Annotated in this window: 171 protein-coding genes, 4 tRNA genes, 1 other RNA gene and 1 pseudogene; 71 read left to right on the forward strand and 106 right to left on the reverse strand. The window is 66.5% G+C overall.

The window, feature by feature from the left end; translation table 11 throughout:
• Nucleotides 1-577 precede the first annotated feature (577 nt).
• The 8 genes from MC380_RS04370 (at nucleotide 578) to MC380_RS04410 (ending at nucleotide 12,841) form a co-directional block, all read left to right on the forward strand.
• Nucleotides 578-3,298 carry a TonB-dependent receptor gene (locus MC380_RS04370; RefSeq protein WP_242103867.1) on the forward strand — a complete coding sequence of 907 codons (2,721 nt, stop codon included), beginning with the start codon at nucleotides 578-580 and terminating at the stop codon, nucleotides 3,296-3,298.
• 77 nt (nucleotides 3,299-3,375) lie between these two features.
• Nucleotides 3,376-4,068, forward strand: coding sequence for a PepSY domain-containing protein (locus MC380_RS17875; RefSeq protein ID WP_277929858.1), 693 nt, complete (start codon nucleotides 3,376-3,378; stop codon nucleotides 4,066-4,068).
• The gene (locus tag MC380_RS17880) at nucleotides 4,065-5,900 is read left to right on the forward strand and encodes a 2Fe-2S iron-sulfur cluster-binding protein (protein WP_277929859.1); all 1,836 of its coding nucleotides are present in this window, start codon (nucleotides 4,065-4,067) and stop codon (nucleotides 5,898-5,900) included. The genes MC380_RS17875 and MC380_RS17880 overlap by 4 nt, the downstream gene beginning before the upstream one ends.
• A gap of 227 nt (nucleotides 5,901-6,127) precedes the next feature.
• The gene (locus tag MC380_RS04385) at nucleotides 6,128-6,403 is read left to right on the forward strand and encodes a DUF5676 family membrane protein (protein ID WP_242103864.1); all 276 of its coding nucleotides are present in this window, start codon (nucleotides 6,128-6,130) and stop codon (nucleotides 6,401-6,403) included.
• 27 nt (nucleotides 6,404-6,430) lie between these two features.
• On the forward strand, nucleotides 6,431-6,811 hold the full coding sequence (locus MC380_RS04390; protein ID WP_242103863.1) for a hypothetical protein: 381 nt from the start codon (nucleotides 6,431-6,433) through the stop codon (nucleotides 6,809-6,811).
• A gap of 74 nt (nucleotides 6,812-6,885) precedes the next feature.
• Entirely contained in the window at nucleotides 6,886-8,172 is a 1,287-nt protein-coding gene (locus tag MC380_RS04395; RefSeq protein ID WP_242163250.1) for a TolC family protein, read from the forward strand.
• Entirely contained in the window at nucleotides 8,169-9,665 is a 1,497-nt protein-coding gene (locus MC380_RS04400) for an efflux RND transporter periplasmic adaptor subunit (RefSeq protein ID WP_343223531.1), read from the forward strand. Before MC380_RS04395 ends, MC380_RS04400 begins: the two co-directional genes overlap by 4 nt.
• Nucleotides 9,662-12,841 (forward strand): efflux RND transporter permease subunit, encoded by a 3,180-nt coding sequence (locus MC380_RS04410; RefSeq protein WP_242163251.1) that lies wholly within the window; start codon nucleotides 9,662-9,664, stop codon nucleotides 12,839-12,841. The genes MC380_RS04400 and MC380_RS04410 overlap by 4 nt, the downstream gene beginning before the upstream one ends.
• Before the next feature lie 191 nt (nucleotides 12,842-13,032).
• Here MC380_RS04410 and yjfF read toward each other — a convergent pair whose 3' ends face one another.
• From yjfF to araD1, 5 genes are all read right to left on the reverse strand, one after another.
• Nucleotides 13,033-14,046 carry a galactofuranose ABC transporter, permease protein YjfF gene (gene yjfF, locus MC380_RS04415; RefSeq protein WP_277929860.1) on the reverse strand — a complete coding sequence of 338 codons (1,014 nt, stop codon included), beginning with the start codon at nucleotides 14,044-14,046 and terminating at the stop codon, nucleotides 13,033-13,035.
• On the reverse strand, nucleotides 14,043-15,101 hold the full coding sequence (locus MC380_RS04420; protein WP_242163253.1) for an ABC transporter permease: 1,059 nt from the start codon (nucleotides 15,099-15,101) through the stop codon (nucleotides 14,043-14,045). Before MC380_RS04420 ends, yjfF begins: the two co-directional genes overlap by 4 nt.
• Nucleotides 15,098-16,615 (reverse strand): sugar ABC transporter ATP-binding protein, encoded by a 1,518-nt coding sequence (locus tag MC380_RS04425; protein ID WP_242163254.1) that lies wholly within the window; start codon nucleotides 16,613-16,615, stop codon nucleotides 15,098-15,100. The genes MC380_RS04420 and MC380_RS04425 overlap by 4 nt, the downstream gene beginning before the upstream one ends.
• Nucleotides 16,616-16,619: 4 nt before the next feature.
• Entirely contained in the window at nucleotides 16,620-17,588 is a 969-nt protein-coding gene (locus MC380_RS04430; protein ID WP_242163255.1) for an ABC transporter substrate-binding protein, read from the reverse strand.
• A gap of 270 nt (nucleotides 17,589-17,858) precedes the next feature.
• Entirely contained in the window at nucleotides 17,859-18,866 is a 1,008-nt protein-coding gene (gene araD1 / locus MC380_RS04435) for an AraD1 family protein (protein WP_242163257.1), read from the reverse strand.
• Between the two features lie 149 nt (nucleotides 18,867-19,015).
• On the opposite strand from araD1, the gene MC380_RS04440 reads away from it, so the two are divergent.
• Entirely contained in the window at nucleotides 19,016-19,987 is a 972-nt protein-coding gene (locus tag MC380_RS04440) for a LysR family transcriptional regulator (RefSeq protein WP_242103856.1), read from the forward strand.
• A gap of 39 nt (nucleotides 19,988-20,026) precedes the next feature.
• Here MC380_RS04440 and MC380_RS04445 read toward each other — a convergent pair whose 3' ends face one another.
• Complete coding sequence (locus tag MC380_RS04445) at nucleotides 20,027-20,839, reverse strand: SDR family oxidoreductase (protein ID WP_242103855.1); 813 nt, start codon at nucleotides 20,837-20,839, stop codon at nucleotides 20,027-20,029.
• Between the two features lie 183 nt (nucleotides 20,840-21,022).
• Between MC380_RS04445 and MC380_RS04450 the strand changes: the two genes are divergently transcribed.
• The 3 genes from MC380_RS04450 (at nucleotide 21,023) to MC380_RS04460 (ending at nucleotide 25,105) form a co-directional block, all read left to right on the forward strand.
• On the forward strand, nucleotides 21,023-22,747 hold the full coding sequence (locus tag MC380_RS04450; protein ID WP_242163258.1) for an IlvD/Edd family dehydratase: 1,725 nt from the start codon (nucleotides 21,023-21,025) through the stop codon (nucleotides 22,745-22,747).
• Nucleotides 22,748-22,749: 2 nt separating this feature from the next.
• Nucleotides 22,750-24,366 (forward strand): family 43 glycosylhydrolase, encoded by a 1,617-nt coding sequence (locus MC380_RS04455; protein WP_242163260.1) that lies wholly within the window; start codon nucleotides 22,750-22,752, stop codon nucleotides 24,364-24,366.
• Nucleotides 24,367-24,580: 214 nt separating this feature from the next.
• Nucleotides 24,581-25,105 (forward strand): hypothetical protein, encoded by a 525-nt coding sequence (locus MC380_RS04460; RefSeq protein WP_242163262.1) that lies wholly within the window; start codon nucleotides 24,581-24,583, stop codon nucleotides 25,103-25,105.
• A gap of 67 nt (nucleotides 25,106-25,172) precedes the next feature.
• Here MC380_RS04460 and MC380_RS04465 read toward each other — a convergent pair whose 3' ends face one another.
• The 3 genes from MC380_RS04465 to MC380_RS04475 all read right to left on the reverse strand — a co-directional run bounded on the left by MC380_RS04465 (nucleotide 25,173) and on the right by MC380_RS04475 (nucleotide 26,551).
• Entirely contained in the window at nucleotides 25,173-25,487 is a 315-nt protein-coding gene (locus MC380_RS04465; protein ID WP_242163264.1) for a hypothetical protein, read from the reverse strand.
• 27 nt (nucleotides 25,488-25,514) lie between these two features.
• Nucleotides 25,515-26,045 carry a hypothetical protein gene (locus MC380_RS04470; RefSeq protein WP_242163266.1) on the reverse strand — a complete coding sequence of 177 codons (531 nt, stop codon included), beginning with the start codon at nucleotides 26,043-26,045 and terminating at the stop codon, nucleotides 25,515-25,517.
• Between the two features lie 62 nt (nucleotides 26,046-26,107).
• Nucleotides 26,108-26,551: an Hsp20/alpha crystallin family protein gene (locus tag MC380_RS04475; RefSeq protein WP_242163268.1), complete on the reverse strand. Its 444-nt coding sequence runs from the start codon at nucleotides 26,549-26,551 to the stop codon at nucleotides 26,108-26,110.
• 212 nt (nucleotides 26,552-26,763) lie between these two features.
• Between MC380_RS04475 and MC380_RS04480 the strand changes: the two genes are divergently transcribed.
• From MC380_RS04480 to MC380_RS04505, 6 genes and pseudogenes are all read left to right on the forward strand, one after another.
• The gene (locus tag MC380_RS04480; RefSeq protein ID WP_242163269.1) at nucleotides 26,764-27,135 is read left to right on the forward strand and encodes an HPF/RaiA family ribosome-associated protein; all 372 of its coding nucleotides are present in this window, start codon (nucleotides 26,764-26,766) and stop codon (nucleotides 27,133-27,135) included.
• An 8-nt stretch (nucleotides 27,136-27,143) separates the two neighbouring features.
• The gene (locus MC380_RS04485; protein ID WP_242103847.1) at nucleotides 27,144-27,899 is read left to right on the forward strand and encodes an ABC transporter ATP-binding protein; all 756 of its coding nucleotides are present in this window, start codon (nucleotides 27,144-27,146) and stop codon (nucleotides 27,897-27,899) included.
• Nucleotides 27,900-28,003: 104 nt separating this feature from the next.
• A pseudogene (locus tag MC380_RS18000) lies at nucleotides 28,004-29,002 on the forward strand (ABC transporter permease); the annotation flags it as partial.
• Between the two features lie 253 nt (nucleotides 29,003-29,255).
• Nucleotides 29,256-30,329 carry an ABC transporter permease gene (locus tag MC380_RS04495; RefSeq protein WP_242103842.1) on the forward strand — a complete coding sequence of 358 codons (1,074 nt, stop codon included), beginning with the start codon at nucleotides 29,256-29,258 and terminating at the stop codon, nucleotides 30,327-30,329.
• Nucleotides 30,330-30,338: 9 nt separating this feature from the next.
• On the forward strand, nucleotides 30,339-31,538 hold the full coding sequence (locus MC380_RS04500; RefSeq protein ID WP_242163271.1) for an efflux RND transporter periplasmic adaptor subunit: 1,200 nt from the start codon (nucleotides 30,339-30,341) through the stop codon (nucleotides 31,536-31,538).
• Nucleotides 31,539-31,811: 273 nt separating this feature from the next.
• Nucleotides 31,812-32,234 (forward strand): universal stress protein, encoded by a 423-nt coding sequence (locus tag MC380_RS04505; RefSeq protein ID WP_242103840.1) that lies wholly within the window; start codon nucleotides 31,812-31,814, stop codon nucleotides 32,232-32,234.
• A gap of 79 nt (nucleotides 32,235-32,313) precedes the next feature.
• On the opposite strand, the gene MC380_RS04510 is transcribed toward MC380_RS04505, so the two are convergent.
• Both MC380_RS04510 and MC380_RS04515 read right to left on the reverse strand, forming a co-directional pair.
• A complete protein-coding gene (locus MC380_RS04510) occupies nucleotides 32,314-33,000 on the reverse strand; it encodes a DUF2238 domain-containing protein (RefSeq protein WP_242103839.1) in 687 nt (228 codons plus the stop codon).
• 22 nt (nucleotides 33,001-33,022) lie between these two features.
• Nucleotides 33,023-34,333 (reverse strand): alpha/beta fold hydrolase, encoded by a 1,311-nt coding sequence (locus MC380_RS04515; protein ID WP_242163273.1) that lies wholly within the window; start codon nucleotides 34,331-34,333, stop codon nucleotides 33,023-33,025.
• 144 nt (nucleotides 34,334-34,477) lie between these two features.
• Between MC380_RS04515 and MC380_RS04520 the strand changes: the two genes are divergently transcribed.
• Together MC380_RS04520 and MC380_RS04525 are read left to right on the forward strand one after the other, a co-directional pair.
• On the forward strand, nucleotides 34,478-35,812 hold the full coding sequence (locus MC380_RS04520) for an erythromycin esterase family protein (RefSeq protein ID WP_242103837.1): 1,335 nt from the start codon (nucleotides 34,478-34,480) through the stop codon (nucleotides 35,810-35,812).
• A 2-nt stretch (nucleotides 35,813-35,814) separates the two neighbouring features.
• The gene (locus tag MC380_RS04525; protein ID WP_242163275.1) at nucleotides 35,815-38,349 is read left to right on the forward strand and encodes an HAD-IC family P-type ATPase; all 2,535 of its coding nucleotides are present in this window, start codon (nucleotides 35,815-35,817) and stop codon (nucleotides 38,347-38,349) included.
• Nucleotides 38,350-38,382: 33 nt separating this feature from the next.
• On the opposite strand, the gene galE is transcribed toward MC380_RS04525, so the two are convergent.
• Nucleotides 38,383-39,393 carry a UDP-glucose 4-epimerase GalE gene (galE, locus tag MC380_RS04530; protein WP_242103835.1) on the reverse strand — a complete coding sequence of 337 codons (1,011 nt, stop codon included), beginning with the start codon at nucleotides 39,391-39,393 and terminating at the stop codon, nucleotides 38,383-38,385.
• Nucleotides 39,394-39,526: 133 nt separating this feature from the next.
• On the opposite strand from galE, the gene MC380_RS04535 reads away from it, so the two are divergent.
• The 7 genes from MC380_RS04535 (at nucleotide 39,527) to MC380_RS04565 (ending at nucleotide 49,354) form a co-directional block, all read left to right on the forward strand.
• Nucleotides 39,527-40,549, forward strand: coding sequence for an NAD-dependent epimerase (locus MC380_RS04535; RefSeq protein ID WP_242103834.1), 1,023 nt, complete (start codon nucleotides 39,527-39,529; stop codon nucleotides 40,547-40,549).
• A gap of 199 nt (nucleotides 40,550-40,748) precedes the next feature.
• Entirely contained in the window at nucleotides 40,749-41,375 is a 627-nt protein-coding gene (locus MC380_RS04540; RefSeq protein ID WP_242103833.1) for an XrtA/PEP-CTERM system exopolysaccharide export protein, read from the forward strand.
• Nucleotides 41,375-42,961 (forward strand): XrtA system polysaccharide chain length determinant, encoded by a 1,587-nt coding sequence (locus tag MC380_RS04545; RefSeq protein WP_242103832.1) that lies wholly within the window; start codon nucleotides 41,375-41,377, stop codon nucleotides 42,959-42,961. The genes MC380_RS04540 and MC380_RS04545 overlap by 1 nt, the downstream gene beginning before the upstream one ends.
• Entirely contained in the window at nucleotides 42,936-43,724 is a 789-nt protein-coding gene (locus tag MC380_RS04550) for a CpsD/CapB family tyrosine-protein kinase (protein ID WP_242103831.1), read from the forward strand. The genes MC380_RS04545 and MC380_RS04550 overlap by 26 nt, the downstream gene beginning before the upstream one ends.
• Before the next feature lie 17 nt (nucleotides 43,725-43,741).
• Complete coding sequence (locus MC380_RS04555; protein ID WP_242103830.1) at nucleotides 43,742-45,046, forward strand: hypothetical protein; 1,305 nt, start codon at nucleotides 43,742-43,744, stop codon at nucleotides 45,044-45,046.
• Between the two features lie 43 nt (nucleotides 45,047-45,089).
• The gene (locus tag MC380_RS04560) at nucleotides 45,090-46,907 is read left to right on the forward strand and encodes a hypothetical protein (protein WP_242103829.1); all 1,818 of its coding nucleotides are present in this window, start codon (nucleotides 45,090-45,092) and stop codon (nucleotides 46,905-46,907) included.
• A 284-nt stretch (nucleotides 46,908-47,191) separates the two neighbouring features.
• Complete coding sequence (locus MC380_RS04565; protein WP_242163277.1) at nucleotides 47,192-49,354, forward strand: heparinase II/III family protein; 2,163 nt, start codon at nucleotides 47,192-47,194, stop codon at nucleotides 49,352-49,354.
• Nucleotides 49,355-49,366: 12 nt separating this feature from the next.
• Here MC380_RS04565 and MC380_RS04570 read toward each other — a convergent pair whose 3' ends face one another.
• The 8 genes from MC380_RS04570 to MC380_RS04605 form a co-directional block, all read right to left on the reverse strand.
• On the reverse strand, nucleotides 49,367-50,167 hold the full coding sequence (locus tag MC380_RS04570; protein WP_277929479.1) for a glycosyltransferase family 2 protein: 801 nt from the start codon (nucleotides 50,165-50,167) through the stop codon (nucleotides 49,367-49,369).
• Nucleotides 50,164-51,366 carry a hypothetical protein gene (locus tag MC380_RS04575; protein ID WP_242103826.1) on the reverse strand — a complete coding sequence of 401 codons (1,203 nt, stop codon included), beginning with the start codon at nucleotides 51,364-51,366 and terminating at the stop codon, nucleotides 50,164-50,166. Before MC380_RS04575 ends, MC380_RS04570 begins: the two co-directional genes overlap by 4 nt.
• Nucleotides 51,363-52,034, reverse strand: a complete 672-nt coding sequence (locus MC380_RS04580; RefSeq protein WP_242103825.1) for a polysaccharide deacetylase family protein — start codon at nucleotides 52,032-52,034, stop codon at nucleotides 51,363-51,365. Before MC380_RS04580 ends, MC380_RS04575 begins: the two co-directional genes overlap by 4 nt.
• Before the next feature lie 121 nt (nucleotides 52,035-52,155).
• On the reverse strand, nucleotides 52,156-53,262 hold the full coding sequence (locus MC380_RS04585) for a glycosyltransferase (RefSeq protein ID WP_242103824.1): 1,107 nt from the start codon (nucleotides 53,260-53,262) through the stop codon (nucleotides 52,156-52,158).
• Nucleotides 53,259-54,608, reverse strand: a complete 1,350-nt coding sequence (locus tag MC380_RS04590) for a phenylacetate--CoA ligase family protein (protein WP_242163279.1) — start codon at nucleotides 54,606-54,608, stop codon at nucleotides 53,259-53,261. The genes MC380_RS04585 and MC380_RS04590 overlap by 4 nt, the downstream gene beginning before the upstream one ends.
• Nucleotides 54,605-56,161, reverse strand: a complete 1,557-nt coding sequence (locus MC380_RS04595) for an oligosaccharide flippase family protein (protein WP_242163281.1) — start codon at nucleotides 56,159-56,161, stop codon at nucleotides 54,605-54,607. The genes MC380_RS04590 and MC380_RS04595 overlap by 4 nt, the downstream gene beginning before the upstream one ends.
• The gene (locus MC380_RS04600) at nucleotides 56,158-57,498 is read right to left on the reverse strand and encodes an O-antigen ligase family protein (protein WP_242103821.1); all 1,341 of its coding nucleotides are present in this window, start codon (nucleotides 57,496-57,498) and stop codon (nucleotides 56,158-56,160) included. The genes MC380_RS04595 and MC380_RS04600 overlap by 4 nt, the downstream gene beginning before the upstream one ends.
• Nucleotides 57,499-57,507: 9 nt before the next feature.
• Nucleotides 57,508-58,593: a polysaccharide deacetylase family protein gene (locus MC380_RS04605; RefSeq protein ID WP_242163283.1), complete on the reverse strand. Its 1,086-nt coding sequence runs from the start codon at nucleotides 58,591-58,593 to the stop codon at nucleotides 57,508-57,510.
• Between the two features lie 124 nt (nucleotides 58,594-58,717).
• On the opposite strand from MC380_RS04605, the gene MC380_RS04610 reads away from it, so the two are divergent.
• From MC380_RS04610 to MC380_RS04625, 4 genes are read left to right on the forward strand one after another with little or no spacing between them, the layout of a single operon-like run.
• A complete protein-coding gene (locus MC380_RS04610) occupies nucleotides 58,718-59,431 on the forward strand; it encodes a J domain-containing protein (protein ID WP_242163286.1) in 714 nt (237 codons plus the stop codon).
• A gap of 17 nt (nucleotides 59,432-59,448) precedes the next feature.
• Nucleotides 59,449-60,060 (forward strand): SAM-dependent methyltransferase, encoded by a 612-nt coding sequence (locus MC380_RS04615; protein ID WP_242163288.1) that lies wholly within the window; start codon nucleotides 59,449-59,451, stop codon nucleotides 60,058-60,060.
• The gene (locus tag MC380_RS04620; protein WP_242163290.1) at nucleotides 60,053-61,279 is read left to right on the forward strand and encodes a glycosyltransferase; all 1,227 of its coding nucleotides are present in this window, start codon (nucleotides 60,053-60,055) and stop codon (nucleotides 61,277-61,279) included. Before MC380_RS04615 ends, MC380_RS04620 begins: the two co-directional genes overlap by 8 nt.
• Nucleotides 61,276-63,372, forward strand: coding sequence for an NAD-dependent epimerase/dehydratase family protein (locus MC380_RS04625; RefSeq protein WP_242163292.1), 2,097 nt, complete (start codon nucleotides 61,276-61,278; stop codon nucleotides 63,370-63,372). Before MC380_RS04620 ends, MC380_RS04625 begins: the two co-directional genes overlap by 4 nt.
• 15 nt (nucleotides 63,373-63,387) lie before the next feature.
• Here the strand turns inward: MC380_RS04625 and MC380_RS04630 are convergent, their stop codons facing one another.
• Nucleotides 63,388-64,428 carry an acyltransferase gene (locus MC380_RS04630; RefSeq protein WP_242103815.1) on the reverse strand — a complete coding sequence of 347 codons (1,041 nt, stop codon included), beginning with the start codon at nucleotides 64,426-64,428 and terminating at the stop codon, nucleotides 63,388-63,390.
• Nucleotides 64,429-64,550: 122 nt separating this feature from the next.
• Here MC380_RS04630 and MC380_RS04635 point away from each other — a divergent pair, with 122 nt between their 5' ends.
• From MC380_RS04635 to MC380_RS04650, 4 genes are all read left to right on the forward strand, one after another.
• Nucleotides 64,551-65,717 carry a glycosyltransferase gene (locus MC380_RS04635; protein ID WP_242103814.1) on the forward strand — a complete coding sequence of 389 codons (1,167 nt, stop codon included), beginning with the start codon at nucleotides 64,551-64,553 and terminating at the stop codon, nucleotides 65,715-65,717.
• A gap of 102 nt (nucleotides 65,718-65,819) precedes the next feature.
• The gene (asnB, locus tag MC380_RS04640) at nucleotides 65,820-67,829 is read left to right on the forward strand and encodes an asparagine synthase (glutamine-hydrolyzing) (protein WP_242103813.1); all 2,010 of its coding nucleotides are present in this window, start codon (nucleotides 65,820-65,822) and stop codon (nucleotides 67,827-67,829) included.
• A 10-nt stretch (nucleotides 67,830-67,839) separates the two neighbouring features.
• Nucleotides 67,840-68,598: an FkbM family methyltransferase gene (locus tag MC380_RS04645; protein WP_242163294.1), complete on the forward strand. Its 759-nt coding sequence runs from the start codon at nucleotides 67,840-67,842 to the stop codon at nucleotides 68,596-68,598.
• Between the two features lie 20 nt (nucleotides 68,599-68,618).
• Nucleotides 68,619-69,548, forward strand: coding sequence for a class I SAM-dependent methyltransferase (locus MC380_RS04650; protein ID WP_242163296.1), 930 nt, complete (start codon nucleotides 68,619-68,621; stop codon nucleotides 69,546-69,548).
• A gap of 110 nt (nucleotides 69,549-69,658) precedes the next feature.
• Here the strand turns inward: MC380_RS04650 and MC380_RS04655 are convergent, their stop codons facing one another.
• Nucleotides 69,659-70,861, reverse strand: coding sequence for a PQQ-dependent sugar dehydrogenase (locus MC380_RS04655; protein ID WP_242163297.1), 1,203 nt, complete (start codon nucleotides 70,859-70,861; stop codon nucleotides 69,659-69,661).
• A 121-nt stretch (nucleotides 70,862-70,982) separates the two neighbouring features.
• Here MC380_RS04655 and MC380_RS04660 point away from each other — a divergent pair, with 121 nt between their 5' ends.
• From MC380_RS04660 to MC380_RS04675, 4 genes are read left to right on the forward strand one after another with little or no spacing between them, the layout of a single operon-like run.
• Nucleotides 70,983-71,258, forward strand: a complete 276-nt coding sequence (locus tag MC380_RS04660) for an acyl carrier protein (RefSeq protein ID WP_242103809.1) — start codon at nucleotides 70,983-70,985, stop codon at nucleotides 71,256-71,258.
• Nucleotides 71,242-72,780: a class I adenylate-forming enzyme family protein gene (locus MC380_RS04665; RefSeq protein ID WP_242163299.1), complete on the forward strand. Its 1,539-nt coding sequence runs from the start codon at nucleotides 71,242-71,244 to the stop codon at nucleotides 72,778-72,780. Before MC380_RS04660 ends, MC380_RS04665 begins: the two co-directional genes overlap by 17 nt.
• Entirely contained in the window at nucleotides 72,777-73,781 is a 1,005-nt protein-coding gene (nadE, locus tag MC380_RS04670; RefSeq protein WP_242163301.1) for an NAD(+) synthase, read from the forward strand. Before MC380_RS04665 ends, nadE begins: the two co-directional genes overlap by 4 nt.
• Nucleotides 73,781-74,824, forward strand: coding sequence for a hypothetical protein (locus MC380_RS04675; protein ID WP_242163303.1), 1,044 nt, complete (start codon nucleotides 73,781-73,783; stop codon nucleotides 74,822-74,824). Before nadE ends, MC380_RS04675 begins: the two co-directional genes overlap by 1 nt.
• A gap of 44 nt (nucleotides 74,825-74,868) precedes the next feature.
• Here MC380_RS04675 and MC380_RS04680 read toward each other — a convergent pair whose 3' ends face one another.
• Nucleotides 74,869-75,918 (reverse strand): polysaccharide deacetylase family protein, encoded by a 1,050-nt coding sequence (locus MC380_RS04680; RefSeq protein ID WP_242103805.1) that lies wholly within the window; start codon nucleotides 75,916-75,918, stop codon nucleotides 74,869-74,871.
• Between MC380_RS04680 and MC380_RS04685 the strand changes: the two genes are divergently transcribed.
• On the forward strand, nucleotides 75,917-76,831 hold the full coding sequence (locus tag MC380_RS04685) for a glycosyltransferase (RefSeq protein ID WP_242163305.1): 915 nt from the start codon (nucleotides 75,917-75,919) through the stop codon (nucleotides 76,829-76,831). The genes MC380_RS04680 and MC380_RS04685 overlap by 2 nt on opposite strands.
• 13 nt (nucleotides 76,832-76,844) lie before the next feature.
• Here MC380_RS04685 and MC380_RS04690 read toward each other — a convergent pair whose 3' ends face one another.
• The 7 genes from MC380_RS04690 to MC380_RS04720 all read right to left on the reverse strand — a co-directional run bounded on the left by MC380_RS04690 (nucleotide 76,845) and on the right by MC380_RS04720 (nucleotide 85,703).
• Nucleotides 76,845-78,242, reverse strand: coding sequence for a TIGR03013 family XrtA/PEP-CTERM system glycosyltransferase (locus tag MC380_RS04690; RefSeq protein ID WP_242163307.1), 1,398 nt, complete (start codon nucleotides 78,240-78,242; stop codon nucleotides 76,845-76,847).
• Between the two features lie 154 nt (nucleotides 78,243-78,396).
• On the reverse strand, nucleotides 78,397-79,791 hold the full coding sequence (locus tag MC380_RS04695) for a replication-associated recombination protein A (protein WP_343223533.1): 1,395 nt from the start codon (nucleotides 79,789-79,791) through the stop codon (nucleotides 78,397-78,399).
• A gap of 72 nt (nucleotides 79,792-79,863) precedes the next feature.
• Nucleotides 79,864-80,487: a hypothetical protein gene (locus tag MC380_RS04700; protein ID WP_242163309.1), complete on the reverse strand. Its 624-nt coding sequence runs from the start codon at nucleotides 80,485-80,487 to the stop codon at nucleotides 79,864-79,866.
• A gap of 197 nt (nucleotides 80,488-80,684) precedes the next feature.
• Nucleotides 80,685-81,392, reverse strand: coding sequence for a hypothetical protein (locus MC380_RS04705; RefSeq protein ID WP_242163311.1), 708 nt, complete (start codon nucleotides 81,390-81,392; stop codon nucleotides 80,685-80,687).
• Nucleotides 81,393-81,486: 94 nt separating this feature from the next.
• Nucleotides 81,487-82,107 carry an outer membrane lipoprotein chaperone LolA gene (gene lolA / locus MC380_RS04710; protein ID WP_242163313.1) on the reverse strand — a complete coding sequence of 207 codons (621 nt, stop codon included), beginning with the start codon at nucleotides 82,105-82,107 and terminating at the stop codon, nucleotides 81,487-81,489.
• 112 nt (nucleotides 82,108-82,219) lie between these two features.
• Nucleotides 82,220-84,589, reverse strand: a complete 2,370-nt coding sequence (locus MC380_RS04715) for a DNA translocase FtsK (protein WP_242163315.1) — start codon at nucleotides 84,587-84,589, stop codon at nucleotides 82,220-82,222.
• Nucleotides 84,590-84,635: 46 nt separating this feature from the next.
• Nucleotides 84,636-85,703, reverse strand: coding sequence for an alanine dehydrogenase (locus MC380_RS04720; protein ID WP_242163317.1), 1,068 nt, complete (start codon nucleotides 85,701-85,703; stop codon nucleotides 84,636-84,638).
• Between the two features lie 173 nt (nucleotides 85,704-85,876).
• On the opposite strand from MC380_RS04720, the gene trxB reads away from it, so the two are divergent.
• From trxB to infA, 4 genes are all read left to right on the forward strand, one after another.
• Entirely contained in the window at nucleotides 85,877-86,830 is a 954-nt protein-coding gene (gene trxB / locus MC380_RS04725; protein ID WP_242163319.1) for a thioredoxin-disulfide reductase, read from the forward strand.
• A gap of 66 nt (nucleotides 86,831-86,896) precedes the next feature.
• Nucleotides 86,897-88,027 carry a GNAT family N-acetyltransferase gene (locus tag MC380_RS04730; protein WP_242163321.1) on the forward strand — a complete coding sequence of 377 codons (1,131 nt, stop codon included), beginning with the start codon at nucleotides 86,897-86,899 and terminating at the stop codon, nucleotides 88,025-88,027.
• A gap of 135 nt (nucleotides 88,028-88,162) precedes the next feature.
• Nucleotides 88,163-88,837: a leucyl/phenylalanyl-tRNA--protein transferase gene (gene aat, locus MC380_RS04735; RefSeq protein WP_242103844.1), complete on the forward strand. Its 675-nt coding sequence runs from the start codon at nucleotides 88,163-88,165 to the stop codon at nucleotides 88,835-88,837.
• Nucleotides 88,838-88,921: 84 nt separating this feature from the next.
• Nucleotides 88,922-89,140: a translation initiation factor IF-1 gene (infA, locus tag MC380_RS04740; RefSeq protein WP_112926214.1), complete on the forward strand. Its 219-nt coding sequence runs from the start codon at nucleotides 88,922-88,924 to the stop codon at nucleotides 89,138-89,140.
• A 58-nt stretch (nucleotides 89,141-89,198) separates the two neighbouring features.
• Here the strand turns inward: infA and clpA are convergent, their stop codons facing one another.
• Entirely contained in the window at nucleotides 89,199-91,472 is a 2,274-nt protein-coding gene (gene clpA, locus MC380_RS04745) for an ATP-dependent Clp protease ATP-binding subunit ClpA (protein WP_242103795.1), read from the reverse strand.
• A 91-nt stretch (nucleotides 91,473-91,563) separates the two neighbouring features.
• Entirely contained in the window at nucleotides 91,564-91,896 is a 333-nt protein-coding gene (gene clpS / locus MC380_RS04750; RefSeq protein WP_242163322.1) for an ATP-dependent Clp protease adapter ClpS, read from the reverse strand.
• A 100-nt stretch (nucleotides 91,897-91,996) separates the two neighbouring features.
• Between clpS and MC380_RS04755 the strand changes: the two genes are divergently transcribed.
• The 3 genes from MC380_RS04755 to hflD are packed head-to-tail and all read left to right on the forward strand — an operon-like array spanning nucleotide 91,997 to nucleotide 94,196.
• Nucleotides 91,997-92,476, forward strand: coding sequence for an NUDIX hydrolase (locus MC380_RS04755; protein ID WP_242103793.1), 480 nt, complete (start codon nucleotides 91,997-91,999; stop codon nucleotides 92,474-92,476).
• Nucleotides 92,473-93,594 carry a tRNA 2-thiouridine(34) synthase MnmA gene (gene mnmA, locus MC380_RS04760; RefSeq protein ID WP_242163324.1) on the forward strand — a complete coding sequence of 374 codons (1,122 nt, stop codon included), beginning with the start codon at nucleotides 92,473-92,475 and terminating at the stop codon, nucleotides 93,592-93,594. The genes MC380_RS04755 and mnmA overlap by 4 nt, the downstream gene beginning before the upstream one ends.
• Nucleotides 93,591-94,196 carry a high frequency lysogenization protein HflD gene (gene hflD / locus MC380_RS04765; protein WP_242163327.1) on the forward strand — a complete coding sequence of 202 codons (606 nt, stop codon included), beginning with the start codon at nucleotides 93,591-93,593 and terminating at the stop codon, nucleotides 94,194-94,196. The genes mnmA and hflD overlap by 4 nt, the downstream gene beginning before the upstream one ends.
• Nucleotides 94,197-94,283: 87 nt before the next feature.
• Here the strand turns inward: hflD and MC380_RS04770 are convergent, their stop codons facing one another.
• Together MC380_RS04770 and MC380_RS04775 are read right to left on the reverse strand one after the other, a co-directional pair.
• Nucleotides 94,284-94,682: a type II toxin-antitoxin system VapC family toxin gene (locus MC380_RS04770; protein ID WP_242163328.1), complete on the reverse strand. Its 399-nt coding sequence runs from the start codon at nucleotides 94,680-94,682 to the stop codon at nucleotides 94,284-94,286.
• Nucleotides 94,679-94,951: an AbrB/MazE/SpoVT family DNA-binding domain-containing protein gene (locus MC380_RS04775; RefSeq protein ID WP_242103789.1), complete on the reverse strand. Its 273-nt coding sequence runs from the start codon at nucleotides 94,949-94,951 to the stop codon at nucleotides 94,679-94,681. Before MC380_RS04775 ends, MC380_RS04770 begins: the two co-directional genes overlap by 4 nt.
• Nucleotides 94,952-95,098: 147 nt before the next feature.
• On the opposite strand from MC380_RS04775, the gene acnA reads away from it, so the two are divergent.
• Nucleotides 95,099-97,882 carry an aconitate hydratase AcnA gene (acnA, locus tag MC380_RS04780; protein ID WP_242163330.1) on the forward strand — a complete coding sequence of 928 codons (2,784 nt, stop codon included), beginning with the start codon at nucleotides 95,099-95,101 and terminating at the stop codon, nucleotides 97,880-97,882.
• Nucleotides 97,883-98,100: 218 nt separating this feature from the next.
• Here acnA and MC380_RS04785 read toward each other — a convergent pair whose 3' ends face one another.
• Nucleotides 98,101-98,511, reverse strand: coding sequence for a nuclear transport factor 2 family protein (locus MC380_RS04785; protein ID WP_242103787.1), 411 nt, complete (start codon nucleotides 98,509-98,511; stop codon nucleotides 98,101-98,103).
• 184 nt (nucleotides 98,512-98,695) lie between these two features.
• Here MC380_RS04785 and MC380_RS04790 point away from each other — a divergent pair, with 184 nt between their 5' ends.
• On the forward strand, nucleotides 98,696-100,375 hold the full coding sequence (locus tag MC380_RS04790) for a long-chain fatty acid--CoA ligase (RefSeq protein ID WP_242103786.1): 1,680 nt from the start codon (nucleotides 98,696-98,698) through the stop codon (nucleotides 100,373-100,375).
• A 202-nt stretch (nucleotides 100,376-100,577) separates the two neighbouring features.
• A complete protein-coding gene (locus MC380_RS04795) occupies nucleotides 100,578-101,480 on the forward strand; it encodes a crotonase/enoyl-CoA hydratase family protein (RefSeq protein WP_242103785.1) in 903 nt (300 codons plus the stop codon).
• A 7-nt stretch (nucleotides 101,481-101,487) separates the two neighbouring features.
• Here MC380_RS04795 and MC380_RS04800 read toward each other — a convergent pair whose 3' ends face one another.
• The 15 genes from MC380_RS04800 to hrcA all read right to left on the reverse strand — a co-directional run bounded on the left by MC380_RS04800 (nucleotide 101,488) and on the right by hrcA (nucleotide 122,749).
• Nucleotides 101,488-103,620, reverse strand: coding sequence for an ATP-binding protein (locus tag MC380_RS04800; protein WP_242103784.1), 2,133 nt, complete (start codon nucleotides 103,618-103,620; stop codon nucleotides 101,488-101,490).
• 5 nt (nucleotides 103,621-103,625) lie between these two features.
• Complete coding sequence (locus MC380_RS04805) at nucleotides 103,626-104,684, reverse strand: two-component system response regulator (RefSeq protein ID WP_343223534.1); 1,059 nt, start codon at nucleotides 104,682-104,684, stop codon at nucleotides 103,626-103,628.
• Nucleotides 104,685-104,879: 195 nt separating this feature from the next.
• Entirely contained in the window at nucleotides 104,880-106,394 is a 1,515-nt protein-coding gene (gene lysS / locus MC380_RS04810; protein WP_242103783.1) for a lysine--tRNA ligase, read from the reverse strand.
• Between the two features lie 108 nt (nucleotides 106,395-106,502).
• Nucleotides 106,503-107,631 (reverse strand): peptide chain release factor 2 gene (prfB, locus tag MC380_RS04815; protein ID WP_242103765.1). Its coding sequence is split into 2 segments (ribosomal slippage): nucleotides 106,503-107,555 and nucleotides 107,557-107,631, totalling 1,128 coding nucleotides; the frame shifts between segments, so codons are not numbered across the junction.
• 49 nt (nucleotides 107,632-107,680) lie between these two features.
• Nucleotides 107,681-109,384, reverse strand: coding sequence for a single-stranded-DNA-specific exonuclease RecJ (gene recJ / locus MC380_RS04820; protein ID WP_242163332.1), 1,704 nt, complete (start codon nucleotides 109,382-109,384; stop codon nucleotides 107,681-107,683).
• A 75-nt stretch (nucleotides 109,385-109,459) separates the two neighbouring features.
• Complete coding sequence (locus MC380_RS04825) at nucleotides 109,460-110,395, reverse strand: phosphoglycerate mutase (RefSeq protein WP_242103763.1); 936 nt, start codon at nucleotides 110,393-110,395, stop codon at nucleotides 109,460-109,462.
• A gap of 4 nt (nucleotides 110,396-110,399) precedes the next feature.
• Nucleotides 110,400-110,864 carry a transcription elongation factor GreA gene (gene greA, locus MC380_RS04830; protein ID WP_242103762.1) on the reverse strand — a complete coding sequence of 155 codons (465 nt, stop codon included), beginning with the start codon at nucleotides 110,862-110,864 and terminating at the stop codon, nucleotides 110,400-110,402.
• A 106-nt stretch (nucleotides 110,865-110,970) separates the two neighbouring features.
• Complete coding sequence (gene carB / locus MC380_RS04835) at nucleotides 110,971-114,213, reverse strand: carbamoyl-phosphate synthase large subunit (protein WP_242103761.1); 3,243 nt, start codon at nucleotides 114,211-114,213, stop codon at nucleotides 110,971-110,973.
• A 1-nt stretch (nucleotide 114,214) separates the two neighbouring features.
• On the reverse strand, nucleotides 114,215-115,351 hold the full coding sequence (gene carA, locus MC380_RS04840; protein ID WP_242163333.1) for a glutamine-hydrolyzing carbamoyl-phosphate synthase small subunit: 1,137 nt from the start codon (nucleotides 115,349-115,351) through the stop codon (nucleotides 114,215-114,217).
• Nucleotides 115,352-115,483: 132 nt separating this feature from the next.
• Nucleotides 115,484-116,197 carry a 4-hydroxy-tetrahydrodipicolinate reductase gene (locus MC380_RS04845; RefSeq protein WP_242103759.1) on the reverse strand — a complete coding sequence of 238 codons (714 nt, stop codon included), beginning with the start codon at nucleotides 116,195-116,197 and terminating at the stop codon, nucleotides 115,484-115,486.
• 151 nt (nucleotides 116,198-116,348) lie between these two features.
• Complete coding sequence (locus MC380_RS04850) at nucleotides 116,349-117,653, reverse strand: dicarboxylate/amino acid:cation symporter (RefSeq protein ID WP_242103758.1); 1,305 nt, start codon at nucleotides 117,651-117,653, stop codon at nucleotides 116,349-116,351.
• Between the two features lie 115 nt (nucleotides 117,654-117,768).
• Nucleotides 117,769-118,893, reverse strand: coding sequence for a molecular chaperone DnaJ (gene dnaJ, locus MC380_RS04855; RefSeq protein ID WP_242103757.1), 1,125 nt, complete (start codon nucleotides 118,891-118,893; stop codon nucleotides 117,769-117,771).
• An 80-nt stretch (nucleotides 118,894-118,973) separates the two neighbouring features.
• Nucleotides 118,974-120,905 carry a molecular chaperone DnaK gene (gene dnaK, locus MC380_RS04860; protein WP_242103756.1) on the reverse strand — a complete coding sequence of 644 codons (1,932 nt, stop codon included), beginning with the start codon at nucleotides 120,903-120,905 and terminating at the stop codon, nucleotides 118,974-118,976.
• A gap of 185 nt (nucleotides 120,906-121,090) precedes the next feature.
• On the reverse strand, nucleotides 121,091-121,582 hold the full coding sequence (gene grpE, locus MC380_RS04865) for a nucleotide exchange factor GrpE (RefSeq protein ID WP_343223539.1): 492 nt from the start codon (nucleotides 121,580-121,582) through the stop codon (nucleotides 121,091-121,093).
• 84 nt (nucleotides 121,583-121,666) lie between these two features.
• Nucleotides 121,667-122,749: a heat-inducible transcriptional repressor HrcA gene (gene hrcA / locus MC380_RS04870; RefSeq protein WP_242163335.1), complete on the reverse strand. Its 1,083-nt coding sequence runs from the start codon at nucleotides 122,747-122,749 to the stop codon at nucleotides 121,667-121,669.
• Nucleotides 122,750-122,822: 73 nt separating this feature from the next.
• Here hrcA and recN point away from each other — a divergent pair, with 73 nt between their 5' ends.
• The gene (recN, locus tag MC380_RS04875; protein ID WP_242163337.1) at nucleotides 122,823-124,499 is read left to right on the forward strand and encodes a DNA repair protein RecN; all 1,677 of its coding nucleotides are present in this window, start codon (nucleotides 122,823-122,825) and stop codon (nucleotides 124,497-124,499) included.
• Nucleotides 124,500-124,562: 63 nt separating this feature from the next.
• Here recN and fur read toward each other — a convergent pair whose 3' ends face one another.
• Nucleotides 124,563-124,964: a ferric iron uptake transcriptional regulator gene (fur, locus tag MC380_RS04880; RefSeq protein WP_242103752.1), complete on the reverse strand. Its 402-nt coding sequence runs from the start codon at nucleotides 124,962-124,964 to the stop codon at nucleotides 124,563-124,565.
• 116 nt (nucleotides 124,965-125,080) lie between these two features.
• Between fur and bamE the strand changes: the two genes are divergently transcribed.
• A complete protein-coding gene (bamE, locus tag MC380_RS04885) occupies nucleotides 125,081-125,479 on the forward strand; it encodes an outer membrane protein assembly factor BamE (protein ID WP_242103782.1) in 399 nt (132 codons plus the stop codon).
• A 21-nt stretch (nucleotides 125,480-125,500) separates the two neighbouring features.
• Here the strand turns inward: bamE and MC380_RS04890 are convergent, their stop codons facing one another.
• Nucleotides 125,501-125,776: an RnfH family protein gene (locus MC380_RS04890; RefSeq protein ID WP_242103751.1), complete on the reverse strand. Its 276-nt coding sequence runs from the start codon at nucleotides 125,774-125,776 to the stop codon at nucleotides 125,501-125,503.
• Nucleotides 125,777-125,781: 5 nt separating this feature from the next.
• Nucleotides 125,782-126,210: a type II toxin-antitoxin system RatA family toxin gene (locus MC380_RS04895; RefSeq protein ID WP_242103750.1), complete on the reverse strand. Its 429-nt coding sequence runs from the start codon at nucleotides 126,208-126,210 to the stop codon at nucleotides 125,782-125,784.
• Nucleotides 126,211-126,254: 44 nt separating this feature from the next.
• On the opposite strand from MC380_RS04895, the gene smpB reads away from it, so the two are divergent.
• Nucleotides 126,255-126,755, forward strand: a complete 501-nt coding sequence (gene smpB, locus MC380_RS04900; protein ID WP_242103749.1) for an SsrA-binding protein SmpB — start codon at nucleotides 126,255-126,257, stop codon at nucleotides 126,753-126,755.
• A 106-nt stretch (nucleotides 126,756-126,861) separates the two neighbouring features.
• Here the strand turns inward: smpB and MC380_RS04905 are convergent, their stop codons facing one another.
• A complete protein-coding gene (locus tag MC380_RS04905; protein ID WP_242103748.1) occupies nucleotides 126,862-129,063 on the reverse strand; it encodes a CHASE domain-containing protein in 2,202 nt (733 codons plus the stop codon).
• Nucleotides 129,064-129,192: 129 nt separating this feature from the next.
• Here MC380_RS04905 and ssrA point away from each other — a divergent pair.
• Nucleotides 129,193-129,546: a transfer-messenger RNA gene (ssrA, locus tag MC380_RS04910) on the forward strand.
• Nucleotides 129,547-129,625: 79 nt separating this feature from the next.
• On the opposite strand, the gene MC380_RS04915 is transcribed toward ssrA, so the two are convergent.
• The 5 genes from MC380_RS04915 to alr form a co-directional block, all read right to left on the reverse strand.
• Complete coding sequence (locus MC380_RS04915; RefSeq protein WP_242103747.1) at nucleotides 129,626-130,465, reverse strand: aldose epimerase; 840 nt, start codon at nucleotides 130,463-130,465, stop codon at nucleotides 129,626-129,628.
• Between the two features lie 280 nt (nucleotides 130,466-130,745).
• Entirely contained in the window at nucleotides 130,746-131,423 is a 678-nt protein-coding gene (locus tag MC380_RS04920; RefSeq protein ID WP_242163339.1) for an OmpA family protein, read from the reverse strand.
• Nucleotides 131,424-131,540: 117 nt separating this feature from the next.
• On the reverse strand, nucleotides 131,541-133,016 hold the full coding sequence (locus MC380_RS04925) for a wax ester/triacylglycerol synthase family O-acyltransferase (protein ID WP_242163341.1): 1,476 nt from the start codon (nucleotides 133,014-133,016) through the stop codon (nucleotides 131,541-131,543).
• A 144-nt stretch (nucleotides 133,017-133,160) separates the two neighbouring features.
• Entirely contained in the window at nucleotides 133,161-134,576 is a 1,416-nt protein-coding gene (locus tag MC380_RS04930) for a deoxyribodipyrimidine photo-lyase (RefSeq protein ID WP_242163342.1), read from the reverse strand.
• A gap of 47 nt (nucleotides 134,577-134,623) precedes the next feature.
• Nucleotides 134,624-135,700 (reverse strand): alanine racemase, encoded by a 1,077-nt coding sequence (gene alr / locus MC380_RS04935; protein WP_242163344.1) that lies wholly within the window; start codon nucleotides 135,698-135,700, stop codon nucleotides 134,624-134,626.
• Between the two features lie 129 nt (nucleotides 135,701-135,829).
• Between alr and MC380_RS04940 the strand changes: the two genes are divergently transcribed.
• A complete protein-coding gene (locus MC380_RS04940; RefSeq protein WP_242163346.1) occupies nucleotides 135,830-136,675 on the forward strand; it encodes a hypothetical protein in 846 nt (281 codons plus the stop codon).
• A gap of 24 nt (nucleotides 136,676-136,699) precedes the next feature.
• Here MC380_RS04940 and MC380_RS04945 read toward each other — a convergent pair whose 3' ends face one another.
• The 6 genes from MC380_RS04945 to MC380_RS04970 all read right to left on the reverse strand — a co-directional run bounded on the left by MC380_RS04945 (nucleotide 136,700) and on the right by MC380_RS04970 (nucleotide 140,357).
• Nucleotides 136,700-136,915 carry a KTSC domain-containing protein gene (locus MC380_RS04945; RefSeq protein ID WP_242103741.1) on the reverse strand — a complete coding sequence of 72 codons (216 nt, stop codon included), beginning with the start codon at nucleotides 136,913-136,915 and terminating at the stop codon, nucleotides 136,700-136,702.
• A 7-nt stretch (nucleotides 136,916-136,922) separates the two neighbouring features.
• Nucleotides 136,923-137,618, reverse strand: coding sequence for a lipoprotein-releasing ABC transporter ATP-binding protein LolD (gene lolD / locus MC380_RS04950; protein WP_242163347.1), 696 nt, complete (start codon nucleotides 137,616-137,618; stop codon nucleotides 136,923-136,925).
• Nucleotides 137,611-138,861 carry a lipoprotein-releasing ABC transporter permease subunit gene (locus MC380_RS04955; protein ID WP_242103739.1) on the reverse strand — a complete coding sequence of 417 codons (1,251 nt, stop codon included), beginning with the start codon at nucleotides 138,859-138,861 and terminating at the stop codon, nucleotides 137,611-137,613. The genes lolD and MC380_RS04955 overlap by 8 nt, the downstream gene beginning before the upstream one ends.
• 46 nt (nucleotides 138,862-138,907) lie before the next feature.
• Nucleotides 138,908-139,276 (reverse strand): hypothetical protein, encoded by a 369-nt coding sequence (locus MC380_RS04960; protein WP_242163349.1) that lies wholly within the window; start codon nucleotides 139,274-139,276, stop codon nucleotides 138,908-138,910.
• Nucleotides 139,277-139,310: 34 nt separating this feature from the next.
• Nucleotides 139,311-139,562, reverse strand: a complete 252-nt coding sequence (locus MC380_RS04965) for a succinate dehydrogenase assembly factor 2 (RefSeq protein ID WP_242103737.1) — start codon at nucleotides 139,560-139,562, stop codon at nucleotides 139,311-139,313.
• Nucleotides 139,563-139,640: 78 nt separating this feature from the next.
• Complete coding sequence (locus tag MC380_RS04970) at nucleotides 139,641-140,357, reverse strand: hypothetical protein (protein WP_242103736.1); 717 nt, start codon at nucleotides 140,355-140,357, stop codon at nucleotides 139,641-139,643.
• A gap of 70 nt (nucleotides 140,358-140,427) precedes the next feature.
• Between MC380_RS04970 and MC380_RS04975 the strand changes: the two genes are divergently transcribed.
• From MC380_RS04975 to MC380_RS04985, 3 genes are all read left to right on the forward strand, one after another.
• Nucleotides 140,428-141,693, forward strand: a complete 1,266-nt coding sequence (locus MC380_RS04975; protein ID WP_242103735.1) for a patatin-like phospholipase family protein — start codon at nucleotides 140,428-140,430, stop codon at nucleotides 141,691-141,693.
• Nucleotides 141,694-141,767: 74 nt separating this feature from the next.
• A complete protein-coding gene (locus tag MC380_RS04980; protein WP_242103734.1) occupies nucleotides 141,768-142,295 on the forward strand; it encodes a phasin family protein in 528 nt (175 codons plus the stop codon).
• Between the two features lie 172 nt (nucleotides 142,296-142,467).
• Nucleotides 142,468-143,409: a restriction endonuclease gene (locus MC380_RS04985; RefSeq protein WP_242163353.1), complete on the forward strand. Its 942-nt coding sequence runs from the start codon at nucleotides 142,468-142,470 to the stop codon at nucleotides 143,407-143,409.
• Between the two features lie 82 nt (nucleotides 143,410-143,491).
• On the opposite strand, the gene MC380_RS04990 is transcribed toward MC380_RS04985, so the two are convergent.
• Nucleotides 143,492-145,483 carry an SDR family oxidoreductase gene (locus MC380_RS04990; protein ID WP_242163355.1) on the reverse strand — a complete coding sequence of 664 codons (1,992 nt, stop codon included), beginning with the start codon at nucleotides 145,481-145,483 and terminating at the stop codon, nucleotides 143,492-143,494.
• A 143-nt stretch (nucleotides 145,484-145,626) separates the two neighbouring features.
• Here MC380_RS04990 and MC380_RS04995 point away from each other — a divergent pair, with 143 nt between their 5' ends.
• Together MC380_RS04995 and MC380_RS05000 are read left to right on the forward strand one after the other, a co-directional pair.
• Nucleotides 145,627-145,893, forward strand: a complete 267-nt coding sequence (locus MC380_RS04995; protein WP_242103731.1) for an acyl-CoA-binding protein — start codon at nucleotides 145,627-145,629, stop codon at nucleotides 145,891-145,893.
• Nucleotides 145,894-146,003: 110 nt separating this feature from the next.
• Nucleotides 146,004-146,630 (forward strand): TetR/AcrR family transcriptional regulator, encoded by a 627-nt coding sequence (locus tag MC380_RS05000; protein ID WP_242103730.1) that lies wholly within the window; start codon nucleotides 146,004-146,006, stop codon nucleotides 146,628-146,630.
• Nucleotides 146,631-146,659: 29 nt separating this feature from the next.
• On the opposite strand, the gene MC380_RS05005 is transcribed toward MC380_RS05000, so the two are convergent.
• Nucleotides 146,660-147,085: a hypothetical protein gene (locus MC380_RS05005; protein ID WP_242103729.1), complete on the reverse strand. Its 426-nt coding sequence runs from the start codon at nucleotides 147,083-147,085 to the stop codon at nucleotides 146,660-146,662.
• Nucleotides 147,086-147,237: 152 nt separating this feature from the next.
• Here MC380_RS05005 and MC380_RS05010 point away from each other — a divergent pair, with 152 nt between their 5' ends.
• From MC380_RS05010 to MC380_RS05030, 5 genes are all read left to right on the forward strand, one after another.
• Nucleotides 147,238-148,089 (forward strand): hypothetical protein, encoded by an 852-nt coding sequence (locus MC380_RS05010; RefSeq protein ID WP_242163357.1) that lies wholly within the window; start codon nucleotides 147,238-147,240, stop codon nucleotides 148,087-148,089.
• 65 nt (nucleotides 148,090-148,154) lie between these two features.
• Nucleotides 148,155-148,229 (forward strand) — tRNA-Val (locus MC380_RS05015).
• Nucleotides 148,230-148,567: 338 nt separating this feature from the next.
• Nucleotides 148,568-149,047, forward strand: a complete 480-nt coding sequence (locus MC380_RS05020) for a hypothetical protein (protein WP_242163358.1) — start codon at nucleotides 148,568-148,570, stop codon at nucleotides 149,045-149,047.
• 23 nt (nucleotides 149,048-149,070) lie between these two features.
• Nucleotides 149,071-149,658, forward strand: a complete 588-nt coding sequence (locus MC380_RS05025; protein WP_242163360.1) for a hypothetical protein — start codon at nucleotides 149,071-149,073, stop codon at nucleotides 149,656-149,658.
• Entirely contained in the window at nucleotides 149,607-150,434 is an 828-nt protein-coding gene (locus tag MC380_RS05030) for a hypothetical protein (protein WP_242163363.1), read from the forward strand. Before MC380_RS05025 ends, MC380_RS05030 begins: the two co-directional genes overlap by 52 nt.
• 205 nt (nucleotides 150,435-150,639) lie before the next feature.
• Here the strand turns inward: MC380_RS05030 and MC380_RS05035 are convergent, their stop codons facing one another.
• The 23 genes from MC380_RS05035 to MC380_RS05145 all read right to left on the reverse strand — a co-directional run bounded on the left by MC380_RS05035 (nucleotide 150,640) and on the right by MC380_RS05145 (nucleotide 183,039).
• Nucleotides 150,640-151,089, reverse strand: coding sequence for a terminase small subunit (locus MC380_RS05035; protein WP_242163365.1), 450 nt, complete (start codon nucleotides 151,087-151,089; stop codon nucleotides 150,640-150,642).
• 84 nt (nucleotides 151,090-151,173) lie between these two features.
• Complete coding sequence (locus MC380_RS05040; RefSeq protein WP_242163367.1) at nucleotides 151,174-152,340, reverse strand: phage portal protein; 1,167 nt, start codon at nucleotides 152,338-152,340, stop codon at nucleotides 151,174-151,176.
• Nucleotides 152,337-152,858: an HK97 family phage prohead protease gene (locus tag MC380_RS05045; RefSeq protein ID WP_242163369.1), complete on the reverse strand. Its 522-nt coding sequence runs from the start codon at nucleotides 152,856-152,858 to the stop codon at nucleotides 152,337-152,339. The genes MC380_RS05040 and MC380_RS05045 overlap by 4 nt, the downstream gene beginning before the upstream one ends.
• Nucleotides 152,859-152,917: 59 nt before the next feature.
• Nucleotides 152,918-154,153 (reverse strand): phage major capsid protein, encoded by a 1,236-nt coding sequence (locus MC380_RS05050; RefSeq protein WP_242163371.1) that lies wholly within the window; start codon nucleotides 154,151-154,153, stop codon nucleotides 152,918-152,920.
• A 448-nt stretch (nucleotides 154,154-154,601) separates the two neighbouring features.
• On the reverse strand, nucleotides 154,602-156,203 hold the full coding sequence (locus MC380_RS05055; protein WP_242163373.1) for a primase-helicase family protein: 1,602 nt from the start codon (nucleotides 156,201-156,203) through the stop codon (nucleotides 154,602-154,604).
• Nucleotides 156,204-156,260: 57 nt separating this feature from the next.
• Complete coding sequence (locus MC380_RS05060) at nucleotides 156,261-156,539, reverse strand: hypothetical protein (protein WP_242163375.1); 279 nt, start codon at nucleotides 156,537-156,539, stop codon at nucleotides 156,261-156,263.
• Nucleotides 156,536-156,805: a hypothetical protein gene (locus MC380_RS05065; protein WP_242163377.1), complete on the reverse strand. Its 270-nt coding sequence runs from the start codon at nucleotides 156,803-156,805 to the stop codon at nucleotides 156,536-156,538. The genes MC380_RS05060 and MC380_RS05065 overlap by 4 nt, the downstream gene beginning before the upstream one ends.
• Nucleotides 156,806-157,084: a hypothetical protein gene (locus MC380_RS05070; RefSeq protein WP_242163378.1), complete on the reverse strand. Its 279-nt coding sequence runs from the start codon at nucleotides 157,082-157,084 to the stop codon at nucleotides 156,806-156,808.
• A 2-nt stretch (nucleotides 157,085-157,086) separates the two neighbouring features.
• Nucleotides 157,087-157,308, reverse strand: a complete 222-nt coding sequence (locus tag MC380_RS05075) for a hypothetical protein (protein ID WP_242163380.1) — start codon at nucleotides 157,306-157,308, stop codon at nucleotides 157,087-157,089.
• 102 nt (nucleotides 157,309-157,410) lie between these two features.
• Complete coding sequence (locus MC380_RS05080; RefSeq protein WP_242163382.1) at nucleotides 157,411-157,863, reverse strand: hypothetical protein; 453 nt, start codon at nucleotides 157,861-157,863, stop codon at nucleotides 157,411-157,413.
• Nucleotides 157,860-159,050, reverse strand: a complete 1,191-nt coding sequence (locus MC380_RS05085) for an integrase family protein (protein WP_242163384.1) — start codon at nucleotides 159,048-159,050, stop codon at nucleotides 157,860-157,862. The genes MC380_RS05080 and MC380_RS05085 overlap by 4 nt, the downstream gene beginning before the upstream one ends.
• 264 nt (nucleotides 159,051-159,314) lie before the next feature.
• Nucleotides 159,315-160,745, reverse strand: a complete 1,431-nt coding sequence (locus MC380_RS05090; RefSeq protein WP_242103727.1) for a sugar porter family MFS transporter — start codon at nucleotides 160,743-160,745, stop codon at nucleotides 159,315-159,317.
• A 142-nt stretch (nucleotides 160,746-160,887) separates the two neighbouring features.
• Nucleotides 160,888-162,228 (reverse strand): xylose isomerase, encoded by a 1,341-nt coding sequence (gene xylA, locus MC380_RS05095; RefSeq protein ID WP_242163386.1) that lies wholly within the window; start codon nucleotides 162,226-162,228, stop codon nucleotides 160,888-160,890.
• Between the two features lie 130 nt (nucleotides 162,229-162,358).
• Nucleotides 162,359-164,725 (reverse strand): glycoside hydrolase family 95 protein, encoded by a 2,367-nt coding sequence (locus tag MC380_RS05100; RefSeq protein WP_242163388.1) that lies wholly within the window; start codon nucleotides 164,723-164,725, stop codon nucleotides 162,359-162,361.
• A gap of 12 nt (nucleotides 164,726-164,737) precedes the next feature.
• Nucleotides 164,738-167,695, reverse strand: coding sequence for a TIM-barrel domain-containing protein (locus MC380_RS05105; protein ID WP_242163389.1), 2,958 nt, complete (start codon nucleotides 167,693-167,695; stop codon nucleotides 164,738-164,740).
• Between the two features lie 62 nt (nucleotides 167,696-167,757).
• Nucleotides 167,758-169,431 (reverse strand): DUF5597 domain-containing protein, encoded by a 1,674-nt coding sequence (locus MC380_RS05110; RefSeq protein ID WP_242163391.1) that lies wholly within the window; start codon nucleotides 169,429-169,431, stop codon nucleotides 167,758-167,760.
• A 44-nt stretch (nucleotides 169,432-169,475) separates the two neighbouring features.
• Nucleotides 169,476-171,419 (reverse strand): sialate O-acetylesterase, encoded by a 1,944-nt coding sequence (locus MC380_RS05115; RefSeq protein WP_242163393.1) that lies wholly within the window; start codon nucleotides 171,417-171,419, stop codon nucleotides 169,476-169,478.
• Nucleotides 171,416-173,305 carry a glycoside hydrolase family 2 TIM barrel-domain containing protein gene (locus MC380_RS05120; RefSeq protein WP_242163395.1) on the reverse strand — a complete coding sequence of 630 codons (1,890 nt, stop codon included), beginning with the start codon at nucleotides 173,303-173,305 and terminating at the stop codon, nucleotides 171,416-171,418. Before MC380_RS05120 ends, MC380_RS05115 begins: the two co-directional genes overlap by 4 nt.
• Nucleotides 173,289-175,514: a sialidase family protein gene (locus tag MC380_RS05125; protein WP_242103720.1), complete on the reverse strand. Its 2,226-nt coding sequence runs from the start codon at nucleotides 175,512-175,514 to the stop codon at nucleotides 173,289-173,291. Before MC380_RS05125 ends, MC380_RS05120 begins: the two co-directional genes overlap by 17 nt.
• Complete coding sequence (locus tag MC380_RS05130) at nucleotides 175,511-178,102, reverse strand: exo 1,3/1,4-beta-D-glucan glucohydrolase (protein ID WP_242163397.1); 2,592 nt, start codon at nucleotides 178,100-178,102, stop codon at nucleotides 175,511-175,513. Before MC380_RS05130 ends, MC380_RS05125 begins: the two co-directional genes overlap by 4 nt.
• Before the next feature lie 329 nt (nucleotides 178,103-178,431).
• Nucleotides 178,432-181,338, reverse strand: a complete 2,907-nt coding sequence (locus tag MC380_RS05135) for a TonB-dependent receptor (RefSeq protein WP_242163399.1) — start codon at nucleotides 181,336-181,338, stop codon at nucleotides 178,432-178,434.
• 117 nt (nucleotides 181,339-181,455) lie between these two features.
• On the reverse strand, nucleotides 181,456-181,770 hold the full coding sequence (locus MC380_RS05140) for a hypothetical protein (protein WP_242163401.1): 315 nt from the start codon (nucleotides 181,768-181,770) through the stop codon (nucleotides 181,456-181,458).
• Nucleotides 181,771-182,028: 258 nt separating this feature from the next.
• Entirely contained in the window at nucleotides 182,029-183,039 is a 1,011-nt protein-coding gene (locus MC380_RS05145) for a LysR substrate-binding domain-containing protein (RefSeq protein ID WP_242103716.1), read from the reverse strand.
• A gap of 219 nt (nucleotides 183,040-183,258) precedes the next feature.
• Between MC380_RS05145 and MC380_RS05150 the strand changes: the two genes are divergently transcribed.
• The 3 genes from MC380_RS05150 (at nucleotide 183,259) to MC380_RS05160 (ending at nucleotide 185,555) form a co-directional block, all read left to right on the forward strand.
• A complete protein-coding gene (locus MC380_RS05150) occupies nucleotides 183,259-183,426 on the forward strand; it encodes a hypothetical protein (protein ID WP_242103715.1) in 168 nt (55 codons plus the stop codon).
• On the forward strand, nucleotides 183,423-184,574 hold the full coding sequence (dgoD, locus tag MC380_RS05155; protein ID WP_242163403.1) for a galactonate dehydratase: 1,152 nt from the start codon (nucleotides 183,423-183,425) through the stop codon (nucleotides 184,572-184,574). Before MC380_RS05150 ends, dgoD begins: the two co-directional genes overlap by 4 nt.
• Nucleotides 184,575-184,670: 96 nt before the next feature.
• Entirely contained in the window at nucleotides 184,671-185,555 is an 885-nt protein-coding gene (locus MC380_RS05160) for a 2-dehydro-3-deoxygalactonokinase (protein ID WP_242163405.1), read from the forward strand.
• A 57-nt stretch (nucleotides 185,556-185,612) separates the two neighbouring features.
• Here MC380_RS05160 and MC380_RS05165 read toward each other — a convergent pair whose 3' ends face one another.
• The 16 genes from MC380_RS05165 to MC380_RS05240 all read right to left on the reverse strand — a co-directional run bounded on the left by MC380_RS05165 (nucleotide 185,613) and on the right by MC380_RS05240 (nucleotide 202,170).
• On the reverse strand, nucleotides 185,613-186,692 hold the full coding sequence (locus tag MC380_RS05165; protein WP_242163439.1) for a PQQ-dependent sugar dehydrogenase: 1,080 nt from the start codon (nucleotides 186,690-186,692) through the stop codon (nucleotides 185,613-185,615).
• 488 nt (nucleotides 186,693-187,180) lie between these two features.
• Nucleotides 187,181-188,752 carry an FMN-binding glutamate synthase family protein gene (locus tag MC380_RS05170; RefSeq protein WP_242103780.1) on the reverse strand — a complete coding sequence of 524 codons (1,572 nt, stop codon included), beginning with the start codon at nucleotides 188,750-188,752 and terminating at the stop codon, nucleotides 187,181-187,183.
• Nucleotides 188,753-188,858: 106 nt separating this feature from the next.
• Nucleotides 188,859-190,139, reverse strand: coding sequence for a nucleotide sugar dehydrogenase (locus MC380_RS05175; RefSeq protein WP_242163406.1), 1,281 nt, complete (start codon nucleotides 190,137-190,139; stop codon nucleotides 188,859-188,861).
• A gap of 14 nt (nucleotides 190,140-190,153) precedes the next feature.
• A tRNA-Leu gene (locus tag MC380_RS05180) sits at nucleotides 190,154-190,240 on the reverse strand.
• Nucleotides 190,241-190,567: 327 nt separating this feature from the next.
• Nucleotides 190,568-190,641 (reverse strand) — tRNA-Cys (locus MC380_RS05185).
• A gap of 135 nt (nucleotides 190,642-190,776) precedes the next feature.
• Nucleotides 190,777-190,852 (reverse strand) — tRNA-Gly (locus MC380_RS05190).
• Nucleotides 190,843-191,502, reverse strand: a complete 660-nt coding sequence (gene pgsA / locus MC380_RS05195) for a CDP-diacylglycerol--glycerol-3-phosphate 3-phosphatidyltransferase (protein ID WP_242103711.1) — start codon at nucleotides 191,500-191,502, stop codon at nucleotides 190,843-190,845. The genes MC380_RS05190 and pgsA overlap by 10 nt, the downstream gene beginning before the upstream one ends.
• A complete protein-coding gene (gene uvrC, locus MC380_RS05200; RefSeq protein ID WP_242103710.1) occupies nucleotides 191,499-193,376 on the reverse strand; it encodes an excinuclease ABC subunit UvrC in 1,878 nt (625 codons plus the stop codon). The genes pgsA and uvrC overlap by 4 nt, the downstream gene beginning before the upstream one ends.
• 128 nt (nucleotides 193,377-193,504) lie before the next feature.
• Nucleotides 193,505-193,963 carry a low molecular weight protein-tyrosine-phosphatase gene (locus tag MC380_RS05205; RefSeq protein WP_242163440.1) on the reverse strand — a complete coding sequence of 153 codons (459 nt, stop codon included), beginning with the start codon at nucleotides 193,961-193,963 and terminating at the stop codon, nucleotides 193,505-193,507.
• Between the two features lie 4 nt (nucleotides 193,964-193,967).
• Nucleotides 193,968-194,738, reverse strand: coding sequence for a 3-deoxy-manno-octulosonate cytidylyltransferase (gene kdsB / locus MC380_RS05210; protein ID WP_242163408.1), 771 nt, complete (start codon nucleotides 194,736-194,738; stop codon nucleotides 193,968-193,970).
• Nucleotides 194,735-195,769, reverse strand: a complete 1,035-nt coding sequence (gene lpxK, locus MC380_RS05215) for a tetraacyldisaccharide 4'-kinase (protein ID WP_242163410.1) — start codon at nucleotides 195,767-195,769, stop codon at nucleotides 194,735-194,737. Before lpxK ends, kdsB begins: the two co-directional genes overlap by 4 nt.
• Entirely contained in the window at nucleotides 195,766-197,553 is a 1,788-nt protein-coding gene (gene msbA / locus MC380_RS05220; RefSeq protein WP_242163412.1) for a lipid A export permease/ATP-binding protein MsbA, read from the reverse strand. The genes lpxK and msbA overlap by 4 nt, the downstream gene beginning before the upstream one ends.
• Nucleotides 197,550-198,005 (reverse strand): biopolymer transporter ExbD, encoded by a 456-nt coding sequence (locus MC380_RS05225; protein ID WP_242103706.1) that lies wholly within the window; start codon nucleotides 198,003-198,005, stop codon nucleotides 197,550-197,552. Before MC380_RS05225 ends, msbA begins: the two co-directional genes overlap by 4 nt.
• 21 nt (nucleotides 198,006-198,026) lie before the next feature.
• On the reverse strand, nucleotides 198,027-198,719 hold the full coding sequence (locus MC380_RS05230; protein ID WP_343223537.1) for a MotA/TolQ/ExbB proton channel family protein: 693 nt from the start codon (nucleotides 198,717-198,719) through the stop codon (nucleotides 198,027-198,029).
• A gap of 94 nt (nucleotides 198,720-198,813) precedes the next feature.
• Nucleotides 198,814-201,165, reverse strand: coding sequence for a DNA internalization-related competence protein ComEC/Rec2 (locus MC380_RS05235; protein WP_242163414.1), 2,352 nt, complete (start codon nucleotides 201,163-201,165; stop codon nucleotides 198,814-198,816).
• Nucleotides 201,166-201,168: 3 nt separating this feature from the next.
• The gene (locus tag MC380_RS05240) at nucleotides 201,169-202,170 is read right to left on the reverse strand and encodes an integron integrase (RefSeq protein WP_242163416.1); all 1,002 of its coding nucleotides are present in this window, start codon (nucleotides 202,168-202,170) and stop codon (nucleotides 201,169-201,171) included.
• Between the two features lie 506 nt (nucleotides 202,171-202,676).
• Between MC380_RS05240 and MC380_RS05245 the strand changes: the two genes are divergently transcribed.
• The 3 genes from MC380_RS05245 to MC380_RS05255 all read left to right on the forward strand — a co-directional run bounded on the left by MC380_RS05245 (nucleotide 202,677) and on the right by MC380_RS05255 (nucleotide 203,755).
• Nucleotides 202,677-203,021: a hypothetical protein gene (locus MC380_RS05245; RefSeq protein ID WP_242163417.1), complete on the forward strand. Its 345-nt coding sequence runs from the start codon at nucleotides 202,677-202,679 to the stop codon at nucleotides 203,019-203,021.
• A gap of 66 nt (nucleotides 203,022-203,087) precedes the next feature.
• On the forward strand, nucleotides 203,088-203,474 hold the full coding sequence (locus MC380_RS05250; protein ID WP_242163419.1) for a hypothetical protein: 387 nt from the start codon (nucleotides 203,088-203,090) through the stop codon (nucleotides 203,472-203,474).
• Nucleotides 203,475-203,551: 77 nt separating this feature from the next.
• Complete coding sequence (locus tag MC380_RS05255) at nucleotides 203,552-203,755, forward strand: hypothetical protein (RefSeq protein ID WP_242163420.1); 204 nt, start codon at nucleotides 203,552-203,554, stop codon at nucleotides 203,753-203,755.
• Nucleotides 203,756-203,927 lie beyond the last annotated feature (172 nt).

Genomic DNA, 203,927 nt, shown 5'->3' on the forward strand with positions numbered 1-203,927 from the left:
GTTGACACCATCTTCACGCGCGTGTTAACTCGGCTGGTCCCCTGAAGGACCGCTCCCCCAAGCGATGATGAAGCGCAAACCCCGGTTTCTGTGGCGGTGGTGTCTGGTGTTGGCCGTATTGGTCAACACCGTGGCGCCCGTCTGGGCCGGTGCCGCGATGGCTGCCGAGCTGCTTCAGGACATAAGCCAGCAGGCAACGTCCGCGGGGGATGACCCGGCGTCTGGTGGAAAAGCAGGGTGTGCATCCGACGCGCAGCCGCCTGGGAGCGAAAGTCGTTCCGGACATGACGGCTGCGATTGCGGGTCGACCGGCGCCTGCACATGCCCATGCGCCTTCTCGGTCAAGTTGATCGATGTCAGGGTGGAGTTTGCCGCCCGCCATCTGCTCTCGACGGTCCCCGCCCGGGCCGCCTGGGAATCTGCCGACCCCGGCCCTCGAACTTCGGTCTTCCGACCTCCGATCGCGTGATCTGACGCGCGGACGCGCTACTGCGTCCTTTCTTGCCGTCTGCCCGGGCCTGGCTCACTCCGCCCCGGCGGCCGCCGTCATCGATTTCACGCTCTCCGGGGTATTCGCATGTCCACTACACGCCATCCGCTTGCGTCCGCCATCAGCGCCTTGTTGCTGGTCGGGCTGAACTCGGGCGCCAACGCCCAAACCACACCGGAGTCGCCGGCCCCGTCCGAACCAACCGAACTGGGGACGATCACCGTCACCGGCAGCCATATCAAACGCGCCGCGATTTCCGGCGTCGGCCCGGTCACGGTCATCGACAGGGAAACCATCGAACGGTCCGGAGCGACCTCGGTCGAGACGCTGCTGCAGCGGATCCCGGCCTCGGCCGGCTTCGCGGGCAACCAGACGAATGCCTACTGGGCCGAAAACGGTTATGGCACGACCCAGGTCAACCTGCGCGGCCTGGGCATCAACCGCACCCTGGTCCTGCTCAACGGGCGCCGCGTGGTCAATGGCGGCACCGGGGCCAACAGTTCAGTCGACCTCAACATCATCCCGATCGCCATGGTCGAGCGCATCGAGGTCCTGAAGGACGGTGCCTCCGCCATCTACGGCGCCGATGCGGTCGCCGGCGTGGTCAACCTCATCACCAAGCGCAACTTCGACGGGGTCGAAGCTTCGGTGCGCTACGGCCAAACGTTCGAAGGCGATGGCGAGGAGAAGTCCGCCGACCTGACCTGGGGCACGACCGGGGAGGCCGGATCCCTGATGGCCGGCATCAGCTATTCGGAAACCGGCACCGTCAACATGGCCGACCGGGCGGCATGCGGGCTCGGTGAGAGCGAGGGCGAGCTGGTTTGTTTCGGCAGCTCCTCCACGATCGGCGGACGTGCCGTGCTGCCCGATGGCACCTCCATCAATTTCAACCAGGACCCCAATGGGGATGGCGATTTCTACGAGCCGTACTCATCGGCCAGGCACAACTTCAACTCCAATCCGTACCTCAATGCGGTCAATCCGATCAAGCGGGTGAGCTTCAACGCGTTCGGCAACCTCAACGTGAGCGAGAACGTGTCGGCGTTCGCCGAGCTGATGTACACGCACCGCGAATCCGACCAGATCGCGACGCCGGGGACACTGGGCATCTATCGCCCGATCCTGATCTCGGCCGATCACCCGACCAATCCCACGGGCGAGGACTTGCTGCTGCAACGCCGCCGGCTGCTGGAGGGCGGCGTGCGCGAGTTCTACCAGGAAACGGATACCTCGCGTCTGGTGCTGGGGCTCAACGGCCGGCTCGGCATGAACTGGGACTGGAACGTCGCCTTCAACGTGGGTCGCAACACGGGCATCGACGGTTCCACTAACGTGGCCAACCTAGACCGGGTCGAACAGACGTTGGACACGTCGGTCTGCAGCAACGCGTCGGGCGCGGCGATTCCGTGCGCCGACTATCTCGGTTACGGCGATGTCAGTCAGGCAGTCCTGGACTACATCATGTTCACCAGTCGCGACACGGGCGGCAACTCGCAGGAAAGCTTCACCGCGAACCTGAGCGGAGACCTGTTCGAACTGCCGGCCGGCCCGGTGGGCATGGCCACCGGGATCGAGGTGCGCAAGGAGGAGGGCTGGCGCGATCCGGACCCCCTGACGGTCGCGAGCATTGCCAATACCAATCAGCAGGACCCGATCGCGGGTGAGTACCTGGCCAAGGAAGCCTTTGTCGAGTTCGCGGTACCGCTGCTCGCCGACACCTTCCTGGCCCAGTCGCTCACTTTGAACGCCGCGGGGCGCTATTCGGATTACGACCTGTTCGGCAGCGACACCAACTACAAGATCGGCCTGGACTGGCAGGTCGTGCCTTCGTTGAAGATCCGCGCCAACTACGCCACTGCCTTTCGCATCCCGAACATCCCGGAGCTCTTCGGTGGGGTCGCCGAGGGCAACCTGACGACGACCGACCCGTGCAGCGGCTGGAGCAGCCAGCCTTCCACCTCGGTGATTTACCAGAACTGCCAGGCCTCCGGGGTGCCGGTCGGCTATGTCCAGCTCGGCAACACGATCCTGACCACGGTCGGCGGCAATCCCGACCTCGAGCCGGAGGACGCAAGGACGCTGACCATCGGTGCGGTCTGGACGCCCGAGTTCGTGTCCGGCCTGACGCTTACGCTGGACTACTTCAAGATCGACATCGACAACGCCATCCAGCGCATCGACGGCTCGACCAAGCTGTCGGTGTGCTACGACACGCCGGGGCTGGCGCACGAGTTCTGCAGCAGCGAGACGTTTACCCGCAATCCTCTGACCGGCGAAGTCGATTTCCTGTCCTCGCAGCCGGTCAATGCGGCAACCGAGCGCGTCTCGGGCGTGGATCTGGGCGTGTTGTACGAGTTCGGCCTGGCCGACTGGAGAAACACGCTGGCCTGGGATGTGTCCTATCTCAACAACTACGACGTGCGTCCGTTCGACGGCGCCGACGAGATCCAATACGCCGGCAAGATCACCGGCGGGCGGGGCAGCTATGCGCAGTGGCGATCTTTCGCGTCGTTGACCACCGAACGCGGCCCGTGGTCGGGCACCTACAGCGTCCAGTACATCGGCCGCGCCGACGACATCAATGCGGCCGAGGGCGACATCGGCGACCATGCGCCCAGCCTGACTTATCACAATGCGCAGGCGAAGTACGCCTTCGGCGAACAGGCTGAAATCGCGGTCGGTGTCGACAATCTGTGGGACAAACAAGCGCCGTTCATCCAGAGCTGGACCGATGCCAACACCGACACGATGACCTACGACCTGCTGGGTCGCCGCTGGAACGTCAAGCTCACCTATCGCTGGTAGGGCATGAGCAAGCAACGTCCCGGCGATGTGCCGGGACGTCTTCCGGCAGTGGTGATCCCTCGCAGGAGTATCCGGCAATGAAACCCGCGTTCTGGGCGCGCAAGGCCCACAAATGGATCGGACTGGTGATTGGCGTGCAGGCGCTGCTGTGGATGTGCAGCGGTCTGTACATGACCAGCATCTCGATCGACGTGATCCATGGCGATCACCTGGCGCATGTCGAAGAGGAGCCGCTCGCACCAGCCCATATCCGCGTCACGCCCGGCGAACTCAAGGAGCGCTTTGACGGGGTCCGGCATTTCCGTCTCAAGCGATTCCTTTCGCAGCCGGTCTATGAGGTTCATCACCGGGGCGGCATTGCCCTGGTCGATGCCGTGAGCGGAAAACCGCTCAACCCACTACCGGAAGCCAGCATCCGGCAGGCAGCGCTGGCGCTGTACCAGGGCAAGGCACCGGTGCAATCGATGTCGCTGCTCAGGCAGGCGCCGCAGGAGGTCGCGACTCGCCCGGTGCCGCTGTGGCAGGTCCGGTTCGCGGACCGGGGCGAGACCACGCTGTATCTCTCCCCTGAGACCGGTGAGTTGTTGGCCAAACGCCACAGCCTGTGGCGCTGGTTCGACTTCCTGTGGATGTTCCACATCATGGATTACGAAGCACGCACCGATGTCAACAACACGCTGTTGCGTGTATCGGCCGCGGTCGGCTTGCTGTTCGCGCTCAGCGGCGTCTGGTTGCTGTTCTACAGCTTCAGCAAACGGAGGCCTGCATGACGCCGTGGCTGCGCAAGCTGCACAAGTGGGTCGGGTTGCTGATCGCCCTGCAGTTCGTGATCTGGGTCGGCAGCGGCCTGGTCATGAGCCTGCTCGATCACGAGACGGTGCAGGGCGATACCTTCCGGAACGGCGATGCTGCACCACCGCCGGCATGGCCTGCCGACGCGGTGTCCACGGCCAGCGTGCTTGCCTCGGCATCGGCGCCCGTGCACAACATCGAAAGCGCATGGCTGGACCGACGACCGGTCTACCGTCTGCAGGGCGAAACCGCCATCTGGCTGGTCGACGCCCTGACCGGGCGCCCGGTGTCGGTATCGGCACCTGTGTCGCTGGCGATCGCGGCGCGGGACTACGTCGGTCCGGGACGCCCTGGACAACCGGAACTGATGCCCGAGCCGGATCTGGAAACCCGGGAACATGCCGGGCCGGCGTGGCGGGTGCCGTTTGCCGACGAGCAGGCGACCACGTTGTATATCTCGGCGCAGGACGGTCGCATCCTGGAACGCCGTAACGACGCATGGCGGCTGTTCGATGTGGTCTGGATGCTGCACATCATGGATTACACCGGCCGAAAGAACTTCAACAATCCGCTGGTGATCACGATGGCAGTAGGCGGCGTCTGGATGGCGCTGACCGGATTATGGTTGCTGTTCGCCAGCTTCCACTGGAACGAATTCGTGCCCGCCCGTTGGCGACCGATGCGCGAAGTCGGCGTGTATGCACCCGACGGTACCCGCTTGCGCTCGGTGTCGGCTGCGGCGGGCGACAGTGTTTTCGTTGCGCTGGGGCGCCACGGATTGCATCTGCCGTCCAATTGCGGAGGGGGACAGAGTTGTGGGCTGTGCCAGGTGCGGTTCCGTGGACATGCGCCGGCACCGACCAGCGCGGATCGCGCCCATGTGGATGCCTCGAGACTCAAACAGGGCTATCGCCTGGCCTGCAATCTGCAGGTCCGCGAGGACATGCAGATCGATGTACCGGGCGGCGCGGCACTGTGGGCGGAGCAATCGGGTACGGTGGAGCGGGTGACCGCGCTCACTCCCTTTCTGCGCGAGTTCGTCATCAAGCCGGATGCGGCGCCTGTCGAAGGTTTCCGGCCGGGTTGCTATGTCCAGGTGCATGTCCCGTCCTTCGACCTGAGCCGGCAAGACCTGGACCATCCGGAGCATCATCGGAAGGACTGGCAGGCGCTCGATCTTCCGCAACGTTTCGGTTCCAAGGAGGCTGTCCGGCGGTCGTACTCGCTGGCGATGCCGATGGAGCAGGCGGATGGGCGGATCACGCTGCTCACCCGTTTCAGTCCGGGGCGCCAGCACAGCAAGCGGCAGCCGCCTGGCAAGGGATCGTCCTACCTGTACTCGCGAAAGACTGGCGATCGGATCCGCTTCAGTGGCCCCTTTGGCGAGTTCGCATTGAAGCCGGGCGACGCGGAGAAGGTTTTCATCGGCGGCGGCGCTGGCATGGCGCCGCTCCGAGCGATGATCCACGCATTGCTCGACACAGGCGCGCACGAGCGCATTCACTACTGGTATGGCGCACGCAATCTGCGCGAAGCCCCGTACCTGGTCGAGATGGAGCACCTCGCCCAACGCCACACCAACTTCAGCTGGCACCTGGTCCTGTCGGAAGAAGCAGAGCGGGGTGGGGCGCTGATGCGTGGTCTGGTGCATGAGGCCGCGCACGACACGCTGCTGCGCTCACATCCGGATCTGCAGGCCTGCGAGTTCTATGTCTGCGGACCACCGGGCATGCTGGCCGCGACCCGGAAGATGCTCGCGGCCCTGGGAGTTGCGAATGACCGGATCGCTTTCGACGACTTCAAGATCTGAAGCCTGGGAAGAACTCCGGAGTCGGGCGTTGCTTGTTCTCCGGACGATCTGGGCTTGTGGAGGAGTGGACGCATGACGGCGTGCCCCGGCGGGGCCAGCGACGAATTCCCCGGTTTGTGCCGCCTGTTTGATCCTGATCAAAGCAGTAAGTGGATCAGCTGTTACACAGTATGCCGCGGTACTAGGTTTACGGACGCACTCCGGGCTTCGTGCGCAGGAGGATCGACATGCCACAGCTCACACCCCTTCGCACCGGCGCGGCGTTCGCGCTGACCGTTGCGGTCCTCTATCTCGCCTGCTTCCTGCTGATGCTGCTGGCACCAGGCGTGGTGCTCGCGGTCTTTTCGACATGGGTACACGGCCTCAATCTCGAACCGCTGACCACCAATCCGCCGCCACTCGACATCGGCCGGGCCCTGCTGGGACTGCTGCTGATCTCCGGATATGCCTTCATTGCGGGCCTGGTCTATGGGTTCGCGCGCCGCTGGCTTGCACCCCGCTGAGCTCTGACCAGGAGTAGCATCGCCTTCATGAACCGGCGTGCCCGCCAGCGCTTCAAGGTCGCCTTGGCGATGGTCTTCTGCCTGCTGTTCCAGCAGGCGGCGCTGGCTGCGTATCTGTGCCCGCTGCAGCAGATGCCCGCCGAAACCTCCGCCATGGCCCAGCATTGCGCGGAAATGGGCATGGCGCAGGCCCAGGACAATCCGGCGCTGTGCCAGAAGCATTGCGCGCCCGACGTTTTGGTCCCAGCCGACCACGCTTCGCCTGTCGTGCCGGCCTTGGCGCTGGCGCCGCTGACGCACGCGCTTGTTCTGGCGCAGCCGATCTCGCATGTCACCGTACAGGCCGAGGTGCCCCATGCGCCCTCGGATCCACCACCGCGGCTGCGATTCTGCAGCCTGTTGATCTAGACCTCCGAACGACATTTTCCAGGACCGCGCCGGCGATACGCCGCGCGCGTTCGCTACGTCATTCGGAGTTCGTCATGAGTTTCCGTTCTCAAAGCCGGTCGCGGTCGAGCGTGGTCGCTCGCCTGGCGATGGCATGCGTATCAGCTGGTTTGATCGCCGCGCCGCCGCTCACATCGGCAGCCATTCCTTTGACTTTGCAGGAAGCGACGCAGCTCGCGATCGAGCGCGCCCCGATGCTCGAAGCGCGTCGTGCCGGCATCGTCTCGGCGCAGGAGGAAAGCGCCAGCGCCGGCGCCTTGCCGGATCCGATGCTGACCGTCGGCATCGATAACTGGCCTGCGACCGGCCCGGACGCGTTCGATTTCAGCGCCGAGGACATGACGATGAAAAGGATCGGCCTGCGCCAGGAACTCCCGGCGCGGGCCAAGCGTCAGGCCGAGCGCGTGCTAGCTGATCGCAGCGTCGACGAGGCACGAGCCCAGGATTCTGCCGAACAGCTGGCTGTGCGACGGACGGCGGCGGAGGCGTGGATCGACCTGTGGACCGCGCAGCGCGAACTCGACGCTCTGCAACGGTTGCGTGACCAGGCCGCGCTGGCAGCCAAGGTTTCCAAGGCGCGGGTTGCCGGTGGCGGCGAGTCGGTCAGCGATTCCTTGGCAACCGAAGCGGCGATGTTGGAGCTCGACAACCGCCTCGAAGCCGCCCGCGCCACTCACTCGGTGGCGCAGGCGGCGTTGGCGCGTTGGTTGGGAGAAGCGGAGGTGGAAGCCGTTGATCCACCCGATTTTGCGTCCCTGCCCATTGCAGCGACGCAATTGCTGGCATCGGTCGATCGGACCGGCGCGCTCTTGCCCCTGACGGCGCAAGTGGAAACGACCGCGGCCGCAATCGATGCCGCCAGGGCAGAGAAGCGTCCGGACTGGAGCATCGCGGCTTCCTACGGCCAACGTACGGGCGGCCGCAGCGACATGATCATGCTGGAGGTCGGCATCGGGCTACCGCTGTTCCCGCGAAACCGGCAGGATCGCGGCATTGCTGCACGCGAAGCCGACTACCAGGCCGCATTGGCCAGGCGCGAAGATATGCGCCGCCAGGAGACCGCGCGCATTCGTGCTGGCATCGCCCGTTGGCAGGGACTGAAGCGTCAAGTCGGGCTGTACGAAGGTTCGGCGCTGCCATTGGCCAGCGATCGCAGCACCACAGCGCTTGCAGCCTACCGCGCCGGCGGCGAGCTGCAGCCGTGGCTCAACGCACGGCGCGATGAACTCGACGCGCACCTGTCGCATGTCGGATATCTCGGCCAACTCGGTCGGGCATGGGCAGCTTTGGCCTTTCTTCTGCCCGCGGAGAACCAGCCATGACCGCGCGCACGCGGCTTGTCGCGATTGCTGCCGCATCCATTGCAATCGTCGTTTCCGTCGCTGCGGGGTACTGGTGGGGACATTCGCCAGACGATCTGTCGGCCATGGCCACAGCGAGCGGTCGAGCCACCGATCGTGAAGTGCTGTACTGGTACGACCCGATGAAGCCGGAGCAGCGCTTCGACAAACCGGGCAAGTCGCCCTACATGGACATGCACCTGCTGCCCAAGTATGCGGATGACGCGAGCGAAAGCGGCATCTCGATCGCTCCTGGAGTGCGCCAGAACCTCGGCATGCGCACGATCGTGGTGAAACGCGGACGCCTCGGGGCCACCGTGCGCGTAACCGGAACCATCGGCTGGGACCTGCGCGAGGAACGCATCGTCAGTGCGCGGGTCGATTACATCGTCGAACGCCTGCACGTTCGGGCACCGTTCGAGCAGGTGCGAGCCGGACAACCCCTGGCGAGCGTGATCGCGCCGGCCTGGGGCACGGCCATCGCAGAAGCGCATGCGTTGGGTCAGGCACGCTCGTCCTCGGCGCGGGCATTGCAGTCCGCTTCCCGCCAGCGACTGCGCGCATTGGGATTGCCTGCGGACGCCAGTGCGGGAAGCGGCGGACATATCACGTTGGCTTCTCCGATCTCCGGCGTAGTCAGCGAGATCGGCGTGCGCGAAGGCCAGTCCGCGCCGATGGGAACGCTGATGTTCCGCGTCAACGGCATCAGTACCGTGTGGCTCGAGGCAGCGATCCCGCAGGCGGGCATCACCGGCATCGCAGCCGGCACGCGGGTGGAAGCCGTCGTCGATGCGGTGCCCGGGGAAGTCTTCCATGGCCGCGTGGAGACCTTGCTCCCGCTGGTGGACCCGGAAAGCCGCACCCAACGCGCGCGCATCGTGCTGGACAACCCGGAAGGAATGCTTGTCCCGGGAATGTTCGCGCAGATCACGCTTCAGCCCAATGCAGGCATCGAGCATCCGCTGGTGCCGTCGGATGCGCTGATCGGTGGTGCTGGGCCGGTGCGCGTGATCGTGCTCGGCGACGATGACCGATTCCGCCCCGTGGTCGTGCGGACCGGTCGCAGCAGCGGTGGCATGACCGAAATACTCGACGGGCTGACGGGGGGTGAACGGGTCGTGGCGTCGGGCCAGTTCCTGATCGATTCGGAAGCGAATCTCTCGGGTGCGCTGGAGCGCCTGGGCGCAGGCGCCGCTGGATTCTCGGGCGCTGCCCACGAGGAAGCTGCAGACCCGGGCGACGGCATGCCGGCGGGCATGGACATGGGCCAGCAGTCGCAAGCCACAACGCCCCGGGACCACGCATCGCACGCCGCACCGCCGAAGCCGGGCGATCGCAAGGTGCTGTACTGGTACGACCCGATGAAACCGGAAAAGCATTTCGACAAGCCGGGCAAGTCGCCGTACATGGACATGCAGCTGGTGCCCAGGTACGCCGATGACGTCGAAGCCAGCACGCCGGAACCGCAGCCATGATCGCCCGCATCATCCGGGCGTCCATCGCCAATCGGCTGTTCGTGCTGGTCGCGGCGGTCGCGCTGACGGTCGCGGGCATCTGGTCGGTGTCCAGCGTCCCACTCGACGCCTTGCCCGATCTGTCCGACACCCAGGTCATCGTGCGCACCGAATGGCCCGGGCAGACCCCTCGCATCGTCGAGGACCAGGTCACTTATCCGTTGACCACGACGATGCTGTCGGTGCCCGGCGTGAAGGCGGTGCGCGGCTTCTCGTTCTTCGGTGATTCGTTCGTCTACGTGTTGTTCGATGACGACACCGACCTGTACTGGGCGCGCTCGCGCGTGCTCGAGTACCTCAGCCAGGTGCGCGATCGCCTGCCGGCGCAGGTGAGTCCGTCGCTCGGACCCGATGCGACCGGCTTGGGCTGGATCTACGAGTACGCGATCGTCGATCGCACCGGTCGCCACGACCTGGGCCAGCTGCGTGCCTTGCAGGACTGGTTCCTGCGCTACGACCTCAAGACCGTGCCCGACGTCGCCGAAGTGGCCAGCGTCGGCGGCATGGTGCAGGCCTGGCAGATCACGCCCGACCCGCAGGCGCTGGCCGCCCGGGGGATCACGACTTCCCGGCTGACCGATGCCATCCAGGCCGCCAACGGAGCCACGGGGGGCTCCGTGATCGAGCAGGGCGAAGCTGAAGTCATGGTGCGCAGCGAAGGTTATCTGCGCACTCGCGAGGATTTCGAGCGCGTGCCGGTGACGACCGGCGCCGATGGTGTGCCGGTGCTGCTGCAGGACGTGGCGACGGTACAACGCGGACCGACGTTGCGCCGCGGCATAGCGGAACTCGACGGGGAAGGGGAGGTCGCCGGGGGAGTCATCATCCTGCGCTCGGGCAGGAACGCGCTGGCTGCGATCGAAGCCGTCAAGGCAAAGCTCCAGGTATTGAAGGCGAGCTTGCCGGCCGGCGTCGAGATCGTTACGACCTACGACCGTTCCGAACTGATTCTCGAAGCCGTGCGCAACCTCACGCGCAAACTCGGCGAGGAGTTCCTGGTGGTCGCGCTGGTGTGTGCGCTGTTCCTGTGGCACGTACGCTCCGCGCTGGTGGCGGTGATCACCCTGCCGCTAGGTGTGCTCGCTGCGTTCACTCTGATGCGTTACCAGGGCATTTCCGCGAATCTGTTGTCGCTGGGCGGCATCGCGATTGCCATCGGCGCCATGGTCGACGCCGCGGTGGTGATGATCGAGAACGCGCACAAGCACCTCGAGCGCTTCCGCGAGGAGCACGGCCGCGATTCGGATGGCGCGGAGCGCTGGCGGTTGATCGCCGAGTCCGCCAGCGAGGTCGGTCCGGCGCTGTTCGTCAGCCTACTGGTGATCACGCTTTCGTTCGTGCCGGTGTTCGCGCTGCAGGCGCAGGAAGGGCGGCTGTTCTCGCCGCTGGCGTACACCAAGACCTATGCCATGGCCGCGGCGGCAGGCCTGTCCATCACCCTGATTCCGGTGCTGATGGGGTACCTGATCCGCGGTCCTATCCGTTCGGAGAACGACAACCCACTCAATCGCACCCTGATCGCCCTGTATAGACCGGCGCTGGAGGCGGTGCTTCGATTCCCGAAGACGACACTGGCACTGGCAGGCATGGTGTTGCTGCTGAGCCTGATTCCGTTCCTGCGCCTGGGAAGCGAGTTCATGCCGCCGCTGGAGGAGGGCACGTTGCTGTACATGCCCACCGCGTTGCCGGGGCTCTCGGCCGGCAAGGCTTCGCAGCTACTCCAGCAGACCGACCGCATGATCAAGACGGTGCCCGAAGTCGCGCACGTGTTCGGCAAGGCAGGGCGCGCTGAGACGGCCACCGATCCGGCACCGCTGGAAATGTTCGAGACCACGGTGACGTTCAAACCGCGCAGCCAGTGGCGGGACGGCATGACTCCGGAAAAGCTCAGACAGGAACTCGATCGAGCTGTGCAGGTGCCGGGACTGACCAATCTGTGGGTTCCGCCGATCCGTAATCGCATCGATATGCTCGCCACCGGCATCAAGAGCCCGATCGGCATCAAGGTGTCGGGACCGGACGCGGCAGTACTGGCGCAATTGGGCGACCGCATCGAGCAGGTGGCGCGCACCGTGCCCGGGGTGAGTTCGGCGCTGGCCGAACGCATCACCGGTGGCCGCTACCTCGATGTAAAGGTACGCCCCGATGTTGCGGCGCGATACGGCTTGAGCCAGGCCGACGTACAGCGTCTGATCGCCACCGTGGTCGGTGGTGTACCAGTCGTGGAGACCATTCAAGGCCGCGAGCGGTATCCGGTGGTGGTGCGTTATCCGCGCGCGCTTCGCGAATCGCCGGCTGCGTTGGCGCAACTGCCGTTGGTTGCTCCCGGTGGTGCGCAACTGACCTTGGGGCAGGTCGCCGATCTCAGCTTCAGCGAAGGCCCGCCCATGCTGCGCAGCGACAATGCCCGTTTGAGCAGCTACGTGCACGTCGATGTGGCGAGACGCGATCTCGGCTCGGTGGTCGCCGACCTGCAACACGCCGTCGCCAGCGAAGTACCGATGCCGGCAGGATATGCCGTGGGTTGGTCAGGACAGTACGAATACCTCAAGCGTGCCAGCGAACGTCTGCGCATCGTTGTCCCCGCGACACTGGCGATCATCTTTGGATTGATCTACCTCGTATTCCGGCGCGCCTCGGAGGCCGCAATCATCATGCTCAGCTTGCCGTTGGCGCTGGTCGGCGGCCTGTGGTTGATCTGGGCGATGGGTCACGCCGTCTCGGTGGCCACGCTGATCGGTTTTATTGCCCTTGCTGGCGTCGCTGCGGAGTTCGGCATCATCATGCAGCTGTACCTGCGCCACGCCTGGGAACGGCAACTCGCCATAAATCCGGAAGCCGGCGAATACGAGCTGGACGTGGCCATCCGTGAAGGTGCGGTACAACGGGTCCGCCCTAAAGCGATGACCGTCGCCGTGATCCTGGCTGGCCTGTTTCCGATCCTGATCGGGGGCGGCGCCGGCTCGGAAGTCATGCAACGCATTGCGGCCCCGATGGTTGGCGGGATGCTCAGCGCGCCGTTGCTGTCGATGGTGGTCATTCCAGCGGCGTATCGGCTGCTGCAGCGGCACCGGCTGAGGCGATCACGTCAGTTGCGCGACCGCGCGCCAGCCGCTTCAACCGTTTTGCCGACATGAGACAGGCACGGTGATCGCCACGCTTGGCGCACACCGTGCCTCCGGCAAAGCAGGGTACGAAGCTCACGAGGTGGGGCTGCGAGCGCGCTTAGTCCAAAGGTACGATGACATAACATAATGTACCTTATGCGAAGTTAAAGAACGACCTTGCCCTGCAAGAAGCGGCTCTTAACGTACCCTCCACCGTCCGCTCAACGCTCAATCCGGCGCCTGCGTAGGTCGAACAAGCGCTGCAGCACGCAGAACACGAACAGCAGCAGGCCAATGGCGATACGCGTCCACCACGAGCTGAGCGTGCCGTCGAACACGATCATGGTCTGGATCAGTCCCAGGATCAGCACGCCGATCAGGGTGCCAGCCACGTAGCCGGTGCCACCGGCGAGTACGGTGCCGCCGATCACTACCGCGGCGATGGCGTCCAGTTCCAGACCCAGCGCGTGCTGGCTGTAACCGGACAGCATGTAGAAGGTATAGATCACTCCAGCCAGCGCCGAACAGAAGCCGCTCAGCGCATAGACTCCGACCAGGGTCGAATCGACCGGCAGCCCCATCAGCCGCGCCGAGGTTTCACTGCCGCCGATGGCATAGACGGTACGGCCGAAGCGGGTGGCGTGGGCGATCCAGATGCCGGCAGCCACCACCAACAAGGCGAGCACCGCGCCGATGGAAAGACCACCGAAGCTCAGCGGAATGCGCACATACGACATGGTGGTATAGAACGGATGGTCAATGCCGATCGAATCCACGCTCAGCAGCGTCGCCGCGCCGCGCGCCAGGAACATGCCAGCGAGGGTGACCACGAACGGTTGTAGCCGGTAACGCTGGATCAACAAGCCCATCGCCGCGCCGAAAGCGCTGCCCAGTGCAAGCACCACGGGAATGGCCGCCAGAGGATGCCACCCGGATCCCTGCACCAGCATCGCCAGCAGCACCGTGGTGAACGCGATCACCGCGCCTACCGACAGGTCGATGCCGCCGGTCAGGATGACGAAGGTGGCGCCAACCGCAGCCACGCACAGGAAGGCGTTGTCGATCAGAAGATTGAGGAACACCTGCGGGGTCAGAAAACCGGGGTAGAGAAGGCCCCCGGTCACGGCCATGGCCAGGAACAACGCCAAGGTCACCAGTAACGGCAGATGACGCGGATCCAGCCGACGCGACGACGCTGGACTAGCGGAGTTGCCGGTGCGAGCCGTGCCGGTCATGCACTGTCCTCCCCGGCTTCGTTCCGCCTCAGCAACCGGCGCACATGGCTGCGAAACTCGCCCGATTGCAGCAGCATCACGATGAATACCAGTGCGGCCTTGACCACCAGATTCACCTGCGGCGGTACACCGATCGAATAAATGGTCGAGGTCAGGGTCTGGATGATCAGCGCACCGATCACGCTGCCCGCCAGGCTGAAACGACCACCACTGAGTGCGGTGCCGCCCAGGGTAACCGCCAGGATCGCGTCCAGTTCCAGCAGCTGCCCGGCGTTGTTGGCGTCGGCACTGCTGACGTTGGAACTGACCAGGATCCCAGCCATGCCCGCGCAGAAAGCGGAGAACACGTACAACCCAACCGTGATCCACCGTGCCGGTACGCCTGCGACGCGCGCGGCCACGGGATTGCCGCCGATGGCGCGGATGAACAATCCCAGCGCGGTGCGGCCAAGGGCCAGCCACAGAAGCAGGCATAAGGCGGCAATCACATACAGCGAAAACGGGAGGCCGAACAGGAAGCCGTTGCCGAAGTAGGCGTACGGCTTGTAGTACACCGTCAGGATCTGTCCGTCGGCCAGCAACTGGGCGACGCCGCGTCCGGCCACCATCAGGATCAGGGTGGCGACGATGGGCTGCATGCCCAGCTTGACCACCAGCAAACCGTTCCAAAGCCCGCACAGTGCTGCCGCGATCAGTGCGGCGGCGATCGCCACGGCCATGGGAAAGCGCGTGGCATCGGTCTCGCCGCCGATCATCCAGGCCGCCACCGTGGCCGCGATCGCCAGCAGCGCGCCCACGGAAATATCCAGTCCGCGAACGGCGATCACCAGGGTCACGCCCAGCGAAACCAGGATCAGCGGCGCGGCGCGGTTGGCGATATCCACCAAGTTTCCGTACAGGTGGCCATCGCGCCAATGCAGGGAAAGGAAGGCGGGGTTCACCAGGCCGTTGCCCAACACCAGCAGGATCAGGGTCAGCAGCGGCCAGAACAGCGGATGCGCGACAAAACGCCGGAATCGGGGCACCGCTGCGGCCGGAGAATAAATCTCGGTCATGCGTCGGCGCCTGCAATCAGGTCATACACCGCGGCTTCGCCGCAGCCTCCGGTAAGTTCGCCCACCTTGCGCCGGTCGCGCATCACCGCGATCCGATCCGAGATGCGCACGAGTTCGTCCATTTCCGCTGAGATGAAAAGCACTGCCATGCCCTTGCGCGCCAGGCGCAGGATCTGTCCCATGATTTCCTGCTTGGCGGCAACGTCGATGCCGCGGGTCGGCTCATCCAGAATCAGCACGGCCGGTTCGGTGGCCAGCCAACGCGCCAGCACGACTTTCTGCTGGTTGCCGCCCGAAAGCAGCGCCAGGGGAGTCTCGATGCTGGCGGTCTTGATCTCCAGCAGCTGGACATAGCGGCGCGCCAGTGCTTCCTGCTCGCTGCGGCCAAGAAAACGGCGCAATCCCAGCTTGGCCTGCAGGGCCAGGGCGATGTTCTCGCGCACCGACAGGTCGGCCACGATGCCTTCCGTCTTGCGCTCCTCCGGGCACAGGGCCAGGCCCCGGGCAATCGCGTCGGCCGGACTTTTCAGGGTCACGTCGCGCTGCCGTATCCGCAGCGTGCCGGCGTCGGCGCGGTCCAGACCGAACATCAGCCGGACCAGTTCGGTGCGGCCCGAACCGAGCAGCCCACCCAGGCCCAGCACTTCACCGGCGCGCAGGCTCAGGTCGGTCGGGGCGATCTGGCCACGGCGTTCCAGCGCATGCGCCTCCAGCACGGTTGCCCCCTCCCCCACCGCGGCAGGCTGCACAGCGTCGCGTCCGCCCACTGCGATCTCGCGGCCGACCATGGCCGCCACCAGCGGCCCATGCGGTAACGCCGTCGCCGAGTACTCGCCTACCCGGCGGCCATTGCGCAGGACGGTGACGCGGTCGGACACTGCATACATCTGATCCAGGAAATGAGTGACGAACAGGATCGCCATGCCTTGCTCGCGCAGACGGCGTATCACCGCGAACAGCTCCTGCACCTCACGCTCGTCCAGGCTCGAGGTCGGTTCGTCCAGGATCAACAACTTGGCCGATACGCTCAACGCGCGTGCGATGGCGACCATCTGCTGTACCGCCACAGGGAAGTCGGACAGCGGTCGTTTCGGGTCGATGTCCAGATGCAGCCCGGCCAGCACATCGCGGGCGTGGGCATTGACTGCGTTCCAGTCGATCGCTCCCGTCCAGCGTCGACGCGGATAACGGCCGCCCACGATGTTCTCGGCGACCGACAGGTTCGGGCACAGGTTCACTTCCTGGTAGACCGTGCTGATGCCCAGGTGCTGCGCCTGGGCCGGACTGGACGGCGACACCGCCTGCCCGCCCACCCACATCTCACCGCTGTCCGGGCGCATCACTCCGGTCAGCAGTTTGATCAGGGTCGATTTGCCGGCGCCGTTCTGACCCATCAACGCATGCACCTCGCCGGCGCGCAGGATCAGATCGACATCTTCCAGCGCCGCTATGCCGGCGAAGCTTTTGCACAGGCCGCGTGCCTGCAGGACGATGTCGGCGTCGCCGCTGGCCATAGGCTCAGTACTTGCGGCCTGGCAGCGCCGCAGCGGCCTGGTCCTGGGTGAACACACCCTCCTCCACCAGGATCCGTTTGGGCAACGGGCGTTTCTCGAGCACGGCCTTGACCGCATCGACCAGCTGGTCGCCGATCAGCGGATTGCATTCGATCGTGGCGTTGAGCTTGCCCGCTTCCATGGCCTTGAACGCGCCGCGTACGCCATCGATGGAAACGATCCTGATGTCCTTGCCAGGCTTCAGCCCGGCCTCCTCGATGGCCTGGATCGCACCGATCGCCATATCGTCGTTGTGCGCGAACAACACGTCGATCTTCGAGCCCTCGGCTTTGAGGAACGCCTCCATCACTTCCTTGCCCTTGGCCCGGGTGAAATCGCCGCTCTGCGAGCGCACCACCTTGAAGCGCGGATCCTTGTCGATGACCTCATGGAATCCTTCCATACGGTCGATCGCCGGCGCCGAACCCACCGTGCCCTGCAGCTCGACGATGCGCACTTCTCCGCTTCCTGCGGGCGTGTCCTGCAGCAGCCAGCGGCCGGCCTTGCGGCCCTCCTCGACGAAATCCGAGCCGATCAGGGTCACGTAGAGCGAGTCGTCGGAAACGTCGACCGCGCGGTCGGTGAGGATCACCGGGATATTGGCCGCCTTGGCCTCGCGCAGCACGGTTTCCCAACCCGATTCGACCACCGGCGAGAACGAGATCACGTCCACGCGCTGGGCGATGAACGAGCGCAACGCCTTGATCTGGTTTTCCTGCTTCTGCTGCGCATCGGAGAAACGCAGCTGGATACCGGCCTCGGCCAGCGACGACTTGATCGACGCGGTATTGGCGGTGCGCCACTCGCTCTCGGCACCGATCTGGCTGAAGCCAACGACCGGCGCTGCATCGCGCTCGCTGCCCGCGTCGCGCGAACACCCGCCGATGATCGCCGCGCATGACAGTGCGGCGGCCAGCATGAATCCTCGTTGCATCCCTCTCCTCCCGTTCTGGTTGTTCGACCCATCCGCTCCGGGCGCTGCCCGTCGCATCGGCCAGGAAGGTTTCCAACCCATCCTGGTGTGTCTACCCGGCCCAGGCCGGAATACAGGCTGTCTTGAACTTTGTTAGCAATCTCACAGCATAGCGACCATGCGCTCGCGGCCTGGGACTTGAGACCTTGCGGCCAGCGGACGCCGCGTGCGGACCCGCGCGCATGCCGAACTCGCAACACTGAAAACGCTGCGTCATACGGGCGCCCATGCTCAGAGGGGCCGTACGCCACCGAGCATGAAACCGGCCGCTACGGTCCGCAGCGGATTGACCAGAGGCGCACCCAGCGCCGGCAAGTCGATCTCGAAGCAGTCGCCGGGCTGTACGGCGATGCCGTCGGCGAAGCTCAGGGTCGAGGTGCCGAAGAAATGCAGGTGCACGTCGCCCGGACGGCGATGCGCGGCGTACTTGAAATGGTGGTATTCCAGATTCTCCAGCGAGTGGCACATGTTGTCCTCGCCGGTGAGGAAGGGCTTCTCCCATACCACCGTGTCACCGCGGCGGATGCGGCTGGTGCCGCGCAGGTCGCGCGGCAGCGGTCCGGTACGCAGCTCGGGACCGATCGCGCAGGCGCGCAGCTTGGAATGGGCCAGATACAGATAGTTCTGGCGCTCGGTGATGTGGTCGGAGAACTCGTTGCCGACCGCGAACCCCAGGCGATGCGGGGTGCCGTCCGGGCCGATCAGATACAGCCCGACCAACTCCGGCTCCTCGCCGCCATCCAGGGCGAAATCAGGCGACGGCAGGGCCTGGCCCGGGGCCACCACCATGCTGCCATCGCCCTTGTAGAACCATTCCGGCTGCACGCCCGGGCGGCCCTGGCGTGGAATCCCGTCCTGCATGCCCCACTGGAACATCCTCATCGAATCGGTGAGGGTGCCGGCGTTGGCATGGTCCGCCAGGCTCTGGTGCATGGCATCGCGGGCGGCGGCGCTGCCCAGGTGGGTCAGGCCGGTGCCGGTGACGCGTACATGGGCCGGATCGGGATGGGCCAGCGGGGTCAGCACCCGACCCTCGCGCAGCAGCTCCGCATAATCCAGCGATTCGTCGCCCTGCTCCTGGGCAGCCTGCTGTTCGAGGTTGCGATTGGCCAAGATGGCTGCGGTGGCCAGCGCGTAAGTCGTCCGGGAGCTCTCGAGCAGGCGCACGCGGGCTCCGTCCTGGTCGATCACACCGACCCGGGATTCCCCGGCATCGTCAATTAGCTGGATCAGTCGCATTGCTCCGCCTGCAGTCGTGATCACGGTGCGGTACGCACTTCCTCGCGGGGAAGTCCGGCCAGCCCGTACTCTGCCGGCACTATCCATATACAACAACTCTGTTTCTGTGATTAATATATATACACATTTGTATAGGTGAGGGAAACCTCGTGGCCCAAAGCGCCCCCTGGTTCGTGCGCGCCCGCCTCAAGGCCCGGCAGCTGATGCTGCTGATCGCGATCGACGAAGAAGGCAGCACCCAGCGCGCAGCGGATGCGCTGAACATGTCCCAGCCGGCGGCGTCGAAGTTGCTCAAGGACCTGGAGGACACGATGGGCGTGTCGCTGTTCGAGCGATTGCCGCGCGGCATGCAGCCGACCTGGTATGGCGAGACCATGATCCGCCACGCGCGCATCGCCCTGTCCAGCCTGCGCGAAGCCGGCTCCGAGATCGAGGCGCTCAAGGCCGGCTATTACGGCAGCGTCAGCGTCGGCGCGATTACCGGACCGGCCATGAACCTGCTGCCGGCGGCAATGGTGCAAATGGCCCGCGACCATCCGCTGCTGCGCGTCACCCTGCTGGTGGACAGCAGCGATGTGCTGCTGGAGATGCTGTCGCAGAACAAGCTCGACATCCTCGTCGCGCGTCTTTTCGCCCGCCACGACAAACGCAACCTGCACTACGAAGCGCTGGCCGAGGAACATGTTTCGGCCATCGTCCGTCCCCGCCATCCGATCCTGGAAATCGAACAACCCTCGCTGGCCGAACTGGCAGCTGCCGGCTGGATCGTGCCGCCTGCCGGCAGCGTGCTGCGCCATCGCTTCGAGCTGATGTTCCAGAGCGCCGGACTGGAGCCGCCCAAGCGGATCATCGAGAGTTCGGCGCTTGCGTTCCTGCCGCGCATGCTGGAGGAAAGCGACTACATCGCGGTGGTGCCCACCGATGTCGCCAGCTACTACGCCAAGCACAACATCGTCGCCACCGTACCGGTGGAACTCTCGTGCCGGATGGACTACTTCGGCATCATCACCCGTAACGACTGGCTGCTCTCGCCCGGAGCCAAGATCATGTTGCAGGCGCTCAAGGCCGCGGCTGTGCCGGTGTACGGCGTCGATCTGTCCTCGCGCAGGCTCGAGGAATGAGATCGCGGCCGCAGCCACGGCATCGCCGGGACTGCGCGCTCAGGTCCAGCCCGCGTCGACCACGAACTCCTGCGCAGTGATGGCGCGGGCCTGATCCGAGGCCAGGAACAGCGCCATGGCGGTGATGTCTCCGGGCATGACCTTGTCCGGCAGACATTGGTTGCGCAGCAGGTCGCGTTCGCCGGCCGCATCCAGCCACAGGGTCACCTGGCGCTCGGTCATGACCCAGCCGGGAGTCAGCACGTTGATGCGGATGCGGTCGGCACCGAGCTCACGGGCCAGGCCGCGGGTGAGCCCATTCACCGACGACTTGGCCGTGGCGTACACCGGATAGCCTCCGGTCTTGCTCTGCCAACCGGTCGAGCCGAGATTGATGATCGTACCGCCGCCGCGTCGACGCATGCCCGGCACGGCGGCCTGGATGGCGAAGAACGCCGCGCGCTGGTTGATCGCCACCCGCTGGTTCCAGTAGTCGGGCGTCACCTCTTCCAGGCGGTGACGATCATCGCTGCCCACGTTGTTGACCAGGATATGGAAATCGCCCAATGCGGTCGCGGCATCCAGCACTGCATGACGTAACGCATCGACATCGGTCACGTCGACGCGACGCCACCAGGGCGACGCCAGGCCCTGTGCCTGCAGCCGCTCGGCCAATGCACGACTGGCAGCCTCGTCGATATCGACGAACGCTACCGGCGCCCTCTGCCGGGCAAAGCCCTCGACCAACGATTCCCCGATCCCCGTTGCGCCGCCGGTGATGAAAACCGGCCGGCCGGCCAGATCCGGATAGATCGCACCCTCCCCTACTCCGCTGCCCTGCGCAGCGAGGGATGGAGTTGTTTCTGTACTCATGTTTCGCCTCGTCGTGGGGTACTGGATCCGGATGACATATATGTAAACAGATATCGATTGGCTTTGATTTGGCATTTTTACAGCATGAATATGCCCGGTAGCATCGCAGCCGCAAAGCGCCGCCTGATCGGCCAAAGGGCTGGCCTGGTCAATTCACGGTCCAGCTCGAGGAATGCCGCCTGCATGGGTTCTCCCAAAAAGCCGCAGTTGCGTAGCCAGTCCTGGTTCGGGCGCGAAGGCAAGCAAGGTTTCTACTACCGCAGCTGGCTCAAGAGCGCCGGCAACCCGCATGACATGTTCGATGGCCGCCCGGTCATCGGCATCTGCAACACCTGGTCGGAACTGACCCCCTGCAACGGCCATTTCCGCGAACTCGCCGAGTTCGTCAAACGCGGGGTGTATGAGGCCGGCGGTTTTCCGCTGGAATTTCCGGTGATGTCGCTGGGCGAAACCCAGGTCCGGCCCACCGCCATGCTGTTCCGCAACCTGGTCAGCATGGACGTGGAAGAGTCGATCCGCGCCAACCCGATCGATGGCGTCGTGCTGCTGATGGGCTGCGACAAGACCACGCCTGCATTGCTGATGGGCGCCGCCAGCGTCGATCTGCCCTCCATCGGCTTGTCCGGTGGTCCCTCCCTGTCGGGCAACTGGCGCGGCAAACCGATCGGCTCGGGCACCGGGGTGATCCACATGTCGGAGATGGTCCGCGCCGGCACCCTGACCCAGGAGGAGTTCATCGAGGCAGAGGCCTGCATGCAGCGCTCCACAGGCAGCTGCATGACCATGGGTACGGCTTCGACCATGGCCAGCATGGTGGAGGCGCTGGGCATGTCGTTGCCCGAGAACGCCGCTATCCCGGCAGTGGATTCGCGCCGCTCGCGCCTGGCCCAGCTCACCGGCCGCCGCATCGTGGAGATGGTTCACGAAGATCTACGCATGTCCAAGGTGCTGACCCGCAGCGCCTTCGAGAACGCGATCAAGACCAATGCCGCGATCGGCGGATCGACCAATGCGGTGATCCACCTGCTCGCCCTGGCCGGTCGCATCGGCGTACCCCTCGACCTCGACGACTGGGACCAACTCGGGTCCAAGCTGCCGTGCCTGCTCAACCTCAAGCCATCGGGCCAGTTCCTGATGGAGGATTTCTTCTATGCCGGTGGCCTGCCCGCGCTGCTGCGCGAAATCGCCGGTCACCTGCACCTGGATTGCCTGACCGTCAACGGCCGGACCCTGGGCGATAACATCGCCGATGCGCCGTGCTGGGACCACGATGTGATCCGGCCCTTGGCCGATCCGATCCGGGTCGAAGCCGGCATCGCGGTATTGCGCGGAAACCTGTCTCCGGACGGCGCGGTGATCAAACCTTCGGCCGCATCGCCGGCACTGCTGCGCCACCGTGGCCCAGCGGTGGTGTTCGAGAACATCGAGGACTTCAAGGCGCGCATCGACGACGAGGCGCTGGAAATCGATGAAAACAGCATCATGGTGTTGAAGAACTGCGGGCCGCGCGGATATCCGGGCATGGCCGAGGTCGGCAACATGCCGCTGCCTCCCAAGCTGCTGCGCAAAGGCATCACCGACATGGTGCGCATTTCCGATGCGCGCATGAGCGGCACCGCCTACGGCACCGTGGTGCTGCACACCTCGCCCGAGGCGGCCGCCGGCGGTAACCTGGCCCTGGTCCGCGACGGCGACATCATCGAACTCGATGTACCGGGGCGCCGCCTCCACCTGGAGGTGTCGGAAGACGAACTTGCCGTGCGTCGTACGCAGTGGACGCCGCCTCCAGCGCCCGAGCGCGGCTGGGCCAAGCTCTATATCGACCACGTGCAACAGGCGCACCTCGGCGCGGACCTGGACATCCTGGTCGGTGGCAGCGGCGCCGATGTGCCGCGCGATTCGCACTGAAGATGGCGACCACCACCCGTCGCGCTGCCTTCAAGGCGCTGTTGGCGGGCGCCGTATCCGCGCCCTTCGCCCGGGGAGCGGACCGCGTCCGCAACGGGGCGGACAGTCACCCGGCCCCGCATTGGGGAACCGGCATCGAAGATCAGCGCAAGGCCGACCGCGGCGACGGAACCTTCCTGAACCCGATCGTAGCCGGCGACCATCCCGATCCCACCGTGCTGAAGGACGGTGGCGATTACTACATGACGTTCTCGTCCTTTTACTCGTATCCGGGCCTGGTGATCTGGCATTCCACGGATCTGGTGAACTGGGCACCGATTGCGGCGGCCCTCTCCAAATCGCTCGGCGTGGTCTGGGCGGTCGACCTGTGCAAGCACGGCGATCGCTACTTCATCTACGTCCCCGCCGACCCTGACGGAAAGGGCTGGTCGATCTATGCGATCTGGGCCGACGACATCCGCGGGCCGTGGAGCGATCCGGTCGACCTGAAGATCCACGGCTGCATCGACCCCGGCCATGTCGTGGGCGAGGACGGCAAGCGCTATCTGTTCGTCAACGGCATCCGCAAGATCCGCCTGACCGACGATGGCCTGGCAACCGACGGCGCGCTTGAACCGGCCTACAGCCCATGGCGGTATCCCGACGATTGGATCGTGGAGAACTTCGCGCCCGAAGGCCCGAAGCTGCTCCGCCACGGGGAATGGTTTTATCTGGTGACTGCCGTGGGCGGTACTGCCGGCCCTCCGACCGGACACATGGTGATCGCGGCGCGCTCCCGATCGATCCACGGCCCCTGGGAACACTGCCCGCACAATCCGCTGGTCCGCACGCAGTCCGCCGATGAACCGTGGTGGTCGCGCGGACATGCGTCGCTGGTGGAAGGACCGGCGGGCGACTGGTGGATGATCTACCACGGCTACGAGAACGGCTTCCGCACGCTCGGACGGCAGACCCTGCTCGAGCCCATCGAATGGACCGGGGACGGCTGGTTCCGGGCGCTGGGTGGCGATCTTTCCCGGCCCCTGCCCAAGCCGAAGGGCGGCCGCGCCGGCGCCTCCGGCTTCGCCCTGTCGGACGATTTCAGCGCCGACCGCTTCGGGGTGCAGTGGAGCTTCCATGATCCCGCGCCTGATGAGAGGCAGCGGGTTCGCTACGAGTCCAAAGGTTTGCGCATCGCCGCCAAGGGTCGCTCTCCGGTGGACAGCCCGCCGCTTACGTGCATCGTCGGCGACCGCGCCTACGTCGCCGAGGCGACGCTCGAACTCGACGACGGGGCCGAAGGTGGGCTGCTGCTGTTCTATAACCACAAGGCATTCGTCGGAGTGGGCTTCACGCCCACCGAAATGAGGACCTACCAGTTCGCCGAAGAACAGCCGTGGATGCGGCAATCGCTGCCGACGCGCAACGTGCGTATCCGGCTGACCAACGACCGGCATATCGTGACCTGTCACTACTCGCACGATGCAGGCAAGACCTGGGTCCAGCATGGCCATCGCATGGAGGTCTCGGGAATCCACCACAACGTCTTCGGTGGCTTTCTCAGCCTCAAGGTGGGCATTTACGCCGCCAACCGTGGAAGCGTACTGCTCCGGCGTTTTTCGTATCGCGCATTGGTCTGAACGCCACTGACAAATACGCAACTTGGCGGCGTCCTTGTCTGGTTCTTCCGGATACCGGGGCGGTTCGTCGGATGTCCGCCTGCCCTGCAGTGGATGGCCAGGCCGACGCAAGGGCGCTCGGATTTGGCTCCATTCGATTCACCTGCATCGGACCTTGCCAGGTCCAGTTTTTGGCGGTGGGATGGGGCCAATCCCGTCCCTTGTGGTGAAAACGATGCGCAGCGCGACGATCCCGCATTCTCATCCCCGAGCCGCCATTCCACTGGCCCTGCCCCTGCCCCTGGCTGCCGCCGCGGTCGCCTGCCTGGACCTGTGGGCGTGCGGCATTTACTGGAGTGTTCTGGGGGTATCCCTGGAAGCAGTCGCACGCGCTCCGGCGGCCTGGGTCGTGGGAGTCGACTCCGCGCGCGCGCTTGGTGGCTGGGGCGTCCTGCTTGGAATAGGTGTCCTTTACGCGACAGCCGTTGTCGAGATTGCGACCTACCGCTGGCTCGGCCGGCACTTCGGCACGATCGCAAGCCATCCCCTGCGCTGGGCCCTGCCCTACGGCGTGCTCGCTTTCGCCTTTCTGAACTGGATCGTCATCCCCTTGAGCGCAGCGCCGGAGCAGCAGGCCAGCGGTGAATGGCTGGTGGCTTTGCTGATGATCCATGTCCTCGTCATAGGCCCGGCATGCGCGCTGTTGCTGCGGGCTCCGCCGAGGCCGTTTCTCGCCTCCCGCAGGCGGCATCGGAGCTAGTCGGCTGCATTCATTCCATCGGAAAGCGTGGCCTGACCAGTTGCCCGGCGCTGGAGGATAAGCGGGGTCAGCCCCGACGTCGCCGAACCAGCAGGCCGATGGCGATGACGGCGACGGCCGCCAGAGCGACATTGCCCGTCGTCCACGGATGGTTGCGGGCATAGGTACGCGCATGCCTGCCGGCGCGTCGCGCCCGTACCACCGCGCTTTCTCCCATGTCGATCAGGCGATCGCGCATCTGGTCTGCACCATTGCGAAGCTGCCTGGCGGTCGCATCGGCCCGTTCCTCGCCGCTCTGCGAAATCTCGCCGACGATCCGTTCGAAGTCCTCGAACACCCTCTGCGCATCCCGTTTCAGTCGCGTTGCGTCTCTATGCATCATGGCGTCGCTTCCTCAAGTGTCATCGCCCTAAGGGGAAGGGCTGGATTCTTCTGCAGGTTTCTCTTCCGCGGGCTCCTGCGTGTCGGATTCGGCGCCCGCCTGGCGCACGGCCTCGGCGATGCGCCGATAGGCGCTGACGAACTCGTCCCTGATCCGGCTCCAGGCGTCAGCCGAGCTGTCCTGCATCGTGCGATACCGGGCGGAGAGCTCCGTACTCTGGGCGCGCAGATCCGCCATCGCCCGCTCGCGGTTGGCGCGCGCGGCGGCGCTCATACGCTCCGTGCCGCGATCCAGATCGTCCTGCAGCTGCTGGATCTGCCGATCCATGGCATCGATCGCGGCCCTGGCGCGCTGTTGCGCCTCGTCGCGACGCGCGAGCGAATAGGCTTCGATCGCGCGTGCCGCCTCCTCGACTTCCCTGCGCATCTCCTCGCGCCCGCCCGCAGTGGACGAAACATCTTCCTGCGGCGCCGGCTCCGCCGGCTCCTGCGCTGCGACAGGGCCGAGAATTGCGAACAATACGGCAAAGGCGCCGCAACGGTTCATGATGGCATGCATGTCGGGCTCCTCGTGATTTTGCCGATGGTGCTCCGGAGGCGGCGTTGGCGGGCGGCCTGATGTCAGTTGATCGCCACGCGGGTGCTGTGCCCGTTCGACTTCTTGGGCAGTTTCAGCGTCAGCACGCCGTTGTCGTATTTCGCCTCGCACGCGCTGCTGTCGATCTCCTGCGGTAGCGTGAACGCGCGGTAGGACTTGCCGATGAAGCGCTCGCTGTGGATTTCCTTGGCGCTTTCCCGGGTTTCGTCGCGCTTGACCTCGGCCTGGATGGTGACCTGGTTGCCTTCCACGGAGATCTCGATGTCTTCCTTCTTGACGCCCGGGATCTCCGCCGAGACGAGATAGACTTTCTCGTCCTCGCTCACGTTCATGCGGATCTCCGGCGACGCCTCGAAGTCGCGCAGCGTCGGCCGGAACGACAGGCTGCGGAACAGATCGTCGACATCGCTCACCAGATCGAAGCGCTGCTGGGAGCGGAACGGGTTCCAACGGGTCAGACTGGTCATGGCAAAACTCCTCTGGATGCGGGGGGTCAGGAGTTCCGGCACGGATTGCTACGGAACATGGCCAACCTAGCCCCGCCCGCGGCGCGCACCTTGATCAGGATCAAATGATCCGCACGCGCCGGCGCCGCGGGCCGCGGCTCAGGCCTGATCTGGATCAAAGTCCCGATGGCTGGCGCCTTTAGGCTGGAATCCCGATCAGCGAGGACGTATTCATGTCCATCGAAACCACGGTCGCCTTCCAAGGCATGTCGCCCTCGCCCGCATTGCGCGAAGACATCCAGCGCCACGCCGCAAGGCTTGCGCGGTTCGCACCGCGGCTCCAGGCTTGCGACGTGACCGTCCGGCGCAACGAAAACCGCCACCGCCAGGGCAATCACTATCTCGTCCGCATCCGCCTGACCATGCCGGGTCGCGTTTTCGAGGCCGGTGACGTCGCACTCCCGGACCGACGGCACGAAGATCCTTACCTGGCGGCGCACGATGCGTTCGAAGCAATGCGCCGGCAGCTCGAAGATCATGTCCGGATCGAGCGCGACCGGGCAAGGGTTCAACCTCCCGCCAGCGGCAGCCTGCCCGAAACCTGACGCCGACGATGGAGCAGCGGACGCCCGATCGCGATACGCGGGATCCGCGGGATAGCGCGGCCGCTCCGGTATTCCATGCGAGCGGCCTGACCAAGATCTACCGCATGGGCGAAGTGGACGTGCCGGCGCTGCGTGGCGTCGACCTCGACCTGTACCGTGGCGAGTTCGTGGTGATGCTGGGTCCCTCCGGCAGCGGCAAGTCGACCCTGCTCAATATCCTAGGCGGGCTGGACGTGCCCACTTCTGGAGAAGTCTGGTACTGCGATCATCGCCTCGACGGCGCCGACGAGGACGCGCTCACCCTGTTCCGGCGCGAGCACGTCGGCTTCGTGTTCCAGTTCTACAACCTGATCCCGAGTCTGACCGCGCTGGAGAACGTCGCCCTAGTCACCGAGATCGCGCGCGCGCCGATGGCGCCGGAAGACGCCCTGGCGCAGGTCGGCCTGGGCGAGCGCCTGCATCACTTCCCGACCCAGCTGTCGGGCGGCGAGCAGCAGCGCGTTGCGATCGCGCGCGCCATCGCCAAGCGTCCGGACGTGCTGCTCTGCGACGAGCCCACCGGGGCCCTGGATTCGATCACCGGCGTGCGCGTGCTGCAGGCGCTGGAAACGGTGAATCGCGAGCTCGGAACCACCACCGTGGTCATCACCCACAACGCCGACATCGCGCGCATGGCCGATCGCGTGCTGCATCTCGCCGACGGACGGATCGCGCGCGAGCAGCGCAACGAAACACGCGTGAGCGCGGGGGAACTGTCGTGGTGAGCGCGCTGGGACGCAAGCGCCTGCGCGACCTGTGGCACCTGCGTGGCCAGGTGCTGGCGATCGTGCTGGTCAATGCCGTGGGCGTGGCCATGCTGATCATGTCCATGGCCACGCTGCATTCGCTGCAGCGCAGCCGCGACCGCTACTACCGTGAGCAGGCCTTTGCCGACGTCTTCGCCGGGCTCAAGCGCGCGCCTGAAGCGATGGCCGCGCGGCTGCGCGGGATCGAAGGCGTCGCCGCGGTCGACACGCGCGTGGTCGCGTTCGGCCGTGGCGAGGTGGAGGGCTTCGCCGATCCCGTCCAGATCCAGGCGGTGAGCATTCCGGAATACGGGCAGTCCAGGCTCGACCGCCTGCATGTGATCGACGGCCGTGCCCCCAGGGGCGACGAGCGCGACACCCTTGCGATCAGCGATGCTTTCGCCGAGGCGCACGGCCTGCGCCCGGGCGATGAGATCGTGCTGACCCTGCATGGGCACCGGGGGGCGTTCCGTATCGTCGGCATTGCCGGGTCGCCCGAGTTCGTCGCACAGCTGGCACCGCAGTCTTCGTTCCCCGACCCCCTGCGCTACGCGATCGTGTGGGTGCCGCGTCCGGCGCTGGAAACCGCGATCGACCTGCGCGATGCCTTCAACAACGTCGCCCTGCGGCTGCAGCCGGGTGCGAGCGGCGCGGCGGTCCTGGTCGCCGTCGATCGCATCCTGGCACGCTACGGCGGTACCGGCGCGATCCTGCGGAAGGACCAGCTTTCGCACCGCTATCTGGAGGAAGAATTCCGCCAGCTCACGGTGATGGCGCAACTGTTCCCGGGGGTGTTTCTCGGGGTCGCCGCGTTCGTGCTGTACGTGGTGCTGGCCCGTGTGATTGCGGGCCAGCGCGAGCAGATCGGCACGCTCAAGGCATTCGGCTACAGCCAGCGCGAGATCGCAGGCCATTACGCCGGCTACGCCGCGCTGATCGGCCTGTTGGGCGCGCTGCTTGGCATCGCGCTCGGCGCCTGGCTCGGATCGCTGCTCGCCGACGTGTACCGCGACTTCTACCGCCTGCCCTATCTCGACTTCACGATTCCCGTCCCGACCTTGTGGCTGGCGTTCGCGGTCAGTCTGGGCAGCGCGCTGGCCGGCGCGCTGCTGCCGGTTCGGCGCGCCTCGCACCTGCCCCCCGCAGAGGCGATGCGCGCCGAAACCCCCGCCCCGGGGGGGCGGGGGGCGCCCCCCCCCCCCCCCCCCCCCCGGGCGCCCCCCCCCCCCCCCACCCCCGGCGCAGGGCGACGCGCGACGGCTGGATCGCCACGCGCTGTTCCGGCGCCTGCGCGCGCCGCACCGATTGATCGCGCGCAGCGTGCTGCGGCGCCCGATGCGCACGGCATTGACCTGTCTGGGCCTGTCGCTGGGCACCGCGGTGATGATGCTCGGGCGCTTCCAGAGCGATGCGATCGGCCTGATGGTGGACCAGCAGTTTCGCCTCGCCAGTCGCCAGGACCTGGACGTGGCGTTCGTGGAGCCCGTATCGCAGCGCGCCCTGTCGGAACTGGTCGCGCTGCCGGGCGTCGTCGCCATAGAGCCACAGCGCGCCACAGCGGTCATCGTGCGCTATCGCGCCGCCAGCCATCGCACTGCGGTGATTGGCCTGCCGGACGGCGCCAGGCTGCGGCGTGCGCTGAACGAGCGGCAGCGTCCGATCCAGCCGCCACCGCGTGGGGTGATCGTCACCGACCGCCTGGCGCAGATGCTCGGTGCCGAACCAGGCGACCTGCTCGAATTCCAGACCCTCGAAGGCCGGCGTCGCACCCTGCGGTTGCGTCTGGCCGGACTGGTCGGCGAGCCGTTCGGCGTGCAGGCCTATCTGCCGCTGGATGCGCTCAACCGCCTGCTCGGCGACGGCGACCGGATGTCCGGCGTCGCGATGGCGGTGGACGCCGACGACCTGCCATCGCTGCTCGCGCAATTGCAGCGGCGCCCCCAGGTCGCGGCCATCGAGCAGCGCATGGTCGCGATCCGCAATTTCTACGACAACATGGCGTCGATGATCCTGGTCTTCACCCTGGTGGCGACTGCATTCGGTGTGGTGATCACCTCCGGCGTGGTCTACAGCAGCGCGCGCGTTGCCCTGTCCGAACGCGCCCGCGACCTCGCCAGCCTGCGCGTGCTCGGCTTCACCCGCCCGGAAGTGGTGTATCTGCTGCTCGGCGAGCTGGCGCTGTTGACTGCGTTTGCGCTGCCGCTGGGATTCGCCCTGGGTCATGCACTGATCGGGCTGATGGTGCTCGGTTTCGACTCCGACCTGTTCCGTGTGCCGCACTATGTGAGCCCGCCCACGTATGCCATTGCCGGGCTCGCAACCGTGCTGGCAGCGGCGCTGTCGGCACTGTTGGTGCGTCATCGCGTCCGGCGCCTGGATCTGATCGGCGTGCTCAAGGCGCGCGACTGAGGTGATGAGATGACCGCATCCGCCAATCACGTACCTCGTCGGCAGCTGTTCTGGCTGCTGCTGGCCGTCGTCGTCGGCATCGCCGCATGGGGGTTCTGGCCGCGCGCACTGCCAGTGGAAACGGCGCGGATCGCGCGTGGTCCGCTGACGGTGAGCTTCAACGAAGAGGCGCGCACCCGGCTGCACGATCGCTGGATGGTGAGCGCGCCGCTCCCGGGCGTGGTCGAACGGATCGTGCTGCGACCCGGCGACGCCGTCGCGGCCGGGCAAACGGTCGCGGTGCTGGTGCCGGCCCGCGCATCCCTGTTCGACCCCATGCGCCGTGCCGACGCGCAAGCGCGCGTCAGTTCGGCCATGCAGGCCGAAGCCGCGGCTTCAGCGGCGATCGTCGCGGCCGAAGCCGAACGGACCCGCAGCCGCGCCGAGCTTCGCCGCGCCTCAGCGCTGGCGGCCGACCGCCTGATCGCGCGCGCCGACCTGGATGCGATCCGCGCGGGCGCGGCATCCGCCGAAGCCGCCCTGCGCAGCGCGCGGGCACAGCGCGAGAGCGCTCGGATCGAACGCGATGCCGCGCGTGCGGTGCTGGCGTTGCAGGGCGCTCCCGGCGGCGACGCGCGAGTCGAGCTGCCGGCGCCGGTGGCCGGCCGCATCGTGCGACGCCTGGTGGAGAGCGCCACCCCCGTGCAGGCAGGCCAGCCGCTGCTCGAGATCGGCGATCCCCAGGCGATCGAGGTGATCGCGGAGGTGCTCACCACCGATGCGGTCCGGCTTTCGCCTGGAACCCCGGTGCAGTTGACCCGCTGGGGCGGCGATGCGCCCCTGCGCGGCCGGGTACAGACGGTCGAGCCCGGCGGATTCACCAAGGTATCCGCGCTCGGCGTCGAGGAGCAGCGCGTGCTGGTCGTGATGACGCTGCAAGATCCCGCTTCCGCGCGCGTCCGACTCGGTGACGGCTTTCGCCTGGAAGCGGAGTTCATCGTCTGGCAGTCGCCCGATGCGCTATCGGTTCCGACCGCAGCGCTGTTCCGCGATGGCGCACGGTGGGCCGTTTACGCCGTCGAAGAAGGACGTGCGCGCCTGCGGCACGTCACGATCGGCCGCATGGGCGACGACGCGGCGGAACTGAAAGCAGGGCTGCGCGAAGGGGACCAGGTGATCGTGTACCCGGGAGACACGGTGCGCGATCGGCGGCGCGTGCGCGGCGAATGAGGTCTCGATATGCCCGGCGCCAACGCGCCGACATGCCGGTCATTGCGCTGTGCCTGACCTCCATCGGTACATTGCGGTTCGCCGACGATTTGAACCCGGCAGTAAGCACCAGCGGTGGCCCGCGTTTGCGCGACAGGCGGGCCGAACTCAATGGCGCTGTCGCAGTTGTCCGGCGCTCGCGTTGACCCAGATCAACCGGGCTCATCAGCGCCTGTCGCAGACTTCCGTGCACCCGCCCGAGCCGGCGCCACGATGCATCGCCCAGGACATCCCATGAAGATCCTACTGGCCATAGACGGAAGCGAGTGCAGCCTCAGCGGGGTGCACTACCTCATCAAGCACCGCGGCATGTTCGGTGCCGACCCCACGTTGACCCTGGTCTACGTGGATACCCCGCTCGTCGAGCGCGCCCAGACCGTGCTGGGCACGCTGGGCGTGCAACAGGCGCACGAGGCCAACGCCCGGATGGCTTTCCTTCAAGCCACCCAATTGCTCGAAAATGCGGAGATCCCGCATGAAACGGTCATGAAGGTCGGCGAAGCGGGTCCGCGTATCGCCCGTTATGCGACCGACGAGGGCTACGACCTCGTCGTGATCGGCTCGCACGGTCACGGCGCACTGGCCGGACTGGTGCTCGGATCGGTGGTCACCAAGGTCCTGGCCGTCAGCACGGTGGCCGTGCTCGTCACCCGTTGAATTAGCCGGCATGCCGACCGTCTTCACGACCTGCAAGGCAGGTATGGCGGGAGAAAATTCTGGAATCCTGCAGGCGTGATCAGGCGCGCCTCGCCCATCGCGCACGCGGCCATCGAACTGCAACGACCCCGATCCCGGCTCCCGCCGCCGCCAGCGCCGCGTCCCTCTGCGCGTCCCAGATATCGCCCTGGGTGCCGAGATACGCCTGGCCGAGATCGCCGCCGAAGACCGCGGCGGCGCCCCACTCCACAAGCTCGTAGATCGTGGAATGCGACACCATGAACAGCAATGGCACCAGCCAGCGCCACACGCCGCGTTGAGGAGCGCGCGCGTCGAGCAGTTCGATCGCTGCGGGTGTGACCAGCAGGCCATAAAGGAAGTGCACCAGCCGGTCAAAATGATTTCGCTGCAGTCCTAGCGCCTCGCTCACGGTATGGCCGGTCAGCGCCTGCGCCCAGCCGTCGTAGGGCACATCGGAATAGGTGTAATGCGCGCCGACTGCGTGCAGCGACAGGAACGCGAACAGGCACGTATACGCAGTATCCGACAGTCGCAAACGCGGGTACGACCAAACCAGCAGCGGCACCGCAACGAACACCAGCAGGTTCTCCAGCAGCCAGTCCTGCCGGTACCAGGGCGCGAGCGCCAGCATCCCCCACCAGCCGGCGTACGCTGCGAGCAGCAACAGCGGGTAACGCGCACTGCGGCCCGCCACAGTTGGCTGCGAAGTGCGCGCGATCATCTGCGCGATTGCGTGCAAGTCCATTCGCGCAGATCCGCGCCAGACATCAGGCGCCCCGGTGCCGCGATTGCGACAACACTCGTGCCAGCCACTCCGCCGACGTCGTGGCCACCTGGGCGAGGGCGCCAGGTTCTTCGAACAGATGCGTCGCCCCGGGCACCACGATCAACTCGGCACGGGCGCCGATAAGCGCCAGCGCGGCACGGTTCAGCGCCAGCACCTCCTGATCGGCACCGCCCACCAGCAGCAGCGTGGGTGCGCGCACCCGCGACAGCGCTTCTTTGCCGGCCAGGTCGGGGCGACCACCCCGCGAAACCACGGCGTCGACATCGCCCGGACGTCGTGCCGCGACCACCAGCGCTGCCGCGGCCCCGGTGCTGGCCCCGAACAGCGCGATCGGCAGATCGCGCTGTGCCGACTCGTCCCGCGCCCAGTCCAGCGCCGCCTCCAGCCTGCGTGCGAGCAGCGCGATGTCGAAGCGCGCCGCACGATCGCGGTCCTCCTGCGGCGTGAGCAGGTCGAACAGCAGCGTTGCGAAGCCGCGCCGGTTCAGGGCCTCGGCGACGAACCGGTTGCGAGCGCTGTGGCGGCTGCTGCCGCTGCCGTGGGCGAAGACCACCAGACCCTTGGGGCTGCCCGGCGACCTCAGATCGCCATCGAGAACGTGACCGTCGGCGTGCAGATGCACGGTGTATTCCGGCACCGGTTGCGCGCCCATCCCGCCGCTCAACGCGGCCATGACCTCATCGTCCTCAACGCCGTGGAAATCTTGGTAGTAGCGCCCCACCGCGCCGAACGCCGGCGGCACGGCCAGCGCGACCACTTCGTCCGCAATCCGGCCGACCTGCGCCAGGCTCTCGCGTGCAGCGACCGGCACCGCGCAGACCAGATGCGCCGGATGTTGCGCCCGCACCGCGCGCAGCGCCGCGAGCATGGTGGCCCCGGTGGCAAGCCCATCGTCCACCACGATCACGGTGCGGCCCGCGGGCGCGAGGCCGGGCCGCCCGCCGCAGTAGCGGCTGCGCCGCTCGCGGATCAGGGCGAGCTGGCGACTGGCTTCGCGCTGCAGATAATCGCGGTCGGCGCCCGACCATTCCACGGCGGCCGCGTCCAGCATGAGTTCGCCGCGCTCGTCGATGGCGCCGATGGCGAATTCCGGGTTGTCCGGGGCGCCGAGCTTGCGCACCAGGATCACGTCGAGTTCGCCGTCCAGCGCATCGGCGATGATCCGCGCCATCGGCACGGCGCCGCGAGGGATTGCCAGGATCAGCGGATGAGTGCCCTGGAAACGGGACAAGGCCGCGGCCAGGCGTCTGCCGGCCTCGGCGCGGTCGCGGAACGGCAGCAATGCGTCCATGGGCCCTCCGGCGGGATTCGCCCGGGTGCGTACGGACATCGTTCCACCGTCATGACGGCCGGTATTGATCTTCGTCAACCTCCGGTCGCGGGTGCGGCGCGATCCTGTTCGCACCGGCATCCCCGGCATGCAAGAACTGTCCGCATGACGACGCGTTCCCCGCCACCGATGGACCTGCTCCGCGCCGGCTCGCAGGTGCTGGGCGACGGCGACCGCGACTATGACGCGCTGTTGTCGATGGTCGGCGATCGCGCTTTCGTGCTGCTGGGCGAGGCCAGCCACGGCACCCACGAGTTCTACGCGATGCGCGCCGCCATCACCCGCCGGCTGATCGCCGAGCAGGGTTTCGATGCGGTCGCGGTGGAGGCAGACTGGCCCGATGCGCTGCGCCTGGATCATTACGTCCACGGCAGCGACGATGACGCCCTCGATGAGGCGTTTGCCGACTTCCAGCGGTTTCCGACCTGGATGTGGCGCAACCATGATGTGCGCGCGTTCGTCGCGTGGTTGCGGGCGCATAACGCATCCAGGCCACTGACCGCGCGCGTGGGCTTCTACGGCCTGGACCTGTACAGCCTCTATCGCTCGGCCGAGGCGGTGATCGCCTATCTGGAGGACGTCGATCCGGACCAGGCGGCGGTGGCGCGCCGCGTCTACGCGTGCCTGGATCACGTGCGCGAGCCGCAGGAGTACGCCTACGAGGCCGCGCACGGCCTGCGGCCGAGCTGTCGCGACGGAGCCACCCGGCTGCTGACCGACTTGCTACGCTCAGGTCCCGCGTACGTGACCGACGACGGTCGTGGCGCGCGCGATGCGCAATTCTTCGCCGAGCGCAACGCACACGTCGTGCGCAACGCCGAGCGTTACTACCGCGAGACGTTCGGCGGTCGCGTGCATACCTGGAACCTGCGCGACACGCACATGGTCGAGACCCTGCTGGCACTCCGTGCGCACCTGCGCCGCGAGGGGCGTCGCGGGCGCATCGTCGTCTGGGCGCACAACTCGCATCTGGGCGATGCGCGCGCCACCGAGATGGGGCGACACGGCGAATGGAACGTCGGCCAGCTGGTACGCGAACAGGCAGGCGATGCGCAGGCCCTGCTGGTCGGATTCACCACTTACACCGGCCACGTCACCGCCGCACGCGATTGGGACGCGCCGGCCGAGCGACGCTGGGTACGGCCGGCGCACCCCGACAGCGTCGAGCACCTGTTCCGGCGCAGCGGCCGCGACCGGTTTTTCCTGCCGCTGCGAGGCGCCCTGCGCGAGGCGTTGTCGATTCCGATGCTGGAGCGCGCGATCGGCGTCGTCTACCGTCCCGAAACCGAACTGGCCAGCCATTACTTCGAGGCGTCGCTGGGCGCGCAGTTCGATGCGGTGTTCCATCTCGACGAGACGACCGCCGTCGAGCCGTTCGACGTCACCGCCCACTGGCAGCATCACGAAGAAGTCCCCGAGACCTGGCCCTCGGGCCTCTAGCGATGGCGAGCATCGATCCGCACCCCCCTGCCACGACAGGACTATCGGCCGCGGAGGCGGCGCGGCGCCTGTCGCGCGACGGCCCCAATGCCCTGCCGCAGCGCGACCGTCGCCGCTGGCCCCAACTGTTGATCGGGGTGCTGCGCGAACCGATGCTGGTACTGCTGATTGCCGCGTCGGCGATCTATCTGATCGTCGGCGAACTGCGCGATGCGATGATGCTGGCGGCGTCGGTGCTGATGGTGGTGGCGCTGACGCTGTACCAGGAGTGGCGCTCGGAGCGTGCGCTGCAGGCGTTGCGTGAGCTCGCCAGTCCGAGCGCGGTCGTGCGCCGCGACGGCGCCTTGCAACGGGTGCCCGCGACATCGCTGGTGGTCGGAGACGTGGTGCGGGTCGCCGAAGGCGATCGCGTCCCGGCCGATGCCCGGTTGCTGGAGAGCAGCGACCTGCATGTCGACGAATCGCTGTTGACCGGCGAGTCGGCGCCGGTCGCACACTCGGTCGATGGAGAGGTCAGCGACGCAGCGATCCATGCCGGTACCCTGGTGGTCCGCGGACAGGCGAACGCGGAGGTGACTGCGACCGGTGGGCGCACGGAGATCGGCCGCATCGGCGCCAGTATCGCCACATTGCGCGATCAGCCGACGCCGCTGCAGCGTGAAATCCGCCGCTTGGTGGCATGGTTCGCGGCGATCAGCTTCGCCGTGTGCCTGGCGGTGGTCGCGCTCTATGTCTCGCTGCGCGGCGGCTGGCTCGACGCACTGCTCGCCGGCATCACGCTGGCGATGGCGACGATCCCGGAGGAATTTCCGGTCGTACTGACCGTCTTCCTGGCGCTGGGCGCATGGCGGATGGCGCGGCACCGCGTCCTGGTGAGGCGCCCTCCGGCGATCGAGGCCCTGGGTGCGGTGACCGTGCTCTGCACCGACAAGACCGGGACGCTCACCGAGAACCGGATGACGCTGGCGCGCCTGGTGGTGGCGGATCGCGCCATCGCCATGGGAAACGAGGCACTCGACGCCGGAGCACAGGCGTTGTTGCACAGCGCTGCGCTGGCCAGCGATGCCGACGGACATGACCCGATGGACCGCGCCATTCATGCGCAGGCGACCGCACGGCTCGCAGCACGCGTTTCGGGGATATGCCTGAAACGTTACCCGGTGACCCCGTCGCTCCCGGTCTACGCGATCGCCTGGCGCATGCCCGATCGCGACGGCGCGCTGCTCGCATGCAAGGGAGCGCCGGAGAGCGTGGCCGCGCTGTGCGCGCTCCCGCCCGAGGAACTCCGCGATGTCCTGGCCGCGGCCGCCTCCATGGCCGCGGAAGGCCTTCGGGTGCTGGCCGTGGCCGAGGCCAGGATCGGCGCTGGCGATGCGACAACGGTGCGGCCGCCCGAGACATTGCAGGGCACGCCGTTCGCATGGCACGGGTTGCTCGGCCTGGCCGATCCGCTGCGCGACGAGGTGCCGGCCGCCGTCGCCGAAGCGCGTTCGGCCGGCGTACGGGTGGTGATGCTTACCGGCGACCACATCGAAACGGCACGCGCGATCGCGGCCGCGGCCGGGATCTCGGACCGGCCGGATGTGGCCCTGGGCAGCGAGATCGAGCGCCTTCACGACGACGCTCTGCACGACCTGCTGGCACGCACCGATGTATTCGCGCGCGTGCGCCCTGAACACAAGCTGCGCCTGGTGCAGGCGCTGCAGCGTAACGGCGAGGTGGTGGCGATGACCGGCGACGGCGTCAACGACGCTCCCGCGCTCGCGGCCGCGCACGTCGGTGTGGCGATGGGCAAACGCGGCACAGACGTCGCCCGCGAGTCGGCGGCGATCGTGCTGCTCGACGACGATTTCGTGTCGGTGGTGCGTGCGATCCGGATGGGCCGCACCATCTACGCCAACATCCGCCGCGCGGCGCGCTACATCATCGCCGTGCACGTGCCGATCACCGGCCTCGCCCTGCTGCCGCTGCTGCTGGGTACTCCGTTGGTGCTGCTGCCACTGCATGTGGTGTTCCTGGAAATGATCATCGACCCGGCCAGTTCGATCGTGCTCGAACGGGAACCCCCTGCGCCGGACCTTATGCGCCGCCCACCGCGCCTGGCCACGGCGCGCCTGATCGACCTGCGCACTTTCGCCGCCAGCCTGGTGCACGGACTGGTGGTGCTGGGCGTGGTGGCGGCGGTATACCTCGTTACGATCGCAGCTGGCAGGGTGCATGCCGAAGCAGCGGCACTCGCGTTCGCATCGCTGGTATGCGGCAACCTCGGCCTGGTGATGCTGCATCGCGCCCGGCCCTTGCCCGGCCGCCTCCTGCACGCGCGCAACGCCGCGTTCCGGATCGTTGCCGCAGCCGCGCTGGCGGCGATCGCCGCGATCGCCCTGCTGCCGGCGCCTGCTCACTGGTTCGGCTTCGTGCCCGTCACCGCGACCTGGCTGGCCGCGGCAGCGGCGTTGCCGCTAGCCGGGTTGGCGCTGCTGAAGGTGTTTTCGCGGAAGTCGCCTGATGCAGTGGAACGTGTTGACGCACATTCCTAGTCGCTGCGGACTGAGCGCAGCCCCGATCCCGACCTAGCGATATCCCAGCGGATTCAGCGATTGCCAGCGCCACGCGTCGCGGCACATGGCTTGCACGTCGTGCTCGGCCGCCCATCCCAGCAACCTTTGCGCCAGGGATGGGTCCGCATACACCTCGGCAACGTCGCCCTGGCGCCTGTCGCTGATCTCGTACGGTATTTCGCGACCGCTGGCCTGCTCGAACGCCCGGACCAGCTGGAGCACGCTGACGCCCTGCCCGGTCCCCAGGTTGATGGTGTCGGTGCGGCGGGTATCCATCAGGTAGTCCAGCGCGTCGACGTGCGCGCGCGCCAGGTCCATGACGTGGATGTAGTCGCGGATGCCCGTGCCATCGCTGGTCGGCCAGTCGCCACCGTAGACCTGCAGCCTCGGCAGCCTGCCCGATGCGACCTGGCAGATATAGGGCATGAGGTTGGCAGGGATTCCGCTGGGATCCTCGCCGATGCTCCCCGAGCCGTGGGCGCCGACCGGATTGAAATAGCGCAGATTGATCGCGCTGAAACTCTCGTCCGCGGCGCACAGGTCGCCGATGAGCTGTTCCATCACCAGCTTGGTCCTGCCGTAGGGATTGCTCGCCGACAGCCGCGCGTCCTCCCGTACCGGGACCCGCTCGGGCGAGCCGTAGACAGTCGCCGAGGAGCTGAAGACCAGCCGCTTGACCCCGGCCGCGCACATCGCCTGCAGCAGGTTGATGGTCCCGTTGATGTTGTTCTCGAAGTAGTCCAGCGGCCGTTCGCACGACTCGCCCACCGCCTTGAGGGCGGCGAAATGGACCACCGAATCGAAACGCCCGGACGCCAGCAGGCCCCCGATCTGCGCGCGGTCGCGCAAGTCGACGCGGTGCGACTCGAACGGACGCCCGCACAGCCGTGCCAGCCGCTCGAGCACGACGGGCGAGCTGTTGACGAAACTGTCGGCGATCACGACCTCATGGCCGCGTTCCGCCAGCACCACGCAGGCATGACTGCCTATGTAGCCGGCGCCGCCGCAAACCAGGACACGCATCGGGATTCCGCTCTCCGCCAGGGATTCCCTAGCCATAACGCAGGCGGCGGCCATTGCCGGCCTGTCCTGCCGCCCCGGCGCTTTGCGTTGTCCACAGCATCGCCGTGATCCGGCCAGCGAACCTCCCGCCTACATGCGCATACTTGTCACCGGCGCCGCCGGCTTCATCGGATCCAGGCTCAGCCAGCGCCTGCTGGAGCGGGGCGACGAGGTCCTCGGCTACGACAACGTCAACGCCTACTACGATCCCACCCTGAAGGAAGCGCGCCTCGCCCAGCTGCTGCCGAAGCGCGGCTTCCGGTTCGTGCGGGCGGGGCTCGAGGACAGGCCGGCGCTGGACGCCGCGTTCGCGGGTTTCTCTCCCGACCGGGTCGTCAACCTGGCCGCCCAGGCCGGCGTGCGCTATTCGCTGGAGAATCCGCAGGCGTACGTGGACAGCAACATCACCGGCTTCCTCAACGTGCTCGAAGCCTGCCGGCACCGGGGCGTCGAGCACCTGGTCTACGCGTCATCGAGCTCGGTCTACGGCGCCAACCGCAAGCTGCCGTTTGCGGTGGAGGACGGCGTCGATCACCCCGTCAGCATGTATGCGGCCACGAAGAAGGCCAACGAGCTGATGGCGCATACCTACAGCCACCTGTTCGGCTTGCCGACAACGGGACTGCGCTTCTTCACCGTCTACGGCCCATGGGGCCGGCCCGACATGGCCCTGTTCCTGTTTACCCGCAAGATCCTGGCGGGCGAGCCGATCGACGTGTTCAACCACGGCCGCCACACCCGCGATTTCACCTATATCGACGACATCGTCGAAGGGGTGATCCGCACGCTGGACCGGGTGCCGGGAGCCGATCCTGCTTACGACGCACTTGCGCCCTCCCCCGCCACCTCCAGCGCGCCGTTCCGGGTGTACAACATCGGCAACCACCAGCCGGTCGAGCTGCTGCGCTACATCGAGGTCCTTGAAGAGTGCCTGGGCCGCAAGGCGCACAAGCACCTGTTGCCGCTGCAGCCGGGCGACGTGCCCGATACCTGCGCCGACGTGAGCGCTCTGATGCGCGATACCGGCTATTCGCCGTCCACGCCGGTCGAAGTCGGGGTCGCGCGGTTCGTGGAGTGGTACCGCGACTATTACGGCAGCCAGCGTCGCGCCGCCTGACTCCTGCACGGGCGAACTGCCCGGCAACAACGGTTCGCGCCGGTGCATCTTGAAGGCGGCCGCCCGGTGCCTTCGAACGCGTGCCGCGTTCCCGTTCCACTGGTGATCTGCACCGCGCCGTCACCGCAAACCGGCCGCATGTCCCCATGGCGTTGCGTTTCGCGTTCTCTGGAAGAACAACGACGCCATGGGGTCAGTCATGCGGTTCATCTGGAGTACTCATGCGGTCCTGTCGATCGGATTGCTCGCAGGATGCGCGACGGGCGGCACCACCAACGCACCGCCGCCTGCCGAAGTCGCGGTCACCTCGGTCGAGGCCTACAAGATCGGCGTCGACGACATCGTCCAGGTGTCCGTCTGGCGCAACCCGGAACTGGGCATCACGGTGCCGGTCCGTCCCGACGGAAAGATTTCTGTGCCCCTGGTAGGCGACGTGGACGCCGGTGGCCGCACTCCGGACGAAGTGGCCAAGGACATTCAGGAGAAGCTCAGCCAGTTCGTGCGCGAGCCGCAGGTCGCGGTGATCCTGACCGACCTGCGCAGCCACGAATATCTTTCGCGGGTGCGCGTAACCGGCGCGGTGCGACAGCCCATATCGGTGCCCTTCCGACCCGGCATGACGGTGCTTGATGCGGTGCTGGCCGCGGGCGGGCTGACCGAATTCGCCGCACCCGACCGCTCCGAGCTGTATCGCAAGGCCGGCGAAGGCGAATCCACGACGATGCACCAGGTCCGGCTGGACCGCATCCTCAATCACGGGGACCTGGCGACCAACTACGCAGTCGCGCCGGGCGACGTGATCACGATCCCGGAGCGTGCGTTCTGATGAGCCAGATCGCATTGCCCGCGCGGCGCGGCGCGACGCCCGCGCACGCTCACAACGCGCTTCCGCCGGTCGAACTGGTACCGATCCTGTGGCAGGAAGCCAAACGTTACCAGGTGGTCCTGGTCACCATCTTCGCCGTCATCGCCCTTGCGGTGCTGCTGGTGGGCATGTTCGTCCTGCCGCAGAAGTACACGGCTTCCACGACCATCCTGGCGCAGGACAGCGGCATCATCCAGCCTCTGCTCGAAGGCCGGGCGGTCGCGACCGGAGTGGTGGACCGGGCCGGCATCGCCCGCCAGGTCGTGTACGGGCGCAAGGTCATGCACGGCATCCTCGAAGCCGGAGGATGGCTGGACCAGAAGCCAGATCCAATCGAGCAGGACAAGCTGATCGAGGACATCCGCGGCAACACGCGCATCACGGCCCCGCGCGAGAACCTCGTCCAGATCACCTACAGCGACTCCGAGCCCGAACGCACCTTCCGCGTCACCCAGCGCCTGGCCGACCTGTTCATCGAGGAAAGCCTGGCCAACAAGGAGCGCGAGAGCCGCGAGGCCTACGAATTCATCAGCAAGCAGGTGAGCGCGTACCACAAGAAGCTCACCGATGCGGAAGACAATCTGCAGCGCTATCGCTCGGAAAACGCGGATGCGCAACCGGGCAGCGCCACCGACGTGAACACGCGCATCACGGCCCTGCGTACCCAGGTCGAACAGGCGCGGATGGAACTGATGGAGCAGCGCTCGCGCGAAAGCGCGCTCGGCTCGCAGATGTCCGGCGAGTCGGCCATTACCGCGGTGCAGACCCGCGAGAGCCTGTACCGGACCCAGCTGCTGGAGCTGCAAAGCCAGCTCGATACCCTGCTGCTGAGCTTCACCGAGCAACACCCGGACGTGGTGCGGATCCGCCACCAGATGGCCGACATCCAGACTGCGATGCAACAGGATGCCGAGCGCCGCGACCGGACCGGAAACGACGGCCCACTGGGCGATACCCAGCTCAACCCGCACTACCAGGAACTGCGCAGCCAGCTGTCCGAGGTCAGGCGTGAAGCGGCGGCCACTGCTTCGCGGATGGGCGCCTCGCAGGAACTGCTCGACCAGGAGCTCGGGCGCAGCCGGCGCATCGCCGCTTCCGAAAGCACGCTGGCCGAGCTGACCAGGGACTACGAGGTCAACCGCGACATCTACCAGGATCTGCTGCGCCGGCGCGAGAACGCCCGCGTTTCGATGGAACTCGACCAGGAGAAGCGCGGCCTGACGATGCGGATCCAGGATCCGGCGAGCATGCCGCTGCGCCCCAGCGGCTTGCGCCTGGCGCACTTCGCGGGCGGCGGGCTGCTGGCCGCCATGGCGATTCCGCTGGCACTGCTGTTCGTACGGGTGCGCTTCGATCCGCGGATCCGGTCGGCGCGCCAGCTCGAGCGCCGCAATTCCGCATGGCCGGTTCTGACGGTCGTGCCGCGCTATCTCACCGCACGCGATCGCAGGCGTGAACTCGGGCGCATGGCCCTGAGCGCATCGATCTTCCTCTTCGTCATGCTGGCGTTTGGATTCGCATATGGCTATCGACAACTCAACGCCTGACGCCTTCGGCGTGCCTGCGCGCGGAACGGAGGCGCCTGCACCCGCAGGCTCGGATCTGACCGATACCTCGCCCGCGGGACGTTCGATCGTCGCCGGCGCGGGCTCCCAAGCATTGACCCCGCGGCAGCTCGAGGATCGGCGCCTGATCCACCGCGACGAGTCGATGCGCGAGCAGGCCGATGCGTTCCGCGAGCTCCGGACGCGACTGCTGGCGCTGGGCGGCGATCGCAACTTCGTAACCCTGGTGGCGCCGGTGCGCTACGGCTGCGGCGGCAGTTTCGTGGCCCGCAACCTGGCCGCGGCCTTCGCCTTCGACGAAACCAAGACCGCCCTGCTGATCGATTGCGACGCCCGGCATCCGGCCCAGAGCGCCGCCCTGCGCATCGATATGTCCGGGGGCGGGCTGATGGAGTATCTGGAAAATCCGGAAAGCGACCTCGCCAGCGCGATCTACCCGACCGGGCTGCCACGGCTGCAGGTCGTGCCCGTGGGGCATACGCGCGAAACCAGCGGCGAGGCCTTCAGCTCGTTCCGCATGCGCGCGATGATCGATTCGCTGCGGTCGCGTCACCCCGACCGCTATCTGATCCTGGACGCGCCGCCGGTAGAGGGCGCGCCCGACGCGCGCATCCTCTCCGACCTGGCCGACATGGTGGTGATCGTCGCCGGCTACGGCCGGGTCACGCCCGAAGCCATCGACAAGGCCGTCGCGGTATTCCCCGCCGGCAAGGTCGCCGGCGTCGTGTTCAACGAACGCCCGTAGCGGGCCGGGGAATTCGCATGGCAACCAGGTTTCTCGGTGCGACGCTGCTTTCCTCCGCGCTTCTGGCATGCCTGCCGGGCACGGCGCAGGCCTTCAGGGTCGACTACAACATCGACTTCGGGATCGAACGCAACGACAACCTGCTGCTGACGCCGGACGACGAGGTCGAGACCACGATCCTGCGGCCCGGCTTCGGGTTCACGATGACCCAGGAGTCCTCGACCTGGCAGGCCGAATTCACAGGGCGCGGCGAATATCTGGACTACCGCGACGACCGGTTCGACGACACCTTCGAAGGAGTGCTTACCGGCCGGCTCAACTGGGTGATCGTGCCCGAACGGCTGAGCTTCACCGTCGAGGACGATCTGAGCATACAACCGGTGGACACCCTGCTTCCGGATACGCCCGGGAACCGTCAGGAAGTCAACGTGTTCGCAGCCGGACCCACGCTGCTGTTCGACCTCGGGCAGACCCTGCGTGGCGCGGCGGAACTGCGCTACATCAACAGCGATGCCGAGATCACCGACGAGTTCAATTCGAGCCGGGTCAACCTGGCCCTGCGTGCGATCAAGGAACTCAGCCCGACATCAGACGTCTCGGCCAACCTGCAGATGCAGCGGGTCGACTTCGAGCGCGACCTCGTCGCCCGCGACTACGATCGCAACGACCTGTTCGCACGCTACACACGCAGGATGGCGTCGACCGAGTTCGCGATCGATGCCGGCATCTCCAGGATCGAGTATCGCGACGGCGGCGGCAGCCGCTCGGAGCCGCTGCTGCGGGTCGAGGGCACCTGGCATTCGGGCGAGCGCCATCACATCACCCTGCGGGCATCGAGCCAGTTCTCCGATACCGCGAGCGATGCGCTGGCCGGCATCGATCCGACCAGTGTCGTTCCCGGCAGCATCCCCATCGGCGAGGCCGTGGTGAACGCATCGCCGTACGAGGAGCGCGGCCTGGACCTGCAGTACCGGTTCACGAGCCCGCGGGTGACGGCGATCTTCGCGCCCTACTACAACCGCCTGCGCTACGTCGACACCGACGAGTTCGACCAGAACACCTACGGCGCACGCGGCGACGTGAGCTGGCAGCTGCGACCCAGGCTTGATGCCGGCGTGTACGGCGCGATCGGACGCGTCTCCTACCTGCGCACGGATCGCGAGGACGAAACCCGGGAGATCGGCGCCTACGCCAGCTACGACTGGACACGACATCTGAGCACGCGGTTGAGCGTGCTGCGCCATGAACGCGACATTTCCGTCGCCGGCGAGGATGCCAGGCAGAACATCATCCTGCTGACGTTCCGCTACCAGAACCGTTGAAGCGGCGCGCATGTGTCGCCCCGCGACCAAGGAATGCACGCCCATGCCGACCTGTGCCCTGCTCCTGTCCGCCCTGCTTGCTTCCGGATGCGGCGCAAGCCAGCCTCCGCAGCCCACCGTCGTCGCACCCCAGGAGCAACCGCCTGCGCCGGCGGCAGACCAGACCCAGCCCGAACCCGCCGGTGCGACCGATAGTGCGCCGGTGGCGGCTGGCATCGCGCTCGACCTGGACTATGTGGACCGCAAATCGCCTGCATTCGGAAGATTCAAGCGCTGGGTCGACGCGGCGGTGGGCGGCAATCCGGGATACGCGTTCGCCGCCGGCGACGCGGCCATCCTTTACCGGCTGACCCAGAAGCAGGCGTACTGCGATCTCGCGGTGCGGATGGTCGAGCAGCAGGTTTCCGAAGCCGAGGCCGCCATCGCGGGCGGCGGCAAGCCGCCGATCTCCGGTGACTCCTATCTGGAGGTCGGCCCGCGCGTCGCCGACCTGTCCCTGGCGCTGGACACCTGCAAGGAACAGATCGATGCCAGCCAGCGCAAGCGCTGGTCGGATTACGCCGAGCAGGCGGTCTGGAACGTCTGGAACCACGGATCCGCAAAATGGGGCGACAAGCCGCATCCCTGGACCGGCTGGTCGGTCGACAACCCCGGCAACAATTACTACTACAGCTTCGTGGAAGCGACCATGTACTGGGCGCTGGCCAGCGGCAGCAGCAAGTGGATGGCCTTCCTCCGGGACAAGAAGCTTCCGCCGCTGCAGGCCTATTACAAGAAGCTGTCCGGCGGCGGCAGCCTGGAAGGCACCGGCTACGGCGCGGCGCACATGCGCCTGTTCTCGCTGTACCGGCTCTGGCGCGATGCCACGGGACAGGACCTGGCCAATGCCAACCCCCATGTCAGCGACAGCATCGCCTACTGGGTGCATGCGACGGTGCCAACGCTGGACCGGTTCGCGCCGATCGGCGACCAGTCGCGCAACTCTGTGCCCGAGCTCTACGACTACCACCGCAGGCTGGTGCTGGAAGCGAGGCAACTGACCCGCGATCCCGCGCGCCAGGCGATGGCGTCGTGGTGGCTCAACAACATCTCGCTGCGCGAAATGAGCGGCTTCAATTCCCTCTACGACCTGCTGCCTGCCGGCAAGGGCGATGAGCCGCCGACCGCGCTGTTCCATCACGCGGAGGGCGTTGGCCATCTCTTCGCCCGCAGCGGCTGGGATCGCGATGCCATGTGGCTCGCGGTGGTCGCCGGTCCCTACAACGAAAGCCATGCGCACCAGGAACAGGGCGGGTTCACCCTGTTCGCGCGCGACTGGCTTGCGGTGAGCGAGAACATCTGGAGCCACAGCGGCATCCAGCAGGGTACCGAAACCAACAACGTGCTGCGCTTCGAACGCAGCGCGCCGATCAGCGGCCAATGCATGGCCCCGGCGAACGATCGCATCGTGCACCAGTGCGAGCAGCCCGGCAGCCGCGCGCGCATGACGGTGGAGCAGCAGTCGGGGGGCGGTCTCGCGATCGATGCCGACCTCACCGGTGCCTACGCGGGGAATCCTGCGGTCAAGGAGTGGCGCAGGCGCTTCGAGTTCGGTGGGCGCAAGCTGCGGGTCACCGACCGCTTTTTGCTCGGGCCGGATACCAAGGCATTCTTCCAGGTCAATGTGCCGGTCGAACCCCGGATCCAGGGCAGCGAGGCCGTCGCGGGCAAGCTTCGGATTCGCGTGCTCGAGCCTGCCGGCGCGGTGCTTACCGCGCACGAGTGGAGCACGGTCGATGGCCAGGAATTCCGCAGGGGCTGGCGGGTCGATGCCGCCGGCGGCCAGACGGGATACGTGGTCGAACTGAGCGAAACCGATTAGGGCCTGTTAACGCTATCCGGGCGCCATCACCATCCGTCGACTAGTCCCGAACCACCCTGCGCCGTTGGCAGTCGCGCGGGTTTGAAGTTATCCTGCGCGCGGTCCGCGGCGACTCAGACGACGAGCCGACGGGCAAGATCTTTGGATCGTGATGCGCCGTGTCGCTGCGCCTGGAGGCGTGGACACGCAGGGGGCGCGGACCACCGCTGGCAGGACGCCCCTTGGACTGCAGGCGCCCGTGGATGACCCCTTCCTTTTCCAGTTCCCCGCACCGAATCAAGCGTTTGCGAACGCGGCTGGCCGCTGCCATCCCGATCGCGATCGTATTGGCCCTCGGGCTGGTGGCCACTTCGGTCCGGCCGGCCGCGCCGTCGGATCCCGAAGAAGCCGTGCGCGCCCAGCCGGGGCCGGTCGCAGCATCGGCCATCGGCGCACCGGTGCGCACCGACTCCGCGCAGGGGACGATGCCACTCCAGCCGGTGGCCGCGATGATCGACGCCATGCCTGCGCGACGTCCGCACGGCGATCGGGTGCGCGCTGTGGCGACGCTTCAGGCGTTCGCTGCGCTGTCGAAGGCGTCCAACCCTTATCTTCTTGCCGATGCACGTCTTCTGGCACGCGGATTGCGTGCGACGGCCGACCGGCTGCGTCCGCAGCGCTACCTGACCCCCTTGGCCTGGGTCCGTAGCCGCGCGACACCGGCATCCGCTCCCTCCGATGCGATCCCGCCAGAGGTCACGCCGCGTTCCGATGAAGCGGGCATTTCCGCCGAGCCCTCCTCGCGCCGCAGCCTGGTGCGGCTGAACCTGGACCTGTCCGGCGTCAACCGGTCGTCGACGGCTTACACGCGCTTCAAGTCCTGGGTCGACAGCGCCGTCAACGGAAGCCCGGGCTACGACTTCCATGCGGCCGACGCGGCCATCATGTTCCTGCTCACCCGCGAGGTGCGTTACTGCACGCTCGGCGTGAATCTGGTCGAAGCCCAGGTGGCGGCAGCGGAAGCCGATATCGGTGGCGGCGGCGTGCCCGATGTGGCGGGGGATTCCTACCTCGAGGTCGGTCCGATGATCGCGGACCTGTCGACCGTGTATCAGACCTGCAGCGCCCACATGACGTCCGCACAGCGCCAGCGCTGGGCCAGTTACGCGGAACAGGCGGTGTGGAACGTCTGGAATCCCGACCGTGCCGTCTGGGGCGGACGCTCGTCTCCCTGGAGCGGTTGGTCGATCGACAACCCGGGCAACAACTATCACTACAGCTTCATCGAAGCGACGATGTCATGGGCCCTGGCCTCGGGCAGCGCGTCTTGGTTCGACTTGCTGTCCAGGAACAAGCTCCCCGCGATGCAGGCCTATTACGCCAAGATCCCCGGCGGAGGCAGTCTGGAAGGCACCGGATACGGCACCGCGCAGAAGCGGCTGTTCGACATCTATGGCCTGTGGCGCAAGTCCACGGGGCAGGATGCCTCGTCCTCGAATACGCATGCGCGCAAGACCATCGATTACTGGGTTCACGCCACGGTTCCGAGCATGGACAGGTTCGCCCCGCTCGGCGACCAATCGCGCAACTCGGTGCCGGAACTCTACGACTATCACCGGCACCTGGTGCTCGCTGCGCGTTATCTCACCATGGATGCGGAGGCCCGTTCGATCGCCAGCTGGTGGCTCCGCAGCATTTCGGTGCCGCAGATGGGCCAGGGCGCCAATCTGCGTTACGACCTGCTGTTGCCGGCTGGCAGCGGCGGTGCGCCGCCGACCGCGCGGTACTACGCGGCCCAGGGCACCGGGCACGTGTTCGCCCGCAGCGGCTGGGATACCAATGCGATGTGGATGTCCTTCGTCGCCGGCCCCTACAACGAAAGCCATGCCCACCAGGAGCAGGGAGGCTTCACCCTGTTCTCGCGCGGGGACTGGCTGGCGGTGACCGAGAACATCTGGAGCCATAGCGGCATCCAGCAGGGCACGGAAACGCATAACGTGCTGCGGTTCGAGCGCAGCAATCCCGGCGCCTCACAGTGCGCCGCGCCTTCCGGCGATCGCATCGTGCACCAGTGCGAGCCGACGACATCGACCGCGACCGTCACGCCCGGCGCCAATGGCGCGTTGACCATCACCGCCAACCTGACGCCGGCGTATCGCGGGAATCCGGCCTTGGTCAGTTGGCGGCGGCGTGTGGACTTCGCGGGGCGCAAGCTCACCGTGCTCGACAACTTCGCGCTCGGAAGCGGCACGACCGCATACTTCCAGGTGAACGTGCCGGTGCAGCCCACGATCGTCGACGCCAGGACGGTGCGCGCCGGTGGGCTGCGCATCCGCGTACTGCAGCCGGCCAACCCGCAGATCCGGCTGGTGAACTGGACCACGGTCGATGGCGATTTCAACCGCGGCTGGCGCGTCGATGTCGGCGGCAGCGCGTCTGTGTACCAGGTCGAGTTGACCGAGATCTGAACTGCCTGGCGCCTACTGGCGTTTGAGAATGGCGTTGCCCGCGTAGTGCGCGAAGTACCAGCCTGAGGCGACAGCGCCCAGACGCTCGACGTCGCGGTAGATCCGCCACTGCCAGCGCGCGGCCCTGAGCTTGTTGCCGGACAGCGATCCGTCGCGAACCAGGTAATCCGCGACCGGCGAGGGGTCGGGCAGCCGCAGGGCTTCGCCTGCCTTGCGCACCATCCGCAGCCAGAAGACATAGTCTTCGTGTCCGATCCGCTCGAAACGCGCGTCACCCAGGGTGCGGTCGTACATCCCGGTCAGGTTGCCGATGCGGTTGCTCTTGAGCATGTCCGCGTAGCCGATCCTGGCCGGCGGCCGCACGATCGACAGGGTGCGGCCGCAATCGTCCACGCGCCGGTAGGCGGCGTAGCTGATCTTCGCTCCGGTGGACTGCAGATGTCTCAGCTGGCGGGCGAGCTTGTAGGGGTGCCAGGTGTCGTCGCTGTCGAGGAACGAGATGAAGGCGCCGCTGGCCGCTTCGATGCCCGCATTGCGCGCCGCGGCAACGCCCTGGTTGCTGCGCTGACGCACCGGCAACACGCGCGGATCGCACTGGGCCGCCTGCTCGATCAACGACCAGGTCGCGTCGCGCGAACAGTCGTCGACCACGACCAGTTCGAGGTCGCCGTGCGATTGGGACAGCACAGAAGCCATGGACCGGACGATCGTGGCGGCGGCGTTATAGGCCGGCATGATGACGCTGACCCGCCCCGCCGTACCGGGTTGGCTGGTCTGCCCAGGCAGTGCGGGGCTCGAGGGCGAAGGCCTCATGAGGCTTCCCGCAGCACGACATCCTGTGGCTGCCACGAGGAGCGCGGACGCGGCAGGACGTAGTCGCGATAGGCGTCCGGGTTGCCCTGCTCCCCCGCTTCGGCCGCCTTGATGATGTTGTAGACCTCGCGCGCCGTCACGTAGTGCAGCACATGACGTTCGCCGTCGTTGTAGTTGCGTTCGAGGTGTGCGTGCATCGCATCGGTGGCGCTACCCAGCAGCGTATCCATGTCGCCTTCCTGGGTGCCGTGGGTGTGGATCTTGACGAAGATCCAGTCCGGACGCCCCTGCACATGCACCGCGGTACGGACCCAGGCGTCCACCCGCGCGGGCGTGGGCGGGCAGCCCGCGCGCACATCCGCGTTCTCGATGCGCGGGAGCACGCCCCGGCGCCGCTCGCGCCAGTTCAGACCGAGCGGCCCCTGCACGATCATGAGGTCGCCGCTGGCTTCTCCTCCGACCCGCACTGGAACGCCTCGATCGTGCGACTTGGGTGCATGAGGGTCGTCCGTGGCGTAGTAGATTGAATTGATGGTGCTGGTCTGGGTTTCGCTGGGAGCCGATGGGAGGGTGAAATCGGCATAGCAACCGAGTTCCCGCAGCAGCACGAGTTCATTGTCGATGCCGCACCAGCGGCCATCGGCACGCGAGTTGTCCAGGCACCAGTTGCCATGGATGAACCCGAAGCGCAGCCGGTCGTCGCCCGCGGCGCGGGACAGGGCGCCGTGGCGCTCGTGCAGGATCCGGCAAAAGCGCGTGATCGATTGCCTGAAGTTGGCCTCGGTGTCGTTGTCGTGGTGCAGGTGCACTTCGATTTCGCCATAGCCACCGGCGCAAAGCGCGGCGAGTTTGTCGAGATGCTCTTCCGCGTATTCCTCTTCCGGATAGAAGAAGGTGTGCTGGGGAGGCCGGCCGTCCGCATCGCTGTGCCGGGCGGCGAGTGCCCGGTAGTCGTGGCACCAGCGGTCGACCCGGGCGCGCTGCGTCGCAAGATCTGCGCCTTTCCACATCGGCTCGAAATGGTCGACGAAGCAGAACATCACATGCACCGGTCCAGCGACCTTCTCCGGGCTGCGCCGGCGCAGGTAGTCGAAGATCCAGATATGCATGTTGCGCGAGCGCAGCAGTGCCCAGACCGCAGTCACCCCTGCGACGACGAGCAGCAACAGGCCGCCCAACAGCCAGCCGGCGACGCTCACGCCCTGCCCCGTCTGGCCGATGCGTCCGGTGAGGCGCCGCCGGCCCGGTCGTCACGTCCGCGCCGGACCGGCAGTGGCTCGAAGCCGTATCCGGCGGCTTTCCACTCCGGGATCATCACCCGCAGCAGCTCAAGCGAATGCGCGCTGTCGTCGTGCATCAGAACCACCTCGCCCGCCTGTACCGGCCGGGAGCGCACGCCGGCGATGAGATCGGCCGGAGCACGCTGGGTATAGTCCAGGCTGTCGTAGGACCAGTAGGCGACCCGGCGCCCGCGCCGCAGGCAGTCGATCATCAGCCCTATAGGCGTCGCGCCGCGTGGCGGGCGGAAGTCGTGGCAGTCGCGGCCATCGAGGGACTGCAGCAGGCGGTCGGTGCGATCGATTTCTTCCAGCTGCCGCGCCTGCGTGATCCGGTCGAAATGCGGATGGCTCCAGGAATGGTTGCCGAGCCCGTGTCCTTCCCGCACAAGGCGGCTGGCGATATCCGGATGGCGTTCGGCATGCTCACCGATCAGGAAGAAGGTCGCGCGCGCATCGTGCTCCGCGAGGAGGTCGAGGAGCCTGGGCGTATGTTCGGGGTGCGGGCCGTCGTCGAAGGTCAGGTACAGCACCTGTCGGTTCGCCGGGCCTGTGGTCAGGACCCATCGTTCCGGCAGCCAGCGCAACACGCGCAGTTTGCGCGGACGCGGGTTGGCGCCTCCGAGCGCTTCGCCTGGCGGTCGGTGACCTGATTCTAGGTGTGCCGCAGGATGCGTCGCCATGCCGATGAGAACGCGAAACGCCGCCAGATCAGGCCGCCGCGCCGTACACACGGCCGTAGCGTGCCGCCATGACCTTCAGCGAGCCCTCCGCTTCGACCCAGGCCCGTGCGTGTCGTCCCATCGCTGCCGATGCGCGCGTGTCGCGCAGCAGTTCGACCAGCGCTGCGGAAAACGCACCAGCATCGCGCACGGGCACCAGGCGCCCGTTCTTGCCGTCGCGCACGATCTCGCCGTTGCCGCCGGCATCGGTGGCCACGATCGGCACTCCAGCCGCGCAGGCCTCGAGCAATGCGATCGAGTACCCCTCGCTCCACGAGGACAACGCGAACACATCGAGCCCGGACAGCAGATCCGCCACATCGCTCCGGTCGCCCAGAAACCGCACACGCTCCGGGATCCCCAATGAGCTGGCCAGAGCCACAAGATCGGCCCGCAACGGCCCATCGCCCACGATCGCCAGCACTACGTCGGGCACCTCGCGAACCGTGCGCGCAAAGGCCTGCAGCAACATCGCCTGGTCCTTGACCGGAGTGAGCCGGCCCACCGTGCCCACGATCCGGGTGCCGGGAGCGATGCGGAGCTCTTCCGCAAGCGCGTGACGCCGCGCGTCGGACGCCGCAGCGAAGCTGCCCACGCGGATGCCGTTGGGAACCACCAGCAGTTCCCCGCGCGGACGCACGCCCTGGGCCAGGAAACCGCGGCGCGCAGCTTCGCAGACGGCGACGACCGCATCGGTCCGGCCGAGCGAGCGACGGTAGAACCACTCGCGCCGGCTGCGCGGATCCGCCATCCCCATGCCGTGGCGGGTATTGACGATGCGTTTCAGCGGCAGGCCGATCGCGGCCGCCATGGCGTGGTAGTGCGCGGCCGCATTATGGGTGTGCAATACCTCGGGAGCGCCTGCGCGCAGTTGCCTGCGCAGGTCCGAGAGCGCGGCCATGGTGCGTCCGCTACGCTTGCCGCAGGCTTGCACCGGGATTCCCTTCGATTCGAGCTCAGCGGCGAGCAGGCCGCATTCGAACAGGCAGGCGACGCGGACGGCATGCCCCGCCTGGTGCTGCGTCATTGCAAGATCGACGACGACGCGCTCCAGCCCGCCGCGTCCGAGCGTCTCGACGACATGGTGAATCTTCATGCGAAGGACGAGTCCAGTTCGCTGACGGTGACCCGATGCTTGCCGGTTGCGGTCAGCGGTATCTCGTCGGTGTAGGCGAAGGCCAGCGTCGTGGCCGGGCCGAGCGCCTTTTGCAGCACGTCGCGCGCGTGTTCCACCGAATCCGCGTCGAAGTCGTCGTCGCGCACGATGCTCACCTCGACCCGATCGAGCGTGCGCTGCACCGCCTGGTAGCGGCGCACCCCCTTCGCTCCGAGGAATGCGTACACCACGTGCTCGCCCGGAACGAACCGGCCATCGGCACTGCGCAGCGCATCCAGCTTGCGCCCTTCTATGCCGCCCAACAGCGGCAGGCCGCGCCCGCAGGCGCAGCGGCCCTGCCCTGTTCGCGCGAGATCGCCGTTGAGGTATCGCAACAGCGGCATGCCGTAGTTGTGCAGGTCGGTCACGATCAGCTCGTGCGGCCCGTCGTCGCTGCCATCGACGCTGGCGCCCAGTTCGACCAGCAGGTGATCGGAGGTCGTGTGCAGGCCTTGGTGCTCGCACTCGGCGGCGATCAGCATGAATTCCCGGCAGCCGTAAGTGTCGAAGACCGGGCATCCGAACACGCGCTCGATCAGCTGGCGCTGGGGCGCATGCAATGCTTCGGCCGCGGTCAGCACGCGCTCCGGCGCTGGCAACTGGCGTCCGTGTTCCAGCAGCCACTCGGCCATGCGCACCAGCGGGGCGACGTAGCCCACCACGGTCTGCGGCCGGAAGCGCGCGAACGTGTCGGCGTACGGCCCCATCGTCTGCTCGTTCATGTCGAACGCGTTGAGCATGCGGCGGTTGTAGGCCAGGTGATACAGCCGATCCTTGCGGGTCGGACGTTCCGGCAAACCCCACAGGTAGAGCGTCCGCTGACCCATCCTGGCGCCGGCCCAGCCGTAGCCGCGGTGCATCACCGCCACCCGACGTTCGTAGCTTTCGCGCGTGTAGCCGAAGCGCAGCGGCTCGCCGGTGGAGCCGCCGGTGGTTTTGTACAGCATGCGCTCGCGATGGGCAGGAGCGATCAGCTGGTCGAAATGCGCCCGGATCTCCGGTTTGGTCAGCGGCGGCAACCGCGCGTAGTCGGCCCGGGTGCGCACATCCTGCGGTCCCGCGACGCCGAGCGGTCGCCACTTGGCCTGGTAATACGGCACGTGGTGCCAGCAGTACTCGATCAGCTGCTGCAGCTTGCTCCATTGCAGCGCTTCGAGCTGTTCGGGCGCGAGCCACTGGTTGCGTTCGTACTCGCGCAGATAGGTCAGTGTCCGCCGTCGTCTCAGCCCGCTTTCGTACGCCGGAAACAGCAGGTGCCGGAACGCGAGTTCGTAGGCGCCGCTCACGGCAGCACCTCGCTGCTGGCGCGATGATGCGCCCAGGCCAGGAGCCTCGCCCCCACGCGCGGCCGGCCGGCGGACCAGCGCTGGTGGATCTGTTGCAGGTGCTCGATGTCGCCCCGGCTCCAGCATCCCAGCAGCAGGGTAAAGGCGATGTAGGCCAGGCCGAGCAGAACCCCGCCGACTGCCAGGCGCGCGATCGGGACCAGCTGCCACTGCAGGGGAAACACCACCGCCGCGGCAAGCGAAGCGGCCAGCACGATGCGCGACAGCCGGATCCATTCGGGGGATCTGCCGCTGCTGCGGATCGCAAGGACGCCGATTGCGATCGACTGTACCGCGCACACCAGCACGAACGCCGCCACTGCGCCGCGCAGTCCTGCGAGATGGATCAGGCTCCAGTCAAGACCCAGCTTCAGCACGCCGCAACCGATCACCACGAGCAGCACGGTGCGCTGGCGATCGGCGCTGATCAGCAGGCTGGACGCCCCATGGGTCATCGCGGTCATGACGGTTCCCACCAGACACAGCGCGAGCGCCGGGCCTGCTTCCAGATACTCGTGCCCGTACAGCACCTGCACCAGGGTGGTCGAGAACACGACGCCGAACGCCAGCAGCGGAATCGCCAGCAGCGCCAGGTAGGTGGTGGACGCCACGAACTTGCGCCCGGCCGCCTCCCTGCCCTGGGTCAGGGCATTGGCCATCATCGGCAGCAGCAGCGCCCCGAACACGCCGGGCACCAGGGTCGCTGCGCCGTACGCCAGCTGGTACGCCACCTTGAACTGTCCGGCGCCATGCTCGTCGTCGTACAGATTGAGGAACAGCACCTCCGCCTCGCTGCCGACGATGAAGCCCACCGCCACGGTCAGCGCGCTATAGAGCATATGGTGACGCACGCGCTTGGCGAGCTCCGGCGACATGGCGGCTCCCGGCACCGCCGCCGGAAGCAGTGGAGCCAGCTGCCGACGTGAAAACGCGTAGAAAACGATGCTCGAGACGAAGAACACGCCCAGCTGCCAGTACACGGACAGGTCCAGCCACGACACCAGCAGTACCAGCGCCAGGTTGGTCGGCGCCGCGACCAGCGCGACCATGGCGTTGGCGCGGAAGTTCTCGAAGCCCTTCGCTGTGCCGACATTGAACATGTAGCCGGCGCGCAGTGGAATGGTCGCCACCAGGAAGCCGAGCACCATCCATGTATCCAGGCTTGGCGCGACCTCGTGCCCTGCAAACACCAGCAGCAACGCGGAGGCGACGAGCACCACCAGCAGGAACTTGCGCTGGGCCCCTCGCAGGTAGGCCAGGAGCGGTGCGATCTGGTCGTCCCGCCCGGCCCCGCGCTGCTCGGCGATGAACTTGATCGCCGCGCTGGCGGTGCCGGCGTTGGAGATCGCGGTGCCCATCGCCATCAACCAGATGACGCCGCTGTAGGCACCGAACAGGTGCGGCCCCAGATGGCGCGCGATCACGATCGAGGTCAGCATGCCGAGCGCGAACTCGGTGTACAGGCCGATCGACGAAAACATCGCGTTGCGCAAAGTGTGGGCGCGAGTACTCACAGGGCCATCGCCAGCAGGACCTTGACCATGATGTACAGACCGACCGCGCCGCCCACCGCCCAGATCGGCCAGCGGATCAGGTCGTGCTGCAGGTTGAACGCGGGCAAACCCGGATTGCGCTGGCGCATGCCCGTGTAATGCGCAACCACCAGCGCGGCCAGCAGGTACAGGATCACCAGATAACTGCGGCTGAGAAAGAACGCCGCGGTAAAGAAGCCACACAGGGACAGCAGCAGCGTCAACGCGGTGTCTCGGTCCGCGTACCACGCTTCGACCACGGCCGGATCCGGGCCCGCCATCGCGCCGGGGTCCGCGTTCTCCTCCGCAGATTCCAGGTCGGCGCCAGCCAGCAGCTCCTCGGGCGGTTCACGGATCGCGACCAGCATCATCCGGAAGCAATATCCAATGAACGCGATCCAGAGCGCAAAACCGATGATGCCGGTTTCGGCGAGCACAAGCACGAAGGAATTGTGCGCAGTGAGCGGATTGATATCGGTATACATGTCCGCGCCCACGCCCAGCACCGGATTCTGGCGGAACATCTGCATGCCTTCGTACCAGGAATCGACCCGCCCGGCCGCGGAAGCTTCCGAAACGTCCAGCTCCTGCATGCGCGAGGACGGCAGTGCCATCAGACCCGCCAGCGCGATCGCGCCGAGCACGCCCGCCGTGATCAGTCCGCGCCGCCACCAGACGTAGATCCCCAGCACCACCAGCGTCGCCAGCAGCGTGCCGCGCGAATCGGTCAGATAGATCCCGTAAAGCAGGATTCCACCCGCCGCCAGCCAGAACAGCCTGGCGAATCCGAACAGCCCCCCGCGCATGGCCAGGTAGACCGCCATCGGCAGGCACATCACGAACAGCAGGCCCAGATCGTTCGGATCGTTGAAGATGCCCACGTACTGGATGCGGGTCTCCTGGGACATGCCGATGCCGGTCCAGCCGACGCCCAGCTGGGACTGTTCGATGCCATGCAGCGCCAGTACCGTCGCGCACACGGTGAACATCCCCATGATGATCCGGACCCTGCGGGGCGAATCCGCTGCGTTGGCCAGGACCACGAACGCAAGCACCGTTGGCGCGAACTTGCTCATCTGGTCCAGAGCGCCGCCGAACCATCCATTGGCGACGTTCGACAGCATCAGCACGATGAAGAACAGCAGCAGCAGCAGGTACTGCGGCGCATCGAAGCGCTTGCGTCCGGACAGCAGCCAGAACAGCGCCGCCACGATCAGGGCGATCGGCAACAGCGGCACGCCGATGCTGTCGACCAGCGCCGGATAGTCCTGCGGGCGGATCAGCACGAGCGCCAGGTAGCCGATCATGGCAAGGAACATGGTTCGGCCTCAGCGGTTCCGGTACCGGGAGCGGTAGCTGAACGCTTCCGGCAGCGCCATCATCGCCTCGAACCAGGAGGCGTCCATCTGGCGTTCGATCGGCAGCCTGCGCATGTCGTAGCGCGTGGCAGAAGTGGCTGCATCGGTTCCCGCACGATAGCTGCACGCCAGGCGATACCCCGCCTGGCGGGTGGCGCGCATGACGTCCTCGTCGTAGGCATCCGGACCGCCCACGGGGTAGGAGATCACGTCGACCCGCTCCCCCAGCTCGCGTTCGAGCGCCTCCCGCGAGCCGGCCACCTCGCGCCGCATCTCGGCCGGCGGGAGCTTGGCGAGCATGCGGTGCCCGATCCCATGGGAGCCGATCTCCATGCCGCCACGTTGCATCTCCCGCAGATCGGCCCAGGACATCGGCCGGCAGAGGGGGTGGCCCTGCGTGCGCGGCAGCTGCCATTCGCGCTCGAGCCGGGCAATCAACGCTTCCTGCGCGACCGCGTCGAGCGTCTTGATCCGGTCCAGCGCCGTGCGTGCGATCGCCCGTCGCCCTGCCAGGTCCTGCGGCAGAGGCATGTGCAGGCCGAGTTCGGGAACTTCCAGTCGTTCGACCCCTGTCGAGCACAGCATGTGCACCAGCCAGTCGTAGGCATACGGCATGCCGGAGCCGATATGGTCGGTGCACACGAAGAACATCGCCGACAGGCCCAGTTCGCTCAGGATCGGAAACGCGATGCGATGATTGTCGTCGTAGCCGTCATCGAAGCTCACCAGCAGGGCGCGTGGTGGCGGCCTGCGGCCACGGTCGAGGCAATCGGCCAGTTCATCGAACCGCATCGGCTGGAAGCGCCGCTTGGCCAGCTTCATCTGCTCCCGAAAGGCATCGGCGGATGCGCTGATCAGGTCCACGTCGAAACTGAAGCCCTCTGGGTCCGCCGAATCGAGCACCCGGTGGTAGGCGAGGATGCGCACATCCTCGCGGAACAGCCCGCGCAGACGCCCGGCCAGAGGCAGCAGTCCGCTGCGCCGGCACAGGCGCGCAAGCCGTGGCCGGCGGCCGGAAGCGGCCACATCCGCGCTGGACCATCCCGAACGTGTCATTGCGATGCGGAGCTTCTGCGAACCGTCCCTGATATGCCCTAACGCGAATCGATACGCGATCCGGCCGCGCTTGCGCGCAGGCTCGCGACGCGTTCCACTGTTGCCGGGGATGGCCGAGGCGCGCATGGCAGACGACACCGATTTCTCCGCGCTCTATCACGCGCTTGGAATTTCCGCAGCGTGCACGCCCGAGCAGCTCCGCAAAGCCTACCGGCGGCGCGTGGCGCGGCTGCATCCGGATCAGCACGGCGAGAAGGGTGATGTGGCGCGCCTGCAGGAACTCAACCGTATGTACGACGCGGCGATGGAGTTCCTGCGTACCCACGGCCGGCTGCCGGGATCGTCGCCTCCCGCGCCGTTCGCCGCGGCAATTGCGCGGAGGCCGGAGGAACGCGCGACCGCGGCTGTTGCGTCTGTCGCGAGTGAACGCGACCCCCCCGGACCGCCGGAGGCCGGTCCCGAGCGGCATTCGCGTTATTTCATCGTGTTGGCGGTACTGGCGATCACCGTGCTTGCGCTGCATGCGCTGGAAGCGCCACGCAGCGTGGAAGGGCACCGCGTCGAAGCGGTGGCCGATCACGCAACTGGCAACATCGTCTCCACTTCTTCCACGATCGTATTGGGCATGGGCAAGGCACAGGTGAAAGCGATTCAGGGGGCTCCACTAGGTGGTCACGACATCCGCTGGGATTACGGACCCTCGTGGGTGGATTTCAAGTGCGGCGACGTGGTCACGGACTGGTACAGCTCACCGCTGCGCCCCCTGCGGGTCGCCAGTCCGCATCCGACAACCCAGGACTGGGACCGGTTCGATGCAGCACGCCCGCCGGGCTGCTGAAGACGCAGGAGCGGAACATGTTGCAACGCGCGACGACCATGCTGCGCAAGGCGCGGCGCAGGTTGTGGATGAAATATGCCCTCCGGGGCGTCGGCGGCAGCGACAACCATGCGCGGCTGGATCTGGCCTATGCGGTCGAGGATCCGTGGAACATGGAGTCCAAGCTGGAACGCGCCCGTTTCGAGCAGACCAATGCGGTGATCGAACGCGCGTTCGGCCGCGTCGGGTCCGTGCTGGAACTTGGATGCGGCGAAGGCCATCAGACCGAGTGGCTGGCGCGGATCAGCGAACGCCAATATGGCGTCGACGTGAGCCCGCAGGCGATCGCGCGCGCGAAGCTGCGCGTGCCTGGCGCGGAATTCGCGGCGACCGATGTGTTCGGCCAGCCGTGGGGCGACGAGCCTGGGCGATTCGATCTGGTCACGGCCTGCGAAGTGCTGTACTACCTCAGCGACCCCGCCGCCACCCTCGCCCGCATGCGGGCACTGGGACGCAATGGCCTGGTGACCTTCTTCGCGCCCGCCTGCGGCCGCGTCGGTCCGCATCTGGACAACATACCGGGCCTGCACAAGGACTGGATCTACCAAGGCGGTACCGCCTGGCTGATCGGGTGGTGGCGCAATGACTGATCTCCCGCGTGGACAGCGCCTACATGCGCTCGATGGAGTGGGCGTGGCCTATTTCGGCAATGACTGGTACGCCGAGAACCGCACCAGCAGTCACCATGTGGCCGAGCGCCTGGCCCGGCAACTGCCGGTGCTGTACGTCGATTCGCCCGGCATGCGTGCGCCCAACACCTCCGGCCGCGATCTGCGCCGTGGCCTGCGCAAGCTGGCCGCCGCATTGCGGAGGCCGCAGCGGCTCGGTCCGAACCTATGGCATTGCACGGTGCCGCAGCTGCCGTTCCGGCGCGTGCCCGGCGTGGATCTGCTCAATCAGGTCTTCGGGCGCTGGGCGGTGCGGCGCGCGCTGCGCCTGTCCGGCATCCAGCGCAGGATCTCGTGGTTCGTCGTCCCGCATCCGGGATTCCTCGCCGGCCAGCTCGACGAGGAACTATGCGTGTACTACTGCATCGACGACTATGCCGCCCACCCCGGCGTGGACGTCGAAACCATCGCCGCGCGCGATGAGGCGCTCAGTCGCTGCGCCGATGTGCTGTTCGTGGCGCCTCCCGCGCTGCTCGCCCCCAAGCGTGCGTTGAACGCGAACGTGGTGCCGGCGCCGCATGGCGTGGACCTCGCGCTGTTCCGACAGGCAGCCGATCCGGCCACCGAACTGCCCCCGGCTGCCGCGGCGCTCACGCATCCGGTCATCGGCTACATCGGTTCGATCCATGAATGGATCGACATCCCGATGCTGGAATGGCTCGCGCAGCAGCGGCCGCATTGGTCCTTCCTGCTGGTGGGCCAGGCGCATGTCGCGATCGACGGCCTGCGCCGCCTGCCCAACGTGCATCTGCCAGGCGCACAGCCCTATGCCAGCCTGCCGCGATGGGCAAAGGCTTTCGACGTTACGATCATCCCGTACCGGCTCAATCGCCAGGTCGCCAACGCCAATCCGCTCAAGCTGCGCGAATACCTGGCCACCGGCAAGCCGGTGGTGAGCGTGCGCAACCCGGAAATCGAAAAGTTCTCGAACTGGGTGCGCCTGGCCGACGACCGCGACGCCTTCCTGCGCGAGCTCGAAGCCGCACTGCAGGACGATTCGCACGAAGCCGCTGCACGGCGCATCGCCGCCGTCGCCGACCAGGATTGGGACCGGCGCGTGGACAGCGTAATGGCGGCCGTGACCGACGCGCATGCGCGCCGCATACCCGCATTTCCCTCCATGTCCCCGACCCTTCCATGAATTCGACCCAACAACGCCGGCTGCGTGTCGCCGTGGTGGGTGCCGGCTACGTCGCCACGCACCATCTTTCCGCACTGCGCGGGCTCGACTTCGTCGATATCGTCGGCATCTGCGACAGCAACCGCCAGGCCGCCGAGATGCTCGCGGCCCGCTTCGGCGTCGGAATGGTCGGCACCCGCCTGTCAGATCTGGCATCGGCGACGCCCGATGCGGTGCATGTCCTTACGCCGCCGGCCTCGCATCCGACCCTGGCGATCGAAGCGCTGCAGATGGGCTGCCACGTGCTGGTCGAAAAGCCGATGGCCGACAGCGTGGCCGATTGCGAGGCGATGATCGCGGCGGCGCGCACGCACCATCGCCTCCTGGGTGTGAACCACTCCGACCTGCTCGACCCGGTCGTGCAGCAGGCGCTGCGGGCGGTGCGCGACGGTCGCATTGGCGAGCCGCTTTCGCTGGAGATCGTGCGCAATTCGGAGTATCCACCCTATGCTGGCGGCCCCCTGCCGGGAATGGTGGCGCAGGGTTCGTATCCGTTTCGCGACCTGGGCGTACACGGGCTTTACACCATCGAGGCGTTCCTCGGCCCGGTCACCGCGCTCGATGTGCGCTATCAGGCGCGCGGCGGCGATCCCAACCTGCACTTCGACGAATGGCAGGCGCATGCGGTGACCGAACGCGGTGTCGGCCGGCTGCTGTTGTCATGGAACGCGCGGCCGATGGAGAACCGGCTGATCGTGCGCGGCACCCGCGGCATGATTGAAGTCGACCGCTTCCTGCAGACCTGCCGGCTGCAGCGCGTGCTGCCCGGCCCCAAATTCGTCGGCATCGTCGCCAACGGCGTGGCGGGCGCCGCCGCCGACCTGGTCCAGATTCCCTGGAACGTGCTGCGCTTCGCGACACGGCGACTCAAGCCTTCACCCGGAATCCAGCTGGGAGCGGAGAAGTTCGCGCGCGCCGTGCACCAGCTCGAGCAACCGCCCTTCACCGGCGAGGACGCATTGCGCATCGCGCGCCTGCTCGAACCTGCCTGCGCCGAACCCGACCGGCTGCGCACCGCGCAGCTGCAGTCGCGGCTGGCGCCCCTTCCGCCTGCCCCGGTGCTGGTCACCGGTGCGGCGGGTTTTCTTGGTCGCGCCCTGGTGAAAGCGCTGCGCGCGCGTGGCGAGACCGTGCGCGTCCTGGTCCGGCGTCCGCTGCCGGCATTTGATGCGGACGACGGCGTGCAGACCGTGGTCGGTGATCTCGGCGATCCGGCGATCGTCGACCATGCCGTCGCCGGCGTGGAAACGGTCTATCACGTGGGGGCCGCCATGCGCGGCGGTCCGCGCGCGTTCGAGGCCGGCACCACCTGGGGCACGCGCAATATCATCGACGCGTGTCTGCGCCACGGGAACGCCCGGCTGGTCTACGTCAGTTCGCTCAGCGTGCTGGACCATGCCGGACGCGATCCGGCTGCCACCTTGAACGAAGCCTCTGCCTACGAACCGCACCCGGAACGTCGCGGCGCCTATACCCAAACCAAGCTGGCCGCCGAGCGGATGGTGCTCGATGCGATCCGCGACGCAGGATTGCCGGCCGTGGTGCTGCGTCCAGGGCAGATCTTCGGCCCGGGCGCGGAGGCGGTCACGCCCAACGGGACTATCGCGCTGGCCGGGCGCTGGGTCGCCGTCGGCAGCGGCGCGCAAACCCTGCCGCTGGTGTATCGCGACGACGTGGTCGATGCCCTGCTGCTGGCCGCCCGTGAGCCGGCCGCGCTGGGCCGTGTGTTCAACATCGTCGACCCGCATGTGGTCTCGCAGCAGGCTTATCTGGCCCGGGCCAAAACCCCGCGTCTGCGGATCCTGCGCACACCAGTCTGGCTTTTCATGCTGCTCGGATGGGGTGTCGAACAGCTCGGCAAGCTGCTGCGGCGCGACGTGCCGCTGACCCGCTACCGGGTACGTTCGCTGCGCCCGCTCGCCAACTTCGAAGGCAGCGCGGCACGCGACGTGCTGGGGTGGAACCCGCGGATCGGAGTGGCACGCGGCCTCGACCTCACCTTCGGATCCGACCAGGCAGGGACGGCATCCGACGTACCGGGCACGGTGGCCTGAGCCCTGGGCGCCGGTTCAATGTCCGGCGACTGCCAGGGGTTGCGCAGGATGCCGCTGCCGCCAGACACGACGTATCGCGCGCATGGCAGGCCGTTCGACCGCAAACGCCAGCAGCGTTGCCAGCGACATCACGGCGCCGACAGCCAGCAAGACCGCGACGATGCTGGGCACCCCTGCCCCCTCCAGCCGGTCGATGAGGGCGAAACCGATCGCCTGGTGCAGCAGATAAATCGAATACGACAGCGTCCCAAGGAAGGCGAACGTCGGCGTTGCCAGCCAGCGCAGGGCGCCAGCCAGGAACAGTCCGAAAATCGCGCAACACACCAGGCCCACAACGACGAACACCGGCGGCAACGCGATCGCCACCGCCAGCAGGCACAAGGCGATCAGCGCCACGTCGAACAACGGCCGTTCGCTGCCGCGGTACAACTGGTAGAACAGGATCCCCATGGCGAAGAACGGGATATGCCGCACGATGAGCAGCTCGCGCACGGTGTAGGAAAAATGCAGGTGGTGCTGCATGCTCTCGCCGTAGACCACCGCCAGCACCAACCAGGCCAGGATGATCCAGCGCATGCGCGTCAGTGCGCCCAGCACGAACCACAGCAGCATTTGCGCATAGAAGAACAATTCCACCTGCAAGGTCCAATAGGAGCCGTCCAGGTGCTCGACGCCCAGGAACTGCTGCACCATCGTGAAGTTGAGTGCCAGATCGCGCAGCGGGATGCGCTGCTCGGGCATGCCGATGGCATAGACCACGGCAGCGGTCAGCCCGACCGCCGCCCAGTACCCGGGGAACAGGCGCGAGAAGCGCGATACCACGAAGTCCATCGCCGTCCGGGTGCGCTCCAGGGTCATGAAGATCACGAAGCCGCTGATCAGGAAAAACAGGTGCACGCCGTAATTGCCCGCGGGAAAGCCGAACGGCAGCGGCGTCGCATGGCCGACCTGCTGCCCGTAGAACGTCGTGAAATGAAACGCAACCACGGCCAGCGCGGCAAGCCCGCGCAGCGCATCGAGTTCCACCACACGCCGCGATGGCGCTCCTCGCTCCACTCCCGGACCTCCGGCTGCAGGATGGCATTTTCAGAAAACGGTCTTTCCGCAACGTCGAGGCCAAAGGGCCATCCGAACGGCATGGTGCAAAGATCGTCTCCCGTCTACATGAGCCGGTTCGCATGCGCATCCTGATCGTGACCTCGCAGTTCCCGATCGCGGGCGAGCCCAACCGCGGGCGCCCGGTGTACCAGACGGTGACCGCGCTCTCGCGCATGGCGCAGGTACGGGTCCTCAGCCCGGTCGCCTCCTATCCAAGCTGGGCGCGGCCGCGCAGCTATCTGTACCGCGCCAGCGACACCGCGCATCCGGTCGAAGGCTGCGACGTGCGCTATCTGGACTATCCCGCCCTGCCCGCCTTGAGCCGCCCGCTGAACGGCTGGCTGTGCGGACGCACGCTGCACGCGCCGCTGCGCGACTTCGCGCCGGAGGTGGTGCTGGCTTACTGGCTCTATCCGGACGCCTACGGCGCCATGCTCGCCGCGAGGCGCGCGCGGCTGCCGCTGGTGGTCGGTGCGCGCGGCTCGGACCTGCGCGTGCGCGACCGGATCAGCCGGACGCTCACCCACCCGGTCCTGCACAGCGCACGACGGATCCTGGTGGTGAGCGAGGACCTGGGGCGCGTCGCGGTGGACGGCTACGGCGCCGACCCCCGGCGGATCCGGGTGATTCCGAACGGCTGCGATGCCGCCATCTTCCATCCGCAGGACCGGGGCGCCGCGCGCGCAGCGCTCGGCATCCCCGAGCAGGCAAGGCTGGTGGTCTACATCGGCCGGCTGGTCCCCGAAAAAGGCCTGCGTGAACTGCTCGACGCAATGGACATGCTCGCCGGCACCGATCCCGCCGTCTCGCTGGCGATGATCGGCGAAGGCCCGATGCGCGCCGAACTGGAAGCGCGCATCGCCGCAATGCCGGCAGGGCGCGCACGCCTCGTCGGCGCACAGCCACCAGCCGACGTCGCGCGCTGGATGGCCGCGGCCGATTTGGTCACCCTGCCCAGCTATTCCGAAGGCCATCCCAACGTGCTGGTCGAGGCAGCTGCCTGCGGCCGTCCCGTGGTGGCGACGCCGGTCGGCGGGATTCCGGAGGTAGTCGATGGCGCGACCGGCATCCTGGTGCCGCCGCGCGACGCGCCTGCGCTCGCCGGGGGACTGCGCGAGGTGCTCGCCCGCACCTGGGATGGCTCCGCACTCGCGGCGCGATTCTCGCGCGACTGGGAACAGGTGGCGCGCGACACGCTGCAGGCCTGTCAGGAAGCGATCAGCGACACGTCGGACCGCCGTCCCTAGCCCGCCCACGATCCGGGTGCGTCCTGGGTGGCGGGATCCGGTCCCGTTTTGCGTTTCTGAATAATCGAGACCGTCGTACGGGCGGGCAGGAGCGCATCGGCTGTGTGCGGAATCGCAGGTTTCAGTGGACCGGATGTCTATCCCGATGCGGCCAGGCCGTTACTGGCCCGCATGATCCACACCCTCGCGCACCGTGGGCCTGACGGTTATGGCTTCCATGCAGAGCCGGGCGTGGGGCTCGCGCATGCCCGGTTGTCGATCATCGATCTGGCCACCGGAGATCAGCCGATCCACAACCCGCACCGCGATGTGTGGACGGTATTCAACGGCGAGATCTTCAACTACATCGAGCTGCGCGCGGAACTCGAGGCCGCCGGCCACGTGTTCTACACCCGGTCGGACACCGAGGTCATCGTCCACCTGTACGACCGCCATGGCGACCGCTTCGTGGAGTATCTCAACGGTCAGTTCGCCATCGCCCTGTGGGATGCGCGCCGGCAGCGGTTGGTGCTGGCCCGGGACCGGGCGGGAATCCGTCCCTTGTTCCACGTGCGTGCGCAGGGCCGGACCTGGTTCGCTTCCGAGGTGAAGGCCCTGCTTGCGGCGCTGCCGCAATGCGCCTCGATCGATCCCGCAGGCTTGGTCCAGACCTTCACCTACTGGTCCACACTCGAGCCGCAGACGATCTACCGGGACGTGCAGAGCCTGCCGCCGGGCTGCCTGCTGGCGATCGAAAGCGACGGCAGCGAAACCCTGCGCCGCTACTGGGACTGGACCTTCCCCGACGCCGCGGACAGCGCCCCGGTACGCGAACCGCGCAGTGTGGATCAGGCGGCGGCCGAACTGCGGGAGCTGCTGGTCGATGCGGTGCGCCTGCAGCTGCGCGCGGACGTGCCTGTCGGCGCCTATCTCAGCGGCGGCCTGGATTCGTCCGGGATCGTGGCGATGATCCGCGGGTTCACCCAGACGCCCGTACGTACCTTCTCGGTCGCGTTCGAGGACGGCGAGTTCGACGAAAGCGAACACCAGATGGCCATGGTGCGGTACCTGGGCACCGATCACACCACGCTGCGCTGTACCCGCCGCGATATCGGCGAGGCTTTCCCGCGCCTGATCCGGCATACCGAAACACCGGTCCTGCGCACTGCACCGGTGCCGCTGATGCTGCTGGCCGGTAGCGTGCGCGAACAGGGCTACAAGGTGGTGCTCACCGGCGAGGGGGCGGATGAGGTGTTCGGCGGCTACGACCTGTTCAAGGAAGCCAAGATCCGCCGCTTCTGGGCGCGCCAGCCGGATTCGCGCATGCGTCCGCTGCTGCTTCAGCGTCTGTACGGCTATCTGGAAAACTCTCCGGTGCGCAATCCGGCCTTCGCCCAGTCCTTTTTCGGCCAGGGCATGGAACACCTGCAACGCCCGATCTTCGCGCACACCCCGCGCTGGGCCACGTCGCAGCGCGCGCTTGCGTTCCTGTCACCGGAACTGCGCGCCAGCGTCGGCGACTGGAATCCGCTGGATGCCTACGAGCGGACGCTGCCCGCTGAAATCTCGTCGTGGAGCGGCCTGGCGCGCGACCAGTACGTGGAAGCGAAGTCGCTGCTGGCGGGTTACCTGCTGTCCTCCCAGGGAGACCGGGTCGCCATGGCCAGTTCCATCGAAGGGCGCGTGCCCTACCTGGACCACCGGGTCATCGAGTTCGCCAATCGCCTCCCGGCCAGCTTCAAGATCCGCGGCATGACCGAAAAATACATCCTGCGCCGCGCGCTGTCTGACCTGCTGCCGCAGGAAATCCTGCAGCGGACCAAGCAACCCTATCGTGCGCCCGACAGCCAGAGCTTCTTCTTCGACGGGCAGCCGCTGGATTACGTGGCCGAGCTGATGGGCGCCGACAGCATCCGCGCCGCAGGTTATTTCGATCCGGTGTCGGTCGGCAGGCTGGTGGAGAAGTGCCGCCAGGGACGCGCCACCGGTTTCGCCGATAACCAGGCCTTCGTCGGGATTCTCTCGACGATGCTGGTGCATCGCGGACTCGACGACGGCCCACGCCGCGATGCAGGGGTCACGTGGCAGCGTAGTTCGACGGCGGACCGGACGGAACCGGCCCTTATCCACTGAGGCAGGCAAGGTGAAACCACAAGCATTGATATTCGACATCGGAATGTTCGACGGGTCGGACTCCCGCTACTTCCTGGACGAGGGCTACCGGGTGGTCGCGGTGGAAGCCAACCCGGAACTTGCCGAGAAAGCACGGCAAGAGTTCCAGGACGATATCGCCGGCGGCCGGTTGAGCGTACTCAACTTCGCGCTTGCGGACGAACCCGGAGAGATCGAACTGGTCCTGTGTGGCGACGACCTTGGCGCCAGCAGCATCTTCGGAGACAAGATCGCCCATCGCAATCCATCGGGGACCTGCACGGTGCCGACGATCACCTTCTCGCAACTGGTCGACAGGTTCGGCGTTCCCGACTACGTCAAGGTGGACATTGAAGGCGCGGATCGGCACTGCATCCTGGCGATGGGCCGGGACACCCGGCCGCGATACCTGTCGTTCGAGGCCGACCACGACCTGGAGGAGCTGATGGCGCACATGGCAGCCATCGGCTACCGCCAGTTCAAGCTGATCGGGCAATGCAGTTTCCTGGAGCTGGGCAACGAGCGCAGCCTTGGCTACCGATCCAGGCGCAAACTCATGCGCTGGCTGGGTTTCGACCAGCCCATGCGCGTACGCCGGGCCGGACGCTGGTTCAGGCTGATGCACAGCAGCGGTCCTGCGCCGTGGGCGAGCGATGGCCGCTGGTACAGCGCCGCTACGCTGCTGTCGAAATGGAACCATGCGCGGCGAAACGATCAGCTGAGCGGCTGGTACGACGTCCATGCGTGCTGACTCAGGCAGACGGTGATCGCATGCACTGGAGACTGAAAGGCCTGGTGCAGAAGACCCTGGGTGTCGTGCCCGGTGGCGAAGCGCTGCACTACCGGCTGCAACGGCGCTATGGCGGCCTGCAGAATTTCCGCAAGGAACTGGCGACCAAGGTGGAGGACTGGCAGATCATGGTCCGGCACCTGCGCGATGCGCGCATGCCCATCTCCGGCAGCCATTTCTTCGAGATCGGCACGGGCTGGTACCCGACGTTTCCGTTCGCCCTGTACCTGGCCGGTGCACGCCGGATCACCACGTACGATCTCAACCATCACCTGCAGGACGACCTGGTTCGGGCCGCGGTCCAGGAACTGGGCGGTTTTCTAAAGGCCATCGCCGAGGACGGCGGCAGTCAGCTGGCCGACGTGGAAGCACGTTACCGGAAGCTGGCCGCGGCAGTGGATGCAGGGGCGGACCTGGGCGAAGCCAGCGGTGGCACGATCCGCTATTCCGCGCCTGCCGACGCCACCGCCACCTCGCTTGCGGACGGCGAGGTGGACGTGGTGTTCTCCAACAGCGTGCTCGAGCACGTACCACCCGATGCGGTCACCGCGATGTACCGCGAATCGATGCGGGTGCTGCGCCCGGGCGGGGTGATGTTCCATTCGGTCAACTGCGGCGACCATTACGCCTATGTCGACCGCAAGGTGAACCAGCTCAACTACCTGCGCTATTCAGACCGCGCCTGGCGCTTCTGGAACAACACCTTCCTCTACCAGAATCGCCTGCGGGCGCATGTCTTCGTCGATGCGGCGCGCGAGGCCGGCTTCGCGATCGACCTGGACACCTCCAATACCCGGCCCGAGCGGCTGCAGCAGCTGAGGGACATGCGCGTACATCCGCAGTTCGCGCAGGTGCCGGCCGAGCAGCTGTGCATCACCACGGTGGATTTCATCGCCCGCAAGCCGGGTTAGGTATCCAAGCCGAAGCCGGACGCGGGTCCGCTGCGTGAGCGGCGTCGGTCGCGAGTGTTTTGTTTTTCGCGACTGATTCGCTGGACACAGGCTCGCGACTGACGTCGCTCCTACGTTTTGCCGGCAGGCGCAGGCACCGGATCCAGTCGCAACAGCTTTCCGTCATCGGCGTCGACCAGCAGCCATATCGCACCGTCGGGTCCTTCGCGCACGTCGCGGATGCGCTGGCCACGATCGCCAAGCAGGCGTTCCTCATGCACCACGCGGTCGCCGTCCAGACGCAGGCGGATCAGCTCGCTGGTCGCCAGCGCGCCCAGGAACAGGTCGCCACGCCACGCAGGAAACGCCTTGCCGCCGTAGAAGAGCATCCCGCTCAACCCCGGCGACTTGGGCCATGCATGATGTGGCGCTTCCATGCCGGGGGCGGTCCGCCCCACCGAACCTGGCACCGGCTGGCCGCTGTAATCCACTCCGTCGGTGATGACCGGCCAGCCGTAATTGCGCCCGGGCTCGGGAATGTTCAGTTCGTCGCCGCCCATCGGACCGTGTTCGCTGGTCCACAACCTGCGGGTCACCGGATGCAGTGCCGCGCCCTGCATGTTGCGATGGCCGTACGACCAGATTTCCGGTCGCGCGTCCTTGCGATCGACGAAGGGATTGTCCTTGGGAACCGCGCCGTCCGGCTGGATCCGCACCAGCTTGCCCTGCAGCTTGTCGAGCTGCTGCGCGGCTTCGGCCGCGACCCGGTTTTCGCCCTGGGTCACGAACAGGTGCCCGCTATCGTCGAACACCAGCCGCGCGCCGACGTGGGTGCCGGCGGAAAGCTTGGGCTCCTGGCGGTAGATCACCTCCACGTCCAGCAGCCGATCGTCCTGCAGGCGTCCGCGCGCGACCGCGGTGCCGCACAGGTTGCCGCGCAGATTGGGCTCGGCGAAGGCCAGATAGACCAGGCCATCGGTCGCGAAGCCGGGCGACAGGGCCACGTCGAGCAGTCCGGCCTGGCCTTCGACATACACCGCTGGCACGCCGGCGATCGGTGCCGACACCCGGCCATCGCGACCGATGCGGCGCAGGCGCCCGGGACGTTCGGTGACCAGCATGTCGCCGTCCGGCAGGAAAGCCAGCGACCACGGATGCTCCAGACCGGCGACAACTTCGGTAACGGTGAACGCGGCCTCCTCCGACGCGTACCGGGTCGGGACCGCACCGGCAACGGCATGCGGTTCGCGCTGGGGCGGTGGCGCATCGTGGCGCTGGCACGCAGCCAGCGCGGGCAGCAGAAGCAGGAAGGTCCATAGGTTGGAGGTACGCACGGCAAAGGCTCCGGAGGTACGCGGAATGCGAGGTTGTTCCGTGGAATGCTAACGCGCCGCATGGCCGCTGGCGGCCGTATTGGCCGTTAACCCAAGCCAGGGAGAACAGGGAAAGCAACACATGCTCCAGCGGCAGAAGATCAAGCGCTATCTGCTCGAGAACTTCCTGTTCTCGACGGACGACTCCGCGCTCGGGGACCAGGATTCGCTGATCCGCGGCGGCATCCTCGACTCGACCGGGATCCATGAACTGGTGCTCTTCATCGAAGAGGAGTTCCAGATCGTGGTCGCACCGGAGGAAATGACGCCGGCGAACTTCGACAGCATCGCAGCAGTGGATGCCTTCGTCGCGGGCAAGCGCATGCCGGTCGAGCAGCGGAATGCACTGCCTGCCTGACCGGGTCGCCGCAGCCGCCCGCGCGGCTCCGGACCGCATCGCCTTCGTCGATGGAGAAAGGCGGATCGGCTATGGCGAGTTCTGGCGCCAGTGCCACGCCTTTGCCGCGGCGCTGCGCGCACGCGGCCTGGGTCAGGGCGATCGCGTCGCGGTGCTGCTGCCGAACCGGATCGAGGCCGCGGTGGTGGTGTATGGATGCTGGCTCGCCGGTGGTATCGCGGTGCCGCTCAATGCGCAGGCCCGGGCACGCGATTTCGAGCCATGGCTACGGCACAGTGGCGCCAGCCATCTGGTGCATGAGGCAGGCAATGCCGATGTCGCCGCCGCGCTGGCGGCGCTCGATGCCCCGCCGGTGGCGTGGGCACTGCAACCCCACCAACCCATCCCGTGCGCGGTTGCCGGCGATCCGCATGAGCGCCCCGGAGTCGAGGAGACCGGAAAGCTCCAGCCCGCCATGCCGGCGCTGATCCTGTACACCTCGGGGACGACGGGAGCACCCAAGGGCGTGACCCTGAGCCACGGCAACCTGCTGGCCAATGCGCAAGCCGTGGTCGATTACCTGGCGCTCGAAGCCGGCGACAGCGTGCTCGGGCTGCTTCCGTTCTACTACGCCTACGGCGCATCGGTCCTGCACACCCACCTGCTGGCCGGTGCGCGGATGGTGCTGGCGCCCAACCTGCTGTTCCCGCACCTGCTGATGGAACTGGTGGCCAGCGAGCGCATCACGGGGCTGTCCGGCGTGCCCTCGACCTTCGCGCTGCTGCTCGACCGCGTGGAATTGTCGGGCTACGACCTGTCCTCGCTGCGCTACCTCACCCAGGCTGGGGGCGCCATGTCGCAGGCGTTGACCCGGCGCCTGCGCACCGCGTTGCCCGGGCCCAAACTGTTCGTGATGTACGGCCAGACCGAGGCCACATCGCGGCTGACCTGGCTTCCCCCGGAACGGCTCGACGACAAGCCCGGCTCGGTGGGCATTCCGCTGGACGGAGTCTCGCTACGCATCGTGCGCGAAGGCGGCGAGGAAGCCCCGATCGGGACGGAAGGCGAAGTGCATGTGCGCGGTCCCAACGTGATGCAGGGCTACTGGAACGCGCCGGAAGCAACGGCCGCCGTCCTGCACGATGGCTGGCTGCGCACCGGCGATCTCGGCCGTCTGGACGCCGACGGCTTCCTGTACCTGGCCGGCCGCCGCAGCGACATGATCAAGACCGGCGCGCACCGGGTGCACCCGTCCGATATCGAAGAGGTCATCGCCGAAGTCGCCGGCGTCGTCGACAGCGCCGTGGTCGGCATCGACGACGACACCCTCGGCCAGGTGGTCAAGGCCTTTGTGGTCATGGACCCTCCTCCGCGCGACGACGCGCTCGGCCGCACCGACATGGCCATCCGTGCGCACTGCCGCGCGCGCCTGGCGCCTTACAAGATCCCGCGCCACATCGAATTCGTCGACGCCCTGCCGCGCACCGCGTCGGGCAAGGTGCGTCGCGTCGCCCTCTCGCAACCCCAGGCCACCGCCGCATGACCCCACTTGAATCGAACACTCTCGACTGGACCGTCCTCGACCTCGACTACGCTCGCGAAGCCGACCACATCGCCGCACGCCTGCGCGAAGCGCTCGCCCGCGACCTGCACCGGCGCGGCCTGGTGGTGGCCATTTCCGGCGGCATCGACAGCTCGACCTGTGTCGCACTGGCGGTACGCGCGCTCGGGCCCGCCCGGGTCCTGGGTCTGATCCTGCCGGAGCGCGATTCCTCCGACGACAGCGCCGTGCGTGCAGGCCTGCTCGCCAGCCACCTGGGCATCCGCACCGAAACCGTGGACATCGCGCCCGCGCTCGAAGCCATCGGCTGCTACCGCGCCCGCGACGCAGCGGTCCGCAACGCCTTGCCCGAATACGGCCCCGGCTGGAAGTTCAAGATCGTGATCGACGGCGGCATCGAAGGCCGCATCAACCGGTTCCGGCTGGTGGCCGAAGCGCCCGACGGCGCGCCGCACGAACGCGACCTGGCATTGGCCGACTACCTGACCATCGTCGCCGCGACCAACTTCAAGCAGCGCATCCGCAAGACCCTGGAATACTTCCATGCCGACCGGCTGAACTACGCGGTGGTGGGCACGCCCAACCGGCTCGAGTACGACCAGGGCTTCTTCGTGAAGAACGGCGACGGATCGGCCGACGTCAAGCCGATCGCCCACCTGTACAAGTCGCAGGTCTATGCCATGGCGCGGCACCTGGGGTTGCCCGAACGGGTCTGCGCTGCCGTGCCGACGACCGACACCTACAGCCTGGCCCAGGGCCAGGACGAGTTCTACTTCGCCCTGCCCTACCGACAGATGGATCTCGCGCTGTGGGCGCTCAACCACGACGTGCCCGCAGCGTCGCTGGCGTTGGCGCTGGGCGTGGACGAGTTGCGGGCACAGGCGGTCTACGACGATATCCGCAACAAGCGCCGCACCACCCGCTACCTGCACCTGCCGCCGGTGCTGGTCGACGAAGTCGCCGAACTCGAGGCCGCCGCCTGATGAACGCACAGCTCGCCGCTCCAGCCTATGCGGCGCGCCAGGGCGACGTCGCGCGCGATCGCGACGCGGTGCTCTCGATCTGGCGCGGCAACCTCGGCGAAGACGCCCATATGCCGGCCAAGTACGCGTGGTTCTACCAGCAGGCCGATGCCGGTCCGCCGCTGCTCGAACTGCTGACCGCCGATGGCCTCGAAGTGGGTGCCTGCTCCGCTGGCCGCCGACGCATGCTGCGTGACGGCAAGCCGTTGCGCGCGGGCGTGCTGGTGGATCTGGCAGTCCTGCCCGAACACCGCTCGCTGGGGCCGGCCCTGATGTTGCAGCAGGGTCTGGCCGCCACCGCGCGCAATGAACTCGACCTGCTCTACGGCTTCCCAAATCCCAAGGCCGTGCCGGTGTTCAAACGCATCGGTTATCGCCCGCTCGGCGATCTGGTGCGCTACGTGCGGGTGCTGCGCCATGGCCGTTACTTCGCCCGCCGGCTTCCGCAATGGCTGGCATACCCGGCCGGAATGTTGGCCGACCTGTTCCTGCGGCTGCGCGATGCGCTGAGCCATCCGGACACGGCCCTGTTGCATGCGGACTGGAGCGAAAGCACCGATTCCCGGGTGCAGGCGCTCTGGGTCCGGTCGACCAAGCCTGACGGCATCGTCGCGGTGCGCGATCAGGCGCACCTGACCTGGAGGTTCGACCGGTCGCCGCAGCGGGGATTCCGCTTCCTGCTGCTGAGTGGCGCCGACGGTTCGCTGCTGGCATGGTTTGCGACCCGTCTGCAGGACGGCATCCTGCACGTGCACGATTACTGGTCGCTGCATGGCCCGGCCGTAGGCACCCGCCACATCGCCGCCCTGCTGCGTGCCGCCCGGGAAGCCGGCCACGCCGCCGTGTCGATCGAACTGGCGACCGCACCGATCTACCTCGCTCCCTGGCAGGAGCTCGGCTTTGTCGCACGCGGCAAGCGTCCGATCTTCGGGTGCTGGAGTGCGCAGACCGGCGGCGAGGTCCCCACTGCACTGCATTTCACGGCAGCGGACGAGGACGAGTAGCCGCGCAGCAGCTCCCGACCGGCGCAGCTCTCGACCGACCTGGCTCAGGCCAGGCTGCGGGTCGGGCGGCGGAACAGATACCAAGCGAGCCAGTCGCGACGGAAACGGCGATGCCGGTCGACCACCGTGTCGGTTTCGAATCCGGTACGCCCCAGCAACCAGCCCGGCCCCTGCCGGGTCGGGTTGAGCACAGGCACGCTGGTGAAGAGCAGTTCGTAACCGGCCTGGCGCGCGCGCGCAGCGATGTCCATGTCGAAGGCGCCATGCGGGAACGACATGGTGCGCGCGGGCTTTTCGCTGTCGCCGGGGGTTCCCGCCTGCAGCGAAGCAGCGAGCGAGGCACGGGCGCCGTCCAGTTCTACGTCCAGGTCTTCGGCCTGGGTCATCGGCACATGGGTCTTGCCGTGCAGTCCCAGCGCCACGCCGCCCGCGCGCAGGCGCTCGAGTTCATGCGCATCGACCATGTGCCGCAATCCGTCGTCCATCGCAGCTGCGAAGGGTGCGAGCAGACGGCTGCGGTCATCCCGGGGCAGGTCTTCGATCAGGGCGATCAGCTTGCGCAGACTTGCCAAGTCCTCGTTGCCTGCGGGCGTCCGCACGGAGCCACCAGCGCCATCGATGGACTCCAGCGCCGATGCAAGCTCCGCCACCCGCAGCGCCCCGCGACGCCACGCCGCGATCAGCTGCTCCTGCCAGAACGGCTGACGGCGGCCGACGGCATCGGCCACCACGAACATCAGCCCCGGCAGGCCTGCCCGCTGCAGTTCCGGCAATGCGTGGTCCACGTTGTCGGCCCAGCCATCGTCGAAGGTCAGCAGCAGGGCGCGCGGCGGCAGCCGGGAGTGGCCGGCGCGGGCGTCGAGGACCTGCTCGACGCTGACCACGTTGTAATGCCGGTGCACGAAGCCGATCACCTGCGCGAACACCTCGCGCGGCAGGGTGTAGTCGGGATCGCAGGTGGCCCAGCGCGGATCGTCCGCGCTCAGCGTGCGGTGGAACATCACGACCGTTAGAGTGTCCGTATTGCGTATACGGTGGTACAGCGGGAGTGCTCCACTCGCGTACAGAAACCGACGGGTGAGATCCTTCAGCATGGCGCGGACATTCCTGGTTTCAACGATCATACCAACGTACAACCGCGTCGATCTGGTCCAGCGCGCGATCGATTCGGCGCTGGCGCAGACCCGTCCGGTCGACGAGATCGTCGTGGTCGATGATGGCTCCACCGACGGAACCGGAGACGTGCTGCGCAGCCGTTACGGCGACGCGATCCAGTACCACTGGCAGGCGAATACAGGCGTATCCGCCGCGCGAAACCGCGGCATGGCGTTGGCGCGCGGCGACTATTTCGCCCTGCTCGACAGCGACGACATCTGGCTGCCCGACAAGACCCGGGTGCAGGCCGCCTTCCTGGACGCGCACCCGCACATCGGCATGGTGTTGTGCGACGTGGCGCGGGTGGACGCCGACGGCGCGCCGATCGATGTCTTCCGCCGGCGCGACGCGATTCCGCGCGACGGCTGGGTGCTCGCCGATGTGCTGATGAACCCTGCGCTGGCGCCCGCCTCCGCCATGTTCCGGCGCGAGGTCTACGCGCAAACCGGTGGCTTCGACACTACCCTGCGCACGGCCGAGGATATCGATTTCCATCTGCGCGTCGCCCGGCAATGGCAGATCGGCGTGGTCGAAACCACCCTGGTCGAGGCGATGCGCGGGCACGATGGGTTGTCGGCGGAGCCGGGCACGTACGACGACTACGTGCGCGTGGTCGAACGCGCGGTAGCCGATTGCGCAGGCGTGGTCGACGATGCGGTCCGCAACCGGGCGCTGGCCGCGACCTACGCCCGCAACGCGCGCGGCATGCTCATCGGCAGGCGCTGGGCCGACGCGTGGCGCCTGGCCCGGCGCGCCTGGACGGTGGCGCCGGACGCGGGAGCTCGGCGCGAGCTGCTGGGGCTGGCCGCATTCGCGGCGCGTCGCGCCGCCGCCACGGCCATGGGCCGCTGAGCGGCGCCGCGCCTCAGCGCGCACCGCGACCGAAGAGTACGACTTCGACCGTCTGCAGCAGGATCATCAGGTCGAATACCAACCCGTGGTTCTTGACGTAGAACAGGTCGAACTTGAGCTTCTCGTCCGCATCGCGGACGGACGCGCCGTAGGGATAGCGCAGCTGCGCCCAGCCGGTGAGTCCGGGCTTCACCGAATGCCTTACGCCGTAGTAGCGGATCTCCCCGCTGAGCATGTCGACAAAATGCGGGCGTTCCGGGCGCGGGCCGACGAAGCTCATGTCGCCGCGCAGCACCGAGAACAGCTGCGGCAGTTCGTCCAGGCGGGTCTTGCGGATCAGGCGACCCACGCGCGTGCTGCGGTTGTCGTCGCGGCTGGCCCAGCGTGCGACCCCGTCGACCTCGGCGTCCACGCGCATGCTGCGGAACTTGACGATTTCGAAATGGCGCCCGCGCTCGCCGACCCGGATCTGCCGGTACAGTATCGGGCCGCCCGACTCGAGCCAGACCGCCAGCGCGGTCAGCAGCATCAGCGGCGAAGTCAGGATGAGGATCGTCGATGCCGCCACCAGGTCGAATGCGCGCTTGCTCAGACGGCGCGGCAGCGAGTAATCGAACCCGCCGGACAACACCAGCCATGACGGGTCCACGATGCTCATCTGCACCATGCCGGCCTCGCGTTCGAAGAACGTGGACAGGTCGGTGACCGCCATGCCCCGCTGCACGCACTGCAGCATGTCTTCCATCGGCATGCCGCCGCGTCGCTCATCGGGCGCCATCAGCACCTCGTCGATGCCGAGCCGGTCGGCCAGAGCGAACAGCCCTTCTTCGGGCGGCACGATCAGGCATGCGCTGTCGACGGCCACCGCCTGACCCGGAGCCGGCACGAAACCGACCAGGACGAACGACCGGCGGTCCGACGCCCGCCGCAGCTGGGTATTGATCAGGTTCGCGTTCTTGCCCGCGCCGTAGACCAGGATCCGCTTCTTGAGCACGTCGATGTGCAGCACGTGCAAGGCCAGCATCCGCAGCAGCACGATCGCCAGCAACGAGATGCCGAGCGAAATCGCCAGCACGCCGCGACCGATGTAGGCCTGCGGCACCAGGTAATAGATGACCACCAGCATCACGCCGCCGGTGACGAAGGACAGCAGCAGGCGCAGCACGAAATCCATGCGCCGATGGCGCACATGGACCTGGTACAGGCCGAAGGCGGTCATCGCGCCAGTCAGGCACAGGGCGATCAGCACCGCGCGCGGCGGTGCCTGCTCCAGGTAGATCAGGCGATCGTGCTCATCGCCGTGGAAGCGCAGCCATGCGGCGGCCACCACGGACAGGATGACGAGCACCAGCTCGATCAGCCAAAGCGCGCGGATGGCCAGGGCCTTGCGGCTCGAGCGTGAACGTTTCACGCCCCTACCCCTGCGGCGGTGGTTCCCACTGGCACGTCAACCCCCTGATTGTTCGTTCGATCGCCGTCGGCGCCGCAGATGGCACGGCGTTGTCAGCCCATTTGAACGCGGCGTGCAGGTCGCACCGGCCAGGGAACCGCGAATAGCCCGCCGGCTACGCTCCGGAAGGTGGGCGGCTCCGCACGCCGCGCTTGCCGGCGATGGCCCGGCTCCTGGCGTCGCGCAGGCGATCGAGCTTTTCCTTCAGCCTCTGCTCGAGGCCGGCGTCGACCGGCTCGTAATAGATGCGTTCGCCCATGGCTTCGGGAAAGCCGGTCTGGTCGAGGGCAACGCCGCCTGCCACGTCGTGGTCGTACTGGTAGCCCTGCCCGTAGCCGAGGCGCTTCATGAGCCCGGTCGGCGCATTGCGGATATGCATCGGCACCGGCTGGGTGCCGAACTCGGCGACATCGCGCCAGGCTGCGCCATAGGCGGCATAGGCTGCATTGGATTTGGCGGTGCTGGCCAGGTAAATGACGACCTGGGCCAGCGCCAGGTCGCCTTCCGGCGAGCCGAGGCGGTCGTAGGCGTCCCAGGCTTCGATGGCCATCTGCAGCGCACGTGGATCGGCCAGGCCGATATCCTCCACGGCCATGCGCGTAAGCCGGCGCGCCAGGTAGACCGGATCGCAGCCACCGTCCAGCATGCGCGCGAACCAGTACAGGGCGGCATCCGGGTTGGAACTGCGGATGCATTTGTGCAGGGCGGAGATCTGGTCGTAGAACTGTTCACCGCCCTTGTCGAAACGGCGGGTGCGATCGGCCAGCACCTGCAGCAGGGTCTGCTCGGTGATCTCGCCGCCGGCATCGGTGGCATTTCCTTCGGCAAGTTCCGCGGCGATCTCGAGCAGGGTCAGCGCGCGGCGCACGTCGCCATCGGCGGCCTGCGCGATCTGGCCCAGCAAGGCCGGATCGATCCGCAGGCCACGTTCGCCCAGCCCGCGTTCCCGGTCCTGCAGCGCGTGTTCCAGCGCCACGACGATGTCATCGACCGAGACGCCTTCCATGACGTGCACGCGGCACCGCGACAGCAGGGCCGAATTCAGTTCGAACGAGGGATTTTCGGTGGTGGCGCCAACGAAAATGATCGTGCCGCGCTCGATATGCGGCAGGAACGCATCCTGCTGCGCCTTGTTGAAGCGATGCACCTCGTCGACGAAGAGCACCGTGCGCCGGCCGCCGGCAAACCGGTGCCCGGCCTCGGCCAGGACCTGGCGCACCTCAGGCAATCCCGAAAGCACGGCCGAGATCGCATGGAATTCGGCATCCGCATACTTCGCCAGCAGCAGCGCGAGCGTGGTCTTGCCGCAGCCTGGCGGCCCCCATAGCACCATCGAATGCACATGGCCGGCTTCGATCGAACGTCGCAGCGCGGACCCGGGCGCCAGCAGACGGCGCTGCCCCACCATTTCGTCGAGCGTACGCGGGCGGATGCGTTCGGCCAGCGGGCGCAGGGAGTCGTCGCGCACGCTAAGCAGGTCCGGAGCAGGCTGGGAACGAGGTTTTGGCACGGCCGGAGATCTGGGTTCCAGGCCGCACGATAGCAAGCCACCGCGCCGTTCCGGCGCGCAGCAGCCCTGCCATTAGCCTCCCGCGGATGCCAGGCTGGTGCTAGCCGGGGCGACGCCCAGTTCGTAATTCACCTGCAACCAGGTGTCCTGGCCGCGGTCGTACAGCGCCTCGACCCGGGTCGGCGTGCTGCCGTCCGGCCCGAAGTCGGCGAGACCGCTGGCCCGGATACGGACGTAGCGTGCATCGCTCTCGAAGCTCTGGATCGAGTCGAACTGCAGCCACACGCGCTTGCCGCCCAGTTCCTTGCTCAGGGTCGAGGCGATGCGCTCGTCGAGCTCGCCGATCAGCGTCGCGTCGTTGGGCACGCTGTGTTCGCGGGCACCGAACCTGCTGATGGTGATGGCCGGATAGCCCGCATTCGACGAAAGCACGTCGTAGACAGTGCGATAGTTGAAGGTGATCGAGGCCCCCGAGCCCTCCACGCCGACCGTGCCCTGACCACTCACCATGCGTTCGCGCGCACCCGACACCTGCACGTCGTAGCTGTCGATGTTCACCGAGATCGGCTTGCCGTCGAACTGATCGGTCAACGCGACAACCACGACCGAAGCCACCGCATCTTCGAGGCTTCCCTGCGCCGCTACCCCGGGCGGCGACGGGGTGGGATGGACCTCGGGCGACGGCAGACCGGCCATTTGCCCCGATGCGCCTGCGTTCCGGTTAGCGAAGGCCGGCATCGCCACGCACGGAAGCAACAGCAGCATGGCGCAAGCCAACCGCAAGTGAACTCGGGAGTATCGGCAACGGTGCATCAGCGCTCTGCTTCAATCCATCTGTACATCCAGAACGCGGAGCCTGTGGGCTTCCGGCCGCGCAACCTGCACGCCTCCATTCAGGGAGCGGGTGTCGCGGCGTCCGCTGCGCGTTCGGCACCGGTGGACAGCTCGTAGGCCATCCGCAGCCAGGCATCCGACTTTCCGTCGTACAGCGCATCGACGCTGAACGGGGCGCTGCCTTCCTCGAAATTGACTGCGCCGACGCCTTCCACCCGCGTGTACCGCTTGCCCACCCGGGTCCGCGTCACCCGGTCCAGGCGCAGCCGCACGGGTTGCTGGACGAATTCAGCCTGCACCCGTCGTGTGGCCTGATCCTGGAGCGCACGCCCCAGCGCCGAACCCACCTGAATCTCCTCGCCCGCTCCGTCGTCGCCGAGAACGAGCTCCTGTTGGGGGACGCTCGCGGTCCTGCTGTCGTACAGCGCCTTGAAACGCATGGGCAGCCAGTCGTCGTCATCGCCGATGCGCAGCCGCCCTTCGCCCGACAGGATCGAGTCGATCAGGTTGGCGGGATCGACCTGCATCCGGTCGAGCTTGACTTCGACCTTGCGTTCGCCGAACTGGGTCGAAATCGCCCCGATCAACGCGGCAGCCACCGCGGCATCGATCGTCTGCGCCGCCTCGACGCGCGATTCGGGCGCTGCATCCAGCGCTCTGCCTTCGATGGCACGGGTTGGAGGAGCGGCGAACGCCGAATGGGTTGCCAGCAGCAGCGCAGCTATGAGGGCAACGAAGGACTTGCAGCAGGATGCGCGATCGGTCATCGCGCAATCCTTGGGGCTGCCGGGTGCACGAGGCGTGAGCCCACGCCGCGAGATTCAGGATCCAGGACGGCGTACACAGCCTCCCGGAACGCGATCAGCCTTCGCCGACCACATCCACGCCCTTGGCCGGAACGTAGGTGAAGGTCCCCTTGGCGAAGCCGGGATTGCGCTTCCAGCCCTTGAAGACGATCTCGGTACGCTGGCCGAGCGCATCGACCACGGTCATCTTCTGCAGCCCGCCCTTGCCGAATCCGAGCCTGGCGGAGCGAAACCCGCCGTCCTCGCCCTGGCGCGGGGCGAGCTGCAGCCATTCCAGGCCGTCGGCGGTACCCGCTTCGGTGACGGTGAAGTCGCGCTCGAGCTTGGCCGGGTCGATCAGCGCGGTGAGCGGACTGTTCTGCTCCTCCGCACCCTGGGCACGCTTGGTCGCCTGCTGCAGATCCGGCTCGTAGACCCAGACGTGACGGCCATCGGCGACGATCAGCTGCGGATACGGCTGCACGTATTCCCAGCGGAACAGGCGCGGCGCGGACAGGGCGACGCGCCCACTCGAGTTTTCCTTCCTGCGGCCGTTCTGGTCGAAAACCTGCTGGCTGAACTCCCCGTCCAGGCCCTTCAGGCCCTTGGTGAAGGCGGCCAGATCGTCGCGGGCGCCTGCGTGCACCGGGCCTGCGAGCAGCAGTGCGGCAGCAAGGGTGGCGATGGCGGTTTTCATGCGGAACTCCGGAACATGATCGAACTGGCGGAAAGTGTGGCCATTCAAAGCTGAATGCGTACGCACGGCGCCGCCCCAGGCCTGAACCGCGCGAAACGCGGACCCGCCCGACTCAGTGCGCCGGCGGCGGTGGCGCCAGGACGCTGCGGTCGCCGTTGTGTTCGGGTGGCGACACCACGCCGGCCGCTTCCATGGCTTCGATCAGCCGCGCCGCCCGGTTGTAGCCGATCTTCAGGCGGCGCTGTACACCGGAGATCGAGGCGCGCCGGGTTTCGGTCACGATCCGCACCGCCTCGTCGTACAGCGGGTCGGATTCGTCGCCACCGCTCGAGCTGCTTTCGGGCAGGCCGGTCGCACCGACCACGATCCCCTCGCCCATCGACTGCACTTCCTCGAGCACCCCGTCGATGTAATCCGGACCGCTGCTGCTCTGTCTGAGGTGCTCGACCACGCGATGCACCTCTTCGTCGCTGACGAAGGCGCCGTGGATGCGTTCGGGCATCGCCGTGCCTGGCGGCAGGTAGAGCATGTCGCCATGCCCAAGCAGGGTTTCGGCGCCGGACTGGTCGAGGATCGTGCGCGAGTCGATCTTGCTGGAGACCTGGAACGCGATGCGGGTGGGGATGTTGGCCTTGATCAGGCCGGTGATGACGTCCACCGACGGACGCTGCGTGGCCAGGATCAGATGGATGCCGGCCGCACGCGCCTTCTGCGCCAGACGTGCGATGAGTTCTTCGACCTTCTTGCCGACGATCATCATCATGTCGGCGAATTCGTCGATGAACACCACGATGTACGGCAGCGTCTGCAGCTGCGGCGGCGCCTCGTTCAATTCCGGATTGGGCTTGAACAGCGGATCCAGCAACGGCTGGCCGGCGTCCTGCGCGTCCTTGACCTTCTTGTTGAAGCCGGCCAGGTTGCGCACCCCGACCGCGCTCATCAGCTTGTAGCGACGCTCCATTTCCGCCACGCACCAGCGCAGGCCGTTGGCGGCCTCCTTCATGTCGGTGACGACCGGCGCGAGCAGGTGCGGAATGCCCTGATAGACCGAAAGTTCCAGCATCTTCGGATCGATCATCAGCATGCGCACGTCGGCCGGGCTGGCCTTGTACAGCAGGCTCAGCACCATCGCGTTGACCGCGACCGACTTGCCCGAACCGGTGGTACCTGCGACCAGCAGGTGCGGCATGCGTCCCAGGTCGGCGACGGTGGGACGCCCGGCGATGTCCTTGCCCAGGGCCAGGGTCAGCGGGCTGCCGGACTTGTCGTATTCCTTCGAACGCAGCAGCTCGCTGAGATAGATCATCTCGCGGTGCGTATTGGGCGTTTCCAGACCGATCACCGACTTGCCCGGGATCACATCGACCACGCGCACCGATTTCACCGACAGACCGCGCGCGATGTCCTTGTCCAGCGAGGAAATCTGGCTGACCTTGATGCCAGGCGCGGGCTGTACCTCGAAGCGGGTGATCACCGGGCCGGGATAGGCACCGACCACCTCGGCGTCGATGCGGAAGTCCTTGAGCTTGAACTCGATCTGGCGCGACAGCGTTTCCAGGGTGTCCTCGTCGTAACCCTTGGTCTGTGGCTTGGGATCGTCGAGCAGGGCCAATGGCGGAATGCCGGATCCATCGCCGACGTGGAACAGCGGGATCTGTTGCTCGCGCTTGGCGCGGTCGCTTTTTTCGACCGCAGCAGGCGCGGGTGGTTCGATCCGGACCGGGGCACGTCGCGCGCGCAGCTCGGTTTCGACCTTGCGCGACTCCTCGCGTTCCACCCGCATCTCGCGGGCTTCCATCCGTTCCACCGCCTGCTGGGTGCCGCGGCGGAACAGCGCCGGCAGCTTCCACACCCATTGCCCGATCCGGTCCATGACCGTGAACCAGGACAGCCCTGTCGCCAGCGTCACCGACACCAGCAGCAGCGCCAGCAGGAACAGATTGCCCCCGACCGGGCCGAAGGCGGCATACAGCGACTTGCCCACCAGCCTGCCGAGGATTCCGCCCGCGCCTGAGGACAGGTCCTCCGCAGCGCCGATCCGCAGGTAAAGCAGGCCGGTCGCGGACACCAGGAAGCCGACGATCCCCACCAGGCGCAGCGCCGGACCCAGGTCGGCATCCCCGTCGCCGTCGCTGTCCATGCCGAACAGCGCGATCCAGGCCACGACGCCCAGCATCACCGGCAGCAGATACGCCACATAGCCGGTCAGGCTGAGCAACACGTCCGCCAGCCAGGCCCCGACCCGCCCGCCCCAGTTCTGCAGGGGCGCGGTGATGCTGCCCGAGTGCGACCAGCCCGGATCGGAGGGCGCGTACGTGAGCAGACTGGCGAGCATGTACAGCAGCAGCGGTGCGATCAGGATCATCGCGATGTCGCGCAACAGCCGTTGCCGGCGCGGATTTGGCGCCCGCGGTGGCGACGCCGCATTTTTCGCGGCGGCGCGCCTGCGCGGGGGTGCGGCTTCTGAGAGCGGGCGTGCCACCGTGTGCGTTTACCTGAAGAAAATCCCCTAGAGCATTGATCTTACTTCAAAGTTTCATGTCCTGCAGCGCCGGGTGCACGAGCTTGCCGGCTTCGACGTTGATCCCCTTCACCAGCGCGGCGTTGTCGCGCCAGCTGCCGCTGGCCAGCTTGTTCACCCAGGGCAGGATCGCGGCGCAGATCGCCTGGGAACTGGTCTGCGGCACGGCGCCAGGCATGTTGGTGACGCAGAAGTGGGTAACCCCCTCTTCCACGTAGGTTGGTTCCTTCCAGGTGGTCGGACGCGAAGTCTCAAAGCAGCCGCCCTGGTCGATGGAGATGTCCACCAGCACGCTGCCGTCCTCCATGTCTTCCATCATCTGCCGGGTGATCACGTGCGGGGCGACCGCGCCGGTCACCAGCACCGCGCCGATGACCAGGTCGGCCGCTGCGACTTCTTTCGCCACCAGGTCGTCGTACGGATACAGCGCGGTGACGTTGTTGCCCAGCCGCATCATCGCTTCCATGCGGTCCTGGCGCTTCTCGAACACCACCACGTTGGAACCGCCGGCGGCGGCCAGCGCGGCGGAGGCGCCGCCAGCCATGCCGGCGCCGAACACCACCACCTTGCCGCGCTCTGTCGAAGGCAGACCGCCGAGCAGCTTGCCCTTCCCACCCATGGGCTGGTGCAGGTAGTGGGTGCCGACCTGCACGGCAATCTTGCCGGCGATCACCGACATCGGCGCCAGCAGCGGCAGCTCACCATTCTCGAGTTCGACGGTTTCGAAAGCCACGCCGGTCAGGCCGATATCGAGCAGGCGTTTGGTCAGCGCAGGCTCCGGCGCCAGATGCAGATAGCAGAACAACAGGTGGTCCTTGCGCAGCAGCGCAAGATCGCCTGCGATTGGCTCCTTCACCTTGACGATCAGTTCGCCCTTTTCGTACAGGGCCGCCGCGTCCGGCGCGATATGGACGCCAAGGCGGCTGTATTGCTCGTCCTTGAACCCGGATTTGATCCCCGCGTCCTTCTCGATCCAGACCTCATGACCGCGTTTGACCAGATCGCCAGCGGCCTCGGGAACGAGCGCAACGCGCCCCTCGAGGGTCTTGGTTTCCTTCGGCACACCGATCCGCATCTGGCGGTTCTCCGTTTGCGGCCGGTCGTACGCGATTCGCGCGCGCCGGCTTGTTTGGTCTATGGGTTGTTGAATTGCGCCTGCGCGCCTTGTGCTGACCGGGTAGCGCCGCCAAGCTATGCGCCTGACGGCGCGGCCCGATCGCGCATCCGATCCCTACACGATTATCCCACATGACCTCTTCCAAGCATTGCCGTCTGCTGATCCTCGGTTCCGGCCCCGCGGGCTGGACCGCCGCCGTTTACGCCGCGCGCGCCAACCTCAAGCCCGTGGTCGTGACCGGCCTGCAGATGGGTGGCCAGCTGATGACCACCACCGAAGTGGACAACTGGCCGGGCGACGCGCACGGGCTGCAGGGCCCGGACCTGATGACGCGTATGCAGGCGCATGCCGAGCGCTTCGAGACCGAGACGATCTTCGACCACATCCATACCGCCGACCTGTCGCAGCGCCCGTTCCGGCTCAAGGGCGACAACGGCGAATACACCGCCGATGCGGTCATCATCGCTACCGGCGCCACGGCCAAATACCTGGGACTGGAGTCGGAGGAGAAGTTCAAGGGCCGTGGCGTGTCGGCATGCGCCACCTGCGACGGCTTCTTCTTCAAGGACATGGATGTGGCAGTGGTCGGTGGCGGCAATACCGCGGTAGAGGAGGCGTTGTACCTGTCCAACATCGCGCGCAAGGTGTACTTGGTACATCGTCGCGACACCCTGCGTGCGGAGAAGATCATGCAGGACAAGCTGCAGGCCAAGATCCAGACCGGGAAGATCGAGCCGGTCTGGCACCACGTGGTCGACGAGGTGCTGGGCAACGATGCCGGCGTCACCGGGCTACGCCTTAAGTCGGTGCAGGACGACAGCACTCGCGAGATCGACGTGCACGGCTTCTTCGTGGCCATCGGCCACACTCCGAACACCAGCCTGTTCGAAGGCCAGCTGGCCATGAACAACGGCTACATCGAGATCCGCTCGGGCCTGTCCGGGCACGCAACGGAGACTTCGGTGCGCGGCGTCTTCGCCGCAGGCGACGTGGCCGACCAGCATTACCGTCAGGCCATCACTTCGGCTGGGTTCGGCTGCATGGCGGCGCTGGATGCGGAGAAGTTCCTGGACAAGAGTGAGTAACCGGGCCGCCGGGCTGGCTTGAATGGCAGTCCGTGCGACTACGAACGCACGGCCATGAATGTCCCCATGCAGCAGTCCGTACGCTTGTTCGAATCGCTTTGCTCTGTCCCGGCTCAAGCCTGGGACGCCCTGCACGACGGCCGCAACCCCTTCGTGACACACGCCTTCCTCTCAGGTTTGGAGGAGCACGGTTGCCTGCGCGACGACTGGGGTTGGAGCCCGCAGCACCTGACCCTTTGGGAAGGCGGGGAGCTGGTCGCCGCAGCACCGGGATATGTCAAGACAAACTCGCATGGCGAATTCGTCTTCGACCACGCCTGGGCACGTGCGTACGAACGCTACGGGCGGGCCTACTTTCCGAAATTCCTCTGCGCCGTGCCGTATTCGCCGGTGACCGGGCCCCGGCTACTGGCACGTCGCATGGAGCACAGCCGCGCCCTGCTCAACGCGATGTCGGACCTGACCCGCACCGCCGGCCTGTCCTCCGCCCACGTCAACTTCCACACCGAAGGCGAGGAACCTGCGTTTCCGGCCGGATGGCTCCGCCGTCTCGACGTGCAGTACCACTGGCGCAATGACGCCGGCTGGACCACGTTCGAGGAATTCCTGGGGGCGATGGACCACAAGCATCGCAAGAACATCCGCCAGGAACGAACGAAGGTCGCCAGGGCCGGCGTGACGTTCCGGATCGTACACGGCGACGAAGCCAGCGAGGACGACCTGGCGACGATGTTCGGGTTCTACTTGCAGACCTTCGCCGAATACGGCAACTCGCCTGCCCTGACCCTGGAATTCATCCGCCACCTCGCGCGCGAGATGCCGCGTTCGCTGGTCGTCTTCCTGGCCGAGCAAGATGGCGCGGCCATCGCCGGCGCGCTGTGTCTGCGCGGCGGGGAAACGCTGTACGGCCGCTATTGGGGCGCTGCGACGCAGCTACCGGGTCTGCATTTCGAAGCCTGCTACTACCAGGGCATCGATTACTGCCTGCGGGAAGGCCTGCGGGGGTTCGAGCCCGGAGCGCAGGGCCAGCACAAGATCGCGCGCGGGTTTCTGCCGACCTTCGTACGCAGCCGGCATTTCATCGCCGACCCGGTGTTTGCCGAAGCCCTGGGACGATGGTGCACGGAGGAAGCCGAATCGGTGCGTGGTTACGCCGCGTTGCTGGAAACGCATTCGCCGTTTCGGTCACCACCGTAGGAGCGACGTCGGCCGCGACCTTCCCGCCTCCGGAAGATAAAAGCTCGCGGCTGACGCCGCTCCTACAATGTGGCGGTGCGCACTCCGGTTACCCTGCTCGACCCCGATCCGGACGCTCCGTTCCCACCGGTGGGGATGGCCCTGTCCGAACCCAACGGATTGCTGGCGATCGGCGGCGATCTTTCGCCAGCGCGTCTGCTCAACGCCTATCGCCACGGAATCTTTCCCTGGTTCTCGGCTGGACAGCCGATCCTGTGGTGGAGCCCCGACCCACGGATGCTGTTCCGGACCGATGCTGTGCACCTGACCTCCCGGGTAAGGCGCGAACTGCGCCGATCGGGCTGGGTCGCACGCGCGGATACCGCGTTCGATGCGGTCATCGCGGCCTGCGCGCTATCGCCCAGGCGGGGCCAGAACGGCACCTGGATCACCGACGCCATGCTCGCCGCCTACGCCAGGTTGCACCAACTGGGCCATGCGCATTCGGTCGAGGTGTTCGACGGTCGGGCGCTCGTCGGTGGGATCTATGGGGTCGCCGTCGGGCGCATGTTCTTCGGCGAGAGCATGTTCAGCGCCAGATCTGCCGGGTCCAAGGCGGCCTTGGCCGCCCTCGCCTACCGGCTGCGGGAATGGGGATGGCCATTGATCGATGCGCAGGTGGAAAGCGCGCACTTGCGGTCTCTTGGCGCCGACGTCTGGCCACGAGACGCCTTCATGGGCGCCATCTCGCCTCTATGCAACGCGCCCATCCCGCCAGACGCCTGGACCGAGGCATTCGGCCGGCTGCCGCTCCGGGATCTCGCCGGCTGAACCGCGGTTTTGCCCCTGGTCCCCCGCGCGTGTCAGAATGCGCGACTTTCCGGCGCCCTGCGCCAGCTTCACCACCAGGACCACATGGCGAAAGACGACGTCATCGAATTCGAAGGCACGATCTCAGAAACACTTCCGAACACCATGTTCCGGGTGAAGCTGGAGAACGGCCACGAGATCATCGCGCATATCTCCGGACGCATGCGCAAGAACTACATCCGGATCCTCACCGGCGACAAGGTCAAGGTGGAGATGACGCCTTACGACCTGACCAAGGGACGGATCACCTACCGGATGAAGTGATCCATCCGGGCAAGCGAAGGGCGGCCAGCGGCCGCCCTTTTTTGTCGCCTGCCGGCAGCTACACCGTCACCGGGAGCAGCTTTTCCGGCTCGGCCTGCACGTCGACCACCAGATCGCCGTCCTTGACGTCGACATTCACCCGGCCACCGCCGACCAGCTTGCCGAACAGCAGTTCGTCGGCCAGCGGGCGCTTGATCCGCTCCTGGATGATCCGGGCCATCGGGCGCGCGCCCATCAGCGGATCGAAGCCGTGCTGGGCCAGCCAGTCGCGCGCATCCGGCGTCGCCGAAAGGGTCACGTTCTTCTCGTGCAGCTGGGCTTCCAGCTCGATCAGGAATTTGTCGACCACGCGCAGGATGTGCTCCATGCCAAGCGCCTGGAACTGCACGATCGCATCCAGCCGGTTGCGGAATTCCGGGGTGAAGCCCTTGCGGATCACTTCCATCGCGTCGGTGCTGTGGTCCTGCTTGGTGAAGCCGATGGTACGCCGCGCCGCCTGCGCCGCGCCGGCGTTGGTGGTCATCACCAAGATCACGTTCTTGAAGTTCGCCTCGCGCCCGTTGGTATCGGTCAGCACGCCGCGATCCATGACCTGCAACAGGATATTGAAGATGTCCGGATGCGCCTTCTCGACCTCGTCGAGCAGCAATACGCAATGCGGAGTCTTGACGATCTTCTCGGTGAGCAGGCCGCCCTGGTCGAAACCGACATAACCTGGAGGCGCACCGATCAGACGGCTGACCGAATGCGGCTCCATGTATTCGCTCATGTCGAAGCGCACCAGCTCGATCCCGAGCTGCAGCGCGAGCTGCCGCGTGACCTCGGTCTTGCCCACGCCGGTGGGACCGGCGAACAGGAAGTTGCCGATCGGCTTGTCCGGATTGGCCAGGCCCGAACGGGCCAGCTTGATGGCCGACGTCAGGGTCTCGATGGCCGGATCCTGGCCGAAGATCACCATCTTCAGGTTGCGCTCCAGATGCTGCAGCACGTCCTTGTCCGAGGCGCTCACCTGCTTGGCGGGAATCCGCGCCATCTTGGCAACGATGGTTTCGATCTCCTCCACGTCGATGACCGCCTTGCGCGCCTCCAGCGCGAGCAGGCGCTGACGCGCGCCGGCCTCATCGATCACGTCGATCGCCTTGTCAGGCAGCAGTCGGTCGCCGATGTGCTTGACCGACAGGTCCACGGCCGCCTTGATCGCATCGTCCGCATAGCTGACGCCGTGGTGCTGCTCGTACTTCGGCTTCAGGCCCTGCAGGATCTCGATCGCCTCGCCGACCGTGGGTTCGACGATGTCGATTTTCTGGAAACGCCGCGCCAGCGCACGGTCCTTCTCGAATACGCCCCGGTATTCCTGGAAGGTGGTCGATCCGATGCAGCGCAGGTCGCCCGATGCCAGCGCAGGCTTGATCAGGTTGGAAGCGTCCATCGTGCCGCCGCTGGCCGAGCCGGCGCCGATGATGGTGTGGATCTCGTCGATGAACAGCACGGCGCCCGGGATCTTCTTGAGCGCGGCCAGCACCGCCTTCAGGCGCTTCTCGAAGTCGCCACGGTACTTGGTGCCGGCGACCAGCGCGCCCAGGTCGAGGGCGTAGATGGTGGCGTCCTGCAGCACCTCGGGCACCTCGCCGTCGACGATACGCTTGGCCAGGCCCTCGGCCAGCGCGGTCTTGCCCACGCCCGCCTCGCCCACGTAGAGCGGATTGTTCTTGCGCCTGCGGCACAGCACCTGGATGGTGCGCTCGACCTCGTCGGCGCGGCCCACCAGGGGATCGATCTTGCCCTCGCGCGCCATCTGGTTGAGGTCGCTGGCGTATTCCGCCAGGGCGTCACCCTTGTGCTCGCCCTCGCCGGCTTCGGCCTTGCCCTCGCCGGTCAACGGCTGCGGGTCGTCCTCGCCGCCGTGCTTGGCGATGCCGTGCGAGATGTAATTGACCACGTCCAGGCGATGGATGTCCTGCTGCCCGAGGATGTACACCGCGTGCGAATCCTTCTCGCCGAAGATCGCCACCAGCACGTTGGCGCCGGTGACCTCCTTCTTGCCCGATGACTGCACGTGATACACGGCGCGCTGGAGCACGCGCTGGAAACCCAGCGTCGGCTGGGTATCGCGGTCGTCGTCGCCCAGACGCGCGACCGAGGCCTCGATCGCCGCCTCCAGGTCGGACCGCAGACGCGGGAAATCGGCATGGCAGGCCTTGAGCACCGACTCGGCCGAAGGGTTGTCGAGCAGCGACAGCAGCAGGTGTTCGACCGTCATGTACTCGTGGCGCGCCTCGCGGGCGCGCTTGTAGCACTGGCCGATGGTGTACTCGAGATCCTTGCTGAACATGGGGCGTAAGCCTCCGCGAAACTACTGACGCTTCAGATGGTGCCTGCCGATCGGGAATTCCAGTGGCCCGGACCGGCCGCCGGATCCCACGCTACGCCTTCTCCATGGTGCACAGCAGGGGGTGCTGGTTGAGCCTTGAATATTCATTCACCTGCGCCACCTTGGATTCGGCCACTTCCCGGGTGAAGACGCCGCAGACGCCGCGGCCGCGGGTGTGGACGTGGAGCATGACCTGGGTCGCGCGCTCCACGTCCAGGGCGAAGAATCGCACCAGTACGTCGACGACGAAATCCATCGGCGTGTAATCGTCGTTCAGCAGCAGGACCGAGTACAGCGGAGGCCGTGCCACTTCCGGTCGTGCGGTTTCCACGGCGAGGCCGTGGTCGCGCTCGTGGGCATGTTCGTCATTGGGCTTGCGGGGCATGGCGCGATTATACGAACGCGGACCGCATGGACGGCATCGGCGGCAGCGGTGAAAATGCGACCATGCGCAGGACCCTCCACATCCCAGCCAGGAATCGGCAGTGAGCTACCGCGAAGGCCGTTTCTGGCAGCCCGACGTCACCGTGGCCACGATCGTGGTGCGCGATGGCCGGCTGCTGATGGTGGAAGAGCATGCCAACGGCGGCCTGGTCCTGAACCAGCCGGCCGGACATCTGGAGCCCGACGAAAGCCTGGAACATGCCGCACTGCGCGAAACGCGGGAAGAAACCGGCTGGGACGTGAACCTCACCGGATTCGTCGGCGCCTATCAGTGGAAGGCGACGCCGCGTGCGGGCGAAAGCGATGGCCGGCACTACCTGCGCTTCGCGTTCGCGGCCGAACCCACGCGCCACGATCCGGCGCATCCGCTCGACGAGGGAATCGTCCGGGCGCTGTGGATGACGCCCGACGAACTGCAGGCGGCGCAGCCACGCCACCGCAGTCCGCTGGTCTGGCGCGCGGTCGCCGATTTCCTGGGTGGACGCCGGCATCCGCTCGACCTGGTCCAGCACATCGCATGAGCCCGGCTTCCACCATCGTCGGCATGTCGGGCGGCGTGGATTCGTCGGTCGCGGCCCTGCTTCTGCAAAGCTCCGGCGAGCGGATCGCAGGATTGTTCATGCACAACTGGGCCGACGACGGCAGCGGCGACTGTCGGGCCGAGGACGACCGTCGCGATGCGGTGGCGGTCTGCGGGCGCCTGGGCATCCCGATCCATTTCCGCGACTTTTCCAGTGAATACTGGGACGGAGTGTTCCAGCACTTCCTCGCCGAATACGCGGCCGGACGCACGCCCAACCCGGACGTGCTGTGCAACCGCGAAATCAAGTTCCGGCATTTCCTCGACGCGGCGCATGCGCTCGGGGCGGAGCGCATCGCCACCGGCCATTACGCACGGGTCGAACGCGGGGGCGGCGCAACCCGCCTGTTGCGCGCCGTCGATCGCGACAAGGACCAAAGCTATTTCCTGCATCAGCTCGGTCAGGAGCAGCTGGCCGTCACCCGCTTCCCGCTGGGTGATTTGCGCAAGCCCGAGGTGCGCCGGCTCGCGCAGGAGGCAGGGTTGCCGACGGCGACCAAGAAGGATTCGACCGGCATCTGCTTCATCGGCGAGCGCGATTTCCGCGAATTCCTGGGGCGCTATCTCCCAGCCCGTCCTGGCGAGATCCGCGATCCCCAGGGCCGCGTGCTCGGCGAGCACCCGGGCGTGTTCTATTTCACCCTCGGCCAGCGCGGCGGCCTGCAGCTGGGCGGGGTGCGCGGGCGCGATCCGGCCCCGTGGTACGTCGTCGGCAAGGACGTGGAGCACAACGTGCTGGTCGTCGACCAGGGACCCGACAGCCCGCTGCTGCAGTCGCGCAGCCTGTGGTCGGAGCCGGCGCACTGGATCGCGGGCGCGCCCCCTGCGGCCCGGTTTGCCTGCACCGCGCAGACGCGCTATCGGCAGCAGGACGTGGCCTGCGAAGTCGCGGTCGATCCGCGCGACGGCAGCGTGCAGGTGCGCTTCTCCAGCGCGCAGCGGGCAGTGACTCCGGGACAGTCGGTGGTGTTCTACGAAGGCGAGGTCTGTCTCGGGGGCGCGGTGATCGCCGCCACCGACGCACCGCTCGAAGCGCGCCTGCGCGGGCAGGCGGCATGAGCGCCATGCAGGAGCGGGCGCTCGCCCTGGCCGGGCTGGTCCAGGCGCTGGCGCAGGTGCGGCGGATCGCCGATACCGGCCAGGCCGAAAGCGCCGTGCTGTCGACCGCGCTGGAAAGCGTGTTCCGCATCGACGCGGAATCACCGGCGGCGGTCTACGGCGATGCTTCGGCGCTGCGACCGGGCATGCAGCTTCTGCACGACTACTTCCGTAACGATGCGCAGGATCCCCTGCTGCCGCGGCTCGCGCTGGCGGTGCTGCAGCTGGAGCGCCGGTTCGTGCGCGACCCGGCCATGACCGAGCGCGTCCACCAGGGCATCACGGTGCTGTCGGCGCAGGCCCGCAACCAGGGCGCCACCCATCCACAGGTACTGTCCGAACTCGGTCGCCTGTACGCCGACACGGTCAGCCATCTGCGTCCACGGGTCATGGTCCAGGGCAATCCGCATTACCTCGGTCAGGCCGACGTGGTCGCCGAGATCCGTGCGGTGTTGCTCGCCGCGTTGCGCTCGGCGGTGTTGTGGCGGCAACTCGGGGGCAGCTTCTGGGACTTTCTGCTCCGGCGCCGGGAACTGGTGGCCGCAATCGAACAGGCGTTGTGACCATCAACCGCAGGTTACGCGCATGCGGTCGCCCTGCTCCGCCGCCGGACATGCGTTTACGAACCACGAACCACGGCATGGCCAGCTCTACGTGGCCGGCACGATCAGTTTCAGCCCCTTGAAATAGTCGCGATAGAAGGCCGCGTCGTGGGTAATGAGGCCATCGCACTGGAGCAGCGCATGCGCACCGATCAGGAAATCGGGCACCGTGCGCCCGCTGCCCACCCTTTGCCGGTAGCGGCGCTGCATCTCGCCGGCGCGCACCGCCGACTTGGCTTCCAGCGGAACGTAGCGAATGCTCATGTCCTCGAGCACGGCCAAGGCTTCGGAGCCGTCGCGCAGCGCGCTGCATACCTCGGCCAGGGTGACGTCGCAAACAACCACCGGCCCGGCGACCAGGCATTGGCGCAGGCAGACTTCGGCGGCATCGGCTTTCGGCCCGCCGGTCAGCAGATCCACCAACACCGGAGCATCGATGGCGATCACTTCGCGCCCTGCCCGCCTTCGTCGGGTACTGGCGATTCACCGGGTGATCGACCGCGCAGCGCACCCATGGCCTCGTCGGTGCTGGCGAACCCCTGATCCAGCCGGAAACGGCCGCGCGCACGCGAAATCGCGTCGTCGACGCTCTTGCGCAGCACGATCCGGCCGTTCTCCAGCTCCACCTTAAGCACGCTGCCCTTGCTCAGGCCCAGCGCCTCGCGCACCGCCTTGGGCAGGGTGATCTGGCCGCGTTCGGCCACGATGACTTCCATGGCGTGTTCCCTTGAGGTCGCGTGTATGGAACGAGCATACATACTTTATTTTGCATACTCAAACCGTCATACTATGCGCCTACCGTCGGCAGTGACGGTTTCGATTCCCCCGCCAGGGCCGCCCGGCCCCAGCCCTTGGAGCCCCCCATGTCCGACTCCTTCGCCAGCCGCGCCCGCCTCGACGTCAATGGTCGCTCCTATATCTATTCGAGCCTGCCCAGGCTGGCCGAGCGCCTCGGCGGACCCGGGTCTGCCGGCCAGCTGCTGGCGAGGCTGCCCTACTCGATGAAGATCCTGCTGGAAAACCTGCTCCGGCACGAGGACGGCGTGAGCGTGCTGCCCGCCCACATCGAGGCGGTCGCGAAGTGGGACGCGCAGGCCGAACCCGATACCGAAATAGCGTTCATGCCGGCGCGCGTGGTGCTGCAGGACTTCACCGGCGTGCCCTGCGTGGTCGACCTGGCGGCGATGCGCGATGCCGTCACCAAGCTGGGCGGCAAGGCGAGCCAGATCAACCCGCTGATCCCGTCCGAACTGGTGATCGACCACTCCGTGCAGGTCGACGTCTTCGGCCGCGCGGACGCGCTGGACCTCAACGGCAAGATCGAATTCGAACGCAATCAGGAGCGCTACAGCTTCCTGCGCTGGGGCCAGAAGGCATTCGAGAACTTCAAGGTGGTGCCGCCGAACACCGGCATCGTCCACCAGGTGAACCTCGAGAACCTGGCGCGTGTGGTGATGGAGCGTGACATTGACGGGGAAACCTGGGCGTTCCCGGACACGGTGTTCGGCACCGATTCGCACACCACCATGATCAACGGCATCGGCGTGCTGGGCTGGGGCGTGGGCGGAATCGAGGCCGAGGCCGCGATGCTGGGTCAGCCGTCCTCGATGCTGATCCCGCAGGTCGTCGGCTTCAAGTTGACCGGCAGGCTGCCCGAAGGCACCACTGCCACCGACCTGGTGCTGACCGTGACCCAGATGCTGCGCAAGCTGGGCGTGGTCGGGAAGTTCGTCGAGTTCTACGGCGATGGCCTGCAGCACCTGCCGCTGGCCGACCGCGCCACCATCGCCAACATGGCGCCCGAATACGGCGCGACCTGCGGCATCTTCCCGATCGACGCCGAATCGCTGACCTACCTGCGGCTGTCCGGCCGCAGCGAGGAACAGATCGCCCTGGTCGAGACCTATGCCAAGGCGCAGGGGCTGTGGCACGACGCCGACACCCCGCACGCCAGTTACTCGGCCACGCTCGAGCTCGACCTTGCAGACGTCAAGCCATCGCTGGCCGGCCCCAAGCGCCCGCAGGACCGCGTGTTGCTGCAGGACGTCAAGACCAACTTCGCCGACAACCTCGGCCCACTGGTCGCCAACCGCAAGGCCCAGAACGGCGCGGTGGCGGACTTCAAGGAAGAAGGCGGCGCACAGCCGCAGGCCGAACACCTGGCTGCCAAGCCAAAATCGAAGATCCGGATCAAGGATGTGGATGCGGAACTCACCGACGGCTCGGTGGTGATCGCCGCGATCACCTCCTGCACCAACACGTCCAATCCCGCCGTGATGCTGGGTGCCGGACTGCTGGCGCGCAATGCGGTGGCCAAGGGCCTGAAAGCCGCCCCCTGGGTGAAGACCTCGCTCGGCCCGGGCTCGCTGGTGGTCACCGACTATCTGAAGAAGGCCGGCGTGCTTGACGACCTGGAAGGACTTGGCTTCTTCGTCGTCGGCTACGGCTGCACGACCTGCATCGGCAACTCCGGCCCGCTGCCGGACGAAGTGTCCAAGGGCATCGCGGAAAATGAACTCGTGGTCGCATCGGTTCTGTCGGGCAACCGCAACTTCGAAGGCCGCGTGCATCCGGAAGTGAAGGCCAACTACCTCGCCTCCCCACCGCTGGTGGTGGCCTACGCGATCGCCGGCACCGTCGACATCGACCTGACCACCCAGCCGCTGGGGAAGGACACGGCCGGCAACGACGTCTACCTGCGCGACATCTGGCCGACCAACAAGGAAATCGGCGACACCATCGCCGCCACGGTCGGCCCGGAACTGTTCGCGCAGAACTACGCCGACGTGTTCAAGGGCGACGCGCGCTGGAACCAGATCGCCTCGCCAGAGGGCGAGTCCTACGCCTGGGACGGAGCGTCCACCTACATCAAGAACCCGCCCTACTTCGACGGCATGACGATGGAAGTCGGCACCATCGACGACATCCACGGCGCACGCGTGCTCGGACTGTTCGGCGATTCGATCACCACCGACCACATCTCCCCGGCCGGCAACATCAAGAAGGACTCACCTGCGGGCCGCTTCCTGCAGGAACGCGGCGTGCAACCGGCCGACTTCAACAGCTACGGCTCGCGCCGCGGCAACGACGACGTGATGGTGCGCGGCACCTTCGCCAACATCCGGATCAAGAACCTGATGTTCGGCGGCGAAGAAGGCGGCAATACGCTGTACCACCCACCGGGTTCGGCCAAGCCGGAAAAGCTGCCGATCTACGACGCCGCGATGAAGTACAAGGCCGATGGCGTTCCGCTGGTTGTGCTGGCCGGCAAGGAATACGGCACCGGCTCCTCGCGCGACTGGGCGGCCAAGGGCACCAACCTGCTGGGCGTGAAGGCGGTGATCGCCGAGAGCTTCGAGCGCATCCACCGATCCAACCTGGTCGGCATGGGCGTGTTGCCGCTGCAGTTCAGGGACGGCGATAACGCACAGTCGTTGGGGCTCGACGGCTCGGAAACCTTCGACATCACAGGACTCGACGACGGTGCAGCCAAGACAGCCACAGTCACCGCCACCAAGGCAGGCGGCAGCAAGATGGTGTTCCAGGCGAGCGTGCTGCTGCTGACGCCGAAGGAAGTGGAGTATTTCCGCCACGGCGGCCTGCTGCAGTACGTCCTTCGCCAACTGGCCGCAAGAAAAGCCGCATAACCGGCTTCGCATGGGGCGGAAACCCGCCCCGCCCCGCCGCAGCGCGGCGGGCGTTCGCGAAGGCCGCGCGGCAATGCCGCGCGAGCTATCTGATCGCCTGTCCAGCGGTCGCCCTCAGCTTCGCTGCAGCAACTACTTCGGCAGATGTATCGCCGCCTGATGCCTTGCCGGCGGATCCGACCGGATCAGCCTGGCAGTGCATCCGCGCGGTGCTTGCCTCATAGCGCAGGCGTCCAATCGGCGCTGGTCAACATCCAGTCGCCGTCGACCAGACGCCAGCCCGTGACGACCTGGTAAACCTGCCCCTCCTGAGGCACGAGTCCGGCGCCGCCGCTGATCGCCGCGGTGAAGCGCACCGTCGCATGACGGTCGCCCCTCATTTCAACTTGAAGTGGACCCAGCTTCGCGCCCACCTCGCGGTAGCGCAGGAACGTGCCGGCCGCCAGCTGACGCGCGCCCCGACGATCCATGCCCTCGTTGCCGACGAAGTCCTCGGCCAGTACCGAGGTGACCGCGTCGGCATCCCGCGCCCCGATATCGCGCTGCAGCTGGGCGATGGTGTCGCGCAATGCCTGCTCGGGCGGCGTCCGGGCGCACGCGCAAGCACAGCCAACGATGGCCAGAGCCATGAGTAGACGCCACGCGCTTGTTTTCCCCATCGTTCCGTCCGTTTTGCGCCGACCACATGACACTACCCCTCCGGGAGCTGGCGGTCGAATGACGCCTTGCCAGCCCCTAGAGCCTATGCTCCAATCGGGCCAGGCTTACGCCACCGAAACACGTGGCCGCAGACAGGAACAGGGAGACCTTCGCATGAACGACGCACGCCCCTGGCTGGCGAGCTACCCCGCCGGCGTTCCTGCCGAAATCGACCCCGACCAGTTTTCGTCGGTCCCGCAGGTGCTGCAAAGCGCGATCGACCGCTACCGCGACAACCCCGCCTTCAGCAACCTCGGCAAGACCCTCACCTACGGGGAAATCGACCGCGCCAGTGCGCAGCTGGCGGCCTACCTGCTGGGCGAGCTCGGGCTCAAGAAGGGCGATCGTGTCGCGATCATGATGCCCAACTGCCTGCAGTATCCGATCTCCACGTTCGGCATCCTGCGCGCGGGGCTCACGGTGGTGAACGTGAACCCCATGTACACCCCGCGGGAGCTGAAGCATCAGCTCGTCGATTCGGGTGCGGTTGCGATCCTGGTGGTCGACAACTTCGGACGCACGGTGCAGGACGCCCTTGCCGGCACCCAAGTGAAGCAGGTGATCACCACTGGCCTGGGCGACCTGCTTGGATTTCCCAAAGGCGCGATCGTCAACTTCGTGCTGCGTTATGTGAAGAAAATGGTGCCCGACTACGACATCCCGGGCGCGATCCGTTTCGCCGACGCGCTCAGCCTGGGCCAGCGGCACACCCTCCCCGACGTCGAGATCGAATCCGGCGACGTCGCTTTCCTGCAGTACACCGGCGGCACGACGGGCGTGGCCAAGGGCGCCATGCTCACGCACCGCAACCTGGTCGCCAACATGCAGCAGGCTTCTGCATGGATCGACACCCTGGTCCGCGACGGGCAGGAAATCATCATCACCGCGCTGCCGCTGTATCACATCTTCTCGCTCACGGCGAACGGGCTGGTCTTCATGAAGATCGGCGCATTGAACTACCTGATCACCAACCCACGCGACATGCCCGGCTTCGTCAAGGAATTGTCGAAGGTCCCCTTCACCGCGATCACCGGGGTCAACACCCTGTTCAACGGCCTGCTCAACACGCCCGGCTTCGACAAACTCGACTTTTCGCACCTGCGCCTGACGCTGGGAGGCGGAATGGCCGTGCAACGTGCCGTCGCCGAGCGCTGGAAACAGGTCACCGGGGTACCGCTGATCGAAGCCTATGGCCTGACCGAGACCTCGCCCGCGGCCTGCATCAACCCGATGGACCTAGTCGACTACAACGGCTCGATCGGCCTGCCGGTGCCATCCACCGACGCCTGCGTCAAGGACGAGGACGGCCGCGTCCTGCCCACCGGCGAGGTCGGCGAGCTGTGCATCAAGGGTCCACAGGTCATGAAGGGCTACTGGCAGCGTCCGGAGGAAACCGCAGCCGTGATCGACGACGAGGGCTGGCTGCACACCGGGGACATGGCGAGGATGGACGAGGCCGGCTATTTCTACATCGTCGACCGCAAGAAGGACATGATCCTGGTGTCGGGCTTCAACGTGTATCCGAACGAAGTCGAGGACGTCATCGCGATGATGCCGGGGGTCCTCGAAGTGGCGGCCGTAGGCGTGCCGGACGACAAATCCGGGGAGGCGGTGAAGGTGGTGATCGTGCGCAAGGACCCGTCCCTTACCGCCGAACAGGTGAAGGCGCATGCACGGCTCAACCTGACCGGGTACAAGCAACCCCGATTCGTCGAGTTCCGCCAGGAACTGCCCAAAACCAACGTCGGCAAGATCCTGCGCCGCGAATTGCGCGAGCCGACAGCGTCCGCCTGAACACCCCTGTCCCGGCCGGCGAGGTGACACGCAGCGTCACTTTGCCCCGCGTACGCGGCATTAGTTGCCGATCAATTGCTGGAAACGCTTGCAGTTTCACCTTGGAAGGTGCATAGAGGCGCAAACGGGCGCATTTCTATGCCTTTGGATCGCAGCCGGCGCGCCCGGTCGGTGCCGCGATCCGCTTCCAGGGGAACCTCTCATGTACAACGTCGAACAACTGCACCGCGATCCCTCTCTGTCCACCATCCGCACCCAGGGCGATGCCAGCAATGCCTCTCACTGGTGCTTCATGCACGCCCAGCAGGCGTTCTCGGAAGCTGGCTACCGCCCGTGCTTCAGCCCGCGACTTCTGCGCGAGTTGCGTCTGTTCGCGCAGGAAACGATCAATACGATCAAGTCCGACGTCGAGGCGGATCCCGCACAGATCTCGCACATCGTGCTCGCATCCGACGCGCATGTCTTCAACCTCGGCGGCGATCTCCAGCTGTTCTCGCACCTGATCCGTGAACGCGATCGCGAAGGCCTGATGCGCTACGCCACCGAATGCGTCGACAGCATCCACCTGCTGCATACGCGCCTGCACCCGTCCGCTCACACCGTCGCTCTGGTGCAGGGCGATGCGCTGGGCGGCGGCTTCGAACTCGCGCTCGCATGCCAGACCATCGTGGCCGAATCCGGCGTGCAGATGGGATTCCCAGAGGTGTTGTTCGGCCTGTTCCCGGGCATGGGCGCGTATTCGCTGCTGTCCCGTCGCGTGAGCCCGAAGCTGGCCGAGCAGATGATGCTCAACGGCGTCATGTACAGCAGCGACCAACTGCATCGGATGGGCATCGTCGACGTGCTGGTCCCCAAGGGCGAAGGCGCGCGCGCGGTGCACGAAGTGATCCGGCAGAACCGCCGCATCGCGACCGCGCGCCTGGCGCTGCATCGCGTGCGCGACGCGGTCAATCCGGTCTCGCTGGACGAACTCGCCCGCATCACCGAGATCTGGGTCGATACCGCGCTGCAGCTGACCGACAAGCAACTGCGGGTGATGGAACGCCTGGTGCGCGCACAGCTGCGCCGCCCGGAAGCCGTGCTGGAGAACGTCTCGGCCGTCTGACCCCGCATCAGCGAGCCGAATCCTGGTCCACGTCGGCGGCAATCATGTTGCCGCCGGCGCGCAGCGCCGTTAGCGTCTGCTCGAGCTGCTGTCGCAGCCGGTCGACCACGAGCTGCCATTCGTCCAGCAGCCTTTCGGCGGTCATGCCCATCCCTTGCGAGGCGCTCTCGGCCAGGCGCGAGGCGCCCATGTTGCCGGCGGTCCCCTTGAGCGCATGACAGGCATCGCGGAAAGCCTGCCAGTCCCGGCCGCGCCCAGCCACATCCAGATCGGCCACGCATTTGCGCGCGTCGCGCGCGCATTCGGTGAGGAACTTCGCCACGAACTCCTCGCCCATGCCCATGCCGCGCAATTCGTCGAGCAGGTCCTGTGAAATGACCTCCTTGTTCGACACCGGTTCGGGCTGTGCGACCTTGGCGACCGCGCCCGCGGGCAGGCCCTCGGCGATTTCCGCCAGCCGCTCGAGCAGCTTGTCGATCACGATCGGCTTGGTCAGGAAGGCATAGGCACCGGCCTTTTCGCATTCGATCCGCGCTTCGGTGGTAGCGTCGGCCGACACGACGATGAAGGGCGTGCGCGGCCCGCCCGCCTGCATGAAGCGCGCCTGCTTGATCACGTCCAGTCCGCTGACCCCGGGCATGTGCAGGTCGATGATCACCGCATCGAACTGCTGGGCTTCGATCGCATTGAGCACGTCCTCACCATCGTTGACGATCTGCGGTCGGTGCCCGGCCTTCTCCAGCAGCTTGCGCATGACCATCAGGTTGGCCGACTGGTCGTCCGCCACCAGGATCCGCAGCGGCCGGACCCGTGCGCGATGGCGGATGAACGGGTCGGCGAACGCGATGACATTGCTTGCGCCGGCGGGCTCTTCCTGCGCCTGTGCAGGAGCGAACGGCATTTCGACCCAGAACTCCGAGCCAACGCCCGGCGTGCTTTCCACCCCGATCCGCCCGCCCATCAGCTCGGTCAGGGCCTTGGCGATGGTGGTGCCCAGCCCGGTTCCGCCAAAGCGGCGCCCATGCCCGATCTCGACCTGCTCGAACGCATCAAACAGCTTGTCCAGCCGGTCGGCGGGGATGCCGATGCCGGTATCGCGGACCGAGAAATGCACGGAGATGGCGTCCGGGCCGGACGGCATCAGCGACGCGTCCAGGGTGACCTTGCCCGTCTCGGTGAACTTGATCGCGTTCGACAGCAGGTTGACTAGCACCTGCTGCAGGTGGCCAGCATCGCCGTGAACCCGGGTGGGTACGTCGGGCGCGATCTTGAACTCGAACGCCAGTCCTTTGGCCTGTGCGCCCGGCTGCAACATCAGGTGGATGTTACGGAGCAGTTCCGTCAGCGAGAAATCCGACCTGTCGTGCTTGAACTTGCCAGCCTCAATCGCCGACAGGTCGAGTACGTCGTCCACCAGCAGCTGCAGCGTCCGGGCCGCGGTCTGGATGACCTTCGCGCTGTCGCGCTGGTCGCTGGACATGGTGGTGGTCATCAGCAGGTCGGACATGCCGACGATGCCGTTCAGCGGAGTGCGGAACTCGTGGCTCATGTTGGCCAGGAACCGGCTTTTCGCTTCGTTGGCGGTGCGCGCAGCTTCGGTCGCCCGTACCAGCGCCTTCAACAGCGACAGCAGGTACAGCGGGATCGCCACCAGTCCGGCCAACAGCGCCCAGCCCAGCCAGGGATTGGTGCCCCAGTACGGGGTGGACACGAGCACGGTCAGGAAGGTCGTGACCGCGAAGCCGATCGCCAGGTACAGGAACCCCGGCCCGTAGCGCAGGCCGTTGCCTACCGTCACCCACATGAGGATCACATACAGCGGCGCCCCGTAGGCGCCCAGCAGGTACAGGCCGACGCCCATCAGGCTGTAGTCGGCCACCATGCCCAGGACCCGGCGCGGGTTGGACGCGCGCGGGCGCCACAGCAGCCACGACACGATCGCCAGCGCCACGCCGAACTCGATGGCGAGGAAACTCAGTGACAGGACAAGGGCACGCTCATAGCCCGGCCTGCCTTCGACCACCCCGAGCAGGTAGGCGAGCACCACCAGCAGCATGGCCACGCGCACGAAGGCCTGGCCGTGCTCGCTGTCGGTGCGATTCGACAGCCTGGATTTGATGACCTGCAGGAGCGCGTCCATGGCGGCTATTGCAGGGACGGGTTGCCGGCTGGCACCGAGGTCTGGGCGCAGATTTCGCGCAGGCGCGCTTCCTCACCCAGCAGAACGTCGATGCATTTCGGATCGAACAGCAGGCCGCGTTGCTCGACCAGGTATGCGAGCGCTTCCTCGATGCTCCAGGCGCGCTTGTACGGCCGGGGCGAGATCAGCGCGTCGAACACATCGGCGACGGTGACGATGCGCGCGGCCAGAGGGATGTCTTCTCCCTTGAGCCCATCGGGATAGCCGCTTCCGTCGTAGCGCTCGTGATGGCGCAACGCGATCAGGGCACTGGTCTGGACGAAGCGGTTCTGGCTGTCGGCCAGCAGCTTGTAGCCAATGCGCGGATGCCGGCGCATCTGCGCGATCTGTTCCGGATCCAATGGACCGGCCTTGAGCAGGATGTCGTCGGGAATCGCGATCTTGCCGATGTCGTGCAGGGGCGCAGCCAGCTCGATGGTGCGAACTTCGTCCTCGGGCAGACCCAGGCCCTCGGCGATCAGGCCCGCGATCCGCGCCATGCGCTCGAGGTAGGCGCTGGTACCGGCATCGCGATACTCGATCGCGCGGGCCAGCCGGGACAGGGTCTCGCGCTCGCGCTCCTCGATCTCGTGCATGCTCGAGAGCAACCGCTGCTCCAGAGACAGCGCGCGCTGTTTCACCGATTCGCTCTGCTGCCTGAGCTGCAGCAGGTTCCGGCAACGCGCACGCAGTTCGCGCGGCCGCACGGGCTTGACCAGGAAGTCGATCACGCCCGCATCCAGTGCCGCCTGGCGGATCGGTTCGTCGCCGACGACCGTCACCAGCACGATCGGCACGTCGCGGTGCATCAGCGGACGGCGGAAGCGGCGGGCGAATTCGAGCCCGTCCAGGCCCGGCATGCGGTAATCCAGCAACAGCAGGTCCGGACGGTTGGCCCCGCACCAGTCCAAGGCTTCGAGCGGATCGCCGAAATCGCGCACGTCCAGCTCAGGGCCGATGTCCTCCAGGATATGGCGGAGCATCGTCCTGGCGGATGTCTGATCATCGACGATGACGATGTTCACGTGTCCCCCGGTGGACCACTGCGGGCTTCCTGCCGTTCGAGCGTACTCGGTTGTAGCGATAGCGGTACGGCCTTCTTGACCCGGCGGCTGCCGGTGCCAGTTACCGCTATTCCAGAAGCAAACGCCCTTCCGGAGCCTACGCGGTCACCCCGGTATTCAAGCAAGTTATATGCCACGGAACCCACTCCGTCACGCTCAGCCTTCCGGCCGCATGTATGGAAAGAGCAGTACGTCGCGGATTGAAGCCGAATCCGTGAACAGCATCACAAGGCGGTCGATCCCCACGCCGAGACCGCCGGTCGGCGGAAGGCCCACCTCGAGCGCACGGATGTAATCGGCATCGTAGTGCATGGCTTCGTCGTCGCCGCCTTCCATTGCTTCGACCTGGGCGTGGAACCGCGCCGCCTGGTCTTCAGGGTCGTTGAGCTCCGAAAAACCGTTGGCAAGCTCCCTGCCCCCGACAAACAGCTCGAAACGGTCGGTGATCCCCGGTTCGCTATCGGACTCCCGCGCCAGCGGGGACACCTCGACCGGATAATGGGTGACGAAAGTGGGCTGGATCAGCCCCGTTTCGACCGTTTTCTCGAATATCTCCAGCAGCAGCTTACCCCAGCCGTAGCCCGGCTTCACCGGAATCTTCAGGCGGGCGCAGTGCGCGGCCAGGGCCTCGCGGTCGCGGCAGTCCGCAGCGCTGATCTCCGGGTTGAGCTCGCGCACCGCCTCTTCCAGCTTCCAGCGCCGAAACCTGGGGCCCAGATCGATGGCCTGGCCCTCCCAATGCAGCGCGGTGGTGCCCAGGACCGTCTGCGCCGCATCCCGGATCATCGATTCGGTCAGGTCCATGATCTCCTCGTACGTGGCGTAAGCCTCGTACAGCTCGAGCATGGTGAACTCCGGATTGTGCCGGGTGCTGACGCCTTCGTTGCGGAAATTGCGGTTGATCTCGTAGACGCGCTCGAAGCCGCCCACCACCAGACGTTTGAGGTACAGCTCCGGCGCGACCCGCAGGTACAGGTCGAGACCCAGGGCGTTGTGATGGGTCTGGAACGGCCTGGCCGTCGCGCCGCCGACGATGTAATGCATCATCGGCGTTTCTACCTCCAGGAAGCGGCGCGCGTCGAGCCAGCGACGCAGCGCGGCGATCACCTGCGAGCGCTTGATGAAGACCTCGCGCGCTTCCGGATTCACGATCAGGTCGACATAGCGCTGGCGATAACGCTGCTCCACGTCCGCGAGGCCGTGCCATTTGTCGGGTAGCGGGCGCAGCGACTTGGTCAGCAGGCGCAGCCGGTCCGCCTTCACCGACAGCTCGCCGGTCTTCGTGCGGGTCAGGCCGCCCTCGGCTGCGATGATGTCGCCGACGTCCCAGCCCTTGAACGCATCGTAGGCTTCGCCCAGCACGTTGGCTTGCAGGAACAGCTGGATCCGGCCGGTCATGTCCTGGATCTGGGCGAACGCGGCCTTGCCCATGACCCGCTTGGCCAGCAAGCGCCCGGCGATCGCCACGCGGCGGCCGGTCGCCTCCAGCGCTTCGCCGGTCCAACGTTCCGCATCGGCATAGTCCGCGTGCAGGTCGCCGGCATGGTCCGCACGGTGGAAATCGTTCGGAAACGCGACGCCCTGCCCGCGCAACGCGGCGAGCTTGTGGCGTCGCTCTGCGATCAGCAGGTTTTCATTCGCATGCGACTGCTGGGTGATGTCTTCGGCCATCCGGCGCTGTCTTTGGTAGGAGCGGCGTCAGCCGCGAGCTCTTGCGAGATTACCTGTTCGGGCGGAATAGCTCGCGGCTGACGCCGCCCCTACAAGGCGAACGAAGCATTACACCGCGTCGAGACGTTTGGAACCAGCCTCCAGCCCGGACTTCAGACTCGCTTCGATGAACTCGTCCAGGTCGCCGTCCAGCACCTTCTGGGTGTCGCTGCGCTCGATGCCGGTGCGCAGATCCTTGATCCGGCTCTGGTCGAGGACGTAGTTGCGGATCTGGCTGCCCCAGCCGATGTCGGACTTGGTGGCCTCGACCGCGTCGCGCACCGCATTGCGTTTTTGAACCTCGAGCTCGTACAGCTTGGCGGCGAGCATCTTCATGGCGCGGTCGCGGTTGGCGTGCTGGCTGCGCTCGGTCTGGCAGGCAACCACGATCCCGGTGGGCACGTGGGTGATGCGCACCGCAGATTCGGTCTTGTTGACGTGCTGGCCGCCGGCGCCGGAGGAACGATAGACGTCGGTCTTCAGGTCGGCCGGGTTGATCTCGATGTCGATCTCGTCGTCGACTTCAGGCGAGACGAACACCGAAGTGAACGAGGTGTGGCGCCGATTGTCCGAATCGAACGGCGACTTGCGCACCAGGCGGTGCACGCCGGTCTCGGTCTTCAGCCAGCCGTAGGCGAAGTCGCCCTCCACCCGGAACGTGGCCGATTTGATGCCGGCGACGTCGCCGCCGCTGGCCTCGAGCAGCTCGGTCTTCCAGCCGCGCGATTCGGCCCAGCGCAGGTACATGCGCAGCAGCATTTCCGCCCAGTCCTGGGCTTCGGTGCCGCCGGCGCCAGCCTGGATGTCGACGAAGGCCGAATGCGAGTCCATCTTGCCCGAGAACATGCGCTGGAACTCCAGCTGCTCCACACCCTTCTCGTAGCGGTCGACGTCGGCGACGATCGCGTTGGCGGTTTCCTCGTCGTTCTCGGCTTCGACCAGATCCAGCAACTCGCCCGATCCGGCGAGGCCTTCGGTCAGGGTCCTGATGCCGTTGACTGTCTTGTCGAGCAGGGAGCGCTCGCGGCCCAGCGCCTGCGCCCGTTCGGCATCGTTCCAGATGTCCGGATGTTCCAGTTCGCGTTCTACTTCTTCCAGGCGCTCGCGCTTGGCGTCGTAGTCAAAGATACCCCCTCAGCGCATCCAGCCGCCCGGTCAGGTCGGCGATGCGCTGGCGCACGGGATTGAGTTCGATCATGGGAGAAAACTTGAAAAACGGCCGCGGATTCTAGCAGGCGGGATGCGTATCAGGCTGGCTCGCGGTGGACCACGATGAGCTGGATCGCATCGCCTCCGCGCCAGTCGTCTGCCGCCAGGCGATAGGCGATGCGGACGCGTGCCGTCACCGGGCACGCATCGGCGCCGCCGAACTGGATCGCGTCGAGCTGCCGGGAGCCCAGTCGCAGCCGCAGCTTGAGGTGGTTGGCGCCGACCAGACGCGTTCCGACCACGTCGAAGCAGCCGTCGAACAGCGGCTCCGGATAGCCCTGACCCCAGGGCGCGGCGTCGCGCAGCAGTTCGGCGTGGTGGCGATCGAGCTGGTCCGCCGCGAGCTCTCCGTCGCTCCAGAGCTCCGCCTGCAGCAGCGCAGGATCGAGCACGGCGGCGACCTGCGTCTGCCACGCGGCGCGGAAGGCCGCCAGCGAATGCAATGGCAGGCTCAGGCCCGCGGCCATGGCGTGGCCACCGAACCTGTCCATCAGGCCGGGATGCGCATGGTCCACGGCCGCGAGAACGTCGCGGATGTGCAGCCCGGGAATCGAACGCGCGGAGCCCCGCAGGCTGTCGCCGCCGGGCTCGGCCGGGGCGAAGGCGACGACCGGGCGATGGGTCCGTTCTTTCAGCTTGGAGGCGACCAGGCCGACCACGCCGGGATGCCACTGCGGATCGTAGAAGCAGAGCGCCGGGGGCAGAACCGCGTCCGGATCGATGCGCGGCAGCATCGATTCGGCCTCGTCCACCATGTCCTGCTGCAGGCCCTGGCGCTCGGCGTTGATGCCATGCAGTACCGCCGCCAGTTCGCGCGCCTGGGACGGGTCGTCGGTCAGCAGGCATTCGATGCCCAGCGCCATGTCTTCCAGCCGCCCGGCGGCATTGATGCGGGGCGCGATGGCGAAGCCGATGTCGGTGGCGCTGAGCCGCTGCGCATCGCGACCGGCGACTTCGATCAAAGCCTTCAAACCGGCGCATCCGTTTCCAGCGCGCAGGCGACGCAACCCCGCAGCCACCAGGGCGCGATTGTTGGCATCCAGCGGTACCAGATCGGCGACGGTGCCCACCGCCACCAGGTCGAGCAGGACCGACAGGTCCGGCTCGGAGGCAAGCATGCCGCGTTCGCGCAGGCGCCGGCGCAGCGCCAGCAGTACGTAGAACATCACGCCGACGCCCGCCAGCACTTTGCTGGGGAAGCCGTCGTCAGGCAGGTTGGGGTTTACGATCGCGTCGGCGGGCGGCAGGACCTCACCCGGCAGGTGGTGATCGGTGACCAGCACGTCCCAGCCGCGCGCCTTGGCCGCGCCGATGCCGGCGTGGCAGGCAATGCCATGGTCGACGGTCACCAACAGCTCGGGCCCCAGCGCCGCGAGTTCTTCGACCAGCGCCGGCGACAGGCCATAGCCATGCACCCTGCGGTTGGGGACCGCATGTTGGACATTGCGCGCGCCAAGCATCTGCAGGCCGCGCACGCCGACCGCGCAGGCCGTGGCGCCATCGCAATCGAAGTCGCCAACGATGAGGATCCGGCGGTCGCGCGCGATCGCGTCGGCCAGCAACGCGGTCGCCGCCTCCATGCCGCCGAGGCTGTCAGGCGGCAGCAGATTGGACAGCCTGGGCTGGGCCTCATCGATGCAGGTCGAGCCGCGCGCGGCATGGATCCGGCGCAGCAGCGGCGGCAGGCTGTCGGGCCAGGCGCCCGTATCGGGACATTCGCGGCGTCGGATGACGGGTTTCAAGGCGCGTTCATTCCCGTCGCGCCGGTCCGGCGGGCACGCGGGCAAATGGACTTGCTCCTGCTCCCTGCGCACATCTCACGCACCCAGGCGCTCGCACGGTCGACGCCAGACGCGCCAGCGTTGGCGTCGCTCGAAGCCGATGATGTGCCCGTCGGCCAGGTCCAGCTCCAGGCCTTCGAGGCGGCCAGATGCCACATCCTGCAATGCCGGCTGCAGCCAGTCGCGATCGATGTGGGCGAGGTCGCGCAGCGCGCGCAGATCGACGAGCAAGTCATCCTCGGCGTGCCCGTATTGCCCGGGCAGCGACTCGACGGCGGCACTGCCGTGCCCCAGCGCCCCCATCACTTCGTCGTCGGACTGCAGGCGCGCACGCCGCGCGCTGGTGTGGTCGGGCAACACGCCACCGCCCCAGAACCAGAGCGAATTCACCGCCAGCCTGCCCTCGCCAGCGCGCCGGGCGTTGAGCGGATGATTGTGCAGAACCACTTCGGCTTCGCTGAGCAGGCTGCGCCAGCGACGCCCCACATCGCCCTCGGGCAGGTGCTCGAACACGTCCGTGCCCAGCGCCTCCGACGGCTCGGTGAAACGGGGCAGCTTCGCCTCGCGCGGCAGACGCAGATACCAGTGTCCCGGCCGCGGCGCGTCGATGAGAAAACCCGTGTCGCCAAACAGCGGCCTGAGCGGCTGCAGCAGCGCCGCGGTCTCCTCCGGCGTGAGGCCCACGCCATCGCCACAGGCCAGCAGCGTGGCCCCGTTGATGCCGGCGCGCACGTGCGCGGGATCCGCGCGCAGCCAGCAGGCGCCGGCCGCGTCCTCGGCATCGACGCGCCGGGTCAACGACGCCAGCGGCCAGTGGTCGGGGATCAGGCTGAAGTGGCGTCGCAGCTGCGCGCGCGCGCCGGCGTTTTCGTCGCGCCGGTCGGCGCGGCCCAGTGCGCGTGCCGTTTGCGGCGACAGGCGCTGGCCGCCGAAGCGTGCGCGCGCAGGCAGCAGGAGGGCGACGTGCGCCATGACCTCAGCCTGCGTAACTGACGCCGACGATTTCGTACTCGCGCTGCCCCGCAGGAGCGTCGATGGTGATGGTATCGCCCGCGTGCTTGCCGATCAGGGCGCGCGCCACCGGCGAGGAGATCGCGATCAACCCCAGCTTGATGTCGGCTTCCAGGTCACCCACGATCTGGTAGCGACGCTCCTCGTCGTTATCCACGTCGGCCAGGACCACGCTGGCTCCGAACACGACCCGGTCGCCGGCATCAAGCGTGGCTACGTCGATGATGTGGGCATGCGAAAGCTCGCCCTCGAGCTGTTTGATCCGGCCTTCGATGAAGCCCTGCTGCTCGCGCGCAGCGTGGTACTCGGCGTTCTCGCGCAGATCGCCGTGCGCACGCGCCTCGGCGATCGCGGCGATCACCGCCGGCCGCTTGACCGACTTGAGTTCTTCCAGTTCCGCGCGCAGCCGCGCTGCGCCCTTTGCGGTCATCGGGGGTCTCATCTGTCCTGCTCCTCAGGACGCACGCATGTGCGCGCGCCGTTTCCAATCGTCGGTGTTGCTGCGCGCGTCGCCGGAAGCGAACGCTGGGCGCGAGCTACGCCAGTTCTTTGTGCAACTCCTGCAGCGACCATACCGGTCCGCTGTCGCGGAAGTCGAGAGAATGCAGCAGCGCCTTGGCCCCGGCAATGGTGGTCGAATAGGTCACCCGCTGCTGCAGCGCCTCGCGCCGGATCGAGAACGAGTCGCTGATCGCCTGCTTGCCCTCGGTGGTGTTCACGATGTAGGCGATCTCGCCGTTCTTGATCAAATCGACGATGTGCGGGCGGCCTTCGATCACCTTGTTGATCGTCTCGCATTCGAAGCCCTGGTCGCGCAGCCATTGCGCGGTGCCGCGGGTGGCGATCAGCCGGTAGCCGCGGCGCAGCAGTTCCTGCGCCACCGGCAGGACCCGCGCCTTGTCCGGATCGCGCACCGAGACGAAGGCCTTGCCGGCGGCAGGAGGCGCCTTGATGTTCGCCGCTTCCTGGGCGCGCGCGAAGGCAGCGCCGAAGCTGCGGCCCACGCCCATGACCTCGCCGGTGGAACGCATCTCCGGGCCGAGGATCGGATCGACGTTCTGGAACTTGGCGAACGGGAAGATCGCTTCCTTCACCGAGAAGTAATCCGGGATGATTTCCTGGTGGGCGCCCTGCTCGGCCAGGGTCTTGCCGGCCATGCAGCGCGCGGCGATCTTGGCCAGCGGCATGCCGGTCGCCTTGGACACGAACGGCACGGTGCGCGACGCGCGCGGATTGACCTCCAGCAGGTAGATCGTGTCGTGGCCTTCGCCATCGGTCTGGATCGCGAACTGGGTGTTCATCAGCCCGACCACGTCCAGCGCCTTGGCCAGCGCCACCACCTGTTCGCGCAGTCGGTCCTGGGTGCCGCGCGAGAGCGAATACGGCGGCAGCGAGCAGGACGAATCGCCCGAGTGCACGCCGGCTTCCTCGATATGCTCCATCAGCCCGCCGATCAACACTGCACCAGTGCGGTCCGCGATCACATCGACATCCACTTCCACGGCGTTGTCCAGGAAGCGGTCGAGCAGCACCGGCGAATCGTTCGAGACCTTGACCGCGTCGCGCATGTAGCGGGCCAGGTCGGCATCCGCATGCACCACTTCCATTGCGCGGCCGCCGAGCACGTAGCTCGGGCGCACCACCAGCGGGTAGCCGATCTCGCGTGCCAGCACCAGGGCTTCCTCCGCGCTGCGCGCGGTCCGGTTGGGCGGCTGCTTCAGGCCCAGGCGCTCGACCAGTTGCTGGAAGCGCTCACGATCCTCGGCTAGGTCGATCGACTCGGGTGAGGTGCCGATGATCGGCACGCCATTGGCCTCGAGCGCGCGCGCCAGCTTCAGCGGGGTCTGCCCGCCGTACTGCACGATCACGCCCTTGGGCTTTTCGACTTCGACGATCGCCAGCACGTCTTCCAGCGTCAGTGGTTCGAAGTAAAGCCGGTCGGACGTGTCGTAATCGGTGCTGACCGTCTCCGGGTTGCAGTTGACCATGATGGTCTCGAACCCGTCCTCGCGCAGCGCCAGCGCGGCGTGCACGCAGCAGTAGTCGAACTCGATGCCCTGGCCGATCCGGTTCGGCCCGCCCCCGAGCACGATGATCTTGTCGCGGCCGGTCGGCTGCGCCTCGCATTCGTCCTCGTAGGTCGAATACAGGTAAGCGGTGGTGGTGGCGAACTCGGCGGCACAGGAATCCACCCGCTTGTAGACCGGCTTGATCCCGTGCGCGTGGCGCAGCGCGCGGATCGCCTTCTCGTCGGTACCGACCAGCTGCGCCAGGCGCGCGTCGGAGAACCCGCGGCGCTTGAGCTGGCGCAGGCGGGAACGGTCCAGCGCATCGAGCCCGGCTTTCGCGGTCGCCGCTTCCTCGGCGATCAGCTCCTCGATCTGATCGAGGAACCACGGATCGACGAAAGACAGCCCATGCACGTCCTCGACCGACATGCCGGCGCGGAAGGCATCGGCGAGATAGAACAGGCGTTCGGGCCCCGCTTCCTTGATCTCGCGTCTGAGGGTGAGCAGGTCGTCGGCGTCACGCAGGTCCAGGCCGGTCGGGTCGAAGCCGGTCTTGCCGGTTTCCAGACCGCGCAGGGCCTTCTGCATCGACTCCTGGAAGGTGCGGCCGATCGCCATGACCTCGCCGACCGATTTCATCTGCGTGGTCAGGCGCGAGTCCGCAGCCGGAAATTTCTCGAACGCGAAACGCGGGATCTTGGTGACGACGTAATCGATGCTCGGCTCGAACGAGGCCGGGGTAAGGCCGCCGGTGATCTCGTTCTTCAGCTCGTCCAGGGTGTAGCCCACGGCAAGCTTGGCCGCCACCTTGGCGATCGGAAAGCCGGTGGCCTTCGATGCCAGCGCGGACGAACGTGACACCCGCGGGTTCATCTCGATCACCACCACGCGGCCGGTCTGGGCGTTGATCCCGAACTGGACATTGCTGCCACCGGTATCCACCCCGATCTTGCGCAGCACGGCGATGCTGGCGTCGCGCAGGCGCTGGTATTCCTTGTCGGTCAGGGTCTGCGCGGGCGCCACGGTGATGCTGTCGCCGGTATGCACGCCCATCGGGTCGAGGTTCTCGATCGAGCAGACGATGATGCAGTTGTCCGCAGTGTCGCGAACCACCTCCATCTCGAACTCCTTCCAGCCCAGCACCGATTCCTCGACCAGCACCTCGCTGGTCGGCGACAGCTCCAGGCCGCGGCCGACGATCTCGATGAGCTCCTCGCGGTTGTAGGCGATGCCGCCGCCACTGCCGCCCAGGGTGAAGCTCGGGCGGATGATGGTGGGATAGCCGACCCGCGCCTGGATTTCCAGCGCCTGTTCGAGCGACCTGGCGACTTCAGCCTTCGGGCATTCCAGCCCGATCTCCTCCATCGCCACCCGGAACAGCTCACGGTCCTCGGCCATGCGGATCGCATCGCGCGACGCGCCGATGAGTTCAACCCCGTACTGCTCCAGCACGCCGTGATCGGCCAGGTCCAGCGCGCAGTTCAGCGCGGTCTGCCCGCCCATGGTAGGCAGCAACGCGTCGGGCTTCTCCTTGGCGATGATCTTCTCGACCGTCTTCCAGTTGATCGGCTCGATGTAGACCGCATCGGCCATTTCCGGGTCGGTCATGATCGTGGCCGGATTGCTGTTGACCAGGATCACCCGATAGCCCTCGTCGCGCAGCGCCTTGCATGCCTGCGCGCCGGAGTAATCGAACTCGCAGGCCTGGCCGATGACGATGGGCCCGGCGCCGATGATCAGGACGCTCTTGATGTCGGAACGGCGCGGCATCTCAGTGCGTCTCCATTGCGGCGATGAACTTGTCGAACAACGGCGCCACGTCGTGCGGACCGGGCGATGCTTCCGGATGTCCCTGGAAGCTGAAGGCGGGTGCGTCGGTCAGCTCGATCCCCTGGTTGGAGCCGTCGAACAGCGAGCGATGGGTCACCCGCGCGTTTTCCGGCAGCGTGGTTTCGTCCACCGCGAAGCCGTGGTTCTGCGAGGTGATCATCACCCGGCCCGACGCCAGGTCGATCACCGGGTGGTTGGCCCCGTGGTGCCCGAACTTCATCTTCATCGTCTTCGCGCCCACGGCAAGGCCGAGCAGCTGGTGGCCGAGGCAGATGCCGTAGGTCGGCAGCTTGCGGTCGATGAACTCGCGGATCGCGGCGATCGCGTAGTCGCAGGGCTCGGGATCGCCGGGGCCGTTGGAGAGGAACACGCCGTGGGGTTTCATCGCCAGCACATCGGCGGCGGATGTCTGGGCCGGGACCACGGTGACGTCGCAGCCGCGCTCGGCCAGCATCCGCAGGATGTTGCGCTTCACGCCGAAATCGTAGGCCACCACCTTGTACTTGCCCCCGCCCTCGGCGAAGGCATTGCGGTCCAGATCGAGCTGTCCGGCGGTCCATGGGTACGCCGCGGCGGTGGTGACTTCCTTCGCCAGATCCATGCCCTTCAGGCCCGGAAATTTGCGCGCGGCCTCGATCGCGCGATCCGCATCCGGTTTCCCGTCCGCAGCCGCACACGCCATCAGTGCTCCGTTCTGCGCACCCCGATCGCGCAGCAGGCGGGTCAGCTTGCGCACGTCGATGTCGGCGATCGCGACGATGCCGCGCGCCTTCAACCAGTCCGGCAGCGATCCTTCGCTGCGCCAGCTGCTGGGGCGCCGTGGCACGTCGCGCACGATCAGGCCGGCGGCCCAGACGGTGTCGGCTTCGTCGTCCTGCGCCGTGCAACCGGTGTTGCCGATATGCGGATAGGTCAGCGTCACCAGCTGGCGCGCATACGAGGGGTCCGTGAGCACTTCCTGGTAGCCGGTCATGGCCGTGTTGAACACGACTTCGCCTACGCTCAGGCCGTTTGCGCCCACGGAAATGCCCTCGAAGACCGTTCCGTCTTCAAGCGCGAGGATGGCGGGATCTGTCACTGGCTTCGCCTACGTCTGGTTGCGGAAAGCAAGCTGCAAAAAGCCGCCGAAGCGGTCTACACCGGTCCGGAGGCATGAGGAATCAGGCGAGCGAGAATTCTATCGGGGATCGGGTCGCGATGCCAGCGCGGATTATCCGAACAGCAGATCGCGCAGCCGGTAGACGCCGGCCGGGCGGCTGGCCAGCGCCTCGGCCGCGTGCAGCGCGCCGCGCGCGAAGATGTCGCGGTCGGTCGCGCGGTGAATCAGCTCGATGCGCTCGCCCGCGGCGGCGAACTGCACCACGTGCTCGCCGACGATGTCGCCTGCCCGGATCGAGGCATACCGCGGCCGCGCGCCGCCCTGCGTGGCCGAATGCCCGAGTGCCAGGGCCGTGCCGGAAGGCGCATCCTTCTTGTGCGTGTGGTGCTGCTCGAGGATGTCGCAGTCCCAGCCTGGCAGCGCGCGCGCCGCGCGCTCCACCAGCTCGTCCAGTACGGCGACGCCGAGGCTGAAGTTGGCCGCCCAGAGCACCGCGATGCGCGTGCCGGCCAAGGCGATCGCTTCGCGCTGCGCGTCGCCGAGACCTGTGGTACCCGAGACCATGGGTCTGCCGCGCTGCACGCACAGGGCGAGCACCGGATCGAAGCCCTCCGGCAGGCTGAAGTCGATCGCGACGTCGAACTCGGGTGTGCCCGCCAGCTCGGAGGCGGCGAATTGCGGAACACCATCGATCACCCGCTGCCCGACCTTGCGCGACACAGCGCCCACGACGCGGCAGGCCCCGTTACCGGCGCATAGCCGTTGCAGGGCCTGGCCCATTCGCCCATTGGCGCCGTGGATCAGCAGTTTCACCGGTTCGCTCATGCGCTCAGGCTAGCGGCAGCGGCCAGCCGCCCACAAGGGGCTTACCTGTCTTGCGTAGGAGCGGCGTCAGCCCGAGTTCTTTGGGAGGTTCTAGATATCCGACAACAGCAGGAACTCGCGGCTGACGCCGCTCCTACACGAGGCCGATGCGTCAATCGCCCTGGTCGGGGTCGCGCACGACCTCTGCGCTTTCCGGCAGCGGTCCGGCGGCGAAAGCGGCCCGCATCTGCGCATCGTTGCGCAGGCCCTCCCACTTCGCCACGACCATCGTGGCCACGCCGTTGCCGATGAAATTGGTGATCGCGCGCGCCTCGGACATGAACCGGTCCACGCCCAGCACCAGGGCCACACCTTCTACCGGGACTTTTCCGCCCAGCGCGGCCAGGGTCGCGGCGAGGGTCACGAAACCCGAGCCGGTTACGCCGGCCGCACCCTTCGAGGTCAGCAGCAACACCCCGATCAGGGTCAGCTCCTCGCCCAGGGTGAGGTCCACGCCCACCGCCTGGGCAATGAAGATCGCGGCCATGGTCAGGTAGATGCAGGTTCCGTCCAGGTTGAAGGAGTAACCGGTCGGCACGACCAGGCCCACCACCGCGCGGTCGCAGCCGACGTCCTCCAGACGGTTGAGCAGGCGCGGCAGCGCGGATTCCGAACTCGACGTGCCCAGCACCAGCAGCAGCTCGCCGCGGATGTACTTGATGAATTGCCACAGCGAGAAGCCGGACAGCCGCGCCACCAGTCCGAGCACCACGAACACGAACGCAAAACAGGTCAGGTACACCGAAGCCAGCAGCCAGCCGAGCGAGGCGAGCGAACCCAGGCCGAACTTGCCGATGGTGAAGGCCATCGCACCGAACGCACCGATCGGCGCCAGCCGCATGATCATGCCGACGATGTTGAAGAACACGTGCGACAGGTCTTCGGCGATGTCCAGCATGCGCTGGCCCACCCTGCCCATCTGGGTGAGCGCCACGCCGGTAAGGATGGCCACCAGCAGCACCTGCAGCAGCTTGCCCTCGGTGAACGCGGACAGGAAATCGTGCGGGATGATGTCGAGCAGAAAGGGGATCGTGCCCTGCTCGTGCGCGGCCTGCTGGTACTGGGAGACGCCCGAGGCATCGATCTGCGCCGGATCGATGCCCATGCCGGCGCCGGGCCTGACCAGGTTGGCCACCACCAACCCGATTACCAGGGCCAGGGTGGTGAGCACCTCGAAATAGATCAGCGCCTTGAGCCCGATCTTGCCGACATGTCTCAGGTCCCCGATCTTGGCGATGCCGGCAACAATGGTCAGGAAGATCACGGGGGCGATGATCATCTTCACGAGCTTGATGAAGCCATCGCCCAACGGCTTCATCTGCTGGCCGAGCTCGGGCCGGAACTGGCCCAGCACGATGCCGATCGCGATCGCGATCAGCACCTGGACGTAGAGGTTCTTCCACCAGCCTTTCGCCATGCTGGCGAGGCTAGCATGCGTAGGTCGGGGCTACGTCCCCGACGGATGCGTGGTGCCGCGCGGGGCGTGATGTCTCGTACGCGTAACCGGGAAGCGTCGGCCGCGTAGGGCCGACCTACGACACCATGCGATCCCAGAACCCCTTCACCCCATCGATGAAGGTGCTGGATCGGGGCGAATGGCGACGCGCGCCTTCGCCGCTGAAGGTCGCTTCGAATTTGTCCATCAGATCGCGCTGTTCGGCGGTGAGATTGACCGGGGTTTCCACCACCACCTTGCAGTACAGGTCGCCGGGCGCGCGGCTGCGCACGGACTTGACGCCCTTGTCGCGCAGGCGGAAGACCTTGCCGGTCTGGGTCTCGGCGGGAATGCGGATTTCGGCCTCGCCGCCCAGCGTGGGGACGCGCACCGTATCGCCGAGCGCAGCCTGGGAGATGCGAATCGGCACCTCGCAATGCAGGTCGTCGCCATCGCGCTCGAAGATCTCGTGCGGGCGTACCCGCACTTCCACGTACAGGTCTCCGGGCGGTGAGCCCGCAGGCCCCGCCTCGCCCTCGCCGGCCAGGCGGATGCGGTCTCCGCTGTCCACGCCTGCCGGGATCTTGACCGACAGGATCTTCTCTTCCTCGACCCGGCCGTTGCCGTGGCAGATCTTGCACGGGTTGGCGAAGGTCTTGCCGCGGCCGCCGCAGTGCGGACACGGCTGCTGCATGGTGAAGATGCCGCGCTGCATGCGCACCTGGCCACGGCCGTGGCAGGTGGCGCAGGTGTCGAGCTTGCCGTCTTCCGAACCGGTGCCCTTGCACGGCTCGCAGGCCGCGAGCGTGGGCAGCTCGATGCGCTTCTCGACGCCGGCGACGGCCTCCTCGAGATCGAGCTCCATCACATAGCCCACGTCGGCGCCGCGGCGCGGGCCACGCGAGGCACCGCCACCAAAGATGTTGCCGAAGATGTCGCCGAAGATGTCGCCGACGTCGTGGAAGCCCGGCCCGGCGTTGCCGCCGCCCATCCCGTGCTCGAACGCAGCGTGCCCGTGCTGGTCGTACATGCGGCGCTTGCCGCCGTCGGACAGCACTTCGTAGGCCTCCTTGCACTCCTTGAACTTCTCGAGCGCGTCGGTATCCGCAGAATTGCGGTCCGGGTGGTACTTCATCGCGCAGCGGCGATAGGCCTTCTTCAGCTCATCCTCGCTCGCGTTGCGCGCGACGCCGAGGACTTCGTAGTAATCGCGCTTGCTCATCGCCGCCTGCTCATTTGCAACCTGCCTTCCTCAACACAACGGGCAGGACCTGCCTGCCCGTTGTCAGCTGCCATCGTCGATCAGGCCTGCTTGTCGTCGTCTTTCACTTCGGTGAACTCGGCGTCGACAACGTCCTCGCCCTTGGCGGATGAGGATGCGCCTGCACCACCCTGGCCTTCCGTGCCCGGCTGCTGGGCGGCGGCGGCCGCTGCGAACAGCGCCTGCGCCGCTTCTTCCAGTGCCTTGCTCTTGGCCTCGATCTGGGCCTTGTCGTCGCCCTTCATCGCGGTCTCGACCTCGGCGATCGCGCCCTCGGCGCGCCCGATCAGCTCGCCTCCGACCTTGTCGCCGTTGTCCTTGATCGCGCTGCGGGTCGCATGCACCAGCGCGTCGGCCTGGTTGCGGGCGTTGACCAGCTCATGGAACTTCTTGTCCTCCTCGCGATGGGCCTCGGCGTCCTGCACCATCTTCTGGATCTCGTCGTCCGACAGGCCCGAGCCCGCCTTGATCTCGACCTTCTGTTCCTTTCCGGTCTTCTTGTCCTTGGCAGTGACGTGGACGATGCCATTGGCGTCGATGTCGAAGGAGACCTCGATCTGCGGCATGCCGCGCGGAGCGGAATCGATACCGGTCAGATCGAAGCGGGCCAGCGACTTGTTGTAGCGGGCCTGTTCGCGCTCGCCCTGCAGCACGTGCACGGTTACCGCGGACTGGTTGTCCTCGGCGGTGCTGAAGGTCTGCGAGGCCTTGGTCGGGATGGTGGTGTTCTTGTCGATGATTTTGGTGAACACGCCACCCAGGGTCTCGATGCCCAGGCTCAGCGGGGTCACGTCGAGCAGCAGCACGTCCTTGACGTCGCCCTGCAGCACGCCACCCTGGACCGCGGCGCCCACGGCGACCGCCTCGTCCGGGTTCACGTCCTTGCGCGGCTCCTTGCCGAAGAACTCGGCCACGGCCTGCTGCACCTTGGGCATGCGGGTCTGGCCGCCGACCAGGATCACCTCGCTGATGTCGCTCGAGCGCAGGCCGGCATCGTTCAGCGCCACGCGGCACGGCTCGATGGTCTTCTTCACCAGATCGTCGACCAGCGACTCCAGCTTGGAGCGGGTCAGCTTGATGTTGAGGTGCTTCGGACCCGAGGCATCCGCGGTCACGTACGGCAGGTTGACGTCGGTCTGCTGCGAGCTGGACAGCTCGATCTTGGCGCGCTCGGCCGCATCCTTCAGGCGCTGCAGCGCCAGCGGATCCTTGCGCAGGTCGATGCCCTGCTCCTTCTGGAACTCGTCGACCAGATAGTCGATGACGCGCTTGTCGAAGTCCTCGCCGCCCAGGAACGTGTCGCCGTTGGTGGACAGCACTTCGAACTGCTTCTCGCCGTCGACTTCGGCGATCTCGATGATCGACACGTCGAAGGTGCCGCCGCCCAAGTCGTAGACCGCGATCTTGCGGTCGCCACCGGCCTTGTCCAGGCCGTAGGCGAGTGCCGCGGCGGTGGGCTCGTTGATGATGCGCTTGACGTCGAGTCCGGCGATCTTGCCGGCGTCCTTGGTCGCCTGGCGCTGGCTGTCGTTGAAGTAGGCCGGCACGGTGATGACCGCTTCGGTCACGGTCTCGCCCAGATAGGCCTCGGCGGTCTTCTTCATCTTCTCGAGGATGCGCGCGGAAACTTCCTGCGCGGACAACTTCTTGCCGTCGCTGGTCGCGACCCAGGCATCGCCGTTGTCGTGCTCGACAATCGCATATGGCACCAGGTCCAGGTCCTTCTTGACTTCGGCATCGCTGAACTTGCGCCCGATCAGGCGCTTCACCGCGTAGAACGTGTTCTTGGGATTGGTTACCGCCTGGCGCTTGGCCGAGGCGCCGACCAGGACCTCGCCGTCCTTGGTGTAGGCCACGATCGAAGGCGTGGTGCGGTCGCCTTCGGAATTCTCGATCACGCGGGTCTTGCCGCCCTCCATGATCGCCACGCACGAATTGGTCGTGCCCAGGTCGATGCCGATGATCTTGCCCATGATGCTGCTCCCTCTCGATTGCTTATGTGTGCGGGCGCCGCTGCGCCGATGTGCGGTATTTAGGGGTTCGGGTGGTCGATTCAAGGGCCGGGGCCCAGCCGCGTGCGCCTGTGTCGCAGGACGGCAGGCCTGCCTCGCTCAGGGCAAAAGGCCGCACCTTCGAATCGACACCCGTTCCCGCTGCGCTAGTCCTTTGCCACCACCACCAGCGCCGGACGCAGGAGGCGATCATTCAGCACATAGCCCTTCTGGAAGGTCTGGGCTACCGCGCCAGGTGGGACGCCTTCGGCTTCGACCACGCTCATGGCCTGGTGACGCTCGGGGTCGAAACTGTCGCCGGAAGCCGGGGCGATTTCGCTCAGCCCGTTCTTCTCGGCGATGGTGTGCAGCTGCTTCAGGGTGAGCTCCAGGCCGGCGCGCAGCGGATCGTTCTGGGCGGCGTTCGCCAGCCCGGCTTCCATGCTGTCGAACAGCGGCAACAGCTCGCCCAGCAGGCGCTCGTTGGCGAACCTGCGGGCGTTGTCGACGTCGCGCGCCAGGCGCTTGCGCTGGTTCTCCAGGTCGGCGCGCTCGAGCAGCGATTGCGCCCGGAGCTGCTCGAGCTCGCCCTTCAGCGCCTCGATCTGGTCCTCAAGGCTGTCCTGGGCGGCAGTGGCAGCACCGTCGGTTTGGGGCAAGCCCTCTTCGTCGGCCGCGGGATCGGTCGTGTGGTTCATCGGTCGCGAGCTTCCAGGCGGTCGGTCGGCCGCCCAACCCCGTCCCTATGAGGGCTGCCCTTCCGGATTCAAGGCGCCACCCAGGACATCGGCGGCCGCCTGCACCAGCGGGATGACCCGCTCGTAGGCCATGCGCGTGGGGCCGATCACCCCCAGCACCCCGAGCACCTTGCCGCCCGATGCGTAGGGCGCGGTCACCAGCGACACGCCTTCCAGCGGTGCCAGCCCGGTTTCCTCGCCGATGAAGATCCGCACGCCCGGCGCGCGGATGGTGCGTTCGAGCAGCTGCAGGATCTCGCGCTTGCGGGCGAAGGCCTCGAACAGTTCGCGCAGGCGATCCAGGTCCGAGAGGTCCTGCACCCCGATCAGCCGGTTCTGCCCGGCCAGCAGGATGTCCTCCGCCCCCGTGCTGCCGGCTGCCAGCGCCTGCTCGGCCAGCTCCACGCTGCTTTCCAGCAGCCTGCCCATCTCGTCGCGGGCATTGCGCAGCTCATGCAGCAGGCTGGCGCGGATCTCGGTCAGCGGCCGGCCGGCGAAGTGCTGGTTCAGGTAGTTGGAGACCTTTTCCAGCTCGCCTGCGTCGAACAACCTCCGTGTATGGATGATGCGGTTCTGCACGTCGTTGTCGGCGAACACCAGGATCGCCAGCACGCGTTGTCCATCCAGCGGCACGAAATCGATGTGCCGGAAGGCGAACTGTTCGCGCTTGGGTGCACTGACCACGCCCACGAAATGGGTCATGGCCGAGAGCAGCTCGGAGGCGTTTCCGAGCAACGACTGGGTGCTGGTGCCGCTGGCGATTTCGCTGCGCAGTCGCGCCAGTTCGGTCTCGCGCAGCGGCTTGACCTGCAACAGCGAGTCGACGAACACCCGGTAGCCCTGCACGGTAGGGACGCGCCCGGCCGACGTGTGCGGCGCGCTCAGCAGCCCGATGTCTTCCAGGTCGGCCAGGATGTTGCGGATCGTGGCCGGGCTGACGTCCAGGCCGGCGTGCCGCGCCAGGGTCTGCGACCCGACCGGCTCGCCATCGTGGATGTAGCGGCCGATCAGGGTGCGCAGCAGCTGTCGCGCCCGGGGATCGAGCCGGTCGGGGGCGGTGCCGCTGTCGTCGCGCCTGCTGCGAATCATGGATGGCATATATGCCGACCACGCTGCCGGCGCAAGCCGGCGCCCACCTCGGCTCAGGCACAATTCCAACCGCATGCTGACCCAACTATCCATCCGCGACTTTGCCGTCGTCCGCGCCGCCGAGCTGGAGTTCGGGCCTGGCCTCACGGTGATTTCCGGCGAAACCGGCGCCGGCAAGTCGTTGCTGGTCGATGCGCTGGGGTTCCTGTCCGGCCAGCGTGCCGACAGCGGCATGGTCCGGCACGGGGCGGAGCGCGCCGAGTTGTCCGCGCAGTTCGACCTGATCGACGCGCCGTCGGCTCGCGATTGGCTGAACGAGCAGGACATGCTAGACGACGCCAGCAGCAGGGAGTGCCTGCTGCGCCGCACCCTGCGCGCCGATGGTGGTTCGCGCGCGTGGATCAACGGCCGCCCGGCGACCCTGGCGCAGCTGGCCGCACTGGCTGCATGCCTGGTCGAAATCCATGGGCAGCACGAACATCAGGCATTGCTGTCGAAGGCGGCGCAGCTCGCGCTGCTGGATGATTTCGGCGGCCACGGCGCGGCGCTCGCCGCAGTCCGCGACGCCGCAACGACCTGGAGCGCCCTGCTGCGCGAGCGCGAACACCTGTCCGGCCAGGGCGATGTGAGCGACCGCATCGCCCTGCTCGAACACCAGCTGGGCGAACTCGAACGCGAAACCCTTGAGCCCGATGCCATCGCCGAACTGGTGGCCGCGCATCGCCGCCAGGCGCATGCGGCGGCGTTGATCGCTGCCTGCGAATCCGCAGCCACTGGCCTGGGCGACGACGACGGCTCTGGAATCGGCAGCCTGCTGCAGCGGGTTCGCGGCGACCTGGCCCGGGTCAGCGAACACGAAGCCCGGCTGGGCGAGGTCGAAGCCATGCTCGAAGCTGCGTCGATCCAGCTTGACGAGGCCCTGCTCCTGCTCGAGCGGGTCCGCGACGACCTGGACCTGGACCCTGCCCGCTTCGACGAACTCGATCAGCGCCTGGGCCGCCTGCATGAGCTGGGACGCAAGCACCGCGTCGCGCCCGACGCGCTGGCCGGGATGCGCGACGCCGTCTGTGCAGAGCTCGAAGCCCTGCGCGGCGCGGGCGAGCGCCTGGTGGCGCTCGACGCGGAAATCGACGCCGCTGCGGCGCGCTGGCGCGATGCCGCGCAGGTCCTGACGGACGCCCGGAAACAGACCGCGGCCACCCTGGGACAGCGCACCACGGCCTTGATCGGCGAACTGGGCATGGGTGGCGGACGCTTCGAGATCGCGGTCGAACCCGCCAATCGCGATCGCCCCGACCCGCACGGCGCCGAGCGGGTGGAATTCCTGGTCTCCGCCAATGCCGGCCAGCCCCCGCGCCCGCTGCGCAAGGTCGCTTCTGGCGGCGAACTTTCACGGATCTCCCTCGCGATCGAGGTTGCCGCGCTCGGCCACGACCTGGTCCCGACCATGGTGTTCGACGAAGTCGATTCGGGCATCGGCGGTGCCGTCGCCGAGATCGTCGGCCAGAAGCTGCGCGCCCTGGGCGCGCAGCGGCAGGCGCTGTGCGTGACCCACCTGCCGCAGGTGGCGGCGCAAGGACATGCGCATTACCGGGTGAGCAAAGCCGAAGCCTCCGGCATGACCCAGAGCGCGGTCGTGGTGCTGGATGGCGGTGCCCGCGCCGAGGAACTGGCCAGGATGCTCGGTGGCGTGGAGGTCAGCCGCGAAGCGCGCGCTGCAGCCAGGCGCCTGCTGCAAAACGCACGTTGAGCGCGATGCAGGCGCGCTCCTGCCGATCGGCGCTCTTTCGCGAATGCAACCCCACGCAGCGCCTCAGCGCTTCTTGCGCACGTACAAGACCAGCGAATGGTCTTCGATCTGGTAGCCGTGGCGCGTGGCGATCTCGGCCTGCAGACGCTCGATCTCGTCGCTCTGGAATTCGATCACCTTGCCCGTATCCATGTCGACCATATGGTCGTGGTGCTCGCCGCGGTCCAGCTCGTAGACCGCGTGTCCGCCCTCGAAATTGTGCTTGAGCACCAGGCCGGCCGCCTCGAACTGGGTCAGGACCCGGTATACCGTCGCCAGACCGATCTCCTCGCCGTTCTCCAGCAGGTGCCGGTAGATGTCCTCGGCGGTCATGTGCCGCGGCCGGGTCTGTTCCAGCAGGTCCAGGATCCGCATCCGCGGGTGCGTGACCTTCAGGCCGGCCTTGCGCAGTTCTTGCGATTCCATCGTGGCTCCGTTGCGGGGCAACGCCCGCTAAACAGCGGTCGCTGCAGGCCGCGAATGCAAGCCTGCAGTGTATCATCCGCGGGTTTCCGCACCGACCCCAACGCATGCGCAAGTTCCTGCCCCAGATCGCACTCGTCGCCCTCCTGGCGTCCGCCACCGCCGGCTGCGGCATCCTGTACAAGCAGCCGATCTACCAGGGCAATTTGCTGGAGAAGGCACAGGTCGACCAGTTGCAGGCCGGCATGAGCAAGCAGCAGGTCGACGCGCTGATCGGCTCGCCGTCGATCGCCGATCCGTTCCACCACGATCGCTGGGACTACACCGCCACCGAGCGCACCGACCGCCGCGGCACCACCCAGGTCAAGAACATGACCCTGTGGTTCGAAAACGACGCGCTGGCCAAGTGGGAAGGCGAGTACTTCCCCGAGCAGGACCAGGAACTGTCGACGTTAGTGATCCGCAAGTTCGGCCGCAATCTCGCCAAGGACGACAAGGACAAGCGTCGCGCACGCTAGTTCCGGCCGCGCTGCGTTCGTTCAAACCGTGTCGGTGCCCTGCCCTGACCGCGCCCCAGCGCGGCGCCGGCGTGCTTCCTTGGGATCGGCCTGCAGCGGGCCGAGCAGTTCCACCCGGTCGCCTTCGCGCAGTCGGTGCGTCGGCTCGACCCGTTCGCCGAATACGGCCAGGCCTGCGACCCCGCCACAGTCGATTCCGCTGAGGGCGATCGCTTCCGCGACGGTGGCTCCGTCGGCAAGTTCCATTTGCCGGCTGTCGTACCGGCGCGGCCATGCACGCACGACTTCGACCTTCATGCGACTCAGGCCTTGCGGTCGGCCACGCGGACGAAATCGTCGACCATGCGATCGGCAAGCGCCTGCATGCCCAGGCTCAACGCCGGCAGCAGCAGCAGGCTCTGCGGCTCGAAGTCGAGGGTCAGCGTGACTTTGCAGGCCGACTCGTCGAGCGCATGGAACTGCCAGCGCCCGTCGAGCCGCCTGAACGGGCCGTCGCGCAGCCGCATGTCGATGTGATGCGGCGGCGAAAGGGTGTTTTCGGTCGTGAACCAGGTATGGAAGCCTCCAAGACCCAGATCCAGGCGCGCGACGACCCGCTCCTCATCGGCATGCACGATCTCCGCCGCTTCGCACCAGTCGAACCGGCGCGGGTAGGCGGCAACGTCGTTGACCAGTGCGAACATGCGGGTTGCGGAGTGCTCGACCAGGGCGCTGCGCTGGATCTTCGGCATCGATCGATTGGCCCGGGTGAGTCGATTCGGTGACAATGGCCGCGATGGCCAAGCAATCGGGCAAGGATAAGGGAAAGAACGGCGCGGGCGGGACCATCGCGCTGAACAAGCGTGCGCGCCACGATTACCACCTCGAGGAGAGATTCGAAGCCGGCCTGGCCCTGCAGGGATGGGAACTCAAGGCGATTCGCGCTGGCCGCGCACATATCGGCGAGAGTTATGCAGTGGTCCGCGATGGCGAACTGTTCCTGTTCGGTTCGCAGATCACGCCCCTGATCTCCGCTTCCAGCCACGTCGTGGCCGACGACCGCCGCACGCGCAAGCTGCTGCTGCATCGGCGCGAGATCGACCAGCTGGTCGGCAAGGTGCAGCGCGACGGCTACACCGTGGTGCCGACATCGCTCTACTGGAAAGGCAACAAGGTCAAGGCGGAACTGGCGCTGGCCAAGGGCAAGCAGGCGCACGACAAGCGCGATGCGAGCAAGGAGCGGGATTGGGAACGGGAAAAGCAACGAGTCATGCGCCGGCATAACCGCGACGCCTGAGAACAACCCATCCCGGCGAGCGTGCGGCGACGCGCGCTGCGGCATTCCGGCGCACTGGAAGCATCAGCTACGCGGGCAGGGTCGCATCGCGGATTCGCGGCGCAGCCTATTCGGCAACCGGGGCCTGGGGCAGTCCGAACACGAACGTGGCACCCTTCCCCACTTCGCCTTCGGCACGGATGGCTCCGCCGTGCCGTTCGACGACCCGTTTGACCGATGCCAGGCCGATGCCGTGACCGGCGTATTCGGCTTGGGTATGCAGGCGCTGGAACGGCCGGAACAGCTTGGCGGCGTATTCCGTGGCGAACCCGGCGCCGTTGTCGCGGACGAAGAATTCTCCCTCGCCATTCCTGCCGACCTCGATCCGCGCATCCTTGCACGCGCGGGTGAACTTCCAGGCATTTCCCATCAGGTTGTCCATCAGGTTGCGCAACAGCGCGGGATCGCCGTGCGCGACCAGGCCCGGTGCGATGTCGAAGGCGACCTGGCGCGATGGCTCGCTGTTGCGCAGTTCCGCGGCGATATCGTGTGCCATCGCGGTCAGGTCGACTTGCGCATACTTCAGTTCACCACGGGACACGCGCGACATCTTCAGCAGCGCGTCGATCAGGTCGCTCATCCGCGCGCTCGCGCTGCGGATGCGTTTCAGGTAATCCTGGCCGCTGACGTCGATCGAATCCCGGTAACGCTCGCTCAGCAAGCGGCTGAATCCGTCGATTGAACGCAACGGCGCACGCAGGTCGTGGGACACGCTGTATGCGAACGCCTCCAGCTCCTGGTTGGCATGGCTGAGCTCGCGCGTACGCAGCGCAACGCGTGCTTCCAGGGTGCGGTTGAGCGCCTGTACCCGGGCTTCCGCGCGCATCCGCTCGGTCACGTCTTCGACCTGGACCAGGCTGGCGAAGTGCTCTCCCACCTCGCCCGGCACCATCGCAAAGGTCAGGCTGGCATGGCGCACGTCGCCGTCGCTGCGGCGCAGGCGGCGGGTCACGCGATAGGCGCCTTCGGACAGCGCCTCGCGTTCGACCGTGCGCATGGTGTCGTATTCGCCGTCGACGAAGTGCTGGCCCAGCGTGGTGCCGACCAGCGCCTGCTCGTTGATGCCCAGGATCTGGCCCATGGCCGGGTTGGCCTCGACGATCCGGCCATCGCGGTCGAGCAGCGCCTTGCCGATGGCGGAGTAGCGCATCGCACTCCGGAAGCGTTGCTCGCTGCGTCGATACGAAGCGCTCATCTGTGCCGCGAGGGCTTCTGCGCGCGACTGGGTCCGCGCCAGGTTGAGGGCGATCCCGAACAACAGCAACGAGCCAAGCAAGCCTCCGAGCAGGGTCGTCCGCAATCCCGGGATCGTATTGCGGACTTCAGCCATTGGCTCCGACTCGAAGTCGACGCGCCAGTGGCGTCCCATGATGTCCAACCGCAAGCTCTGCACGAACGCCGGGCGCATCGAGTCGTCGAGCTCGCCCGCTCGTTCCCCCAGGAAGTCCTGGTCCGCGTAGACGAGGCGCCCCTCACCGTCGGTCGCATCCACGATCCGCAGCTGGCTGGCCCGCTCGAATGCCTGCAGCGCGGCCCGTACGAAGCCCGCCGCGTCGACTTCGATGAACACCCAGCCACGCAGATCCTGGAGATGCGGTCCGTCCCGTCCCGGGGCGTAGACCGGGGCAAACACGACGAACTCGCGTGCCGGATCGTCTTCCGCCGCCAGGATCGGGGGGACCGGAGCGCTGATGCGCAGTTCACCCGTGGTCGCCGCCTGTTCCATGGCGTGCCGGCGACCCGGGTGCGCCGCGAGGTCGATGCCTGAAATGCCCTTGTTGGCGCCCTGCTCGGGCGCGGCGTACAGGACCAGCGCATGGCGTCCCTGGGCATCGGTGAAGTCCGGGGTCGATGCGCCCCACACCACACCGGGCAGCGCCTGGCGCAGGGCGTCGAGCTGCTGCGCGTTGACGTCGAGGGCGAACCCCAGCGCCTGCACAGAGGGGAACCGCCTGACCATGTCCAGGCCGGCGACATAACGCTGCCACTGCTCGCGACTGGGCAGCGGCAGCGATGTCTGCAGCGATGCGCCGCCGCGTACCAGCAGCTCGAAGTTGATGATCCGCTGCTGCAGCAGGCGCAGCACCTGGCGGTTGGTGCTCTGGAAATCGGCCTCGGCAGTGCGCAGGCCGCGTTCCTGCATGTTGTGCCAGTAGACCAGCACGAGCAGCAGCGATGCCACGAGCACCACCGTGGCCAGCGCATGGCTGATCCAGCCGTGCCGCGCCGCCGGCGGCGCCTGTTCGGGCGGTTCCAGATTGCTGGGCATTTGCGCAGGATAGCGGCTCGCGGGTGCACCGCCTCCGAGGCTGAACCGTCGGCGATTCCAGCCGTCGGTTCCCTTGTGCCGGCGCCGCCCGCCCCTATACTCGTCGGGTCAGCGCTTTTGTTGTTCCCCGGGGGTGCACCTGGCTTCGACGGGGGTTGCGAAATCGCCTGGCGCATGCCGAGGGGGCAGCTTTCCTCGTAAATCCAGCGGCAAACTTCTAGTTGCCAACGACGACAACTACGCTCTGGCCGCTTAAGGCCTAGCCCCGAAACTGCTTGTGTCCGTGTTCGCAGCGTAGGGTCATTATCACGGAATCGCCGGAGGCGGCTGCCTGTCAGCCTCCGGTCAACTCAAAACAGGCTGGTTCCCGGATGCGCTTCGCGCGCCGTGCTGTCCGGGGGCGAGACCTAACGGAGCGCTAAGCATGTAGTGCCGGGGATGGAGTGCCTTCGGACGGGGGTTCGATTCCCCCCACCTCCACCATCCAATGACGTCCATGGGCGTCCAGTCAAAGGCCGAAGATTCCGCTAAAACGGGTCTTCGGCCTTTCTGTTTCCGGGAATCACAACCACTCCATCAGGAACCAGGCCGCGATCGTGGCGCCAGGCGGCAACCACGCCGGTTCGATGTTGAATCCATCCGGTGGACCGCTCTGTGGCTCGAAGCAGGTGGCATGCGCCACTTCGTCATACACCACCCAGTGACTGCAGCTGGACGTGAGTCGCAGGCTCTGCCCGCTGCGGTGGATCAGCACCGGACGGCGGTTGATGAAGCAGTCGTCCCATGGACCAGGGTCGGGCTGTGCCAGGGGACGCGTGGCGATGCCTTCTGCGTCGCGCGGATACATGTGCGTCGGCGAGAACTCGACCCGGTCGGGCTTGCGGAACCACGGATGCCAGCCGATCACGACGGGCATCGCAAGCGCGCCGGCGCTGACCGACAGCGACATCCTCAGCTGGCGATCGCCTGCCTCGATGCGCTGAAAGCAGGTGCCGCCGAACGGCCAGCGCTCGTCCACGGGCAATGCCAGCGAGAGCTCGGCATGGCTGGGCGAATGCGCTTCGACCCGCCATGGCAGTCCGAACGCGACCCCATGGATCGCATGACCATCGAGGTTGAGAGGAAGCTGGTAGTTGCGGTCGCGGAAAGCGAATCTTCCATGACGGATGCGACCCGCCCAGGGCGCCATGGGATAGCACCCCCAGGCGATCATCGCGCTCTGGCCTGCGCTACCGTCCACCAGCCAGTCGGTCCCTTCCCAAGTGATCTGCGCAAGGCGTCCACCCGCCTGCGCTGCGATGTCGACGGCAAGCGGCCCTTGGCCAATCGTCGTCAACGGCCCCGGTGGGAACGGGATCATTGCGCCGGAAGGAGGCGCTTCGGACTGGTGATCAAGCTCCATGAAGTCAGGATTCCGCATGTTTTGTGCAGCGATCGGTGAACTTGCTCGATGGCAGATCGGCCCGTTCGAGCTTCCGCTTACCGCAACCCGGATCGGGCTTCGGCGCGGCAGCAGACTCTAGCAGCGAACGCTGCAATGGGTCCGCTGCAATACACATCGCCGCCATGGCGCCGCTGAAACATGCCGCCGACGGCCTCGTTCCGCGCCCATTCGGAGGCGGTACCCAAACGAAGAACGGGCCGCAAGCGGCCCGTTCTGTTTTTGCATGTAACGAGTCGGGTCAGCCCTGCATCGGCACCAGGGTGATCTCGACCCGGCGGTTCTGCGCGCGGCCGGATTCGGTGTCGTTGCTGGCCACTGGACGGGTTTCACCGGCACCGCTCACGACCATGCGGCTGCTGGCGACGCCGCGGCTGCCCAGATAGCCGGCGACCGCATTGGCGCGATTCTGCGACAGGGTCATGTTGTAGGCGTCGGTGCCCTTGCTGTCGGTATGGCCAGTGACCTCGATCCGGGTCTGGTTGTACTCGTTCAACGTATTGGCGAGGTTATCCAGCACCGGGCGGAACTCGGGCTTCAGATCGGCCCGGTCGAAGTCGAACGTGATGCCACTGGGCATGTTGAGGGTGATGTTGTCGCCCTGGCGTCCGACCTCGACGCCGGTACCCGCCATCTGCCGGCGCAACGCGGCTTCCTGGCGATCCTGGTATGCGCCCACGCCGGCACCGATCGCGGCGCCCGCTGCGGCACCGACGGTGGCACGCTGGCGGCGTTCGGTGGCATCGCCGCCGCTCGCGGCACCGAGCACCGCGCCGGCAACCGCGCCGATCGCGGCGCCACGTCCGGTGCGGTTCGGATCATTCGGATCGCTGGTCTGGCCGGTGTAGGTCGCGCAGCTGGTGAGCAGCAGCGCGCCGGCGATGGCGGCGGTCAGGCCGGTGTATGCGAACTTGTTCATGGGGAGCTCCTCGTCGTTCGGGGGCGGCCCGGTTACGGGCCGGTTGCAAGCGGCGACAAGCTAAACACGGGTCCATGAGCGAAGAGTGACGGGGCGCCGCCTATCGCAAGGCCGCGTTCAGGCACCGTCCATGACCGCTTCCGCGTCGACCGAATCGAACGGGCGTTCCCAGTCCGACATCAGCGCCAGATACAGCAGCTTGTCGAATTCCGGTCCGAAACGACGGATGACCGCATCCGGATCGGGAATGAGCTTTGCGTCGGCGATCAGGCCGAAGTGGACGCGGTTGTCGTAGCTCAGGATCGAGATCCCCAGGCCGATCGAACCGGTCTGCGGCACCCAGAACATCAGCTCCCGGATCGGAATCCCGGCGAGATATAGCGGCTGCTGCGGCCCGGGCACATTGGTCGCCACGGCCGTGGCCTTGCGGCTGAAAAGCTCCAGGGCGACTTCCTGCAACGCTTGAGGTGCCATCCCCAAGGCGGCGAGGAGTCCAAATGCAACAATGGCTTGGCGCGAATTCTTCAATTGATTCATGCACTCGGCGACGCGCTCCAGCCGGCGCACGGGATTGGGCTCGCCTACCGGCAGGTCCAGGAACACCAGGCCGAAGTGATTGCCCAGCTTGCGTGCGTGCTCCAGCGGACGCAGGTTGACCGGTACGGTCGCGCGCAGGGTCATGCCGGCGACGTCGTCGCCACGTTCGAGCATGTAATCGCGCAGCGCACCTGCGGCGGCGGCCATCAGCACGTCGTTGACCGTGCAGCCGCAGGCACGGCCGACCGCCTTCACCTCGTCCAGGTCCAGCGGCGGCGCCCAGGCGACCCGCTTGCTGACGCCCAGCCGGCCACGCAGCATCGATGGCGGATCGTCCGGCAGGGCCAGCGCCACAAGCAGTTCCCGCGCGATCTCGCCGCCCTCTTTCGCCAGCATCGCCGCAAGGCTAGGGTCCTGCACCATCTCCATGCCCTTGCCGAGCATCTTGCCGCCGAGCCTGGTATAGCGCTCGATCGCGCCGACCCGCCGCGCGACCCCGGCACCGTCATCCTTGAGCCAGGTTTTGGCCAGCGGCCTGGCCTTGTGCGCATCGGCGGAGGTATCGGTCAGCGACAGCAGCACCTGGATCAGGGCGATGCCGTCGGCATAACAATGATGGATGCGCACCACCAGCGCCGATCCGCCCTGGTAGTGCTCGACCAGATGGAACTGCCAGAGCGGCCGACTCTTGTCGAGCGGACTGGAGGCGAGCTGGCTGACGAATTTCTCTAGCGCCCGCTTCTCCGATCCGGCCGTGTTGCCGCGCGCCGGCAGTGCCGAAAGCCGCACATGCCAGTCCAGGTCGAAATGCTCGTCGTCCTGCCAGGACGCGCCTGCGGGCGCATCGACCGGTTTGCAGCGGAAGCGCGGATAGGCGTCGACGAAGCGGCGCTGGATGACCTTCCGCAGGCGCGCAACCGGCATGCGCTCGGCGAGCATCAGCACGCCGGTGATCATCATCGGATTGGTCGGCCGCTCCATGCGCAGCCAGGCGGTGTCGACCCGCGACATCGGTTCGCGCCTGCTCCTGCGCGGTGCGGTTACTGCCGTGGCCATGCCGGTCTCCTCGAGGCTGGCGCGAGTGAATCACGCGGGCGCGAAGAGCGTCAACGCGAGCGCACCCATTGAGCCGGGCAGACCACAGGGTTCTCGTCGCCCACCTTCGGGATCATGGACGTGCCCGTGCAACTGCCACCGCGCCTATCGCGAAGCCTGATACGCCGCCAAAGCCTCAGCGCGACCCTGCTCCAGATCGACGATCGGCCTGGCCGGATAGCGCGGCGCGAGCGTTGCGGCGAGCGCAGCATGGGTCCACGGCGCGAACCGCGCTTGCGGCGGAAGTCTCGCCAGTTCGGGCACCCAGCGCGCGATGTAGTCGCCGTGCGGATCGAATTTGCGGGCCTGGGCAACCGGATTGAAGACCCGGAAGTATGGAGAGGCATCCGCGCCCGTGCCCGCGATCCACTGCCAGCCGAGGGTGTTGTTGGCCAGGTCCGCGTCCAGCAGCGTGTCCCAGAACCAGCGCGCACCCTCCAGCCAGTGCTGGCGCATGTGCTTGCACAGCCAGCTGCCCACGAGCATGCGCACGCGGTTGTGCATCCATCCGGTCTGCCACAGCTCGCGCATGCCGGCGTCGACAATCGGAACGCCGGTCAGGCCGCGCTTCCATGCCGTGAATTGGCGCGGCTCGCGCCGCGCCCATCCGAACCGATCGAAACGCGGATTGAGATTGGCGTCGGCGGTGTGCGGAAAGTGATGCAGGAGATGATGCGCGAACTCGCGCCATCCGAGCTGGCGGACGTAAGCGTCGATTCCTGCACCGGTTCCGACCCGCCGCTCGCCCTCGATCGCCGAGACGATCCGCCACGGAGAGATCTCACCGAAGTGCAGATGCGGCGACAGCCGTGAGGTCCCGGTCCGATCCGGGCGCTCGCGCTCACTGCGGTAATCGCGCAGCGCACCGTCGATGAACACCTCCAGAGCCTCGCGCGCGCCCTCCTCGCCGGGCGACCAGGACTCCCAGAAACCGCTGTCCCAGCCGCCGGCTGGCGCCAGCTTCAGGACTTCGAGTCCGATCCCGTCGGGGCCATCCTCGGTGTCTGGAATCTGGGTGGGCACATCGGTGCATGGAGCGAGCTGCCACTGCGCTATCGCCGTGCGCCAGAACGGCGTGAAGACCTTGTAGGGCCCGCCGGCCTTGGTTTGCAGTTCCCAGGGTTCGAACAACAGACTGCCGTTGAAGCTCTGCGCATGCAGGCCCTGGCGGCGCAATGCTGCCTTGATCGCCGTGTCGCGCTGCTCGACGGCCGGCTCGTAGCGCCGGTTCCAGTACACCGCTTCCGCATCGCAGGCCAGAGCGAGCGTCTGCAGGGTCTGCAGACTGGGGCCGGCGAACAGGCGCAGCCGGCTGCCCCTGTCACGCAAACGCGCATCGAGTGCAGCCAACGAACAATGTCGCCACGCATTCGACGCAGCGCCCGGGGCCCATGCGCCTTCCTCGTCGGGCGCATGGATGTAGACGCAGACCGGCGTCTGTCCTGCCTCCAGCGCAGCCTGCAGCGCAGGGTTGTCGGCAAGGCGCAGGTCGTTGCGGAACCAGACCAGGGCGTTGGGCATGGCGCAGTATCCGGCGCCGGCGTGGATGCGGCGTCAGCAGCCGCGGGTCAGGCTTCGACGAAACGCACCCTTCGCGTGATCGAACACACCGGCTCGTAGCCGATCGTGCCGGCATCGTCGGCGATCACTTCCACGGGCAGGCCTTCGCCCCACAGCACCACCGGATCGCCCGCCTTCGCGTGGGGCTGTTTGCGCAGGTCGATGGTCATCAGGTCCATCGACACGCGGCCGATGACCGGTGCCATCTGGCCATTGACCAGCACCGGCGTGCCGGCCGGTACCCGGCGCGGATAGCCGTCGCCATAGCCGATGGCGGCGACGCCGACCGGCATGTCTTCCGGCGTTTCCCAGGTGGCCGCATAGCCGATCCGTTCGCCGCGGGGAATGCGGTTCACCGCAAGCAGGCGCGTCGACAGGGTCATCGCAGGTTGGAGGCCGAAATCCGCACCCGACTTGCCGGCAACCACCGAAATTCCGTACAACGCGCCGCCCGGGCGCACCCAGTCGCCGTGCGCCTGCGGCCAACCGAGCACCGCGGCGGAGTTGGCCAGCGAGCGTGGTCCCGGCAAACCGGCGGTGGCCTGCTCGAACACGCGCAACTGCTCGCGGGTCTGGGCCTTCTCGAATTCGTCCGAACTGGCGAAATGGGTCATCAGCACGATCTCGCCTCCGCCGAGTGCGGCCAGGCGGGCATGCGCCTGACCCACGTCGCCGGGCGCGAAACCCAGGCGGTGCATCCCGCTGTCGACTTTCAGCCAGCAGCGGATCGACGACGCGATCGCGGGGCCGGACTGTTCCAGCATGGCGATCTGCTCGTAGTGGTGGACCACGGTTTGCACGTTGAGGCGGTGCAGCTGCACCAGGTCCTCGGGGGCGTCGAACCCCGACAGCAACACGATCGGCTGGCTGAGCCCCTGCGCACGGATGCGCTCGGCGTCCGACAGCGCCGCGACCCCGAAGGCATCGGCGCTCGCCAGCGCGCGCGTCACGCATTCCAGGCCATGGCCATAGCCGTCGGCCTTGACCACGGCCATGACCCGGCTGGCCGGTGCACGGCGGCGGATTTCCGCCAGGTTGTGGCGTAGTGCACCGGTATGGATAGTGGCGGATGTCGGTCGGGCCATGCATGGATTCTAGCCGGTGCCTTGCGCCCGCCGACGGCGGCTGGCCCGTGCGATGGCCGTTGCACGTTGGTTCGGATCATGCCCGCCACGAGCAGCCGCAACGTCCGCAGGCGCGCGACCGGAGGGGACATGACAAGCGATGTGCGGATCGAACCGGCGGCGACCCGGATCTTCGTGTTCGAAGAGGTGTACCAGGCACGGGCCGCGCAGGAACAGGCCGAGAAGAGCAAGCTCGACGCCTTCGGCACGCTTGCGCGCCTGAACCCGCTCAATCGCCCGAAGCACGACACCGTGCTGCTGTCGAAATGGGAGCTGCGGCATGAGCCGTTCTGGCATGTGGTCGCCCGCCGGGAAGTGGACTTCAACCACGAGGCCAACTATTCGCTCCCGATCACCAATCCGCACGCCCAACGGATCGAGGTGGCCGGACGCAGCTTCGAAGTGCTGTCTGCCGGCAACAAACCCCGCGTCGACCTGCCGTGCTCGGAAGTCTGTCACCGCAAGGTGGAAGCGATCGTCTACCAGGATGCCCTGAAGCGACCGGTCAAGTCGGCGGCATTGCAGAACTACGTCGAGAAGTACAAGGCCACCGAGCAGGAGCAACTCCAGCTGAGCGGAGCAATCGAACCCACCCTGTCGTCGGCTGCCGCATTGCAGATGGCCCTCTCGCGTCTTGCCGGCGAAGCCATCGACGCCAGCGCGATCCACGAGGACCGCTACGAGGTCGACAAGCTGCACCTCTACTACCGCCCCGTGTATGCCTTCGAGTACGTCTGGAATCCCGCCGGCAAGGTGGGCGTAATCGAGATCGACGGGCTGACCGGCAATGTCGTCGCCAGTGGCGAGTGGTTCCGCGACAAGATCGACCGGGTCATGACCCGCGACATGCTGTTCGAAATGGGTGCCGAGGTCGCCTCTGCAGCCATTCCCGCGGGAGGTGTCGCGGTGAAGGTATTGCAGAGGCTGACCCAGTAGCGGCCAGACCGGCGGCAGGTCCCTTCAGCCGACGCGCTCGAACTCGAAACCCGCGTCGCGGATGTGGGCGGCGAAGAAGGCACCGTGAGAAACAGCGGTCATCAGCCCGACATGCAGCTCTGGCGGCACGTCGAAATAGCGATACACATCGCCGCTGCCGAATTCGAGCTCCAGGATGTTGCGATCCGGATCGTAGCCCACGCCGCGCAGCACTTCGGACGCGACCGGCTCCCGCTGCACGGGGACCTCAGACCTCTGAGGGGGCAAGCTCGCGCAACCTGCCCTCGTGCAGTTCGACCACCCGATCCAGTCGCCGCGCCAGGCGTCTGTCGTGCGTCACCAGCACCAGGCTGGTCTTTTCGGCGCGGTTGAGCCCGAGCATGAGTTCGAAGACGTTGGCGGCGGTCTTCTCGTCGAGATTGCCCGTGGGTTCGTCGCCGAGCACGCAAGCCGGCTTGTTGACCAGCGCACGCGCCACCGCGGCGCGCTGGCGCTCGCCTCCGGACAGCTCGCCGGGCTTGTGCTCGAGCCGATGGCCGAGGCCGACCGATTCGAGCAGAGCCTTGGCGCGCGCGCGCGCATCGGCCACTGCGGTCCCGTTGAGCAGCACCGGCAACATCACGTTTTCCAGCGCCGTGAATTCGGGCAGCAGATGGTGGAACTGGTACACGAAGCCCAGCGCGCGATTACGCAGCTGGCCGCGCGCCGCGTCGGACAGCGCGCTCATCTTCTGCCCGGCCACGAACACCTCGCCCGCCGTCGGCGTATCCAGCCCGCCCAGCAGGTGCAGCAGGGTGCTCTTGCCGGCCCCGGAAGCGCCCAGGATCGCGACCGTCTCGCCGGCCTGCACCGCGATGTCCAGGCCATCGAACACCGGCGTATGCAGCGTGCCTTCGCGATAGGTCTTGCCGAGGCCCTCGGCATGGATGACGGGTTCACTCATAGCGCAGCGCCTCGGCCGGGGCGGTACGGGCAGCGCGCCAGGCCGGATAAATGGTGGCCAGGAAGGCCATCAGCAGGGCGATGAGCGCGATGATGGTCACGTCGTCGGCCTTGAGTTCGGTGGGCAGCCCGGTCACGTAGTACACGTCCCCCGGCAACAGCTGCACGCCGAACACGCGCTCGATCGCCTTGAGGATGTGTTCCAGGTTGAGGGTCAGCAGGATGCCGCCGACCACGCCCATCACCGTGCCGATCACGCCGATCAGGCTGCCCTGGACCATGAAGACCTGCATGACTCCGCGCGGCGTGAGCCCGAGCGTGCGCAGGATCGCGATGTCGGCCTGCTTGTCGGTGACCAGCATGACCTGCGAGGACACCAGGTTGAACGCGCCCATCGCGATGATCAGCGACAGCAGGATCGCCATCATCGTCTTCTCCAGCTTGAGCGCACGGAACATGTTCGCGTTCTCATGGCTCCAGTCGCTGACCCGATAGGCCGCGCCGCGACGGGCGAGACGGCCGGCCAGGTCGTAGGCGACGTCCCAGGCCAGGTTCATGTCGTGCAAGCGCAGACGCACGCCGGTGGCCGCGTCGCCCATGCGTAGCAGGCGCTGGGCATCGCGGAAATTGATGATGGCCAGGTTGCGGTCGTATTCCTGGTAGCCGGCCTCGAAGATGCCGCTCACCGTGAAACGCTTCAGCGGGGGGATGGCGCCGACTGGGGTCGCGCGTGCGTCGGCAAGGGTCAACACCACCTTGTCGCCCACGCCCACGCCTGCCCACAGCGCCAGTTCCTTGCCCAGCACGATATTGAAACTGCCCGGCGCCAGGTCGGAGAGCTTGCCCTGCACCATGCGGTCGGCGATCACCGAGACCTTGCGCTCCTCGTCCGGGATCACCGCCCGCACCAGTGCGCCCTCGGTGCGTGGGCCGGCGAGCATGGCCGGGATCTCGATATAGGGCGCTGCGCCGGCCACGCGCTTGTCCTCGCGCGCTTCGTCCACCGCCAGCTGCCAGTCGTCCATCGCCCCGTCCGAACTGACGGTGGCATGCGCCGCCATCTGCAACATGCGGTCGCGGATCTCGCGCTGGAACCCGCTCATCACCGCCAGCGTCGTGATCAGCGCGGCGACGCCGATGGCGATGCCGAGGATCGAGGCCAGCGAAATGAAGGAAATGAAGCCGTTGCGGCGCTTGGCGCGCAGATAGCGCAGGCCGATGGCGACAGGAATGGGTTTGAACATCAGGCCTCGGGCGCCAGTGCGGGAGAGGCCCACACGGATCAATCCATTATGGTGCCATCGAAGGTCCCGTTCGCGAAGCCGCGGTAGGCCCGGCGGCCAGTCGCAGTTCACGTCGCGCCTTCCGGTCCAGCGCGTCCGGCCAGAACGCCAGGCAGCGTCTACGCCTCGCGCCGTCGCGCCAGTGCAGGAAGGCGATCGGGCCGCGCCACTGCAGCGAAGCCTCCCCGGTCGCGACGCCATCGATCGTCGCTGTACCCAACCGGCCGTTCCAGACCACGGGCACCCTTCCGAGCCGCAGATGCCGATCGGACAGCAGTGCCGCGTACACCATGGCGGCGGCCGCGATCAGCCATGCCGCGGTTCGTGGCATCTCCGAGGCCAGCACCGAGCATGCGCCCAGCACGCCCAGGCTCATCTGGGCGACGACGAACGCCCTTGAGGGCCGCCATTCAAGCCGGCAGGTTTCGGATCCGTGTGACAAGCGTTGCGAGTTCGGCATCCTCGGGGACCTCATAGCCCATGAACCAGCGCCAGAGTCTGTCGTCTTCGCAGTCCAGGAGCCTTAGGAAAACCCCGCGCTGCGCCTCGGAATCCGCCGCCCAGACCTGGTCCAGGTAGCGAGACATCAGCTGGTCGAGCTCGCCCATCCCACGGCGGCACCGCCAGCGCAGGCGTCCGAGTTCGACGTTGTCGTTCGCCATATGGCACCTGCCTCAAGAGAGGAAAATGATACGTACCCGTGCGGCCAGGCGCGGAAATCCCGCCGTTCAAGCCAATGGTTATGCGCCGCGCGCTGCATCGAAGGGGTCGGGATCGCCCGCAAACAGCCGGCGCGACACCCGTCGTTCATCAGCGACGATGCCATCGATGAACCCGACCGGATCGTCCAGGGCGGCAAAGGCTTCGAAACCCCGCTCCAGGAAGCCCTGCAATTCCGACAGTCCGGCCGCGCGCGCCGGGCCCCGGGCCAGACGCAGCAAGGTCGCCACGCCGTGGGTCCGCAGCGCCGACCCCAGACCGCGACCGACCTGGCCGATCAACGCGATCTGTCGATCGCGGCGCGCCTTTCCGCCTACCTCCCGATAGGCCTGCGCATACAGCGCGGCATCCAGCACCCGGCGCCGGGGCGCGAGGCGTTCAAGCACTGCGGCCATGTCCAGGTCCAGCGCATGGGTCAGCGCGCCGAGCTCGATGCCGGCCGCGATGGTCTCCAGCAGCGGGGCCGGCAACAGGCGCTGCATCATCGGCATGACCCGGGCGATGTCGGCATCGCGCTGGGTGAAGTCGCGGTCCCCATAGATGTCGGTCAGGAAGAATTCGGCGGCCGGCCGCTGGCCGGGGTCTTCGAGAAAACCGGCGAAACTGGCGCGCAGGCGCTCCGCCTGCCAACGCCGCAGCACGGGCAGCCAGTCCAAACCGTTGCGCGGCTCTCGCACGGGATCGTTGAGTTGCCGATGCCGCTCGATGAGTTCCACGATGCGTGTGGCGAGGGGCATTTCGGGCATCGGAACATGATACGGGTCCGGCATTCGCTACACTCGCCCGACTTCCGCTTTTACCTTTTCCATGCTCTCAGTCCACGCCGCCCGCAACCGGGCGAACGATCGGGGCGCCCCGCGCATCGGCCTGGCCGTCGCGGGGGGCGGACCGATCGGCGGCATGTATGAACTGGGCGCCCTGCGCGCGCTCGAAGAGGCGATGGAAGGCCTCGACCTGTCGCGTCTGGACTGCTACGTGGGCGTCAGCAGCGGCGCATTTCTTGCCGCGGGCCTCGCCAACCGGATGTCCACTGCCGAGATGTGCCGGATCTTCATCACCGGCGACAGCGACGACGTGCAATTCCGCCCGGAGACCTTCCTGCGGCCGGCGGTGTACGAATACCTGCGTCGCGCCGCCAGCCTGCCGAGGCTGACGTTCGAATGGTGGCGCGGGCTACTGTTGGAACCGAAGGAGTCGCGTTGGTCGGAACTGTTGACGCGCTTCGGCGGCCTGGTGCCGACCGGACTGTTCGACAACACCGAAGTGGAGCGCTTCCTGCGCGACGTCTTCACCCGTCGCGGACGCAGCAACGACTTCCGCCAGCTGCAGGGACGTCTCGCCGTGGTTGCGGTGGATCTGGACAACGGCGAGACGGTCACTTTTGGCGGCGAAGGCTGGGACGACGTGCCGATTTCCAGGGCCGTGCAGGCCAGCGCCGCACTGCCCGGCCTGTATCCGCCGGTGGAAGTACGCGGACGCCAGTTCGTCGACGGCGCATTGCGCCGCACCATGCATGCCTCGGTGCTGCTGGATCGCGGCATCGACCTGCTGATCGGCGTCAACCCGCTGGTGCCGTTCGACTCCGGTCACGCGCCGGCGGACGCGCGCGCGCCCGGCACGCGCAGGCGTGGCCTGGCGCAAGGCGGGCTGCCTGCGGTGCTGTCGCAGACGTTTCGCACGCTGCTGCAGTCGCGCATGCAGGTCGGGCTGTCCCGGTATGCGCAGCAGTATCCGGACGTGGACCAGCTGGTGTTCGAACCCAACGCGGCCGATGGCGAGCTGTTCTTCTCCAACGCCTTCAGTTTCAGTGCCCGCCGCCGCATCTGCCAGCTCGCCTACCGCAACACCCTCGACGATCTCGGGCGCCGACGCGAAACACTGCGCCCGCTGCTGGCCGCCCATGGCATCGGCCTGCGCGATGCCATCCTCGACGACCCCGAACGCACGATCCTTTCCGGCCTCGAGCGGACACCGCCGCGCAGCACAGAAACCACCGCGCGGCTGCGGCGCGCGCTGGACGACACCGAGCATCTGCTCAAGCCCGCGCACAGGCGCCGCCGCTCGCGGCGCTGAGCGCATGGTGTGAATGCTCTAGCGATGCGGAAGATGCTGCACGGCACGCAACCGATCCCCGGGAGGGATTCCAGATGGCCAAGTTCAAGAAAGCGGGCAAGAAGACCGGTCCTTCCAGCGCACAGGCGCAGGCCGACCAGCTGTCGAAGAAGCTCAGCGAATCCGCGCAGCAGGTCTGGCTGGCCGGCGTCGGCGCGTTCGGCCGCGCCCAGGCCGAAGGCACCAAGCTGTTCGAGGCGCTGGTGAAGGAAGGCATGAATTTCGAACAGGGCGCACGCAGGTTCGCCGGTGGTCGCGCCGATGTGGTGCGCGATGCCGTCGAGGCCCGCGTCGGCCAGGCGCGCGAGCGGGCCAGCGACACCTGGGACCGCCTGGAGAAGGTCTTCGAGGACCGCGTGCAGCGCGCGCTCGTGAAACTGGGCGTGCCAGGCCGCGAGGACCTTGCCGATCTGGCGCAGCGGGTCGACACGCTTACCGCAGAATTGCGCCGTCAGCGCACGTCCGCCGCACCGCGCAGCGCGCCAGCGCGCAAGGCGCCGGCTAAGAAGGCCGCGGGCAAGAAGACCGTCGCGCGCAAGCGCAAGGGCGCGCCCACCGCCTGAGGCCGCGCAACTTTCTCGCCCGCCAGTCCGCACGAAGACCGTATGCTCCCTCCCCTTGCGGCCTTGGACTGGCGGGCGACCTGATTCGCACCCACGTCCGGGCGCAAGGTTCGCGACGTTGCCTTGAACCGGTTCCGTTATCCTTGGCGACCCCGCATCGAACAGGTCGCGCATGAGCGGCATCCTTCTTCCTATCGTCGTATTCCTGCTGATCGGCGGGCTGGCCAGCGCGTGGCTGCTCGGCGTTCGCCTGCGCCGCGAGCAGCAGGCCACCGGGATCATGGCGCTGGCAGGGATGCACTGGCGCGAATTCCAGCGCCTAGTACTCGAGGTGATGGCCCGGCGCGGTTACCGCCAGACCGGCAGCACCGACATGTCCGACGATCACGGACTGATCGAGCTGGAACACGGCGGCCGCATGTCGCTACTGTCCACCAAGCACGGCACCGCTTACGTCCTGGGACCGGCAACCATCGCGGAATTTGCCAGTGACCTGCAGCTGCGCGGCGCCACCGGTGGCTGGATGACCACCCTGGGCAGCGTCGCGGCCGATACCCGGTCGCTCGCCCGCGTGCAGAAGATCGAGCTGCTGGATGGCGAGACGCTGTGGAAAGAAATTGAACCGCAGCTGGATCCGGCGCAGCGGGCCGAGATCATGGGCGCTGTCCGTGCGCGGGCAAACCGGCATGTGCTGCTTGCCTGGGTTCTGGCCGGAGTCTCAGGCATCGCCATATTCCTGCTCTCAGGACGCGATATGCCGGCGCCGCCCCCCTCGCAACAAGCTGCCACGCCGGCGGCAACCCCTGCTGCTCCCCCACGCCAGCCCGCATCGACCGCGGCGCCGCCGATGACCGCGCCTGTTCCCGAAGATCCCGCCGCACTGGCCAGCCGCCGACGCAAGGTCGCAGATGCCGTGGCGACCCTGCCCTGGGTGGATCGCGCCGTGTGGTCGACGCGATCGACCCTGGTCGTGCATCTCGCCGGCGCACCCGACAGGGCCGGGCTGTGCGCCCTGCTCGAGCCGTATGCCGAGCTGCGCGCGTCGCGCCTGCAGCTGCAGCCGCCGCGCGACAGCGATACGCCGGTGCGCTTCATCCAGTGCCACGCCTACTGACGCGGCCGGCTCACGCAGCCGATGCAGGCCCAACCAGCCGACCGCAATCGCGCGCCCGCACCGGAGCAGGCCCGGGAGCCGGTTACCAGTGCACGCCCCGCATCAGCGCGGCGAAGGCGATCTGCTCGTTGCTCGGCTGCTCCTCGCCCTTGAGCGCTTTCTTGTCGCCCTTGGCCGCGGCCGAATCCGGGAACAGTTCGAACGCGGTGTTCATGATCACCTCGTAGGCCTTCGGCGCCAGCGCATTGATCAGGGCAGAGAAGATGCCCAGGCGGGTGGCGATGCGGCTGGGCTTCTCGATGATCGCCTTGACCAGCAGATCCGCGGCCTCATCCGGAGTCAGCGTCGGCACGCTGTCGTACATCTTGGTCGGCGCGATCATCGGCGTCTTCACCAGCGGCATATTGACGGTGGTGAAGCTGATGCCCTTGCCCGAGAGCTCGCCCTGGGCGCAACGGCTGAACGCGTCCAGTGCGGCCTTCGAGGCCACGTAAGCGGAGAACCGCGGCGAGTTCGCCAACACACCGATCGAACTGATGTTGATGACATGACCCTTGCGTCGCTGGGTCATCGACGGCATGAAGCCCATGATCAGGCGCAGGCTGCCGAAGTAGTTCAGCTGCATGGTGCGCTCGAAGTCGTGGAAGCGGTCGTAGCTGAGCTCGATCGACCGCCGGATCGAACGGCCGGCGTTGTTGATCAGGATGTCGACGTGCCCGTGCTCCTTGAGCACCTTCTGCACCAGGCGGTCGCAGTCGGCCATGTCCGATAGGTCCGCGGTATAGGCGAAGACCTTGCCGCCGGCCTTCTTCATTTCGTCGCGGGCCTTGTACAGCTCGTCCTGCCCGCGCGCCACGATGATCGTGGTCGCCCCGGCTTCGGCCACGCGCTGCGCGGTCGACAGGCCGATACCCGACGAGCCGCCGGTGATCACCACCACCTTGTTGCGCACCTTGCCGCGCAGGGTGCGGTCGACGAACAGGTCCGGATCGAGGTGCCGCTCCCAGTAGTCCCACAGCCGCCAGGCGTAATCGTCGAGCCGCGGCACGCCGATGCCGCTGCCGCGCAGTGCGCGCTCGGTCTCGCGATTGTCGAACCGGGTCGGATAGGTGATGAATTTGAGCACCGATTTCGGAATGCGGAAATCGCGCAGCAGCATGCCGATGAAGCGCCGCACCGGCGGCAGGTTGCCCACCGCCATGCGGATACCACCGGGCACGAAGGCGAACATGCGCGCATCGATGCGCATGGTCATCTCCGGTGCATGGCCGGCGCGGGCGAAGGTATTGAGCACCTCGCCCACGCGCATGGGCTCGGGGTCGGTCAGGTGGAAGGTATGCCCGTCCAGCTTGGGCTTGTGCGCGATGTGGTCCATTGCGTCGGCGACGAAATCCACCGGGACGATGTTGATCCGTCCGCCTTCGATGCCGAGCACCGGCATCCACGGCGGCAGCAGCTCGCGCAGCTTCTTGAGCAGGGTGAAGAAGTAGTACGGCCCGTCGATCTTGTCCATTTCGCCGGTCTGCGAATGACCCACCACCATCCCGGGGCGGTAGATGCGCCATTTGATCCGCTTCTCCGCGCGCACCAGGCCCTCGCTGTCGTGCTTGGTGCGCAGATAGGGATCGTCCAGGCCCTCGGCTTCTTCGAACATGTCCTCGCGGAATACGCCCGGGTACAGCCCGGCGGCCGCGATCGAGCTGGTGTGGTGGAAGCAGCCGGCATCGATCGCCACCGCCAGCTCGAGCGCATGCGCGGTGCCATCGATATTCGCCGCCCGCTGGCTCTCGGCGCTTGCCTGCAGGTCGTAGATCGCCGCGAGGTGGAAGAAATGCCGGACCTTGCCGTGCAACGCCTTTATCTGCGCTGCGCTCAGGCCGCACCTGGGCGCGGTCATGTCGCCCACCACCGGGACGATGCGGCGCATGTCCCAACCCATCTTCTTCCCGACCGTCTCGAGTTTCTTCTGCGAATCCTTGCGCACCAGCACGCGGATCGTGCCCTTGCGCCGGAGCAGGTTGCTGACGAGGTAGCGGCCGATGAAACCCGTGGCGCCGGTTACGAAATAGCTCATGCCTGCAGTCCGGTCGGGGGAGGCCGCACTCCGCGACATCCGTGCCGCTTACGGTGCCAGAGCGCAAGCGCTGCGACAATCCGCAGGTGTATTGACCCTTCACCGGGCCCGTGCTGTCATGCCGGTCCCCCAGGAGGTGCGCCATGGCCACGACCGGCGATCTGAAGCGGCAGTTCGAACAGGCGGCAAAAGATGTCCAGAACCTGCCGGAGCGCCCCGAGAACGAGACCCTGCTACGCCTGTACGCGCTCTACAAGCAGGGCGCGGAAGGCGATGTCAGCGGCCCCAAGCCCGGCTTCTTCGATTTCGTCGGTACCGCCAAGTACGAGGCGTGGGCCAAGCTCAAGGGGACCGACCAGGACGAGGCTATGCAGAAGTACGTGGACCTGGTGAAGAAGCTGACCAATTGAAGTTTTTCCCACCAGGGGAGGAACCTGGGTCCGCAGGTGCCTTGCCCGTGACGCCAACCCGCTCCCGCCCCGCACGCGCCTTCCCCGCTGGAGGGAAGGAATAGACACCGATGGCCCGCGATACCCGCCAGCGCATCCTCGACTGCTCGCTTGCGATGTTCAACGCGCAGGGCGAGCCCAACGTCACAACCAACCACATCGCCGACGAGCTGGAGATCAGCCCCGGCAACCTGTACTACCACTTCCGCAACAAGGACGACATCATCGAGCAGCTCTTCGGCAAGTACGAGGAGCGGATCGATAACGCGCTGACGCCTCCGAGCGGGCGCCTCCCTGGCCTGGAAGACGTGTGGCTGCAGCTGCACCTGGTGTTCGAGTGCATCTGGGATTACCGCTTCCTGTATCGCGACCTGGTGGACATCCTCAGCCGCAACCGGCGCCTGCGCATCCGCTTCGCCCGGATCCTCAAGCGCGCCGACGACCAGGCCCACCTGGTCATGCGCGGCCTGTCGCAGGCCGGGGTCATGCGCGCGTCGGCGGCCGAGCTGGATGCGGCATCGACCAACATCCTGGTGATCGCCACGTTCTGGCTCAACTACGCTGCGGTGCGCGGCGACAAGGACGAACAGGCGGCGATCCGCGACGGCATCGTGCAGGTGATGATGTCGCTGGCGCCGTTCTTGCGCGACGCCGAGCGCATGCACCTCAACACGCTCACGCGGGCCTATCGCGAATAGCGGGAGGGCCGGCGGGTGCCGGCCTGGTACTAGGCCCCGCGCCCCTTGCGCGCCACCCGTACGGCCGCCTGCGTGCGCGGGCTGGCGCGGCGCTGGCCCGGCTTCTTCGCGGCGGTACGCGCCTTGCGTGCGGGCTTGCGACCAGTCCTCGGTACGCCGAGCTTGTCCAGCACCGGAGCGAGGCGTGCCTCGATGTCGGTGCTGAAGCGTCCGACCTGCGGCTCGGCCTTTTCGCCCAGCGTCATCGCGACGCCGCGGGCGAGATCGCGCGCATCGCCGGCGAACTGCGCGGCCTGGCGTCCGAACCTTCCGGCTTCGTCCAGGGCGATGCCTAGCGCGGTCCGCGCTTCGCGGCGCGCCACCGAGATCGCGCCGAGGGCGGCCAGCCACAGGTGGCGGGGCGTGGTTTGCCGGTACGCACCGGCTGCACGGCGGACGGATCTGCGAACGACCATCGTTGACTCCTCTGGCCCTGAGGCCGATATCGACCGCTACAGCCTGACCGCCTGCGATGGAGCAATCACACTATCGACGCGCGCGCGCCAGGCTTGCCAGCAACGTGGCAATGGCGGGATGCTGCGCGCCTCGCCAACCGCAAGGACACCGCATGGCCGCCAGGACCGGATGGGCTGCATTCCCGCACGACGCCAAGGCCTACGCCTACCCCGGCGATGCGCTGAAGAAGGTCTGGCCAAAACTGCACGCGGGCGACGCCGAGCCCTTCCCCGACGACAAACGCGCCTCCGCGCTGATCAAGGCCGCCGGCAAGGCCGCGCCCAAGCTGGACGCCTCCACACTGGCGTCGGCGCTGCAGGAGGCCTGGCGCGCGTTCCATTCCGGCGACTTCAAGGCCGCCTTCGACGCCGGCGAGAAACTCGGCCCCATCGGCGCGTCGGTGGCGGCCAAGGCGATCGGCATCCATGCCACTTACCTGGTGGACGACGAGGCCGAGAAACTCAAACGTTTCGAACAGGCCGCCAAACTGGCCGAGGGCGCGATCAAGGCCCTGCCGGAGGAAGCCAACAGCCACTACCGCCATGCTTTCGCGCTGGGCCGCTACAGCCAGGGCCTGAGCATCGCCAAGGCGCTCAAGCAGGGCATCGCCGGCAAGGTGCGTGAGTCGCTCGACGCCGCCCTGGAGCTCGCGCCCAAGCACGCCGAAGCGCACACGGCACTGGCCCTGTATCACGCCGAGATCATCGGCAAGATCGGCGCCATGATCGGTGGCCTGACCTACGGAGCAAAGGCCAGCGAGGCGGAAAAGCACATCAGGGAAGCGCTCAGGCTCACCCCCGCCTCGCCCATCGCCCACATCGAGCACGGCAACGTGCTGATGCTGCTGTACGGCGACCGCAAGGAAGACGCTGCGGCCGCCGCCTACGAGAAGGCGGCCGGCCTGAAACCACAGGACGCCATGGAAGCTCTGGACGCCGCCTACGCCCGCTCGCAGATCGAATGAACGCGGCAACCGGCCTTGTCCCGCCCTGCCCCGGCCCGTAGAATGCGCGGCCCGAGCGCAGCATCGGGCGGTTAGCTCAGCGGTAGAGCATTGCCTTCACACGGCAAGGGTCGCAGGTTCGATCCCTGCACCGCCCACCAGATATAAAGCCCTGATTATGCAGGGCTTTTTTGTTGCCTGCCGTCCGGAATTCGCGCCAACCAACTTGGCGGTAACAGCATCGTAACAGCAGCAGCTAGGATTTTCCTAGGCACACACGCGCACTGCGCCGATAGCCATGTCCCGCACAGCGTGGGCATCCTGCAGCCTCCACCCGGCCAAGGATGCGCCATGACTCCCGACCAGCTGCTAGCCGCCCTGCACCACGCCGCCGCACAAGGCGATGCCAAGGCGGCAGCCTTCATCCCTTGGATAGTCGCGGCCCGTGCGACGGCAGGCGAATAACCTGCCGTCGCCTACAACCACCGGACCTGCATCCATGATCTACGCTCCAACCGACCTAAAGGCCGTCAAGCTGCGTGACGTTCCCGCTGGGACAATCATCGAATTCCCGGACTTGCCCGAGGATTTTTCGTGCGCGATCAAACTCGCTGATACCGAGGCATCGTCCAGTTTAATTCTGCCCCTTGCTGGTGAGTACGCGTTCCGAGTCATACCTTGGAGCGAAGATGGCGAAATTACGACTGCATCGTGCAACCCTGCTGCGATTCGCTTCAGACTCGGGCCATCGTCAAGCCAGGCGGACCACCACGCAGCCGGCGTGCTGACTCTGCATCCGAATGGTGCATTCCTCGCTACACAGAAGAAAGACCATCTTCGCGGACCAAAAATTGACGTAGTGACATGGGATGTCGTGAAGGTTGCCAACGTCGATGAGGGCTGCGCTAAGTATCCGAGTTGGGAAATCGGGTACGTTGACGCGAAAGGCGAGTTCAATACGATTTACAAACGGGAATAAGCACTGAGTTGGGGGGATTTGGAATGGATAGCGGGGTTGCCGCCCTGTTGGGCGCGTTGCTAGGTGGCCTACTCTCTTGGCTCGCCACATGGAGCATTGAGGCACGGCGTGACCGTAGACAGGCGCGAAGTCTTGCTGTTGCTGCCGCAAGTGAAATCGACGCAGCGTTGACTATGGTCAAAGCAAGGCGCTGGCTCGAAGCGTTCGAGCGTGCCCTCGCAGCCGCGCAGAACGGCTACGCGACAAATTTGAATGTGCATGTGCGCGATGACTACCTACCACAGTGCAGAGCTGCGTTGGCCCATGCGGGTTTGATTAGCCGAGACCTTTCAGTCTATCTGTCGAGGATGATCACGCTTGTGGACGGGCTAACTTCCGACCTCAAGAGAATGGCAGAACACCCGCCAGGATCGCCTGGCGCACTGATTGATCCGACAGATCATGAGGGCGCTGCCAATGTTTACAGAGATTTGATCGCCATGGTGGATGCCGGATTCAAAGTTGGCGCAGAGATTGTCACTTTCGTCGACCGGAAGTACCCGCGTGAAATTAGCGGCTATTGGTCAAGGGTGAAGGCTGCATTAAGAATGCTGGCGACGGGCTCAACGTGATTTTTTCTCTAATTGATTATGGAAATTATGTCCGTCTATCCGGTCGATACGCGCGCAACTACAGAAACCTTATGGGACGAGCGTTTCAGGGAGGCGTACCCGCCGACAAGCTACAAAAGCTAAAGCCGGGGGACGTTCTGTTCGTCCAGACCCTAGGTTCAAGCACGTCGTGGCTAATCATGTATCTAACCTCCTCACAGGTTAGTCATTTCGCTTCTTATATCGGAGGCGGCAAAATAATTCACGCCACAACAAACGCAGGTGTCGTCATAGAGCCGATTGAGTCGCTATTTGATAAAGACACTCGCGTATTAATCGCTCAATTGGATTGGCCGGACAGCGCGCGCAAAGAGTTTGTTTCAAATCAAATGAGCTTGGTGGGAACTCCATACGGACGAAGCGTTGTTTACCTCAAGGCGTATCAGGTTCTATCTGGAAGAGACTGGAGCCACTTTCGGTGGAAGTTTGCTGCCGATGTCATCTTGATGCTTTTGATTCTTGATATGCCGGCACTTCTAACACTGCACTATCCCGTCGTCTCGTGGCTAATTCCGATCTATTTGACGATAGTCGGATTTCACTCGCTTTTGTGGAAGATTTATCCATTGAAGCGGAACGAACTTACCGTCAAGCCAAATGACATGATTGCAACTTTAATGTCGTCGGGCGCAGCATTGATCTATGACGAAGATTTCATGTCGAAACAAGTTAGAGATGAGATTGCGATGTTGCAGGATTATGCGCGCCGGCGGTCTGTCAACCACAGTAGGCGCTGACACAATTAGAAAAGGCCCGGTAGCACCTTGGCAGGCTACCGGGCCTTTACCCATCTTGGCCGTGACCAATTTGGGCTAGACGCAGTTTCGCGGTGCATAACGCCGCCTCTGCTGGTGCGGTTTTCTAGCACGGCGGCACTCACACCTAATCCGCCAGCGGTCGGGAATTACCTGCACGCGCGGCCCGATCCGCCACACTCCGCGCTTATTCGTTGCGCACCAGCGACAAGGCCGGCGGCGCTGCTTTGGTCGCGAACTTGTGCTTGCCACGCGCGATATCCTTTGCGTTGTCAGCCTTGGCCTGTTTCTTCCCGACTTCGCCCATGCGCGCATGCTTGTACGGCAACAGTTGCTTTGCGGCGTCCGCGCGCATTGCCAGCGGCAACTCCCCATGATTCATCACGTCCTCCAGGAACGTCACGGGGTCGGCGTATTTGGTGCGCGGCATCTTCGGCGTGGTCACGCCAGGCGCAGCCCTCTTGCCACCAACGGCAGCCTTGATCGCAGCTTTGATCGCGGGCTTTTGCATGAGCCGATGCGCGGCCACGTCGGCGGACCCTTCCGCGTAACCGGCAGCAATTGCTGCCTCACGGTTGGGCACGCCTGCAGCCTTGTTGACGGCAAACGCCTCTTGTTTGTCGGTGAGCTTCGTCATGTTGGCTAACCTTTAGGGGTCTTTTTAATCCGTGCATGAGGGGACGGGCGGTCTAGGTGTCAACCAGCTGCTGGTGATTTCCCGTCAACTGGCGTTGGCGGCGTCAACGTCACGCTGCGGCAGGTTTTCCAGCTTCCTGCACTCGCCTGCGTCCATGACACCTGCGTCAATCATCGTCTTGTAGAACTCGCTGCGTTCCTTCGGCTGCGCACGCAGCAGGCCGCCGGTTTGGTGTTCGGCGTAGTAGCGTTGACGCGCGATCGGACCCAGCAGCGAACGGCTGATACCTTCCTCCCAACACGTCAGCCAACGTTGCAGAGCGAACGACACGAAGTAATCGCCCAGCCGATCAACGTTGCTATAGGTCGCATGCGTCAAGTCCTGCACCAGCACGGGCGGCACGCGGAAGATGCGGCAAATGTCGGCCACGCTGAACTGCTGCGCCGCGATGAACTCCATGTCTTCATTACTGATGCCGATGTTTTCCCACTTCACGCCGCGCGGCAGATTCATCACGCGGCCAGCGCCAGCCGAAGCAAAGTATTCAAGCCGCTCGCTGATCGTCTTCAGTTCTTCGGTAGTGAAGTCGCGCTTGCCTTCGTTGAGCAACACAGCAGACGGACGCCCACGGCTGAAGGTGTTAGCACCATGCTTGCGCAACGCCAACGCCAGGCCCAGGTTTTCGCGTGCAATGGCAATGCGCGACTTGCCAACGATAGAACCCGGCTCGCTGCGGTCCTTCAGGTGCAGCACTTCATCCGCCAACAGTCGATGCACCTTGCCGCTATCGTCCGTCCAGTCATAGCGATACCGGCCATTGTCCAGCCGCACAACGGTCACGCGCTGCGGGTGCATGGGCTGCAGGCTCACCACTTCGCCCGCGCCGTTGAGTTCCTTGCGCGCATAGCTATTGCCATGCAGCAGGATGGCGGCGGTCTGACTTTCCCTGTACTCCATGCCGGTCTGATAATCGTTCGGACTATCCAACAGCCGCGACAGCCAATGACCATCGGCACGTTCACGGTCGCCGGCATCGGTGCGCCGGTAGACATGCAGCGGCAGGCACGCGGTCGATTCGGCCAGGGCCTGCACGCACGCGTACACGGTGGAAAGCGACTCTGCCGACTTGGCGTCAACGTGCATGCCCGACGCAGTGGCCGCACCAGCGCCGCCGGTCAGTGCGTCCCAACTCGGATCGGCGGCGCGCGTCTCGCGCAATGCACCGCCCTTCAGCATGTCCCAAATCTTCATTTGACGGTCTCCAACCAATAGCGCATGAGCGCCAGTTGGCTTTGCGGTTGCAGGCTGCGCAAATGCGCTTCGGTGCCGGGGTATGCGGGCCGCGCCTGCACAATCGACACTTCGTCCAACGCAACATTGGTCAACTCGCGTGCGTTGCCCGTCCAGCGGTCGCCGCCCTTGGGCACCGTGAAAGCAAATGAGCAACCGCCCAGGTCGCCACGCTCCGCGAGCGCCGCAAGATCGCGGCCGGCTTGCGTGTCGGGCAGTTCCAGCGCGAAAGCCAGCCCCGTGTCATCCTCGCTCAATTGCAGCGTGCGGCTGCTGGTGCGGCCCAGCACGCGACTGGTGTCATGGTCAGCCAGGGCCAGAATGTCGCGCCCTGCAGCGAGCGACGAAGCGAATGCGCCACGCCGGATGACTTCGGTAAAGTCGCCGATGGTGGTGGGCGTGTCCCACTTGGCGATATAGCCCTGCAGCTTGCGACCGCTTGCGGACACGCCCGCCGCGTAACGTTTTTCAATGGTCATGGTGCGTTGCTCCAATGACTCACCCCGCCACTAGGACGGGGTGAGTACGTTGCGGACGGTTAGGCCGGGATCGCGTCAGCCCACTGGAACGCTTCGGCATGGCGGATCGCCACGTCGCACGTCGCCATCGCACGCACCATCACGCCGCCGCGCGCATACGCGGTGGATTCATAGGGATTCACCATCAAGTCGAGTTCGGACCACAGGCCCAACAGCACCTGCCCGAAGTCGCCGAAGATGGCACCGCTGCCGGTCCCACCGTTGGGCATCTGATTGGTGCTGTACGCGGAGTGGTCGCCGATCTTGCCGCCGGCCAGCAGGAAGCCGCCGCCCGCATCGCCCGTCACCTTGAGCGTGCCGGCGAACGTCTTTTTGGCAGCCGGCGACAGCAGCCAATTGTGCGCGCCCAGCGCGTTGGCGACTTCCACGTCCTTGACCACTTCCAGCACTTCATCCCAGGTCGGGCCGGCGAACGTGGCATTGGCAGCGCCCAGCGTGGCGATGATGCCGTCCGGCTCGTTCGCGCCGCCGCCTTCGATGGTCACGCCGTCCAGCGCCTGCGCCAGTCCGGCGGACATGTCGTCGCGCAGCAGCTGTTCGATGTCGGGCGAACTCTGCATGATGAGCGAGCGGGACATTTCCGACAGCGCGCCCGCATGCTTCGGTGCCAGCGTGACGCTGCCGTGCGTCATGTCACTGGCGTTGAGGCTGGCATTATCGGCCACCCAGCCCACGACCGTGCCGGTGCCGTGCCGGGGAATCGACACGTTGCCGGACAGGCCGGACAGCACGCGCACGCCCAGGCGGCGGGTCAGAAGGTTGTTGCGCAGTGCGCCGATGTACTGGTCCGGGCGGTGCTCCGTGGGCACCAGCTGCGAGTTGTTCGCGGCCGTGTTGACGCGCTGTTCCAGCAGCCGCATGGGCACATACAGGCCCTGCGCCTTGCGACCGTTGCGGCGCTCCACTTCGCTGTTGTATTCGGCTTCCGCACCGTCGAGCGAGCGGCCTTCCACTCCGGCCTGCAGCACGCGCAGCAGGGACACGCGGGATTCCACGTCCGCGAAGTCGTTGCGCTCACCGGAAATGACGGTCCCGGCCTGCCGGCGTTCGGCATCGTCCAGGAACTGTTGACGGGCTTCCTGTGCTTCCAGGTCGGTGATTTCCGACTGCAGCGCGGCGAACTTGCCGGCTTCCTCGGTGTTGAGCGAACGCTTTTCGGCTTCGGCCTTCGCAAGCAGTGCGCGCGCTTCGGCGGTCTTGGCGGCCTTCTTCTGCCGCAGTTCCTGCAGGGTCATAGCTATTTCTCCGGGAGTAAGGGATAGATCGATCCCGGATGGCAAGCTATGCAGTTGCGGGGTGTTGTAAAGCAAGTTGAATGACGGCCGTTCGCGAGTATTCGCCAGTGAGCAAAACCGGCCGCGACAACTCGGAACTGCGCAAACGTTCTAGGACGCTCTACGGCGGGCATCTAGGACGAAGGCGCGCGTTGCACCGGTGGTCCGCCAGGCGCGCTCTGCACGCATGCTCACGCGGTGAGCGGGGGTGCCGGCGGGGATGGTCGCGCCCGGATTGGCGTTATTGTTGAAGCCTTCAACGTTGGCGGCGTCAAAAGCTTGAAGCTTGAAGTGGTATTTGCCCTTACGGAAAAATATACATACTCCCCTATGTTCTGTTTCTTCCTTTTCCTATAGCCATTTTTAACTTCAAGCTTTCAAGCTTTTGACAAAAGAGCATTAGAAACAGCTATTTAGAAGGCTTGAAGTTGAGCTTGGAGTTGTCCAGTTCAAGCCTGATTTGGTCATTGGTGAGTTCAACGCCATTCTTCAGCCAAATTGTGCGCATCGTGCCTTCCCAATTCACCTGCCTCTCCACCTTTGAGTAACCAATGCGCGTCAACATATGGCTAAGCGCGATTGTCTTAGGTACGGTGAAGCTCCCAGCGTGCGCACGGAACTCCAACAGCGCCGCAAGGTGCGAACTGGAAAGCACGTTCTCGGTAATGCCCACGGCCCCGCTTCTAATGATGTCCTTTGCTGTGCTTTCGGCGTCATCCTCGCTACTCGCCATCATGCGTTGCCTTTCAGGAGTGAGCATCGCGCTTCCGCTAATGTCGAACCACTCGGGGATTTCCACGCCCAGCAGCCACTTGCGCAGTTCGCCCGCGCAATGTTCCTTGGCATAGTCGATGGCATCCGCACGCGCCTTCCATCCTGCAGCGTCCAGGCCGCAATAGCGCATCATTCCTGCAAGGTCCGCCCAGGGCGTAAAGATGATGAACCAGCGCCGATCCGTAGATTCAAGCGGGATCGCGTCATTGTGATTGGTAAGCGCAATGTGGTTGGTGCAGTTGTATGCCTGATAAGGCTTGGCACCCTTCGGATTGATGTCAACAATGTTATTGCTAATGAATTCCTTCATGCCGTTGTAAAGCTGATAACGCGCCTTCCCCGTGAGCATGATTTCTTCAATTACGTTCACAGCGCCGCGCACTGCCCAATCCGTAAAGCCGCCGCTGTTGGCAATGTTGCTGTTGCTTGTCGTGGACAGATTGCGGTAGCCCATCGCGGCCCGCAGCACTGTAGTTGAAAGCGTCTTTCCGTCGCCCTGAACACCCTTCAACAGCGGCGCCCAGCGGGTTTTCACGCCGGGCCGCTGTACGTTGTGCGCGAACCAATACAGCAGGTTTTGAAACACGGCATCCCTACGTCCGCACATGTCGTACAGGTGCTGTTGGAACGCCATGATGCCGCCCCATCCCCGTGGGCTGTACAGCGGCGCGACCGGCGGTAAGCTGCTAGGACTGTAGCGGTTGGCATAGCGCACACCGTCCCACTCATAAAGCGGGCCGCAGTCCGGGCGATAGCCCACCCGCTCAACGATGGGCATATTCCATATCTGGGTGCAATGCTCTGCCGCGCTCAAACGCCTGTTGGACGCGCTAAACGGCATCATCCGGCCATACGCAACGTCAAAGCCACGCAGGGAGATACACTCGCCATTGTTGGTGTTGAAGAATTCGTCTTGGCTTGTCACAAAGCAATAAGGCTGCGCCCACTCGGGCAGCCCGTCATCGGTGCGAGGGAGCGCAGGCGGAAAGATGAGCGCGCGCAACTTGGCAATGGGAATTTTGCCATCCAGGAATTCCAGCCTCCTATCCACAGCACTAACTATGCGTTCGTGGTATGCACCAGGAATCCCCGCCTGTTGAATCGCGGGGATAACTTCATTGTGCATCTCCATGTCGTCTCCGCATGCCGCGATCCGATCCTGCAGTTCGCGCACGCGGGATTGCGTTTCTTCCGATATGCGCGGCACATGCGTGACCGTCGTCAATGTGTTTGTCATAGCCAATCCTTAAAAGGGCTTAAAACAGCGCCCCCTGCCAAGGATTTCTAAGGTCGGCTATTTCTTCCTAGGCACTACCCATTGCTGCAACAGCGATACAGCCTGACGGCCCAACTCGTCTCTTTTGCGGCCCGGCGGCTCGCAAAGATGTAGGACACGCAGAAACGCAATGTCGTTAATGCGATCCGACGTATAGCCGGGCATGACGTTCTCGCCGTTCCAAATCCAGTATTTGAAGGTGTCGCGCCACCGTTCTTTGACTGTCGACGATTGCAGCCGGTAGCGATCCATAACCGTGATAAGCATGGTGAGCGGAATTTCAGGCGGCGCGTTCATCTGATACAACTCCTGCCGACCTCCAGGACCGTATCAATCGTGCTGCGGATTTCCAGCTTGTCACCACGGTCACCCGCCAACAGATACCGCACATGCAGCTGTGCCACCAACCGATGCACGAATGCCGGCATATCGCGGCAGTAGGTGGCCGCGTACTGGTGGGCCGTGTCGATGGCGTACTGAATCGTTGCTTCCGGCCCGAGTCCGCCGACCTTGAATCGTTGACTCAGGTGCTTGCGGTCTTCCGCCGTAATGATGTCGTCCATCTAGTTCGCCCTCATGCGGTTGCGGTACTTCTCCAGCAGATGTTCAATCTCACGCGCGGCATGTTCCACATCCGCGCCGAAGATGCGGACGTTCAGAAACAGGAGCATGGCCTCTTTGGCTTCGTCCGGAAATTGCCTTGCGTCCGGATCGATGTCGAACATGGTGCGCGCCGCTGCTTCTGCGGTGCCCATTGCGAACGCCAGCAGATGCGGCGGGCTGTTGAACAAGTCGCGCGCTGTTTCGGACAGGGGCGTTCCGTCCCAAATGGATTCGCTCATGGTCACGCCCTCGCGCTTGGGCGGTACACACAAGGCTTGCCCTTGTCGGACATACGCTGCTGATACGAAATGCAGGCTTCGCACGCTTCGCGGGTGACGAATACCTTGCGCCCGCGATAGAACACTTTCAGATGCTTAGCCCTGCGCGCGTCATCGAACCGGGTTTGCACGCCGCCGAAATACTCGGCGATGGCTTCAAACCGCGAAAGAACTTTCTTGTCCATCGTTGCAACCTTAATCACGACGGATGCCCGTCAGTGGTCGCAACGATCCCTTAAGCCCAGCGCGCCGTAATCCCGCGTTCTTTCAAACATCGCGGGAACCGGTTAATTCTCCGAAACGTCAGCCATTTGCATTGCCACAAGGTAAACATCGGCGCGGTCATTCTTGTGCTTGTAGAACCATTTTTCAGCGGTGGTCTTTCCCACGCCACAAGTTGCACCCGCCTCCTCAAACGTTCCGGCGTCGATAGGCTTGCCCAGCGCGTGCAGGCGCAGCACTTCAGCAATTACATACAGCGCGTTCTGGCCTTCGCTTTGCGCGGCAGGCAGTTGTTGGCCTTTTTGGCGCTGTACACCGAAAGCATCATCCAACGTCTTTACATCGTGGTTCCGATATGCAGCAACCGCGCCAGTTACCGCACTCGCAAGCCATACAGGCATAACCAGGCGCAGCGTGGCGGCAAGCGACATCGCTTCAAGGACTGCATCGCCGTCACCGCGTTCTACGCGGTCGCGCAAGCGATCCAACATCGTCACGCGCAAGTCGTCTGAACTCATAGGAATTTCACCCCCGCCAGCTTGTCCACAGCAGCGCCGTGCAACAGGTGTCCATAATGCCGTTCTATCATCGCCAGCGACGTGCCGGCCATCTTTGACACGGTTAGCAAGTCCACGCCGCCCACGATGGCGTCCGTAATCCAACAGTGTCTCAATGTGTACAGCACCACGCCATCGGGCAGTTGCGCCTTTGCTGCCGCTTGGCGTACCGGCTCGCTCCATTCGTGCGCGTTCCATTCCTTGCCTGCATTGGTGAACAGGTAGCCGGTCGGCTTCACTCCCTTGGCGAGCCGATCAAACAGCGCTTTTGCATCCGGCGTCAGGCCCACCGTGCGCGTATGCCCTTTGGTGCGGAACGTCACCATGCCTAAGCCCCCGTCATAGTCACGCCCCCGCACCGCTGCGGGATCGCCAGGCCGGCAACCCGTCAACGCGATGCACTCGATCAAGTCCCGCACATCGCCCTGCGCCTGCGCAAGCAGCGCGCGGCGTTGCTTCCGGTCTAGGTACAGGTCGCGGCGGTTGTCTGCGTTCTCATACGGCTTGACGTTCGTCCACTCAATGGCGCGCTCGGCCGGAACCCTGCGGCTTTGCACCGCGCGATTCAGCGCAGCCACCAGCGGCGTGCGCATCCGGTTAACCGTGGATTTGCTCAATGGCTTGGCGCTCGGCGGTCGGCCTTTGGTGACCTTCAGCGTTCCAAGGTCGCCGCGCTCCACACGGTCACGCCAGCCCTCTACGTCGTGCTGCGTCAGCTTGGCAATCCGCAGCTTGCCGATGCGGTCGCCGTAGACGGTGCGCTCGAACCGCCTGTTAGCGTCGTCGGCGGCTCCCCCGCGCCCTTCCTTGCGCAGCCACTTCACGTAGTCCCGGCAGGCATCCGCTACCGTCAGGGCGTCGGCATCGTCCGGGGTATCCGGCAACGGCTCCCCGTGATTGGCGACCTCCTGCAGCACGCGGCGGGCGTGGTCGCGGGCGGCGTCAACGGTCACGCCAGGGAACTTGCCCAGGGACTTGGCCTGCTGGCGCGTCCACTGCACGTTCCAGGACTTCACGCCGGACGGCTGCACGCGAACGTGCAACTGCGGCACGGTCACGTCCCACAGCCGGTACGGTTGCGCCGTCGGCTTCAGCGCCTCAACGATAGGCCCCGTCAGCTTGCGGGCCTGTTTTCCTGCTGTCGCCATCCGCCCACCCACTGCTGTTATAACTGCAGAAGGTACTATAGCGGCGAATGGTCGTGACTGTTCACGACCTTACACATCAATGGCTTATACGATATGTCACTGATTCTAAAGTGTCGTTTACGCCTTCACACGGCAAGGGTCGCAGGTTCGATCCCTGCACCGCCCACCATCAATTTCAACGACTTAGGCCACCTTTTAGGTGGCCTAAGCGTTTATGCGGCGTGACTTCGCTTGCAGCGAAGTGTCGCGCAGGCCGCGAGCCTGTCAGCCTTCCATCTGCTCCAGTTCCTTGCCCTTGGTCTCGTGCACGTACTTGAGCACGAAGAACACCGAGATGACCGCGGCGATGGTGTACAGGCCGTAGGCACCGGCCAGACCGATGCTGGTCAGCAGGATCGGGAAGGTCATGGTGATCGCGAAGTTGGAAGTCCATTGCGCCGCGCCGGCGACCGCCAGACCCGAGCCGCGAATCTGGTTGGGGAACATCTCGCCCAACATCACCCACATCACCGGCCCCCACGACATGTTGAAGAACACCACGTACACATTGGCCGCCACCAAGGCGAGAACGCCCATAGAATCGGAAAGCGCCAGCTTGCCGGCCGCATCCAGGCCGGCAGTGGCGAATGCATACGTCACCAGCGCCAGTGATACCGCCATGCCTGCCGAGCCGACCCACAGCAGCGGCTTGCGTCCGATCTTGTCGATCAGCACCACCGTCACCAGGCAGGCACCGATGCTGAGCGCGCCGGACAGCACGTTGATCAGCAGCGCATCGCTTTCGGAGAAGCCCACCGCCTGCCACAGCACCGCGCCGTAGTAGAACACCACGTTGATACCGACCAGCTGCTGGAACGTCGCCAGGCCGATGCCGACCCAGACAATCTTGCGGATCTTGCCGGTCGACTTGTTGATCAGGTCGGACAGGCGCGGACGATGGTGGTCCGCCGACAGCGAGGCATCGATCTCGGCCAGCTTGGTGTTCGCCTCCGTCGCGCCGTAGAGCCGGGTCAGCACCTGCAACGCGTCCTGCTTGCGGCCTTTCACCACCAGGTAGCGCGGGCTTTCGGGGATGAACAGCAGCAGCAGCAGGAAGACCGTCGACGGAATCGCCATCATCCAGAACATCCAGCGCCATGCCGCGTATCCGAGCCACAACGCCTCGGTGGAAGCGCCCGCGGTCTTCGCCAGCAGATAGTTGCTGAGGAAGGCGCAGAACAGGCCGCTGATGATCGCGATCTGCTGCACAGTCGCCAGCCGTCCGCGATAGCGCGCGGATGCGACCTCCGCGATGTAGGCCGGCGACATGACGCTCGCGGCGCCGACGGCGAAGCCGCCCAGCACCCGCGCGGCGATGAACATCAGCGAGGTGTTCGCCATGCCGGAACCGATCGAGGACAACAGGAACAGCACCGCCGAGATGATCAGCACCGCACGCCGACCCCAGCGGTCGGCCAGGCGACCGGCGAAGAACGCACCGACCGCGCAACCCAGCAACATCGACGCCACTTCGAAGCCGGTGCCTGCCGAGCTGGACTGGAAAGTCTGCTTGAGTCCATCGACCGTGCCGTTGATCACGCCGCTGTCGAATCCAAACAGGAATCCGCCGATGGTGGCCACGCAGCTGATCAGGATGATGAGGCGGGTGTTTTCACCACCGGCTGCGGCTGCTTGCGGTAGGGAGACGCTCGTCATGAGGACACCTTGGTTGTGTTGGGGTTGCCGGACCGACGCCGGGCGTTAAAGGGGTACAGCGAACAACTTTGCGCTCGTGTTTCCCGCCCCGGCGGGAATGACAGTGCGGAAATCCCGCACATTCCGATTTCGAGCGCCTGGATCAACGGAGCAGGTACTGGTTGAACAGGTTCTCGTACACCTCCTGCCGGCCACTGCGTTGTTTCGGCTCGCCTGCCTGCGCCGCCAGGTCACGCAGGTCGGCCAGCGTACTCCTGCCGTCCTCGAAATCACGCCCGGCGCCCTGATCGAAGCTGGCATAGCGCCGCTGGCGCCAGCCCTCCATCGGCGAAGCCGTCAGCAGGGCATGCGCCACCTCCAGGCCGCGTGCGAACGCGTCCATGCCGCCGATATGCGCCAGGAACAGGTCCTGCGGATCGGTGGATTCGCGCCGCACCTTGGCATCGAAGTTCAACCCGCCCGGCTGCAGGCCACCCTGGCGCAGCACCACCAGCATCGCGGCCACGGTGTCGTACAGATCCACCGGGAACTGGTCGGTGTCCCAGCCGTTCTGCGGATTGCCGCGGTTGGCGTCGATGCTGCCGAGCAGGCCCGCATCCGAGGCCACCTGCAGATCGTGTTCGAAGGTATGCCCGGACAGCGTGGCGTGATTGGCTTCGATGTTGAGCTTGAAGTCCTGGTCCAGGCCGTGCTCGCGCAGGAACCCCACCACCGTGGCCGAGTCGAAATCGTACTGGTGCTTCATCGGCTCCATCGGCTTGGGCTCAATCAGGAACACGCCATCGAATCCGATGCTGCGGCCGTAGTCGCGAGCCATCGTCAGGAAGCGTCCCATATGCGCCAGCTCGCGCTTCATGTCGGTGTTGTGCAGGCTGGCATAGCCTTCGCGCCCGCCCCAGAACACGTAGTTCTCCCCACCCAGCTCCACGGTCGCCTCCAGCGCCGCCTTGACCTGCACCGCGGCGCGCGCGACCACGGCGAAATCGGGATTGGTGGATGCACCGTTCATGTAGCGCGGATGGCTGAACAGGTTCGCGGTGCCCCATAGCAGCTTGACGCCGGTCGCCTGCTGGCGTTCTTTCGCCAGTGCGACCATGTGCCTGAGGTTGCGCTCGTACTCGCCTACATCGCTGGCGTCCGGTGCCAGATCGATGTCATGGAAGCAGTAGTAAGGCACGCCAAGCTTGCTGAAGAATTCGAACGCAGCGTCGACCCGTGCTTCGGCGCGCCCCATGGCCGTGGCCGGCGCGTCCCATGGATATGCGCGGGTGCCCGGACCGAACGGATCGTGGCCGGCATTGCAGAAGCTGTGCCAGTAGCACACGGCGAAGCGCAGGTGCTCGGCCATGGTTTTCTCGCCGATCCGCTTGCCGGCGTCGTAATGCTTGAACGCCAGCGGGTTGTCGGAGCCGATGCCCTCGAACGGGATGCGGCCGAGGCCGGGGAAATATTCTCGGGTGCCGATGAAGAAGTCGTTGCTCATGATCCTGTTTCCGCCGTGGGATGCGCCGGGAAGCAGCGCGTTTGATTTCGAAATCGATCCATATCAGGTGTTAGCGGCATGACCGCATCGATCGGATGAGAAAGCGCCTGCCGCATCACGTACGCCAGGCTCATAGCCGAACCAGCCTGTCGCCGCGCAGGCCGAACTCAGCCGAATGTCCCGCCTGCAATGTCGTCTCCACGACCTGCTCGCCGTACACCAGGGAATAGTCGCCGCCCTTGTCGCTGGACAACCGCGCCTGCACGAGCCGTCCGTTCCGCCATTTCAGATCCATCCCGGCCGCGCCGCGCACTCGCAGCCCGCGCACTTGCCCCATCGGCCATTGCCTGGGCAACGCCGGCAGCAGGAAGATCGACCCGCCCCAGCTTTGCAGCAGCATCTCGGTAATGCCGGCGGTGCCGCCGAAGTTGCCGTCGATCTGGAACGGCGGATGCGCATCGAACAGATTCGGGTAGGTGCGGTCGGGACTCAGCAGCATCCCCAGTATTTTGTGCGCGTGTTCGCCATCGCCCAGTCTCGCCCACAGGTTCAGGCGCCAGCCGATGCCCCAGCCGGTGGCCTCGTCGCCGCGGATTTCCAGCGATTTCCTCGCCGCCGCCGCCAGCTCGGGCGTGTCGCGCACGTTGATCTGCGAACTCGGGTGCAGCGCGTACAGGTGGGAGACATGACGATGATGGATTTCCGGCGCCTCCATGTCCCAGTCCTCACGCCATTCCTGCAGCTGCCCCGCCCTGCCGATCCGGTCCGGTGGCAGCTGCGCGCGCAACGTGGTCAGGCTCTTCGCGAAGTCCGCATCGACGTCGAGGAGGCCCGCCGCTTCGATGCATTGCGCAAACAGGTCCCGCAGCAGCTGCGAATCCATCGCAGGCCCGGCGCACAGCGATGCGCCGTGCGGGTGCACGTTCTCCGGGGACATCGAAGGATTGGTGACCATCTCGCCGCTGGCAGGATCACGCACCAGGGTGGCTGCGAAGAACTCGGCCGCACCCTTGAACAGCGGGTAGATCCTGGCCAGGTAGGCGCGATCGCGGCCGTAGTCCCAGCGATCCCATAGCTGCTGCAGCAGCCAGGCACCACCCATCGGCCACAGGCCCCACTGCGCACCGTCGATCGGACTGCTCTGGCGCCACAGGTCGGTGTTGTGGTGTACGACCCAGCCTGGAGCGCCATACATATGCTTCGCGGTGCGCGCGCCGGTTTCAGCGAGATCGAACAGCATGCGCTCCAGCGGCTCGACGCATTCGTGCAGCGCATTGGCCTCGCTGGGCCAGTAGTTCATCTCGGTGTTGATGTTGATGGTGTACTTGCTTCCCCACGGCGGATCCATCAGGTCGTTCCAGACGCCCTGCAGGTTGGCCGGCTGGGTACCGGGTCGCGAGCTGCAGATCAGCAGGTAGCGGCCGTACTGGTGGTAGAGCGCGGCGAGCGCGGGATCGTTGCCGTCGGCGAACCGCTCGACGCGCTCGTCGGTCGACAGCTTCTCCGCCTCGCTATGGCCCAGGTCGATGGCCACGCGGCGGAACAGGCGCCGGTGCTCGGCCACGTGTGCGGCGCGCAGTGCGTCGAAGCCGCGCTGCTGCGCAGCCGCCAGCTGCCGGCGAGTGATCTCTTCCGGATCGGCGCCGATGTCATCGTAGCGGCGGTAACCCGTCGCGGCGGTGGCCAGCAGCACCACTTCGTCCGCCCCCTCGATCTCGATGCGCCCCCGATCCATTTTCAGCGTGCCGCCCCGGGGCAGCACGCGCACCCGCAGCGCGAACTTCAGCCTGCCCTCGACGCCGTGGGCCGATCCGTTGCGGCCACGCAGCAGCAGGGCGCCGTCTTCGACCCGCACCTCGTTCTCCTGGTCGCTGTCGAGCCCAACGCGCAGGTTGACGCCGCCAGGGCCGTCGGTGGCCACGCGCACCGCGACGCACTGATCGACCGGCGACACGAAGGCCTCCCGCGTATGCAGTGTCTTCCAGGTCCGGAACTGGGTGCGGGTGATGGCGGTATCGAGGTCGAGCTCGCGGCGGTATTCGGAGGTGTCGGGAACGTCGCGGAAATCCAGGACCAGGTCGGCCAGCGGCTGGTACGGCATCTGCTTGAGCGGGCGCGACATCAGTTTCGCATCCGCCAGCGCCTCGGCTTCCGCATACCTCCCAGCGAAGATCAGCCGGCGCACCTCCGGTAGCGCGGCCAGCGCCTCCGGATTGTTGGCGTCGTAGGGGCCGCCGGCATACAGCGTGTCCTCGTTGAGCTGCAGTCGTTCGTGTTCGATGCCACCCCAGACCATCGCGCCAAGGCGCCCATTGCCCAGCGGCAACCCTTCGACCCATCGCGTCGCCGGGCTGCGGTACCAGAGTTTGAGCGCTTCATCTCCAGCCGCAGCGGCGCCTTCCTGCGCGCGCGCGATCGCGGACGGCGCGAGGCCCGCGATCGCGACGCCCGCGCCTATCGCTTTGCACAACTCCCGCCTGGTGAGGTCGGCGCTCATCTCAGGCCGCGATCACTTGCCGGACCCGGTTGCCGGCGCCTTGCGCACGGTGACTGCCTTGCCGTCGTACTGCACGGTGGCATCGGTCGCCGGTTCCAGGGCACCCGCATCGTTGCGCGGACCGTCCACCCAACGCACATGGATCGTGCGCGTGGCCTGCATGCCGGGCCACGATCCTTCGCGCGCACCGATCGTCAGCTCGCCGCTCTTTTCGCTCCAAGCGAGCGGGATACGGCTGAACTGACCTTTTTCGTAGCCGTAGCTGCGGCCGTCGTCCTCGTACAGCGAGAACTTCCCGTCGGCGCCGGTATAGACCACAACCGTGAGCGGAGCGTTTGGCTGCTCGTCGACGTGTTGCAGCACCGGACCCGTCGGCACGATCGAACCGGCCCGCACGAACAACGGCATCCGCGCCAACGGCGCATCGGCCTGGATCGTCTGCCCGCCATCGAAGCGCTTGCCGGTGTTGAAATCGATCCACGACGTGCCCGCAGGCAGGTAAACCTCGCGGCTGGTGGCCTTGAACTTCGTCACCGGAGCGACCAGGAACGCGGGGCCGAACAGGTACTGGTCGTTGATGTCGCGCACCCTGGCATCACCCGGAAAGTCCATCGCCAGCGCACGCATGAAGGTGCCGTCGCGGTGATGCACGTCGCCGGCCAGCGTGTAGATGTACGGCAGCAGCGTGTAGCGCAGCTTGTCGTAGTAGACCAGACTGTCGTAGACCGGCGTGCCTTCCGGCGAGATGTTCCAGATCTCGCGATACGGCAACTGCCCGTGCGAGCGGAAGATCGGCGCGAACGCGCCGAACTGGAACCAGCGCAGGTTCAACTCGCGCCACTCCGGCAGATGCGCGGGATCCTGGTTCTCGTAGCGCTTCTCGACCGCGAAGCCGCCGATGTCGAAGGTCCAGTTGGCCAGGCCCGACATCGACAGGTTGACGCCGGCCGAGATCTGGTCGCGCAGGTCGTCCCAGCGCGAGACCACATCGCCGCTCCACACCGCCACCGCGTTGCGCTGGGTGCCGGCATAGCCCTTGCGCGAAAGGATGAACACGCGCTTGTCCGGATCCTTCGCCCGATCGCCCTCGTAGACGCCCTGGGTGTGCGGCAGCGGATAGGAGTTGAAGAATTCCGTCGACGGGCCCAGCGCGGTCGGCGTGGTGCGCGCCTTGCGTTCTTCGACATCGAGGTTGGAATGCAGGTCGGGCTCGTCGGCGTCCAGCCACCACGCGTCCATGCCGATCGCGTTGAGCTTCTCGTCGATCTGGCGCCAGTAGATGTCGCGTGCCTGCTTGGCGTAAGGATCGTAGAACGACGAGGTGTAGCCGGGGCCGATCCAGTCCTTCTCGCCGACTTCGATGTTGCGCTTGTACATGTAGCCCTTGCTGTCGAGCTCCTTGAAGTTGGCGGTGCTGGGATAGAACTTCGGCCACACCGAGATCATGATCTGCGCATTGTTGGCGTGGACATGGTCGACCATGCCCTTCGCGTCCGGGAAACGCGCCTTGTCGAAATCGTGCGAGCCCCAGGCGTCCTCCGGCCAGTACGACCAGTCCATCACGATGTTGTCGATGGGCAGCTTGCGCTTGCGGTATTCGTCCAGCGCGCCGGTGAGTTCGTCCTGGGTCTTGTAGCGTTCGCGGCTCTGCCAGAAGCCATAGGCCCACTTCGGCAGCAGCACCGACTTGCCGGTGAGCTGGCGATAGCCGGCGACCGCCGCGTCGAGGGAGTCACCGGCGACGAAGTAGTAGTCGATCATCTGCCCGGCTTCGGACCACAGCGACAGGTCCTTCGCTTCGGCCGACGGCAGCGGGTCGCGGTGCAGCAGGGCGATGTAGCTGGGATCGATCAGGTCCCATTCGATCTTCAGCTTGTGGCGCTGGCCGGGCTTCATCTCCAGTGCGAACTCGTGGTGCCACGGGTTCCAGTTCTGGCGCCAGCGGTCGATCACCAGCTTGCCGTCGACCCACAGTTTCGCGTACTCGCTGGAATACAGCGAGAACGTATGCCGCCCTGGCGTCTGCGCCTCGATCTCGCCTTCCCAGGTCGCCTGCAGACGCGGCGGCGCCTGCCCCTGCTCAGCCGTCGCCTTCGCTTCGGCCGGCCACTGCTTGAGGTCCTTGATGTACTGGTAGTTGATCTCCGATTCGCGCCGCTCGACCTTCTGCACGCCGCCCACCGAGTAGCGCGCAGTCAATGCGCCCTCCTTGCCGTTGGCGTCGTACAACGTCAGCGACTGCGGCAACGGTTGCAGGCCGCGCGGATCGCCCATGCGCGTGATCGAATTGTTGTCCCACAGCAGGCCGTAGTTACGGCTCGATACCAGGAACGGCACCGCCATGTCGATGTTGTTTTGCTGCAGTTCGACGTCGCGGCCCTTCTGGTTCATCCAGCCCTGCTGGTGCTGGCCGAAGCCGTAGATCGCCTCGTCGTCCGGCGACTCGAAGCGCTGGCGCACGCTGAGGTAGTCCTTGCCTTCGACCTTCAGCGGCGTGAACGTACGGCCACCGGGCACTTCCGACAGGATCGGCTTGCCGTTCTGGTCGAGAAAGCTGACACGGCCGGTGTCCTGCGCCACCTCCGCGGTCACGCGCGCGGTCGCCAGGCGCACCTTGCCGTCGCTGCTGGTGACCTCGAACGAAGGCGGCGCCCCTTCGTCCTTCACCCGCATCAGGCTCTCGGAGCGCGCGAAGTCGCCATCGGGATCGGCGCTGACCCGGATGATGCCGTCGTTCACCACCTGCAGCCGAACGTCGGCGGCGCCTTCGGCAGTCGGATGCACGACGATGCCACGGTCGGTCTTCTCGTAACCCTGCGACGCGGCGGCTTGCGATGCCGGCGAGTCCTCCGCCGCTGCGCATGCCGACAGCAGTGCGGCCATCAGCAATGGCGCCCAGCGCCGGATGGTCGGAACCGCAAGCGGCTGCGGCCGCGACGGTGCTGGGAGCGAACGCGGTGTATGGATCATGCCGATAAGCCTCTGTGAGACAGGAGTGGGATGACTCGCAAACGGTGGGAGATTCGGGGGCTTCATGGCCCACCTGTGCTGTCGTAGGTCGCCAGCTTCACCCGCAGCAACTGCACGGCGCTGGAGAAGTTGAGTCCGTAATCGGTCTGGTCGCCGTTCCACACGCGCATGAATTCCCATGCGCCGCGTTGGTCGTACGTGCCTTCTTCGACGCGGTCGTAGATCATGTGCACGTCATCGTCAGCCGGATGGATCGACACCCGTGCGTGGTAGCCGGTGACGAGGAACTCGTCCGGCGCCAGTTCGACGATCAGGGCCGCGCCGGTCGGCTCCGGGTTGCCCGGCGGCGGCCCCTGGAACCAGAACTGGGGCACGCCGTAGGTGATGGTCGCGTTCCAGCGCTCGTTCAACGTCAGCTGCTGCTCGGGTTCGCCCGCGCGCTCTGCCGTGCCGTGCACCTTGCCGGCAAAACTCTGCTTCGCGATCAGGCGCGCCGCCGGCTTGACCAGCTTGTAGTTCAGCGCGAACGGCGCCAGCGTTTCGGCGTCCATGCGCCTGGCGCCCAGCGGCCAGTTGGAATATCTGGTGAAGTCGATCCCGAACGGCGACCAGCCGATCGCCTGCTGCCCGAGCGCGGCGAAGAAATAGCGGGCGAACGGTGTGTCGTTGCCGGTTTCCGAGACGAACAGCGCATTGTCCGGGCGCGAATAGCGGTCGAGCACGGTGGTGTGTTTCTCGTACTCGCGCATGTAGATGTCCGGCGTCAGCAGGTCGATGTTGGGCGCCGCCAGCTTGTAGATGTCGAGTACGTTGTCGGTTGGCCCGCCGCTCTCGTACTGGCCCGGCAGGCCGGGCGTGAACGGGTCGCGCAGCGCAGCGTTGACGTACATCGGCAGCGGATATTCGGCCTTGCCGGCCGCGGCGACCTGGTCGATGTAGTGGGCGACGTGCCAGGCGTGGAAGTATTCATCGGCATCGGTGCCGAACACTTCCCGCCATGTGCCCGGCTGTTTCTTCAGCCCTTTGACCAGCACCTCCGGCACCGCGGCGTCGAACACCTGCTGCGCCAGCGGCGAGAAGTCGCGCGGCGAACCATAGGTACCCGGTTCGTTCTGCGGCTGCACCATGATCACCGTACGCTGCGGATCGGCCTGTTTCAGATGCCGCATCAACTGCACGAACGCCTTCCTGTCCGCTTCCAGCGTGGCCCCGGCATGCGGCGACAGCGAGTTGAGGGTTTTGCCCTCGGCGGTGATCACGCGCGGGAAGCGCTTGTTGTCCAGCTTGACCCAGGCCGGCGCGTAGTTGGGGCCGTTGTTCTTCCAGGTCGCGAACCAGAGCAGCACCAGGCGCTTGTCGCGCTCGCGCGCCTGCGCCAGCAGGGTGTCGAGGAAGGAGAAATCGAACGTGCCTTCCTTCGGCTCGATCTGCTCCCAGGCGATCGGCACCATCACCGTGTTGGGATCGAGGATCTCGATCGCAGGCCACACCTGCGGCAGCACTGCCGGATAGTTGCTGGAGTTGTTGACCTGCGCGCCGAGGATCAGGAAGGGCTCGCCGTCGACCAGCAATGCGTGGCGGCCATGCTCGGTGACCAGCTTGGGAATCGGCGCCTCGGCCTTCCTGGCCGCTGCAGCGGCGGTGGGGGTTTCGGCCGCATCGGCGCCATTGTGCGTGGCGGACGGCGGGCTGCAGGCGGCGAGAACGAACACCGCGGCCAGCGCGATGTGCCTCAAAAGCGCATGCGCTCCTACACACCTGTTCATCATGCAATTCCCGGTCACTGCCAGTCGTCCGTCCGGAACGGCGAAGCCGGCAGCCCTTCGCGATTGGCCAGATCCGCGTCTTCCGGATTGTCACGCCACGCATAGCGTACGGCCTTCGGCTGCGCGACGGCCTCGCTACTCACCACGACGCCATCGCCTTCGATCGTAGCCTGTGCCGGATGGAAGCTGCGATCGTCGCCGGCGACCTCGAAGCCTTGCACGGACTGCCCGCCGCCGCGCACTGCCAGCGTGCTGCCCTGCGTGTCGAATGCGATGCGCGCGTTGCGGCCGTCGAAGTGCACGGCGCGATACACCGGCCCGGAATACACCAGCGACTCGCCATAGGCGACATGGCGCGCCGCCAAGGCCATGCGCCGGCCGACTTCCTGCTTGTTGCGCGGGTGGATGTCGTCGGGATCGCCGATGTCGATCGTCACGACCTGGGCGGTCCCCGGCAGTCCGAGCGTCGCCGACTGCGACTCGCGCAGAACCGACCACGGGCTCTCGCTCGCGGTGTCCGCGCCTGAACGGAAGCTGGCCAGCTGCACCCACAGGAACGGCAGATCCGGCTGCGCCCAGTCGGCGCGCCAGCCGCGGATCAGGGATGCGAACTGATCGCGATAGCGATGCGCCTCGGCAACGGTGTTGGCGTTGGCTTCGCCCTGGTACCACAGGAATCCGCCCAGCGGATAGGGCTGCAGCGGGTGGATCATGCGGTTGAACAACAGGGTCTCGATCTGGTTCTTGTCATCGTCCACGACGACGGTGACCGCCGCCGGACGGAACTTCCATTGCCCGGGCAGCGCGCGCCGCGAGCCGCCCAGCGGTTGCACGTAGGGCAGATCGCTTTCGGCGTGGCGGTCGGAATCGCTGTGGGTGTCGTGGATGCCACCACCGCCGCCGGTGTCGGTCACCCGCACGGCGATGTGGTTGGTCCCGGCGCGCAGCACTTCGGGGCCGACCCGGTATTCGCGTGGCGCATCCCATCGATTGCTCAGCCCGCCGACGCGAATCCCGTTGACCCAGGTGTCGTCGCTATCGTCGATCATCCCCAGGCCGAGCGTGACCCCTTTCGCCGCCTCCGCGGCGCTCAGCTCGAAGCTGGTCCGGTACCAGGCCACGCCATCCATCTTGTAGCCCGCGGCCTCCCACAGGCCTGGCACGGGAATCGTGTCCCAGTCGCCGTCGTCCAGATCGACATCCTTCCACGAGGCATCGTCCGGGTTCGCCGGCCAGCGTGCCAGGCGCGCACGCGCCTCCGCCAGGGCGCGATCTTCGGCGGCGCGTACCTCATGCATCTTTGCCGCCATCGCCGCGGGCTCCACGCCCAACGATTCCGCATCCATCCACGCCTCGATGCGGCTGCCGCCCCAGGTGCTGTCGATGATGCCGATCGGCACGTCGCGGTCGCGGGCGCGCAGCTCGCGCGCAAAGGAATAGGCGACCGCAGAGAATTCGGCGACGGTCTGCGGCGAAGCGGTCCGCCACTCGCCGCCGGCGAGGCGCGCCTCGGGTTCGCCGGACCAGGATTTGGGTACCTTGAAATGGCGGATGCCGGCGTCGTGCGCGTCGGCGATCAACTGCTCGGCGCCCTGTGCCTGCGCCACCGGCCATTCCATGTTCGACTGACCCGACGCCAGCCATACGTCGCCGATCAGTACGTCGCGCACGGTGACGACCTCGTCTTTGCCCTCGCGAACCGTCAGCACGTAAGGTCCGCCCGCCGCGTGTGCAGGCAGCTCGATGCGCCATGCGCCATCGCCTCCGGCCACCGTCGTGGCCTGGGCACCGTCGAACCCGACTTCGATCCTGGCACCCGGTGTCGCCCAACCCCATACCGGCAGCGGCCGGTCGCGTTGCACCACCGCGCCGTCGGTAAACAGCAGCGGCAGGTTGATCTCGGCGTGTGCCGGCGAGATCGCAAGCAGCACCCCGAGCAGGGCGAAATGGCGTTTCAAGGTTCGAGCTCCCTGTGGTCGTCACGGATGTAGTGGTCCCGTATCACCGACCAGGCCAGCTTGCGCTCGCCGCGTTCGGACAGCAGCCCCTTGCGGTTGTAGCCGGCCTGGAACGGATGCATGCGCACCGGCGAGCGGAAATCCATCATCACCCAGGGCGCGGTGCCGCGCAGGAACGGGATCCGCGCCAGCATGCGCAGCTGCTTGCGATAGAACTCGGCCTGGAACTCCTCGTTCCAGGCGCTGGCGATGTCGTCGGCGCCGTGGCGGCCATGGCGCGCCTCGGCGCCGAATTCGCTGACGATCAACGGCTTGCCGAACGGCGTCCACGTCACCTGTTCGGGCTCGGCCGGCCACGGCACGTACCAGCCGAAATATTCATTGATGCCGACCACGTCCAGCGCGGCGACCAGCGGGTCGCTCACGGTTACCTTGCCGCCATCGATTCCGGGCGCGTAGAGCGCCGCCGCGACCAGCCGCGTCGGATCGAGTTCGCGCGAGCGTCGCGCCAGTGCCGCCAGCGCGGCATTGCGCTCCGGACCGGGGCTGGTTTCGTTGGCGACGCCCCAGAACGCGACACCCGCGCGGTTGCGATCGCGGGCGATCATTTCGCTCAGCATCGCATCGAGCCTGGCCTGCATGCCGGCATCGGCGAAGTCGATGCCCTGGTAGACCGGGATCTCCTGCCACAGCAGCAGGCCCATGCGGTCGGCCATGCGCACCAGGTGCTCGTTGTGCGGGTAATGCGCCAGGCGCACGAAGTTGGCGCCAAGGTCGCGGGCGTGCTGCAGCAGGCGGCGCGCATCTTCCGGCGAATGCGCGCGGCGACCGTCGATTTCTTCGTGGACATTGACCCCGCGCAGGAACAGGGGCTTGCCGTTGAGCAGGATCTCGTCGCCACGCACGGCGAGGCTGCGGAAGCCGATGTCCTCCTCCAGCGCATCGTCCGGGGTGGAGACCTGCACCCTGTAGAGCCTGGGCTGCGCCGGCGACCACAGCGCGAACGGCGCCTCGAAACGCACCGGTGCGTAACCGTCGGCACCGGCCTGCACCTGCACGTCGACATCCAGCTCGGGAATGCGCACGCGCACGGATTGTTGCGGCGCGCTGCCGGCCAGTTTCACCCAACCCTCGACGCGCCGCTGCGAGCCCGGCGCGAGCTGGATGAAGTAGTCCTGGATGTAGGTGGCCGGCGTTTCCACCAGATCCACGTCGCGGGTCAGGCCGCCGTAGTTGAACCAGTCGAAGCCCAGTGCCGGGATGCCGTCCTTGCGGCGTGCGTTGTTGACGTGCACCAACAGGCGGTTCTCGCCCTGCTTCACCCGCCCCGTCAGTTCGAACTGGAACGGCGTGAAGCCGCCTTCGTGGCTGCCGAGTTTCTCTCCGTTGAGGAACACATCGGTGCGGTAGTTCGCGCCACCGAAATGCACGAACACGCGCCGCCCGGCGCGACGCGCGTCGGCGAGGTCGTAGTCGAACGTCTTGCGATACCAGACCGAACCTTCCAGATACAGCAGCTCGGGCCGTTGGGTGTTGAAATCGCCCGGCACCTGCAGCGTGTTGGCATCGTCGAAGCCGTACTCGATGAACTCGGTGTTGCCGCTGGCGGTACGGTCCTTCCACACCGCCTTCCACTGGCCGATGCCATCGGCGTACGGGTCGACCAGCGCCTGCCAGGTGCCGTTGAGGCTGCGCCGCTGGCGCGCCGGCAGGTTGGCCAGCGGCACGGATCCGGCTTCGGCGTCATCCACAGCCGGAGCTACGTTCGCATTGGCCTGCGGACGTGGCGCGTAGCCCTGCGCGTCCGCCAGCAACGGCAGGCCCGCCAGCAACGCGGCCATCAGCCAGCGTGACGCGCCGATTCGCATGTCAACGCGGATCGCCATACACGATCCCCCGTCCATGCGTTCCCAGGTACACACGGCCGTACACGCGCGGATCGCCGACGACGAGGCGGACCTCGCCGTAGCGATGCGCATCGTCGTCGATGCGGGTCCAGTGGCGGCCCTCGTCGCCGGAGCGGTACAGCCCGACCTTGCCGTCGAGCTGGCCGTAGACGAACAGCGTCGGCGTGCCGTCCTCTTGTTCCGGCTTGCCCAGGCCCAGTGCCAGCGCGTTCTCCACGCCCGGCAGCCGTTCCAGCCCTTTCGCGCCCAACCGCAGCAGTCCGCGCGATGAAGCAGCGATGTACACCAGGCCGCTGTGGCCGGGTGCGGCACGCAGCTGTACGCGGACTCGCTCGCCGATCGCGCCGACGGGGCGTTCGGCCGATTCGAATTCCAAGCCGCCGTTGCGGCTGACGTAGAGCCTGCCATCGGCTGGATCGAAGCCGTACAAACGCTCCGGGTCGACCCGATCGGCTTCGACCACGGCAGTCGGTGGCAGGCCAAGGACACGGCGCCAATGCGCGCCGAAATCGTCGCTCAGCCAGTGTCCGGCTCTGCGCGGCTGCCAAAGCACCCGTTTGCCATCGGCGGTGATGGCGACCTGTCCGGCGCCCTCGCCTTCCGGCGGTTCGCCCGCCAGCTCACGCCAGCTGCGGCCGCCGTCGCGCGAATACGCCGCATGCACCACGTTGCCCGGATCGTCGTGAAAATGGCCGCTGCGCACGATCAGTTCCGGTGCCTGACCGGCGTTGGCCATGCTCTCGGTGTTGCTGTAGCGCGGCGGCCTGGCGAACTGCACAGTGGTCCGGTCTAGCCTGTCGTGCACGAAGCCGTCGATATCGCCCAGGCCGCTGATCAGCGGCGCGCCCTGCGGTGGGCTGAGCAACGCCAGCGGTACGGTTTCTTCCAGGCCTTCGTTCTCGAAGCGCCACTGCACGCGAGCGCCACGCTCGAATGCGCTGAGGTTACGCGATGCCCAGACCCCGTAGCCGGTGACGAACAGCGCGCGATCGCTGTCGAACGGATCGATCTCGACATCGGCCATCCAGTGCGGCGTCGCCTGCGCCGTCCACGGCGAGGCGCCATGATCGAAATCGGAATGTTCAAACAGCGGTTTCCAGCTCCTGCCGCCGTCGATGCTGCGGAAGATTTCGTCGCGCGGGCCATAGCGGGTGAATGTGCTGGCGATCAGCGCCTGCGGGTTGCGCGGATCCACCGCGACCGCGCCCCAGCCGAAGCCGTCGCCCTCGCTGTCGATCGTCTGCGGCGCCGGTGTGATCTCGGTCCAGCGTTGCTGCGCGGGCTCGTATTTCCACACCGCACCGTCCTGCATCCGGTCCGGGCCGGGCTCGTCGCCGTAGCTGAGGTAGTAGCTGCCGTCGCTGGAGCGCACCATGTGGTTCGGGCGCAAACCGGTCGGCTGGCCGGCCACCGGCGACCAGGTCGTGCCGGCATCCTCGGAGACGTACAGACTGATCTCGCGCGTGGATACGCCGGCGTAGATGCGCTGGCTCGGAGTGCCGGCTTCAACGCGTTCCGATGCCGCGCTTTGCGGATCGAACACGACGAAGACGATGCCGATGGCCTGGGTGCGACGGTTGTTCGAAGCACTCGCCGACGGCGAGGTCGCGATCGCCGGAAAGCCATCCACCCGCTGCCAACGCACGCCGCGATCTTCGCTGCGCCACAGCCCGTGGGTGCGCGAACCCAGCAACAGCACCCGGCCATCCTTGGGATCGACCGCGAGCCGTTCGCCGTTGCCCCGGCCCATTTCGTTGCCGCCGAGCTTGAACGGCAGATTGGTGCGCTCGAAGCTGCGGCCGCGGTCGGAGGAACGCAGGATCGCGGCATTGCCGGCGCGTTCGTGGGTATAGGTGCCGGCGGCAAGGTACACGCGCTCGGGATCGGACGGATCGACGGCGAGGCCGTCGATGCCCATCAGGTTGACGTCTTCAAGGCCGAGGCCATCGGTCAGCGCGACCCATCGCCGCGACGCCGCATCCCAGCGGTAGGCGCCGCCGATGTCGGTGCGTGCATAAAGCAGGCCCGGCTCGCGCGGATGGAACACCAGCCCGCTGACGAAACCCCCGCCGCCGATGGGAACATGGTTCCAGGTATACGGCGTTGCCTGTTCGGCGGCGTGCAGCCGGGTCGCGACGCCTGCAATAGCGATCAGAATGGCAAGTGCGGTTGCCCGGAATCCCTTCACTGCCCCGGGCACACCGCGTCGGTCGGATCCGCGACCAGGCGTACCTCCGCGAACGACAGATCCAGCGCCGCAGCCGTGCCCAGCACGAAGGGTTCGTCGACGCGGGCCATGTCGGTCCCCGCCTTGCGGAAGCAGGTCAGCCTGATCTTCGCGGTGCGCCACTGTCCCACCGGCGCGGCCTTCAGCAGCGCCGTGACGTCGACCGTGCCGCGACAGGGCGCATCGTCCGCACCAGCGCAGCCCATCGCCATGGTGACCGGACCCTTGGGCGCCGCATCGACGCGATATTGGACCTGCAGCACCATGTCGGCATTGGCCTGGCGCTGCAGATCCAGCGGCCCGGCATCGGCGCTGCCGATGATCGCCGCTTCGGCCTCGCCGCTGCCGTTCCAGCGCAGCCGGCGCCCGCCTTCCTGCAGGCCGTTGGCATCGACCGCCTCGAGCGACAGCGCGCCGCTGGCGGAGGCCGTGCGGTTGCCTTCGACGACCGTCGCCTTTCCGTCCTCGCGCAGTGCCAGCCGCCATGGCGGTGGTGTGCGGCCGCGGCGGTAGTAGTTGCCCGCGTTGGTGGTCGCTGCATTGACGCCGGATACTTCGGGCAGAACCGGTAGCGTGGTGGTGGACCCGTAATCCAGACCATGGCCCAGGGCGAACAGGGGCTCGTAGTCAGGCTGGCCCTTGTTCAACTCAAGCTGCGCCGCAGTGCGTGGCCAGGAGAACGACAATCTGCCGTGGAAGTCGTGCCGCGGCTTGCCGTCGGCGCCGGCGACGAGCACGTCGGCGATGCCGCCGCCTTCCGTGCCCGGCAGCCACGCGGCGACGAAGGCATCGGACGCATTGAGTTCGGGATTCACCCACAGCGGCCGCCCCGACAGGAAGACGGACACCACCGGAATGCCCTGCGCCTTCAGCTTCCTCAGCAAGGCCAGGTCCTGCTTTTCGCCGGGCTGGAATTCGAGTGTCTGCAGGTCGCCGGCCATCTCCGCGTACGGGGTTTCGCCATAGACAACGATGGCCACGTCGGGGCGCTGCTTGAACGTCCCGTCGATGCCGAGCTCGGCCTGTCCGCCGGCGGCGGCCAACGCTTCGCGCAGGCCCTCGAAGATGGTCTGCGCATTGGGGAAATCGCTGCGCTGGTTGCCCGTCCCTTGCCAGGACAGCGTCCAGCCACCGCTCTGCTGGCCGATGTCGTCGGCACCGGAGCCGGCCACCAGCACCTTCGCCGATGGCTTGATCGGCAGCACGCCGCCGTTGTTCTTCAGCAACACCAGCGACTTACGCACTGCTTCCCGCGCTACTGCGCGATGCTCCGGCGCACCGATCACCCCGGCCTTGCCTTCCCACGGGCGCGCGGAATCGAACAGTCCAAGGCGATGCTTGACCCGCAGGATCCTGCGCACCGCATCGTCGATGCGCGCCATCGGCACCTCGCCCGAGCGTGCCTGCGCCAGCAGGCTTTCGTACACGCCCTTCCAGCTGTCCGGCGCCATCGCCATGTCCAGCCCGGCATTGAATGTCGCCGCGCAGTTCTCGTTGCTGCAGCCGGGAATCTGGCCATGCCCGTTCCAGTCGCCGACAACGAAACCGTCGAAGCCCATGCGCCCCTTGAGCACATCGGTCAGCAGGCTCTTGTTGCCGTGCATCTTCACGCCCTGCCAGCTCGAGAACGACGCCATCACGGTCATCGCGCCGGCTTCGATCGCGGCCGGATACCCGGCGGCGTGGATCCGGATCAGTTCGGCCTCGCTGGACAGGTTGTCGCCCTGGTCCATGCCGTCCTTCGTGCCGCCATCGCCGAGGAAATGCTTGGGCGAAGACGCGACGTGGCCCTGCTGCAGCGGCAGCGATGCGCCGGGTTCGCCCTGCAGGCCGCGCACCATCGGGCCGGCATAGCGACGGACCAGGTCGGGATCCTCGGAATAGCCTTCGTAGGCACGGCCCCAGCCATCGTTCTGCGGCACGGCGAGCGTGGGTCCGAACGCCCAGTCGAATCCGGCGGCTGCGGTTTCGGCGGCGGTGGCCGCGCCGATGCGCTGGATCAGGCCGGGATCGTTGGCGGCACCCAGCCCGATGTTGTGCGGAAAGATCACCGCGCCGATCACGTTGTTGTTGCCGTGCACCGCGTCGATGCCGAACATCACCGGGATCGGCACGTGGCCTTCGCGCTGTTCGAGCGAGACGGCGCGGTAGGCGCGCGCGGTTTCCACCCACGGCCCTGCCGGCGAACGGTCGGGCGCTCCCAGCGGCGGCGAGCTGCCGCCAGCCAGGATCGACCCGAGCGGGTACTTCCTCAGATCCTCCGGCCGCACGCTGGACGTATCGCCCTGCACCATCTGGCCGACCTTTTCCTCCAGGCTCATCTTCGCCAGCAGCTGCTCGACGAACGCTTCGGTTTCCGCATTCTTCAAACCATGGCTCGCCGCCTTGGGCCACAGTGCCGGATCGGCAATGCCTGCCGCCGCTGCTTTTGGCGCTGCCGCTTCATCCTGCGTAGTCGCGGGCTGCCGTTCGCAGCCGCCCAGCAGCGGGGTCACCACGAACAATGCCGCAGCGAGCAGGGCGATGGATCGGTTCGGGAGTGCGGACATCGGGGGATTCGTCGGCTTCATGCAGTCACTGGGTCCTTGCCAACAACAAAATCCCGCCCGTGAAGCGAGACGTCAGTTGCCAGTTGGTGGTCTTATGTCAATTTTGTCGTTTCAGGAAAGATCGCGTCTCGCGCCGCTTCTACAGTCGATCCCGAGGCGCTCGTGCAATCAGGCGCTTCTCGCCATCTCGCGTGCCACGCCAGGCCGGATATCAGGCTGGCGACATGCAGATACCGATCCGAGCTTCATCGCCGACGCCATGCACCCACCAGATATCCGGCTGGCCAAGGGAAGGGAGAAAACACCTCCCCTCCCCGGCCGCATCACGCTCAGAACGTCACGCGCAGCGTCGCCGCATAGCGGGTGTCGTTCACGTACCAGGAAGTGACCCGCTTCCCGCCTCCGTTCTGCTCCATGATCGTGCGCTGCTCGGCGTTGTTGAGGTTGTTCATCTCCAGGCCGATCTTGACGTTGTCGTTGATGCTGTAGAAGATCGAACCGTCCAGCTGTCCGTACTCGTCGCTGTATACCGGCAGCTTCCAGGCGATGGATTCGCCATCGAGATTGTTGTTGGTGCCGTTGTAGCCGTTCGCTCCGACCGACAACAGGTACTGGCTGCGCCAGTTGTAGGCCAGGCGGATCTGCCAGGGCCCCTTCTCGTAGAACGCGGCGACGTTGTAGGAGTTCTTGGACAGGCCGTCGGCCGGCATCTCGCCGAAGGTCGAGCCGTCGGTATCGACCGGTTGCGCATCCACTTCGGCCGGAATTTTGGTCGAGCTGTCGATGTAGGTGTAGTTCGCCGAGATACCGAAGCCGTCGAAAGGCGCCGGCAGGAAGTCGAAGAACTGGGTCCAGCCGATTTCGGCGCCCTGAATGCGCGCCGTGCCGGTGTTGATGGTCTGCGTGATCAGGTAGTCGTATTCATTGCCGTCGGCACCAGGATAGGCCACCAACTGCGACTGGTTGCGGAAATAGTCCTTGATGTCCTTGCGGAAGAAGTTGACCCAGGCCATGCCGCCGTTGTCCGGATTGAAGTACCACTCCAGCGACAGGTCGTACTGGTTGGCCTTCATCGGCTCCAGGTAGGGGTTGTCGGTAGAACCGCCGGTGAGATCGAGATCGGTGATCGGCAGCAGCACGGGAGCGTTCGGATCCACCTCGACCCCGGGCTTCGGATTTGCGCTCAGGACCTGATAGGCCTGCATGTCGCTGAACGCCGGCCGGGCGATGGCCTTGGAGGCGGCAAAACGCACGATCAGGTTGTCGACCGGTTCCCAGCGGACGTTCAGGCTGGGCAGCACGTCGGTATAGGAATTGCTGGCCGTGATCGGCTCCGATTCACCTGCGCCCAGATAAGGCGCGTAGATCGAGTTCGGATAGATGAGGAACCCGCTGGCGGCATTCTTGGTGCGCACCGCGCGCACGCCGACATTGCCGTCGAGACGGATGTTGTCCACGGCGAAATCCAGCATCGCGTAGGCGGCCTCGGTCGTCTCGCGCTGCACATTTCTCCACTGCGGATCCTGCATGTTCCGCGGCGTGATCTGCCCATAGCAGCAGTTGTAATACGGAGTGGCGGCCCCGTGGATGTCCAGGTAACTGTCCGGAAAGCCGAGCGCGGTATCCAGCACGGGCGCGAAGAAGGTGCCGGGCGTGTTGGCATCGCCACGGAAGAAGTTGCTGAAGTTGTTCTGGTTCACCAGGCTGGCGTTGACCACATCGTTGAGGTCCAGCCCCGGCAGCGGCTGGTCGCCCGGCAGGGCCCACCACTGCATCCAGGTCTGGAACACCGGCTGCCAGTCGTAGCCGGTATCGACGCTGGTGGCGCTGCGATCGGTCAGGCGCACGCCGAACTTGAGCGCCCTGACGAAGCCGTTGTCGAAGCTGTGTTTGAGGTCGGCACGCCAGGCCAGCTGGTCGGCCTCGTTGTCGTCCCTGTGGTCCATGGTGAAGCCCCAGTAGTAGTTGGCGGGGTTTCCCGTGAACTGCTCGTCGATGCCGATGGACGGCCGGCCGCCGCTGAGATCCACGTCGATATAGGGCACGTTGATGCCAAGGGCCACGGTGGAATCCAGGGCCTTGGTGGTGGCCTTGATGTACTGCATGTCGGTGGAGAGCTCGGTGCTATCACTGAGCGCCCACTTCAGGCCGAAGGCGAAATCGGTGGTTTTGGATTTGCGGTGGGAAGCGCGGATGTCGGTGCCCATGGGGATGTTGCCGGGCTGGACCAAACGTCCCGAGCGGAACACGTTGCCGTCCAGTTCGAAGGGCTGACTGGTGTCGATCGCGACCGCGGTGGGATCGTTGCCGACGAAGATGGCGTCCTCGAACCACAGTTCGTCGTAGCGGCTCTGGAAGCCGGTCGCGTACAGCTCGACACCGTCGGCGGGGCGCCACTGCAGGGCGATGTAGGCGCCCTGGCGTTCGCGTTCGTATTCCAGCGTGCGCCAGTCGGCACCACGCGGCAGCCAGAGGCGGTCGTTGGCGCCGTCGCCGTCGACATCGGTGGTGGCGGTCTCGAAGAACGGCCGCACGAACATGCCATCGGTGCGGGTGGCCAGTTCCGAATGCGCGACGTCGACCAGGATGCCGAAATCGCCGGCCTCGGTGTTCCAGCGGTTGCTGTAAAGGGCGGAGGCGGAAGGGCTCCACTTCTCGGAGAAATCGCCGTAGTTCTCGCTCACGGAGAACGCGATCTTCTGGCCTTCGAAGTCGAGGGGCTTGAAGGTGCGCAGGTCCACGGTTCCGCCCAGGCCGCCCTCGATCATCTCGGCCTTCTGGTTCTTGTACACGTCGACGCCGGCCATCAGTTCGGAGGGCACGTCCTGGAAGCCGATGGCGCGGCCGCCATTGGCGGAGAAACTGTCGCGGCCATTGAGCTCGGAACGGACCTGGGTCAGGCCGCGCACCTGCACGCCGGCGCCCTCGGCCGAGAAATGTTCCGGGTCGCCCACCGACAGGAAACGGTCGATGGTCACGCCGGGGATGCGCGAGAGCGTTTCGGTGACGCTGCGGTCGGGCAGCGCGCCGATGTCCTCCGCGGTGACCGAATCGACGAAGGTATCGGCGTCGCGCTTGATGTCCTGCGCCCGATAGATCGAACCACGGATGCCCGTGACGACGACCGCGTCGAGTTCCTTCACCGCCTCGCTGTCCTGCTCGGCGTCGGCAGCAGCCTGGGCCGCCTCCTGCGCGTGCGCATTGGCGCTGAGGAAGGCGGCAATGGCGAGCGCCATGGCCGAACGCCTCGCCTGGCGGCTGAAACCCTTGTTCGCGCGGCGACTCGCCGGGTGGCTTTGACGGATTGACATGGCTGCTCCCTCCAGAGGAACTGGCGTTGTGTCGAAGATGGGTTAGTGGCGCGTGGGGAGGCTGGTGTTGAAGTAGATCGGCAGGGAGCCGTCTGGCGCGCTGCAGGCGCCATCAATGTCGGGGGCGTGGTCCAAGCCGGCGGTGTTACCGCTAACAAAATCGCTCACGGCATTGAACTCGGACGATCGCGAGCCGTTCAACTCGCTACGAACCTGGGTCGGGACGCGGATCGCGAGGACGTCGACTTCATGGACGTTGCGCCCGACCTGCACACTGGTGAGGCGCTGTAACGGGTCGGAAATGCTGGCGTCGCGCAGCTTTCCGACGGAGCGGCGGCGGCTCTGGCGCGTCGACATGATTGTTCCCTCCCAGGACCCGCAACGATGTCTGGTTGTGGCCGGAGCCTCCCATTGGCTCCGATTGCCGCTTCACGCCGGCTTGCCGATACCCGCTCTCAGGGCGGATTCCCGGTGCCGGATCGTCCGGAATTGCGATGTTCCGCACGACTTTCGAGCCGGAGGATATGCGTCACTCTCATGCCATACCAATGAAATATTCCAACCTAGATATCTTCTTATGGAATAGATTGAGCGCGCCGCGTCGACGCAAGACCCTCAGTCCTCTCCGAGATAGCCCAGCCCCTTGGCCGGACTACGCCGTGTGCCCTGCGGCGGTGGCAGCTCGGCGTACAACCGGCGCGCGGTGACGCGCAGCGCTTCCAGTACCCGTTGCCCCCCCGGGGAAAGTAGATGGTCGCGGCGGCGGACGATACCGAACGATTCGATGCTCACGCCCAGTTCGATCGGCAGCACGGTCAGCATGTTCGCCTGGGTGTACGGCGCGATCGAATCCACCGGCAGCGCGGTCAGCAGATCGCTGGTGCGCAACAGGTTGGTGATGACCGGCAACGCAGAGGTCTCGACGATGTTCTGCGGCCATGGCAGGCCGTGTTCGAGGAACATCGCGTCCATGCGCGAACGCAGCAGGCTGGCCGCAGGCGGCAGGATCCAGCCAAACTCGAGCAGATCGGCATGGTCCAGGCGACGGCGGCGGGTCAACGGGTGGCCTGCGCGTGCGATCAGCGAGTGCGGCTCGTCGGCAAGCGGTTCGAAATCCAGATCTCCCAGCCCGTCGGGCCCAAGGATGCGGCCGACCACCATGTCCAACTGCCCATCGACCAGGCGCGCGACCAGCGGGCGGCTGTAGTCCATTTCCACCCGGATCAGCAGGTCCGGGTACTCGCGCTTTACCGCCGCGATCGCCTGCGGTACCAGGTTGGTACCCGGGTTGACCACGGTGCCGATGGCTGCCTGGCCCATGCGCCCGTTGCGCAGCGCGGCGATCTCGTCGTGCGCCCGGCTGAGCTCGGTCAAGGCGGTGCGCGCATGCCGCACCAGCACCTGGCCGTACCAGGTCGGCTCCACTCCCCGCGCATGGCGCTCGAACAACTTGACCCCGAGCATGCTCTCCATTTCGGCGAGCAGCTTGGACGCCGCCGGCTGGGTCATGCTGGCCGCCTGGGCCGCGCGTAGCACCGAACCGTGTTCGGCCAGCTCCAGCAACAGCGACAACTGCCGCGTTTTCAACCGCGTGGCATTGGCCCAGTTCGTACCGGTCTGACTCATGCCCCGTCCTCAGTATTCTCACGGGGAATATCATATGACGAAAATTTCATTGGTTGAATATAGCTTTACCGCGCATCGTTATGCCCCGATCGCTATGCCTGGCTCCGACAGGCGGGTCCATTGCGGCGACATCGCCGGAATCGATATGCGTTCGCGCCCGGCCCGCTGACAGGCGGCGGCAGACAGGCAACCGTAGATCCAGGGGCAGGAGACACCGGCATGGCCAGGCAGGAAGGCAATACCGATCGCCGCGGCTGCCTGCATGACCATGCGTCCGCGCAGCCGTATTTACATCTCCTGGACGCGGCCAGCCCGGCGGTCCCGGCTGCGCCGCACCAGGCGCGCGGCGACACCTTCGACCAGGCCGACATGGAAGTGACACGATGAAGATCGCCCGCGCAGAAACCTTTCACGCAGCGCCACGCTGGCTGTTCATCAGGATCGAGACCGACGACGGCGTGGTCGGCTGGGGCGAGCCGATCATCGAGGGCCGTGCCGCGACCGTCGAGGCTGCCGTGCAGGAACTGTGCGAATACCTGATCGGCAAGGATCCCTCTCGCATCAACGACCTGTGGCAGACCCTGTATCGCGGCGGCTTCTACCGCGGTGGTCCGGTGCTGATGAGCGCCATCGCCGGCATCGATCAGGCGCTGTGGGACATCAAGGGCAAGGCCCTGGGCGTGCCGGTGCACGAGTTGCTCGGCGGGCGCGTGCGCGATCGCATGAAGACCTACCGCTGGGTCGGTGGCGACCGGCCCGCGGACATCATCGAGCAGGTGAAAACGCTGAAGGAACTCGGTTACGACACCTTCAAGTTCAACGGCACCGAGGAATTTCGCCCGCTCGACAGCACGCGTGCGGTCGATGCGGCGGTGGAAAAAGTGGCCGAGATCCGCGCCGCGTTCGGCCACTCGATCGACTTCGGCATCGATTTCCATGGCCGGGTCGGCATGCCGATGGCCAAGGTGCTGCTGCGCGAACTCGAACCGCTGCGGCCGCTGTTCGTCGAGGAGCCGGTGCTGCCCGAGCAGTGCGAATACTATCCGCAGCTCGCGGCAGCGACCTCGATCCCGCTGGCCGCCGGCGAGCGCATGTATTCGCGCTTCGACTTCAAACGCGTGTTCGAGCGCGGCGGGCTGGCGATCGTGCAACCGGACCTGTCGCACGCCGGCGGGATCACCGAATGCGTCAGGATCGCGGCCATGGCCGAGGCCCACGATGTCGCCCTCGCCCCGCACTGCCCGCTGGGCCCGGTAGCGCTGGCAGCCTGCCTGCAGGTCGACTTCGTCGCGTGGAACGCGGTGCTGCAGGAACAAAGCATCGGCATCCACTACAACCACAACGGCGCCGACCTGCTCGACTACGTGCTCAACAAGGACGACTTCGCCTGCATCGACGGCAGCATTGGCGTCCTGCCCGGCCCGGGCCTGGGCGTGGAGATCGACGAGCAGCGGCTACGCGCCGCAGCCGCAGACCCGCCGCACTGGCGCAACCCGGTGTGGCGCCATGCCGACGGCAGCATCGCGGAGTGGTGACGGGATGAGCATGCGCGCAGCGACGGAGTGGCGAGTGGCACCGGCCTATCGCGTCCGCCGCGCGCGTTGCTCGCGCCAACCGAGGGGGATCGCTTCGTGATCGCCGTCGACTGGGGCAGCAGCAACCTGCGCGCCTACCGCCTCGGCGCGGACGGCACCATCCTCGAGCAGCGTCGCGCCGACCTGGGCGTACTGTCCTGCGACGGCCGCTTCGCCGAGGTCCTCGCCCGCCAGCTCGATGGCTGGGACGATACGCGCGTGATGATGTGCGGCATGATCGGCGGGCGCGGCGGATGGATGGAAGTGCCGTACGTGGAATGCCCGGCCGGCGAACGCGAGATCGCAGCGGCGATCGTGGCCCTGGAGGGCGGTACGCCCGCCCTGGCCGAGCGCGAGCTGTTGATCGTGCCCGGGATGATCGACCAAACCTCGTCCGAAGTCGCCGACGTGATGCGCGGCGAGGAAACGCAGATCATCGGGCTGCTCGACCGCCTTGGCGACGGCGACCACACCGTGTGTCTTCCCGGCACCCACAGTAAATGGGTCGACATCCGCGGCAACAACATCGTATCGGTACAGACCACGATGACCGGCGAGGCGTACGCGCTGTTCCGGAACCATAGCGTGCTGGCCCGGCTGATGGCGGCGGACGAACCACCGCTGCATGTGCCGGCCTTCGATGAAGGCCTGCGCCGCAGCGGCGATGCCGGCGGGCTGCTGCATCATCTTTTCGGCGTGCGCACGATGGCGCTGCTCGGCCGCCTGTCGCGCACGCAGTCGCCGTCCTATCTGTCGGGGCTGCTGATCGGCCACGAACTCCGCGGACAGGACCCGCATCCCTCCCGCGTTCACCTGATCGGCAACGATCGCCTGCAGGTCGCTTATGCGCGGGCGCTGGAAGTGTTCGGCATCCAGGTCCAGCGCCATTCGGAGGACCTCGCTGCCGCAGGTCTGCATCGGCTGGCGATGGTCAAGGCCTAGCGCCCAGCCAGGGTGCCATCGATCAGTTGACGTGTCGTTTGCAGTCGCCCGATGGGATCAGCGCGGCGTGAGCTTGAGCAGGCGAGCATTCGCGCCGTCCTCGAGCAGCCAGATGGCGCCGTCCGGCCCCTGCTCGACTTCGCGGATGCGCGCGCCCATCGCGTGGCGCCTGATCTCCTGCGCACCGCCGCTTGCGAATCGAACGCGCACCAGCGCCTGCGAGGCCAGGCCACCGATGAACCCTTCGCCGCGGAAATAGGGAAAGAGATTGCCGCTGTAAATGATGAAGCCCGAGGGCGCGATCACCGGCGTCCACCATGCTTCGGGCGCGTTGAACTCCGGACGCGTCGAGTGATCGGGAATCGGGGTGCCGTCGTAGTGATCGCCATTGGAAACGATCGGCCACCCGTAGTTGCTGCCGCGTTCGATCCGGTTGAGCTCGTCGCCGCCGGCCGGTCCCATTTCGTGGGTCCATAGCGTTCCGCCCGCATCGAATGCAATTCCCAGCAGATTGCGGTGGCCCAGACTCCAGACCTGCGCGGCGATGCCCCCTTGGGCAGCGAATGGATTGTCCGACGGAACCGAGCCGTCGGCGTTGAGCCGCAGCACTTTGCCCAGGTTCTGCTGCAGGTCCTGCGCCGGATCGAACTTCTGGCGGTCGCCGGAGGTGATCCACAACTTGCCATCGCGCCCGAATGCGATGCGATGGCTGTAATGGCCGTAGCCGGTCACCTTGGGTGCCTGCCGCCACACCACTTGCAGCCCCGCAAGGCTGCCGCCATTGCCGCTGGAATCCAGATCCAGGCGCGCACGCACCACGACGGCGCCACGGGTGTCGTTCGCCCCGGCCTCGACGTAGCTGAGATAGATCAGGTGGTTGCTGGCGAACTGCGGATGGAGCACCACGTCCCCCAGCCCACCCTGACCACCATAGGCAACTGCAGGAACGCCCCGGATCTCGCCGGTCGCCCGGGCCGCGACGTCGAACAGCCGCAGATGCCCGGTCTTCTCCGTCACCAGCAAGCGTCCGTCGGGTAGGAATGTCATCGCCCACGGTTCGGTGAATCGGCCCACTTCGCGCGCGACGAAGGGCGGATCGGGAACACGAAACGCCTGTTGGGGTCCGCCGGTGCGCATCGTCTGGACCGCCGTGGCCGCTGCGGACGGCACTTGGGCCGAATCAGCACCGTCCGCGCCGTCTCGGCCCATGGAGCCTGAAACGAGGAAGGTTGCCGGCGGCGGTTGATCGCGCGCGGCCGACTGCCGATCGCTGTTGCGCTCCTGGACGCCTGCGCTGCAGGCCGCAAGCAGCAGGATGAGGGTAGCTGGGGCGAGCCTCCAGACCATGGCGACATCACGGCTACTCGGGGGAGGCAGTATCCATACCACGATCGGCGTGCATGGGTTGCCACGAAACCGCCGCCCCTCCTCCTGCCGATCGACGGTCGGGGAATGACGTGAGCAATGCCGCCAGGCTTTCGTTGGGCACGCAGAACGTGCGCGCAACAACCGCGTCCGCGCGGCGCACGACGGCATTCCGTATCCTCGATGGCTCCTGTAGGAACGCCTCTCAGGCGCGACCGGTACCGATGCCGCACCTGCGCTGTCGCGCCGAAGCGGCGCTCCTACAAGGATTTGGCCAGACGCAGGGCGCCCACCTTCTCCGGTGCGGCGAAGCTGTCGCTGCGCGCATCGGCCCAGAACTCCTGGAACACGGCATGCCTGGGAACCCGGTCCAGCAGTTCACCGGGCTGCAGATACGTATAGAGCGCCGCGAGCGAGCGGATCTCGACCGGCGACACGCGCCGCAGGATGTGCTCGGGCCCCAGCTGCTGCGGATGCTCCAGCCCCGCTGCGCACAGCAGGTCACGCAGTGCCTTGAGCGTGTTCTCGTGGAACTGGAACACACGCGTCGCCTTGTCGGGCACATCGAGCTTGCGCCAGCGTCCGGGGTTCTGCGTGGCCACGCCGGTCGGGCACTTGTCGGTGTGGCAGGCCTGCGACTGGATGCAGCCCAGCGAGAACATGAAGCCACGCGCCGAGTTGCACCAGTCCGCGCCCAGGGCGATGGTCCGGGCGATGTCGAACGCGCTGACAATCTGCCCGGCCGCGCCGAGCTTGATCCGGTCGCGCAGGCCCAGGCCGACCAGGGTGTTATGCACGAGCAGCAGGCCCTCGTGCATCGGCACGCCGACATGGTCGATGAATTCCGCCGGAGCCGCCCCGGTACCGCCCTCGGCGCCGTCGACCACGATGAAGTCCGGCAGCAGCCCGGTCTCGCGCATCGCCTTGGCGATCCCGAACCATTCCCAGGGGTGGCCGATGGCCAGCTTGAAACCCGCGGGTTTGCCGCCGGACAGTTCGCGCATGCGCGCGATGAACTCGAGCAATCCCACCGGCGTGTCGAACACGCTATGCCGCGCCGGCGATACGCAGTCCACCCCGATCGGCACGCCGCGGGTTTCCGCGATCTCACGCGTGACCTTCGCCGCCGGCAGCACTCCGCCATGACCCGGCTTGGCGCCCTGGGACAGCTTCAGCTCCACCATCTTCACCTGCGGGTCGCGCGCCACCGCAGCGAAGCGCTCCGCGCTGAAACTGCCGTCGGCGTTGCGACAGCCGAAGTAGCCCGAACCGATTTCCCAGACGATGTCGCCCCCATGCTCCCGGTGATACGGGGAGAGCGAGCCCTCGCCAGTGTCGTGGTAGAAGCGGCCACGCCTGGCGCCGGCATTGAGTGCACGGATCGCGCTGGCCGAAAGCGAACCGAAGCTCATCGCGGAGATGTTGAACACGCTGACCGAGTACGGTTGCGCGCAGCCCTCGCCCACCAGGATGCGGAAGTCGTGGCGATCGCCCGGCACCGGCGCCATCGAATGGTTGATCCATTCGTAGTCCACGCCATAGGGATTGAGCTCGCTGCCGAACGGCACCGTGTCCTGCACCGACTTGCTGCGCTGGTAGACCAGCGCGCGCTGCTCTCGCGAGAACGGCGCCTTCTCGATGTCGGCCTGGATGAAGTACTGGCGGATTTCCGGCCCGATCGATTCCAGGCCGTAACGAAAGTGAGCGAGGATCGGATAGTTGCGGCGCAGCGTGCTCCGGCGCTGCAGCAGATCCCAGCTCCCCACCAGCGCCAGCGCCGCGGAGATCACGGCTACCACCGCCCACCCATCGCGGCCGCGCCACCACAGCATGCCCAGCGATACCAGCAGGGCGGTCACGCTCAGCACGTACACGGCATAGCGCAGCGTCCCCGAGTCCAGCGGGAAACGGGGCAGATGCCGCAGCCGTGCCTTCATTTCATAGCCGTCCGTCGACGGTGTCTTTGGGGAAGATGCTCTTGATGTCGTAAACCACGACGTCGGGCTGGCCCAGTCGGCGCACGCCCTCGATCCCGAGCGCGCGGTACTGGTCGTGCGCCACCGCCAGCAGGACGGCGTCGTAATCGGCCTGGTGCGGCAGCGTGCCCAGCAGTTCGATCCCGTATTCGTGCCGGGTCTGTTCCGGATCGGCCCACGGGTCGTGGATGTCGACCTTCGCACCGTACTGTTCGAACTCGCGCGCAAGTTCCACCACGCGCGTGTTGCGCAGGTCGGGGCAGTTCTCCTTGAAGGTGAGGCCCAGGATCAGGATCCGCGCATCGGACAGCGAGATGCGTTTCTGGATCATCCGCTTGATCACCGACGCGGCCACGTGGCGGCCCATCGAATCGTTGATCCGGCGCGAGGCCATCAGGATGTCCGGGTAGTAGCCCAGGGACTGCGATTTCTGGATCAGGTAGTAAGGATCCACGCCGATGCAATGCCCGCCCACCAGGCCGGGTCGGAACGGCAGGAAGTTCCACTTGGTCTCGGCCGCCTCCAGCACATCGTGGGTGTCGATGCCCAGGCGCTGGAAAATCAGGGCCAACTGATTGATCAGGGCGATGTTGACATCGCGCTGGGTGTTCTCGATGACCTTCGCCGCCTCAGCCACCTTCAGGCTGGATGCCTTGTGGGTGCCGGCGCGGATGATGCTCGAATACAGCGCGTCGATGAAATCCGCCGCTTCCGGCGTCGAGCCGGAGGTGACCTTGGGGATGTCCGGCAGCCGGCGCAGCTTGTCGCCGGGATTGATGCGCTCGGGGCTGTAGCCCACGAAGAAATCCTGGTTGAAGCGCAGGCCCGAGACGCGCTCGAGTTCCGGAACGCAGATCTCCTCGGTGGCACCGGGGTACACGGTCGACTCGTACACCACCACGTCGCCCGGCTTGAGCACCGCGCCGATGGTGCCGCTGGCCTTCACCAGCGGCGACAGGTCGGGCCGCTTGTGCTCGTCGACCGGCGTGGGCACGGTGACGATGTAGACATTGCGATCGCGCAGCGCCTGTGGGTCGGCGCTCAACTGCAGGCGGATGGCCGCGGCGATCTCGGCCGGTTCGCACTCGCCGTTGCTGTCGTTGCCCTGCTGCAGGCGGCCCACCCTCGCCTCATCGATGTCGAAACCAAGCGTCTCGTAGCGCTTGCCGAATTCGACCGCCAGCGGCAGCCCCACGTAGCCCAGGCCGATCACGGCGACGCGGGCATCTTCTAGCTTGAGCATGCTGTTCCTTGGATTGGTGCCCGGAGTCGGGATCGAACCGACATGGCCTTGCGGCCGAGGGATTTTAAGTCCCTTGCGTATACCAGTTTCGCCATCCGGGCGGTGCGGGACATAGGGTGCCTGACGCGGGCCGGGGAAGAAACCGGCCACGAATCCGCCATCACGGAGAGGGCCAGCCCGCCCAGGCAGTCGACCGCAGATCAAGTGGCCACAAACACGAACCCCGGCCGCGCCGCAATCAACCTCCGCCGTGACTGCCTTCGCGCCGCCGCAGCGGCCCTGGAAACCCGCCAGCCCGCGCCGCGAACCAATTTCCGCCGCTATTGTCTTCGCGCCGCCGCGGCGGCCCTGGAAACCCGCTAGCCCATATGCAAAAAAAACCCGGCCGGAGCCGGGTTGAGCAGGTGCGCGAGGTAATCGCGCAAAACTGGAGGCCGAGGTCGGAATTGAACCGGCGTACGCGGATTTGCAGTCCGCTGCATAACCACTCTGCCACCCGGCCGGTGACTGCTTCATTCTTTCACATCGCGTCGCCGGATGGGCCGGCGACGGGCATTAAAAACCCCGGATCGCCCGGGGTCTGGTTCCCTGAAACACCGGCCTGACTCGGCCGCAATGCGTTCAGGGAGGAACATCTTGGAGCGGGAAACGAGACTCGAACTCGCGACCCCGACCTTGGCAAGGTCGTGCTCTACCAACTGAGCTATTCCCGCGAAAGAGGCGAGATTTTAGCGTCTGCCTGCGAACTGTCAACCTTGTGCAGGTCGACCGCATGGCCTTCCCCAGCCCTGAGCACCGGCCACGCGGCGCGCAGGTATTCGTAACCCGACCACAACGTCAGCAGCGCGGCCGCCGCCAGCAGCCAGTCGCCGATCTGGAATACCACCCCGCCCATCCAGGGCTCGGGTTGCGGTGGCTTGGCCGGCACGATGGCGTACAGCAGGCAGCTGATCGCCACCATCTGCACGATGGTCTTGATCTTGCCGATGGCCGCCACCTGCACCCGCGCGCGCTGCCCGAGCTCGGCCATCCATTCGCGCAGCGCCGACACCGCGATCTCGCGGCCGACGATGACCGAGGCCCAGAACGCCATCCAGGCAGTCGGATGCCCCTGCACGATCAGGAACAGGGCGCTGGCGACCATCAGTTTGTCGGCGACGGGATCCAGAAAGGCGCCGAACGCCGAATACTGGTGATAGCGCCGGGCGATCCAGCCGTCCAGCCAGTCGGTGAGTGCGGCCAGGATGAACACCGCCGCACTGGCGAAGTTGGTCCACTTGAACGGCAGGTAGAACACCAGCACCAGCACCGGAATCATCACGATCCGGGCCAGCGTGAGCATGGTGGGTACCGTCAGCTTCATTGCGTTCCGAGGTCGGGCTGGGTGCCGGGCAACCCGTGCAGTGTCGCGTAAATCCGCTGCGCGAGGGCGGCATTGACGCCTTCGACACGGGCGATTTCCTCGATGCCGGCGGCCTTGAGGCCAACCAGGCCGCCGAAATGCTTGAGCAGGCTGGCGCGCCGGCGCGGGCCGATGCCGGGGATGTCCTCCAGCCGGCTGCTGCTGCGCGCCTTCTGCCGCCGGCCGCGATGGCCGGTGATGGCGAAACGGTGCGCCTCGTCGCGGACCTGCTGGATCAGCTGCAGGCCCGGCGACTGCGCGCCGGGCCGCAGTTCGCGCCCTGGCTGCCCATTCACGCCCGGCAGCAGCAGCGTTTCGTGGCCGGCTCGGCGCTCCTCGCCCTTGGCCACGCCCACCACCGTCACATCGTTCACGCCGAGGTCGGCCAGCACCGCATTGGCCTGCGCCACCTGCCCCGCCCCGCCGTCGATCAGCAGCACATCGGGCAGCACGCCGTCTTCCTCCACCGCGCGCCGGAAGCGGCGGTCCAGCGCCTGGTGCATGGCGGCGTAGTCGTCGCCCGGCTCGATCCCGGCAATGTTGAAGCGCCGGTACTGGCTGCGCACCGGGCCGTTGGCATCGAAGACCACGCACGAGGCGACCGTCGCCTCGCCCATGGTGTGGCTGATGTCGAAACATTCGATCCGCTGCGCCGGCGCTTCCAGCCCCAGCAATGCGCGCAGGTCCTCCGCGCGCGCCGCCTGCGCGGCATGGCTGCTGATTTCGCTGGCCAGCGACAGCTCGGCGTTGCGCCGCGCAAGATCCAGATAGCCGGCGCGGTCGCCGCGCACGCTGGTCTTGATCGAGACCTTGCGCCCCGCCGCGTCCGACAGCGCCTGCTCGAGCAGCTCGAGATCGGCGATCTCGCGATCCAGCACGATCTCGCGCGGCGCCGGCAGCTCGGCGTAGTACTGCGACACGAAGGCCGACAGCACTTCCTGGGCGCTCTCCTCGCCATTGGTCCTGGGGAAGAAGCTGCGCGTGCCCAGGTTGCGCCCGTCGCGGAAGGCCAGCAGCAGCACACAGGCAGCGCTGCCCTGCATGGCGACAGCCAGGACGTCGAGCTCGGCGGCCTTGCCGTCCACGTACTGGCGCGCCTGGATCTTGCGCAGGGTCGCGACCATGTCGCGCAGGCGCGCGGCCTGTTCGAAATCCAGCCGCCCAGCGGCCGCTTCCATTTCCTGCCCGAGTTCGGCGTTCAGCTCGTCGCTGCGCCCTTCGAGGAACAACGCGGCCCGTCGCACCGCATCGGCATATTCACCCGCCTCCACCAGCCCCACGCACGGCGCGCTGCAACGTCCGATCTGGTACTGCAGGCAGGGACGCGAGCGATTGCGGAACACGCTGTCCTCGCAGCTGCGCAGCTTGAACAGCTTGTGCATCATGCCCAGCGTCTCGCGCACGGCGCCCGCGCCTGGATACGGGCCGAAGTAACGCCCCGGCATGCTGCGCCCACCGCGATGGAAGGCGATCCGCGGCCACTGCTCGTCGGTCAGCAGCACATAGGGATAGCTCTTGTCGTCGCGCAGCATCACGTTGTAGCGCGGGCGGTGCGCCTTGATCAGCTGGTTTTCCAGCAGCAGCGCCTCGCCTTCGGTGCGGGTGACCGTGACCTCCATGGATGCGGTTTGGGCCAGCATCGCCTGGGTGCGCGGCCCCTTGGGGGCGCTGTTGAAATAGCTGGCGACGCGCTTCTTCAGCGCACCGGCCTTGCCCACGTACAGCACGCCGCCATCGGCCGCGAGCATGCGGTAGACGCCCGGCGCGGTGCTCAGGCCGCGGACGAAGGCCTTGCCATCGAAGACGGGGGTAGTGGCGGGCTTGGCGACGCTCATACGCGGCCATTATCCCGCAGGATCGGAAATGCGTCGGCGCAAACGTTGTGGATACATTGCTGAAGCGTCGGGGACATAACCCCGACCTGCGGCAACTCGCGGATACGCTTCGGAAGCGTAGCCCCGACCTACGGCATCAGGCGGCGGACAATAGCCCGCGCCATGCCGTCGGCCAGTTCCCAGGCATAGTCGAACTCGGGCGTCCCGCCGGTATACGGGTCGGGGATCTCCACTTCACCCTGCCCTGCGTAGGCCGACAGCAGCATGCAGCGTTCGCGCGCGCCATCGGGTGCGAGCGCGGCCGTCTCGCGCAAGGTGCTGCGATCGGCGCACAGGATGTAGTCGAACGCGTCGAAATCGCGGCGCGCCAGCTGCCGGCCGCGCAGGCCGGCGATGTCGACGTTGTTGCGCGCCGCGCAGGCGATGGCGCGGCGATCGGGCGGCTGACCCACGTGCCACTCGCCGGTGCCCACCGAATCGACTTCCACCACCTCGTCCAAACCGGCTTCGCGCAGACGCGCACGCAGCGCGCCCTCGGCCATCGGCGAGCGGCAGATGTTGCCCAGGCAGACCACCAGCAGGCGCAGCGTCTCAGCCATGCGTCCCGGCCAGCCGTGCCTCGGCGCGCGCCAGGTCTTCGGGTGTGTCCACGCCGGGTGGAAAGGGTTCCGGGGTCAGGTCGACCGCGATCCGCCAGCCCGCTTCCAGCGCGCGCAGCTGTTCCAGCGACTCGAGCCGCTCGAGTCGTCCCGGCGGAAGGCGCGTGAATGCGCGCAGCGCGCCGGCGCGGTAGCCGTAGATGCCGATATGGCGCAGGCATTCGCCCAGTTCCACCGCTGCGCGATCGTACGACCAGGCATCGCGATGCCACGGCACCGGCGCGCGGCTGAAATACAGCGCGTCGCCGGCTGCGTTGCGCACCAGCTTGACCGCATTGGGATCGAACATCGTTTCCGGATCGAGGATCGGCGCGGCCAGCGTGGCCATCGGCGCGCCGCTCGAGGCGACCAGCTCGGCCACGCGGCGGATGCCGCTGGCCGGGGCGAAAGGCTCGTCGCCCTGCAGGTTGACCACGATGGCATCGTCGTTCCAACTCGCGAGATCCGCGCATTCGGCCAGGCGATCGCTGCCCGACGCGTGCGCCGGCGAGGTCATCACGATGCGCACGCCCGAGCCTTCCAGCGCCCGGACGATCCGCTCGTCATCGGCCGCGACCCAGACCTCGCGCGCGCCGGCGGCCAGCGCGCGGCGCGCCACGTGCAGCACGAGCGGCTCGCCGCCGAGCAGCCGCAGCGGTTTGCCCGGCAGGCGCGTGGCGGCGTAGCGCGCGGGGATGGCGACGACGAATTCCGACGCGTTCATGGCGCGGCGGGGCGCGCGTGTCGCACGCGATCGAGCAACGCCACCCAGAACGCCTCCGGAAGCTGCGCCTCCACCGGAACGGCATAGTGGCGATCGCTGGCGAAGCCGGTGCACTTGACCGCGTCCTTCTCGGTCATCAGCACCGGCAGGTCGCTGCCGAACTGCAGGTCCCCGGCGACGTAGGCGTGATGGTCGGCGAACGCATGCGGCACCACGCCGATACCCAGCGCGCGCAGCATGGCGAAGAAGCGTTCGGGGTCGCCGATGCCGGCCACGGCATGCACGCGCTGGCCGGCGAACGCCGAGAGCGGGCGGGCGCGCACGCCGACCAGCGGCATCGCGCGTTCGGCGTGCAGGCGCATCGGCCATTCGCCGAAACCGGCGTCGTCCGGAATGTCGGCATCCGCCGGCGACGTGGCCAAGTTGACGACCCTGAAATCGCATTCCGCACCGCGCGTTGGCGGCTCGCGCAAGGGTCCGGCCGGCAGCATCAGGCCGTTGCCATAGCGCCGGCGTCCATCGATCACTTCAATCTCGAGATCGCGCGCCAGGCGGTAATGCTGCAGGCCGTCATCGCAGACCACCACGTCGCAGCCCGCATCGATCAGCGCCCTGCCCGCAGCCACCCTATCGCGATCCGCACGCACTTTCATCCCGGTGCGCCGGGCCACGAGGACGGGCTCGTCGCCGCCCTCGGCAGGATCGGTGCGCGCGTCGACCCAGAGCGGTCGCGTCTCGTCGCGGCGTCCGTAGCCACGGGTGGCGACTCCGGGCGTGAACCCCTCGTCGCGCAGGCGCTCGACGATGGCGATGGTGAGCGGCGTCTTGCCGCTGCCGCCGGCGATCAGGTTGCCGACCACCAGCACCGGCTTGGCGATGCGGATGCGCCTGCGCCAGCCGCGCGCGAACAGGTCGCGTCGCAGCGCGACGGCGCGCGCGTACGCCTGCGACAGGACGCGCGCGCCCAGCGGTACGCCGATGCCGGCGTCGAACCAGTAGCCGGGCGTGCGGGCCTTACGCTGCGGGCTCATGCCGGCGCGCCGTCGTCGGCTTGCGCTGCGGGCGGCTGGTCGCGGAACTGGCTGCGGTGCAGGTGCGCATACAGCCCACCGCGTGCGAGCAGCTCCTGCGGCGTGCCCTGCTCCACCAGGCGTCCGTGATCGAGCACCAGCACCTGGTCGGCGTGCTCGATCGTCGACAGCCGGTGCGCGATGACCAGGGTGGTGCGATCGGGCATCAGCCGGTCCAGCGCGTCCTGGACCAGGCGTTCGGATTCGTTGTCGAGCGCGGCGGTGGCCTCGTCCAGGATCAGGATCGGCGCGTCCTTGAGCATGGCCCGCGCGATGGCCAGGCGCTGGCGCTGGCCACCCGACAGTCGCGCACCGCTGATGCCGATGTCGGACTGCAGGCCCTCGGGCATGCGTTCGACGAATTCCATCGCATTCGCCGCGCGCACCGCATCCGCGAGCACAGACTCGTCCGCGCTGCGCATTTCGCCATAGGCCACATTGGTCGCCACGCTGCCGTCGAACAGCATGACCTGTTGTCCGACCAGTGCGATCTGCCGGCGCAGGTCGGCCAGGCGGTAATCCTGCAGGGGAAAGCCGTCGAGCAGGATCTGCCCGCCGGCGACCTCGTAGAACCGGGGGATCAGCTTCACCAGGGTCGACTTGCCGCTGCCCGAGCGGCCGACGATGGCGGTGACGGTGCCGGGGCGCGCGGTGAAGCTGACGTCCTGCAACGCCGGTGCGCCTTCGCCCTGGTAGCGCGCGTCGACATTGCGGAATTCGATCAGCCCCTGCGCGCGATCGAGCGTGCGCGTGCCGTGGTCGGCTTCCTCTTCCGAATCCAGGATCCCGAACAGGCGCTCGGCCGAGGCCACACCCCGCTGCAGCATGTTCTGCACGTTGGTCAGCTGCTTGATCGACGGGATGATCGCGATCATCGCGGTCATCAGGGTGACGAAACCGCCCGCCGACAGCCTGCCGGCGCTGGCCTCGTGCCCTGCGGCCAGCACCAGCACCGCCAGGCCCACCGCGCCCATCAGCTGGACCAGGGCCGAGGAAATGCTGCGGGTGGATTCGACCTTCAGCGCGAGCTTGCGGTGGTTGTCGGCGATGGCGGCATAGCGGTCGAACTCCACCTCCTGCGCGCCGTACACCTTGACTTCCTGCTGCCCGCCGAGCGACTGGTTGGCGGTCTGCATCAGCCGCGCGGAGCTTTCCTGGATGCGATGGCTGAAGCGCCGGTAGCGCTTGCCCACCTTGCCCATCACCCAGGCCAGCGGCGGTGCCAGCAGCAGCACCACCAGGGTCACCTGCCAGCTGGTCCAGAGCATCACCACCAGCGCCGCGATCACCTGGAAGGACTGCTGCAGCATCACCTTGGCCGCGTCGATCGCCGCCTGCGCGACGTGGTCGCTGTCGGTGCCCAGGCGCACCAGCATCGAGGTCACCGGTTCGGAATCGAAGCGCAGCCCAGGCAGGCGCAGATACTTGCCGAAGACCTGCACGCGCATGTCGCGGGCGATGCCGCGCCCGGCCCGGGCCATGTTGTAGTCGGCCACGTAGCCGGCGATGCCGCGCACCACGAACAGGCCCACGATCGCCAGCGGCATCCAGTAGGCCGGCCCCTTGCTGCCGGCGACGAAGGTGTCGTCGATCAGCGGCTGCATCAGCTTGGTGAACGCACCGCCGGCAGCTGCCTCGAGCGCCATGCCCAGCAGCGCGAACCAGAGCAGGCCGCGGTAACCGCGGGCGAAGCCCAGCAGTCGGCGATAGACCGGCCAGGCGCGGTCGCTGGCGGGCTTGCTCAACGCGGGCTCCGGGGCGGTGCGTTTGCGCTGGCGGCCGCAGCCTCGGGCGCGGTGGCATTGGCGATCCGGCGGAAGCCGAGCTGGCCGAGCGCATCGTAGGCGGTGATCACCGCCTGCCAGGGCGTGCGCGCATCGGCCCGGATCAGCACGGTGCGGTCGCGATCGTCGCCCGCCACTTCGGCGATGCTGCGCTTGAGCGAATCCACGTCGGTCTGCAGCACTTCACGATCGCCCACGAAATAGCGGCCGTCGGCATTGATCAGCAAGCTCAAGGGCTTGGCCTGCGCTTCGTTCGGCTCGCCTTCGGCGCGCGGCAGTTCCAGCTTCAGCACCGAGCGTGCGTCGAAGGTCGTCGTGATCACGAAGAAAATGATCAGGCACAGCACCACGTCGATCAGCGGGATCAGGTTGATCTCGGGTTCGTCGTCGGCGCGGAAATCGCGGATGCGCATACGTCAGTGACCCTAGTCCCGTCAGCTCGCAGCGATCGGCGGCGTGATGCCATGCGCGCCCGGGGCCACGCGGGCCGAGGCCGGGCGCAGTCCGCCCGCTTCATGCGGATCTTCAGGCGCGTCCAGGGTGTCGAGCAGCTGGATCGCCTCGTGCTCCATGTCCACGATGTAGCCGGCGATGCGGCCGCGGAAGTAGCGATGGAACATGAGTGCCGGAATCGCCACGATCATGCCTGCGGCAGTGCACACCAGCGCCTTGCCGATGCCGCCGGCCAGTTCGTTGGCATCGCCGATGCCGTGGTCGAGGATGCCCAGGAACATCTGGATCATGCCGACCACGGTGCCGAACAGGCCCAGCAGCGGCCCGGCGGCGGCGATCGTGCCGAGCCCGTTGAGGAAACGTTCCATCCGGTGCACCAGGTGCCGGCCCACGTCCTCGATCCGCTCGCGGATCTGGTCGCGCGGACGGTTGCGCACGTCCAGCGCCGCCGCCAGCAGCGCGCCCAGCGGCGAGGTCTGGCGCAGGGACTCGATGTGCTCGGGATTCAGGCGCCCGCGCGACGCCCAGGCGCGCACCTCGGCGCCCAACCCCGGCGGCAGCACCGCCTTGCGCCGCAGCGACCAGAAACGCTCCACGATGATCGCCAGCGCCACCGCCGACAGCAGCAGCAACGGGATCATCGGCCATCCCCCGGCCTTCACCAGCTCCAGCACGCGCAACACTCCCGCTTTGCGGCCGCGAACGCAGCCGATCCGTCGATAGGATAGCCGCGCGGGCCTTGAGCCGCATTCCAGCGCGCTGCCGCCTTCATTCCTCGACGGATGCTTCGCCCACGTGCACAGCGCGGCGCACCGCATCCCACAACCGTGGATGCGATGTGCGTCTCAGATCCACCCCCAGACCGCCACGCCCCAGCCAGATCCGGACCGCGCCGGTCTCCGCGCTGACCGGCACCTGCGCACCCGCGGCTTGCCAGCGCTCGACCACATCGCCGGCCGGATGCCGGAACCGGTTGCCGTGCCCGGCCGAGACCAGCGCGACCGCAGCGCCGATCGCTTCGACGAACCCCGGATCGGAAGAGCTGCGGCTGCCGTGGTGCGCGACCGTCACGATCCTGGCCCGGATCGCGCCCGGCCGCTCGCGCAGCAGCTTGCGTTCGACCACCTCGCCGATGTCGCCGGTCAACAGAGCAGCGCCGTGCGCGGTTTCCACCCGCAGCACGCAACTGGAATCGTTCTTCAGATAAGGAAAATGCAGCCCCGGATGCAGCACCCGGATACGCACGCCATCCCAGCGCCATTCCCGGCCGGCGATGCAGTCGCGGGTCTCCGGCAACGGGTCGCCCGGGGCGCCGAACAGGCGCGCCGACGGGAACGCCGCCGCGACCGCCGCCAGTCCGCCGGCATGATCGTTGTCGCCGTGGCTGGCCATCGCCACGTCCAGCCGGCGCACGCCCAGCGCGCGCAGCGCCGGCACGACCACGCGTTCGCCCGCATCGAAGCCCTCCTCCACCTTCGGACCCATGTCGTAGAGCAGCGCATGGCGATGCGTGCGCACCAGCACCGACAGTCCCTGCCCTACGTCGAGCATGGTGACCTCGACTCCCCCCGGCTCCGGCAACCCCCGTGAGGGCCACAGCAGCGGCAGCCACAGCAGCAACGCCAACGGTTTGCCGGGAACGCCGCGCGGCAGCAGCAGCCAGAACGCGCCGGCCAGCGCGAGCGGCAACGCGAACCAGCGCGCCTCCGGCAGCCACCACAGCGCGAACGGCGAGCTCGCAAGCCGCTCGAACAGCGGCCACGACGCGTCGAACGCGGTGGCCGACAGCGACCACAGCACCTGTCCCGCGCCGGCGTGCAGCGACTCGGCGGCGGTGCCGAGCAAGGCCAGCGGCACCACCACCAGGCTCCACCACGGCACCGCCACCAGGTTGGCGAACGGACCGGCCAGTGAAGCCTGACCGAACAGCACCACGGTCAAAGGCAACAGGCCCAGCGAAGCCACACCCTGCGCCCCGAGGAACTCGCGCAACGGATGCTGCCGTCCCTGCGGCAGACACCACAGCAGCCAGGCCACGCCCGCGAAGCTCAGCCAGAAGCCAGCCCCTAGCGGCGCCAACGGGTCCACCAGCAGCACCGCGATCGCCGCCAGCGCAAGTGCATCCGCAGCCGGCTGTTGCCGGCGCCACAGACGCGCAGCCACCACGATCACGATCATCAGCTGCGTCCGCACCGTGGGGAGCGCGAAACCCGCCACCGCGGCATACACCAACCCTCCGCAAGCAGCGGCCAGACCCGCCGCCTGGGTGCGCGGCCAGCGCCGTCCAAGCGCGGGCCACAGCCACCACAGGCCCCGTGCGAACAGGGCGAAGAAGCCGGCCGCAAGTCCCACGTGGAAGCCGGAGATCGCGATCAGATGGGTCAGGCCGTTCGCGCGCAGCACGTTCCAGTCGGCATCCTCGAGGCCGCCGGTGTCGCCGAGCGCAAGCGCCCGCACGAAGCGGGAAGACGGCTTCGGCACGGCGGTCGCGATGCGTCGCGACATGCGATCGCGCCATGCGTCGATACCATGACCGGGCGCCAGCCTGCGCGCCTGTTCCGGATCGCGCACGTAGCCCATCGCGGCGATGCGCTGCGCCAGGGCATGGCGCTCGCTATCGAAACCGCCGGGATTGCGCAGCCCACGCGGCGCGCGCAGTTTCACCCGCAGGCGCCAGCGTTCGCCCGCATGCAACCGCATGCGCGGCCCGGGCGTCGTGCTGCCGTACTCGTCGTACCACGCCAGCCGCAGGCGCTTGCCGCGCAGTGCGGCCGCCGATGCCATGTTTGGCGCCGTGTTTTCGACCAGGAACAGGAAGCGCGTGCGTCGGGTTTCGACCTGGGGCAGTTCGAGCACCCGCCCGCTGAGTTCCACTTCACCGCCTTCCAGCGCCGCCGGAAGCTGTCCGTCCAGCGCGCCCGCAGCGTGCAGGCCCGCGAGACCGAAGCCCAGCAGCGCAGGCCCGACCAGACTCAGATGCCCGCCGCGCAGCCAACTACCCAACCCGCAGGCGAACGCCAGCGCGAGACATGGCCACCAAGGCAAAGCGGGCAACAGCAGACAGCCCAGCGTGCCCGCCACCAGCGACGCTGCCGCGGCGATTCCCAAGGGCGTGCGCATCGCTCAGCGGTCCAGCGGACTGAGCACGCCGCCGGCGCCACGCTGCAGCACGTGCGTGTATATCTGGGTGGTGGCCACATCGCTGTGCCCGAGCAGCTCCTGGACCGTGCGGATGTCGGCGCCAGCGTCGAGCAGATGGGTCGCGAACGAATGACGCAGCGTATGGCAGGTGGTGGGCTTTTCGATCCGCGCCGTTTCGCGCGCGACCCTGACCGCCCGCTGCAGCACGCTTTCATCGACATGATGACGACGCACGCGTCCGCTGCGCGGATCCTGCGACAGGCGCGGCGCCGGAAACACGTACTGCCAGCCCAGCTCGCGACCGGCGTTCGGGTACTTCTTCGCCAACGCGTGCGGCAGCCACACCTCGCCCGCGCCCTGGGCCAGGTCGTGCGCGTGCAGCACCCGCACCCGCTCCACCGCCGAGGCAAGCGCGTCGCGCAACCGCTGCGGCAGCGGCACGCGCCGGTCCTTGCCGCCCTTGCCATCCCGCACCACGATCTCGTTGCGCGCGAAGTCCACGTCCTTGACCCGCAGGCGCACGCATTCCATCAGGCGCATGCCGGTGCCGTACAGCAGCGCCGCCATCAACCAGGGCTGCCCGTCGAGCACCGCAAGCAGGCGGCCGACCTCCTCGCGCGTGAGCACCGACGGGATCCGGCGCGGCCGCTTCGCCCGCACCACATCCTCCATCCACGGCAATTCGACGCCCAACACCTCGCGGTACAGGAACAGGATCGCCGCCAGCGCCTGGTTCTGGGTCCCGGCAGCCACGTTGCGATCGGTGGCCAGTCGGGTGAGGAAGGCTTCGACTTCGCGCGCGCCCAGATCGAGCGGATGCATGCGCGCGTTCGCCAAGATGAAACGCCGAATCCATGCCACATAGGCCTGTTCCGTCCGGCGGCTGTAGTGCCGCACCCGAATCGCCTCGCGCACCCGATCCAGCAGCCTGGGCGACCCGGTGCCCGCCCCTGTTACACCCTCCCTGGTGCCTGCGTATTTCATACGCCCCTCTTCCCGCCTGATAACGCAGGAAGGATGGCCCAACGCCTACACCCGGCCTATCGGCTAACAGATTGAATCCGGGTGGGATTTTTCTGATTGGCGGGCCGCCCCAGCTGCCGCATACTTCGCGCAACGCCCCGTTTCGGGGGTCGAATAGTTGTTAGGCGGCAATGACCAAGTACATCGCCACTCTCTTACTGCTGGGCGCCGCCGCGCTCGCTATTCGTGGGTGCTCCACTTGGTCTGATTGTGGATACGATTGCTCAGTGACTACCATTTTCAACTTGCCGGCTACCGCAGCCATACTCGTTTCAGTGCTACTTGCGGTCGTCGGGTGCGGCTTGTGGCTAGGAGCTTGGCTTGACCGAGCATCCAGGTGATTTGCCAAGGCCTTAAGGCATGGCGTGGGTCTTTGGGAGGGCTTGCGATCATCCCGATCGCCGCCTAACAATTCATTCAAGCCGAACCCGCTTCGCGGGTCGGCTTAATTCAGGCGTTAGGCCGCTATGAGCGAGTACAAGGTGTTTGCCGGCAAAACTCTAATCGGGCACACCGCGCTTGAGACGGGTGACCCGCCCATGGGCGTTGCTTCTGGCAAGTTCCTGCCACTCCCGGCTTATTCGCCCATCCAATCACAGTGCATTGCCAGTCGCGATCTGCCGCAGACTCATCTGGCGCTGTCGATTGTTCAACCAAACGGTGAGCTACTCCCTGCAGTACACGGCGTCGCTATCCTCGATTACTCAGTAGACCTCGGAGAGATTGAAGTACATGCCGTTGGTATTGGCTATCCTCTCTATGAGCAGCTGTTCCCGCGACAGGTGGCTGCGTATGCCAAGCAATTCGGCTAAGCGGCCTAACAATTCATTCAAGCCGAACCCGCTTCGCGGGTCGGCTTAATTCAGGCGTTAGACGGCATGAGAATTCTCACTACCTATGTGATGCTCTTAGCGGCAATAGCCGCAACGCCTTGCTGGGCCACTCCAAAGCAAGACAAAGAGGCCCCGCCGATGGCCTGTGAGGTCGGCCCACTCCAGAAGACCTACGGCGGAACGGAGTGGGTGGTATATAGCTGCTCCGATGGTTACACAGTTGTCATCCACTCTGCCGCGGGCAATCCCGCGATGCCGTTCTACTTCATGTTCTTCCAGCAAGACGGCAACTTGCGCCTCTATGGCGAGGGCACGGGAGACAAAAAGTACACGGAGGCGGCGTTCAAGGAACTGGAGCCAATGACAACGCAAGATGTGGCGGCTTTGGTCCTGGAGACTAAAGCAGTTAAAAGCAAGAAGACGGGAGAGTAGCGTGCAAATGCCGTCTAACAATTCATTCAAGCCGAACCCGCTTCGCGGGTCGGCTTAATTCAGGCGTTAGGCCCCGCATGAAAGATCCGATGACTCCCTACAAGCGCATCCTCATCTTGGAGGCAGGAGTTATCGTCTTCCTGGGACTGGTGTTCGCTTTTTTGAGGGCTAAAGGTATCTCGGGCGCTGCCGAGTTTTGCTTCTGGGTTTTTGTGGTGCTCCAAGCGGTGATCCTTCTGCCACCTTTGGTTGTCGCGCTACGCAAAGGGCGGAGAGGGTGAACAGCCCTTGTCAACGTTTAGGCACCAAGCCGGCAACGGGGCCTAACAATTCATTCAAGCCGAAGCCGCTGCGCGGCTCGGCTTAATTCAGGCGTTAGGCCGCATGAAGCAGTTGTCGCAATCGGATACGTGCAAGCAGTTCGGCTCGCTATTTCAGCCGCCCGCTGCGGAC

It is taken from the genome of Lysobacter sp. M15 (genome assembly GCF_022662515.1).
GTDB lineage: Bacteria > Pseudomonadota > Gammaproteobacteria > Xanthomonadales > Xanthomonadaceae > JAKPBU01.

Excerpts from the sequence above, each read along its gene's own strand:
- MC380_RS04485 (WP_242103847.1), top strand. The coding sequence starts at position 27,144 with ATGGAGCAGCGGACGCCCGATCGCGATACGCGGGATCCGCGGGATAGC.
- alr (WP_242163344.1), bottom strand. The coding sequence starts at position 135,700 with ATGGCCCGACCGACATCCGCCACTATCCATACCGGTGCACTACGCCAC.
- MC380_RS05085 (WP_242163384.1), bottom strand. The coding sequence starts at position 159,050 with ATGGCGACAGCAGGAAAACAGGCCCGCAAGCTGACGGGGCCTATCGTT.
- MC380_RS05145 (WP_242103716.1), bottom strand. The coding sequence starts at position 183,039 with ATGAGTCAGACCGGTACGAACTGGGCCAATGCCACGCGGTTGAAAACG.
- MC380_RS04625 (WP_242163292.1), top strand. The coding sequence starts at position 61,276 with ATGAATTCGACCCAACAACGCCGGCTGCGTGTCGCCGTGGTGGGTGCC.
- araD1 (WP_242163257.1), bottom strand. The coding sequence starts at position 18,866 with ATGCGACTGATCCAGCTAATTGACGATGCCGGGGAATCCCGGGTCGGT.
- MC380_RS04785 (WP_242103787.1), bottom strand. The coding sequence starts at position 98,511 with ATGGCTCTGGCCATCGTTGGCTGTGCTTGCGCGTGCGCCCGGACGCCG.
- MC380_RS04505 (WP_242103840.1), top strand. The coding sequence starts at position 31,812 with ATGAAGATCCTACTGGCCATAGACGGAAGCGAGTGCAGCCTCAGCGGG.
- MC380_RS04495 (WP_242103842.1), top strand. The coding sequence starts at position 29,256 with ATGCGCACGGCATTGACCTGTCTGGGCCTGTCGCTGGGCACCGCGGTG.
- MC380_RS04930 (WP_242163342.1), bottom strand. The coding sequence starts at position 134,576 with ATGCCCAACGCCCTGGTCTGGTTCCGCAACGACCTGCGCCTTGCCGAC.
- MC380_RS05225 (WP_242103706.1), bottom strand. The coding sequence starts at position 198,005 with ATGCGCATCCGCGATTTCCGCGCCGACGACGAACCCGAGATCAACCTG.
- MC380_RS04385 (WP_242103864.1), top strand. The coding sequence starts at position 6,128 with ATGCCACAGCTCACACCCCTTCGCACCGGCGCGGCGTTCGCGCTGACC.
- MC380_RS04445 (WP_242103855.1), bottom strand. The coding sequence starts at position 20,839 with ATGAGTACAGAAACAACTCCATCCCTCGCTGCGCAGGGCAGCGGAGTA.
- dnaJ (WP_242103757.1), bottom strand. The coding sequence starts at position 118,893 with ATGAGCAAGCGCGATTACTACGAAGTCCTCGGCGTCGCGCGCAACGCG.
- MC380_RS05170 (WP_242103780.1), bottom strand. The coding sequence starts at position 188,752 with ATGCTGTGGTGGCGCGGCCGCGATGGGTGGGCGGTGGTAGCCGTGATC.
- MC380_RS04915 (WP_242103747.1), bottom strand. The coding sequence starts at position 130,465 with ATGGAGCTTGATCACCAGTCCGAAGCGCCTCCTTCCGGCGCAATGATC.
- MC380_RS05240 (WP_242163416.1), bottom strand. The coding sequence starts at position 202,170 with ATGAAATACGCAGGCACCAGGGAGGGTGTAACAGGGGCGGGCACCGGG.
- MC380_RS04635 (WP_242103814.1), top strand. The coding sequence starts at position 64,551 with ATGCGCATCCTGATCGTGACCTCGCAGTTCCCGATCGCGGGCGAGCCC.
- MC380_RS04540 (WP_242103833.1), top strand. The coding sequence starts at position 40,749 with ATGCGGTTCATCTGGAGTACTCATGCGGTCCTGTCGATCGGATTGCTC.
- clpS (WP_242163322.1), bottom strand. The coding sequence starts at position 91,896 with ATGCCCCGCAAGCCCAATGACGAACATGCCCACGAGCGCGACCACGGC.
- MC380_RS05255 (WP_242163420.1), top strand. The coding sequence starts at position 203,552 with ATGAAAGATCCGATGACTCCCTACAAGCGCATCCTCATCTTGGAGGCA.
- uvrC (WP_242103710.1), bottom strand. The coding sequence starts at position 193,376 with ATGAGCGTCGCCAAGCCCGCCACTACCCCCGTCTTCGATGGCAAGGCC.
- MC380_RS04585 (WP_242103824.1), bottom strand. The coding sequence starts at position 53,262 with ATGAAGATTCACCATGTCGTCGAGACGCTCGGACGCGGCGGGCTGGAG.
- MC380_RS05120 (WP_242163395.1), bottom strand. The coding sequence starts at position 173,305 with ATGGCGATCCGCGTTGACATGCGAATCGGCGCGTCACGCTGGCTGATG.
- lpxK (WP_242163410.1), bottom strand. The coding sequence starts at position 195,769 with ATGAGCCCGCAGCGTAAGGCCCGCACGCCCGGCTACTGGTTCGACGCC.
- MC380_RS05175 (WP_242163406.1), bottom strand. The coding sequence starts at position 190,139 with ATGCTCAAGCTAGAAGATGCCCGCGTCGCCGTGATCGGCCTGGGCTAC.
- MC380_RS04425 (WP_242163254.1), bottom strand. The coding sequence starts at position 16,615 with ATGGCCAGCGGCGACGCCGACATCGTCCTGCAGGCACGCGGCCTGTGC.
- MC380_RS17875 (WP_277929858.1), top strand. The coding sequence starts at position 3,376 with ATGAAACCCGCGTTCTGGGCGCGCAAGGCCCACAAATGGATCGGACTG.
- MC380_RS04370 (WP_242103867.1), top strand. The coding sequence starts at position 578 with ATGTCCACTACACGCCATCCGCTTGCGTCCGCCATCAGCGCCTTGTTG.
- MC380_RS05150 (WP_242103715.1), top strand. The coding sequence starts at position 183,259 with ATGGCCAGGCAGGAAGGCAATACCGATCGCCGCGGCTGCCTGCATGAC.
- MC380_RS04920 (WP_242163339.1), bottom strand. The coding sequence starts at position 131,423 with ATGAACAAGTTCGCATACACCGGCCTGACCGCCGCCATCGCCGGCGCG.
- recN (WP_242163337.1), top strand. The coding sequence starts at position 122,823 with ATGCTGACCCAACTATCCATCCGCGACTTTGCCGTCGTCCGCGCCGCC.
- MC380_RS04450 (WP_242163258.1), top strand. The coding sequence starts at position 21,023 with ATGGGTTCTCCCAAAAAGCCGCAGTTGCGTAGCCAGTCCTGGTTCGGG.
- aat (WP_242103844.1), top strand. The coding sequence starts at position 88,163 with ATGGCCCTGTCCGAACCCAACGGATTGCTGGCGATCGGCGGCGATCTT.
- hflD (WP_242163327.1), top strand. The coding sequence starts at position 93,591 with ATGAGCGCCATGCAGGAGCGGGCGCTCGCCCTGGCCGGGCTGGTCCAG.
- MC380_RS04615 (WP_242163288.1), top strand. The coding sequence starts at position 59,449 with ATGTTGCAACGCGCGACGACCATGCTGCGCAAGGCGCGGCGCAGGTTG.
- MC380_RS04665 (WP_242163299.1), top strand. The coding sequence starts at position 71,242 with ATGCACTGCCTGCCTGACCGGGTCGCCGCAGCCGCCCGCGCGGCTCCG.
- MC380_RS04470 (WP_242163266.1), bottom strand. The coding sequence starts at position 26,045 with ATGCATGCCATCATGAACCGTTGCGGCGCCTTTGCCGTATTGTTCGCA.
- MC380_RS04980 (WP_242103734.1), top strand. The coding sequence starts at position 141,768 with ATGGCCAAGTTCAAGAAAGCGGGCAAGAAGACCGGTCCTTCCAGCGCA.
- MC380_RS04555 (WP_242103830.1), top strand. The coding sequence starts at position 43,742 with ATGGCAACCAGGTTTCTCGGTGCGACGCTGCTTTCCTCCGCGCTTCTG.
- MC380_RS04610 (WP_242163286.1), top strand. The coding sequence starts at position 58,718 with ATGGCAGACGACACCGATTTCTCCGCGCTCTATCACGCGCTTGGAATT.
- xylA (WP_242163386.1), bottom strand. The coding sequence starts at position 162,228 with ATGAGCAACGACTTCTTCATCGGCACCCGAGAATATTTCCCCGGCCTC.
- MC380_RS05020 (WP_242163358.1), top strand. The coding sequence starts at position 148,568 with ATGATCTACGCTCCAACCGACCTAAAGGCCGTCAAGCTGCGTGACGTT.
- carB (WP_242103761.1), bottom strand. The coding sequence starts at position 114,213 with ATGCCGCGCCGTTCCGACATCAAGAGCGTCCTGATCATCGGCGCCGGG.
- MC380_RS04890 (WP_242103751.1), bottom strand. The coding sequence starts at position 125,776 with ATGAAGGTCGAAGTCGTGCGTGCATGGCCGCGCCGGTACGACAGCCGG.
- MC380_RS05140 (WP_242163401.1), bottom strand. The coding sequence starts at position 181,770 with ATGTCGACGCGCCAGAGCCGCCGCCGCTCCGTCGGAAAGCTGCGCGAC.
- MC380_RS04500 (WP_242163271.1), top strand. The coding sequence starts at position 30,339 with ATGACCGCATCCGCCAATCACGTACCTCGTCGGCAGCTGTTCTGGCTG.
- MC380_RS04825 (WP_242103763.1), bottom strand. The coding sequence starts at position 110,395 with ATGGCGCACGTCGCCCTCCTGCTGCCTGCGCGCGCACGCTTCGGCGGC.
- MC380_RS04650 (WP_242163296.1), top strand. The coding sequence starts at position 68,619 with ATGCACTGGAGACTGAAAGGCCTGGTGCAGAAGACCCTGGGTGTCGTG.
- MC380_RS04955 (WP_242103739.1), bottom strand. The coding sequence starts at position 138,861 with ATGTTCAAACCCATTCCTGTCGCCATCGGCCTGCGCTATCTGCGCGCC.
- MC380_RS05005 (WP_242103729.1), bottom strand. The coding sequence starts at position 147,085 with ATGGTCGTTCGCAGATCCGTCCGCCGTGCAGCCGGTGCGTACCGGCAA.
- lolA (WP_242163313.1), bottom strand. The coding sequence starts at position 82,107 with ATGAAAACCGCCATCGCCACCCTTGCTGCCGCACTGCTGCTCGCAGGC.
- MC380_RS04675 (WP_242163303.1), top strand. The coding sequence starts at position 73,781 with ATGAACGCACAGCTCGCCGCTCCAGCCTATGCGGCGCGCCAGGGCGAC.
- MC380_RS04390 (WP_242103863.1), top strand. The coding sequence starts at position 6,431 with ATGAACCGGCGTGCCCGCCAGCGCTTCAAGGTCGCCTTGGCGATGGTC.
- MC380_RS04850 (WP_242103758.1), bottom strand. The coding sequence starts at position 117,653 with ATGGCGAAAGGCTGGTGGAAGAACCTCTACGTCCAGGTGCTGATCGCG.
- MC380_RS04845 (WP_242103759.1), bottom strand. The coding sequence starts at position 116,197 with ATGAGCGAACCGGTGAAACTGCTGATCCACGGCGCCAATGGGCGAATG.
- MC380_RS04465 (WP_242163264.1), bottom strand. The coding sequence starts at position 25,487 with ATGATGCATAGAGACGCAACGCGACTGAAACGGGATGCGCAGAGGGTG.
- nadE (WP_242163301.1), top strand. The coding sequence starts at position 72,777 with ATGACCCCACTTGAATCGAACACTCTCGACTGGACCGTCCTCGACCTC.
- MC380_RS05080 (WP_242163382.1), bottom strand. The coding sequence starts at position 157,863 with ATGAGTTCAGACGACTTGCGCGTGACGATGTTGGATCGCTTGCGCGAC.
- MC380_RS04550 (WP_242103831.1), top strand. The coding sequence starts at position 42,936 with ATGGCTATCGACAACTCAACGCCTGACGCCTTCGGCGTGCCTGCGCGC.
- pgsA (WP_242103711.1), bottom strand. The coding sequence starts at position 191,502 with ATGAAGCTGACGGTACCCACCATGCTCACGCTGGCCCGGATCGTGATG.
- MC380_RS04545 (WP_242103832.1), top strand. The coding sequence starts at position 41,375 with ATGAGCCAGATCGCATTGCCCGCGCGGCGCGGCGCGACGCCCGCGCAC.
- hrcA (WP_242163335.1), bottom strand. The coding sequence starts at position 122,749 with ATGATTCGCAGCAGGCGCGACGACAGCGGCACCGCCCCCGACCGGCTC.
- MC380_RS04990 (WP_242163355.1), bottom strand. The coding sequence starts at position 145,483 with ATGAGCTATTTCGTAACCGGCGCCACGGGTTTCATCGGCCGCTACCTC.
- MC380_RS05055 (WP_242163373.1), bottom strand. The coding sequence starts at position 156,203 with ATGACAAACACATTGACGACGGTCACGCATGTGCCGCGCATATCGGAA.
- MC380_RS04720 (WP_242163317.1), bottom strand. The coding sequence starts at position 85,703 with ATGCGGATCGGTGTGCCGAAGGAAACCAAGACCCTCGAGGGGCGCGTT.
- MC380_RS04535 (WP_242103834.1), top strand. The coding sequence starts at position 39,527 with ATGCGCATACTTGTCACCGGCGCCGCCGGCTTCATCGGATCCAGGCTC.
- MC380_RS05100 (WP_242163388.1), bottom strand. The coding sequence starts at position 164,725 with ATGAGCGCCGACCTCACCAGGCGGGAGTTGTGCAAAGCGATAGGCGCG.
- MC380_RS05010 (WP_242163357.1), top strand. The coding sequence starts at position 147,238 with ATGGCCGCCAGGACCGGATGGGCTGCATTCCCGCACGACGCCAAGGCC.
- MC380_RS04895 (WP_242103750.1), bottom strand. The coding sequence starts at position 126,210 with ATGCCGAAGATCCAGCGCAGCGCCCTGGTCGAGCACTCCGCAACCCGC.
- MC380_RS04800 (WP_242103784.1), bottom strand. The coding sequence starts at position 103,620 with ATGGACGCGCTCCTGCAGGTCATCAAATCCAGGCTGTCGAATCGCACC.
- greA (WP_242103762.1), bottom strand. The coding sequence starts at position 110,864 with ATGACCGCAAAGGGCGCAGCGCGGCTGCGCGCGGAACTGGAAGAACTC.
- MC380_RS04925 (WP_242163341.1), bottom strand. The coding sequence starts at position 133,016 with ATGGCCACGGCAGTAACCGCACCGCGCAGGAGCAGGCGCGAACCGATG.
- lolD (WP_242163347.1), bottom strand. The coding sequence starts at position 137,618 with ATGAGTGAACCCGTCATCCATGCCGAGGGCCTCGGCAAGACCTATCGC.
- mnmA (WP_242163324.1), top strand. The coding sequence starts at position 92,473 with ATGAGCCCGGCTTCCACCATCGTCGGCATGTCGGGCGGCGTGGATTCG.
- MC380_RS04600 (WP_242103821.1), bottom strand. The coding sequence starts at position 57,498 with ATGTTCCTTGCCATGATCGGCTACCTGGCGCTCGTGCTGATCCGCCCG.
- MC380_RS05025 (WP_242163360.1), top strand. The coding sequence starts at position 149,071 with ATGGATAGCGGGGTTGCCGCCCTGTTGGGCGCGTTGCTAGGTGGCCTA.
- MC380_RS04700 (WP_242163309.1), bottom strand. The coding sequence starts at position 80,487 with ATGGCCGGTCTGCCGTCGCCCGAGGTCCATCCCACCCCGTCGCCGCCC.
- MC380_RS05035 (WP_242163365.1), bottom strand. The coding sequence starts at position 151,089 with ATGACGAAGCTCACCGACAAACAAGAGGCGTTTGCCGTCAACAAGGCT.
- MC380_RS05245 (WP_242163417.1), top strand. The coding sequence starts at position 202,677 with ATGAGCGAGTACAAGGTGTTTGCCGGCAAAACTCTAATCGGGCACACC.
- MC380_RS04455 (WP_242163260.1), top strand. The coding sequence starts at position 22,750 with ATGGCGACCACCACCCGTCGCGCTGCCTTCAAGGCGCTGTTGGCGGGC.
- MC380_RS04790 (WP_242103786.1), top strand. The coding sequence starts at position 98,696 with ATGAACGACGCACGCCCCTGGCTGGCGAGCTACCCCGCCGGCGTTCCT.
- infA (WP_112926214.1), top strand. The coding sequence starts at position 88,922 with ATGGCGAAAGACGACGTCATCGAATTCGAAGGCACGATCTCAGAAACA.
- MC380_RS05040 (WP_242163367.1), bottom strand. The coding sequence starts at position 152,340 with ATGAAGATTTGGGACATGCTGAAGGGCGGTGCATTGCGCGAGACGCGC.
- MC380_RS05050 (WP_242163371.1), bottom strand. The coding sequence starts at position 154,153 with ATGACCCTGCAGGAACTGCGGCAGAAGAAGGCCGCCAAGACCGCCGAA.
- MC380_RS04960 (WP_242163349.1), bottom strand. The coding sequence starts at position 139,276 with ATGAGCCTGGGCGTGCTGGGCGCATGCTCGGTGCTGGCCTCGGAGATG.
- MC380_RS04660 (WP_242103809.1), top strand. The coding sequence starts at position 70,983 with ATGCTCCAGCGGCAGAAGATCAAGCGCTATCTGCTCGAGAACTTCCTG.
- MC380_RS05075 (WP_242163380.1), bottom strand. The coding sequence starts at position 157,308 with ATGGACAAGAAAGTTCTTTCGCGGTTTGAAGCCATCGCCGAGTATTTC.
- MC380_RS05000 (WP_242103730.1), top strand. The coding sequence starts at position 146,004 with ATGGCCCGCGATACCCGCCAGCGCATCCTCGACTGCTCGCTTGCGATG.
- yjfF (WP_277929860.1), bottom strand. The coding sequence starts at position 14,046 with ATGACCGGCACGGCTCGCACCGGCAACTCCGCTAGTCCAGCGTCGTCG.
- MC380_RS04520 (WP_242103837.1), top strand. The coding sequence starts at position 34,478 with ATGACGACGCGTTCCCCGCCACCGATGGACCTGCTCCGCGCCGGCTCG.
- MC380_RS04705 (WP_242163311.1), bottom strand. The coding sequence starts at position 81,392 with ATGACCGATCGCGCATCCTGCTGCAAGTCCTTCGTTGCCCTCATAGCT.
- MC380_RS05065 (WP_242163377.1), bottom strand. The coding sequence starts at position 156,805 with ATGGACGACATCATTACGGCGGAAGACCGCAAGCACCTGAGTCAACGA.
- MC380_RS04995 (WP_242103731.1), top strand. The coding sequence starts at position 145,627 with ATGGCCACGACCGGCGATCTGAAGCGGCAGTTCGAACAGGCGGCAAAA.
- MC380_RS04395 (WP_242163250.1), top strand. The coding sequence starts at position 6,886 with ATGAGTTTCCGTTCTCAAAGCCGGTCGCGGTCGAGCGTGGTCGCTCGC.
- MC380_RS05060 (WP_242163375.1), bottom strand. The coding sequence starts at position 156,539 with ATGAACGCGCCGCCTGAAATTCCGCTCACCATGCTTATCACGGTTATG.
- trxB (WP_242163319.1), top strand. The coding sequence starts at position 85,877 with ATGACCTCTTCCAAGCATTGCCGTCTGCTGATCCTCGGTTCCGGCCCC.
- MC380_RS04730 (WP_242163321.1), top strand. The coding sequence starts at position 86,897 with ATGCAGCAGTCCGTACGCTTGTTCGAATCGCTTTGCTCTGTCCCGGCT.
- MC380_RS04410 (WP_242163251.1), top strand. The coding sequence starts at position 9,662 with ATGATCGCCCGCATCATCCGGGCGTCCATCGCCAATCGGCTGTTCGTG.
- MC380_RS04515 (WP_242163273.1), bottom strand. The coding sequence starts at position 34,333 with ATGGACGCATTGCTGCCGTTCCGCGACCGCGCCGAGGCCGGCAGACGC.
- MC380_RS04510 (WP_242103839.1), bottom strand. The coding sequence starts at position 33,000 with ATGGACTTGCACGCAATCGCGCAGATGATCGCGCGCACTTCGCAGCCA.
- clpA (WP_242103795.1), bottom strand. The coding sequence starts at position 91,472 with ATGTTCAGCAAGGATCTCGAGTACACCATCGGCCAGTGCTACAAGCGC.
- MC380_RS04460 (WP_242163262.1), top strand. The coding sequence starts at position 24,581 with ATGCGCAGCGCGACGATCCCGCATTCTCATCCCCGAGCCGCCATTCCA.
- MC380_RS04400 (WP_343223531.1), top strand. The coding sequence starts at position 8,169 with ATGACCGCGCGCACGCGGCTTGTCGCGATTGCTGCCGCATCCATTGCA.
- MC380_RS05130 (WP_242163397.1), bottom strand. The coding sequence starts at position 178,102 with ATGTCCGCACTCCCGAACCGATCCATCGCCCTGCTCGCTGCGGCATTG.
- MC380_RS05235 (WP_242163414.1), bottom strand. The coding sequence starts at position 201,165 with ATGCGCACGCCCTTGGGAATCGCCGCGGCAGCGTCGCTGGTGGCGGGC.
- MC380_RS04970 (WP_242103736.1), bottom strand. The coding sequence starts at position 140,357 with ATGCCCCTCGCCACACGCATCGTGGAACTCATCGAGCGGCATCGGCAA.
- MC380_RS05250 (WP_242163419.1), top strand. The coding sequence starts at position 203,088 with ATGAGAATTCTCACTACCTATGTGATGCTCTTAGCGGCAATAGCCGCA.
- MC380_RS05105 (WP_242163389.1), bottom strand. The coding sequence starts at position 167,695 with ATGATCCATACACCGCGTTCGCTCCCAGCACCGTCGCGGCCGCAGCCG.
- MC380_RS04480 (WP_242163269.1), top strand. The coding sequence starts at position 26,764 with ATGTCCATCGAAACCACGGTCGCCTTCCAAGGCATGTCGCCCTCGCCC.
- MC380_RS04965 (WP_242103737.1), bottom strand. The coding sequence starts at position 139,562 with ATGGCGAACGACAACGTCGAACTCGGACGCCTGCGCTGGCGGTGCCGC.
- MC380_RS04525 (WP_242163275.1), top strand. The coding sequence starts at position 35,815 with ATGGCGAGCATCGATCCGCACCCCCCTGCCACGACAGGACTATCGGCC.
- smpB (WP_242103749.1), top strand. The coding sequence starts at position 126,255 with ATGGCCAAGCAATCGGGCAAGGATAAGGGAAAGAACGGCGCGGGCGGG.
- kdsB (WP_242163408.1), bottom strand. The coding sequence starts at position 194,738 with ATGAACGCGTCGGAATTCGTCGTCGCCATCCCCGCGCGCTACGCCGCC.
- dnaK (WP_242103756.1), bottom strand. The coding sequence starts at position 120,905 with ATGGGCAAGATCATCGGCATCGACCTGGGCACGACCAATTCGTGCGTG.
- MC380_RS04475 (WP_242163268.1), bottom strand. The coding sequence starts at position 26,551 with ATGACCAGTCTGACCCGTTGGAACCCGTTCCGCTCCCAGCAGCGCTTC.
- fur (WP_242103752.1), bottom strand. The coding sequence starts at position 124,964 with ATGGAATCGCAAGAACTGCGCAAGGCCGGCCTGAAGGTCACGCACCCG.
- galE (WP_242103835.1), bottom strand. The coding sequence starts at position 39,393 with ATGCGTGTCCTGGTTTGCGGCGGCGCCGGCTACATAGGCAGTCATGCC.
- MC380_RS05045 (WP_242163369.1), bottom strand. The coding sequence starts at position 152,858 with ATGACCATTGAAAAACGTTACGCGGCGGGCGTGTCCGCAAGCGGTCGC.
- MC380_RS04605 (WP_242163283.1), bottom strand. The coding sequence starts at position 58,593 with ATGACACGTTCGGGATGGTCCAGCGCGGATGTGGCCGCTTCCGGCCGC.
- lysS (WP_242103783.1), bottom strand. The coding sequence starts at position 106,394 with ATGGCCGAAGACATCACCCAGCAGTCGCATGCGAATGAAAACCTGCTG.
- MC380_RS04975 (WP_242103735.1), top strand. The coding sequence starts at position 140,428 with ATGCTCTCAGTCCACGCCGCCCGCAACCGGGCGAACGATCGGGGCGCC.
- MC380_RS04985 (WP_242163353.1), top strand. The coding sequence starts at position 142,468 with ATGAGCGGCATCCTTCTTCCTATCGTCGTATTCCTGCTGATCGGCGGG.
- MC380_RS04940 (WP_242163346.1), top strand. The coding sequence starts at position 135,830 with ATGACAAGCGATGTGCGGATCGAACCGGCGGCGACCCGGATCTTCGTG.
- MC380_RS04560 (WP_242103829.1), top strand. The coding sequence starts at position 45,090 with ATGCCGACCTGTGCCCTGCTCCTGTCCGCCCTGCTTGCTTCCGGATGC.
- MC380_RS05070 (WP_242163378.1), bottom strand. The coding sequence starts at position 157,084 with ATGAGCGAATCCATTTGGGACGGAACGCCCCTGTCCGAAACAGCGCGC.
- MC380_RS04430 (WP_242163255.1), bottom strand. The coding sequence starts at position 17,588 with ATGCAACGAGGATTCATGCTGGCCGCCGCACTGTCATGCGCGGCGATC.
- MC380_RS04685 (WP_242163305.1), top strand. The coding sequence starts at position 75,917 with ATGGCGCGGACATTCCTGGTTTCAACGATCATACCAACGTACAACCGC.
- MC380_RS04420 (WP_242163253.1), bottom strand. The coding sequence starts at position 15,101 with ATGACCGAGATTTATTCTCCGGCCGCAGCGGTGCCCCGATTCCGGCGT.
- MC380_RS05135 (WP_242163399.1), bottom strand. The coding sequence starts at position 181,338 with ATGGCGCTCGCCATTGCCGCCTTCCTCAGCGCCAATGCGCACGCGCAG.
- MC380_RS04905 (WP_242103748.1), bottom strand. The coding sequence starts at position 129,063 with ATGCCCAGCAATCTGGAACCGCCCGAACAGGCGCCGCCGGCGGCGCGG.
- acnA (WP_242163330.1), top strand. The coding sequence starts at position 95,099 with ATGTCCGACTCCTTCGCCAGCCGCGCCCGCCTCGACGTCAATGGTCGC.
- MC380_RS04620 (WP_242163290.1), top strand. The coding sequence starts at position 60,053 with ATGACTGATCTCCCGCGTGGACAGCGCCTACATGCGCTCGATGGAGTG.
- MC380_RS04795 (WP_242103785.1), top strand. The coding sequence starts at position 100,578 with ATGTACAACGTCGAACAACTGCACCGCGATCCCTCTCTGTCCACCATC.
- dgoD (WP_242163403.1), top strand. The coding sequence starts at position 183,423 with ATGAAGATCGCCCGCGCAGAAACCTTTCACGCAGCGCCACGCTGGCTG.
- MC380_RS05165 (WP_242163439.1), bottom strand. The coding sequence starts at position 186,692 with ATGCGCACCGGCGGACCCCAACAGGCGTTTCGTGTTCCCGATCCGCCC.
- MC380_RS17880 (WP_277929859.1), top strand. The coding sequence starts at position 4,065 with ATGACGCCGTGGCTGCGCAAGCTGCACAAGTGGGTCGGGTTGCTGATC.
- MC380_RS05090 (WP_242103727.1), bottom strand. The coding sequence starts at position 160,745 with ATGACGAGCGTCTCCCTACCGCAAGCAGCCGCAGCCGGTGGTGAAAAC.
- MC380_RS04680 (WP_242103805.1), bottom strand. The coding sequence starts at position 75,918 with ATGCTGAAGGATCTCACCCGTCGGTTTCTGTACGCGAGTGGAGCACTC.
- MC380_RS04775 (WP_242103789.1), bottom strand. The coding sequence starts at position 94,951 with ATGGAAGTCATCGTGGCCGAACGCGGCCAGATCACCCTGCCCAAGGCG.
- MC380_RS04570 (WP_277929479.1), bottom strand. The coding sequence starts at position 50,167 with ATGAGGCCTTCGCCCTCGAGCCCCGCACTGCCTGGGCAGACCAGCCAA.